Source organism: Hymenobacter sp. 5516J-16 (assembly GCF_022919335.1).
In the GTDB taxonomy this organism is placed as follows: domain Bacteria; phylum Bacteroidota; class Bacteroidia; order Cytophagales; family Hymenobacteraceae; genus Hymenobacter; species Hymenobacter sublimis.
The window spans coordinates 512564-743249 of the sequence record NZ_CP095058.1 but is presented as its reverse complement, the minus strand read 5'-3'; the positions used below and the strand labels follow the sequence as shown (position 1 = coordinate 743249).

Annotated in this window: 202 protein-coding genes, 3 tRNA genes and 23 pseudogenes (1 of these 228 only partly in view); 103 read left to right on the top strand and 125 right to left on the bottom strand. The window is 59.3% G+C overall.

Going from position 1 to position 230686, the window contains the following annotated elements; translation table 11 throughout:
* The 34 genes and pseudogenes from MUN84_RS03590 to MUN84_RS03440 form a co-directional block, all read right to left on the bottom strand.
* Positions 1-17 carry the 5' portion of a c-type cytochrome gene (locus tag MUN84_RS03590; RefSeq protein WP_244696682.1) on the bottom strand. 457 nt of this gene lie to the left of the window's left edge, so 17 of the gene's 474 nt are visible here — the first part of the coding sequence; the start codon lies at positions 15-17; the stop codon falls past the left edge of the window.
* 18 nt (positions 18-35) lie between these two features.
* Positions 36-1088, bottom strand: a complete 1053-nt coding sequence (locus MUN84_RS03585) for a sugar phosphate isomerase/epimerase family protein (protein ID WP_244696681.1) — start codon at positions 1086-1088, stop codon at positions 36-38.
* A gap of 6 nt (positions 1089-1094) precedes the next feature.
* Complete coding sequence (locus tag MUN84_RS03580; protein WP_244696680.1) at positions 1095-2246, bottom strand: Gfo/Idh/MocA family protein; 1152 nt, start codon at positions 2244-2246, stop codon at positions 1095-1097.
* A 220-nt stretch (positions 2247-2466) separates the two neighbouring features.
* A complete protein-coding gene (locus MUN84_RS03575) occupies positions 2467-3066 on the bottom strand; it encodes a gluconate 2-dehydrogenase subunit 3 family protein (protein WP_244696679.1) in 600 nt (199 codons plus the stop codon).
* A 12-nt stretch (positions 3067-3078) separates the two neighbouring features.
* Positions 3079-4754, bottom strand: a pseudogene (locus tag MUN84_RS03570) (GMC oxidoreductase).
* Positions 4755-4767: 13 nt separating this feature from the next.
* Positions 4768-5751 carry a sugar phosphate isomerase/epimerase family protein gene (locus MUN84_RS03565; RefSeq protein ID WP_244696678.1) on the bottom strand — a complete coding sequence of 328 codons (984 nt, stop codon included), beginning with the start codon at positions 5749-5751 and terminating at the stop codon, positions 4768-4770.
* Positions 5752-6267: 516 nt separating this feature from the next.
* A complete protein-coding gene (locus tag MUN84_RS03560) occupies positions 6268-6954 on the bottom strand; it encodes a ferritin-like domain-containing protein (RefSeq protein WP_244696677.1) in 687 nt (228 codons plus the stop codon).
* Between the two features lie 216 nt (positions 6955-7170).
* Positions 7171-9453 carry a xanthine dehydrogenase family protein molybdopterin-binding subunit gene (locus MUN84_RS03555; RefSeq protein ID WP_244696676.1) on the bottom strand — a complete coding sequence of 761 codons (2283 nt, stop codon included), beginning with the start codon at positions 9451-9453 and terminating at the stop codon, positions 7171-7173.
* A gap of 12 nt (positions 9454-9465) precedes the next feature.
* Positions 9466-10452: an FAD binding domain-containing protein gene (locus tag MUN84_RS03550; RefSeq protein ID WP_244696675.1), complete on the bottom strand. Its 987-nt coding sequence runs from the start codon at positions 10450-10452 to the stop codon at positions 9466-9468.
* A gap of 9 nt (positions 10453-10461) precedes the next feature.
* On the bottom strand, positions 10462-11091 hold the full coding sequence (locus MUN84_RS03545; protein WP_244696674.1) for a (2Fe-2S)-binding protein: 630 nt from the start codon (positions 11089-11091) through the stop codon (positions 10462-10464).
* A gap of 258 nt (positions 11092-11349) precedes the next feature.
* Positions 11350-11631: a DNA-3-methyladenine glycosylase I gene (locus MUN84_RS24405; RefSeq protein WP_410780091.1), complete on the bottom strand. Its 282-nt coding sequence runs from the start codon at positions 11629-11631 to the stop codon at positions 11350-11352.
* Positions 11610-11915 (bottom strand): annotated as a pseudogene (locus MUN84_RS03540) (DNA-3-methyladenine glycosylase I); the annotation flags it as partial. The gene MUN84_RS24405 and the pseudogene MUN84_RS03540, both read right to left, overlap by 22 nt.
* Positions 11916-12174: 259 nt before the next feature.
* Complete coding sequence (locus MUN84_RS03535; RefSeq protein ID WP_262920632.1) at positions 12175-13635, bottom strand: glycoside hydrolase family 127 protein; 1461 nt, start codon at positions 13633-13635, stop codon at positions 12175-12177.
* Complete coding sequence (locus tag MUN84_RS22775; RefSeq protein WP_262920631.1) at positions 13602-14225, bottom strand: glycoside hydrolase family 127 protein; 624 nt, start codon at positions 14223-14225, stop codon at positions 13602-13604. Before MUN84_RS22775 ends, MUN84_RS03535 begins: the two co-directional genes overlap by 34 nt.
* A gap of 195 nt (positions 14226-14420) precedes the next feature.
* Positions 14421-16274 carry an NPCBM/NEW2 domain-containing protein gene (locus MUN84_RS03530; RefSeq protein ID WP_244696672.1) on the bottom strand — a complete coding sequence of 618 codons (1854 nt, stop codon included), beginning with the start codon at positions 16272-16274 and terminating at the stop codon, positions 14421-14423.
* Between the two features lie 75 nt (positions 16275-16349).
* The gene (locus MUN84_RS03525; protein WP_262920630.1) at positions 16350-17003 is read right to left on the bottom strand and encodes an RICIN domain-containing protein; all 654 of its coding nucleotides are present in this window, start codon (positions 17001-17003) and stop codon (positions 16350-16352) included.
* Positions 16934-18097 carry an arabinan endo-1,5-alpha-L-arabinosidase gene (locus MUN84_RS03520; RefSeq protein ID WP_244696670.1) on the bottom strand — a complete coding sequence of 388 codons (1164 nt, stop codon included), beginning with the start codon at positions 18095-18097 and terminating at the stop codon, positions 16934-16936. Before MUN84_RS03520 ends, MUN84_RS03525 begins: the two co-directional genes overlap by 70 nt.
* A gap of 142 nt (positions 18098-18239) precedes the next feature.
* Entirely contained in the window at positions 18240-19940 is a 1701-nt protein-coding gene (locus tag MUN84_RS03515; RefSeq protein WP_244696669.1) for a sodium:solute symporter family transporter, read from the bottom strand.
* 159 nt (positions 19941-20099) lie between these two features.
* Positions 20100-21590 (bottom strand): L-arabinose isomerase, encoded by a 1491-nt coding sequence (gene araA, locus MUN84_RS03510; RefSeq protein WP_244696668.1) that lies wholly within the window; start codon positions 21588-21590, stop codon positions 20100-20102.
* Between the two features lie 212 nt (positions 21591-21802).
* On the bottom strand, positions 21803-22504 hold the full coding sequence (locus MUN84_RS03505) for an L-ribulose-5-phosphate 4-epimerase (RefSeq protein WP_244696667.1): 702 nt from the start codon (positions 22502-22504) through the stop codon (positions 21803-21805).
* Positions 22501-24222 carry a ribulokinase gene (locus MUN84_RS03500; protein ID WP_244696666.1) on the bottom strand — a complete coding sequence of 574 codons (1722 nt, stop codon included), beginning with the start codon at positions 24220-24222 and terminating at the stop codon, positions 22501-22503. The genes MUN84_RS03505 and MUN84_RS03500 overlap by 4 nt, the downstream gene beginning before the upstream one ends.
* 131 nt (positions 24223-24353) lie before the next feature.
* Positions 24354-25048, bottom strand: a pseudogene (locus tag MUN84_RS24400) (aldose epimerase family protein).
* Positions 25048-25563: a hypothetical protein gene (locus MUN84_RS24395; protein ID WP_410780069.1), complete on the bottom strand. Its 516-nt coding sequence runs from the start codon at positions 25561-25563 to the stop codon at positions 25048-25050. The pseudogene MUN84_RS24400 and the gene MUN84_RS24395 overlap by 1 nt, the downstream one beginning before the upstream one ends.
* A 302-nt stretch (positions 25564-25865) precedes the next feature.
* The gene (locus tag MUN84_RS03490; protein WP_244696665.1) at positions 25866-27500 is read right to left on the bottom strand and encodes a family 43 glycosylhydrolase; all 1635 of its coding nucleotides are present in this window, start codon (positions 27498-27500) and stop codon (positions 25866-25868) included.
* Positions 27501-27553: 53 nt separating this feature from the next.
* Complete coding sequence (locus tag MUN84_RS03485; protein ID WP_244696664.1) at positions 27554-28681, bottom strand: family 43 glycosylhydrolase; 1128 nt, start codon at positions 28679-28681, stop codon at positions 27554-27556.
* Positions 28682-28797: 116 nt separating this feature from the next.
* On the bottom strand, positions 28798-30333 hold the full coding sequence (locus MUN84_RS03480; protein ID WP_244696663.1) for a RagB/SusD family nutrient uptake outer membrane protein: 1536 nt from the start codon (positions 30331-30333) through the stop codon (positions 28798-28800).
* Between the two features lie 64 nt (positions 30334-30397).
* The gene (locus MUN84_RS03475) at positions 30398-33244 is read right to left on the bottom strand and encodes a SusC/RagA family TonB-linked outer membrane protein (protein WP_244698651.1); all 2847 of its coding nucleotides are present in this window, start codon (positions 33242-33244) and stop codon (positions 30398-30400) included.
* Positions 33223-33564, bottom strand: a complete 342-nt coding sequence (locus MUN84_RS03470; RefSeq protein WP_244696662.1) for a carboxypeptidase-like regulatory domain-containing protein — start codon at positions 33562-33564, stop codon at positions 33223-33225. Before MUN84_RS03470 ends, MUN84_RS03475 begins: the two co-directional genes overlap by 22 nt.
* Before the next feature lie 486 nt (positions 33565-34050).
* On the bottom strand, positions 34051-35220 hold the full coding sequence (locus tag MUN84_RS03465) for an MFS transporter (protein WP_244696661.1): 1170 nt from the start codon (positions 35218-35220) through the stop codon (positions 34051-34053).
* A gap of 158 nt (positions 35221-35378) precedes the next feature.
* Positions 35379-36509: a transaldolase gene (gene tal, locus MUN84_RS03460; RefSeq protein WP_244696660.1), complete on the bottom strand. Its 1131-nt coding sequence runs from the start codon at positions 36507-36509 to the stop codon at positions 35379-35381.
* A gap of 255 nt (positions 36510-36764) precedes the next feature.
* Entirely contained in the window at positions 36765-38816 is a 2052-nt protein-coding gene (gene tkt / locus MUN84_RS03455; protein ID WP_262920629.1) for a transketolase, read from the bottom strand.
* A 205-nt stretch (positions 38817-39021) separates the two neighbouring features.
* Positions 39022-39981, bottom strand: a complete 960-nt coding sequence (locus tag MUN84_RS03450; RefSeq protein ID WP_244696659.1) for an arabinan endo-1,5-alpha-L-arabinosidase — start codon at positions 39979-39981, stop codon at positions 39022-39024.
* Between the two features lie 87 nt (positions 39982-40068).
* Positions 40069-41064, bottom strand: coding sequence for a glycoside hydrolase family 43 protein (locus tag MUN84_RS03445; RefSeq protein ID WP_244696658.1), 996 nt, complete (start codon positions 41062-41064; stop codon positions 40069-40071).
* Between the two features lie 73 nt (positions 41065-41137).
* The gene (locus MUN84_RS03440; RefSeq protein ID WP_244696657.1) at positions 41138-43207 is read right to left on the bottom strand and encodes an alpha-L-arabinofuranosidase C-terminal domain-containing protein; all 2070 of its coding nucleotides are present in this window, start codon (positions 43205-43207) and stop codon (positions 41138-41140) included.
* A gap of 342 nt (positions 43208-43549) precedes the next feature.
* On the opposite strand from MUN84_RS03440, the pseudogene MUN84_RS03435 reads away from it, so the two are divergent.
* The 6 genes and pseudogenes from MUN84_RS03435 to MUN84_RS03410 form a co-directional block, all read left to right on the top strand.
* A pseudogene (locus tag MUN84_RS03435) lies at positions 43550-44317 on the top strand (LacI family DNA-binding transcriptional regulator); the annotation flags it as partial.
* Between the two features lie 2 nt (positions 44318-44319).
* Positions 44320-44517 (top strand): substrate-binding domain-containing protein, encoded by a 198-nt coding sequence (locus tag MUN84_RS24390; protein WP_410780068.1) that lies wholly within the window; start codon positions 44320-44322, stop codon positions 44515-44517.
* A gap of 172 nt (positions 44518-44689) precedes the next feature.
* Positions 44690-47296: a DUF294 nucleotidyltransferase-like domain-containing protein gene (locus MUN84_RS23510; protein ID WP_317239098.1), complete on the top strand. Its 2607-nt coding sequence runs from the start codon at positions 44690-44692 to the stop codon at positions 47294-47296.
* Between the two features lie 143 nt (positions 47297-47439).
* Positions 47440-47832, top strand: a complete 393-nt coding sequence (locus MUN84_RS03420) for a hypothetical protein (protein WP_244696655.1) — start codon at positions 47440-47442, stop codon at positions 47830-47832.
* 235 nt (positions 47833-48067) lie between these two features.
* Complete coding sequence (locus tag MUN84_RS03415; protein WP_244696654.1) at positions 48068-48391, top strand: STAS domain-containing protein; 324 nt, start codon at positions 48068-48070, stop codon at positions 48389-48391.
* 199 nt (positions 48392-48590) lie between these two features.
* Entirely contained in the window at positions 48591-48779 is a 189-nt protein-coding gene (locus MUN84_RS03410; protein WP_229728734.1) for a hypothetical protein, read from the top strand.
* Between the two features lie 22 nt (positions 48780-48801).
* Here the strand turns inward: MUN84_RS03410 and MUN84_RS03405 are convergent, their stop codons facing one another.
* The 7 genes from MUN84_RS03405 to MUN84_RS03375 form a co-directional block, all read right to left on the bottom strand.
* On the bottom strand, positions 48802-49212 hold the full coding sequence (locus MUN84_RS03405; RefSeq protein ID WP_244696653.1) for a hypothetical protein: 411 nt from the start codon (positions 49210-49212) through the stop codon (positions 48802-48804).
* Between the two features lie 265 nt (positions 49213-49477).
* Positions 49478-52036 (bottom strand): DUF5916 domain-containing protein, encoded by a 2559-nt coding sequence (locus tag MUN84_RS03400; RefSeq protein ID WP_244696652.1) that lies wholly within the window; start codon positions 52034-52036, stop codon positions 49478-49480.
* A 207-nt stretch (positions 52037-52243) separates the two neighbouring features.
* Positions 52244-53014, bottom strand: a complete 771-nt coding sequence (locus MUN84_RS03395; RefSeq protein ID WP_244696651.1) for a DUF4097 family beta strand repeat-containing protein — start codon at positions 53012-53014, stop codon at positions 52244-52246.
* Between the two features lie 58 nt (positions 53015-53072).
* Positions 53073-53528, bottom strand: a complete 456-nt coding sequence (locus MUN84_RS03390; RefSeq protein ID WP_244696650.1) for a DUF4097 family beta strand repeat-containing protein — start codon at positions 53526-53528, stop codon at positions 53073-53075.
* Between the two features lie 14 nt (positions 53529-53542).
* On the bottom strand, positions 53543-53965 hold the full coding sequence (locus tag MUN84_RS03385) for a hypothetical protein (protein ID WP_244696649.1): 423 nt from the start codon (positions 53963-53965) through the stop codon (positions 53543-53545).
* On the bottom strand, positions 53913-54845 hold the full coding sequence (locus MUN84_RS03380) for a zf-HC2 domain-containing protein (RefSeq protein ID WP_244696648.1): 933 nt from the start codon (positions 54843-54845) through the stop codon (positions 53913-53915). Before MUN84_RS03380 ends, MUN84_RS03385 begins: the two co-directional genes overlap by 53 nt.
* Complete coding sequence (locus MUN84_RS03375; RefSeq protein WP_311136860.1) at positions 54820-55392, bottom strand: RNA polymerase sigma factor; 573 nt, start codon at positions 55390-55392, stop codon at positions 54820-54822. The genes MUN84_RS03380 and MUN84_RS03375 overlap by 26 nt, the downstream gene beginning before the upstream one ends.
* A gap of 430 nt (positions 55393-55822) precedes the next feature.
* Between MUN84_RS03375 and MUN84_RS03370 the strand changes: the two genes are divergently transcribed.
* The 3 genes from MUN84_RS03370 to MUN84_RS03360 all read left to right on the top strand — a co-directional run bounded on the left by MUN84_RS03370 (position 55823) and on the right by MUN84_RS03360 (position 57282).
* On the top strand, positions 55823-56317 hold the full coding sequence (locus MUN84_RS03370) for a ferritin-like domain-containing protein (protein WP_244696647.1): 495 nt from the start codon (positions 55823-55825) through the stop codon (positions 56315-56317).
* 84 nt (positions 56318-56401) lie between these two features.
* Entirely contained in the window at positions 56402-56596 is a 195-nt protein-coding gene (locus MUN84_RS03365; protein ID WP_244696646.1) for a hypothetical protein, read from the top strand.
* On the top strand, positions 56590-57282 hold the full coding sequence (locus MUN84_RS03360; RefSeq protein ID WP_244696645.1) for a cyanophycinase: 693 nt from the start codon (positions 56590-56592) through the stop codon (positions 57280-57282). The genes MUN84_RS03365 and MUN84_RS03360 overlap by 7 nt, the downstream gene beginning before the upstream one ends.
* Before the next feature lie 253 nt (positions 57283-57535).
* Here MUN84_RS03360 and MUN84_RS03355 read toward each other — a convergent pair whose 3' ends face one another.
* Positions 57536-58192 carry a response regulator gene (locus MUN84_RS03355; RefSeq protein ID WP_244696644.1) on the bottom strand — a complete coding sequence of 219 codons (657 nt, stop codon included), beginning with the start codon at positions 58190-58192 and terminating at the stop codon, positions 57536-57538.
* A gap of 506 nt (positions 58193-58698) precedes the next feature.
* On the opposite strand from MUN84_RS03355, the gene MUN84_RS03350 reads away from it, so the two are divergent.
* The 9 genes from MUN84_RS03350 to MUN84_RS03315 all read left to right on the top strand — a co-directional run bounded on the left by MUN84_RS03350 (position 58699) and on the right by MUN84_RS03315 (position 65796).
* Complete coding sequence (locus MUN84_RS03350; RefSeq protein WP_244696643.1) at positions 58699-59106, top strand: hypothetical protein; 408 nt, start codon at positions 58699-58701, stop codon at positions 59104-59106.
* Positions 59103-59627 carry a hypothetical protein gene (locus MUN84_RS03345; RefSeq protein WP_244696642.1) on the top strand — a complete coding sequence of 175 codons (525 nt, stop codon included), beginning with the start codon at positions 59103-59105 and terminating at the stop codon, positions 59625-59627. Before MUN84_RS03350 ends, MUN84_RS03345 begins: the two co-directional genes overlap by 4 nt.
* A gap of 177 nt (positions 59628-59804) precedes the next feature.
* Complete coding sequence (locus MUN84_RS03340) at positions 59805-61343, top strand: HTTM domain-containing protein (protein WP_244696641.1); 1539 nt, start codon at positions 59805-59807, stop codon at positions 61341-61343.
* Positions 61344-61390: 47 nt separating this feature from the next.
* On the top strand, positions 61391-62410 hold the full coding sequence (locus MUN84_RS03335; protein ID WP_244696640.1) for an MBL fold metallo-hydrolase: 1020 nt from the start codon (positions 61391-61393) through the stop codon (positions 62408-62410).
* 133 nt (positions 62411-62543) lie between these two features.
* Positions 62544-63428 (top strand): RES domain-containing protein, encoded by an 885-nt coding sequence (locus MUN84_RS03330; RefSeq protein WP_244696639.1) that lies wholly within the window; start codon positions 62544-62546, stop codon positions 63426-63428.
* 246 nt (positions 63429-63674) lie between these two features.
* Positions 63675-64403 carry a ferritin-like domain-containing protein gene (locus tag MUN84_RS03325; protein WP_244696638.1) on the top strand — a complete coding sequence of 243 codons (729 nt, stop codon included), beginning with the start codon at positions 63675-63677 and terminating at the stop codon, positions 64401-64403.
* 59 nt (positions 64404-64462) lie between these two features.
* On the top strand, positions 64463-64993 hold the full coding sequence (locus tag MUN84_RS22770; RefSeq protein ID WP_262920628.1) for a ferritin-like domain-containing protein: 531 nt from the start codon (positions 64463-64465) through the stop codon (positions 64991-64993).
* Positions 64933-65415, top strand: coding sequence for a ferritin-like domain-containing protein (locus tag MUN84_RS22765; protein ID WP_262920627.1), 483 nt, complete (start codon positions 64933-64935; stop codon positions 65413-65415). Before MUN84_RS22770 ends, MUN84_RS22765 begins: the two co-directional genes overlap by 61 nt.
* A gap of 305 nt (positions 65416-65720) precedes the next feature.
* Positions 65721-65796: transfer RNA gene (locus MUN84_RS03315), tRNA-Lys, on the top strand.
* 88 nt (positions 65797-65884) lie between these two features.
* On the opposite strand, the gene MUN84_RS03310 is transcribed toward MUN84_RS03315, so the two are convergent.
* The 15 genes and pseudogenes from MUN84_RS03310 to MUN84_RS03240 all read right to left on the bottom strand — a co-directional run bounded on the left by MUN84_RS03310 (position 65885) and on the right by MUN84_RS03240 (position 78688).
* Positions 65885-66661, bottom strand: a complete 777-nt coding sequence (locus MUN84_RS03310; RefSeq protein ID WP_244696637.1) for an enoyl-CoA hydratase/isomerase family protein — start codon at positions 66659-66661, stop codon at positions 65885-65887.
* Positions 66662-66804: 143 nt separating this feature from the next.
* Positions 66805-67374, bottom strand: coding sequence for a MaoC/PaaZ C-terminal domain-containing protein (locus MUN84_RS03305; protein ID WP_244696636.1), 570 nt, complete (start codon positions 67372-67374; stop codon positions 66805-66807).
* On the bottom strand, positions 67326-68855 hold the full coding sequence (gene paaZ / locus MUN84_RS03300; protein ID WP_244696635.1) for a phenylacetic acid degradation bifunctional protein PaaZ: 1530 nt from the start codon (positions 68853-68855) through the stop codon (positions 67326-67328). The genes MUN84_RS03305 and paaZ overlap by 49 nt, the downstream gene beginning before the upstream one ends.
* A gap of 207 nt (positions 68856-69062) precedes the next feature.
* Positions 69063-69356 carry a hypothetical protein gene (locus MUN84_RS03295; protein WP_244696634.1) on the bottom strand — a complete coding sequence of 98 codons (294 nt, stop codon included), beginning with the start codon at positions 69354-69356 and terminating at the stop codon, positions 69063-69065.
* Positions 69357-69437: 81 nt separating this feature from the next.
* Positions 69438-70037 carry a transferase hexapeptide repeat family protein gene (locus MUN84_RS03290; RefSeq protein WP_244696633.1) on the bottom strand — a complete coding sequence of 200 codons (600 nt, stop codon included), beginning with the start codon at positions 70035-70037 and terminating at the stop codon, positions 69438-69440.
* A pseudogene (gene pcaF / locus MUN84_RS03285) lies at positions 70034-71238 on the bottom strand (3-oxoadipyl-CoA thiolase). Before pcaF ends, MUN84_RS03290 begins: the two are co-directional and overlap by 4 nt.
* A 109-nt stretch (positions 71239-71347) precedes the next feature.
* On the bottom strand, positions 71348-71782 hold the full coding sequence (gene paaI, locus MUN84_RS03280; RefSeq protein WP_244696632.1) for a hydroxyphenylacetyl-CoA thioesterase PaaI: 435 nt from the start codon (positions 71780-71782) through the stop codon (positions 71348-71350).
* Positions 71757-72938 (bottom strand): 3-hydroxyacyl-CoA dehydrogenase NAD-binding domain-containing protein, encoded by a 1182-nt coding sequence (locus tag MUN84_RS03275; RefSeq protein ID WP_244696631.1) that lies wholly within the window; start codon positions 72936-72938, stop codon positions 71757-71759. Before MUN84_RS03275 ends, paaI begins: the two co-directional genes overlap by 26 nt.
* A pseudogene (locus tag MUN84_RS03270) lies at positions 72935-73713 on the bottom strand (enoyl-CoA hydratase-related protein). Before MUN84_RS03270 ends, MUN84_RS03275 begins: the two are co-directional and overlap by 4 nt.
* Positions 73714-73887: 174 nt before the next feature.
* The gene (gene paaD, locus MUN84_RS03265; protein ID WP_244696630.1) at positions 73888-74382 is read right to left on the bottom strand and encodes a 1,2-phenylacetyl-CoA epoxidase subunit PaaD; all 495 of its coding nucleotides are present in this window, start codon (positions 74380-74382) and stop codon (positions 73888-73890) included.
* 167 nt (positions 74383-74549) lie between these two features.
* Positions 74550-75353 carry a 1,2-phenylacetyl-CoA epoxidase subunit PaaC gene (gene paaC / locus MUN84_RS03260; RefSeq protein WP_244696629.1) on the bottom strand — a complete coding sequence of 268 codons (804 nt, stop codon included), beginning with the start codon at positions 75351-75353 and terminating at the stop codon, positions 74550-74552.
* A gap of 3 nt (positions 75354-75356) precedes the next feature.
* Positions 75357-75644, bottom strand: a complete 288-nt coding sequence (gene paaB, locus MUN84_RS03255; protein ID WP_244696628.1) for a 1,2-phenylacetyl-CoA epoxidase subunit PaaB — start codon at positions 75642-75644, stop codon at positions 75357-75359.
* Between the two features lie 189 nt (positions 75645-75833).
* Complete coding sequence (paaA, locus tag MUN84_RS03250; RefSeq protein WP_244696627.1) at positions 75834-76793, bottom strand: 1,2-phenylacetyl-CoA epoxidase subunit PaaA; 960 nt, start codon at positions 76791-76793, stop codon at positions 75834-75836.
* Positions 76794-76938: 145 nt separating this feature from the next.
* Positions 76939-78018, bottom strand: coding sequence for a 1,2-phenylacetyl-CoA epoxidase subunit PaaE (gene paaE / locus MUN84_RS03245; RefSeq protein ID WP_244696626.1), 1080 nt, complete (start codon positions 78016-78018; stop codon positions 76939-76941).
* 85 nt (positions 78019-78103) lie between these two features.
* Positions 78104-78688, bottom strand: a complete 585-nt coding sequence (locus MUN84_RS03240) for a TetR/AcrR family transcriptional regulator (protein WP_244696625.1) — start codon at positions 78686-78688, stop codon at positions 78104-78106.
* 735 nt (positions 78689-79423) lie between these two features.
* On the opposite strand from MUN84_RS03240, the gene MUN84_RS03235 reads away from it, so the two are divergent.
* From MUN84_RS03235 to MUN84_RS03220, 4 genes are all read left to right on the top strand, one after another.
* Entirely contained in the window at positions 79424-80242 is an 819-nt protein-coding gene (locus MUN84_RS03235; protein WP_244696624.1) for an SDR family oxidoreductase, read from the top strand.
* A gap of 105 nt (positions 80243-80347) precedes the next feature.
* On the top strand, positions 80348-82999 hold the full coding sequence (locus tag MUN84_RS03230) for an MGH1-like glycoside hydrolase domain-containing protein (protein ID WP_244698642.1): 2652 nt from the start codon (positions 80348-80350) through the stop codon (positions 82997-82999).
* Positions 83000-83113: 114 nt separating this feature from the next.
* Positions 83114-84109, top strand: coding sequence for an NADP(+)-dependent, decarboxylating phosphogluconate dehydrogenase (locus MUN84_RS03225; protein WP_244696623.1), 996 nt, complete (start codon positions 83114-83116; stop codon positions 84107-84109).
* 218 nt (positions 84110-84327) lie between these two features.
* Positions 84328-85041: a PD-(D/E)XK nuclease-like domain-containing protein gene (locus MUN84_RS03220; protein WP_244696622.1), complete on the top strand. Its 714-nt coding sequence runs from the start codon at positions 84328-84330 to the stop codon at positions 85039-85041.
* A gap of 107 nt (positions 85042-85148) precedes the next feature.
* Here MUN84_RS03220 and MUN84_RS03215 read toward each other — a convergent pair whose 3' ends face one another.
* Positions 85149-85478 carry a hypothetical protein gene (locus MUN84_RS03215; protein WP_244696621.1) on the bottom strand — a complete coding sequence of 110 codons (330 nt, stop codon included), beginning with the start codon at positions 85476-85478 and terminating at the stop codon, positions 85149-85151.
* Positions 85479-85503: 25 nt separating this feature from the next.
* Here MUN84_RS03215 and MUN84_RS03210 point away from each other — a divergent pair, with 25 nt between their 5' ends.
* The gene (locus tag MUN84_RS03210) at positions 85504-86355 is read left to right on the top strand and encodes a hypothetical protein (RefSeq protein ID WP_317239097.1); all 852 of its coding nucleotides are present in this window, start codon (positions 85504-85506) and stop codon (positions 86353-86355) included.
* Between the two features lie 451 nt (positions 86356-86806).
* Here the strand turns inward: MUN84_RS03210 and MUN84_RS03200 are convergent, their stop codons facing one another.
* From MUN84_RS03200 to MUN84_RS03190, 3 genes are all read right to left on the bottom strand, one after another.
* Positions 86807-88108 carry a flavin monoamine oxidase family protein gene (locus MUN84_RS03200; protein WP_244696620.1) on the bottom strand — a complete coding sequence of 434 codons (1302 nt, stop codon included), beginning with the start codon at positions 88106-88108 and terminating at the stop codon, positions 86807-86809.
* A 145-nt stretch (positions 88109-88253) separates the two neighbouring features.
* A complete protein-coding gene (locus tag MUN84_RS03195) occupies positions 88254-88646 on the bottom strand; it encodes a hypothetical protein (protein WP_244696619.1) in 393 nt (130 codons plus the stop codon).
* A 373-nt stretch (positions 88647-89019) separates the two neighbouring features.
* Positions 89020-90660, bottom strand: a complete 1641-nt coding sequence (locus tag MUN84_RS03190; protein ID WP_244696618.1) for a glycosyltransferase — start codon at positions 90658-90660, stop codon at positions 89020-89022.
* Positions 90661-90869: 209 nt separating this feature from the next.
* Here MUN84_RS03190 and MUN84_RS03185 point away from each other — a divergent pair, with 209 nt between their 5' ends.
* On the top strand, positions 90870-92312 hold the full coding sequence (locus tag MUN84_RS03185) for a glycoside hydrolase family 2 TIM barrel-domain containing protein (RefSeq protein WP_244696617.1): 1443 nt from the start codon (positions 90870-90872) through the stop codon (positions 92310-92312).
* A gap of 339 nt (positions 92313-92651) precedes the next feature.
* On the top strand, positions 92652-94802 hold the full coding sequence (locus tag MUN84_RS03180; RefSeq protein WP_244696616.1) for a right-handed parallel beta-helix repeat-containing protein: 2151 nt from the start codon (positions 92652-92654) through the stop codon (positions 94800-94802).
* A gap of 111 nt (positions 94803-94913) precedes the next feature.
* Here the strand turns inward: MUN84_RS03180 and MUN84_RS03175 are convergent, their stop codons facing one another.
* The 4 genes from MUN84_RS03175 to MUN84_RS03160 all read right to left on the bottom strand — a co-directional run bounded on the left by MUN84_RS03175 (position 94914) and on the right by MUN84_RS03160 (position 101515).
* Positions 94914-95222: a hypothetical protein gene (locus MUN84_RS03175; protein ID WP_244696615.1), complete on the bottom strand. Its 309-nt coding sequence runs from the start codon at positions 95220-95222 to the stop codon at positions 94914-94916.
* Positions 95223-95636: 414 nt separating this feature from the next.
* Positions 95637-98216, bottom strand: a complete 2580-nt coding sequence (locus MUN84_RS03170; protein WP_244696614.1) for a PAS domain S-box protein — start codon at positions 98214-98216, stop codon at positions 95637-95639.
* 244 nt (positions 98217-98460) lie between these two features.
* Positions 98461-99198, bottom strand: coding sequence for a PAS domain-containing protein (locus MUN84_RS03165; protein ID WP_262920693.1), 738 nt, complete (start codon positions 99196-99198; stop codon positions 98461-98463).
* Positions 99199-99328: 130 nt separating this feature from the next.
* On the bottom strand, positions 99329-101515 hold the full coding sequence (locus tag MUN84_RS03160) for a CheR family methyltransferase (protein WP_244696613.1): 2187 nt from the start codon (positions 101513-101515) through the stop codon (positions 99329-99331).
* Between the two features lie 243 nt (positions 101516-101758).
* On the opposite strand from MUN84_RS03160, the gene MUN84_RS22760 reads away from it, so the two are divergent.
* The 3 genes from MUN84_RS22760 (at position 101759) to MUN84_RS03150 (ending at position 103251) form a co-directional block, all read left to right on the top strand.
* Positions 101759-101911 carry a chemotaxis protein CheB gene (locus MUN84_RS22760; RefSeq protein ID WP_262920625.1) on the top strand — a complete coding sequence of 51 codons (153 nt, stop codon included), beginning with the start codon at positions 101759-101761 and terminating at the stop codon, positions 101909-101911.
* 44 nt (positions 101912-101955) lie between these two features.
* Positions 101956-102792, top strand: a complete 837-nt coding sequence (locus tag MUN84_RS03155) for a chemotaxis protein CheB (protein ID WP_262920624.1) — start codon at positions 101956-101958, stop codon at positions 102790-102792.
* A 108-nt stretch (positions 102793-102900) separates the two neighbouring features.
* Positions 102901-103251: a DUF3140 domain-containing protein gene (locus MUN84_RS03150; protein WP_244696612.1), complete on the top strand. Its 351-nt coding sequence runs from the start codon at positions 102901-102903 to the stop codon at positions 103249-103251.
* Positions 103252-103555: 304 nt separating this feature from the next.
* On the opposite strand, the gene MUN84_RS03145 is transcribed toward MUN84_RS03150, so the two are convergent.
* On the bottom strand, positions 103556-106192 hold the full coding sequence (locus tag MUN84_RS03145; protein ID WP_244696611.1) for a PAS domain-containing protein: 2637 nt from the start codon (positions 106190-106192) through the stop codon (positions 103556-103558).
* Positions 106193-106424: 232 nt separating this feature from the next.
* Positions 106425-106688, bottom strand: coding sequence for a hypothetical protein (locus MUN84_RS03140; protein ID WP_244696610.1), 264 nt, complete (start codon positions 106686-106688; stop codon positions 106425-106427).
* A 294-nt stretch (positions 106689-106982) separates the two neighbouring features.
* Here MUN84_RS03140 and MUN84_RS03135 point away from each other — a divergent pair, with 294 nt between their 5' ends.
* Both MUN84_RS03135 and MUN84_RS03130 read left to right on the top strand, forming a co-directional pair.
* Positions 106983-107639, top strand: coding sequence for a hypothetical protein (locus MUN84_RS03135; RefSeq protein WP_244696609.1), 657 nt, complete (start codon positions 106983-106985; stop codon positions 107637-107639).
* Positions 107636-108538, top strand: a complete 903-nt coding sequence (locus MUN84_RS03130) for a hypothetical protein (protein ID WP_244696608.1) — start codon at positions 107636-107638, stop codon at positions 108536-108538. Before MUN84_RS03135 ends, MUN84_RS03130 begins: the two co-directional genes overlap by 4 nt.
* 217 nt (positions 108539-108755) lie before the next feature.
* Here the strand turns inward: MUN84_RS03130 and MUN84_RS03125 are convergent, their stop codons facing one another.
* The 4 genes from MUN84_RS03125 to MUN84_RS03110 form a co-directional block, all read right to left on the bottom strand.
* Positions 108756-109076: a hypothetical protein gene (locus MUN84_RS03125; RefSeq protein ID WP_244696607.1), complete on the bottom strand. Its 321-nt coding sequence runs from the start codon at positions 109074-109076 to the stop codon at positions 108756-108758.
* Positions 109077-109271: 195 nt separating this feature from the next.
* Positions 109272-110123: a universal stress protein gene (locus MUN84_RS03120; protein WP_244696606.1), complete on the bottom strand. Its 852-nt coding sequence runs from the start codon at positions 110121-110123 to the stop codon at positions 109272-109274.
* A 287-nt stretch (positions 110124-110410) separates the two neighbouring features.
* Complete coding sequence (locus tag MUN84_RS03115; protein WP_244696605.1) at positions 110411-111400, bottom strand: M28 family metallopeptidase; 990 nt, start codon at positions 111398-111400, stop codon at positions 110411-110413.
* Positions 111397-111906, bottom strand: a complete 510-nt coding sequence (locus MUN84_RS03110; RefSeq protein ID WP_244696604.1) for a hypothetical protein — start codon at positions 111904-111906, stop codon at positions 111397-111399. The genes MUN84_RS03115 and MUN84_RS03110 overlap by 4 nt, the downstream gene beginning before the upstream one ends.
* Before the next feature lie 669 nt (positions 111907-112575).
* On the opposite strand from MUN84_RS03110, the gene MUN84_RS03105 reads away from it, so the two are divergent.
* From MUN84_RS03105 to MUN84_RS03090, 4 genes are read left to right on the top strand one after another with little or no spacing between them, the layout of a single operon-like run.
* On the top strand, positions 112576-113457 hold the full coding sequence (locus MUN84_RS03105; RefSeq protein ID WP_244696603.1) for an aldo/keto reductase: 882 nt from the start codon (positions 112576-112578) through the stop codon (positions 113455-113457).
* Positions 113454-113750: a hypothetical protein gene (locus MUN84_RS03100; protein ID WP_244696602.1), complete on the top strand. Its 297-nt coding sequence runs from the start codon at positions 113454-113456 to the stop codon at positions 113748-113750. The genes MUN84_RS03105 and MUN84_RS03100 overlap by 4 nt, the downstream gene beginning before the upstream one ends.
* A 13-nt stretch (positions 113751-113763) precedes the next feature.
* On the top strand, positions 113764-114771 hold the full coding sequence (locus MUN84_RS03095) for a hypothetical protein (RefSeq protein ID WP_244696601.1): 1008 nt from the start codon (positions 113764-113766) through the stop codon (positions 114769-114771).
* Positions 114753-115157 (top strand): GMC family oxidoreductase, encoded by a 405-nt coding sequence (locus MUN84_RS03090; RefSeq protein WP_244696600.1) that lies wholly within the window; start codon positions 114753-114755, stop codon positions 115155-115157. Before MUN84_RS03095 ends, MUN84_RS03090 begins: the two co-directional genes overlap by 19 nt.
* Positions 115158-115197: 40 nt before the next feature.
* Here the strand turns inward: MUN84_RS03090 and MUN84_RS22755 are convergent, their stop codons facing one another.
* From MUN84_RS22755 to MUN84_RS23505, 3 genes and pseudogenes are all read right to left on the bottom strand, one after another.
* A complete protein-coding gene (locus MUN84_RS22755) occupies positions 115198-115515 on the bottom strand; it encodes an RtcB family protein (protein WP_262920623.1) in 318 nt (105 codons plus the stop codon).
* Positions 115516-115615: 100 nt separating this feature from the next.
* A pseudogene (locus MUN84_RS24385) lies at positions 115616-115801 on the bottom strand (RtcB family protein); the annotation flags it as partial.
* 10 nt (positions 115802-115811) lie between these two features.
* Positions 115812-116624 carry an RtcB family protein gene (locus MUN84_RS23505; RefSeq protein ID WP_317239096.1) on the bottom strand — a complete coding sequence of 271 codons (813 nt, stop codon included), beginning with the start codon at positions 116622-116624 and terminating at the stop codon, positions 115812-115814.
* A gap of 233 nt (positions 116625-116857) precedes the next feature.
* Here MUN84_RS23505 and MUN84_RS03080 point away from each other — a divergent pair.
* The 5 genes and pseudogenes from MUN84_RS03080 to MUN84_RS03065 form a co-directional block, all read left to right on the top strand.
* A pseudogene (locus MUN84_RS03080) lies at positions 116858-118014 on the top strand (protein adenylyltransferase SelO); the annotation flags it as partial.
* A 95-nt stretch (positions 118015-118109) separates the two neighbouring features.
* Positions 118110-118457: a protein adenylyltransferase SelO family protein gene (locus MUN84_RS22735; protein WP_262920622.1), complete on the top strand. Its 348-nt coding sequence runs from the start codon at positions 118110-118112 to the stop codon at positions 118455-118457.
* A gap of 313 nt (positions 118458-118770) precedes the next feature.
* Positions 118771-119166, top strand: coding sequence for a leucine-rich repeat domain-containing protein (locus MUN84_RS03070; RefSeq protein WP_244696598.1), 396 nt, complete (start codon positions 118771-118773; stop codon positions 119164-119166).
* The gene (locus tag MUN84_RS22730; protein WP_262920621.1) at positions 119166-119294 is read left to right on the top strand and encodes a hypothetical protein; all 129 of its coding nucleotides are present in this window, start codon (positions 119166-119168) and stop codon (positions 119292-119294) included. Before MUN84_RS03070 ends, MUN84_RS22730 begins: the two co-directional genes overlap by 1 nt.
* Entirely contained in the window at positions 119270-120232 is a 963-nt protein-coding gene (locus MUN84_RS03065) for a protein kinase (RefSeq protein ID WP_244696597.1), read from the top strand. The genes MUN84_RS22730 and MUN84_RS03065 overlap by 25 nt, the downstream gene beginning before the upstream one ends.
* Here the strand turns inward: MUN84_RS03065 and MUN84_RS03060 are convergent.
* Complete coding sequence (locus MUN84_RS03060; protein ID WP_244696596.1) at positions 120162-120554, bottom strand: STAS/SEC14 domain-containing protein; 393 nt, start codon at positions 120552-120554, stop codon at positions 120162-120164. The genes MUN84_RS03065 and MUN84_RS03060 overlap by 71 nt on opposite strands.
* A 150-nt stretch (positions 120555-120704) precedes the next feature.
* Here MUN84_RS03060 and msrB point away from each other — a divergent pair, with 150 nt between their 5' ends.
* Positions 120705-121106: a peptide-methionine (R)-S-oxide reductase MsrB gene (gene msrB, locus MUN84_RS03055; RefSeq protein ID WP_244696595.1), complete on the top strand. Its 402-nt coding sequence runs from the start codon at positions 120705-120707 to the stop codon at positions 121104-121106.
* Positions 121107-121223: 117 nt separating this feature from the next.
* Positions 121224-123805: pseudogene (gene uvrA, locus MUN84_RS03050) on the top strand (excinuclease ABC subunit UvrA).
* Between the two features lie 159 nt (positions 123806-123964).
* Here the strand turns inward: uvrA and MUN84_RS03045 are convergent.
* A complete protein-coding gene (locus MUN84_RS03045) occupies positions 123965-125239 on the bottom strand; it encodes an ExeM/NucH family extracellular endonuclease (RefSeq protein ID WP_244696594.1) in 1275 nt (424 codons plus the stop codon).
* A complete protein-coding gene (locus tag MUN84_RS03040) occupies positions 125152-125886 on the bottom strand; it encodes a hypothetical protein (RefSeq protein WP_244696593.1) in 735 nt (244 codons plus the stop codon). Before MUN84_RS03040 ends, MUN84_RS03045 begins: the two co-directional genes overlap by 88 nt.
* A gap of 706 nt (positions 125887-126592) precedes the next feature.
* Between MUN84_RS03040 and MUN84_RS03035 the strand changes: the two genes are divergently transcribed.
* The 9 genes from MUN84_RS03035 (at position 126593) to MUN84_RS02995 (ending at position 132860) form a co-directional block, all read left to right on the top strand.
* Positions 126593-127156: a class I SAM-dependent methyltransferase gene (locus MUN84_RS03035; RefSeq protein ID WP_262920619.1), complete on the top strand. Its 564-nt coding sequence runs from the start codon at positions 126593-126595 to the stop codon at positions 127154-127156.
* A 411-nt stretch (positions 127157-127567) separates the two neighbouring features.
* Complete coding sequence (locus MUN84_RS03030; RefSeq protein WP_244696591.1) at positions 127568-127813, top strand: PAS domain-containing protein; 246 nt, start codon at positions 127568-127570, stop codon at positions 127811-127813.
* Between the two features lie 8 nt (positions 127814-127821).
* Entirely contained in the window at positions 127822-129003 is a 1182-nt protein-coding gene (locus MUN84_RS03025) for a sensor histidine kinase (protein ID WP_244696590.1), read from the top strand.
* A gap of 9 nt (positions 129004-129012) precedes the next feature.
* Complete coding sequence (locus MUN84_RS03020) at positions 129013-129399, top strand: response regulator (RefSeq protein ID WP_244696589.1); 387 nt, start codon at positions 129013-129015, stop codon at positions 129397-129399.
* A gap of 228 nt (positions 129400-129627) precedes the next feature.
* Entirely contained in the window at positions 129628-129897 is a 270-nt protein-coding gene (locus MUN84_RS03015) for a hypothetical protein (protein ID WP_244696588.1), read from the top strand.
* Between the two features lie 15 nt (positions 129898-129912).
* Complete coding sequence (locus tag MUN84_RS03010) at positions 129913-130254, top strand: hypothetical protein (protein ID WP_244696587.1); 342 nt, start codon at positions 129913-129915, stop codon at positions 130252-130254.
* A 29-nt stretch (positions 130255-130283) separates the two neighbouring features.
* Complete coding sequence (locus tag MUN84_RS03005; RefSeq protein ID WP_244696586.1) at positions 130284-130562, top strand: hypothetical protein; 279 nt, start codon at positions 130284-130286, stop codon at positions 130560-130562.
* Positions 130563-130836: 274 nt separating this feature from the next.
* Positions 130837-131652, top strand: a complete 816-nt coding sequence (locus MUN84_RS03000) for an alpha/beta fold hydrolase (RefSeq protein WP_244696585.1) — start codon at positions 130837-130839, stop codon at positions 131650-131652.
* Positions 131649-132860: a PAS domain-containing sensor histidine kinase gene (locus MUN84_RS02995; protein ID WP_244696584.1), complete on the top strand. Its 1212-nt coding sequence runs from the start codon at positions 131649-131651 to the stop codon at positions 132858-132860. The genes MUN84_RS03000 and MUN84_RS02995 overlap by 4 nt, the downstream gene beginning before the upstream one ends.
* A gap of 38 nt (positions 132861-132898) precedes the next feature.
* On the opposite strand, the gene MUN84_RS02990 is transcribed toward MUN84_RS02995, so the two are convergent.
* Together MUN84_RS02990 and gntA are read right to left on the bottom strand one after the other, a co-directional pair.
* A complete protein-coding gene (locus tag MUN84_RS02990) occupies positions 132899-133531 on the bottom strand; it encodes a DUF1989 domain-containing protein (protein ID WP_244696583.1) in 633 nt (210 codons plus the stop codon).
* The gene (gene gntA / locus MUN84_RS02985) at positions 133500-134192 is read right to left on the bottom strand and encodes a guanitoxin biosynthesis heme-dependent pre-guanitoxin N-hydroxylase GntA (RefSeq protein ID WP_262920618.1); all 693 of its coding nucleotides are present in this window, start codon (positions 134190-134192) and stop codon (positions 133500-133502) included. Before gntA ends, MUN84_RS02990 begins: the two co-directional genes overlap by 32 nt.
* 822 nt (positions 134193-135014) lie before the next feature.
* On the opposite strand from gntA, the gene MUN84_RS02980 reads away from it, so the two are divergent.
* The 7 genes and pseudogenes from MUN84_RS02980 (at position 135015) to MUN84_RS02950 (ending at position 139618) form a co-directional block, all read left to right on the top strand.
* The gene (locus tag MUN84_RS02980) at positions 135015-135287 is read left to right on the top strand and encodes a hypothetical protein (protein WP_244696581.1); all 273 of its coding nucleotides are present in this window, start codon (positions 135015-135017) and stop codon (positions 135285-135287) included.
* Positions 135288-135497: 210 nt separating this feature from the next.
* Positions 135498-136181 (top strand): hypothetical protein, encoded by a 684-nt coding sequence (locus MUN84_RS02975; RefSeq protein ID WP_244696580.1) that lies wholly within the window; start codon positions 135498-135500, stop codon positions 136179-136181.
* Positions 136103-136633, top strand: coding sequence for an OmpA family protein (locus MUN84_RS02970; RefSeq protein ID WP_317239188.1), 531 nt, complete (start codon positions 136103-136105; stop codon positions 136631-136633). The genes MUN84_RS02975 and MUN84_RS02970 overlap by 79 nt, the downstream gene beginning before the upstream one ends.
* Positions 136634-136855: 222 nt before the next feature.
* Positions 136856-137862 (top strand): annotated as a pseudogene (locus MUN84_RS02965) (SDR family oxidoreductase).
* Between the two features lie 171 nt (positions 137863-138033).
* On the top strand, positions 138034-138369 hold the full coding sequence (locus MUN84_RS02960) for a PAS domain-containing protein (protein WP_244696579.1): 336 nt from the start codon (positions 138034-138036) through the stop codon (positions 138367-138369).
* Positions 138294-139082, top strand: coding sequence for a PAS domain-containing protein (locus tag MUN84_RS02955; RefSeq protein ID WP_244696578.1), 789 nt, complete (start codon positions 138294-138296; stop codon positions 139080-139082). Before MUN84_RS02960 ends, MUN84_RS02955 begins: the two co-directional genes overlap by 76 nt.
* Positions 139073-139618: a sensor histidine kinase gene (locus MUN84_RS02950; RefSeq protein WP_244696577.1), complete on the top strand. Its 546-nt coding sequence runs from the start codon at positions 139073-139075 to the stop codon at positions 139616-139618. The genes MUN84_RS02955 and MUN84_RS02950 overlap by 10 nt, the downstream gene beginning before the upstream one ends.
* 106 nt (positions 139619-139724) lie before the next feature.
* Here MUN84_RS02950 and MUN84_RS02945 read toward each other — a convergent pair whose 3' ends face one another.
* The 12 genes and pseudogenes from MUN84_RS02945 to MUN84_RS02890 form a co-directional block, all read right to left on the bottom strand.
* Positions 139725-139886, bottom strand: a complete 162-nt coding sequence (locus MUN84_RS02945) for a pyridoxamine 5'-phosphate oxidase family protein (RefSeq protein ID WP_244696576.1) — start codon at positions 139884-139886, stop codon at positions 139725-139727.
* Between the two features lie 167 nt (positions 139887-140053).
* Positions 140054-142861 (bottom strand): ATP-binding protein, encoded by a 2808-nt coding sequence (locus MUN84_RS02940; RefSeq protein WP_244696575.1) that lies wholly within the window; start codon positions 142859-142861, stop codon positions 140054-140056.
* Positions 142862-142982: 121 nt separating this feature from the next.
* Positions 142983-143879: a hypothetical protein gene (locus MUN84_RS02935; RefSeq protein ID WP_244696574.1), complete on the bottom strand. Its 897-nt coding sequence runs from the start codon at positions 143877-143879 to the stop codon at positions 142983-142985.
* 14 nt (positions 143880-143893) lie between these two features.
* The gene (locus tag MUN84_RS02930; RefSeq protein WP_244698624.1) at positions 143894-144025 is read right to left on the bottom strand and encodes a hypothetical protein; all 132 of its coding nucleotides are present in this window, start codon (positions 144023-144025) and stop codon (positions 143894-143896) included.
* 2637 nt (positions 144026-146662) lie between these two features.
* Positions 146663-147990 (bottom strand): annotated as a pseudogene (locus MUN84_RS02925) (DNA repair ATPase); the annotation flags it as partial.
* A 32-nt stretch (positions 147991-148022) separates the two neighbouring features.
* Positions 148023-148364, bottom strand: coding sequence for an endonuclease domain-containing protein (locus MUN84_RS02920; protein WP_244698622.1), 342 nt, complete (start codon positions 148362-148364; stop codon positions 148023-148025).
* A gap of 273 nt (positions 148365-148637) precedes the next feature.
* The gene (locus tag MUN84_RS02915) at positions 148638-150806 is read right to left on the bottom strand and encodes a flotillin family protein (protein WP_244696573.1); all 2169 of its coding nucleotides are present in this window, start codon (positions 150804-150806) and stop codon (positions 148638-148640) included.
* Between the two features lie 273 nt (positions 150807-151079).
* Complete coding sequence (locus MUN84_RS02910; RefSeq protein ID WP_244696572.1) at positions 151080-151478, bottom strand: PH domain-containing protein; 399 nt, start codon at positions 151476-151478, stop codon at positions 151080-151082.
* Between the two features lie 40 nt (positions 151479-151518).
* On the bottom strand, positions 151519-152172 hold the full coding sequence (locus tag MUN84_RS02905) for an OB-fold-containig protein (protein WP_244696571.1): 654 nt from the start codon (positions 152170-152172) through the stop codon (positions 151519-151521).
* A gap of 92 nt (positions 152173-152264) precedes the next feature.
* Complete coding sequence (locus MUN84_RS02900; protein ID WP_244696570.1) at positions 152265-152714, bottom strand: hypothetical protein; 450 nt, start codon at positions 152712-152714, stop codon at positions 152265-152267.
* 54 nt (positions 152715-152768) lie between these two features.
* Positions 152769-153469: pseudogene (locus MUN84_RS02895) on the bottom strand (PspA/IM30 family protein).
* 127 nt (positions 153470-153596) lie between these two features.
* Positions 153597-153995: a CesT family type III secretion system chaperone gene (locus MUN84_RS02890; RefSeq protein WP_244696569.1), complete on the bottom strand. Its 399-nt coding sequence runs from the start codon at positions 153993-153995 to the stop codon at positions 153597-153599.
* Between the two features lie 196 nt (positions 153996-154191).
* Here MUN84_RS02890 and MUN84_RS02885 point away from each other — a divergent pair, with 196 nt between their 5' ends.
* Positions 154192-154953 (top strand): XRE family transcriptional regulator, encoded by a 762-nt coding sequence (locus MUN84_RS02885; RefSeq protein ID WP_244696568.1) that lies wholly within the window; start codon positions 154192-154194, stop codon positions 154951-154953.
* A gap of 197 nt (positions 154954-155150) precedes the next feature.
* On the opposite strand, the gene MUN84_RS02880 is transcribed toward MUN84_RS02885, so the two are convergent.
* Positions 155151-155618, bottom strand: coding sequence for a hypothetical protein (locus MUN84_RS02880; protein WP_244696567.1), 468 nt, complete (start codon positions 155616-155618; stop codon positions 155151-155153).
* 139 nt (positions 155619-155757) lie between these two features.
* Here MUN84_RS02880 and MUN84_RS02875 point away from each other — a divergent pair, with 139 nt between their 5' ends.
* Positions 155758-156648, top strand: coding sequence for an alpha/beta fold hydrolase (locus MUN84_RS02875; RefSeq protein ID WP_244696566.1), 891 nt, complete (start codon positions 155758-155760; stop codon positions 156646-156648).
* Between the two features lie 338 nt (positions 156649-156986).
* On the opposite strand, the gene MUN84_RS02870 is transcribed toward MUN84_RS02875, so the two are convergent.
* A complete protein-coding gene (locus tag MUN84_RS02870; protein WP_244696565.1) occupies positions 156987-157997 on the bottom strand; it encodes a J domain-containing protein in 1011 nt (336 codons plus the stop codon).
* A 279-nt stretch (positions 157998-158276) separates the two neighbouring features.
* Here MUN84_RS02870 and MUN84_RS02865 point away from each other — a divergent pair, with 279 nt between their 5' ends.
* Positions 158277-160652, top strand: coding sequence for a PAS domain-containing protein (locus MUN84_RS02865; protein WP_244696564.1), 2376 nt, complete (start codon positions 158277-158279; stop codon positions 160650-160652).
* 93 nt (positions 160653-160745) lie between these two features.
* Here the strand turns inward: MUN84_RS02865 and MUN84_RS02860 are convergent, their stop codons facing one another.
* From MUN84_RS02860 to MUN84_RS02845, 4 genes are all read right to left on the bottom strand, one after another.
* Positions 160746-161648, bottom strand: a complete 903-nt coding sequence (locus MUN84_RS02860; protein ID WP_244696563.1) for a histone deacetylase — start codon at positions 161646-161648, stop codon at positions 160746-160748.
* A gap of 306 nt (positions 161649-161954) precedes the next feature.
* Positions 161955-162698, bottom strand: a complete 744-nt coding sequence (locus MUN84_RS02855) for a LytR/AlgR family response regulator transcription factor (protein ID WP_244696562.1) — start codon at positions 162696-162698, stop codon at positions 161955-161957.
* Between the two features lie 48 nt (positions 162699-162746).
* Positions 162747-163730 (bottom strand): sensor histidine kinase, encoded by a 984-nt coding sequence (locus MUN84_RS02850; RefSeq protein ID WP_244698619.1) that lies wholly within the window; start codon positions 163728-163730, stop codon positions 162747-162749.
* A gap of 269 nt (positions 163731-163999) precedes the next feature.
* Positions 164000-164473, bottom strand: a complete 474-nt coding sequence (locus MUN84_RS02845; protein ID WP_244696561.1) for a hypothetical protein — start codon at positions 164471-164473, stop codon at positions 164000-164002.
* A gap of 1105 nt (positions 164474-165578) precedes the next feature.
* Here MUN84_RS02845 and MUN84_RS02840 point away from each other — a divergent pair.
* From MUN84_RS02840 to MUN84_RS24380, 3 genes and pseudogenes are all read left to right on the top strand, one after another.
* Positions 165579-167150 carry a TROVE domain-containing protein gene (locus MUN84_RS02840; protein ID WP_244696560.1) on the top strand — a complete coding sequence of 524 codons (1572 nt, stop codon included), beginning with the start codon at positions 165579-165581 and terminating at the stop codon, positions 167148-167150.
* 1362 nt (positions 167151-168512) lie between these two features.
* Positions 168513-168661: transfer RNA gene (locus MUN84_RS02835), tRNA-OTHER, on the top strand.
* A gap of 306 nt (positions 168662-168967) precedes the next feature.
* Positions 168968-170370, top strand: a pseudogene (locus MUN84_RS24380) (RtcB family protein).
* Between the two features lie 66 nt (positions 170371-170436).
* Here the strand turns inward: MUN84_RS24380 and MUN84_RS02820 are convergent.
* Positions 170437-170604, bottom strand: coding sequence for a hypothetical protein (locus MUN84_RS02820; protein ID WP_244696558.1), 168 nt, complete (start codon positions 170602-170604; stop codon positions 170437-170439).
* Between the two features lie 382 nt (positions 170605-170986).
* Positions 170987-171481, bottom strand: a complete 495-nt coding sequence (locus tag MUN84_RS02815; RefSeq protein ID WP_244696557.1) for a hypothetical protein — start codon at positions 171479-171481, stop codon at positions 170987-170989.
* 403 nt (positions 171482-171884) lie between these two features.
* Between MUN84_RS02815 and MUN84_RS02810 the strand changes: the two genes are divergently transcribed.
* Entirely contained in the window at positions 171885-172334 is a 450-nt protein-coding gene (locus MUN84_RS02810; protein ID WP_244696556.1) for an OsmC family peroxiredoxin, read from the top strand.
* A gap of 18 nt (positions 172335-172352) precedes the next feature.
* Here MUN84_RS02810 and MUN84_RS02805 read toward each other — a convergent pair whose 3' ends face one another.
* A complete protein-coding gene (locus MUN84_RS02805) occupies positions 172353-172892 on the bottom strand; it encodes an MOSC domain-containing protein (RefSeq protein WP_244696555.1) in 540 nt (179 codons plus the stop codon).
* A 275-nt stretch (positions 172893-173167) separates the two neighbouring features.
* On the opposite strand from MUN84_RS02805, the pseudogene MUN84_RS24375 reads away from it, so the two are divergent.
* Positions 173168-173922: pseudogene (locus tag MUN84_RS24375) on the top strand (Dps family protein).
* Between the two features lie 354 nt (positions 173923-174276).
* Positions 174277-174358, top strand: a tRNA-Leu gene (locus MUN84_RS02790).
* 214 nt (positions 174359-174572) lie between these two features.
* On the opposite strand, the gene MUN84_RS02785 is transcribed toward MUN84_RS02790, so the two are convergent.
* From MUN84_RS02785 to MUN84_RS02765, 5 genes are all read right to left on the bottom strand, one after another.
* A complete protein-coding gene (locus MUN84_RS02785; protein WP_244696553.1) occupies positions 174573-176156 on the bottom strand; it encodes an NFACT RNA binding domain-containing protein in 1584 nt (527 codons plus the stop codon).
* A gap of 15 nt (positions 176157-176171) precedes the next feature.
* Positions 176172-176615, bottom strand: coding sequence for a hypothetical protein (locus tag MUN84_RS02780; RefSeq protein WP_244696552.1), 444 nt, complete (start codon positions 176613-176615; stop codon positions 176172-176174).
* Positions 176616-176678: 63 nt separating this feature from the next.
* On the bottom strand, positions 176679-177452 hold the full coding sequence (locus MUN84_RS02775; protein WP_244696551.1) for an MBL fold metallo-hydrolase: 774 nt from the start codon (positions 177450-177452) through the stop codon (positions 176679-176681).
* A 141-nt stretch (positions 177453-177593) separates the two neighbouring features.
* Positions 177594-177953: a response regulator gene (locus tag MUN84_RS02770; RefSeq protein WP_317239090.1), complete on the bottom strand. Its 360-nt coding sequence runs from the start codon at positions 177951-177953 to the stop codon at positions 177594-177596.
* Between the two features lie 81 nt (positions 177954-178034).
* Positions 178035-182111: a PAS domain S-box protein gene (locus tag MUN84_RS02765; RefSeq protein ID WP_244696550.1), complete on the bottom strand. Its 4077-nt coding sequence runs from the start codon at positions 182109-182111 to the stop codon at positions 178035-178037.
* Positions 182112-182219: 108 nt separating this feature from the next.
* Here MUN84_RS02765 and MUN84_RS02760 point away from each other — a divergent pair, with 108 nt between their 5' ends.
* From MUN84_RS02760 to miaA, 4 genes and pseudogenes are all read left to right on the top strand, one after another.
* A complete protein-coding gene (locus tag MUN84_RS02760; RefSeq protein WP_244696549.1) occupies positions 182220-182636 on the top strand; it encodes a glycosyltransferase in 417 nt (138 codons plus the stop codon).
* On the top strand, positions 182612-182824 hold the full coding sequence (locus MUN84_RS02755; RefSeq protein WP_244696548.1) for a hypothetical protein: 213 nt from the start codon (positions 182612-182614) through the stop codon (positions 182822-182824). The genes MUN84_RS02760 and MUN84_RS02755 overlap by 25 nt, the downstream gene beginning before the upstream one ends.
* 35 nt (positions 182825-182859) lie before the next feature.
* Positions 182860-183348, top strand: a complete 489-nt coding sequence (locus MUN84_RS02750; RefSeq protein WP_244696547.1) for a glycosyltransferase — start codon at positions 182860-182862, stop codon at positions 183346-183348.
* 119 nt (positions 183349-183467) lie between these two features.
* Positions 183468-184363 (top strand): annotated as a pseudogene (miaA, locus tag MUN84_RS02745) (tRNA (adenosine(37)-N6)-dimethylallyltransferase MiaA).
* Positions 184364-184517: 154 nt separating this feature from the next.
* On the opposite strand, the gene MUN84_RS02740 reads toward miaA, so the two are convergent.
* Positions 184518-185171 (bottom strand): hypothetical protein, encoded by a 654-nt coding sequence (locus MUN84_RS02740; protein WP_244696546.1) that lies wholly within the window; start codon positions 185169-185171, stop codon positions 184518-184520.
* Positions 185172-185314: 143 nt separating this feature from the next.
* Positions 185315-186284 (bottom strand): annotated as a pseudogene (gene pfkA / locus MUN84_RS02735) (6-phosphofructokinase).
* Between the two features lie 267 nt (positions 186285-186551).
* On the opposite strand from pfkA, the gene MUN84_RS02730 reads away from it, so the two are divergent.
* Entirely contained in the window at positions 186552-186983 is a 432-nt protein-coding gene (locus MUN84_RS02730; protein ID WP_244696544.1) for a TerB family tellurite resistance protein, read from the top strand.
* A 184-nt stretch (positions 186984-187167) separates the two neighbouring features.
* On the opposite strand, the pseudogene MUN84_RS02725 reads toward MUN84_RS02730, so the two are convergent.
* From MUN84_RS02725 to MUN84_RS02710, 4 genes and pseudogenes are all read right to left on the bottom strand, one after another.
* Positions 187168-188302, bottom strand: a pseudogene (locus MUN84_RS02725) (aspartate aminotransferase family protein).
* Positions 188230-189027, bottom strand: a complete 798-nt coding sequence (locus MUN84_RS02720; RefSeq protein ID WP_244696543.1) for a hypothetical protein — start codon at positions 189025-189027, stop codon at positions 188230-188232. Before MUN84_RS02720 ends, MUN84_RS02725 begins: the two are co-directional and overlap by 73 nt.
* Positions 189028-189061: 34 nt before the next feature.
* A complete protein-coding gene (locus MUN84_RS02715; RefSeq protein WP_244696542.1) occupies positions 189062-189424 on the bottom strand; it encodes a hypothetical protein in 363 nt (120 codons plus the stop codon).
* 124 nt (positions 189425-189548) lie between these two features.
* Positions 189549-190100, bottom strand: a complete 552-nt coding sequence (locus tag MUN84_RS02710) for an RNA polymerase sigma factor (RefSeq protein WP_244696541.1) — start codon at positions 190098-190100, stop codon at positions 189549-189551.
* Between the two features lie 283 nt (positions 190101-190383).
* Here MUN84_RS02710 and MUN84_RS02705 point away from each other — a divergent pair, with 283 nt between their 5' ends.
* Positions 190384-191235 (top strand): hypothetical protein, encoded by an 852-nt coding sequence (locus MUN84_RS02705; RefSeq protein ID WP_244696540.1) that lies wholly within the window; start codon positions 190384-190386, stop codon positions 191233-191235.
* A 12-nt stretch (positions 191236-191247) separates the two neighbouring features.
* Here the strand turns inward: MUN84_RS02705 and MUN84_RS02700 are convergent, their stop codons facing one another.
* The gene (locus MUN84_RS02700; protein ID WP_244696539.1) at positions 191248-191982 is read right to left on the bottom strand and encodes a DUF481 domain-containing protein; all 735 of its coding nucleotides are present in this window, start codon (positions 191980-191982) and stop codon (positions 191248-191250) included.
* A gap of 348 nt (positions 191983-192330) precedes the next feature.
* Here MUN84_RS02700 and MUN84_RS02695 point away from each other — a divergent pair, with 348 nt between their 5' ends.
* The 4 genes from MUN84_RS02695 (at position 192331) to omp85 (ending at position 195749) form a co-directional block, all read left to right on the top strand.
* The gene (locus tag MUN84_RS02695; protein ID WP_244696538.1) at positions 192331-192951 is read left to right on the top strand and encodes a chemotaxis protein CheB; all 621 of its coding nucleotides are present in this window, start codon (positions 192331-192333) and stop codon (positions 192949-192951) included.
* 134 nt (positions 192952-193085) lie between these two features.
* The gene (locus tag MUN84_RS02690; RefSeq protein ID WP_244696537.1) at positions 193086-193400 is read left to right on the top strand and encodes a hypothetical protein; all 315 of its coding nucleotides are present in this window, start codon (positions 193086-193088) and stop codon (positions 193398-193400) included.
* 160 nt (positions 193401-193560) lie between these two features.
* Positions 193561-194103 (top strand): hypothetical protein, encoded by a 543-nt coding sequence (locus MUN84_RS02685; protein ID WP_244696536.1) that lies wholly within the window; start codon positions 193561-193563, stop codon positions 194101-194103.
* Positions 194104-194351: 248 nt separating this feature from the next.
* Complete coding sequence (gene omp85 / locus MUN84_RS02680; RefSeq protein ID WP_244696535.1) at positions 194352-195749, top strand: Omp85 family outer membrane protein; 1398 nt, start codon at positions 194352-194354, stop codon at positions 195747-195749.
* 333 nt (positions 195750-196082) lie between these two features.
* Here the strand turns inward: omp85 and MUN84_RS02675 are convergent.
* From MUN84_RS02675 to MUN84_RS02650, 6 genes and pseudogenes are all read right to left on the bottom strand, one after another.
* Positions 196083-197038, bottom strand: a pseudogene (locus MUN84_RS02675) (transketolase family protein).
* A gap of 115 nt (positions 197039-197153) precedes the next feature.
* Positions 197154-197915: a phytanoyl-CoA dioxygenase family protein gene (locus MUN84_RS02670; protein WP_244696534.1), complete on the bottom strand. Its 762-nt coding sequence runs from the start codon at positions 197913-197915 to the stop codon at positions 197154-197156.
* A 122-nt stretch (positions 197916-198037) separates the two neighbouring features.
* On the bottom strand, positions 198038-199435 hold the full coding sequence (locus tag MUN84_RS02665; RefSeq protein ID WP_244696533.1) for a vWA domain-containing protein: 1398 nt from the start codon (positions 199433-199435) through the stop codon (positions 198038-198040).
* A gap of 153 nt (positions 199436-199588) precedes the next feature.
* A complete protein-coding gene (locus tag MUN84_RS02660) occupies positions 199589-200491 on the bottom strand; it encodes a transketolase (RefSeq protein WP_244696532.1) in 903 nt (300 codons plus the stop codon).
* Between the two features lie 246 nt (positions 200492-200737).
* A complete protein-coding gene (bcp, locus tag MUN84_RS02655) occupies positions 200738-201187 on the bottom strand; it encodes a thioredoxin-dependent thiol peroxidase (protein WP_244696531.1) in 450 nt (149 codons plus the stop codon).
* A gap of 112 nt (positions 201188-201299) precedes the next feature.
* Positions 201300-201869 carry a lipocalin family protein gene (locus MUN84_RS02650; protein WP_244696530.1) on the bottom strand — a complete coding sequence of 190 codons (570 nt, stop codon included), beginning with the start codon at positions 201867-201869 and terminating at the stop codon, positions 201300-201302.
* A gap of 223 nt (positions 201870-202092) precedes the next feature.
* On the opposite strand from MUN84_RS02650, the gene MUN84_RS02645 reads away from it, so the two are divergent.
* Complete coding sequence (locus MUN84_RS02645; protein ID WP_244696529.1) at positions 202093-203433, top strand: NAD(P)/FAD-dependent oxidoreductase; 1341 nt, start codon at positions 202093-202095, stop codon at positions 203431-203433.
* A gap of 323 nt (positions 203434-203756) precedes the next feature.
* Here MUN84_RS02645 and MUN84_RS02640 read toward each other — a convergent pair whose 3' ends face one another.
* The 3 genes from MUN84_RS02640 to MUN84_RS02630 all read right to left on the bottom strand — a co-directional run bounded on the left by MUN84_RS02640 (position 203757) and on the right by MUN84_RS02630 (position 206756).
* The gene (locus tag MUN84_RS02640) at positions 203757-204989 is read right to left on the bottom strand and encodes a hypothetical protein (RefSeq protein ID WP_244696528.1); all 1233 of its coding nucleotides are present in this window, start codon (positions 204987-204989) and stop codon (positions 203757-203759) included.
* Complete coding sequence (locus tag MUN84_RS02635) at positions 204953-205762, bottom strand: M23 family metallopeptidase (RefSeq protein ID WP_244696527.1); 810 nt, start codon at positions 205760-205762, stop codon at positions 204953-204955. Before MUN84_RS02635 ends, MUN84_RS02640 begins: the two co-directional genes overlap by 37 nt.
* A gap of 379 nt (positions 205763-206141) precedes the next feature.
* Complete coding sequence (locus tag MUN84_RS02630) at positions 206142-206756, bottom strand: fumarylacetoacetate hydrolase family protein (RefSeq protein WP_244696526.1); 615 nt, start codon at positions 206754-206756, stop codon at positions 206142-206144.
* Positions 206757-207067: 311 nt separating this feature from the next.
* Between MUN84_RS02630 and MUN84_RS23490 the strand changes: the two genes are divergently transcribed.
* The 4 genes from MUN84_RS23490 to MUN84_RS22725 are packed head-to-tail and all read left to right on the top strand — an operon-like array spanning position 207068 to position 208586.
* Positions 207068-207463: a hypothetical protein gene (locus tag MUN84_RS23490; RefSeq protein ID WP_317239089.1), complete on the top strand. Its 396-nt coding sequence runs from the start codon at positions 207068-207070 to the stop codon at positions 207461-207463.
* Positions 207403-207864 carry a M48 family metallopeptidase gene (locus MUN84_RS23485; RefSeq protein ID WP_317239088.1) on the top strand — a complete coding sequence of 154 codons (462 nt, stop codon included), beginning with the start codon at positions 207403-207405 and terminating at the stop codon, positions 207862-207864. Before MUN84_RS23490 ends, MUN84_RS23485 begins: the two co-directional genes overlap by 61 nt.
* Before the next feature lie 24 nt (positions 207865-207888).
* On the top strand, positions 207889-208458 hold the full coding sequence (locus MUN84_RS02620) for a hypothetical protein (protein WP_244696524.1): 570 nt from the start codon (positions 207889-207891) through the stop codon (positions 208456-208458).
* Positions 208459-208460: 2 nt separating this feature from the next.
* Positions 208461-208586, top strand: a complete 126-nt coding sequence (locus MUN84_RS22725; protein ID WP_262920617.1) for a hypothetical protein — start codon at positions 208461-208463, stop codon at positions 208584-208586.
* A 59-nt stretch (positions 208587-208645) separates the two neighbouring features.
* Here the strand turns inward: MUN84_RS22725 and MUN84_RS02615 are convergent, their stop codons facing one another.
* The 3 genes and pseudogenes from MUN84_RS02615 to MUN84_RS02605 form a co-directional block, all read right to left on the bottom strand.
* Positions 208646-208843, bottom strand: coding sequence for an alpha/beta fold hydrolase (locus MUN84_RS02615; RefSeq protein ID WP_244696523.1), 198 nt, complete (start codon positions 208841-208843; stop codon positions 208646-208648).
* 48 nt (positions 208844-208891) lie between these two features.
* Positions 208892-209353: an alpha/beta fold hydrolase gene (locus MUN84_RS02610; protein WP_244696522.1), complete on the bottom strand. Its 462-nt coding sequence runs from the start codon at positions 209351-209353 to the stop codon at positions 208892-208894.
* Between the two features lie 75 nt (positions 209354-209428).
* Positions 209429-210812, bottom strand: a pseudogene (locus tag MUN84_RS02605) (UDP-N-acetylmuramate--L-alanine ligase).
* 304 nt (positions 210813-211116) lie between these two features.
* Between MUN84_RS02605 and MUN84_RS02600 the strand changes: the two are divergent.
* The 4 genes from MUN84_RS02600 (at position 211117) to MUN84_RS02585 (ending at position 214364) form a co-directional block, all read left to right on the top strand.
* Entirely contained in the window at positions 211117-211272 is a 156-nt protein-coding gene (locus tag MUN84_RS02600; RefSeq protein ID WP_244696521.1) for a hypothetical protein, read from the top strand.
* Positions 211272-211475, top strand: a complete 204-nt coding sequence (locus MUN84_RS02595; protein WP_244696520.1) for a DnaB-like helicase N-terminal domain-containing protein — start codon at positions 211272-211274, stop codon at positions 211473-211475. The genes MUN84_RS02600 and MUN84_RS02595 overlap by 1 nt, the downstream gene beginning before the upstream one ends.
* A complete protein-coding gene (gene dnaB, locus MUN84_RS02590; RefSeq protein ID WP_244696519.1) occupies positions 211463-213760 on the top strand; it encodes a replicative DNA helicase in 2298 nt (765 codons plus the stop codon). Before MUN84_RS02595 ends, dnaB begins: the two co-directional genes overlap by 13 nt.
* Before the next feature lie 205 nt (positions 213761-213965).
* Positions 213966-214364, top strand: a complete 399-nt coding sequence (locus MUN84_RS02585) for a response regulator (RefSeq protein WP_244696518.1) — start codon at positions 213966-213968, stop codon at positions 214362-214364.
* 177 nt (positions 214365-214541) lie between these two features.
* Here MUN84_RS02585 and MUN84_RS02580 read toward each other — a convergent pair whose 3' ends face one another.
* The gene (locus tag MUN84_RS02580) at positions 214542-215222 is read right to left on the bottom strand and encodes a hypothetical protein (protein WP_244696517.1); all 681 of its coding nucleotides are present in this window, start codon (positions 215220-215222) and stop codon (positions 214542-214544) included.
* 286 nt (positions 215223-215508) lie between these two features.
* On the opposite strand from MUN84_RS02580, the gene MUN84_RS02575 reads away from it, so the two are divergent.
* From MUN84_RS02575 to MUN84_RS23460, 18 genes and pseudogenes are all read left to right on the top strand, one after another.
* A complete protein-coding gene (locus MUN84_RS02575; RefSeq protein ID WP_317239087.1) occupies positions 215509-215790 on the top strand; it encodes a winged helix-turn-helix domain-containing protein in 282 nt (93 codons plus the stop codon).
* Between the two features lie 344 nt (positions 215791-216134).
* Positions 216135-218684, top strand: a complete 2550-nt coding sequence (locus MUN84_RS02570; protein WP_244696516.1) for a TonB-dependent receptor — start codon at positions 216135-216137, stop codon at positions 218682-218684.
* Positions 218685-218899: 215 nt separating this feature from the next.
* The gene (locus tag MUN84_RS02565) at positions 218900-219196 is read left to right on the top strand and encodes a hypothetical protein (protein WP_244696515.1); all 297 of its coding nucleotides are present in this window, start codon (positions 218900-218902) and stop codon (positions 219194-219196) included.
* 81 nt (positions 219197-219277) lie between these two features.
* Positions 219278-219418 (top strand): hypothetical protein, encoded by a 141-nt coding sequence (locus tag MUN84_RS02560; RefSeq protein WP_244696514.1) that lies wholly within the window; start codon positions 219278-219280, stop codon positions 219416-219418.
* Positions 219419-219452: 34 nt separating this feature from the next.
* Complete coding sequence (locus MUN84_RS02555; protein WP_244696513.1) at positions 219453-220586, top strand: TonB-dependent receptor; 1134 nt, start codon at positions 219453-219455, stop codon at positions 220584-220586.
* Positions 220472-221881: a TonB-dependent siderophore receptor gene (locus MUN84_RS02550; protein ID WP_244696512.1), complete on the top strand. Its 1410-nt coding sequence runs from the start codon at positions 220472-220474 to the stop codon at positions 221879-221881. The genes MUN84_RS02555 and MUN84_RS02550 overlap by 115 nt, the downstream gene beginning before the upstream one ends.
* Positions 221882-222053: 172 nt before the next feature.
* A complete protein-coding gene (locus tag MUN84_RS02545; RefSeq protein ID WP_317239086.1) occupies positions 222054-222761 on the top strand; it encodes an ABC transporter ATP-binding protein in 708 nt (235 codons plus the stop codon).
* A gap of 14 nt (positions 222762-222775) precedes the next feature.
* Positions 222776-224194, top strand: coding sequence for an ABC transporter permease (locus MUN84_RS02540; RefSeq protein ID WP_244696511.1), 1419 nt, complete (start codon positions 222776-222778; stop codon positions 224192-224194).
* Between the two features lie 4 nt (positions 224195-224198).
* A pseudogene (locus MUN84_RS02535) lies at positions 224199-225583 on the top strand (ABC transporter permease).
* A 230-nt stretch (positions 225584-225813) separates the two neighbouring features.
* Entirely contained in the window at positions 225814-226398 is a 585-nt protein-coding gene (locus MUN84_RS02530) for a Crp/Fnr family transcriptional regulator (protein WP_244696510.1), read from the top strand.
* A gap of 509 nt (positions 226399-226907) precedes the next feature.
* Positions 226908-227087, top strand: a pseudogene (locus MUN84_RS24370) ((2Fe-2S)-binding protein); the annotation flags it as partial.
* Between the two features lie 11 nt (positions 227088-227098).
* Positions 227099-227436, top strand: a pseudogene (locus MUN84_RS24365) (2Fe-2S iron-sulfur cluster-binding protein).
* 98 nt (positions 227437-227534) lie between these two features.
* Positions 227535-228553 (top strand): annotated as a pseudogene (locus MUN84_RS02520) (FAD binding domain-containing protein).
* A complete protein-coding gene (locus tag MUN84_RS23480; protein WP_317239085.1) occupies positions 228550-228885 on the top strand; it encodes a hypothetical protein in 336 nt (111 codons plus the stop codon). Before MUN84_RS02520 ends, MUN84_RS23480 begins: the two are co-directional and overlap by 4 nt.
* Entirely contained in the window at positions 228885-229169 is a 285-nt protein-coding gene (locus MUN84_RS23475) for a hypothetical protein (RefSeq protein ID WP_317239084.1), read from the top strand. The genes MUN84_RS23480 and MUN84_RS23475 overlap by 1 nt, the downstream gene beginning before the upstream one ends.
* Positions 229142-229516, top strand: a complete 375-nt coding sequence (locus MUN84_RS23470; RefSeq protein ID WP_317239083.1) for a molybdopterin cofactor-binding domain-containing protein — start codon at positions 229142-229144, stop codon at positions 229514-229516. The genes MUN84_RS23475 and MUN84_RS23470 overlap by 28 nt, the downstream gene beginning before the upstream one ends.
* On the top strand, positions 229447-230178 hold the full coding sequence (locus MUN84_RS23465; RefSeq protein WP_317239187.1) for a xanthine dehydrogenase family protein molybdopterin-binding subunit: 732 nt from the start codon (positions 229447-229449) through the stop codon (positions 230176-230178). Before MUN84_RS23470 ends, MUN84_RS23465 begins: the two co-directional genes overlap by 70 nt.
* Before the next feature lie 11 nt (positions 230179-230189).
* Complete coding sequence (locus MUN84_RS23460; RefSeq protein ID WP_317239082.1) at positions 230190-230660, top strand: molybdopterin cofactor-binding domain-containing protein; 471 nt, start codon at positions 230190-230192, stop codon at positions 230658-230660.
* The last annotated feature ends 26 nt before the right edge of the window (positions 230661-230686 follow it).

Here is a 230686-nt window from a genome sequence, read left to right as displayed (position 1 = left end):
AGAATGGCGTTTTTCATGGAAAGGAATCAGGGTAGTTAGAGACCAAGCAGGGTTTTGTTGCGGGCTTCATCGGTGCCAGCCGCCGCAAAATCGTCAAAGGCTTTGTCCGTGACGCGGATAATATGGTTCTGGATGAACGTGGCCCCTTCGCGGGCCCCATCTTCGGGGTGTTTCAGGGCGCATTCCCACTCCAGCACGGCCCAGCCAGGGAAGTCGTAGGCGGCCATTTTGCTGAAAACGGCTTTGAAATCGACCTGCCCGTCGCCGAGGGAGCGGAAGCGGCCGGCCCGGTCGAGCCAGCTCTGGTAGCCCCCGTACACGCCCTGGCGGCCCGTGGGGTTAAACTCGGCATCCTTGACGTGGAAGGCCCGAATTCGCTCGTGGTAAATGTCAATGTACTCGAGGTAGTCCAGGCACTGGAGCACGAAGTGGGAGGGGTCGTAGAGCAGGCAGGCGCGCGGATGCTGCTGCACTTTGTCGAGAAACATTTCGTAGCTGATGCCGTCGTGCAGGTCCTCGCCGGCGTGCACCTCGTAGCACACGTCCACGCCGCACGCATCGAAAGTGTTCAGGATGGGTAGCCAGCGCCGGGCCAGCTCCGTGAAACCAGTTTCGACGATGCCGGCCGGGCGCTGGGGCCAGGGGTAAACCATGGGCCAAAGCAGGGCCCCGCTGAAGGTGGCGTGGGCCGTCAGTCCCAGGTTTTGGGAAGCTTTGGCGGCGTATTTGAGCTGTTGCACGGCCCACTCCTGGCGGGCTTGGGGGTTGCCCCGCACCACTTCCGGCGCGAAGCCGTCGAACAGTTGATCGTAGGCGGGGTTCACGGCCACCAACTGGCCTTGCAGGTGGGTAGAAAGCTCGGTGATTTCTAGCCCCGCCGCCTGCACTTTGCCCTTTAGCTCGTCGGCGTAGATTTTGCTCTCGGCGGCCAGCTGCAGGTCGATAAAGCGGCTGTCTAGGGTCGGGAGTTGTACTCCTTTAAAGCCCAGGCTACTAGCCCACTGGCAGATGGACTCCAAGCTGTTGAATGGGGGCTGATCGGAAATGAACTGCGCCAAGAAAATAGCAGGTCCCTTGATGGTTTTCATGCGCAGTTATACAGTAAACTCAGTCCACTTTTGCTCGGAGCGGCCCGAGGCAATGACGTTTTCAATGAAGGCCATGCCGCGCACTCCCGCCGCAATGCCAGGGTAGTCCAGGGCTTCGGGCGGGGCAGTAGTGCCACTTAGGTCGGCTTGCAAACTCAGGGCAAAGTTGCGGTAGAGGTTGGCAAAGGCTTCGAGGTAGCCCTCGGGGTGGCCGGCCGGGGTGCGGGTGTTATGGCGGGCGTAGGAGCTGACGTAACCCGTGCCCGTCCGGCGGATTTCCGTGGGTCGGTCCAGCCACTTCACCAGCAGGGTGTTGGCATCAACCTGCTGCCATTCCAGCCCGCCTTTTTCGCCGTACACGCGCAGGCGTACGTTGTTTTCTTCGCCGGCCGCTACTTGGGTAGCTACCAGCACCCCACTGGCTCCGCCCGAGAGGCGCAGCAGCACGGCCCCGTCGTCATCGAGCTGGCGGCCGGGTACTACCGTGTTAATGTCGGCGCACAGCTGGCTAACCTGTAGGCCAGTCACATATTCTAGCAGGTTGAAGGCGTGAGTGCCAATGTCGCCCATGGCCCCGGCCACGCCGCTCCGGGCGGGGTCGGTGCGCCAGGCGGCCTGCTTGTTACTGCCGCCTTCCTCAAAGGTGCTAAGCCAGCCCTGGGGGTACTCCACGTAGGCTTTACGAATAGAACCTAGCTCGCCGGAAGCTACTAGCTGCCGCGCTTCCTTTACCATGGGGTAGCCGGTGTAGGTGTGCGTCAGGCAGAAGCGGCAGTTGCTGGCTTCCGCCACGGCTTGCAACTCCTTGGCTTCGGCCAGGGAAAACGTCATAGGCTTATCCAGGATGACGTGGAAGCCGTTTTCCAAGGCCAGCTTGGCCGGGGCGAAGTGCAAGTGGTTAGGTGTCACGATGGACAGCACCTGTACCCGCTCCGTTTCCGGCCGTTGGGTTTCCCCGTGAATCAGCTCCTCAAACGAGCCGTACACGCGTTCCGGCTCCAGCCCCAGCAGCTGCCCGCTGGCCCGGGAGGTTTCGGGGTTGCTGCTGAAGGCGCCGGCTACCAAGTCGTAGAGGCCATCCAGGGCGGCGGCATGACGATGAACCGCGCCAATAAATGCGCCTTGTCCGCCGCCAATCATGCCTAATCGTAATTTCATGCTATTCAAGTACGCAGATCATTCTTTGTATCTGCTGATAGTAGAGACGCAACACTTCGCGTCTCAATTGTTGCTGACGGAGTTTAGGCTGTCGTTCCGAGCAGCGCGAGGAATCTGGGTCAGCTTCTTGTGAGTAATCCAGATTCCTCGCGCAGCTCGGAATGACAGATAAATGCTGAGTTTCAAGGCTAGAGCGAGGGCACGCGTTGCTATCCGGCCCCTAGGTAGTAGCCCAGGCCCGGTCGCCTTTTTTATACGGCACGCAGCCGTCGTATTTGCCTGGCACGGGCAGGTAGCGCAGGGCCTTGGTGCTGCCTGTCTCGGAGGTAAAGTAGCCCAACAAGGTCAGTTCCTTGATCATGCGGAAGTAGTGGTTGGGCGCCTCCCGGGTTTTGGTTTTGCTATAGTTTTTCTGCTCCGCGTCGAGGGCCGTGAGTAGGGCCGTGCGCTGGGCCGGGTCCAGCTCCATAAAACCCTTGCCGTTTTTCTTTTGGCTGGCCTGCTCCAGCTGGGTCAAGCCTTTCAGGAAAATCTGTTGGTCTTCCGGCTTGTAGCAGTCTTTCACCATTATGGCCATAAAGGACCCCACGTCGGCAGCTTTGGCGCCGGGCGTTTTGGTGGTAGGCAGAATGGTTTCGCCCACCTCATTAAGGTAGGCTACCTGGTCTTGGCTGAGAAAGGGCTTTTCCTGCTTCTTAACCGTGGCCTTTTTCTCTTTCTCCGCCTCGGGCGAGGAGCAGCTGGTCAGGAAATAGTCGCCCCCGATGAGGGTGCCACCCATGATGAGGGCCACCCGGGCTACTGCGTCTCTTCTGTTCATAACAGGCTGATATTAGACGTTTTGCTTTTTCAATTCCCCCACCGCGTGGTCGACGGCGCGGGCCGTGAGGGCCATGTAGGTGAGGGAGGGGTTTTGGCAGGCCGCGGAGGTCATGCAGGCCCCGTCCGTGACGTACACGTTGGGCGCATCCCAGACCTGGTTGTACTGGTTGAGCACCGAGGTTTTCGGGTCGCGGCCCATGCGGGCGGTGCCCATCTCGTGGATGCCGCCGCCCATGTTGTAGCCGTTGTTGTAGGTTTTTACGTTTTTGAGGCCCGCCTTTTCCAGCATTTCCTGGGCATCCTGCATCATGTCGATGCGCATTTTCTGCTCGTTGTCGCGGATGGTAGCGTCCATGGCCAGCACCGGCAGGCCCCACTTGTCCTTCTTGGTTTTGTCGAGGAAGATGCGGTTGTCGTGGTAGGGGAGGGTTTCACCGAAGGCTCCCAGGCCCATGGTCCACTGGCCCGGCTCGGTGAGGGCGTCCTTGAAGTCGCCGCCGAAGCTCATTTCGGCAATTTCCCGGCTCCAGCCTTCCCGGCCGGCTCCGCCCTGGTAGCCAAAGCCCCGGATGTAGTCGCGCTTGTCGCCGAACAAGTTGCGGAAGCGGGGCACGTAAATGCCGTTGGCCCGCCGCCCGTACACGTATTTGTCCTCGTAGCCGGGCATCTCGCCGTGGGCCCCGACGCGGAAGTGGTGGTCCATTACGTTGTGGCCCAGCTCCCCGCTGCTGCTACCCAGGCCCTCGGGCCACACGTCGGTGGCGGAGTTCATCAGCACCCAGGCTGAGTTCAGGGCCGAAGCGTTGAGGAAGACGATTTTGGCGAAGTACTCGTAGGTCTGGTTGGTTTCCGCGTCGAGCACTTCCACGCCCTTGGCCCGCTTGGTGTCCTTGTCGTAGAGGATGCGCGTGACGATGGAGTGGGGCCGCAGCGTGAGGTTGCCCGTGGCCACCGCCGCCGGCAAGCTGGCCGACTGGGTGCTGAAATAGGCCCCGAACGGGCAGCCCAGCCAGCACTTGTTGCGGTACTGGCAGTTGGTGCGGTTGTTATGGGGCTTGGTGATGTTGGCCGTGCGCCCAATCACCATGTGGCGGTCCTTGTAGTTTTTCTTGATGCGGGCGGCTACGTCTTTTTCCACGCAGTTCATTTCCATGGGCGGCATAAAGTCGCCATCGGGGAGCTGGGGTAGGCCGTCCCGGTTGCCGCTGATGCCCGCGAACCGCTCGGCGTGGCCGTACCAGGGTGCCAGGTCCTTGTAGCGGATGGGCCAATCGACGGCTACCCCATCCTTAGCGTTGGCCTCGAAGTCATAGTCGCTCCAGCGGTACGACTGCCGCCCCACATCAGGGAGCGGCCGCCCACCTGGTAGCCCCGAAACCAGTCGAAGGGCTTGACCTCCACGTAGGGGCTTTCCTTCTCATTTACCCAGAAATCAAGGTTACTCTCGTTCAGGGTGTAGTCCCGACCCAGGACGGGGTAGTCCTTGATCATCTGCTGGGTTTTGCCCCCGCGGTGGGGTAGCTCCCAGGGCGCTGCGTTGGCATTCACGTAGTCTTTGATGTGCTCTACGTTGCGGCCCCGCTCCAGCATGATGGTTTTCAGGCCCTTCTCCGTCAGCTCCTTGGCGGCCATGCCGCCCGAAATGCCGGAGCCGATGACAATTGCATCGTACGTGTTATTTGCCATGTACTTGTGGGAATTAAGGTAGCGTAGTTTCTGGCGGGTAGGTGCGGCTTGTTAGTTGCTGATTTTCAGGTGGAATAAACCAACAAGCAGCACCTGCTTTATACCAGGGTGTGCTTGATGTGGGTGATGCTTTTCTTGATGCTGTCGAAGGGGAGCCGGGCGTTTGGTCTTGCTCCACGAAAAAGTACTTCATGCCCGATTTGCCGGCCTGGGCGAAGATGCGCTTGAAGTCGATGACCCCGCTGCCGACCTCCGTGAAGTCGCGCTTGGGCGTCTTGTCCATGTCCTTCACGTGCCAAAGCGGGAAGCGGCCGGGGTGCTGCTGAAACAGGGCCACGGGGTCCTTGCCAGCTTTGGTGGCCCAGTACAGGTCCAGCTCCATCTTCACCAAGTCCTTGTCGGTAGCACGGAGCAGCACGTCGTAGGGCACCTGGCCCTCCAGGGGCATAAACTCGAAGTCGTGGTTGTGGTAGCACATCTGCAGGCCGGCCTTCTTGCACCGTTCCCCGGCCTTATTGAGGCGGTCGGCTAGCAGCTTGTAGTGGTCGAGGTTGCCGCGCTCCGCCTCCGAGAGGTAGGCGCACACCATGTACTTTACCCCGGCCTGGGCCGCATCGTCCACGGCTTTGTCCCAGCCGTAGAGCATGGTGCCCTGTACCGGCTGGTTTTGGTATTGCTCCTCGCCGAGGCGGTAGTGGCTGCTGGGCATGATCAGGCCTGCCTGCTTGAGCTGCTTGGCAAAGGCGGCCGGTGTCATGCCGTAGAAGTTCTGGCTGCCCGTGTAGGTAGCGCCCTCCACGGAAGTATAGCCCAACTGCGCCACCTGGGCCAGTGTTCCCGCTGGGTCCTTCTGCATGGCGTCGCGGACGGTGTATAGCTGCAGACCGATGTAAGACTTGGGGGCGGAAGCAGCGGCAGCTACTAAGGAAGGAGCCAGAAAAGCACCTGCCGAAAGCAGGCCGGCAGACTTTACAAAAGCACGGCGGGATGTACTCATAGAAGAAAGGAATAAGAAGGCGCGAAACGTAGACAGCAGCAAAAAACAAAGCCCACGTATCGTGTGAAAAATGCCACACCACAGGGATTCTACCCGTCTAGCTACCGCCAATGTATTATTCCTTCTGTCGAGAATCCAAGCATTATTAACCCCTTGCAAAGCATAATAAAGGGCTGTAAGCCAAGGCTTATACACTTACTACACACGCGGGCCTTACATATGGGTCCGTTGCAGCCTGCAACGCAATTTTCCCGCGTAGGAGCATACACTTACAGCACACCCGTAATCTTAATACGTTGGTTTGCTTTTTATTAACAAACCAGCAGTTACTTACCCAGGATAAAGCTAAAATCTGCCCAGTGAGTGTATGCTTACCTACCCTGTTGGGTTGGATATAATGTACTATATATAAAAATCATGATGTGTTTAATGACTTTGGGTTTGGGCACGCAAAAGCCCCCTGATGAACAGTAGATACTACCATTCATCAAGGGGCTTAGTTGGGGAAGTGGTGCTCTATTGCTGAGCCTGGCGCTTCTTCAGTTCCTCGTACGTTTTCTGCGACTGAGCGTACTGGCGTTCTACTTCCAGGCGTAGGGAGCCGGTTAGGGTCTGGCTGCTAAGGGCGTCCTCGTAAGCTTTCAGAGCCCACTCTTCGCCATAGATGTTAGACCCGAGAATGGCTTTTTCGTCGGCGCCGGTCAGTGCGGCTTTGGCATCCATCCAGCGGCGGTAGAGCTTGCCCTTGAGGGTGGTGCTGGTTTCGCGGCCGCCGCCTAGCTCGCGCAGGTGGTCGTTTAGCTGGTTGGCAAAGCGCTGGCTCTGGCTGACGAGCTGCTTGTAGTAGCCACGCTGCTGGGCATCCTGGCTTTCGTCTACGGCCCGCTGGTAGCCCTCAATCCGGTCATTTACAAAATAGAGCAGCTCGCGCAGGGTGCTGGTTTCGTCGCCCTCACTAGCGGCGCCTTTCTTGCTGCGGTTGGTGAGCACGGCGGCTCCAATCAGGATAAGGGCTCCGCCTACCACTTTTTGAGTAGTGCTGAGCTTACCGATGCTGGAGCTGGCTTTCTTTAGCGAGGGGCCCAGCTGGTTGAGCAGGCCGCCTAAGTTGTCTTTGCCAATGAGTTGCTGGGCCTGATCCAGCAGGGAGCCATTCGAATTCGTATCGGAGCCGGCTGCGGAGTTTGTTTGTGGTTGGTTCATACAGGTAGTAGCTAAGGTTGATCAGCTACCCCTTACGGTTGTTTCTCACAGTTCGTTAACCTGTTTTTCAACTTGCCAAGTTTTCGCTGGCGGCTAGCTCGTCCTTGGTTTCCGTTGGTAAGCCGGAAAGCTGCCCCGCAAACTTCCACCAGCCCCATTACTTGCATAGGCTGAAAAAACAAGCGGCACTCTCGTAAGAATGCCGCTTGCTACAACTTAAATCAACTTATCAGGGGTAATTGGCAGCTCCCGAATTCGCTTGCCGGTGGCGTTAAACACGGCGTTGGCAATGGCGGGGGCTACCCCAATAATGGCAATTTCGCCAATGCCTTTGGTACCCAAGGCATTCACGTGCGGGTCAGGTTGGTTGACGAAAGCCACCTGCACATCCGGCGAATCGGCGTGTACGGGCACGTGGTAGTCGGCGAAGTCTTTGGTGACGTAGCGGCCGAATCGGTCGTCGATGCGGGCGTGCTCCATCAGGGCCATGCCAATGCCGCCCACGGCGCCGCCTTTCATCTGGTTGCCGGCGGTTTTCTCATTAACAATGGTGCCGGCATCGGCGCAGGAAACCAGCTTGCTAACCCGCACCTCACCTGTGAGCTGGTGTACCCGCACCTCCGCAAAATGCACCGAAAAGGAGTACATGGAGTACTTCTGACCCTCGCCGCCGGGCTTGGCTTCTACCGTTGCAGAAACGTTTTGCTGTCCATTCTGCCGTAGAATGTCGCTGTAGGATACTTTAACGCCAGGGTTGTTGCGGAGACTAATCTGCAAGGGCAACTTGCCATTGGCATCATTGCGCATCACCGTTTGGCCGCCTTCGAACGTAATATCTTCTGCTTTGGCGGTGCTGAAAGCCGCTCCAGCCAGGGTGCGCAGCTTGTCTTTCAGGGCCAGGCAGGCTTCCTGGGTGGCCGGACCCACGCTGTTTACGGTGGAGGAACCACCCTGGGTACCTGCTTTGGGGAAGGACGAGTTGCCCAGTTCAAAGCGAATATTATCGGGTGAAATACCCAAAGTATCGGCCGCAATCTGGGTCATGGCGGTGCCGGTGCCGGGGCCGATATCGGTGGTGGCGCATTGCAGCAGCACGGTGCCGTTGGGCAGCAACTGGGCGCCTACCGTGGCCGCGCCGCGGTGAGCCCCGAAGGTGCCTACTCCCATGCCGTAGCCAATCAGCCAGTCCCCGTCGCGCAGGGAGCCGGGCTTGAGCTGGCGCTTATTCCAGCCAATGCGGTCCGCCCCTAGCTGGTAGCATTCTTTCAGAAACTTGGTACTCCAGGGCTTGTTCTTCTCCGGGTCCTCGTCGGTGTAGTTACGCAGGCGGAACTCCAGCGGGTCCAGGTTCAGCATATAGGCCATTTCATCCATGGCCGACTCCAGGGCAAAGGCGCCGGTGGCCTCGCCGGGGCCGCGCATCCAGATGGGCGAACCAATGTCCAGGGCTGCTAGGCGGTAGCGCGTCGTCACGTTCGGCGACTGATACATCATGCGCGTCTGAGCCAGGGTCGATTCAGTAAACTCCTCATAGCTAGAAGTTTGACCAATGCTCTCGTGGGTGATGGCCGTGATTTTACCATCGGGTGTGGCGCTCATGCCCAGCTTTTGCCAGGTGTAAGGCCGGTAGCCTACCATCGTGAACATCTGCTCCCGGGTCAGCATCAGCTTCACGGGGCGGTTCACCACCTTGGCCGCCAAAATGGCCGCCGCCTCGTGGGGCCAGCTGTGCAGGGCGTTGCCGAAAGCGCCGCCCACGTAGGTAGCAATGACTTTTACGTTTTCCTCGGGCAGGCCCCACTGCTTGGCAAAGTCGCGGCGGGTAGCCATAGTGCCCTGGGTCTTATCGTAAAGCGTGAGCCGATCAGGCGCTTCCCAGTGAGCCGTAATGGCTTGCAGCTCCATGGGGTGGTGCACTTCGGTGGGAATTACGTACTCGCTTTCCAGCTTCACGGCACCCGTTTTGTAGGCATCTACCTGGCCGCGCTGGTAGTCGTTCATCGGGTTCTTGGGGTTCTTCTTGGCTGCGGTGGGCAAGAAGGCTTTGTCGGCGTTGGCCTCTAGGTTGGTTTGGTGCGCTTCCTTAGCATACTGCGCCTTCACGAGCCCAGCGGCGTAGCGGGCCCGCTCCCAGCTGTCGGCCACCACCACAGCAATGGGCTGGTCGTTGAAGCGAATCTTGTCGTCGTTGAACACCTGCAGGGGGTTGCCCTGGGTTTGCGGCTGCGAGGGGTCCTTGCCTTCGGGCTTTGGGCCCGGGGGCTTTGGGGCATTGAGGTGGCTGATAACGGCCAGCACGCCCGGCGCGCGCTCGGCGGCCTTGGTGTCGAGGCCAGTGAGGCGGCCCTTGGTAACGGTGCTACCCACCAGTACGGCGTAGGTAATGTTGGGCAGTTGGTACTCGGCCGAGTAGGTAGCCGCGCCCGTCACTTTCTGGTGGCCGTCGACCCGGTTCATCGGCGCCCCGATCTGCTTTTTCGGCTTGGGTTGTTCGTTCATGAGTTCGGGGCGTTAGGCGGCGCTAGCGGCGGTTTTCAACGCCTGAATGATAGTATTGGGGCCCAGCGTGAGCTTGTAGGCGTTGTGCTTGAAGGCTTTGGCGCCCTGCATGGCCACGGTGGCCGCCTGCCGGAAGGTTTCCTCGGTGGCGGGCTTGCCTACCAGGGCCTGCTCGGCAGCCGTGAGGCGCCAGGGCTTGTGGGCCACCCCGCCCATGGCCAGGCGGGCGGCCTTAATGGTGTTATTGCTGTCTAAGTCCAGAGCCGCGGCTACGGAGAGCAGGGCAAACGCGTAGGAGGCCCGCTCGCGCACTTTCTGGTAGTGCACGTGCTTGGTAAACGGACCATCCGGAATATCCACGGCCGTAATCAACTCACCGGGTTCCAGGGTAGTGTCTTTCTGGGGCATGTCGCCGGGCAGGCGGTGCAGCTCGGCGAAGGGGATGCTGCGGTTACCTTTCGGGCCGCTGACTTGCACCGTGGCATCCAGAGCCACCAGGGCCACGCTCATGTCAGAGGGGTGCACGGCAATGCACTTGTCGGAGAAGCCGAAGATGGCGTGCATGCGGTTAATGCCTTCCAGGGCCCCGCAGCCCGTGCCCGGCTCGCGCTTGTTGCAGGGCATGGTCGTGTCATAAAAGTAGGAGCAGCGGGTGCGCTGGAGCATGTTACCGCCCACGGTAGCCATGTTGCGCAGCTGGGCCGAAGCGCCGGCGTTCAGAGCCAGGGCCAGCAGGGGCTGCCGCTCGCGCACTTGCTTATCGTCGGCGACAGTGGAGTTTAGGGCTAGGGCCCCGATGCGCAGCTTGCCGGGGTCGTGGTCAATGCGGGTCAGGGGTAGGCGGTTGATGTCCACCAGCTTCTGGGGCGTCATCACCCCGCGCTTCATCAAATCAACGAGGTTGGTGCCGCCAGCAATGAAGGTGGCCGTAGCATCCTTGGCTACCGCATCAATGGCAGCCTGTTGCTTGGTAGGGCGGACGTATTGGAACTGATTCATACCGAGTCGTTATACTTTTTGCCCGCCGCCTTTGACCTCCTGAATGGCAGCCACAATGTTGGAGTAAGCGCCGCAGCGGCAGATGTTCCCGCTCATGTACTCCCGGATTTCGCCCTCCGAATCGGCTTTGCCCTCCCGGATGCAGGCCACGGCCGACATAATCTGGCCGGGGGTGCAGTAGCCGCACTGGAAGCCGTCGTGCTTCACGAAGGCCTCCTGCATGGGATGGAGCTTGTCGCCGTCGGCCAGGCCCTCAATGGTGGTAATTTTCTTACCCTCGTGCATCACGGCGAAGCTTAGGCAACTGTTCACCCGTTGCCCGTCCACGTGCACCGTGCAGGCCCCGCACTGTCCGTAGTCGCAGCCTTTTTTGGTGCCGGTTAGGTGAAGGTTTTCGCGCAGGAAGTCCAGCAGCGTGGTGCGGGGCTCCACCGATGCCTTGTGCTTAACGCCGTTTACTTCCAGCTTCAGCGGGATTTTCTCGAAAACGGCGGCCACTTTCTCGTCCAGCTCGTGGGCGGCGGCCTGCACCAGCGGCCCCGGCACCAGGGCCATGGCCGTCAGCACCGACGATTGTTTCAGGAAGCTCCGGCGGGCCTCGTCGTGGCCGCTGCCGGGCGTGTCATGTTCAGGGTTCATAGCTCTAAGGGAAAGGGTCAGGGGAAAGTCCGGACGCGGACAAAGACGCGGCACAGCCGCCGCAGTTGCGGCAGGCATGGATCAGTAACCAGCGTTCCAGACTTAAGTTAAGCACAAGTCCAGGAAATTCATCCTATAAAAACCCGAAAAAAGCCTGCTGTCCGCGGCCAAGCACAACCGTTTCAGCCGGCCACCGCATCGGCTAGGCTACGGCAAGCAGAACAAAAGCCGGGGCATAGCAGGCTGTAAACAAGGGCGCTACCCCGCGGCTAGCTGCCGACACTCAACGTGGCGCGGGCAGCTTGTCAGGTGGTCGTTGACAAGGCCGGCGGTTTGCATTAGGTTGTAACACGTCACCGGCCCGGTCATGACGAATCCGCGCCGCTTTAGTTCCTGGCTCAGGGCCAAGCTGGCCGGCGTAGAAACCGGCGGTGGATTGTCGGAGCTACGCTGGACATCAAGCGGCTTGCCCCGACAAAGGCGTAAAAGAAGGGCAGAAGCTGCGCTTGGCCGCCTACCTCCCGGCGGAGTTGCAACCAGGCGCGGGCGTTCTGAATGGTAGCTTCTAGCTTGCGACGGTTCCGGATGATGCGCGGGTTCAGTAGCAGCTCCTCTACTTCCGCCTCTCTAAACCGGGCCAGCTTCTCTGGGTCGAAACCCGCCAGCAACTCCCGGAACGCCTCGCGCCGCCGCAGCACTACCGGGAAGTCGAAGCCTAGTTGAAAGGTGTGGAGCACCAGGTACTCAAACAGAATGTCCGGGTCTGCAACCGGCTCGCCCCACTCGTGGTCATGGAAGCTTTGGAGCAGCTCGTTCTGCTGCATCCAGTGGCAAGGCGGGGGAGGGTTCATCGGGAAGCTGTGGGGTAGGAGGTCGTACGCTAACGCAAAACCTGCTCCCTCAGATTTCAAGCTACTATACTAGCTCCTAGACAGTGGCTGTAGAAAGATCGTCATACTTCGGCTCCGCCACTGCCTGACGATAAAAATAGCGGTAGGAACTAGCGCCGCTATTCCAGCTTTGGGCATTGACTATACTAGCTAAACCCAGATTCCTCGCGCTGCTCGGCATGACAACGGGCTGTTACTTTCCTACGGTTACTTCCTTGGGCTGGCGCGACACCAGGTCCACGTCGGTGATTTGCTGGGGGAACCAGACCACCATTTCGCCCTTGCCGCGGTTGGCCCAGGCGTAGTAGGGAATGGCCGTTAGGGTCTGGCGGGTGGTGCTGATGGAGTTGTTGGCGGCATCAATTTGCACGGCAGGCACGGTGGCCTGGAGCTGCATGATGCCGTTAAGTACTTCGGGCTGGTAATTGGTAGTGAAGGAGGTAGCAGCCGGCACGATGAGGTTGCTAGCCTTGCCATTATTGTCCTTCCACTCAGCGCAGTACACCACGGGGCCGCGTTGCAGGGCCACCCGGCCTAGGTTGTCCTGCACTTTGGGGTTGGCCACTACCTGGCGCACGTCCATGGGTAGTTTTACTTCTACCACGTCGCCCCGGCGCCACTTGCGGGGTAGCACGGCATAGCCCTGGCGGGTGGTGTACTGCACGGGCTTGCCGTTTACCGTGATGGTTACCTTCTGGTCTGATGTCGTGGCGAAGCGGTACAGATCAGAGGGGACGGCCTCGTTGCGGGCCCAACCGGGCAGGCGTACCAGCAGGTTGAAGTCGGTGGTAGCGGCGGGGCTGATGGTGAACTTCAAGTTGCCCTGCCAGGGGTAGTTGTGTTGCTGGGTGATGCGCACGGCCTTGTTGTTCACTTTCAGATCAGTAGTGCCGCTGATGAACAGGTTGGCGTACACGTCCTGGCCCTTCTGGGCGTACACGTAGCCCGGCAAGGAAGGCATCAGGCGGGCCATGTTGGTGGGGCAGCAGGAGCAGTCAAACCAGCCGGCGCGCTGGGGCTCGGTCTGGGGGAAGCTCGTGCTGTTTTTGATCTGCATGGCGTTGGAGTAGAAAAAGGACTTGCCATCGAGTCCTACTCCCGAAATCAACCCGTTGTAGAGCACTTTCTCCAGCACGTCCACGTACTTCGAGTCGCCGTGGAGCTGGAACATGCGCTGGTTCCAGTACACGTTGGCCACGGAGGCGCAGGTTTCGTTGTAGGCCGTGGTGTTGGGTAGCTCGTAATTGCCCCCGAACCGCTCGCCGCCCGGCACGGCGCCGGTGCCGCCCGTTACGTATAGTTTCTTACCCACCATGTTCTGCCAGATTGAGTCCACGGCAGCCAGCAGCTTTTGGTCGCCGGTGAGGGCGGCTACGTCGGCCATGGCGGAGTACAGGTATTCGGCGCGCACGGCGTGTCCTTCGGCTTCGCGCTGGTCTACTACGGGCTTGTGGTCCTGCCAGTACGAGCCGTTGCGCCACGCATCGGGGCTTTTGGGGTCGTAACCTTTGTACTTGCCACGTTCCTCCAGAAAAAACTTAGCTGTGCTTAAGTACTCGGGCTTGCCCGTAACGCGGTAGAGCTTCACCAGGCCCATTTCCACAATCTCGTGGCCGGGTGCTACCCGCGCTTGCCTGGCCCAAATACGGAGCATACCAGGTCGGCGTTTTTGAGAGCAATGGTAAGCAGGTTTTTTTTGCCCGTGGCCTCGTAGTGCGCTACGGCGGCTTCGTACAGGTGGCCCGAGTTATACAGCTCGTGGCTTAGTTCCCGCTCCTTTACCCAGCGCTCCGGCCCGGCCCACTCGTGGGGGTGAGCCGGGTCGATGGTGCGGGCGGTATAGAGGTAGCCGTCGGGCTCCTGGGCGGCGGCCACTTTCTTGATCAGCTCGTCCATGTACTCGTCCAGCTTCTCGTCGGGATAGAGCTTAAGCGAATACGAGGCGCCTTCAATGGTCTTGTAGATGTCGGTATCGTCGAAGGGAAAGATGGTAGCAAACTTGCCCGACTTGGCCGCTGCCATTTCAAAGTTCTTGACCCGACTGGTGGCCTCGCAGCGCTGAAATGAGGCCGGAATGGTCACGTCGGTGTTGGTCTTGAGGCGAGGCAGCCAGAAGTTATCGGCCAGCTTCACCTTGGTAAACGAAACCGCCTGGATGGGGTAGTCAGACCGTTTTATTGATTGGGCAAAGCCGGGTGAGCTTAGCAAACCGAGCAGGGCCAGGGAAGGAAGGAAGCGTTTCATAGGAAGGTAGGATGTAGAGGTAAGAAGCTAGAATTAGGCAGCTAGTTCCCCTCCTTGAAAATGTCGCGCATCAAGCAAGGTGAGCCAGGGGTGGTTGAGGGACAGACAGTAGAACGATTACTGGCTTTAGTTTTTAGCGCTAGTTTGCCTCACCCCAAACCCCTCTCCGAAGGGAGAGGAGAGTAGTTGCCAGCTCTATTTCTTGGTTTTTGAAATCCGGTACAGCTTGGCGCCGTGTCGGCGCACGTAGGGGGCAAACTCTCCCGTAGCGGCGGTGGTAGTCTTGCCGGTCCACAAGTCCCGGACGGTACAGGGGCCCGTTAGGCCTAGTTGCGCCAGTGCTACAGAGACGCGGGCGGAGTCGGCGGGCATGGGCCGGAAGGGGTTTTTGGTAAAGACCAAAAACTGCAGCGTGCCGCCGGTATTCTGCGCGGCGCCCGCATTGTCGAGGCCAGCGGTGGCTTGGAAGCGGGTGAAGCCAGTGGGCAGGTCGTACTCAATCATCGAGTTGGAGTGGGTACCAATGCCCTGGTCGTATTTCTTGCCCGCCACCAGCAAGTCGGCACCCGATACGCTCTTGTTCGCAGTTGCTTTGCCCCAGCCAGCGGAAGCCGTTTTCCAAGACAGAGAAGTAAGCAGCACGGAGTTGGAGCCGTTGCGAAGCACCGGGTTCAGCCAATTGGCGTGGTCCCAGGCAATGTCGTCGCCCCCGTCGCGCACGTTGAGGTAGAGCTTGGATGCGCCGCTGATGTCCACATCTACGGGCTGGCTCTGGCCGGGCGTTTGGCGGGTAATAACGGCGCTGGCCCAGGCAGCTTCCGAGGCGGGTGCTAGTTCCTGATCTTGGGCGTTGAAGAGGGCCAGGAACTTGTCGCCGGTGTTAGGGTCATCGGCGGTCCAGGCAATCAGGTTGTCTTTCCGAAACAGCTGGCGGTTGTTGGTGCTGCTGCGGTGCATGGCCAGCACGTCCTTGTTCGTGAGCAAAGACAGCGTGAAAGCGTCGTTGCTGGGCAAATCGCCGCCGAACATGAGCGGGGAGCGGAAGATGCTCCACAGGCTCATGAGCGTGTACTGCTCGTCGCGGGTGAAGCGCGACATCCGGTCGTCGCCGCGCTCGGCCCGAATGCCGATGCGGCCCAGCGGGAGCATGTCGGCATCGGGGTAGGCGCCGGGGCGGATATAGGGCGCCCAGCGGTTGCACACCTCGAAGTGCTCCTTAAGCTGCTCCCAGGAGTCCCAAAAGTCGCCGACGGTGCGCCACATGTTGGCGTGCTGCTGCACGTGCTTGGCCTCTGTAATGGGCGTTTCGCCGGGTGAGGTGCTGAGCAAAATTCGGCGGCCCGATAAGTCAATGGCCCGCCGGATCATTTCTACCTCCGGCTTGTGGTAGGGCGAGGACAAGTCATCAACCTTCACAAAATCAACGCCCCAGCTGGCGTACAGCTGGAACAGGGAGTTGTAGTACTCCTGGGCCCCGGGCCGCCCGGCCACCACCGTGTACATGTCGTGGAGCCAGCCCGCTTGGCCTTCCTTGGAATAAATGTCGGCGGCCGTGGCCTTGCTGCCGAGGATGGGCAACTGGCGCTGCACCGCTACCACCGGCACCCCGCGCATGATGTGAATGCCGAATTTGAGCCCCCGGGCGTGCAGGTAGTCGGCTAGAGGTTTGAAGCCCTTGCCACCCGCCGCCGAGGGAAACCGGTTCGGGGCGGGCACGAAGCGGCCGTACGAGTCGATGTTCCAGTCGGGGTTTTTCTCGTTGTAGCCGTGGGCCGTGTCGTTGCCCACGTACCAGCGGATATCTACTACCACGTACTGCCAGCCGCTGCTTTTCAGGTAGCGGGCCATGTAGTCGGCGTTGGCTTTCACCTCGGCTTCGGTCACAGTAGGTCCGTAGCAGTCCCAGCTATTCCAGCCCAGGGGCGGGGTAGGGGCCCACTGGTGGAAATCGGTTTTGGCAGCAGCCTTCTGCGCTGTTGCGGGGGTAGCAGCCACTACGCTGGTTAACAGAAAACCGGCTGTAAGCTGCGTCAGGGTGCGTCCTCTCATCAGGCGTTGAAGTTTGCCAGCGGGCCCCTCAGCTCTTCTCCTAGGAAAGCCGAGGGGCCACTGTTTATTGCACAACTAGTTTCTGGGTGTAAGTGCCTTGCCCCCGCTCACGTGCAGTAGGTACAGCCCGGCCTTGAGGTTGGCCTCCACCACCACCGATGGCTGGCCGGTGCTGGTGCGGGCGTACACCTGACGGCCGTGCACGTCGGCCAGCGTGATGGTAACGCCCGAAGCGGCCAGCTCCTGCCCGAGCGCCACCGTGAAGCGGCCCCGTTCGGCGGGGTTGGGGTACACGCTGAACTGCGCGGTGTTGGCACTCTGGGTTGCCAACACCCGGGCGCTGGTGGCCGGGGCAATGGCCCATTTCTGGCAGTTGTTACCGAGGTAGTCATAGAGGGCCAGCTGCACGCCGGCGGTGCTGGAGCAGGCCGGCACTTCCACAGCGCGTCCCCCATTCACCGACGACAGCACGTACTGGCCGGTGCTGGCCCGCTCCACCTTGAAGCGCTGATTGGCGGCCCCGTTGTATGGATACAGCTGGAGCTTGGCGCCGTTGTTGGGGTTATTGGCAAGGACATCGGCGGCCAAGCCGGCCCCCACGGCCGAGGTGATTTTGTACTCCCCGTTGCCGTCGGGCGTGAGGTTCCACTGCTGGCAGGCTAGGCCGGGGTGCTGGTACCCTGGGCAATGGCCTGGCCTTGCACGCCGGTGCAGCCCCAGGCATCCCACACCAGCCCGCTGTTTGCGTTGGCAAGCGTATAGCGGCCGGCCGCCAGCCAGTCGCGGGTAATGAAGGGCCAGGCCGCGGCATCCCAGCCCATGTTGCCCACGCTCAGGCGGGCGCGGCCGTTCTGGTTGCTGTCGTAATAGTGGTGGGTGAGGTAGTTGGCGCCGTTTTCCTGGAACAAGCCCACGTGGCCCGGGCCCACATAATTGCCCTTGGTGGCAATAAGGGTAGTGCCACCGTTCTTGTTTAAGTCCACCCCGTTTTTATCCAGATAAGGCCCCGTGATGCTGGTGGAGCGGCCAACCTGAATGTAGTAGGTGCTGCTGGAGCCCTGGCAGCAGGCTCCTTTGTTGATGAACAGGTAGTAATAGCTGCCGTTGCGCACGATGTAGGGCGCTTCGCTGCCGCTGTTGTTGCGCGTCACACCGTCGGCGGCTACGTTGCCGGCCAGCCAGCTGAAGCTGGTGCCCGAGCGTTTGCCGGTCAGGCCATCGAGCTTAATCAGGCCAATACCTTTGAAAAACGAGCCGTAACTCATCCACAACCCGCCGCTGGCGTCGGTCACCACGGCCGGGTCGATGGCGTTGGAGGCGCTGCTGCTCGTGGTCGAAATAACCTCACCCTGGTCTACCCACTGGTAGTTAGGGTTAGCCGGGTCCAGGGTTACGTTGGTGGCCAGCCCGATGGTGGAAGTGTTGGAGCCGAACGTAGAAACCGAGTAGTACAAGTAAAACTTGCCGTTGCGGTACACGCACTCGGGGGCCCAAAAGTCGCCGGTAAATCCGGGTACTTTACTTTGAATCCAGCTAGGGTAGGAGCCGGCCGCAAACACCGGCCGGGGCCCCGATTGCCAGGTTACCAGGTCAGTAGAGTACATGGCATAGATGCCCGTGCCAGTCGTGAAAATCCAGTACTTATTGCCATCCTTGACAATGGTAGAGGGGTCGTGGCAGTTGTCGTTGCCTTGGAGGGCCGAGGCCTGGAAGCTAAGCCCGGCCGTGAGAGCCAGCAGCAAGGCCAGCAGGCGCAGGGCCCGCCAAGTAAGGTGGCGGCCAGCCCGCACGCGAGCCAGGAGTAGGGTAGACGTGGTGTTCATGGTAGTGGGTTTTGGATTGGAAGAACATAGAGCGAGTTTTCAGAAAGCACAACGGGGGCATGAACACGATATTCACGCCCCCATTGTGGTGGTACTAGCGGCCCTTGGCAGAAGCCGCGTGATAAAGGCTACCTAGTAGCCGCTACCAGAACTTGACGTAGAGCGCCGTGAGCATCAGCATGGTGATGACGATGAGCGACATGGTCTGGGTGCTCACGCGGAACATGCTGGGGCTGAGCTGAATGGCCCGTGGGTTCACCACCGGCCCGGCCAAACTCACGCCCACCATCAGCACGAAGGTGAAGGCAAACGAAAGGCCCATACAGATCAGGAAGGGGATTTCGTAGGCCCCACGCCCGTTCGGGAAGGCTGTGTACAGAATGGTTTCCGGACCCAGCACCGTGGGGGCGTAGTTGTTGAAGAACACCGATAAGGCAAAGCCGGCCAGAATGCCCACGATACCGGCCGTAGCGGTGGTGCGCTTCCAGAACATGCCCAGCAGGAACACGGCCAGAATACCGGGCGAGATAAAGCCCGTGTACTTCTGAATAAACTGGAAGCCGCCTTCGCCCCCAATGCCCAGCAAATCCTGCCAGGTCATGGCCACGCTCAGCACAATAGCCGCCAGAATGGTCACCCGGCCTACCCACACCTGCTTTTTCTCCGTGGCGTCCTTGTTGAGGTAGCGCTTGTAGATGTCGAGGGTGAAGATGGTGGAAATCGAGTTAACCTTGCCCGCCAGGGAGGCTACGATGGCCGCCGTCAGGGCCGCCATGCTCAGGCCTTTCAGGCCGTTGGGCAGGAAGGTGAGAATGGCGGAGTAGGCGTTATCGGAGTTGAAAGAACCGGTAGAGGACATTTCGGCCTGCAAGCCGCCGTTTTGGTACAGCACGTAGGCGGCAATGCCGGGCAGCATCACAATCACGGGCATCATCAGCTTCAGGATACCGGCGAACAGAATGCCGGTGCGGGCCGTGTGCAGGTCGGCGCCCAGGGCGCGCTGGGTGATGTACTGGTTGCAACCCCAGTAGTTCAGGTTCACAATCCACTGGCCGGCGAAGTACATGGCAATGCCGGGCAGGGCCAGGTACTTGTCGATTTCCACCTGGGGCGTGGCCTGGGTGGGCTTGTCGAAAATCATGCGGAAGTGGTCGGGGGCGCGGTCCATCAGGGCCGTGAAGCCGGAAATGGCCCCGCCGTCCAGGCCAAACTGGTTGCTTACCAGCGTCAGGGCAATGTAGGTGGTTACCAGGCCGCCCACTACCAGCACCACCACCTGAATCACGTCGGTGTAGCCCACTACCTTCATACCCCCAATGGAGATGAAGAGGGAGAACAAGGCCAGCAGCACAATGATGACGTGGAAACTGTCGCCCCCAATCAGGTTGCTCAGGGCCAGGGCCCCGAGGTAGAGAATGGAAGTCAGGTTAACGAGCACGTAGAGAAAGAGCCAGAAAATGCTCATAATCAGGCTCAGGGTGGAGTTGTAGCGCTGCTCCAGAAACTGCGGCATCGTGAAGATTTTATTCTTCAAATACACCGGCATAAAGAACACGGCCACAATGATGAGCACCACGGCCGCCACCCACTCGTAGGCGGCCACGGCTACCCCTACCTTAAAGCCCGAGCCCGACATGCCGATGAACTGCTCGGCCGAAATGTTGGAGGCAATCATGGAGGCTCCGATGGCCCACCACGTCAGGGAGCCTTCGGCCAGGAAGTAGTCTTTGGTACTCTGCTCGGCTTTCTGCTTGCTCTTGTAGATGTAAAACCCGTAGGCCGAAACCCCAATCAGGTACACAAAGAAGACGAGCAGGTCAAGCGTAGTAAGGTTATTACGCATGGAATATGGGAAGGCGGGCTGTTGAAGTGTGGGAAAGGGGAACTAGACAGTAGGCTGAAATGACCGTCCTGCCTGATCTGGCAGGACAGCTACCTTGGCAACGTCAGCCCGCGAGATTCCTCGGCAAGCTCGGAATGACGTTCTAGTTAGCGTAGCAGCTTACCGCTGGCTGAAGGCCACGTCGTTGTAGCGCAGCTCGTTTTTGAAGGTGCGCAGCTTGGTTTCGTCGTCGATGATGACGTACTCGATGCCGGCCATTTCGGCGAAGTCTTCGAGGTACTCGGCGGTGAGGTTCTGGCTGTAGCCGGTGTGGTGGGCGCCGCCGGCGTAAATCCAGGCGGCCGCGCCCACGCTCAGGCTGGGCTTCACCTGCCAGAGCACGCGGGCTACGGGCAGCTTGGGCAAGTCCTGCTCGGGGGCTACGGCTTCTACCTCATTCACTACCAAGCGGAAGCGGTGGCCCAGGTCCACGATGGTAGCATTCAGAGCCGGGCCGGCGGGGCAGTTGAACACCAGACGGGCCGGATCAGCCTTGCCCCCGATGCCCAGCGGATGTACTTCTACCTTGGCTTTGCCTTCCGCAATGGTGGGGCAGATTTCCAGCATGTGGGAGCCGAGCACCTGCTCGTTGCCGGGCTGGAAGTGGTAGGTGTAATCTTCCATGAAGGAGTTACCGCCGGGCAGGCCCGCACCCATTACCTTCATGGCGCGCACCAGAGCTGAGGTTTTCCAGTCGCCCTCGCCGCCGAAGCCGTAGCCCTCGGCCATCAGGCGCTGGGTAGCAATGCCGGGCAGCTGGGCCATGCCGTGCAAATCCTCGAAGGTATCGGTGAAGCCGATGGCCTTGGTGTCTTGCAGAAACTGGCGCATGCCCACTTCAATCCGGGCCGCCTCGCGCAGGCTTTCACGCTGCGCGCCGCCTTCACGGAGCGAGTCGCCCAGCTCATATTCCTGCTCGTAGGTAGTCAACAGCGCGTTTACCTGCTCGTCGGTGGCCTGGTTGATAACCGCTACCAGGTCGCCGATGCCGTAGGTGTTCACCGAGTAGCCAAACTTCAGCTCAGCCTCCACTTTGTCACCCTCGGTTACGGCCACGTAGCGCATGTTGTCGCCGAAGCGCACGATGCGGGCGCCCTGCCAGTCGGCCCAGGCCGAGGCCGCGCGGGCCCAGATGCTGAGGCGCTCGTGCACATCAGCGCTCTGCCAATGGCCCACTACCACCTTGCGCTTGAGGCGCAGACGGGCCCCAATGAAGCCAAACTCCCGGTCGCCGTGCGCCGATTGGTTGGTGTTCATGAAGTCCATGTCAATGTCCTGCCACGGAATGTCGCGGTTGAACTGGGTGTGCAGGTGGGCCAGGGGCTTCTGCAGAATCTTCAGCCCGTTGATCCACATCTTGGCCGGCGAGAAGGTATGCATCCAGGCAATCAACCCCACGCAGTTCTTGGTGGTGTTGGCCTGCTGCACCAGCTGGTAAATCTCATCCGGACCCGTCAGCACCGGTTTATATACGATTTTGATGGGTAGGGCAGTACCCAGGGCCTCGGCAATCTGCTGGGAGTGCTGGGCTACCTGCTCCAGAGTTTCAGGGCCATAGAGGTGCTGGCTACCGGTGATAAACCAGGCTTCGTAGTGGGAAATGTCAATCATATGCTTGGGGTGGAGATGTCAGAGAGTTATCAGACAAAAGGAGGCGAAGCTGAAGTATTCCGCACGCTGATATTGTAGTGCTATTGTCATGCAGAGCCGGAGGCGAAGCATCTCGCGCGCTGACACCTAATTACTACTGCAACATCAGCGCGCGAGATGCTTCGCTGCGCTCTGCATGACGGACGTTTTATCGTTCTTGGTAAACAGCTTGATCAAGACTGGCCGTAATAAGAATGCACGCCGTGCTTACGCTCGTAGTGCTTTTGAATCAGGGCGTCTTTGAGGCGGGGCACGTCGGGGCGGAGGGTGCAGCTGAGGTAGGCCATGCGGGCTACTTCTTCCAGCACGGCGCTGTGGTACACAGCTTTTTCCACGGTTTTGCCCCAGGTGAAGGGGGCGTGGTTGCTCAGGAGCACCATTTCCACTTCCTCGGGGGAGAGGCCGCGGCGCTGAAATTCGTTGATGATCTGCCAGCCGGTTTGATGCTCGTAGTCGCCGGCAATCATGGCGTCTTCCATGGGCGGGGCGCAGGGAATATCGGCGGTGAGGTGGTCGGCATGGGTGGTGCCCAGGATGGGGATGTCGAGCTGCGCCTGGGCCCAGGCCGTGGCGTAGGTGGAGTGCGTGTGCACGATGCCCCCGATATGCTCCCAGTGGCTGTAGAGCACCGCGTGGGTTTTGGTATCGGAAGAAGGTCGCTTGGTGCCCTCCACTATCTCATTGGCAAAGCTCACGATGACAATGTCTTCGGGCCGGAGGGTGGCGTAGGGCACGCCGCTGGGCTTGATGGCAAACACCCGCTTCTCCCGATCCACTACGCTGGCATTGCCGAAGGTGAACAGTACCAGCCCCAGTTGGGGCAGCTGCATGTTGGCCTCGTAGCAGGCCTGTTTTAGGTCTTGATACTGGCTCATGCTTGGTCGACTAACTCCGTTTCGGCCACCTCGCCGGGTTGCAGCTGGGTAGCGTGTTCTACATACTGCCCGAAGGCCTGGTACTGCTCGTAGCGGCGCTGATAGTCGGCTACGCGGGCGAGGTTGGGGGTGTAGGTTTCGGCGAAACCGTTGCCCATGGCCTTTTGGGCGGTTACTACATCGGGGTGGATGCCGGCCGCTACGGCCGCGTACATGGCCGAGCCCAGGGCAGGGGCCTGGTCCGATTCGGCTACCTTGATGGGGCGGTTCAGCACGTCGGCCAGGGTTTGCATCATAAAGCCCGACTTCTTGGCCACGCCACCCAGGCCAATGACCTGCTTAATCGGAATGCCTTCCTGCTCGAAGCGCTCCACAATTTGCTTGGAACCGTAGCAGATGGACTCCACCAGGGCCCGGAAAATCTGCGGGGCCGAGGTGCCCATCGTCAGGTTCATGATGGCGCCTTTCAGGGCCTGGTTGGCGTCGGGCGTACGGCGACCGTTCACCCAGTCCAGGGCCAATACCTGCGATTCCTCGGGGTTTACGGCCGCGGCGGCTACGTTCAGCTCGGCCATCATCTTGTCGCTCAGCTCCTCGCGCAGGGCTGCCTGCTGCTCCGGGGTTAGCACCGAGGATTGGGGTAGGAGCGCACGCAACGGCCACTCAATCACCCCGCGGAACCAGGCCAGCAAGTCGCCCACGGCCGACTGCCCAGCCTCCAGGCCCAGCATGCCCGGAATTACCGAGCCATCGACCTGCCCGCAGATGCCGGGCACTAGCTTGCCGCCTACCTCGTCCATGGGGGCCACCACAATGTCGCAGGTGGAAGTACCCATTACCTTCACCATGGAGTACGCCTCAATTTCGCCCGCCACCGCGCCGGCGTGGGCATCAAAGGAGCCCACGGCTACCACCGTATTGGTGGTCAAACCCAGGCGCTGGGCCCACTCTTCCGACAGGTTGCCGGCTACTTCATCGGCGGTGTAGGTTTCCTCGAACAGCCGCTCGCGCAGGCCGCCTAGTTTGGGCTCTAGCAGGGTCAAGAACTCTTCGGAGGGGAGGCCACCCCAGCTCTCGTGCCACATGGCTTTGTGGCCAGCGGCGCAACGGCTGCGCTTGAAGGTTTTCAGCTCGCCGCCGGTGAGCAACAGGGTCAGCCAGTCGCAGTGCTCCATCCAGGAGTAGGCGGCCTGGGCCACAGCTTCGTCCTCGCGCACGACGTGGGCAATTTTGGCCCAGAACCACTCCGAGGAGTAAATGCCACCTTCAAACTGGGTGAAATCTTCGCCACCCCAGGTACGGGCTTTCTGGTTGATTTCGGCGGCTTCGGGTAGGGCCGTGTGGTCCTTCCAGAGCACGAACATGGCGTTCGGGTTTTCTTCGAAGCCCGGCTTTAGGGCCAGCGCTACCCCGTGCTCATCCACGGGACCGGGCGTGGAGCCGGTTGTGTCGACAGCCAGACCTACAATTTGCTCGGCTGGCACTTTTTGGGCCACGCGGCGCACGGTAGCCTCTAGCCCTTCAATGTGGTCTAAGGGGTGCTGGCGGAACTGGTTTTTGGTGGCATTGCAGTAGCGCTGCTCCTTCCAGCGGGCGTACAGATGCACGGCCTGGGCAATTTCAACGCCGGTATGAGCATTCACCAGCACGGCCCGCACCGAGTCGGAGCCGTAGTCGATGCCAATAACGTAGGCATCTGTTGAGGTGGGAGTTTGCACGGGAAAGGTGAGTTAGTGATTCAGTGAATTAGTGAGGCATGAGATGGTGAACAGGTAAGGTTGCTGTTCTATGGGCGCTATTGGAGCCGCTAGCACAGCAAACGCGCTAGTCCACCATCTCACCAGTTCACTTACTGCCGCACGCCAAACGTGTAGGTAGTCGTGGATTGCAACGTCTGGCCCGGCTTCAGGATGGTGCTCGGGAATTTGGGCTGATTGGGCGAATCGGGGAAGTGCTGGGTTTCCATGCAGAAGCCCGCGTGCTTACCGTACACCGTGCCGCCTTTCCCGCGCAGGGTGCCATCAAGGAAGTTGCCGGTGTAGAACTGCAGGCCGGGCTCGGTAGTCTGCACCGTCATGGTGCGGCCCGAGGTAGGCTCGTACACGGTAGCAGCCGGGTGCATGCCGCTGGCCTGGTTCAGCGCCCAGTTATGGTCGTAGCCGCCGGGCACCTGCCCAATCCGCTCCCCAATGGCGTGGGGCGTAGTGAAGTCAAAGGGCGTACCTTTGACGGGGCGCAACTCGCCGGTCGGGATGAGTCCCGCGTCGACCACGTTGTAGCGGTCGGCGTCAATAGTTACCACATGGCCCAGAATATCCTTACTCTGACCCAGGCCCAGATTGAAGTAGGCGTGGTTGGTAAGGTTGACGGGGTAGCCTTATCAGTGGTGGCTGAGTAGTCGATCTTCAGGGCATCGTCGTTGGTGAGCGTATACACCACCTTCACGGTGAGGTTGCCGGGGTAGCCCTCTTCGCCGTCTTTGCTCAGGTAGGTGAGCGTCAGCGTCTGTCCGTCGGCGGACGTACCGGGCTGAGCCTGCCACACTACCTTGTCGAAGCCCTTTTTGCCCCGTGCAGGGTGTTTGCGCCGTTGTTCTTGGCCAGCGTGTACTCTTTGCCATCGAGGGTGAACTTGCCCTTGGCAATGCGGTTGCCGTAGCGCCCAATCAGGGCTCCAAAGTAGGGCCCCGACTTTAGAAATTCCGGGCTCTGGTAGCCGCTCACGTTGTCAAAGCCGAGTACTACGTCGCCGAGCTTACCCGCTTTGTCGGGCACCAGCAGGCTCGTGACGGTGCCGCCGTAATTCGTGATGCTTACCTGCAGGCCGTGGGCATTGGTGAGCGTATAGAGCTGCACTTCAGTACCATCCGAAGTCTTGCCGAACGAGGCCGAGGTAGGGGCCGACGCCGCTGTGGTCGTAGCAGTTTGAGTGGAATCAGTCATGGTTTGGGAAGCACCGGCGGCCGAGTGTTCATTGGGAGCTGACTGGTTGCAGCTGGCTACCAGCAGGAGCCCAGCCACACGGCTGGTCCATGCACCGACACGGTTACGTTTTGTCATGAGCGGAGGAAGTGGGAATTTTTGTGAGGGAGGTAAAAACGCAAGGAAGGAAACTTGATAAGCAGATTATATAGATAGTATAACAATGGATTGTGTAAGAAAGTAGATGGCACAAATAATTGATATATACTTAGTTATGCAAAAGCTCTGTCCGAGTTACATCCTTCCTGATGGTGATGAAATGGCTAATGTGCGTGTAAAGTAGAAAATCCTTTTGATTCTACACAATCGTTTGTGTTTGTCAAAGAAAAAAAGCCGGTAGAAAGGTCGAGAATACGGCCTCTCCACCGGCTAAGTCGAGTTTATAGAACGGTTATCTTTTGTGTTAAAGAGCCACTAGGTCGGCGTACGCACACTACGTAGACCCCTGGCTGCAAACCAGCCGCTACCGACAAAGTGGTCTGCTGCTTGCCAAAAACGTGTTGGTACACCACCGCCCCCAGCAAATTGCGGACTTCCACCTGCGTAATCTCCCTGATTGGTTGAGTGCCCAACTCAACGGTAAACCCTTGCTGCCCGGCCGGAACCGGATATATACTGATGTCCTGTAGCTGCGCTCCCTTCACCGCCAGTGGTGTGTTAGTAGGCGTAAGCGACCAACGCTGACAACTGCACCCGTTGTAGTCCCACAGCCCTAGTTGCTGCCCGGCGGCAGTAGAGGCATTCGGTACTTCCACTACCCGGTTGCCATTTAATGAAGCGAATACGAGTGTTCCATTCGCCGCCCGGTCAATGTGAAAGCGCTGGCAGTCGTCGTCAGTGTAAGCCCCGAGTTGGAGTTTAGCACCAGCGGCATCAGAGCATCCGGCCACGCTAGCCGTTAACCCCCCTTGCTGATTGGTAACACGGTAGTCACCATTACCAAGGGCGGCGAAATTCCATTGCTGACAAGGTTGATTACTGAAGGTATTTTGGGTGATAGGAGTGCTACCACTGGCGCAACCCGCTTCCCACACAAGGCCACTAGTCTGCGCTGTACTGATGACATAGCGGCCCGCTGTCACCCAGTCGCGACTGATGCTAGGCCAACCAGCAGTTGTCCAGATGAGCTGAGCCAGGCCTAGTTTAGGAACACCACCATCATACGAGTCGTAGTAGTGGTAGGAAAAATAGTTGACACCTCCTTCTTCCAGAATTCCGGCGTGCCCTGGCCCTCGGTAACGGCCTGACCCGCTTAACAGAGTCGTACCGCCGCCATTGTTAAGGTCAACACCCTGCTGGTCGAGAAAAGGCCCGGTGGGGGAAAGGGAGCGTCCTACTAGGATATGGTACGTACTGAGCGCGCCCTGACAGCACGTACCACGATTAAGAAACAGATAGTAGTACCCATCGTGCTCCTTAATGTAGGCAGCTTCCGCACCATTATTTCCTACAGCGAACTGATTGGTGTTGAGTAATTTGCCGCTAGTAGGGTTAAGCTCTACTACCCGAATACCACCGAAGTAAGACCCATAGGTTAGCCACACGCGGTTGTTGGCGTCGCGAAAAATGGCGGGATCAATGGCGTTAGGTTGCGATGAGTTAATAGCCGTGCTGGAAATCACTTCGCCCTGATCAGTCCAACGATAATCAGGGCTGTTGGGGTCCAGCGTGGGGTTTGTAACCAGGCCTATTGCTGAGAAGCCCGATCCAAACGTGGAACACGAGTAATACAGGTAGTACTTCCCATTCATAAAGAAGCACTCAGGAGCCCAAAATAAGCCTGCAAAACCAGGCACCTTACTGTTGATCCAACTTGGGTAGCCATTGTTTGGAAACACCGGACGCGGCCCCGGCCTCCAGTGCACCAAGTCAGTAGAATACAGGCTGTATATGCCGTCACCAGTTGCGAACGTCCAGTACGTGTTGCCGTGCTTAATAATAGTGGAAGGATCGTGTAGGCCAGGCTGCCCCTGCAATGCCGTCGCCCGAAAGACGTGACCGCCAAGCAGCAGCATTACGACCAATAGCAGGCGTATTATCCGGGAAGGAGAGGGTAGAGAAATAGACATCATGGGTGGAGATAAGGGTGATAAAAGACGGGTGAGCCCCTTGTAGGTCTACTCGCCCGCTGGCTTACGAATGGGCATGTTGGGGGCCACTGGAGAGCCAAAATTTGGCGTTCCATCACTGTTCCAGCTGAACTTTTGCATGCGAGGGCTGCGCTTGTCGAAGCAGCCTTCCCCGGATTGTTATTTGCGTGGTAAACCAGCCAATTTTCGCTTCCATCCTTGGATACGAAGAAGCCATTATGGCCCGGAGCATACACGTTACCGCTCGGGTTTTTCGTAAACACCGGCTGCGCCGACTTACGCCACGACGTTGGCAACATAGGGTCGGCTGTAGTAGTGGTGCGAAGCATGCCCAGGGTATAGTCGTCGGTGCCGCAGAAGCTGGCGGAGTAAACAAGGAAAGTCTGGCCGTTGCGTTGCAGAATTTCTGGCCCTTCATTCACGTAGGGTGGGCCCACATTTTCCCAAGGGTATTCCGGATGGCTAAGCTCTACGCGTGGTCCGGTTAGGGTCCAGGGGTTGCTCATTTTTGAGATATAAAGGCGCTGGATACCGTCGCGCCCATTATGGCCCGACCAGATAAAATAGCGGTTACCGTTCTGCTCCAGCACGGTGCCGTCGATAGCCCAGAAGTCTTCTGTAGGGTTAAAGATGCGACCCTTGTCAACCCATGTGCCGGTAGTCGGATCAGCACTTGCATTTTCGAGCACCCAGGTGCGCTGCTGGCCTAAGTCGGGGCCAGCCGGGCCGGCTGAGTAGTAGAGGTACCATTTGCCATCAAAGAAGTAGAGCTCAGGCGCCCAAAGGTTGCCCGCCGCCGCGCCCGTAGCAGGTGGCCGCCACACAATAGTTGCAGTGGCCAGAGGCAGATCAGACATCTTGGCCGTTTTCCAGATGCGCAGGTCGTTATAAGTAGTATGTAAGTAGTAATAATAGCCATCTTTCTGCGCCACAAACGGATCGGCCCCGGTAGGCAGCAGTGGATTGGTAAATGTGGTGCTGGATGGAGCTGGCGCGGGTGGTGAAGGAGTTACTGGCCGGGCTGCTTGATCTTTGCCGCAGCCACCCACGGCCAGCAGCAGGCTAAGTAGGCCACCATACAAGAGGCTGGACGAAGAATATTGCACAAGTCAGGGAAGCAGATGATGGAGCCAAGCAAGAGGCCTGGCACCCAAAAAGCCGCTCCGGTACTGGACCGGAGCGGCTGTTGGCAGGCGATGCGTGCGCAGGTTACAGACCTATGCTAGTAGCCAGGGTTTTGCTTTACACCTGGGTCAATGTCAATATCGCGCTGCGGAATGGGTAGCAGTTTGGAGATGCCGAGGCGGAAATTGTTAAAATCGGCATCACGGCTTTTTAACTCGTCAATGCCGGCCTGCGTATCCATCAGGCCCCAGCGTAAAATATCGTACCAGCGGGTACCTTCGCCAGCTAGTTCTTTGGCCCGCTCACTACGGATGAGTGGGCGCAACGTAGCTGCCGTGTAGGTACCGGTAAGCGGGGCCAAATTCACCGAAGGCCGCTGCCGCACCATATTTACTAGCTGCACCGCATCGGCAGTGCGGCCAAGCTCCGTCAGTGCTTCGGCTTGCATCAGCAGCACATCGGCATAGCGAATTACACGATGGTTGATGCCAGAGGTGAAATTTTCGTTCGTGCGGGTTCGGTCGTTAAGGTACTTGCGCCAGTATTGTTGAGAAGGATTCCAGCCCCATTCTGCAAAGGTTTTACCATAGAAGCGCTCCGGATTTCTGTTGCTAATGATGCTTACGTCGCGGCGCGGGTCAATCAGATGCCGGGTGGTGCTACCGGGCGCAAAGTTTACCGTCGAATCTCGGTACTCATCTAGGAGCCAGCGCCGGGGCTGCACGTCGGCAAACGTAGGGCCGGGAGGGCCGAAGAAGTTAGGCCGGTCGTGGCTTTCCGAGGCGGCGGCGTTGTCCTGCCCCTGGCCCAGTTCTAACACGGCACTTGTGAACTGCACCTCAAACAACGATTCAGAGTTGTTTTCATTGGCGTCCGTGAAGTTGTCGAGATAGTTCGGTACCAGTGAGTATTTGCCGGAATTAATGATTTCCGTAAATAAGGCGGACGCTTCTGAGTACTTGCGCTGGTGCATGTACACGCGAGCCAGCAACGCCTGCGCTGCTCCCTTCGTAACGCGGCCTTTTTCAGCTGCGCTGTATTCGAGAGGTAAATTTGGAATGGCGGCTAATAGATCGGCAATAATCAGAGCTTCCGCTTCGGCTTGTGTTCCTTGTTTAACACGAGTAGTAATCGTAGACTCGACCGTTATCAAGGGGATATTGCCGAAGAAGTAAGCCAGGTCGAAGTAGGATAGCGCCCGAATAAACTGCGTTTCTGCCAGCAAACGTTTTTTCAACGTCTCATCCATAGTAATGCCTGGCACATTGGTCAGCACCTGATTGGTGCGGAAAATGGTGCGATAGTAGTCGTTCCAGGCGAAGGACGAAATGAAAAAGTTATTATCAGGAGTAAGGAAACGCGTGAAATTGGCTAGCTCCACGAATGGGCTTTGGCTGTAAGATTCATCGGAGCGGTGGGCCATAAAGTGCCAGCTCCGGTAGTAAACAGCAAACTGTTGTAAGCCCGAATAACAGGCGTACACGCCCTTTACGGCGTCATCGGAGGTTTTCCAGAACTCAGCCGTAGTTGGAGCGTTCGGGTTAGTTTTATCCAGCAAATCCTTCTCGCAGCCCGTGGTAGTGAGAAAAAGACCGCCAGCGCACAGCAGCGCAACCAGCTTATTGGTTTTCATATTCTTGGGAGGTAAAATCGGTTAGGCCAGCGCAGCTCAGTTCCCTGAGCCTCGCCACACACTACTAGAAATTGAGTTGCACGCCACCAATGACCGTGCGCACGTTGGGGTACGAGCCGTCATCAATGCCACGGCTAAAGAAGCCGGTACCAGGCGTTTCAGGGTCGAAGCCGGTGTACTTGGTGAAGGTCAGTATGTTGGTGCCTGTCACGTAAAAGCGCACAGAGCCTAGGCTGGGTACCATACTGGTTAGGCTTTTCGGAATGGTGTAGCCAAGCTGAATGTTCTTGAGACGCAAGTAATTACCGCTTTCAAGCCACCGCGTTGTGTTAGCTAGGGAGTTTTGACCGGCGGCAATGCCTAAGTTACCTGCTCCGCCACCTTGTAGGAGTCGGGGCGTCGTTGTCGAAGGGTTATCGGGCGACCAAGGAGTTACGTCAGCATCGTAGTTGTTAGGCCCATTGTAGCTTTCCAAAGCCCGCTTGGCTACATTATATACTTTGTTGCCAAGCGAGGACTGCAGGAACAGCGACAGGTCAAAGTTCTTGTAACCTGCATTCAGATTTAGCCCCAATTGAATCTTAGGAATGGCACTACCTACAAATACGCGGTCTGCAAGGTCAATTTTACCGTCATCATTAGTGTCCTTATAGCGCACGTCGCCGGGCGAGGCATACGCTTGAATAACGGTGCCGTTCGACGATTTATGGTTGTTTACCTCTTCCTGCGTTTGGAAAATACCATCGAATGGAATTAGAAAGAATTCACCTACCCCACGCCCAAGTTGCGTGCGAGTAGGGCCCTCACCGCCCCCAATCGTCTGGCCTTCAACCGCCACCTTGGTAACCTTATTCTTCACCGTAGTTAAGGTAAAGTCGGCGCCATAGGTGAAGGATTCTTTGTTTTCGTGGTAGCCAAGGGCCAATTCCAAACCGCGGTTCTCGAGGCTGCCTGCATTTTGCAGCGGATTACCGCCGAAGTTACCCAGGTACGTGGGCACTTGCACTTCGACAAGCGCTTTGCGAGTTTCGGCAACGTAGTAGTCAACGGAGAAGTTGAGCCGGTTATCTAGTGTAACCAAGTCGAAGCCGATGTTTTTGGTAGCGCGCTCCTCCCACTGCACATCAGGGCTGTTCAACCGAATCTGCGAAGCTCCGTTTATAATCTGCTGGTTTGTGCCAATGACATAGTTAATATTCTGACCCACAAATGCGTAGGGCAGATAGTTGTCATACAGAGATTCATTACCGATAACGCCGTAGCTGGCCCGCAGCTTCAGGTTATTGATTTGGGGTAATGCCGACTTAAAGAAATCTTCCTCGCTAATGCGCCAGCCCAGCGAGACGGCCCCAAAATCGGCCTGCTGGTTTTGCTTGGCAAAGCGCGACGACGCGTCGCGGCGTCCGCTCAGCGAGAGCAGGTAGCGGTTTTTATAGTCGTACGTAGCCTGCGTGAAAAACGAGCGGATGCCGTATTCCGTTGATCCGCCAAGGATTGCGCCCTTTTGGGTACCGGCACTCAACTCAAAGTAGTACCGGGGAGACGAGGTGAAGTTTTGGGCTCCTGCCTGCACGTTATGCTGGCGGTAGCTCTGCACACCATAACCCACCAGCGCGTTGATGTGGTTTTCGCCTAATGTCTTGGTGAAATTCAGCGTATTCTCGGCCATTAGGTACGTGTCATAACCTAAAAACTCATTCAGCGAAGCCGAGGTAATTTCTGTGTTCTGCCGGATGATGCCGGTTTTCTGGGCATCCACGTTGGCATAGGTGTGCAGGTTCAGGCCTACGTTCAAACGGTAAGTCAAGAAATCGAAAATCGATACATCGGCGCTGGCGTTACCAACCAGTCTGTTTTCGGATTGAGTACGACGCAACAGTTCCTGGGCACCCACCGGGTTGGTGGCAAAGGTATTGAGGCGGGTAGAGCCTACCCCAAAGCCACCCTTAAGGTTGGTAGGGTCGTACACCGGAATGCTCGGAATCATCAATAGCACGTCAATGAACGGCACACCGTTCAGGAGCGTGGCATCGGTATGCAAAAACTGCAGATTTTCCTGAAACCGGAACCGGCCGCGGCTTATGCCTGAATTCAAACGCAGACTGTAGCGCTTAAAGTCAGGGCCTTTTACAATGCCTTCCTGGTGGAAGTAATCCCCTGAAACCAAAAAGTTGCTAGAACTTTTGTCGCCGACGCTACCGCCGCCAATAGTCAGATTGTAGTTTTCACGGCGGCCAACCTGAAGGAAGGCATCCTGCCAATCGGTATCGACACTGGGGTCGAAAGTGCCACCCTCCGATACTGGTACGGCGCCCGATAAGCTGTTCTGGCCTGCGTTGAGAATGTCGAGGCCCGCATTGCTATAAGCAACCCGCGCGCGTTGCGCCCACTCACTGGCGTTGGTGAGATTATACTTTTTGCGCGCCTGATCTACACCAACGTACCCATTAAAGCTGATGGTTGGTGTACCTGCCCGGCCCTTTTTAGTTGTAATCTGAATTACTCCATTAGCGCCGCTAGAGCCATAAACGGCCGTTGAAGAGGCATCCTTCAGTACAGTTAAGGTTTCAATATCATTGGGGTTCAAGCTACGCGGATCCGTAGTCCAGACACCATCAATGACGTAGAGCGGACCCGTATTGGCTAGGCCAAGCGAACCAATGCCGCGAATCGTTACTACTGGCGCGTCGCCGGGGCCACCAGTGCCTTGCACGTTCACTCCAGGGGTACGGCCCTGCAACTGCTGGGCTACCGTTGGTACGGGTGTTTTATTGGCTTCCTTTACATCGAGGCTGCTAGTAGCACTGGTCAGGTTTTGCCGGTCTTGGGCTAGGTAACCTACCACTACTACCTCCGAGAGGCTGCGGCTGTCGGGAGCAAGGGCCACGTTTACCGAGGTACGGCCGCTGATGGGTACTTCCTGAGCGGTGTAGCCGACAAAGGAAAACTGCAGCGTGCCATTGTCGGGGCGGTTAGCGTGAAGCGGCCGTCGGCATCGGTTTGGGTACCTATAGTGGAGCCCTTGACGATGACGTTCACGCCCGGTAGTCCACTGCCTTTTTCATCTACCACGCGGCCAGACACGGTAATGTCAGCGCGAGAAGCGGCAACTTGATGATGGGTAAATTCATTGGCAATACCAACGGTGTGGGCAAGCGCAGGCTGCAGGGGTAGGCAGCAGAGCAGGGCTGGAATGGTAGCCCGGCGCATCTTGGGTATAGGCTTTTTCATGTAAGAGGGTGTGGGAATTATGGAAAGACTAACACAATCGTTTGTGTTTGTTATTCTTCACAAACGATTGTGTACAGGGGTACAAAAAAAGGCTCGATGGAAAATACGGACCTGGGAGGGGCTGAGAAGGGTAGTAGGGTGAAAACCTACCCTTGAGCAGCAGCAATAACTTGGGTGAGTAAGATTAGCGAAATCGTAACAAATTACCAACAAATTATTACAGGTCTTTTTATGGAAAGCCTATTCACTGCTAAAAAGCAACGCCTCAATACATATACTGTAGCGCATGAAACGGCATTGCACGCAGACCGGCGCTACTCGGCAGGAGTTACCGCAGGCAAATACCTGAGTAGTATTACTAAATAACTGGATAGTAGTTTGCTGCTGTTCCTACACCATGATGGTAAGTGCTTTCCTGGCATATTGGGTTGTTAGATACTTGCTGCTTGAGAAGCAAGCTCTACACAACGCAGCTGGGAGCAGCCTTCAGGGCAGAACCGCAACCTTTAGGGAGGTGGGCTGCAGTTTCAGGCGAGCGGCCAACAGTCCAATAGCGGCTCCCAGCCCAGCAACCAGGGCAAAGGACACGCGCAGGCTCAGGACTTCCGCCACTAGCCCAATCAACGGCGGACCCAGCAGAAATCCCAAGTAGCCAATGGAAGAAACCGTAGCTAGCGCCACACCCGGCGACACCGTAGTGGATTGGCCGGCCGCGCTGTAGGCCAGCGGCGTAACGGAGGCAATGCCAAAACCTACCAGTAAAAACCCTACCCCAGCGGGCACTACCGCAGGCCAAGCTACTGCTAACAGCAACCCGAACGTAATCAGGGCGCTGCTGAGTTGCAGCATGCGTTTGGTACCGAAACGGTGGGTGAAATAGTCGGAGATAAAGCGACCCAGGGCCATGGTGCTCATGCACGCCACGTACCCGGCCGTAACCAATGAAGCATCAGGCTGCACTACCTTCTGAAAGTACACCCCGCTCCAGTCAAACATGCAGCCCTCGCACAGCATCCCGCAAAAGGCAATCAGGCCGATGCGCAGCAGGTAGGGCTCTGGTCGGCGCAGGCTGGAGCCGCCGGCATCAGGGCCCGTATCCAGAGGTAGGGTGCGCTGGTGGGCCAGCAGGGTGAGCAGTAGCCCGCTACCCGTTATGAGCAGGAAGTGTTCGAGCGGGGTGTAGCGCCACTGGAGCAGGAGGGTGCCCACGGCCCCGCCCAGAAAGCCAGCCAAACTCCATAATCCGTGAAAGGAGGCCATGATGGGTTTGCCGTAGGCCGCCTGCACGCCTATGGCCTGAGTATTCACGGAAATATTAAGCAGGTTGCCCGCAAAACCAAACAGTACCAGGCTGCTTGCCAAACTCCAGAAACTACCCGCCCAGCCCAGCAGGGGCAGAAAGCCCGCGTACAGGCAAGTAGCCGCCAGCACTACCAGTCGGCTGCCGTACGTGTGCACCAACCAGCCCGCTACCGGCAGCGCCAACATGGAACCCACGGGCAGGGCTAGCAGCAACTGGCCCAGCTCGCCCTCACTGAGCTTCAGCCGCAGCCCGATGTCGGGAATACGGGAGGCCCAGGAGGCAAAACACAGACCGGCCACAAAAAATAGGGCGCTAACCGCTACCCGGTGCTGGACGGGAGTACGCTCCGCCATAGAAAAATATGGTAAGAAAAAGCGGGGAGAGCCCAAGGCTTTCCCCGCTTCACAGTACTACTAGCAGTACCCATCAGCCCCGAAACAGGGGCAGGGCACTTGCTTCACCAAGACAACAACGGCCGTGCGCTACTCCGGCCAGGCAAGCACAGGGCCCGTTAGGCCGGGGTGCTGGCCAAGGCTTCTTGGCGCTTCTGCTCCAGCACGCGCATCAGCTTGCCGAAGGGCTCCGTGAACTTCTGGGCACCTTCCTGCTCCAACTGGTTACTCAGGGCTTCCAGGTCGAGGCCCAATTCCGGCAGCCGGTCGAGCACGGCTACTTCCTGCTTATCGGCTAGGCGGTTGGCCGGCTGACCTTTGGCACGGTAGAAGTCCAGGGTTTCCACTGGAATAGTGTTGACCGTGTTGGGGCCGATGAGGGCTTCCACGTACTTCAGGTCATCGTAATTGGGGTTCTTGTTGCCGGTGCTGGCCCAGAGCAGGCGCTGGGGCTGGGCACCTTGGGCCCGCAACGTCTCCCAGCGCGGACCAGCAAAAATTTCCTGGAATACCTCGTAGGCGCGCTTGGCGCTGGCAATAGCTACTTGCCCCACCAGGCTCTGCGCCAAGGCCCCTTTCTCGCCACCTTCCGCGGCCAGCTTCTCCAGCTGGGGGTCAATCAGCACGTCAATCCGGCTCAGGAAAAAGCTAGCCACCGAATCAATCCGGCGAATGGGCTTGCCGGCCGCTGCTCGGTCTTCGAGGCCCGCCAGGAAGGCTTCGGCCACCAAACGGTAGCGCTCCACGCTGAAAATCAGGGTCACGTTGACGTTCACGCCCGCGGCAATCAGCTGCCGAATAGCTGGTAGGCCCGCCGGGGTAGCAGGCACCTTAATCATTACGTTGGGGCGGTTTACCGTTTGCCAGAAGTGCAGCCCTTCCGCTACCGTGCCCTCGGTGTCGTTCACCAGCTCCGGCGATACTTCCAGGCTCACGTACCCGTCGCCGCCGTTTTCGGGGTGGTCGTAGAGGGGGCGCAGCAGGTCGCAGGCCTGCTGCACGTCGGCCACGGCCAGTTCGGCGTAAATCTGGTCGGCCGAGAGGCCCTGCTGGGCCAGCCGGCGGATATCGTCAGCGTAGTCGTCGGAGCCGGCAATGGCTTTCTCAAAAATGGCGGGGTTAGAGGTTACGCCCCGCAGTCCATCTTCGGTAATCAGGCGCTGTAACTCCCCGTTATGCAGAATGTTACGACGGATATAGTCCAGCCAAATGCTCTGGCCGAAGTCGTGAATGGCAACAAGTGGGTTCATATGTGTGGGTGGTGTTGAAGTAGTAGAAATGTGAGAAAGTAGGTGGAAGGTGGGCCCTATCCTCCGTGGTAAAGAGGTAAAAAGGAACGTCCTGCTGAGCTTGTCGAAGCACCTCGCGGGCTGACTCTGGATGACTGCCCTACATCGGCCCGCAAGATGCTTCGGCTACGCCTCTGCATGACCGTTACTTCACAACCTCAGCACACGAGATGCTTCACGCCGTTCAGCATGACGTTCTGTTAAAGCCAACAAGTATTACGACAGCACTTCCTTCTTTTCAATTTCGGCGGGCTGCCCCTGCAGTACGTGGTGGGCCTGCTTGACTACATTCTCCACCGAGAAGCCGAACAGCTCCAAAACCGCCTCGCCGGGCCCCGATTTGCCGAAGCGGTTCATGGCAATGACGGTACCCTCATCGGTTACGTACTTGTGCCAGCCCATGGGCGAGCCGGCCTCAATAGCCACGCGCTTGCGAACCGTGGGGGGCAGCACCTGCTGCTGATAGGCCTTGTCCTGCTTCTCAAATAGCTCCCACGACGGCATGCTTACTACGCGGGTGGCCACGCCTTGTTCCTGTAGCGCTTCCTGGGCTTGCAAGGCCAACGCTACTTCCGAGCCCGTAGCCAGCAGCAGCAGCTGGGGCTGGCCGCCTTCGGCTTCGCGCAGGATGTAGGCGCCGCGGGCCACGCCCTCCCGGGCCGAGCCGAACTGGCTTTGGTCGAGCACCGGCAGCTTCTGGCGCGAGAGAATAAGTACCACCGGCGACTTGGGGGTAGTCAGGGCCAAGCGCCAGGATTCCACGGTTTCGTTGGCGTCGGCGGGGCGCAGCACCACAATGTTCGGGATGGTGCGCAGGGCCGCCACCTGCTCCACGGGCTGGTGGGTGGGCCCGTCCTCGCCCAGCCCGATGCTGTCGTGGGTGAAGACGAACGTCGCGGCCGACTCGGCCAGGGCCGTGAGGCGGATGGCGCCGCGCATGTAGTCGGAGAAGGTCAGGAAGGTGCCACCGTAAGTGCGCACACCGCCGTGGTGGGCCATGCCGTTCATGGCCCCGCCCATGGCGTGCTCCCGCACCCCAAACCAAATGTTGTTGTGCTCATAGGAGCCGGGCTGAAAGCTCACGGCCCCGCTGGTGGGCATTTCGTTGGAACTGGCCAGGTCGGCGGAGCCCCCGAACAGGAAAGGTACCGACTGCTTTAGCGCGTTCAGGGCTTTGCCCGAGGCCTGTCGGGTAGCCAGGGCGCCATCGGCGGCGGTAAAAACGGGCAGCGAGGCATCCCAGCCTGCGGGCAGCTCACCCGCAAACGAAGTTCGGAACAGTTCCCACGCTGTTGGGTACTCCTGCCGGAACGCCTCTGTTTTCTGCTGCCATTCTGCCTGAAGTTGTGCGCCACGCTGCCCAGCCTCGGCCAGGTGCGTGCGTACTTCCTCGGGCACGATAAAGGTGGCTTCGGGGTCGAAGCCGAAAAACTGCTTGGCTTTTTTCAAATTGTCGGGGCCCAGCGGCGAGCCGTGCACTTTGCTGGTGCCTTCTTGCGGGCTGCCGTAGCCAATGATGGTTTTCACCGAGATGATAGAGGGCCGCTCCGTATCCTGCTGGGCCGCCCGAATGGCCGCCTCAATGGCATCCAGGTCGTTGCCGTCGGTCACGCGCTGGGTATGCCAGCCGTAGGCCGCGAAGCGGGCCAGGGCATCCTCGGTGTAGGAAAGGTTGGTGGGCCCGTCCAGGCAGATGTCGTTGTCGTCGTAGAGGTAGATGAGCTTACCCAGCTTCAGGTGGCCGGCTAGGGAGGCTGCTTCGGCCGCAATACCCTCCATCAGGTCCCCATCCGAAACGATGGCGTAGGTATAGTGGTCCATCAGGGGGTAGCCGGGCTGGTTGTACACGGCCGCCAGGTGCGCCTCGGCCATAGCCATGCCCACCCCGTTGGCGAAGCCCTGACCCAGGGGGCCAGTAGTGACTTCCACGCCCGGCGTGATGTTGGACTCCGGGTGGCCCGGCGTTTTAGAGTGCAACTGCCGAAAAGCCTTCAAGTCGTCCAAGGACAAATCGTAGCCGTAGAGGTGCAGCAGGCTGTACAGCAGGGCCGAGCCGTGGCCGGCCGACAGCACAAACCGGTCGCGGTTGGGCCACTTAGGGTCCTGGGGGTTGAAGCGCAGAAAGCGGGAAAACAGCACGTAGGCCATGGGCGCAGCCCCAAGCGGCAGGCCCGGGTGCCCAGAGTTGGCCGCCTGTACCATGTCGACCGACAGCAGCCGGATGGTGTTCACACTTAGTTTAGCGGGGGAAGTAGCAGAGTTAGTCACGGGAAGTCAGAAAAGGGTAGGACAAATGCCAAGCTACGGCTTCGCGGGGCCTTGGGCTAGGCTCAAATGAAGCGGAACAAGAGAAAAAGGACCGGAATCGATACCGTAATCGGTGCCGGTAGCTGGCAGCCTGGGAAGTAAGTTGAAAAGTAGGGTTTGTTGGCAATATGCACAAACGATTGTGCACTGAAACAACAGCATTGCCCTAAGGCTGCACTACCGGCCAGCCCGCTGCATCCCAGCTAAGCTTTTCCAGCCGAAGCTTGGAGCGGCCCTTGTCAGCCGCGTCGTAGCCGTGGAAAACCAGATAATCGGTCTTGTCGAAGGTATACACCGAGTTATGGCCCAGGCCAAACCAGTTCTTGTCGCCGGCCAGCACCTGGGTGCCGCCGCCCTGCTCCAGGGGAGTGCCGGCCTTGTCCAGGTAAGGACCAGTAACAGCTTTGGCGCGGCCCACCATAATCTTATACGTGCTTTGCGGGCCTCGGCAGCAGTAATCGAAGGACGTAAAGAGGTAGTAGTAGCCGTTCCGACGGAAGATGAAAGGCGCTTCAATGGCCCCGTCGCCGGGCAGGGAATCGTTGAGTTGAGGGGTGCGGGGGCGCTTGGCAATAGTGCGCCACTGCTCAGGCTGGGCTGGGGCCGTGAGGTCGGGGCGGAGCTTAACCAGTTTGATGCCTTCCCAAAAAGAGCCAAACGACAGCCAGGGCGCGCCCGCCTCGTCGCGGATCAGGTTAGGGTCGATGGCGTTCCACATGTCGCGCCCTGGCACCGACTGCACTACCCGGCCCTGGTCTACCCACTTGTAGTCTTTGGAGGTAGGGTCTAGGGTTTTGTTGGTAGCCAGCCCAATGCAGGACGTGTTCTTGCCAAAGGCCGAAATCGAGTAGAATAGCGAATACACGCCGTTGTGAAACGAAATATCGGGTGCCCAAATGTGGTTGTTCTTAAACCCTGGCACGGCCTGGATGGCCCAGGCGGGGGCTTCAGCAAAAACAGGCTTTTCCCGAGTCCAGGTCTTACGGTCCTTCGACGACCAGACCGCAATGCCGGGCCCCGTGCAGAACATGTAGTACGTGCCATTCTGCTGGGCCATTACTGGGTCGTGGGCCGGAATAAGCGTCGGAGCGGTTTGGGCCCGGGCCTCCACCAAAGTCAGCAGCAAAGCTAGGGGTAGCAGGCACTTTCGTAGGGCTGAATACATAAACGATTGTGTTGAGTGGAAGAGGCATTGACTGTGCCGGCCAACGAATTACTTCGCGGGCTTCACGCCTTCCGTCGTCATAACCACCCGCTTCATCGTCCCATCCTTATTATAGTAGAGGTAGTCAATGCAAACAGAGCGGCGGAATGAGCCCCCGTCAGTTGGAATGCTGCCGTTGTGGTAGATGAAGTAAGACTGGCCCTTGAAGTCGATGATGGCCTGGTGGTTGGTGTTGGAGTTGCCGGCTACCTCATTGAGCAGGCCCTTGAATTCCCAGGGGCCTTCCGGGCTGCGGCTCATGGCATAGGCAATCTTCTCAGGAAACTGGTAGGCGTAGCTTAGGTAGTACCAGCCGCCGCGCTTGTGCACCCAGGGTGCCTCCGTGAAGTTGGGCAGGGTCGTCACCTTGTTAATGGGCCCATCCAGTTCCGTCATATTGGACTTGAGCTTGGCCCAGTAGCAGTTCGTATTGCCCCAGTAGAGGTAGGCCTGGCCTTTGTCGTCCACGAATACGGTGGGGTCGATGTCGTCCCACATGATGGGGCTTTCGGTCAGGTTGTTGGTAATCAGGGCCGAACCCCGGGCATCCCGGAACGGGCCCGTCGGGCTATCAGCCACGGCTACCCCAATGGCCTTGCCCGGCACAGAGCCGTGTTCCACGGCCGCGTACCAGTAGAACTTGCCGTCCCGTTCAATTACCTGGGAAGCCCAGGCATCATCCTTGGCCCAGGCAAAGGCCTTGACGTTCAGGGGCGAAGCATGCTCTTTCCAGTGCACCATGTCCTGGGAGGAGTAGCATAGCCACTCGTGCATCACGTAACCGTCGCGGCGGGGCGGGGCCTCGTCGTGGCCGGTGTAAAGGTACACGGTACCGTTGTGTACCAGGGCGGCCGGGTCGGCGGTGTACTTGTCTTTGATAACCGGGTTGCCAGCCACGGGCACTGGGGCCGCCTGCCCCAGCGCCGCGGTGGGCGCCAGGGTAGGGGCCGCCAGCAGCAAGCTGGCCAGCAGGGGTAAAGCGGCGGGAAGCAGGGCGTTTTTCATGGGTCGGGGGCCATTGCTTAGCGCTTGCCGGGAATGCGCAGCACCGTGAATGAGTTCGGGGCCAGCGTGTAGGTTACGTTCGAGGAGGAAATCTTAAACGACTCGTCCTTGGGGCAATGTTCATGGGCTGGTTTAGGCTGTTCACGGCGTTGAGGTCGTTGCTGGCCAGCACCGTGGCTTTGCCGGTTTTGCCCAGCTTTTTCACGCCTTGCAGGCTAACCGTAACGGGCCGGGCCTCGGGCGAGTAGTTCACCAGCTTCACAATGATTTCCCCGGTTTTATCGTCGGCGGTGGCGCTGCTGAACAGGTTTTCGGCCCCGTTTTTAGCACCCGCCCCGCGCTGCATCGGCAGCATGGTGGTGCCGGGGTTGGTGCTGTACATCTTCTGCACGTAGTAGTTAGGTGTGCCGTAGGCCTTCAGGTTGTCAAACCAAATTAGGTCCGGCGTCCACTGCCAGGCATCCACGTGGGCGAACAGCGGGGCGTAGGAAGCCATAATCACCTTGTCGGCGTTGCGCTCCAGGCCGGTCATGAAGGCGGCCTCCGAAATGGCGCAGTCCCAGCTGTTCTTGTTGTCGGGGCTCCCGATGGCCACGCTCTGGGCGGCGTACTCGCCTGCGAAAATCTTGCTGCCGGTGGTGGGGTAGTTGTCGTAGCGGCCCACGTTCTGGCGGAACCACTCGGGCTTGGCGTAGTAATGCTCGTCAATGACCTCGGCCTTCAGCTCGCGCAGGCGCTCCGTGGCTTTGGTAAACAGCTCCCCGTCGGGGCTCGGGCCGGCGCTGGATACAATGTTGATGCTGGGGTACTTGGCCTTCACGGCTTTCATGAACGGCTCGTAGCGCTCCAAATACTGGGGGCCCCACTGCTCGTTGCCAATACCGATAAATTTGAGGTTGAAGGGGGCAGCGTGCCCCATAGCCACGCGCTTAGCGCCCCAGGTGGAGCTGGCCGGACCGTTGGCAAACTCAATCAAATCCAGCGCGTCCTGAATAAACGTTTCCAGGGTCGGATCATCGTCGGCGTGGTTGTGGCCGGTGCTGGCTGGGGCACTGGGGCCGCTGCCGCCGCCCGTGGCCGCGCTGCTGATGGGAGCCAGCTCCGAGGAGTTAAACTGGCAGGCCATGCCCACGTTCAGAATGGGCACGGGCTCGGCCCCGATGTCCTCGGAAAGCTGGAAGTATTCAAAGAAGCCCAGCCCGAACGACTGGTAGTAATCGGGGGTAGAGCGGTGGCGGAACTCCATGTTCCAGCGGTTAATCAGGGGCACGCGGGAGGCTAGGTCGCCGATGGATTCCTTCCACTGGTAGCGCTCCGACAGGGTCCGGCCTTCCACGATGCAGCCGCCGGGAAAGCGCAGGAAGCCGGGGTTCATATCCTTGAGCAGCTGCACCAGATCAGTGCGCATGCCGTTCTCCCGCTGGTTATAAGTGTCTTTTGGAAACAGCGACACCACATCAATATCCAAGGTGCCAGCGCCTTCCAGAGTCAGCTTAAGCTGGGCCCGGGCCGCCGTGGCGGAGGGTTTTAACACAACGGTGTACTTCTTCCATTGGTCGGTGAGGTCCGTGACCTGGGTTTCAGCCAGCACGCGGCCCGAGGTAGCCGCTTCGGGCCCCGACCCCGGTCGCCCTTGCTCTTCCAGAGCCACCCGCAGGCCACTCACGCTACCCGGCCCGCGCCGCAGATACACCGAAAACGTATACTCGGCGCCTTGCTTAACGCCCATGCCCCGGAAGCCTTCGTTTACCAGGCCCGCGTCGGGATTGGCCGTGCGGGCCGTTAGGCGCGCAAAGTGGTTGTTGGTGGCGCTGATGGGCCGCTCGCTTACCACGGTGTACGTCTGCAGGCCGGCCCCGCCCCGAATGGCGTTCCAGCCAATAAAGTGCTGACCCTGAATCTCAAACGATTTGTTTTTGACCAGCTCCGGGTACAAGCCGCCATCAGCCGCGAAGTTGATGTCCTCGAAGAAGAGGCCGTACATGGTTTTGGCGATGGGTGCGCCGGGCTTATTAACCTGGACCGTCAGGGTGTTGGCCGCCGTGGGTTTGGTTTGGGCTAGGGCAGCAGGTAAACCAAGGGCGCTGCACAAAGCCAGGCCCGTAGCCAACTGCGCAATACGGGTGGGGGAAGATGTGGGCATAGGAGAAAGGGAAATGAGCGAAGTGCAGGTAAGCTGGTGGGTTGACCTCGGCCGCGGGCAAAGCGGCGGAGTTAAAACTTTCGGTGGCACCCTGGCCGGTAGAAGGAATACCGAATGGGTAATGGCACAATCGATTGTGTAAAGTAATAAGAAAAACTCAACATGCCGGCAGTTTATTTCGCAAATCAGCTTGCGGCTGAATAATCAAGCGCAGAAGAGTTATATTTAGGCTCTGCCTCCTACTTCACTAGCAGAATCAGCAGCGGGTTCTTCATACAACGCTGCCCATAAGATTACAAATTCTACTATCTTTACACAAAGCATTGTGTAGCGCCTTATAGTATGGCTCCCCGAAAAAAGCAAGCCCCGGATTCAACTACAACCAGTCCCGTTTCCATGGCCGATCTGGCCCGGGAGCTAGGCGTGTCCATGACCACCATTTCGCGGGCGCTCAGTGACCACCACAGCATTGGGCCGGCCATGAAGCAGAAGGTGCTCAAGCTGGCTAAGAAGTACAACTACCAGCCCAACCGCCTGGCCTCGGCCCTGCGCAAGGGCAAAAGCCAGCTGCTTGGCATTGTGGTGCCCTACATTGAGGGGCGGTTTTTCCCGTCGGTGGTGCATGGCATTGAAACGGCCGCCAGCCGGGCGGGCTACAACGTTATTATCTGCCAGTCGAACGAGGACGTGGCCCAGGAGCGGCGCAACCTCGACATCCTGCTCAGCGCCCAGGTGGCGGGCATTCTGGTGTCGCTCTCGCGCACTACCCTCGACTTCCGCCATTTCGAGAAAGTGCGCGGCCGGGGCCTGCCGTTGGTGTTTTTCGACCGGATTGTGGAGGGTGACAACGTAAATGCCGTGGTGCTCGACGACCAGGAGGGTGGCTACGTTTCTACCCGCCACCTGCTCAACCAGGGCTGCCGCCGCATTGCCCACCTAGCCGGTCCCCAACACCTGAATATTTACAAAAACCGCCGTCAGGGCTACCTCGATGCGCTGCGGGAAGCCGGTTTGCCTGAAGACGAAAGCCTGATTCTGTACTCGGATATGGCCCAAGACCAGGGCGCCGAGGGCATGCGCCAGCTGTTGGCCCTACCTACTCCCCGGATGGCGTGTTTGCCGCCGGTGACTACTGCGCCCTTGGAGCCCTGCAGGAAGCGCACCGCCAGGGCCTGCGCGTGCCCGAGGACGTGGCTATTTCTGGCTTCAGCAACGAAACCTTTACCGTCATCACCCAGCCCCCATCACCACCATCGACCAGCGCTGTGAGGAAATGGGCCAGGCCGCCGTGCGGCTGCTGCTGGAGCTGATTGAGGCCGACGGCCGCCCGTTTACCCCCGCCAAGTGGCCCTGCGGCCGGAACTGCTGGTGCGCGGCTCCTCCGACCGCCTGCCCCCGGCCCCGGCTGGCCCCCTGCGCGACCCCTCGGCTAAGTTTATTGGGACGGTTGCCTAGCAACCCCGCCGGCCGCTGCTACCCCTCATGACGGACTATCTGCTCTTCCTGGACACGGAAACCACCGGCCTGCCTACCCGCTGGGACCGGCCCCACAGCCAGGAAAATGCCTGGCCCAGCGTGGCGCAGGTAGGGTGGGTGGTCTACACCGGGCAGGGCGAGTTCGTGAAGGCCGATCAGGCCTACCTCCAGATTCCGGCCGGGAGTATGCCGGCCGCCGCCATTGCCATTCACGGCCTGACCCCGGAGTTCTTGCAGGCGCAGGGGCAGCCCCCGGAACCCGTCTTGCGCCGCCTGCTTCAGGATTTGACCACGTACCGGCCCCGCGTGGTTGGGCATTTCCTGCGCCTTGATTTTCACGTGTTGGGAGCAGCCTTCGCCCGGGTAGGGCTGCCTAACCCACTGCCCGGCCTGCCGCAGTTCTGCACCATGGCGGCCACCTGGCCCCCACTGCCGGGCGGCCCGGCGCGCCGCCTTCGCCTGCATGAGCTGCACGAACTGCTGTTCGCTGAACCCCTGGCGCACCACCACGACGCCTACGTGGACGCCGTGGCCACAGCCCGCTGCTTTTTCGAGCTGCGCCGCCGCGGCTTGCTTCCCGAGAAAATCCTGGAGGGCCAGCAGCTCCTGACCGTGCCGGAGGGTAGGCCGCTAGGCTGGCTGGAGCCCGGGGGTGGTGGCTGGGCCTGCTGGTGGCGGGGTTGCTTCTGCTTGTATATTGGCTGCTCTATGGATAATCGCCTTGCTTTTCTTCGTACCGTTGCGCCCTTCAACCTCCTGCCCGAAGAGGTGCTGCTGGGGGTAGTAGACCTGCTGCAGGAAGTGCGCCACCCGCGCGAAATGCTGCTCTACCAACAGGATACGTCCAAGGTGCGCAGCCTCGATATTATTGTGGAGGGCGAGTACGAAACGTTCTTCTACGACAGTCAGCAGCACAAGCGCCTGCCCGAGGTGTACGGCCCCGGCACCTGCTACGGCGGCATGTCCATTCTGCTCAACAAGAAACGCTCCTTGCGCACGGTAGTCGTGCACAAAGGCACGCGCGTGCTCCAGCTAGCCCGCCGCGACTTCCGGGCCCTGTGCCAGGCCTACGGACCGTTCTTTCACTACTTCACGGCCCGTTACGGGGAGCGGATGCTTAACGAGGAGTTTGCCCACTTCGTGAAGCCCGTTAACCCGCCGGAGCAGAACTTTCTGGTAGCCGATCAGCTGTTCTCCCGCCGCATCAGCACCGTGGAGGTGCGCGAGCTGGTGACCTGCCCCGGCAGTGAGCCGATTTACGAAGTGGCCCGGCGCATGGCCGCCGCCAAGGTCAGCTGCCTGTTCGTGACCGATACCGACACGGGGGCCATCAGCGGCTACTGCACCGACATTACCCTGCGCGACTCCGTAATTGCCCGCCAGTTGGATGCGGCCCGGCCCGTAGCGGAGGTAGCGGCCACCCCGCTGGTGTCTATTTCGCAGGATGCCTTCGTGTATGAGGCCATTCTGCTGATGTTTCAAACCAAAACCCGCTACCTGCTGGTGGAGCGGGCCGGCGAGTACGTGGGTTTCCTGAGCCGCAATAAGCTGCTCAGCGACCTGGCCCAGTCGCCGTTTATGTTCATTCAGGCCGTGAAGCTAGCCCAGGGCACCCGGGAGCTGAAGCGGCGCTGGGAAATGGTACCCGACATCGTCAACCAGCTCCTGAGCCGGGGCGTGAAGGCCGACATCGTGAACCAGGTGATTTCCACCGTGGCCGATACCATTGCCCTGAAGGTGATTGAAAACGTGCTGGCCGAGCTAGGTCCGGCCCCAGCCAAGTTCGTGTTCATGGTGCTGGGTAGCGAAGGCCGCCAGGAGCAAACCCTGCTCACGGACCAGGACAACGCCATCATCTACGAGGACAAGGCCAACGAGCAGCGCGAACTGGTGCGGGAGTACTTTCTGCGCTTTGCCACGGCCGTTTCCGACCAGCTTAATCACATTGGGCTGCACTACTGCAGCGGGGGCTTCATGGCCAAGAACCCCAAGTGGACCCATTCCCTCTCGCACTGGAAGCGCAACTACCACCAGTGGATGAGCGAATCGAACCCCGAAACGGTGATGCAGTTTGCTACCTTCTTCGACTGCCGCTACCTCTACGGCGAGGCCAGCCTGATGCGGGAGCTGCAGGAGTTTCTGCGCCAGGAACTGGCCCAGCCCCTGGAGCGCTTCCTGTTCTTCATGGCCAAAAACGCCCTGCAGTACGAGCCCCCGCTGACGTTCTTCCGCAACATTCGCACCTTCGCCCAGGAGGGCCAGCAGGTGTTTGACCTGAAAAAGGCAATGACCCCGATTGTGGACCTAGTGCGGGTGTACGCGCTGCAGCACCAGCTGCTACCCACCAACACCGGCGAGCGGCTGGCCGGACTGCGGGAGCAGGGCGTGTTTAATGCCAAGGAAACCCAGGAACTGCTGCAGGCCTACTACTACCTGATGGGCATGCGCCTGCAGAAACAGGCCCGTCAGATCATCAATGACCGCACTACCCCCACTAACTACCTGGACCCGACCTCTCTTACCCAGGTCGAACAAGTCACGCTTAAGGAAATATTCAAGGTCATTAGCGACTTTCAACTCAAGATCAAGGTCAGTTTCACGAAGTCATTGTAGGTGTTTTTCTGGTGGGCGGCTGCCGGGGCTCGAATAGAAGAGGGAGCAAAATGAAGCTGGAAATCAGGGAATTATCTAGCCTTGGTTGTGCGTTGAGTACGAGCTTCCGCACGGAAGCTGTCTATCAGGATGCCTCCAGGTTTATGCTCTTATTTGATTCGCCGTCTTTTACAATATTTCACAAGCAGGAGCAGAACTGGCTCCACGTGGAGCTGCGCGGGACCCACACGCCACGCTTGGTGGAGGAAAACTGCAACCTGCTGCTGGCCGCTGTGCGCAGCACCCACAGCCAGAAAGTTCTGAACGATTCCACTGAACTGCTGGATGGCTGGGCGCCTACCACGCCGTGGTTGGGGCAGACTTTCTACCCCCGGTTAGTTGAGGAAGGAATTACATCCATGGCCGTGCTAAACGCCATGGACTGGCCCGGGCGGCTGTGCATACAGGCCATGCTGCGCCACACCCAGCAGCCCACGGTGCAGCTCTTCGAATTTGACGAAATGACCACCGCCCAGCAGTGGCTATATACCAACTAGGGTAGGGTATTCCGCTGATAACGCCGACTTGTTTGCCCAGATCTGGCCCGCTTGGCAGGTGGTAAATTTGCGTAAAATCCGCAGGGTAAATACGGGTTTTGACGGGCTTAAATGAGGAGCCTGGCTTCTAGCTTTGCAGTGTTTCTTGGAATAGTATATACCAAATCTACTGTAAGTGCCAGCTCAGACGTTAACTATTCAGTTCGGGGGGCCTCCTACTAACCAGGGGGTAAGTGTGCGCGGCACCTGCAGCACCGCGGAAGAGGCACAATGTCTGCAAGAGGCTCTGACCAAGGCCATTGCCCGCGGCAGCGACACGCTCTGGGTTGATTGCCAACAGCTACGTAGCGTTTCTTATGAGGGGCAGCAAGCTATATTTCAGGCCGAGCAGCAGGCCCGGCTGGCCCACCTCATTATTTACTGGTGTGGCATGTCCAGCGCCCTGATTCAGGAGCTCTCGGCTACGGGCTTATACCTGCTGTTGCGCAGCCTGCCCGCTACCCGTTACCAGGGTCCGGAACACGTGCGGCAGGGCAAGGCAACCGTGTTTGAGTGTTAAACAAGCCAGAAAACAGCGGGCCTTCTGCGGGGTACGTTTTGCCCGCCAACTGTGGGGTGCTGAGGGGATGCGGGCGGCAGGCGCCGGGTGGCGCAGAACTGATTTATTCGGGTAGGGCAATCTGGTTAGGGTAATGCTAGCGTACGTAAAAGAGCACCATCCTAACTTGCTTATGCATTTTCAGGCGCCTCCTGCCTCCATGCCCGTTGCAGAACAACATGCCTGGGCGAAACGGTTGCTGCAGGCAGAGTACATTTCTGGCATCAGCCAGGAAGGCACAACGCTGGTGACGGCTGCCACGATGCAGCTACTACAGCGCTACGTAACGGGCGAATTTTCCCTGCCCGAATTCATTGTATTACAAACCCAACGACTCCGGGGCTGGTAGCCCCGGAGTCGTTGCATGGGGGCTAGTTGTCCTGCTGAAGCCAGGTTCGAGCCATGTCTTCCTCCGTAAAATATTGAAACAAAGGCGGGTTAGTGCCCAGGGCCTGCCCCACGGCCCGTGCGGCCTGTCGGCGCACTGTGTCCTGGCTTTGTACAATGGCGCAGCGGTTGTAAGCGCATTCCTGCACGGCCCGCGGAATCCAATGCTCCACAATCCATTGCTGCTCGGCTAGGGGTAGGAGCTGCCGCTGCCGCTGGTCGGTGAGTAGCTTACGCGCCGCATGATGCCGCAGCGCCTGCAACGTGTGTGCGTAGATGGACTGCAACTCGGGGGAGCTAATGGGGGCATCAGACCAGGTGAGCTGTACAAACCCCGCGGGGTCGTAGGTAATGCTACCCAGCGGATTGCGGTAGTACTGCAGAATAGAGGACATACTAACTCAGGGCGGGAACAGGGTGGGCCCGGGCAGCAAAGCGGCCGACGCCGTAAAAGCGCGGCCGCGTACTCGCGCCCGGTAGAGAGGCGAAAGTACGCGGCCGCGCATCGTGGGCAGCAGTTTTTCGATGAACGGCCCCTCTACCAGGTGACCAGCCGGCCCGCTTCCCTACCTCCCGGGGCCCTGACATGCCCGCGAGAGCACCCTTTGAGCTCGTGTGGGAGGTAGGACAACGGGCTACGCCAGCGGCCGGGCCTGCTCCTTAGTTACTGCGCCGGAACGTGAGGTAGTCGAGGTAGTAGAGGACTTTCACCGAAAGGGAATTGTTGTGGGGCGTATTGATGGTGTTGTTGAAGTTGTTGAAATACTGCGGAGTAGCCTCCTCAGCCAGCAAAAAAGTGGAGCCCGCATTCTTCCAAACGATGCTGACCTGGGAGCCGGGCGCAAACCACCAGGAGTACACCGCGTCCACGTTGAAGGCGTTGTAGGTATTGTCGCGGTTGCGGCGGTAGTCTACCAGCGTTTCCTGGCCTCCGGGGCTGAGGGCGGCGAAATCGACGTAGCGCACGTTGCTGGTGTAGTGGCGCGTACGCAGGGTAAACGACATGCGGTTGGTGAAGGTGTACGCCACCGATACGACGTTGGAAACGGTGGCCACGTCGCGGCGGCCCAGCATAAGTTGGCCGAGGAAGGGCTGGTCCAGCACCTCCTGGGCACTCAGGCCGCCGTTCACGTAGCCAATCTGGTTATCGGCCAGGCTCCAATCCAGGCTGTAACGGAAAGTAAGGTGGTCATTGACGCGGTAGCGGGGGTAGAAACCGGCACTGTAACGCAGGCGCCGCGCCCGGGCCAGGCGCTCATCTAGGCCGTAGAGGCGGCCACCGGCATTCACGCCGTACGCGAATTTGCGGCGGGAGTCGGAGTTGACGAACAGCACGATGCCGGCGTTGCCGGGCACGCGCACAAAGTACTCGCCCAGCGGGAAGGTGCGGGGCTCGTAAAAGTCGTGGGTGACGGGGCTGGCGTCGAAATCGTAGCCCACCTGCAGAAAGCTTTTGGTAAAGGTGGTGTTGAACCCGGTGTAGAAGTTCATGTTCTGGTAGCGGGTAGGCTTGTAAAGCAGCGAATGACTCACCTGCCCGAAAAAGGCCATGTTGTTCACCTTCCAGAAGGGCTTAAACTTGCGGTAGGCTGCGTGCACCGACTGCCGGATGTTGTTGTTGCCGAACAGAATGCCCAGGTCGTTGGGGTTGTAGGAGGCTGACTCGATGCCGTGGTGGAGCCCCCAGGTGAAGTTGCCGCTGATTTTGCTGACCCCAATCTGGTACTTGTAGCCATCCTGGTCGTCAATCTGCTGCTCGGAGCCGAACACGGTGCCGCGCCGCCGCGAGTACACCAGGCTGCCATCCACGGCGTAGGCGTTCTTTTTGTTGGCGAAGCGGAACAAGCCGCCGGTTACATTGGCGTCGTAGGTGCTACCCCAGCGCGTAACGTTGGTATTGATGAGCGAGACGTAGGAGTTATTCTTCAGGCTCTGGTCCAGCACCATGATGTTGTAGTTGCTGAACGGTTGGGTGAGGACCCGACGCTCCTGGCTGGTTTCGTCGTTGCGCACGGTGGCGTACACGTCGTTGCTTAGGGCATTGAAGAAACCCACCCCCAGGCCGTTTTTCGTGCGGCCCGATACTTTGGTGGCGTTGAGCAGGCGCGTTTCGGCCGGGTTGCGCACCAGCTTCTCCTTGCTACCCAGCGGCACGCCGTAAAACCCGATGGGGGTAGCGCCCACGCGGCGGGAGTAAAACAGGTTGCCCTTGTTGAACAGCTCCGTGCCTTCGGTGAAAAACTGGCGGTTTTCGTTGAACTGTACCTCGAAGGGCGAGAGGTTCAGCACCTGGTTGTCGCTCTGCACCTGCCCAAAGTCGGGCACCAGCGTAGCGTCCAGGGTGAAGCTTTCGTTGATGCCCCACTTCACGTCGGCTCCGCCGTTGAAGTTGGTCGTAGTGCGCCGGGTGCCCTCCGCGTTCAGCGGATTGTGGTTGACGTAGGCCGAGACGTAGGGCGTGAGCGAGAGGCGCAGCGGGGGCTTGATGTCGCGCACCCCGCGCAACTCCCCCCACTGGTTTACAAAACCATTGACGGCCGGTTTTACCTCATTCCAGAAAAACTGGGCGTTGTCGCGCTTGCGCTGGCGGGCAAAGTTGAGGCCCCAAAGCTGCTCGGGCGCATTACTAAACCGGAGTGCGGAGTAGGGAATGCGCAGTTCGGCAATCCAGTCGGTGCCGCGCATGCTGGTGCGCGCGTCCCACACGGCATTCCAGTTAAAATCCTCGCCCCCGGCCGGGGAGTAGCGCGCATCCAGCTGCACGCCGGAGGTAGTAACAGTGAAGTTGTAACCGTTCAACTGATCCTGGTAAGTGTCCAGGAATACCGAGAATAGGTCGGTGTTGCCGAAATGGTCTCGCTGGGTCATTTCGCGCAGAATGGAGTCCTGGGCCACATCGTGCATCACGGCCCCGACGTAAAGGTTGGCGTCATCGTAGAGGATGCGCACTTCCGTTTTCTGCTTTTCCGGCACGCCGGGATTGGGGCGCTGCTGCACAAAATCAGAAGCCACGGGCGCCTGCTGCCACACCGCCTCATCTAGCACGCCATCAAGCTTGATAGCCTGCGTGATGCGTACGGCCTGCAGCTGGCGCTTGGGAGCCGGCGTGGTAGCCGCGCCCGCCACCGGGGCCGCTGCCTGGGCCAGAGCCGAAAGGTGGGCGCTTGCCCAGCACCCCAACAGCAGCAGGAAAAAACGCAGAGTAACAAGTGCTTTCATAGCCGAAGTGGGGAATTTTGGAGGGCTAATGTGAGGACGTAAGGATTGAAAAAGGCAGGGCATAGCGGGGTCTGGCAGCGGTTAAAACCGCGCTTGGCTAAAGCCCAACGGACGGGGTAGGATAGGAGGGGCGAAAGGCCGGGTGCTCCGGCGGCGGGCGCTAGTGCGGGGCCCTGGTTGCAGCCAGAAGCCCCGCGGCGAGGCCACTCACTTCGCCTTGCGGATGTAGATATTTCCGTTTAGAGTTTTCATCATGAACTCGGCGCCGCCGCCGTTGAGCTTGCCGCTCGTCCAGCTTTCCTGGCTCACGCGGTAGGTGCCGTCCTTGGCCGTGCGAGTCACTTTGGGCGCGCTGTTATCAACGGTTAGGTCAAAGTCGCTGTAAATTTCGCCCCGGTCCGACTTGAGCTTCAGATCAGCCTTGGCCCGGGCGGGCAAACTCACGTCAATCTTGCCATTGACGCTGGAAAAAGCCATGGGCACGCCGCCGGTAATGTCCTTGAAGGTCGATACAATGTCGCCGTTTACGGTGTTGAGCACGGCCGAGCCTGCTACGTCCTCCAAACGAATGGAGCCATTGACGTTAGAAATTTCCAGTTCCCCGGCCACATTCTGCACCGAGATATTGCCCTCATTGACGGTAGCCAGCTGCAGGGAAAACTGCCGGGGCACTTTAATCACAAAGTCCACTGGGTTCTGCCACGACTGGGTTTTCAGGTACACGTGGTTGTCTTTTTCCTGGGCCGTAACATCGAGTCCGTTAACCCGCGACAGGCGGCGCATGCCGTTGGGGGCAACCTCCTCGGAGGAGCTGGACTCGCGGCGGCTGGCGCGGTTGGCTACGTCAATCACCACGTCGCGGCCGCTGGTACCTTCCACCCGAATCGAGCCACCGACAAGTTTCAGGTGGAGCACTCCGGGCTTACCCGGCGAGCTGAGGGCTACGGTAAGTTGTTCTTTGCCTGCTTGCTGGGCCATGAGCGGCCGGACCCCGCCAGTACTAGTAGGGTCAGAAGGGTACGAAAAAGGATCTGGTTCATCGGGTTTGCTGTTTGATGGTGACGTTGCCGTTGATGGTTTCAAAGCGGAAATCAGGTCCGCCTTTGCCCAGCCGCACGGCCGTCTCCTTGCTGATTTTATATTTAATGCTCTGGCCGTCGCGCTGCTGATTTTGCGTCACGCGGGCGGGCAGTACTTCGGCCTTCGGAAAATCGGTGTACATCTCGCCGTGCATACTCTTAAAGTAGAGGTCCGCGGATACGGAGGCAGGGTAGCTCACCAGAATGTTCCCGTTGATAGTATGGTAGGAGGAGGCCTGGGTAGGAGCGGCGGCGTAGCTAACTTCCACGTCGCCGTTCACGGTGTGGGCCAGCGTGGCCTGCTGGGCGTTTTTGATGCTGACGGCCCCGTTCACGTTGCGGGCCTGCAGCGGACCGGTTACGTCCTGAACTTGTACTTTGCCCCCGTTCACCGTTGAAACGCGCACTTCCATGCCGGCCGGTACTTTCAGGGTGTAGTCGAACTGGTAGGAGTAGCGCGGCCGCTCGTCGTTTTTCCAGTTGTCGCGGAAGCGGTCCGGCTGGTTTTGGCGCCTCGGCCGCGAGTCTTGGGGCCGGCCACGTAGAGTAGCACACTGTCGGCGTGCTGCTCGAAACCGGGCTGGGCCTCTTTCTGCCCCTGGGCCAGCAGCTCCGCGCTGGGGGCCTTAATGGTTTTGGTGATTTCAACGACTACCGTTTTGCCGCTGTAGCCCTGCACCGTCACGGAGCCGAAGATGTTGTAGAGGGCCAGGGTAGCGCGGCTGGCGTCGCCGGCAATGGTGAACTCGCGGGTGATTTTCTCGGTGGCTTCGCGGTTCTGAGCCTGCAGGGAGCAGCTAGGCAACCACAGCAGCAGGCAGGTTAGGCTGAGTAGGGGGAGGAGTTTCATGGTGGGTAGATGAGGTAGAGGGATGAGGCGCCCGGTCAGTAGACAGGGTTTCAATGCTTTGCTCGATTTTGTCTTTCACCTGCTCGTTCAGGTTTTCCTGCTGAAGCAGCTTGCGCAAGGGGCGCACCGAGCCGCGCTCCTGCAGTTGCACCATCACATCGGCCAGCGCCGACTGCACCAAGGGCGAGTCTTGGAGGGTGAGGGAGCGAACCAGCCCCTGTCGCACTATGGGGTCCTGGCTCAGGCCCGCCAGCACTTCCAGCGAGGCTAGCCGCACGTTCACGTTCGGGTCCTGATTGAGGGTGCTGAGCAGGGCCGCCACTACCCGTTCGTTGGTGGGCGCAACTTCCTCGGCGTAGCTCACGGCTCGCAGGCGCTGCACGGCCGAGGGGTTATTGAGCAAAGCCAGCACCTGGGTTTGCTGCTTCGTAGTAGCAGCCAGGGCGGGAGTTTCGGCCGGTTGAGACCGAACGGCTACCTCGGACGTCTCCGCGGTACCTTTCAGGCCGTAGCCGGCCACCAGTCCTACTAGTAGCAGGGCCAGGCTAGTAGCCAGCCGCACGGCGTAGGCCGGCTGCCACCAGGCCCGCAGGCGGTCTAGTAACGCGCCCAACGACCAGCGCTGCCGCCGTTGCTCTGCGCGTTGGAAATCAGCGAGCAGGGAGTAAAAGTTGGGGCGCAGCTGCTCGCTGGGCTCCGGCACGGGCAAGTGGCCAAGGTTATTCCACAGCGCCTGCACCGTTGCCAGCTCCTGCTGGCAGCCAGGGCACTGGGTTAAGTGGGCTTGCACGGCCTGGTGCTGGTCAGCTGGCAGGGTGCCCGCCAGCCAGTCCATCAGCTCCTCTTGTACGCCCTCACAGTTCACGGACTTTGCTTCCATTTTCCAGTTTCAAGTAGATATCCTTCAATTGGCAGAGGGCCCGGTGCGCGCGCACCTTCACGGCTCCTACCGTAGTGTCGAGCAGTTGCGCTATCTGCTCGTATTTCAGCTCCTGGAAGCGGCTCAGTACGAGCACTTCCCGTTGGTCGGCGCTGAGTTTGGCCATGGCCCGGTGCAAAAGCGCTACCTCCTGGGTCCGTTGCAGACCGGCGTCGGCGGTGGGGCCACCGGCAATTTTTTCGGCCCAGTCGGCGACGTCCTGGTGGTGGAGGGAGGCCTTGTTTTTCTTGGCGGCATCGGCTAGCACGTTGCGCGCCAAATGGTACATCCAGGTCCGAAACTCGCCCTCACCGTTAAAGGTGTGGCGGTACTTCAGCATCCGGTAGAACACGTTCTGCACCAAGTCTTCGCTGGCGGTGCTGTTGCCATTGGAGTGGTAGAAAAACGCGAACAGCGCCCGGTGGTACCGCTCAAACAGCAGCCCCATCTTATCGACCTGGCCGGCCTTTACCTGCAGCATGAGCGAGTTGTCCGTAAGCGAGTTCAAGCCGAGGGTCGGTAAGAGGTGGGAGCGAATTCGGCGGTGGAAACTTCGCCTTTTCCCGAAGGTTACAGCTTCAGCAGAAATTATTTTTCGAACCTGCTTTTTACCTGCTGCGAGTGGCGGCAATAGCAGCGGCAGCACAAGGCGTAGGCGACGCCCCGGTGGCGCGCGCCAAGAAGCGTCGGGGCCAGGCAAGCCAATAAAAACCGGGTACCGGTTAATACTGATTTTAGTCTCCGTATTAACCTCAAAGCCAACCAGCATAATCTTTCAAGACCTGGTTATTGGTAGGCAAATAGCTGATATGTAGTAAGTTGTATAGGGCGGCTGCGCCGGCTGTTTTCGAGCTCAACCTTAACGCCAACACCGGAGCACCGTATGAAGAGCAGTCAGCCTGCTTGGGCTGCGTTTTCTGTTCTCTTATCCCACTACTATGTTCGACAAACTGGAAACCTTAGATGACCTGCTAGAAATGCAGCTCAAAGACCTGTACAGCGCCGAAAATCAACTGGTGAAAGCCCTGCCCAAAATGGCTAGCAAAGCCAAAGATGCCCGCTTGCGCCAGGGTTTCGAAATGCATTTGCGCGAAACTGAAAAGCAAGTAGAGCGTCTGGAGCAAATTGGCCAGACCCTGGGCATTGACCTGGACGGCCACACCTGCAAAGCCATGGAAGGCCTGATTGCGGAAGGCCAGGAAACCATGTCGGAGCGGGCCACTGATGAAGTGATGGACGCCGCCCTGATTGCCGCCGCACAGCGCATTGAGCACTACGAAATTTCGGGCTACGGCACCGCTGCTCACTACGCCGAGCGCCTGGGGCAGCAGCAAGTAGCTAGCCTGCTGCAGCAAACCCTCAGCGAGGAGCAGCACACCGATACCAAGCTGAACGAGCTGGCCAAGAATTACATCAACGCCAAAGCCGTTTAAGTACCCGTTCTCCTGTGATGCCTCAGGCTGTACTCGTTGCAACGAGTGCAGCCTGAGGCATATTTCTTTCAACTGACTACTCCCATGCCTATCAAAAAACGTACTCTCGCAGCTTCTTGCCCCGTTCCCAAGGGTAAACTATTACTGATTGGCGGCCATGAGCACAAGGGCGATGCGCCGGAAGATGATGAACAGGCGGCCCGCAACGTAAACTTTGCGCCAGAAGCCATTTTGCGCCGCCTGGCCGACGAAATTGGCAACCGGGGCCGCTGGTGGTAATACCCACTGCTTCCGAAGAACCCCACGAGGCGGCCCAGGATTACGTGCGGGCATTTCACCGCATTGGGGGGCCTACGGTGGAGGTCCTGAACATTAAAACCCGCACTGAGGCCAACAACGAGGAATTTGTTCGGGTGCTGGATACGGCCGGCGGCGTGCTCTTTACCGGTGGCGACCAGTTGCGGCTTACGGCCTTATTGGGCGGCACGCTTATGCAGCGGTGCTTGCACGAGCGGTATTCCAATGAGGAGTTTATTATTGCCGGCACCAGCGCGGGAGCCACGGCCATGAGCACGCCCATGATTTACCAGGGCCGCAACGATGCGGGCTTTCTAAAAGGCGAAATTCACATTACAACTGGTCTGGAGTTGATGCACGACGTAGCCGTGGATACGCACTTCGTAGCGCGCGGCCGTATTGTGCGCATGGCCCAGATTCTGGCTACCAACCCAGCCTGCGTGGGTATGGGCCTGGAAGAAGACACGGCCGTACTCGTAACGGAGGGCCGGGAGCTGGAAGTGCTGGGCAGCGGGCTGGTTATCATCCTGGATGCGCGGTCCTGCAGCTCCACTAACATCCACGAAATAGCCCCGAATACGCCTTTCACCATGCGCGGAATCGACCTTCACTTGCTGGCCAGCGGCGAGCAGTACACCCTACCCATTCAGCTCCGGCTATACGCCTAGCCTTGCGGCCTTTACCCAATAGGGCCAAGCTGCCGCCGGAGAGTTAGGTCGTGTGAGCAGACTAGAACTGTTGCACCCTGCATGGTAGTCGTGGAGCAACTACTAACAACTCTTAGTAGCCGTCTTGACTCACTGAATCCGCGAGGCTTTGCGCCAGCTGCCTGCGTTGGATAATACTAGAATGGCCCGTCGTGCAAAGTATCTGCACGGCGGGCCATTCTCTCATTTGCTACAGGTTTGCTAGTGCTGCCAGCTATGCCTCTTTAATCAGGCCTTTTTCCATGGCGTATTTAATGAGAGCGGCCGTGTTTTTCACCTGCGTTTTTTCGATGATGTTCTGACGGTGCGTTTCGATGGTGCGCTTGCTGGTGAAAAGCTTGTCGGCTATTTCGTTGGTAGTCAGTCCTTCCGCAATCAGATGCAGCACCTCCCGCTCCCGGTTCGACAAGTCGCTGGATTTCTTGAGCTGCTCCTCGCCGTAGCTGCCCGTCAGGTTCAATACCTTCCGTAGCATAACCAGTCCCAGCTCACTGCACAAGTAGGGTTTGCCCGCCGCCACGGTGTGCAAGGCTACTACTATTTCCGATTTGTCGGCGTTTTTTAGCACGTAGCCGTGGGCGCCGGCATCGAGCACCTGGCCAATGTTCCGCTCGTGGTTCAGCATGGAAAGAATGAGAATGCGCGTGTCCGGAAACTCCTCGCGCAGACGCTTAGTAGTAGCCAGACCATCGAGCACGGGCATGTTCATGTCCAGCATCACCACATCGACCGGAGTGGTGGGGAGGCGCTCTAGCAGTTCCTGCCCGTTGCCTGCTTCCGCAACAATAGAGAGGGTAGGCTCCGTGGCTAAGGCGGCGCGTAAACCTTCCCGCACAATGGCGTGGTCATCAACTAAAAAAATTCGAATCATGCCAGAGTAGAGTAAGGGCCAACCAAACCGGGTAGGAGGTCAGTTGGCGGCGGATTAGAAGGGAGGTGAGGCGCCTCGAACCCCGGAGTATACCAATGGGGCAAGAATAACGCTTCGCTGTTTTTGCCGCAACATCAGCTAAAAAGGCAATAGTTGCATCCAGCTTCACCAGTATACGAGTCTGGGGTGGGAAGATTAAAACGGTTGCAGCGGCGGCGGCTATTACCGGCATTTGGTGGCCGCTATCTGCGGTTTAAAGGGGTAGCTACCCCGCTGGTACCGTCTCCGTATTAATCACCTCCGTTTTTATTCCAAGAAAAACCAGTATTTATTCTTTTTACATATTTTCAATTCTCTGAAGAGATTGTCCGTATAGCCGAAGGAAATTTTGTGGCTGCCTGCGCTTGGTCACTCCCTATGCGGGGTGCCAAGGCCAGAAAAGCTTCGTACTTCACGTTGATATTCTTCCTATGTATAGAGCACGAATGCCCTGGTTAGCAACACTTTTGGTTAGCGGCGCTTTAAGCCTAGGCGCCTGCAACGGCGACAAAGGCCGCGACGCCAACACCGCCACCAGCCCTGATGCCAGCGGCGACATGGACAGCAACGGCAGCGCCGACATCAACGGCTACCCCGATGCTACCTCCGATTCTATCAGCGCTGCCCCGGAGTCGCAGGGTGGCTCCACTACCGCTCATTCATTGCCCGACGAGACGAAGGGCGCCGGTTCCCCGGAAACGACAGCCCCAGTGGGCGGCGTGGGCGGTAACACCACCAGTGGGGGCGGCTCTACTTCAGGCAGCGGCAACGGCTCGACTGGCTCTACCACGGGGGCCAGTAAACCCTGTTGTACTAGCTCTGTACGCTACTTTTTCAACTTTCTTTTCCTCAACCATACTCTTTCTGCGCTATGAAAAAAGCATCTGTTTTCCTCGGTTCCGCCTTTATCGCCGCCTTTGTTGCCGCGGCTGGCATTGAAGTATCGTCTGCTACCCCTACTGCCACGCTGGAGCAAGGCACCACTACCGGTGGCACGGGCGGCGGCAGCACATCGGGCACTACTACTAGCGGCTCCACCACTTCGGGCGGAACTACTAGCGGCTCCACTTCCGGTTCCATGACTTCGGGTGGTACTACCAGCGGTACTACTTCCGGCTCCATGACCTCGGGTTCTACCTCGGGCAGCACTACTTCGGGTGGCAGCACCTCCGGTTCGGGCTCCATGACCTCGGGCGGCAGCACCAGTGGCTCTACCTCGGGCTCCGGTTCAATGACCTCTGGCTCCAGCACCTCCGGCCGTTCTAGCCGCTCGGGTTCTACTAAGGCAACCAAAAAGACTTCTTCGGGCCGCACCACTTCGGGCCGTACTACCTCCGGCCGCACCACTAGCGGGGGCAGCACTTCGGGCTCTACTAGCGGTAGCACCACCTACTAAGGCTGCCTAGGCTGCCTTTTTTCCGAGCCTGATAAGAACCCTGAAGCGGCCTGCTACGCACTGGCTGGCGCATTCGGGGTTCTTGTCGGGCTCGGAATGGTATAGGCCCGCCAAGCCGCAGCAGCTGCGCGGCCGGGTGGGTTCTGTCTGCTCTTTTCTCTTCTGTCCGGATACGGCATGCCAGCTCTATATACGGTGTTGCGGCGTTTTTTTGAGGTTGACTTACGTGCCCTGGCCCTGTTGCGAGCAGCCGTGGCTATTGTTCTGCTCATTGATATTGGTGTCCGCAGCACCGATTTAGAAGCGTTTTACTCCAACATGGGCGTGCTGCCCCTGTCCGTGCTGTTGGAGCACAGCTGGAATCCGTATGAGTTTTCCTTGCATGCTAGCAGTGGCTTGTGGCAGGTGCAGGCTGTACTGTTTCTGCTGGCCGCCGCCGCCGCCGTAGCCTTGCTGCTCGGCTACCAAACGCGCCTAATGACGTTTTTGTCCTGGGTGCTGCTGGTGTCGGTGCAGAACCGTAACCCCCTGATTCTGCAGGGCGGCGACGATTTGCTGCGGATGCTTTTGTTCTGGGGCTTCTTTTTGCCCTGGGGACGGGTGTACTCCCTGGATGCCCGTCGTAAGCCCCTGCCCGCCAGCATGACGTACGCCAGTGCAGCCACGCTGGCCTATGTGGTGCAGCTGGCGCTGGTGTACTGGTGCACCGCCTTACTTAAAAGCAGCCCGGAGTGGCACCAAGAGGGTACCGCTCTGTACTATGCCTTCAGCCTCGACCAGGTAGTGCTACCCGGCGGCCGGCTGCTGTATCCGTACCCGGGCCTGCTCCAGGCCCTCACCTGGATGACCTTCTACCTGGAAATGCTGCTGCCTTGCGTGCTGTTCATTCCGTGGCGGGTGCCGTGGTGGCGGCTGCTTTTTGTGGGAGTGATGTACGGCTTTCACCTCGGAATCAGCCTGACGCTCTTCGTGGGTCTGTTTTTCCTGATTAACTGGGCCTCGGTGCTGGGGCTGCTGCCCGGCAGCGCCATGGATTGGTTGGAGCGCAAGCTGGTGCCGGCTTACCAGCGCCTCGGCCCCCAGGTGGCGGCGCGGCTGGTGCAGCCCTGGAACACGCGCCTGGCCCAGTGGCGTAGCGGCGTGCGGCTGCGGGTAGAAACGTCGTTGGAGCTTTCTGAGGGCTTTCGGAACCTGCTGCGGGCCGTGCGCGAAGGGGCGGTGCTGGGACTGCTGGCCTACGTGTGCTGGTGGAACCTAGACAGCATCGTTCGGCCCGAGTGGACCATGCGCCAGCCCATGCGTTGGTTGGGCTACCTAGTACGCACCGATCAGCATTGGGGCATGTTTGCGCCCTCCGTATTTAAAGACGACGGCTGGTACATCCTCGATGGTACCACCCAGGATGGCCGTCACGTCGATCTGAACCAAGAGGGTAGGGGCACGACCCTAGAAAAGCCTGCCTCCGTGGTTTCCCTGTTCCGCAACGACCGGTGGCGCAAGTACTCGGAGAACTACCTGTTCGTGGATAACTCCTTTATGCGGCCCTATTACTGCAACTACCTGCTGCGCATCTGGCATGAAAACCCTACTCATCCGCCCCTGCGGCAACTCGATGTTATTTACATGAAGGAGGTGTCACTGCCTGATTACAAAGTGGCCGCTCCTACTCGGGAAGTGTTGTGCAGCTGCGCCCTACCCGCTCCGTCTGCCCACTAACGGCAGTAGGGAAGTACTCTCTCTTTGTTCACTTTTTCGTTCTGCTTATGTCTGCTTCAACTCCCAAAGCCACCGATACCCGCGCTAACACGCCCGCCCTGCACCCCGTGGTGCCGGGGTTGTGGGGCCAGCGCAATGTGTTCGTGAATCTCTACTACGTCCGGACTCAGGAGCAGCCTGTGGCCTCGTGGGTGCTCGTAGATGCTGGTCTGCCGGGGTCCGGCTCCAAGGTTCAGCACACGGCCGAGTATTTGTTTGGGCCAGGTAATCCGCCCGCGGCCATCCTGCTCACCCACGGCCACTTCGACCACGTAGGGGCCCTGCCTCACCTGCTCAAAACCTGGCCCAACGTAACGGTGTACGCCCACCCATTGGAGCTGCCCTACCTCCGCGGCCTGTCGGCCTACCCCCCGCCCGACCCCTCAGTTGGGGGCGGAGCCATGGCAGCCATGTCGTTTCTTTATCCTAAGGCCCCACTTGATTTAGGCGACCGGGTACAGCCCCTGCCCACCGACGGCTCGGTGCCGCATTTGCCAGGGTGGCGCTGGTTGCCCACGCCGGGTCACACCCCGGGCCACGTGTCCTTCTTCCGGGAGCAAGACCGCACGCTGCTGGCCGGCGACGCCTTCGTGACTACCAAGCAGGAATCGGCTACGGCCGTGTGGCAGCAGCGCCAGGAGGTGAATGGCCCGCCCGCCTATTTTACTCCCGACTGGCCCGAGGCGCACCAATCCGTGGTTTTGCTGGCCGAGTTGCAGCCCGCAGTGGCAGCCACCGGGCATGGCATTCCGATGCGTGGGGAGGTGCTGCACCAGGAGCTGCAGCGGCTAGCCCGGCAGTTTGAGGAACTGGCCGTGCCCGCCCAGGGCCGCTACGTCGGTCACCCAGCTACGGCCAATGAAACGGGTGTTACCTACGTGCCCCCAGCTCCTGAACGCCAGGTGCCCCTGTGGGCTGTAGGAGCGGGGGTAGCGGCGGCCGTGGCTGGTTTGGTCTGGCTGCGCAGCCGCAACCGTCCGTCCACCGGGCAGACTTCTACCTATACCTCCCAGGACCGGTACCGATAAGCCAATTTGCCTAAATCCGACGCGGACCTCGCGCTGGGGTCTGCGTCCGGATTCTTCCTCTGGCACTGCCTGAGGCCTGTTGCACCGCCCCTGATAAGGCTGGCGTAGGCCTTGTGCGCTTCTTTTCCTGCCTATGGTCTCCTCGTCTTCCCTGCCGGAAGTGGCTGCTGTCCGCCGGCAGTTATCTGCGCTGCGGCACCTGAGCCTGCGTCGTCACTCCATTGCGGAGCTAAGCAAGCGCATCCGGCGGCTGTTGACCAGTCATCCGGTGCGCTGCATTGAGCTGCCCGCGGGAGTGCTGCTGTACCGGGGAGTGCCCCGGCAGGAGTTACCCGTTTACTGGTCGGAAGTATCATACCCACCTCCCGAGCGGGTAGCCAATAACCAACGGGCCAATCGGGCGGGGCAGCCCATGTTCTACGCCAGCGCCACCTGGCATCCGCCTTTTTTCGAGGCCGGAGTTCAGCCTGAGGACCACATCGTTATCAGCCGCTGGATTAGTCGCCAGCCCCTGCGCCTGGTTAGCTTTCATGAACCGGACCACTGTTCCGATGACCCGCACGCCGACCGTAACCAGGTGCTCGGGCAGGCCCGGGCCGCCCTACCCGAGCCGGCCCGCCTAGTAGCAGCCTTCCTGACTCGGGTGCTTATCAAGCCTGTTTCGGAGGATAACTCCCACTACTACCGCCTGTCCATTGCGTTGGCTGAAGCCTGTGAACTCGGAGCCGCCTTCGATGGCTTGCTGTACCCCTCCGCGGCCATGACCTCGCCGGCCCACAACCTGGCGTTGCACCCTACCTGCTTAGATGCCGGCAAGCTAACGCTGCAATACGTGGAGCACTTGCGCGTCAAGCACGTAGGGGTTGATATGCTGGACGTTTGCTCCCTGGATTTTGCCAACCGGTTCAATGAGGAAGGGCGGTTGGAGTGGTTGGGCCAACCCGGTAACTGGGTGCTCCGCGAAGCCGGTAGCAGTAGTAACTACTACCTGAAGGCAAACTGCGGCTGGCAACCGTGAACTAGTTGGGGGCCATACGTCACTTAAGTGAAAGGCAGCAAGACAAACCGCACAAAATATATACTAAGCTGTATATATTTTGTGCGGTTTGTTACTATAAACAAATACGTATTTCTGGCAGATAAATACTGATTTCGGCTTGCTACGGAGGTGGTTTCTAAGATAGTGGCGTACAACGGGGCGTGTTCCACCAAGTTACCTCACCCTTCTATGATGACAAATTCTGCATCCCAGTCCACTGAACCATTGGCTACTCCGTCTGCGCCAGCAGGAGTGCCGCGCCGAGACTTTTTACGCTATACCGGAGCGGGTGCCGCCCTCGCCGGCTTGTTCCTGGCGGGCTGCGACGACGACACCGATGAAGTAGGTGACGCTGCCCTGCTGGACGTAGGCACCGGCGACACCGGCATCCTGAATTACGCCTACGCCCTGGAGCAACTGGAAGCCGCTTTCTACGCCCAGATCAAAAACGGCTCCTACTACAAAGGCCTGGCCGCTAGCAGCGCCGAAAAACAGATTCTGGACGATTTGGCCCTGCACGAACAGGCCCACGCCGACTTCTTCAAGGCAGCCCTCGCTGGCAATGCCATTAAAGCCCTGGAGCCTGATTTCAGCAAAATCAATTTCGATGACCGGGGCAGCGTGCTGACCAACGCCCAAGCATTTGAAGACCTGGGAGTAGCGGCTTACAACGGTGCGGGCCGCTTTATTCAGAGCGCCACAAACCTCACACTAGCCGGCAAAATCGTATCCGTGGAGGCCCGTCACGCCGCGCTTATCCGCGACCTACGGCAGTACAATTCGTTCGTGGCTTCCGATGTGGTGGACGTATTCACCCCCACCTCCGCTACCTCGGCACCGGGCGTTGGTGCTGGTACGGGCAAGGAAAGGTCGAAGCGGCCCCAGGAGGTTCTGGCTACTGCCAACCAGTTCCTGAAGGCAGGCTCCCGGCTCAGCGCTACCAATTTCAGCTAGGGCTTGCACTTGCCTGGCTTTCACCCATCAGTTCCCCACTCCCCAATTGACATTCCACCATGGATCTATTAAAACTGATTTCTGATATTGAAAAGGTTGACCCCGAAGTATACGAACGTCTAGACCCACGTCGGCGCGTTTTTCGTCACTTCGGCCTTGCAGGTAAGGCCGTGACAGCGGCCGTACTACCTGGTTTGGTAAGCGGTATTTTTCAGCGGGCCTACGGTCAAACAAGCGCCTTAACTCCCGAAATTCAAGGTGTTCTGAACCTAGCCCTGAGCCTGGAGTACCTGGAGTTTTACTTCTACGACAGCGGCCTAAAAGCCGGTACCCTTATTCCGGCCACCGACCGTCCGGCGTTTGAAACTATCCGTAATGACGAATCGGGCCACATCAAGGTGCTGCGCGAAGCCCTAGGCTCAGCTGCTATTCCAGACCCGACCGTTGGCGCCTTTGATTATACGGGCGGCCGCGGCCTTATTGCCGGCCCGTTTGCTACGGTATTCACCGATTACAAGATTTTCCTGGGGTGGCTCAATCCTTCGTGGACACCGGCGTGCGGGCCTACAAAGGCGGCGCTCCGATTTTGATGCCGAACAAGGATATTTTAGAGTCGGCCCTCAACATTCACTCAGTGGAGGCGCGTCACTCCTCCCACGTGCGCACCGTTCGGCGGGCCGTGGAAGGTGGTAATCCTAGCAACGGCACTAGCGTAGCGGGCAACCTGACCAACCTCAATAAAATCCCCAAAAGCTGGATTTCGGGAATTGATAACGGTGGCGCTTCCCCCGACACTACGCCCTCTACGCGCCCCGTCTACGACAAGGGCAACCCCGAAGCCACCTACCCGGCGGAAAGCAACACCACCCAGGCTGGCGCTAACATCGTCAATGCTGCTGCTGGTATCACGGCAGCTGCCGCGTCTGAGGCCTTCGATGAGCCTCTGGACCCTACCACGGTGAAGAGCATTGCCCGCAACTTTGTAAAGAGCACTACTACGCTGTTTGTGTAAGACAAACCATATGCTAATTCGCCTCCCCCTGACTTATTTGTCTGGCTTCCAGGAAGCATAGACACAAGCAGGGGAGGCGTTTAGCGTATTATTAAGCAGTTGCGCGCCGAGCTACAGTATGTTCTGTTAACCTATCTAAAGTCATTTGGCTAACACAGTGCAAAAAATGTTTGCTTGACTATGAGGTAGTTAATAGCCACCGCTGAGTATTTTCAGCTGAATTTAAGATGCCAAGTTGCAGGTAAGACTCCTGTCGTGTACTTTTGCACTCCCTTCCGAAAAGCATCGGCCAATGGTAGGGAAATGATTCTGTAGCTCAGCTGGTAGAGCAATACACTTTTAATGTATGGGTCCTGGGTTCGAATCCCAGCGGGATCACCAAAACCCCTCACTACGTACTGTAGTGAGGGGTTTTTCTTTGTTAGCGGTTAGGGCCGAATACTACCTCAGCAGCGGACGAGCTAGAGTATTACCGGGCCTTGAACTGCTGGATAGCCTGCCGGGTTAACTCCGAGAGCACCAACCGGCCGCTAATGGCAGCCCGCTCCACCAGCAGCTGGTCCCAGTGCTCGGTGCCCGCCCAGATAACGCGCTTTAGGTCCGTCAGGGCCTCGGGGTTGTAGGTGGCTAGCTTACGGGCAAAGGCCTGCACGGCGGCATCCAGTGCCTCTTCTGAGTCCAGCACTTCGGCGTAGAGGCCACGCTGTTGGGCCCAAGTGGCCGAGCGAAACTCCGCGGCATCTAGGGCTAGCTGGGCGTAGGCCGCCACGCCAATCTTGCGCTCCACGGCCGGACCCACCACAAACGGCCCGATGCCCACCACCAGCTCACTGAGCTTTACGGAAGCTTGGGAGGTAGCAAAGCAGTAATCAGTGGCCGCCGCTACGCCCACGCCGCCGCCAATGGCCTTGCCCTGCACCCGGCCAATGATGATTTTGGGGGAGGTGCGGCAGGCGTTAATCACCTTCGCAAAGCCCGAGAAAAATTCCAGCCCCTGGGCTTCGTTTTCAATAGCAATCAGCTCATCGAAAGAGGCGCCGGCGCAGAAGGTCTTGGCACCTTCGCTTTTGAGAATGATGACCTTCGTATCGGTCTGCTGGCCAATCTGCGTGATAGTGTCGGCTAGCTTGGTCAGCAGCGCGCCGGGCAGGGAGTTGTGGCTGGGGTGAAAGAAGCTGATGGTGGCAATGCCTTCCGGACTGGTGTGGGTGGTTACGTGGCCGGCAGTGAGAGTAGTAGTGCTCATGAGAATATGTGAACGGTAGTACCATAGCCCGTTATCCTGAGCCCTGCGCAGGACCTTATCATCTCAGCACGAATCTGTACCAACGACTCGTTCGTGCGTGACAAGGCCCTGCGCAAGGCTCAGGATGACGGGCAACGAAATGCTTACGCTTGCTCCTTTTTCTTTACCATTGTCAGGATGGTGGCCACGGCTACGGTTTCGCCAGTTTCGTCGGAGACGTCCACGAGCCAACGCACGATGCCTTTGGCCACGTCCTGCTCGTCGCGCTTCTCCTGGCCGATTTTTTCTTTTACCGTGAGCTTCACCCCAATGGTCATGCCGGGGTACACGGGCTTGGTGAAGCGGCACTCATCGAGGCCGTAGTTGAGCAGCACCGGGCCCTTGCGCGGGTCCACGAACATGCCGGCGGCCTTGCTCAGGATGTAGTAGCCGTGGGCCACGCGGCCCGTGAACAGCGTGCCTTCCTGGGAGGTAGCATCGACGTGGGCGTAGAAATTGTCGCCGGAAACCTGGGCGAAGTTGGTAATGTCCGACTCCGTGACGGTGTGGCGGTGGGTGGTATAGGTCTGCCCGATTTCCAGCTCTTCGAAGTAGTGCTGGAAAGGATGCTTGTCGCGCTCCGTCTGCCGGGCTTTGGGCTGGTACACCTCCGTAATGGCCGTAATCATGCTCGGGGAGCCTTGGATGGCCACGCGCTGCATGAAGTGCTCCACACCGCGCATGCCGCCCATTTCCTGCCCACCGCCCGCGCGGCCGGGGCCGCCGTGAATGAGCAGGGGAGGGGCGAGCCGTGGCCGGTGCTTTCTTTAGCTACCTCTTCGTTGATAACCAGAATGCGGCCGTGGTGGGTGGCTGCGCCCAGCACAAACTCCTGGGCCGTGCGCGGGTCGTTGGTGGCCACGGAGCACACCAAGGAGCCCTTGCCCATGTTGGCGAGAGTAATGGCCTCGTCGAGGTTTTTGTAGGGCATGAGGGTTGCCACGGGCCCGAAGGCCTCTACCTCGTGGGAGTCGGTGAACTTGAAGGGCTCCGGGTTCAGCAGTACAATCGGCGACATAAACGCGCCCGTTTTGCAGTCACCGCCAATCACCTGCACGTTGTCCAGGTCGCCGTACACGATGGGTGTGTTCTTGGCTAGCTCGCGCACCTGCTCCCGCACGCGGTTGGCCTGGGTCATGTTCACGAGGGCACCCATGCGCACACCTTCCGCCTGCGGGTGGCCGACGGTAGTCTGGGCCAAGGCCTTGCCGAGGGCAATCTGCACGTCCTCCAGCAGGTTTTCGGGCACAATAGCCCGGCGAATAGCCGTGCATTTCTGCCCCGCTTTGGCCGTTATTTCTTTACGGATTTCCTTGATAAACAAGTCAAACTCCACGGTGCCCGGCACGGCATCGGGCCCCAGCACGGCCGCGTTCAGCGAGTCAGCTTCCATGGTGAAGGGCACGGCCTCGGTGATAATGCGCGGGTGGGCCCGCAGCTTACGGCCAGTTTCGGCTGAGCCGGTAAAGGTCACGACATCCTGGTAGGTGACGTGGTCCAGAATGCCCTGGCCCGTGCCGCACACCAGTTGCAGTGCGCCTTCCGGCAGTATTTTGGAGGCAATGATTTCGCGTACTACTGCTTCGGTGAGGTAGGCGGTAGGCACGGCCGGCTTGATGATGGCCGGCATGCCAGCCAGCAGGTTCACAGCAATCTTCTCCAGCATGCCCCAAATGGGGAAATTATAGGCGTTGATGTGCACCGCTACGCCTTCCTTGGGCACCATGATGTGGTGGCCCATGAAGTTGCCCGCCTTCGACAGCGCAATCGGGTCCGACTCCACGTAGAACGGCTTATCGGGGAATTTCCGCCGGAGCGAGGCGTTGGCAAACAGGTTGCCGATGCCGCCTTCAATGTCAATCCAGGAGTCGGCGCGGGTGGCGCCGCTACGGTAGCTGAGAGTATAGAAGTCCTCTTTTTTGCTGTCGAGGTGCAGGGCCAGGGCCTTAATCATGCGGCCCCGCTCATGGAAGGTCATTTTGCGCAGGGCCGGGTTGCCGGTGCGGCGGGCGTAGTCGAGCATGGCGGCGTAGTCGAGGCCTTCGCCGTTGGCAATGGCAATGATCTCGCCAGTGGAGGCGTCGTGCAGCTCGTGCTGCTCGCCCGAGCCAGCCGTCCAGCGGCCCATCACGTAGTTTTCGAGGGTAGGAGTCATATAACTAGGGTAGGAAGGTAGGAGGGTTGGGAGGCAGTGAGGGGTAGGAGAGGGAAGCTATTGGTGGCTACGGTGCCGAAGCATCTTTACTGCTGCGTTGGGGTTAAGCTCAGTACCAGTACTTCCTCAGCGACGATAGATGCATCTAATCCAGCAGAGGAATCGAACGTGCATTCGATGTTGCTTCCAACTTCTTCGAATGTGAGTTCAAAAATGACGTTTTGCTGGCTGAAGTAGCCGAAGGTCATTTCTTGTATGCCAGTAAGTTGATATTTCTATATCACAATGCTTTGTGAGTTTGTAGTGGCCACTTTTATCCACTTCGTTAGTTATCTCGAAAGCAGCAATTACAAACGTTATTGAGGTCCGATAACCAGGATGAGCTTCAAAGGTCACCTTAGTGATTTCAGCGTCATGAAAGTCGGGCCAGTAGCCAAAGTGCTCACGCACGATTTCAGCATTGACTATCCGGCTGATGGCTGGACTTTCTGTTTTGCTCATAAGTATTAATAGTGCTTTAAAATACCAAATGAAGCGGTAGAGATGCTTCGCGGGGCTCAGCATGACGTTCTATTTGCAAAACTACTCGCCCGCTTTGCGTTCGGCCCAGGTCTGGTAGCTGGCTTGCTGCACCGCGCGGTCGGCGGGGACTTCGCGCAGGGGCTCGCAGGGCTGCAGGGTGGCGTGCAAGTCAGCGGGAAGCTGCATGTAGATGCGGGTGCCTTCGGTTTTCCAGGCCAGCATGTCGTCGCTTACTTGCCGGATGATTTTATGCGGATTGCCGACTACCAGGCTGCGCGGCGGAATAACTTCATCGGCCTTGATAAAGCTCAGGGCCCCGATGATGCTTTCGTCGCCGATTTCCACCCGGTCCATAAGCACGGCGTTCATGCCCACCAGCACGTTGCGGCCCACGGTAGCGCCGTGAATAATGGCGCCGTGGCCGATGTGGGCCATTTCCTTGAGCCGGGTGGTAGTGCCGGGAAACATGTGCACGGTGCAATTTTCCTGCACGTTGCAGTTATCCTCAATGATGATCTGGCCCCAGTCGCCACGAATGGCCGCGCCGGGCCCGATGTACACATTGCGGCCGATGATGACGTTGCCTGTCACGGCGGCCTGCGGGTGCACATACGCCGACTCGTGCACCACTGGAACAAAGCCGTTGAACGAGTAGATCATACCTTTTCGATGATGGCCGCGTACCCCTGCCCCACGCCCACGCACATGGTTACGAGGGCGTAGCGCTTGTTCTGCTTGTGCAGCTCCAGGGCGGCCGTGTTCAGGATGCGGGCCCCACTCATGCCCAGCGGGTGGCCCAGGGCAATGGCGCCACCGTTGGGGTTAATGCGCGGGTCGGAGCCTTCCAGCCCCAGGCCCCGCACGCAGGCCAGGGTTTGGGCCGCAAAGGCCTCGTTGAACTCAATCAGGTCGATTTGGTCGAGGGTGAGGCCCGCCTTTTTCAGGGCCTGCTGCGAGGCCGGTACCGGCCCAATGCCCATGGTGCGCGGCTCCACGCCCGCTACCCCCATGCTCACGATACGGGCCCGGGGCGTGAGGTTATGCTGCTTGATTCCTTCTTCCGAAGCCAGCAGCAAGGCCGCCGCCCGTCATTCAGGCCCGAGGAGTTGCCAGCCGTTACGGAGCCGTTCTTGCGGAAAGCCGGCCGGAGTTGGGCCAGGCCCTCCAGGGTAGTGTTTGACTTAATAAACTCGTCCTGAGCAAACAGCACCGGCTCGCCCTTGCGCTGGGGAATAGGCACGGGCACGATTTCCTCGGCGAAGCGGCCGGAGTCGCGGGCCCGGCCGGCGCGTTGGTGCGACTCGTACGCAAACTGGTCCTGGTCCTGGCGGCTGATGTGGTACTGGTCTACCAGGTTTTCGGCTGTTTCACCCATGGCATCGGTGCCGTAGAGTTCTTCCAGCTTGGCATTCACAAAGCGCCAGCCGAAGCTGGAATCGTACATTTTAGAGTCGGTGCCGAACGCTTTACTCGGCTTCGACATGACGTAGGGCGCGCGGGTCATGCTCTCGACCCCACCCGAAACGAACAAATCACCGTCGCCGCTCTGGATGGCGCGGGCGGCGGCAATGCTGGCTGAGAGGCCCGAGGCGCACAGGCGGTTCACAGTTTCGCCGGGCACAGAGGTTGGCAGGCCCGCCAGCAGCAGGGCCATGCGGGCCACGTTGCGGTTGTCTTCGCCGGCCTGGTTGGCACACCCCAGAATGACATCGGCAATAGCGGCCGGATCAACTGAGGAGTTGCGTTTCAGGAGTTCTTGTATGACGAGCGCCGCCAAGTCATCGGGCCGGACGGCGGCCAGGGTGCCGCCGAAATTGCCGATGGGAGTCCGGATACCGTCAATAATATAGGCTTGGGTCATGAGATGGTGAACTAGTGGGGTGGTGAAATGGCGAGTTTAATGTTCTGGTGGCGTGTGTGAATCTGGCAGCGTATGGCTGTCAAACTCACCTTTTCACCACCTCACCATGTCACAATATTGCCTTGCTGGTGCGGTAGGCCGTGCCTTTGAACAGGGCCAGGACCACGCCGTGCTGGTTGGTGGCGCGAACCTGGTACACGCCTACTTTGTGCTTGAGACTTTCCTCGCGGGCTTCCACGGTAATCACGTCGCCGAGTTTGCCCGCCTCCAGGTAGTCAATCGTGACGGTGAGGCCCACGCTCTGGCGGCCGTGGCTATTACAGGCGAAGGCAAAGGCCGAATCGGCGGCCGCGAAGGCGACGCCCCCGTGCAAGACCGCAAAGCCGTTGAGCATGTCGGGGCGCACCGTGAAGTGCAGGCGGCAGTAGCCGGGCCCAACTTGTTCTACCTCCAGTCCCAGCAGTTGGCTGAACGCGTCGTGCCGGAGCATCCGTTCCTGCACGGCTTCGGCGGTAGTGCTAGCGGTGGTTTCCGGCTGCTTCATGCTGAAAGAAGGTTTGGCCAGCCTTTACCATGCGGCGCAGGAGCGGACTGGCCCGGTAACGGTCCTCGTGGTACTCCTCATACAGGCCATCGAGGGTAGCCAGCACGGTAGCGGGGCCGAGTTCATCGGCCCAGGCTAGCAGACCTTTGGGGTAGTTCACGCCCTTGGTCATGGCCAGTTCCAGGTCGTCCTTCGAGGCCACGTTCAGGGCCAGCGCATCCGCTGCTTCATTGATGAGCATGGCCAGAATGCGGTTAAGTACCTGGCGGCCCAGCGCTTCGTCGCGGGTGGGTTCCGGCTGCACAGCATCGGCCGCGTAGCTGTAGAAACCCCGGCCCGACTTCCGGCCGTAGTAACCGGCCTCGAACAAGCGCTTCTGGGAAAAAGAGGGTTTGTAGCGCGGATCGAAGAAAAAGGAGGTGAACACTGACTCCGTGACGCGGTAATTCACGTCGTGGCCGATAAAGTCCATGAGGGCAAACGGGCCCATGCGGAAGCCGCCCAGCTCCGTCATGGCCCAATCGATGGTTGCCATATCGGCCAGGCCTTCTTCTAGAATTCGGATGGCCTCCCCGTAAAATGGCCGCGCCACGCGGTTCACAATAAAGCCTGGCGTGTCCTTGGCTAGTACCGGCAGTTTGCCCCAGCTTCGCACCAAGTCGCGCACCTGTTCGGCCAACCCGGTGCGCGTTTGCACGGCCGGAATAACTTCCACCAGCTGCATAAGGGGGGCCGGGTTGAAGAAGTGAATGCCGATGAAACGCTCGGGCCTCTGGCAGGCGGCGGCAATGGAGGCAATGGATAGGGAAGAGGTATTGGAGGCCAGAATGCACGTTTCCGACACGAGCAATTCTACTTCCTTGAACAGCTGCTGCTTCACGCCCAGGTCCTCCACCACGGCCTCCAGCACCAACTCACAGTCCTGAAAAGTGCCGATGTCTTCCGTCAGGTGCAAGCGCGCGAAGATGGCCGCCGCCATTTCAATGGTTAGCTTGCCCTTTTCCGCCAGCTTGTCGAGGCCACCCTGAATGGATTTGCCGGCGCGTTGTAGGGCCTGGGTATTCTGGTCGAGGAGGCGCACGGTGTGGCCCGCGGTAGCTACTACTTGGGCAATGCCCGCGCCCATGGCCCCACTCCCGATAATGCCGATAATCATTGGCCCGTGAAGCTAGGTTGACGTTTTTCCAGGAAGGCGGCTACCCCTTCGCGGTAGTCGGAGGTGCTGCCGGCCCGGAGTTGGAAGTCGGCTTCGTAGCGCAACTGCTGGGTTAGGTCGTTGCTGAACGACACGTTCAGGAGCTGCTTGGTGTAGGCCAGGCCTTTGGTGGGCATGGCGGCCAGCTTCTGCACCAGCGCCCGCGCTTCCTGCTCAAACGACTCGTCGGGGAAGGTTTTGTAAATCATACCCATCTGCACTGCTTCCGGCGCCGAAACCTTGTCGCCGGTCATCATTAGCGCTGAAGCCCGCTGCAGCCCGATGAGGCGGGGTAGGAAAAAGGTGCCGGCGCTGTCTGGAATTAAGCCAATCTTGCTGAACGCCTGAATAAACGAAGCCGATTCCTTGGCCACCACAATGTCGCAGGCCAGGGCCAGGTTGGCGCCCGCCCGGCCGCTACGCCATTCACGGCCGCCACTACCGGCTTATCCAGGGCCCGAATCAGTTCCACAATCGGGTTATAGAGCTTCTCCACAATTTCCGCTACCTCCGGGCTATCCGGACCGGTGATTTCCGCCAGGTCCTGGCCCGCGCAGAAGGCTTTGCCGGTGCCCGTGAGCAGCACGGCGCGCACCGCCGGGTTCTGCTGGCACTCGCGCAAGTGCTGCTGCAAGGCCAGCGCTACCTCTTTGTTAACGCTGTTAAAAACCTGGGGCCGGTTAAAGCAGATGGTGGCAACGCCGCCATCGAGGGAAAAGAGCAGGGAGTCGTTCATGTAGAGCCTCACGGTTGCCTCACCCCTAGCTCTCTCTCCGGGGGAGAGGGAGAACTAGCTGCTAGTTTTCTAGGCTAGTTTCTGGAATGAGCGAGGTGAGTAGGTTTAAGGTTAGAAAAACTAAAAGGCTAGTTCTCCCTCTCCCCCGGAGAGGGGCTAGGGGGTGAGGCCAGCTTAGGCGTGGCATTTGAAGTAGTCGAAGGGCTCCAGGCAGTCGTCGCACTGGTAGTGGGCTTTGCAAGCGGTAGACCCGAACTGGCTGACCAGGTGGGTGCGCTCCGACTTGCAGAGCGGGCAGCGCACGGCCGTATCGGCCCCGAACAGGTTGAGCATGTGACCGGTGGCGGTGCCATCTACGGGCGGGGCAATGCCGTACTCTTCTAACTTGTGGCGGCCGGCGGCGCTCATCCAATCGGTGGTCCAGGCGGGGCTGAGCTGGTTGTGGATGTGCAGCTTGGTAATGCCCTCGGCCAGCAGCCGCAGCCGGATTTCAGTGGCAATGGTGTTCATGGCCGGGCAGCCGGAATAGGTCGGCGTAATGGTGACGTGAACTTCTTTATTCTCCACCCGCACCGCGCGCACAATACCCAAATCCAGGATGCTGAGCACGGGCACTTCCGGGTCGGAAACGTCTTCCAGCAGCTGCCAGATGTGCTCTTCGGTGGGCATAAGTAGTGTAATGATGAAGTGAAAAGGTTGCTTCGCAAAACAGCTGTAGAGCTGTAGAGACGCGACACTTCGCGTCTCTATCGTTGCTGACGTTGTTTAGTCAGTACTGTTCTAGGTGAGTCATTCAACGAGGAGACGCGAAGTGTCGCGTCTCTACAGCTGTTCGGCTACCACTGCAAACCAGGATAGGTCCGCTGTAGGTACTGCAGCTCGGCCAGCAGGTAGCCCAGGTGCTCGGAGTGGCGGCCGTCTTTGCCGCCTTTCTGCATGAACACGCCCTGGGGTACCGGCAAAGTAGCTTCCTCGAACACGCGAGTTACGTGGTTGTCTATCTGCTGCTGGATGGGGGCGTAGTCAGGTAGGAGGCCGGCGGCTTGCAGGGCTTTTTCGGTGGTTGAAGGATTCGTCAGCTCCCCGGCGTAGCGCCAGAGGTTGCTGATGGCTTTTTCCACCCGGCGGCGGCTTTCCTCGGTGCCGTCACCCAGGCGAATTACCCACTCTGAGCTCCACTTGATATGGTAGGCCGCTTCCTTCACCGACTTCTCAGCAATGGCCGCCAGTTGCGCGTCCGGCCCCGATTTCAGCTGGAGCAGCAGGTGGTAGTGGAAGCAGTCATAGATGAACTGCCGCACAATGGTGCTGGCAAAATCCCCGTTGGGTTGCTCTACTAGCAAGGGGTTGCGGTACTCCACGGCGCTGCGCAGGTAGGCCAAATCGTCCTCGGTGCGGCCCTTGCCTTCCAGCTCGGCGGCGTACTGGTAGTAGCTGCGGGCCTCGCCCAGCAAGTCCAGGGCAATGTTGGCCATGGCCAGGTCCTGCTCCAGAATGGGGCCGTGCCCGCACCACTCGGAAAGGCGGTGAGCTAGAATCAGGCTGGTATCGGCTAGCTGCAGCACATAGGCAAACAGCTGGGTTTGGGTTTCGGGGGAAGCAGCGGCCGGGGTTGGCGCGGGCATCGGGGAGTCCGTCATCGGTTACATGTGCTTGATGGAATCCGGCACCTGGTAGAAGGTCGGATGGCGGTAGATTTTGTCGTTGGCCGGCTCGTAGAAAGCGGCCGAATCGTCGGGATTGGAGGCGTGCACGTGCTGGCTTTCCACCACCCAGATGCTGACGCCTTCGAGGCGGCGCGTGTACACGTCGCGGGCATTTTGGATGGCCATTTCGGCGTCGGCGGCGTGGAGACTACCCACGTGCTTATGGTCGAGGCCCTGCTTGCTGCGGATGAAAACTTCCCACAGCGGCCATTCTTTTTGGGACATAAATTGGGAGGGCGTGAGGGTAGGAGGGTGAGAGTTGAGGAGGGGAAAGGGGTAGGGAATAGATGCCCCGGAAATTATGCGTCCTGCTGAGTTTGCCGAAGCATTTCGCGGGCTGACGCTGGGTGGGAACATCAGCATTCAAGCAAAATGCCCCGACAAGCCCAGCAGGACGGGTGATGCAAGGGTGCGTTAGGCAGCTACGGCGGTAGCGGCTTCGCGCTGCTTGCGCTTCTCGGCGTGGGCCAGGGCGGCCTCCCGCACCCAGGCGCCTTCCTCGTGGGCCTGTACGCGGGCCTGTAGGCGCTCCTGGTTGCACAGGCCGTTGCCTTTCACCACATTCCAGAACTCCTCCCAGTCCACGTCGCCGAAGTCGTAGCCCTGCTTGGCCTCGTTCCACTTCAGGTTGGGGTCCGGCACCGTGAGGCCCAGAAACTCGGCCTGGGGCACCATCATGTCCACGAATTTCTGGCGCAGCTCGTCGTTGGTGAAGCGCTTGATGCGCCAGTTCATCGACTGGGCCGTGTTCGGCGACTCCGAGTCCTTGGGCCCGAACATCATCAGCGTGGGCCACCACCAGCGGTTGAGGCCTTCCTGAGCCATGGCCTTCTGCTCCGGCGAGCCTTCGCACAGGGTCTGCATGATTTCAAAGCCCTGGCGCTGGTGGAAGCTTTCCTCCTTGCACACGCGCACCATGGCGCGGGCGTAGGGACCGTAGGAAGTGCGGCAGAGCGGCACCTGATTCAGGATGGCGGCCCCATCTACCAGCCAGCCCACGCAGCCCATGTCGGCCCAGCTCAGGGTAGGGTAGTTGAAAATGCTCGAATACTTGGCTTTGCCGGAGTGCAGGTCGGCCAGCATTTGGTCGCGGGAAGCACCCAGGGTTTCGGCGGCGGAGTAGAGGTAGAGGCCGTGGCCGGCTTCGTCCTGCACCTTGGCCAGCAGAATGGATTTGCGCTTAAGCGAAGGAGCCCGCGTAATCCAGTTGCCTTCCGGCAGCATGCCCACCAGTTCGGAGTGTGCGTGCTGGGAAATCTGCCGGATCAGGGTTTTGCGGTAGGCGTCGGGCATCCAATCCTTAGGCTCGATGCGCACATCCGCGTCAATGCGGGCCTGAAACTGTTCTTCCTGGGTGAGTTCTAGCGTTTCCATGCCTTCTTAACAAAGCTTAACTAACATTCGTTAGTTAAATGTAAGGAAAAAGTTGAGTTGTCATTCCGACGTAGGAGGAATCTGGGTTAGTGCCTTGTAAATAATCCAGATTCCTTCTGCGTCGGAATGACAGTTCTAGTGAATTCTACTGGTCAAAATCCACCGTAACCTTTTCGGAGGTGGGGCGGGCCTGGCAGGAGAGGACGTAGCCTTTCGCTACTTCGGTGTCGGAGAGGGAGTAGTTCACGTCCATTTCCACGGTGCCTTCCGTGATGCGGCAGCGGCAGGTGCTACACATGCCATTTTTGCAGGAATAGGGCGCATCGGCGCCGGTTTCGAGCAGGGCGTCGAGGATGGTGTCGCCGTAGTACGACATTTCCAGGATGCGCTTGGTACCTTCCAACTGCACGGTTACCTGGCTGTGCTTGTCGTCCTCGCCGGCGGGGCGCTGGGCTTGGCGGGCGGCGGCCCGCTGGGCGCTGCCAGTGGAGGCGAACATTTCGAAGTGAATCTTCTCGGGGGCTACCCCGGCTTCGGCCAGCACGTCCTTCACGTCGTTAATCATCTCTTCCGGGCCGCAGATAAAGCACTCGTCAATTGCGCGGGCGGGTACAATTTTGTCGAGGAACAGGCGGGCCTTCTCGGCGTTGATGCGGCCGAACAGCAGGTCGGTGTCGCCCTGCTCGCGGCTAAGGATGTGGTAGACGCTGAGGCGGTTCAGGAAGCGGTTTTTCAGGGCCTCAATTTCCTCCTTGAAGATGATGGAGTTGCGGCCCCGGTTGCCATAAATCAGGTACACCCGGCTGTTGGGCTCCGTTAAGAGCACCGTTTTGATAATGGACATGACCGGGGTAATGCCCGAGCCCGCCGCAAATAGTACGTAGAGTTTCTGCTGCTCCGGGTGCACTTCGGTGTAGAAATGACCCATCGGCGGCATCACTTCCAGTTCTTCGCCTACCCGCAACTGCTCCACGGCCAGGGAGGAAAACCGACCTTCCGGCACTTTCTTGATGGCCACGCGCCACTCGTTTTCCAGGGGGCTGCTACAAATGGAATAGGAGCGGCGCAACTCCTCCCCATTATGCTCCCGCCGGAACGTTAGGTACTGGCCTTGGGTGAATTTGAACGTTTCGCGCAGGTCGGCGGGCACGTCCAGAGACACGCTCACGCAGTCCGGGGTTTCCCGAACGATGCTCTTGATTTTGACTTTATGAAAACGGCTCATGATACTTTGCTATTCGCTGCGGGCTGTTGGCTGTTAGCTTTCGTTGGCCTGGTAGGCTAACTGCTAATGGCTCACAGCCAACAGCTTATTTTCTTTCCAGCCCCGTTAGGAGCATGGTAACAATATTGGCCTCTAGCTCCTCGGCTGACAGCTCGCGTCCGGGGCGGTACCAGAGCTCTACCCAGCGCACGGCCGAGAGAATCGTGAACAAGGCCACCGATACGTTGACGGGCTGAAACTCGCCGGCGGCAATGCCCTGCTCAATCAGGGCCGCAAAGCCTTTTTCGTACTGCTTGCGGGCGTCTTTGAACGCCGTGAGGGCCGGCTCGGGGAGGTACTTCCAGTCGTGGTTAGCTACGGATACGGCCGCTCCGTCCTCAATCATCAGCCGGATGTGCAGGCGAATTAGCGACTTAATCTTCTCGACATAAGGGGCCTGGGTAGCCTCAATTTCGGCCAGCTGGGAAATGTATGTGCTCGACACCCGAAAGCAGATCAGCTCCAGAATCTCGTCCTTGGACTTGATGTGGTTGTACATGCTGGCCGCTTCAATGCCGACTTCGCCGGCCAGGTCGCGCATGGAAGTGCCGCCGAAGCCTTTCTGTTTGAACAGTTTAGCGGCTTCTTCCAGAATTAGCTGGCGCTTATTGGTTTTGCGGGTCGTAATCATGGGTGGGAAGGAAGGGAAGGTCAGTAGCCGTACGCCAACGGCCTGTTAAAGATTACGCAAATCCGTGGCGCCGCTCAACTTTTCGCCCTCGCGACGGGGAAGCTCGCGCAGACCCGACATGCAGGCCTGCCCAGCGAACTTGGTTTGGCCTTCATATGCTAGACAAACGCGTCCTGCGGCGGCCTTCAACGTGCCGCTACACGCTGTCAGCCGCCAACCTGTCCCAAGGTAGTAGTTAATTATCACAAACGAATGTTTGTTAGTGCGCAATGTAATATATCTTCCAGCCCTGTCCTCCAACTCACTTATAAGTAGCCGAGCGCATCTCAGCTGTGCAAGCGTAGTAGAGTCTTCAAAACGATAACCCAGAGTAGGGCCTACTAGTCTGGGTGTTTAGCCAGACAAAAAGACCGTCATGCCGAGGCGCCGCCGAAGCATCTCGCTCGAATCGTTGGGTTAGTTTGGCAACGTCAGCACGCGAGATGCTTCGGCGGCGCCTCGGCATGACGGTCTTATACTCATTCATACTCATCAAGTAGCAACTAGTAACACAACCTCATACCATCAGCGCGGTGGCTATGGATTGGTTTTCAGGCGTTAGACGCGCTAGTAAGGGGTAGAGCATGAAGCAGTAGTGCTTGATTCACACTTGCTTCACCAGACATTCATGTAACTAAAGCCGGGGTTTGCCAGTCTAGCAGATGAGTATTCTTCTGATCTTCTCTACTGAGCTATATGGCAAACTCCTCAAACTCGCAGCGTCTGCAAAACCAAATTGCCCTCGTGACGGGCGGCAGCTCCGGCATTGGGGCGGGTGTGGCCAAGGCTATGGCCGCGGAAGGCGCTACCGTCATCGTCAACTACGCTCACAGCGCCGAGGAAGCCGCGGCCGTGGTGGCCGACATTGAAAAGGCGGGCGGTCGGGCCGTAGCCATCAAGGCTGATGTAAGCAAAGAAGATGAGGTGCTCCACATGTTCGACCAGATTCGGGAGCAGTTTCAGACTCTGCACATTCTGGTCAATAACTCCGGCATTCAGCAGGATTCGCCCTTTCTGGAAATGAGCCTGGAGAAGTGGCAAAAAGTAATTGACGTGAACCTGACCGGGCAGTTTCTGTGCGCCCGCGAGGCCGCCCGGGAGTTTGTGCGGCGCGGTCCGCAGCCAGAAGTATCGAAGGCCACGGGTAAAATCATCTGCATGAGCTCTGTGCACGAGGTAATTCCGTGGGCCGGCCACGTAAACTACGCCACTAGCAAGGGCGGCATTATGCAGCTAATGAAAAGCATGGCCCAGGAGCTGGCGCCCCAGCGCATCCGGGTCAACAGCATCGGGCCGGGCGCCATTGCTACCCCCATCAATCTCTCAGCCCGCGACACGCCCGAGGAAGAGCGTAACCTACTGACCCTGATTCCCTACGGCCGTATCGGTGACCCCGCCGACATTGGCATGGTAGCCGTGTGGCTGGCTTCCGACGAGGCCGATTACGTGACGGGTACTACCATCTTCGCCGACGGCGGCATGACCCTGTATCCGGGCTTCGCTGACAACGGTTGAGTTGCGGCCAGCAGCCGTGTTATGAGTTGTCTGCCGCCGGGCGGACCTACGTGCTACCCTTAAGATCCGGCGAAAAACAGGTGGCTACTCGCGGGCACAGTGTATATAACTCAGGAACAACAACGCCAGCAGCAGGCCCAAGCGGGCGAGGCCGCGTGGCACCGCTTCGGGCCCTACGTATCGGAGCGGCAGTGGGGCACGGTGCGCGAAGACTATTCCGCAGACAGCCAGCCCTGGACCTATACCACCCATGACGCGGCCCGCAGCCGGGCCTACCGCTGGGGCGAGGAGGGCATTGGGGGTGTCTCCGACGACCAGCAGCTCTTGTGCTTGGCCCCGGCCTTCTGGAACGGGCAGGATCCTATCCTAAAGGAGCGGCTGTTTGGCTTGAGTGGGCCCGAGGGCAACCACGGCGAGGACGTGAAGGAGCTGTATTACTACCTCGACAATACGCCTACCCATTCCTACATGCGGATGCTGTACAAGTATCCGCAGCACGCCTACCCTTACGAGTGGTTGGTACAGGAAAACGCCCGCCGCGGCCGGCACAAGCCCGAATTTGAGCTGCTGGATACCAGTATTTTTCGCGAAAACCGCTACTTCGACATCTTTCTAGAATACGCCAAAGCGGGCCCCGACGACCTGCTGCTGCAAATAACGGTGCATAACCGGGCCAGCGAAACGGCGGTACTTCATGTGCTACCCCACCTCTGGTTCCGCAACACCTGGGCCTGGGGCTACGATGACTACCGACCCCAGCTCAGCGCCCCGGAGCAGGGCCACATCCGGGTGGAGCACGCCAAACTACCGGCCCTACAGCTCTACTGCGACGCACCCCAGGGGCCGGAATCCGCCCCGGAACTGCTGTTCTGCGACAACGAAACGAACCGCCAGCGCCTCTACGGCACCCCCAACGGCGGTGCCTACTGCAAGGATGGCATCAACGACTACCTGCTCCAGGGCAACCACGCTGCCGTAAACCCGGCTCGGCAGGGTACCCGCGCGGCAGCCCACTACACGCTAACCATACCGGCCGGCCAACACCAGGTGGTGCGCGTGCGCCTGGCCGCTCCCGAGCTGGCCGAGCCTTTCGCGGACTTTGCAGTCATTGTGCGGCAGCGCCAAGCCGAGGCCGACGAGTTTTACCAACACCTGCAAACCGACCTCAGCAGCCCCGATGCGCGCAACGTGCAACGCCAGGCTTTAGCTGGCATGCTCTGGAGCAAGCAATTCTATTACTACGATGTGGCCCAGTGGCTGAAAGGCGACCCGGCCTCGTCACCGCCGCCTGAGGACCGGCGCCATAACCGCAACCACACCTGGCCTCATCTAAACAACGCCGACATCATCTCGATGCCGGACAAGTGGGAGTACCCGTGGTACGCGGCCTGGGACCTGGCCTTTCACTGCATCCCGCTGGCCATGGTCGATGCTGAGTTTGCTAAAGATCAGCTGCGCTTACTCACCCAAGATTGGTACATGCACCCCAACGGCCAACTGCCAGCCTACGAGTGGAACTTCTCCGACGTAAACCCGCCCGTGCACGCCTATGCCACGTGGCGGGTGTATAAGATGGACCGCAAACTGCGGGGCGGCCAGGGCGACACGCCATTCTTGGAAAGCGTATTTCACCGTCTGCTGCTTAACTTTACTTGGTGGGTAAACCGCAAGGACCGCAACAACCGCAACGTGTTCGAGGGTGGTTTTCTGGGCCTAGACAACATCGGCGTGTTCGACCGCTCGGCCCCATTGCCCACCGGCGGCTACATCGAGCAGGCTGATGGCACGGCCTGGATGGCCATGTTTGCGTTGAACATGATGCGCATGGCCCTGGAGCTGGCCAAAACCAACCCGGTGTATCAGGACATGGCCAGCAAGTTCTTCGAGCACTTCCTCTACATCGCCCAGGCCATGACCAACCTAGCCGATGAGAAGATTGACATGTGGGACGAGGACGACGGCTTTTACTACGATGTACTCAACACGCCCGAGCACGCCCGCCTACCCCTGCGTATCCGGTCCATGGTGGGGCTGATTCCGCTGTTTGCCGTGGAGGTGCTCGACGAGGATACCCTGCAGCAGATGCCCCGCTTCGTGTACCGCCTAAACTGGTTTCTTAACCACCGGCCCGAGCTGGCAGCCATGGTGTCGCGGTGGCAGGAGCCGGGCCGCGGCCAAAGCCACCTCCTTTCCCTGCTGCGCGGCCACCGCATGAAGCTGCTCCTGCGCCTGGCTCTGGATGAGGCCGAATTCCTATCTGACTACGGTGTGCGCGCCCTTTCGCGCTACCACTTGGCGCGTCCTTACGTGTTTGAGCACGCCGACGGGCGGAAGGAAATGGTACAGTACGAGCCCGGCGAATCCAGCACTTCCGTATTCGGGGGTAACAGCAACTGGCGCGGCCCGGTCTGGATGCCCATGAACTTCCTGCTGGTGGAGTCCTTGCAGCGCTTCTACCACTACTACGGCCCCGATTTCAAGGTGGAGTACCCAACGGGCTCCGGCCAGTTTAGCACCCTGCTGGAAATTTCGCAGGCCCTCACGGAGCGGCTCACCCACCTGTTTCTGCGCGATGCCAACGGCCGCCGTCCCTGCTTCGGGTCCGACCAGCAATTTCAGACCGACCCCAATTTCAAAGACTACCTGCTCTTTCACGAATATTTCCACGGCGACACCGGCCAGGGCCTGGGCGCCAGCCACCAAACCGGCTGGACTGGCCTCATTGCCAAGCTCCTGCAGCCCCGCCCACCCGAATAAGCCGCCGCTGAGCCAGTAGGGCCATTGGGCCGTTCTCGTTTTTGGTGCGCTACCTGCGCTGCCTACTTCTTACCTGCCTTAGGTTACTCTCTTCCTTTCATTACCTCCCAACGCATGAGCAAAACGCAAATTGGGGTCATTGGCCTCGGCAAAATGGGCGCGGGGCTGGCCCGCCAGGCCGCTGAAAAAGGCTACCCCGTCGTGGGCCTTGATATTCACCCCCGGCCCGATCTGGAAACCGAAAACCTGCGGGTAGTTGGCAGCATCGAGGAGCTAGTGAACAAGCTGAAGCGCCCACGCAAAGTATTTCTCTACATCCCGGCCGGCGCGGCCGTCGACGGCCTAATTCAGCAGTTGCTACCCCACCTGGAACCCGGCGACATCATCGTGGACGGAGGCAATTCCTACTGGGGCGACTCCATCCGGCGGGCAGCGCGCCTGCGCGAGCAGGGCTTGCATTTCCTGGACTGCGGCACCAGCGGCGGCCCCGGTGGAGCCCGCACAGGAGCCTGCTACATGGTGGGCGGCGCGCCGGAAGCCGTGGAGCAGCTGCGCGAGTTTTTCGTGGATACCTCGGTGCCGGGCGGCTTTCTGCACACGGGCGTGGCCGGCACGGGCCACTACGTAAAGCTGGTGCACAACGGCATCGAATTCGGCATGCTACAGGCCATTGGGGAAGGTATGGGCCTGCTTACTCACTTCCGCGAAAAGCTCGACATCAGCGCTATTCTGGGCTTATGGAACAACGGTTCAGTGGTGCGCTCCTGGCTAGTGGAACTCATGAAAAAGACCTACGATGAAGAGGCTGGCTTCAACGTGCCCAGCTACATTGAGGACACCGGCGAGGTGAACTGGCTGGTGGCCGACGCCCTGCACATGGAAGTGCCCATTCCCGTCATCTCCCAGTCGGTGATGCAGCTGTTCACTTCCCGCGACAAAGAACCAACCTGGGCCAAAGCCATTGCCATGATGCGCCACGGCTTCGGCGGGCACCCCTACGGCGAAGACAAGGGCCTGCAGCGGGAGCGGCAGTACGGCCGGGTAGGGGAGTATGAAATGCCCGAAGAAACCGGCGAGCGAGCTGACCAGCAACCCACCGGCCAGCAGTAGCCGCTGGTTTTCCGGCGAAGGTTTTGGGTTTCTGGCCCCGCCTTTGGCTTCCTCGCTCGGATGGGGCGGCAGGCACACCCAAGTGGGTAGGGCGGGAGCAGGGGTAGGGGAATAGGGGAGGCAGTAAGGGAAGTAAAGAAAAATGCCTATACTCCCTCATTCAAACCCTGCTTTGTCATTTTTCGGAGCCTTTTTACCGGCTTCGCTGTTCTTCCTGCGTGACTGATTCCACTACTACCGCCGCCCGCCCCGACCTACTGCGCATTCCCTACGACGACTACCGCGCCCTGCCGGCTATTGCCAACTCCGACCTTTCGCGCCTGCGTGATGCCCTCAATGGTCGCCCCCCGCGCCCCCACGATTCGGTGGGCGGGGCCCTTGGCTTAGGTACGGCCTTCCACACCGCCATTCTGGAGCCCGACCTGTACCAGCCTGGTCAGCCCGGTATCAACGACACCCTGATCTGGTGGATGGTGGACGGGGTGAAGCTTAATCCCGAGGTGAATGCCCTGCTCGAGCAAGGAATTCCGGAGCCCAGCTGCATTTTCACCGAGCCCCTGACTGACACCCTGTGCAAGCTGCGCGCCGACCTAGTTGTGGACCAGCCGGGTCAGCCCTACACCATCGTGGACTTTAAGACTACCATGGCCCGCGACCATAACCACTTCGTGGAGCAGTGCACCCAGTATGACTACGACCGCCAGGCCGCATTTTACGCCGACGCCCTGCACGCCGACCGGTTCTTGCTGATTGGGGTGCAGAAGGTGGAGCCGTTCAAGGTGTTTGTGTACGAAGTGCCCCCACTGATGCGCAATGAAGGCCGGGCCAAGTACCTGCGCCTGCTCAAGCTATTGCAACCCGAGGCTCCGGTGCCGGTTTCCGTAGTGCAGGCCGTGCGTGATGTACGCAATGCCTTGAACGGCTCAGAGTAAGGCCACTGCTCAAGCAGTAGTCGGTCTGGTAGCTGGCGTATTGCGCTATTTTATTTGATTATATGTGCTGTAAAAAAATAATTATTGGCTCTAATTAGGATAAATACTTACGCTCCTTTATACTTGTACAACACCTGACGAAAAAACAACCCTTTTACATGCGTCATTTCCGCAATAATCTCCAGAATAATAACTCGAATAATCTTATTCGAGACTGGAAGGCTATTGCTCCCTTGGAGAACTGAAAAATCAGCAACTGATTTTCTTTTAAAGCCTTCCACTAACCGGAAGGCTTTTTTTTGTGCCTGCGGGTCGGCTTCACATATAAGGTAGCCGGTAGCAACCCGTTTTTTGCGCACTGATAATTTCTGAATTCCCGAAAAAAACTTCCGGCTGGGAGAGGGAAATTCGTGTGCCTTTTCGAAATGAAAAAACATTCTTAAACTCCTAAAATAAATAGGTATGAGCGCCCAGGATTTATTGAAAACCGAGGAGGCAATTTCCTTTGTAAAGGAAAGCTTTGCTAAAGAACTCAGCGCCCAACTGCAGCTCAGCAAGGTATCGTCGCCGATTGCTGTGCTGGACGGTACGGGTATCAACGATGATCTGAACGGCATTGAGCGTCCCGTAGGTTTTCCCATCAAAGCCCTGGACGAGCGCCGGGCGGTAGTGGTGCATTCCTTGGCCAAGTGGAAGCGGGTGCGCCTGCAGGAGTTGGGCATTGAGTCCGGCCGGGGCCTGCTCACCGACATGCGCGCCTTGCGCCCCGATGAGGACTACTCGCCCATTCACTCTATTTACGTGGATCAGTGGGACTGGGAAAAGCACATCAGCCCTGAGCAGCGCACGCCGGCCTTCCTGAAGGCCACCGTGGAGCGCATTTATGAAGCCCTGAAAACCACAGAAGCGCACGTAGCGGCCGAATACCCGAAAATTACGCCCGTGCTACCGGGCAAAATTACCTTCCTGCACGCCGAGGACCTGCTTCGGCAATACCCTACCCTCACGCCTAAGCAGCGGGAGAATGAGGTTGTAAAACAATATGGCGCCGTGTTCCTGATGGGCATTGGCCACGAGCTAAGCCACGGTGAGCCCCACGACGGCCGCGCCCCGACTACGACGACTGGAGCACCGAAACCGAAGAAGGCTACCGCGGCCTCAACGGCGACATCCTGCTCTGGCACCCCGTCCTGCAAACGTCCTTTGAGGTATCATCAATGGGGATTCGGGTGGATAAGCACGCGCTGGTGCGGCAACTGGCCCTGCGCGGCTGTGAGGACCGGCAGGAGTTGGCCTTTCATGCGCGGCTGCTGAAAGATGAGCTTCCCCAAAGCATAGGCGGGGGCATTGGGCAGAGCCGGGTGTGCATGTTTATGCTGCGAAAAGGCCACATCGGAGAAGTGCAGGTAAGCATCTGGCCCGAGGCCGTACGCACCGAGCTGGCCGGAGCGGGTGTCGGGCTGCTGTAAGCAGCCACAAGCTAGCTGCCCCAAAGGCAGCGTAGGCGGGGGAGCAGGTTTGGCGGCTGTAGCTCTCCCGCCTTTTTGTGGGTTGCACACCAGCCGCCGGGGTAGCGGCGGAGTGGTAACTACTGTAAAAATAGCGCCTTGCTTCCACCAGCAAAGCCCGCTAGGAACCTGCCCACCGCAACCACCACTGGTAGCAACAGTCCTCTATCAGTCAAGCTAAATGGCCCTTCAGCCCAATTTCTGGAATACTGGAATAAGGGACTGTTGGGCGTGGTGAGCAAAGAGGTAGCAGAAAGCTACGGCCGCTGTAACAGCTGCTCGGCGGCCTCCGCCCCGCTAACCAGCGCCGCCTCCACAGTTCCGATATACGGACCATCGTACACGCCTTCGCCCGCAATAAACAGAGTATCAGCAAGTGGCGTGGCTAGAGTAGCGCGGGCTTCCGGAGCTCCTAGCGTAGCGTAAGCATAGGCCCCCAACGCCAGCGGATCGGCTGCCCAGTTAACAATGCGGTGTGCCCGCAAATGTTCTTGCAGGAAGGCGGGGGTAGTGCCCAGCAGGTAAGCCAACGAGGCCAGAGCTTCAGCCAGCAAGTCTTCGTCAGAAGTTAAGCGACGCTGGTGCGCCGCCGGACCGGCCAGCCAGCCGGTAAGCACCGGACTCGGGTCGGGCAACTGGCTCCACCAGGTAGGGAGGGAGGCGTCGGAAAAAAGAAAACCCAGATCAGGAAGCGGGCGGCTTACTTGCGCCGAGGCGTGCTCCCAAAGTGGCGTAGTGAACTCCAGCAGCACCTTGATAACGGGGCCAAAGCCCAGGGCGCGAGCCGCAGCCCGGTGCGCCGGCAGTTCAGGCTCCAGACGGAGGTAGCCCGGCTGGCCCGCCTCGGCCTGCCAGATGCCCAGCGGAACGGTGAGCAGCGCCCGCGCGGCGGTAAAGTGCCGCCCCTCGGCGCTGGTAGCCCGAACCTGGCCCGGCTGCCAGTGCAACGCAGTTACGGGGCAGCTCAACTCTAGGTGCGCCCCGGCCGCCTGGGCTTGCTGTACCAGCCAGGCTATCAAGCGGCTATACCCGCCCTCCGGCCGCGGAGAGTCTTCGGCCCCGTTGCCGCTCCATTCCTCGCGCAGGGCGAAGGCACTGGCGCGGTGGGCGTCGGCGGCATCGTAGCCTTCCGCAAACCGGGTTACCTGCTCGCGCATTAGGTAGTACTCCTCGCCCGGAAAATACTGCTCCAGAAATTCGGCCAGCGCCATGTCGTGGGAAAGGGCGTGCAGCTTTTCCAGTAGCAGGGGCAAGTCGTCGAAGAAGCTTTCGGCGGGCTGGGTCTGGCCCTGGGCTACTTCATAGTTGATGCCGGCGGTGTCGAGGTAGGCAATACCCGCTTCCTGGAGGAGCTGTCGGGTCAGGGGAACGTCGCCGTGCAGGAACTCGGCCCCGCTTTCCACCGGCCGGGAAAACCCACCGGTGTCGGAGCTGTACACGCGGCCGCCGGGGCGGTCACGACCCTCCAGCAGCCTGACTGAACGTCCGGCCCGGGCTAGGTTCCGGGCCGCCAGCAGCCCGGCAGCTCCGGTCCCAATAATCAGTATGTCGGTTTGCATAAGGAAAACAATCCCTTTCCTAACGCCCCAAGCCCTCAAATGTTAGCTTTAGCAAACACACAGCGCGGTATCAGCCTAGGCCGAGCTGACTAATAGCAAGCCGCCTTCGCCAGACGGTGGGATACTTGGCCACCACGCACTAACCTTAGTTGGTGCTTACAGCATGGAGGCGGTGCTGGGTGCGACTGGTAAGCAGCCGAACGCTTTTCGGGTGTTCTTCCGCCTGCAGGATGATGGCCTTTATTTCCGGGAAACGGTGGGTAATCAGCTCGGCCTGCCGCCGATTTCTAAACCGCTGATCTGCTCCCAGCAACATAACCGGTTTGTCGTGCAAGGCTAGGTTGGCGGCAAACTCGTGTCGGTAGGGCAGGTAGGTAGCCAGAAAATTTTGACCCGAAATGCCTTCTTCCTCTTGGTCAATGGCTATCCAATCGACGTGCTTTTTTCCGGGAAAGTAGGTTTGCACTGCCGTCGCCGTGGGTGGGGTCCAGACCCAGACGATGCCGGTAATTTCAGCGGCCTGAAACCGCCGTACCAAGTGATGCCAGGCCTTGCGGTGCTGGTCGGGGGAAGGAGTGGTAGCACCGGCCGTAGCAGTACCGGCCGGTTGAGAGCTTTAAACGCCTGTGCCATGTGGGACCAGTTCTGTTCAGATGCGTCCGTCACGGTCCAGGTCAATAATGGAATGCTACCTTGCTCGTACAAGGCTTTCAGGTCGTCGGTTGGTACTTTGTTGGTCATGGGCAAGCCAACAATAGCCGGGGCATCGCCGGAGGAGTAGCTGGCAAGTAGCCGGTGCGTAGTAAACGAGGAAATGTGGATGGGCAAGGCTGGGGAGGAGGTAGCACGCTGTGCCCCTAAGCGAAGCTTTTCGCCTCCATCAACCACCCAGGCGGTTGTGCTCAGGCCCGTCAGCTGCTCCTGAACGTACTGAGCAGCATCGATGCCCCCACCAGTAGTAGGCTGCTGGCTGCCAACGAAATGCCCATGGTTTGGGTGCGCACGGTTAAGGTTTGCACTATTTTTTGCCCGGCCGCTACCAGGCCGCTCAGGGGCCGGGTGCTAAAATCGTGCAGCAGAGTTCGGACCCAAGTGTGCTGCCCCATGCCCACGGCGGCAAATAGGATGGCCGCGTTGGTGGTAGCCAGAAAAGCCATCAGGCGAGAATACGGGCTCCAGTCTACCCGACCGGCGTATTTCACGGCCACGGCGCACAGAACAATGGTCAGCAGGTTGGGCAGGCAGATTTTTAGCTCGTTGCGGCCGTGGCCTTCTTTGGGAGTCGGGATGTAGGGCACGCGCACCCGCAGCAGGGTATATACGAAACCCAGCAGGTACACCCACCACGTTCCTACCCGCAAAATACCGCCCGCCAAGTGTAGACCCGCCTCCTGGGGTTCCCGCAGCCACTGCTGCGCCTTATACCGAATCAATAGCCCAATGCCCAGCAGCGGAGCCAGATGCAGGAAAAAAGCATCTAGGGCAATGTGCCAGGGATACACGGAAAGAAACAGGGAGGCAATGGGGACGGCAATATCAATGAGCGTGACCAGGCCGGAGAGAAAGTACAGGGGCAGGGTCGCGTAGTGCAGCTTCTGGCGCCCGCTCAGGCGCCGGAACAGGCGCGGGTAGACCGTCAGCAGCAGCTCAAAGGCCCCGCGGGCCCACTTCAGCTGCTGGGCATAGAAGGCCCCCAGCGTGGAGGGCACCAGCCCCCGGCTCAGGATGCGCGGCACGTACACCGACTGCCAGCCCTGCGCGTGCAGGCGCAGGGCCGTGTGCATGTCCTCGGTCAGGCCCGCGGCGTGGCCGCCAATCGAGTCCAGGGCAGCGCGGCGGAAGGTGCAGTTGGCCCCGATGGCCTGGGCCGTGTTGTAGGCGTGCATGCCCATCATCAGGGGCCCGTAGAAGTGGTAGGTCTGCTCGGCCGCCCCGCGCGCCACCAGGCTCTCGTCCTGGTTGCCGTAGGCCTGCACCACCTGCACGTAGCCCACGGTGGGGCAGGCAAAGTAGGGCACGACCTGGTCCAGAAAGTCGGGGGCCGGCACGTGGTCCGGGTCCAGCACCACGCACAGCTGGCCCGTGGCCTGCTGCAGGGCGTGGTTGATGTTGCCGGCCTTGGCATCGACCTTGTGCCGGCGCGTGACGTGCACGATGCCCAGCTGCTGGCAGAGCTGGCGCAGATAGGGGTCGTCGGCCTCGTCGCAGAGGTAGCTGGTGTGGGGGTAGGTGATGGCCTGCATGGCCCGCAGCGTCTGGTCCATCATGGCGTAGGGCTCGCCCGGGCAGAAGGTCGTGAGCACGTCCACCGTGTAGGCCGGGGCCGGGCTGGCCGGGGCCACGGGCTCGCTCACGCTCACGTAGTGGTACCACTCGTGCAGCATGCGCAGCAGCTTGAAGCCCAGCGACACGCTCAGCAACCAAAACAACGGCGCGTAGCCAATTGGCTTAGAAGAAATAAACCAGACCAGGAAGTAGAGCAAGCTGAACACCCCAGCCCCACCAGCACGCGCATCTGGCGTACGCCGGCCACTTCCCGCTTCCCCAAACACGTTGAAGTTGAGCGCTTTGTCCTGCCCGTCTTAGGCGCCTTGCGCCCAACAACTGCAGCTGGCTTATCAAGCTCAAAAACATTCTCACGCATACGCCATCAACTTTACTTACTGCACAATGCACACCTAAAGAGTATGCTGCTACGCAAAGTTCGGGATTTTAACGATTTTTATTAAAATTTATCTTTTAACAATACAGTTGCTTATCCATGAACCTCTCTATTTCCGTCAAATGGCCCTTTTTTCAACGCTTGCTCGCACGGGCCGGAAGCGCGCTTGTAGTTGGATGTCTGCTACATGCATGCCGAGATAAACCCTCGCCGCCGTCGGGGCAGCCGCCAGTTGGGGTAGTTCCGGTGAAGGTGGTGCACACGGCCCAAGGCTACCAGTTGCTGCGCGGCGGCACGCCGTATTTTATCAAGGGCGGAGCAGGACTGCAGCACTACGACCAGCTGCGGGCAGCCGGGGCCAACTCCGTCCGGTTGTGGTCAGCTGATTACGCCGACGACCGGATGAACGAGGCCCACCGGCACGGCCTGACGGTTCTGTTGGGCCTGTGGCTGGAGCACGAATCGAAGAAATTTGACTACTACGACAAGGAGCAAGTAGCCCGACAACATAAAAAGTTGCGGCAGCAGGTGCTGCGCTACCGCTCCCACCCGGCCCTACTAGCCTGGGATATGGGCAATGAAATCAATTATGAATCGGCTAACCCAGAGCTTTATCGGGCTATAAATGATGCCGCTCGCATGATTCACGAACTGGATCCTTATCATCCCGTGACCATAAGCCTGACAAGTACTCTAGAAAATTTGAACCGCATTAAGAGGCTGTGTTCAGCAGTAGATTTTGTCAGCGTCAATGCTTTTGGAAATTTGATTGACCTAAATCAGCGTTTGACGGAACAAGGTTGGACGGGCCCTTACATCGTGACGGAGTTTGGAGCCCGTGGCTACTGGGAGTCAAAAAAAACCACGTGGCAAGCAGCTGAGGAGCAGACTAGTATGGCAAAAGCCTTATTCACGCAAGAGAGATATACAAACGCAGTACTAGCTAATTCTGACCGTTGCTTGGGCGCCTATGCTTTCTACTGGGGAAGCAAATTTGAGTATACTGCTACCTGGTTTAGCCTCTTTGCTCCAACCGGCGAAAAAACAGAAACAGTAGACGTGATGCAGAAGCTGTGGACCAACCGTTTCCCCGCGAACCGGGCTCCACAAGTTTCCGCCCTACGGCTGGCTAGCCCTCTACCAAGCCGAAATTTGCGTCTGGAGTCAGGGCAGGAGTATCCGGTTGAGGTTCTTGCCACCGACCCAGAGAATGACAGCTTGCGTGTGACCTGGGAGGTGGTGCCTGAGGTTAAAAAAGATCTGCTGAACCCAACAGAGCAATTTGCTACCCCTACCGTTCCAATAGATAACTGCGTACGGCAGACGAGCGGGTTACGTGCGGTACTACGCACTCCTACCCAGCCCGGCCCGTACCGGTTACTAGTGAGTGTATTCGATGGCAAAGGCAGCGTAGCGACGGCTAACGCGCCCTTCTACGTGCTGCCAGTACTTGCTAGCAGGTGGCTGCAACCCAGCTTGGCCCAGACCACCAATGCTGTGTGGTCATCAAAATCTACCCATAAGGAATCTATACAACAATAGCGAACCAAACACAATGCTTGCCCTAGAAAGCAGTAATAGTTTAAAATTTCACGTGAGGAATTTCTTGCTAAAAGAATATCGATGTGAAAAGCTAACAACACGTATTAGGTAGAACTATTTCGTTGCGCAGTGACGCATTGTAATCTGTATTTTATTGATGAGCTGCCAATTACTGATTTGCATGATTTAGTTTTATAAGTGGCTCTATAGCGTTATAAATCTTTGTAAAACATTCATATTTTTATACTTATATACTTTTTATAGTATTGCAGCCGTGTACTAGACGGCTTTGCGATGCGGATTAAATTTGTACTCTATTTATTTGTAATTGTTTCTTGGATGTTGGGTTCGCCCGAGGCGCGGGCGTCAACGTACTATATAAGCCCAGCGGGTAATGATGGCGCGGCCGGTACTACGGCTACCACCGCCTGGCAAACTTTAGCCCGGGTAAATGTCGCCCGCTTCCAGCCCGGTGACCGAATTTTATTTCAGGCTGGGGCAACGTTTACGGGTTCCTTGTGGCTGCAAAGCGCCGGCAGCGTGGCCGCTCCCCTCGTAGTGAGCTCATATGGGCGGGGCGTGGCTACCATCAACAGCGGCACCGACTACGGTTTTTACGCTCCCGATGTGGCCGGAATTGAGTTGCGTCGGCTTCGGTTTGTGGGCTCCGGCCGGCTGACCAATACCAACTCAGGGGTGATTTTTACCACTGCCGTACCCAATGCGCGCCTCCGCCACCTCGTGCTGGATAGCCTGGACGTGAGCGGCTACCTGAAAGCCGGCATTATCCTGGGCAGCTCCAGCCCCAGCAGCGGCTACGACGACGTGCGCATCACTAACTGCCAGGCCCACGCCAACGGCGAAGCCGGCATTTCTTCCTACAGCTACTACCCCCAGCTCAGCCACAACAACTGGTACGTGAGCAACTGCCGCGCCTACGATAACTCGGGCCGCCAGGACGTAACCACTACCCACACCGGCAATGGCATTGTGCTGGCCGGTATTGATGGGGTAGTAGTGGAGCGGTGTGAGGCGTACAACAACGGCTGGCTGAACAGCAACCCCGGCGGCGGCCCAGTGGGCATCTGGGGCTGGCTGTGCAACAACTTAGTTATTCAGGACTGCGAGTCGCACCATAACCGCTCGGGCTTGGCCCACGATGGGGGCGGCTTCGACCTGGATGGGGGCTGCACCAACTCGGTGCTGCAGTACAACTACTCCCACGATAACGACGGGGCCGGCTACCTGCTGGCTCAGTTCGACGGGGCGCCCCCCATGCACGACCTGACCATTCGCTACAACATCAGCGAAAACGATGCCCGGCGCTACGGGCAGGGAGCCATCATGCTGTGGTCGTCGGGGGCGAACGGCGGCATACAGCGCGCGGCCATTCACAACAACACGGTGTACGTGACGCCCGCCACCGATAACTCACAGGCCAAGGCATTCTACCTCTCTAGCGGCGGCGTAAGCGGCATTACGGTTCGCAACAACATCTTCCAGACGACCACGGGCGTGCGGCAGGTGCAGGTCCTGAGTACGGCCAACCTTCAGTTTCAGGGCAACTGCTACTGGGGCGGGCCCGATGCGCCGCTTTCGGTTGCATGGGGCGGCGCCACCTTTACTAGCCTAAGCAGCTGGCAGGGTGCCACGGGCCAGGAAATGATTGGAACCCGGGCCGTGGGTCTGAACCAGGCCCCCAACTTCGTGAGCCCAGGCGCCGGCGGAACCCTGAATTCTACCTCCAGCAAACGTATGCAGTCCTCCTGGGATGCCTACAAACTGCAGGCCGGCTCCTCCGTGATTGGGCAGGGCCTGGACTTGGTCAGTGAGTTCAACCTCTGGCCCGGGCTCCGCGACTTTTTCGGTTCGGCCACGCCTGCGCAAGGGGTAGCCGGCAACATTGGGGCCGTGGAGGCCAGCAGCAGCGCCGCGCCGCTGCCCGTGGGTTTGGCCAGCTTCACGGCCCTGCGCCAGCGGGAAGCCGTGCTGCTGCGCTGGACGACGCTCTGGGAAAGCGCCAATGCCTACTTCGAGGTGCAGGTTAGCTCCGACGGGGCCAGCTTCCGCCGCGCAGGCACCGTAGCCGGCCGCGGCACTACCACCGCCCAAACCAGCTACCGGTGGCTCGATGAAAAGCAGCCCAGCCAAGCCACTACCCTGTACTACCGCCTCAAGCAAGTTGACCTGGGAGGCAAAGAAACGTACACACCAGTAGTAAAGGTGGCGCCGGCAGCCACCGAAACGGGGCTGGTGTTGCAGGCGTGGCCCAACCCATTTGCCGAGGTAGTGCACCTACAGATTCAAAGCCCCGCCGCCGGCCAAGCCCGCATTACCTGCACCGATGCCCTGGGCCGGGCCGTGCTGACCCGCACCTTGGAGGTAGCCAAAGGGGCGGCGCTGCTCGCCCTTTCGGAAGTCAGCCAGCTACCCCGGGCGTATACTGCCTACGGGTGCAGCAAGGCAGCTACCAGACTACCGCTAAAATAACCCGACAGTAACCTGAGCTAGCGCCTACCCACGACAACGCCCTCCTTGCACCCACGCAGCGCAGGGAGGGCGTTGCCGTGAGGGCAGAGGGTGGGCGCCGAGTCCTCAGAGCTAGCGTAAGCTTACCCAGTTGGGGCGGGCGGGGAAGCCTACCGGGTGGGCCTGCACAACCGACGTAACGCCCAGGGTAGCCCCGCTCGCGTCGCGGTAGCGAATAACGTATTCAGGGGCTGCTTCCGGCTCCAAGACACTGGTATCGAGGAAGGGGCTACAGGCATTGCGGGCTACGCATTTCCACTCCTGGTTGGCCTGGCGGCGGTACACGTAGGCAAAGCTGCCCGCCTTGATGGTAAAATCTAGCCGGCGGCCGGCGGGTACTAGGTGCAAGTGCAGAGGGAAGGTAGAAGTACGTGCAGTCATAGCGCTGGGGTGAGCAAGGAGCGGTGATAAACTAGCTGCCTAAACGGGGCGCTGCCCCTTTGGGTCCCGGGTTTCTACGGATTTCCCTCCCCGAAAAACCCCGATTTTTCACCTCCGTATTCTACTGACTTCGGGATAATGCGTTACTAGCCAGGGTAGAAGCCTCAGAAAGCCAGTGCCACCGGGGCAGCACCCCACACAGCCGCCGGCGCGCTACCACTCAGCCGGACGACGCCGCCGGCTGCCGGTACTACCCTCCGGAACTCTAGGGTAAGATGAGGACTAGTAGGAGGCGCCAGTATGTGAGAGGAGGCGAGGAGGCTGGGTTCCCTTTCAAGGGCCTGTACCAGCTTCCTCGCCCTCTCAGAAAACACTTACTTGTCTTTGGCTTGCCTGCAGCTTTTCAGGTCCGGCTTAGCTGACCGGGAACGTAAGCGTGATGCTGGCTCCCTGGCCCGGCCTCGATTGCACCGCGAAAGTACCGCCCAGCAGCCCCACCCGCGTCCGGATGCCGGCCAGGCCGATGCCCGTGGCCGGGTCCAGGCCTTCCGTCTCGAAGCCGCGGCCGTCATCTTCCACGCTCACGTACACCTGGCCATCTTCGCGGGCTACCTGCACAAACACCTCCTGGGCACCAGCGTGCTTCATCACGTTGTTGAGCAGCTCCTGCACGCTGCGGTAAATGGTGGTTTCCAGGGAGCGGGGCAGGGGGTGGTGTAGGCCCGAGAGGTTCAGGTCCACGGTCAGGGATTGGGCCGGAATCCGCTTCACCAGTTCGCGCAGGGCCAGCTCCAGCCCGAAGTCCTCCAGAATGCTGGGCGTCAGCTCAAAGGAAATGTCCCGGGTGGCCCGAATAGCCTCGCTGAGCAGGTGCTGGCTGGTGCGGGTTTGCTCGCTAGGGGGCAGGTTGTCTAGGTTCAGGCGGGTAGCGTACAGCAGCTGGCCTACCCCGTTGTGCAGGCTCTCGGAAATCCGGCGGCGCTCCTCCTCCTGGGTAGTCAGGATGGCCGACAGCACCTCTTGCTGCTGGCGCAGCTTCAGGCGGGTGGCCTCGGCTTGCAGGGCGTTGCGCTCCGTTACGTCGCGGGCCAGAATGAGCACCCCGGCCCGTACTCCCTGCTGGTTCAAGGGAATAAAGTTCAGGTCCATGATCATGGGTAGGTGGTGCTCGGCCCAGTTGGCGTGGGCTGCCGGCTCACCGGCCAGCGCCTGGTACACAAGGCGTTTGGTGGTAGGGTCCTGGGCTATTCCGGGCAGGGCTTCTTCAAACGGTAGGCCCAGCATCTCGGCTTCCGGCCGGCCCAGCACGGCGGCTACCTTGTTGTTCCAGGCCGTTACCCGCAGGTCGGTATCCAGGGCTATAACGCAGTCGATGGTGTTATCGAGCAGACTTTTGGTGAACTCCTTCTCGGCCCGGAGCTTCTCGCGGCGCTCCTCTGATTCCGTCACGTCGATGGCGAACAGCACGGCCTGCTGGCGCTGGGCGTCAAAGAAGCCGTAGTTCAGGAAGACGACCGGCTTGCCCTCGTACTCGGTGCGGTCCAGGAACGTCACGGTTTGGCCGGCCAGCAGCCGGCGGGCCGACTCGGCCAACGAGGGGAAGGCCTGGGCCAGGGTGGGGCCGCCTACCAGCTCATTGTTCCGCAGGCCAATGCGGCGCAGGCCTTCCCCTTCCACGCTCAGGAAATGCCCCTCGGTTGTTAGCTGGCTTAGAATGACGGGCAGGTTTTGCAGGATGTGGGAGAGCAGGCGGTTTTTGTAGCCCAGCTCTTCCTCAGCCTCCCGGCGCAGTGTAATGTCGCGCATGAGGCCAACAAACCGCACCGGCTGGCCCTGCTCGCGCAGGACTTTGCCAAACGCCGACACGTAGCGGGTGCTGCCATCGGGCCAGAGGAGGCGGTGCTCCAGGTCCAGCGGGGCCTCCTCGGCGGCGGCCCGGCCAAGGCACGTCGCTACCAGGGCGCGGTCATCCGGATGAATGATTTCTTGCAGGAGCTGAAGCGGGGCCGGGCTGGGTGCCTCGGGCAAGCCGCAAATGCTGCGGGCCCGTTGGTTCCAGGTTATTTCGTTGGTGGCGTATTCAATGGTCCAGACGCCGGCTTCGGAGGCGGCCAGGGCCATCTGCAACCGTTCCTCGCTTTCCCTGATGCGCCGGGTGGTTTCCTTTTCCGCCGTAATATCGCGCCAGGAGGCGTGCATCACGTGCCCATCGGTTTCGGGAATGGCCGTGAGCAGAATATCTTCCCAAAACTCCTTACCGTCGGTGCGGTGGCGGCACCACTCAAAGCGGCAGTGGCCCTGGCGCACCGCCTGCTCCCAGTACTGCTGGGCCAGGGTAAAGGAGAGCCGGCCGTCGGGTTGCCGCTCGGGCGAGAAGGCGGAGGCGTGCTGGCCCAGGAGCTGGCTTTTATCTGTGAGGCCCAGCAGGCGCAACGTGGCGGGGTTGCAGTCCACGAAGCGGTTGTCGCGCAGGAGCAGCATGCCATCCTGGCTCTGGTCGAAGAGAATGCGGAAGCGCCGCTCGCTCAGCTCCAGCTCCCGGCGGGCCCGGCGCTGCTCGGTAATATCAATGAGGGCTAGGCGGCAGAGCGGGGTGCCCTCGGCAGCGGAAACGGCTACCCCTTCCAGCCGCACGTACAGCACCTGGCCATCGTGGCGGCGCATTTCCACGGCCAGCACCTGGCGCTCCTGCCGCTGCCGGATGCGCTCCACAAACTCAGCAAACTGGTGGCGGTAGGCCAGGGTCACAAACAGGGCCAGGCGCCGGCCCTGCAACTGCTGGCGTAGCAACCCCAGCAGCTGGCAGGCTTGTAGGTTTAGCTGGGCCAGGGTGCCATCGGGGGCCAGGGTGCAGTAGCCCACCGGCGCAAAGTCGTAGAGGTCCATGTACTGGGCCCGGGAGGCCTCGGCCTCGGCTTGGGCCAACAGCAGCTCTTCGTACTGCATTTCCAGCTCTATCTGGTGGGTTTGCAGGTCCTGAACCAGCCGCTGCACTTCGGGGGGGCATCTGGCCCGAGGCTGTGGGTTACCAGCTGGCGCCGCTCAGCCCGGGCCCGGAGGTCGCGCAGGGCAGCGTGCAGATCAATGGGCTGGTGATAGGCCTCTGGCTCAAGTTCATTCATCACACTAACGGGGCATAAGGCAGGTACCCCCGGAGGAGCTACGCAAATCAAAGTAGAACGTTCTGCAGCCCCCGGCACCGAAAGCAAGGGGCTGCACGGAGCTATCAGGCTGAGGTTCAGATAATTTTCTCCATGGTTTCTACGCCCAGCAGGAGGCGGTTGGTTTGGTGGCCGCCGCGCAGGATAGCCCGTCCGTAGAGCACCAGCCGGTACCGGCCCAGCTCCGGGAAATGGCTTTCCAGCACGTAGGAGTCGAAGGCGGCCTCGGTGGCAGTTTCCGTGAGGGTAGCCGGGGCCAGCAGCTCCTGCAGGTGGCGCAGCAGGCTTGGGTTGTCCCAGGCTCCGTTGCTGAGGGAGGGTAGCAGCTGGCCCTGGGCTTCGGTGGCCGTCAGCCGGAACGACTGCAGGAAGGGCCGGCTGGCCGTAAGAATGCGCAGGTCCCCGTCGAGTACCAGCAGGGGCTCCCGCACGGTTTCTACCACGCTTTCCGCGAAGCGGGCGGCCTCCTGCAACTGGCTTTCCAGCACCTTCATGCCCGTCACGTCGGTGAAGGTGATAACGGCCCCGCTGATGTAGTTGTCTAGGGTGCGGTAGGGGAGGATACGCATGCTGTACCACTCGCCCGCGGTGGTCTGGATGTTGGTAGAGATGCTGGTAAGGCGCTCCAGTACCTGGCGCACGTCGCGCAGCAGGTGCTCGTAGCGCAGGTTGGAGGCAAAGTGCACGAGCGGGCGCCCCACATCGGTAGCCACCAGCGGAATGATGCGCTCCACGGGCGGGGTGAAACGCTTGATGGTCATGTTGTTATCGAGGAAGATAATGGCAATTTCGGTGGCGTCCAGCAGGTTCTTCATGTCGTTGGCCGACTCCGAAAGCTCCTCGGTTTTCACCATGTACTGCATGTTCAGGGTCATCAGCTCCTCGTTCAGGCTCTGCATTTCCTCCTTGTTGGTCATGGCCTCCTCGTTGGTGCTTTGCAGCTCCTCATTGGCCGACTGCAGCTCCTCGTTGATGCTTTTCATTTCTTCCAGGGAGCTTTCCATTTCCTCCAGGGAAGTTTGCAGGCGGTACTTGGTGTATTGCAGCTCCTTTTCCAGGTTGGCTACCACCTCGTCGCGGCTGAGGTCGGGGCGGGGCGGCTGCCTTTGCGCACGTGGCGGGGGTAGGCTGCTCCTCGAACACTACCAGCAGCAAGCCAGCCAGGCTGTTGGGCTCCTCCAGCACTTTCACGGTGAGGCGCAGCAGCTGTTGGCCCGTATCGGTGCGCAGGCGCACGTTGTCGACCATCACATCCTCGCGGGTTTCGGAGGCGCGGTGCACGGCCGCGCTCAGCTCGTAGGTGAGGTCTTCGCGGGCCATTTCAAACAGGTTCATGCCGCTCAGGCCGGGGGCCGGCTCCAGGTAGCGGCCCGTGCGGCCGTGCACGTACAGAATTTCGCCCTTGGGGTTTATTACCACGGCCGGCGGAGCGTAGGTGCGCAGCAGCACATTCTGCACCAAAGAGGAGAAGGCGCCGCCCTCGCGGCGGGTAGAAGCGGCAGTAGACATAGGAGCGGTTGGGGGCGGAGCCAGGGTGGGGTGCTGGGCCAGGGCAAACGGCAGGCCTGTTAGCCGGGGAAACGAGGTAGGCGTATCGTTGCGGAGCGAAATCTTCCACTTCAGGTCCAGGGGCCGGAACAGGTCCTGGGAGCCGGTAATGTTTTCACTGGGGCCCAGAAACAGCAGTCCGCCGGGGTTCAGGGAGTAATGGAACACGGGCAGCAGGGATTTTTGCAGCTCCGCGCTCAGGTAAATCAGCAGGTTGCGGCAGCACAGCAAATCCAGCTTGGTAAAGGGCGCATCCTTATGAATGTTGTGCAGGGCAAACACTACCAAGTCGCGCACTTCCTTCCGGATCTGGTAGTGGCCATCTTCCTTGTAAAAGAACCGTTGCAGCCGCTCCGGGCTCACGTCGGCCGTGATGTTGTCGGGGTAGAGGCCGAGGCGGGCGAAGCTCACGCCCTCGGGCGAAATGTCGGTGGCAAACAGCTGAATTTTGAGGTAGCGGGTAGGCGCTACCTCGTCCAGGCACTCCAGCAGGGTCATGACCAAGGAGTAGGCCTCCTCGCCGGTAGAGCAGCCCGGGGCCCACACCCGAATGGTGTGGCCCGCCTCCCGTTCCTGAATTAGGGTGCGGAGGTGGTTTTTCAGGCTTTCGAAGGCCTCCGGGTCACGGAAAAACTTGGTTACGCCAATCAGCAGTTCCTTGAACAGGCTGTCTACTTCCTGGGGGTTCTCCTGGAGGTAGCGCACGTAGTGGGTAAACTCCTTGATTTGGTGGGCGTTCATGCGCCGCTCAATGCGCCGAAACACCGTGTTGCGCTTGTAAAAGCTGAAGTCGTGGCCGGTTTGGGCCCGAATCAGCAGAAAGATTTTCTGGAGGGCGTGAGCCGGCATGGTGGTGGGCTCGTCGTACACATCTCGGGTGGGGCGGGCCAGCAGGGGGCGCTCCACGTAGTCGAGCAGCTTGGCCGGCATCAGCTCCGGAGGTAGCACAAAATCCACGAACTCCGTGGCCAGCGCGGCCCGGGGCATGGAATCGTAGAGGGCCGTTTTGGGGTCTTGCACCATCACCATGCCGTAGTTTTCCATCACCAGCTTCAGGCCGGTGCTGCCATCGGAGCCCATGCCCGAAAAAATCAGGCAGATGGCTTGCTCGCGCGCGTCCTTGGCCAGGCTTTGCAGAAAAAAATCGATGGGCTGGCGCAGGGCCGGGGTTTGGGTAGGCGGCAGCAGCAGAAAGGTGCCGTGCAGCAGGCTCAGGTCCCGGTCGGGCGGAATGACGAACACCCTATTGGGCTGCACCTTCAGGCCATCGGTTACCTCCACCACCGGCATGGAAGTATAGCGCTGCAACACGCCCGCCAGGTCGCCGTGGTGGTTGGGCAGCAGGTGCATCACCACCACGAACGCCATGCCACTGGTAGCGGGCATGGCCGCGAAAAACCGCTCAAAGGCCTCCAAGGAGCCAGCCGAGCCGCCCAGGGCTACAATAGGGAGTTTTGCCGCTTTGGTTCCTAGGGTAGGGGTAGGCAGGCTGGGCTGAACGGCCGGCGCGGGCTGCGCGACTTCGGCAGGAACCGGCACAGACGACGAGCCGGCCGCCGGGTTCGGGTGAGATTCTGACGTCATGGAAAGGAGAAAAGAAAGCGGGTGGAGCGGGTCAGCCCGCAGGCAGTGCGCGGCCGCGGAAGCTAGCAGGAGGTAAATTTAGCCAATGTAGCCCGCTCAAGCGGACTTCCTGCCCGACTATTCTTGCACAGATTATAGCTCAACCAGAGCCAAAAAGCCAGTTGTTGCGTAAAGAAAGCGGCTACTTCTGCTCCTTGGCGGGCCCTTCCTTCTCCGTTTAATCCCTCCTCCACTTTCTGGCCCGTGACTAGTTTTTCTGCTCACCTGATTGTAATTGGAACCTCGGCGGGCGGCATGCCGGCACTTACCCAACTGGTAGAACAGCTGCCCGCTACCTTGCCGGCCGCCGTGCTGGTGGTGCAGCACCTGTCCCCCGAATCGTCGGGGAGCCCCTAATAACCCGCCTCCGCCGCCATACGGGCCTGCACTGCCAACTGGCCGTGCACAACGCCCCGCTGCAGGCCGGCGCGCTCTACCTGGCCCCGCCCGACCGGCATTTGCTGGTCAAAAACGACCGTATGCTGGTAACCAAGGGCCCGCGCGAAAACAACTACCGCCCGGCCGCCGACGCCCTGTTTCGCTCGGCAGCCGTGGCCTACGGCCCCAACGTAATTGGGGTAGTGCTGACGGGTATGCTGCACGACGGCACCGCTGGCCTCGACTTTATTAAGCGCTGCGGCGGTACGGCCGTGGTGCAAGACCCCAACGACGCCGAGTTTCCGAGCATGCCGGAAAGCGCCCTGCGCGGAACCGACATCGACTACGCCGTGCCCCTGCATCTGATGGGCCGCCTGTTGCAGGAGCTGGTAGGTATGCCCAGCAAACCCCTTAACGAGGCCTCCGTGCCGGACGATTTGAAGTTAGAGGCCTCTATAGCTGAACGGGTTGTGGGAACTACAGATGAAGTAAACCAGCTGGGCCGCCAAGTGCCGCTCACCTGCCCCGAGTGCGGCGGAGCCCTCTGGGAGCTGAGGCACGGCAAAATGCTGCGCTACCGTTGCCACACCGGCCACGCCTTCACCGCCGACGGGCTACTGGACAAAACCCAGCAGGCCATGGAGGAAACCCTATGGGTAGCCCTGCGCATGATGGAGGAGCGCAAAAACCTGCTAACCAGCATGGCCGTGCGTGGGGAAGGCCTCTGGAGCGTGCAGCAGGAGGAAAAGCTCGAAGAAATCAAGCGCCACATCAACCGCCTGCGTGAGTTTCTGATCAACGGCCAGGGGCAGGAAGGCTACCCCAACGAAAACGGCAGTGAAGATCAGGCCATTAGCTAGCACGGTACGGGCCCCCGAAGTAACTGTTGAACTCCGGTTGCCGTTGAGACACAGGTAGCCCGGCCACTCCGGCCTGCGTATTTCTGCTTTCACCCTTCATCCCCCGCCATGACCACTAAATCCACCCCCAGTGCCGACGTATACGCGGAGTTCAAGCGCAACGTAAACATGACTGCCGCCGAAATCGAGAAGTGGCTGAAAACCGAGGAATCCCGGTCCGTAGGCCAGGACAGCGGCGACGGGACCAGCATCGGCCACCACTCCGGGGAGCGAATCGTAGAAATTCTGCGCAAGAAAAAAGCCGACCTAACGGACGCCGACGAGCAGCACATGCACAAGGTACACAGCTACGTAAGTCGGCACCTGGCCCAGGGCCCCCACGCCAAGGAAGACGTAGAAACGTCGCGGTGGCGCTACTCCCTCATGAACTGGGGCCACGATCCGCTCAAGGACAAGTAATAGGATATATATATACGCTCGCCCTACCCACTCATCAAGCTGTGAGCTTGTACAGAGGTGGTGCGAACAACTATATAAAGGAGCGTCATACCCCGGTTACACCTCGGTATGACGCTCCATTTGTGTTAATACACAGTCGTTTGGTTATTTACGATTCGCCCCAGGCAGTGCACCCGGCAACGATTTTATAGGCAGCAACGGCCAACCACTTCATTGCGCTCTGCCTACCACCTGTTGCTGTACTTGTCCAGAGAACATAGTGCCAGTTCCTGACCTGCAGTGGAGGTAGGGCAGTTTGCCGCTGCTATTCAGTGGGCAGGGCCGAAGCGGGTAAATGAATTCGGAACGTGGTGCCCTGGCCCACGGTACTACTGACTTCCACGTGGCCCCCGGCCTGCTGGGCAATGCGGTTCACGAGGTAAAGCCCCAGCCCTGAGCCCGGCACATGGTCGTGGAAGCGCCGGAACATGGTAAACAAATCGGGGCCGAACCGTGCCAGGTCTAGGCCCAGGCCGTTGTCTTGCACCACCAGCAAGGGGTTGCCCGCGCCCGTTTTGCTGGTGAATGCCCGTACCACCGGCGGGCGGCCGGGGTAAGCGTACTTGAGGGCGTTGCTGAGCAGGTTATACAGGATGCTTTGCAGGTTGAGACGGGCAAACACTACCCGTGGCACGGAGCTGAAATCTAGCTCAAACTGCGCCTGCTGGGCCTCCACCTGGTTGCGCAAACTCTGAATAACGCTCTGGGCCAGGGGGAGCAGCTCCACGGTTTCGGTTGGAAAGCGCTGGGCCAGTCGCTCGGCCTGTACCACCTGGGCCAGGCCCTGAATCGTGGCCTGAATCTGCCCCAGGGCGTCCTCAAACATCTGCATGAGGCGCTCGGCGTCGGGGTCGTGGAAGGTGGCCGTGCGCTTGAGCTCCTCAAATACTCCGGCCATGTTGTGCACCGGCTGCTGCAAGTCGTGGGAGGCCGTGTACACGAAGTTGTCCAGGTCCTGATTGATGCGGGTGAGCTGTTCGTTGGTGTGGCCCAGCTGCAGGTTGGCAGCCAGGGCTTTGGCGTTGGCTTCCCGCAGCTCTTTGTTGGTGGTAGCGAGTTTTTTACTTGCCAGGGCCAGGGCTTCGGTCAGCTCTTTCTGCTGGTGAATATCCGTGTTGGTCCCGAACCACCGGATGGGCTGCCCGTTTTCGTCGCGCAGGGCCAGGGCCCGCACCAGAAACCAGCGGTAGGTCCCGTCGGCCCGGCGCAGGCGCGCCTCCACCTGGTAGGGGTTGCCGGTGGCCAGGGCCGCCTGCCAGTGCTGTTGCATCAGGGGCAGGTCGTGGGGGTGGAAGAAGGTCATCCAGCCTTGGCCGTTCGTTTGGGCCGGGGTGCTGCCGGTGTAGGCGTACCACTGCTCGTTGTGGTACTCCGCATCCCCGGCGGAGGTAGTCGTCCAGACCAGGTTGGAAATGGCGTTGGTCAGGGTTCGGAAGGCCAGCTCGCTGTGTTCCACTTGGCGGCGGGTCCGCACCAGGTCTGTTACCTCGTAGGCAAACGCCAGCACCCCATCAATGCGCCCGTGCTCATCGTAGCGGGGCTGTTGAATGTAGGTGAAGTACCGATCCTCCAACTGCCCATCCTCGGCCCGAATCAGCGGGATATGAATGCCAACTTCCTGGTGGGTAACGCCCGTTTCGTACACCTGCCGGAAGGTGCGGTACACCGTATGGTCTTCAATTTCGGGCAGGGCCTCCAGAATGGGCTTGCCCAGCAAGCTGCGCCCCGGAAACAGCTCCTGGTACCCGGGGTTTACCAGCTCGAACACCAGCTGAGGCCCATCTAGCACGCAAATGGCCGCCGGCGCCTGCATAAAAAACCGCTCCAGACGGGCGCGTTGGCGCTCGGCCTCGGCCTGCGCCAGGTGCGCTTCTTGGGTGCGGGCGGCCACGCGGTGCTCCAGCTCGTTGTTGGTGGTCAGAATCTCCAGGTTAGCCGCCTGCAGCTCCTCGTTGGTCGCCATTAGCTCCTCATTGATGGAGGCCAGCTCCTCATTGGCCTCGGCCAGCCGTTCCTCGCTGAGCTCCACCCGGCGGCGGGCCGTGACCTGCTCCGTTACCTCGTAGGCAAACACCAGAATGCCATCCACAGCGCCGGCTAAGTTGCGGGTGGCTTGGTAGATAAAGTTGTAGTAGCGCTGGCCCAGCCCGCCCGTGTTGTCGTGGTCGAGCTGCACCTGCATTTCGGTGGCGTAAAACGATTCGCCGGTGCGGTACACCGCGTCCAGCAGGTCAAATATCGGCTGTCCGGCCAGCTCCGGCATGGCTTCCCGGATGGGCTTGCCCAGAAGGGGCCGCTCCCCTACAAGCGCCTGATACAGCGGGTTGACGAGCTTGAAAACGTGCTCCGGGCCTTCGAAAATGGTAATCATGGCCGGCGCCTGCATGAACAGGTGGTGCAGGCGGTTGCGCTGGGTTTCAGCCTCGGTACGGGCAGCTTGCTCCCGGGCCTGGCTGGCGCGCAGGGCCTGCTCCACGGCGGTCCGCGACTGGTCGGCCGTATCGGTAAAGCTGACGAGCAGGCCCGTTCCTACCCGTCGGGCCGAGAGGTGGAAATAGTTGTCGAGCCCGTCGCCCTGGTAGTTGACGCTGAAGCGCTCCGGCTGCCCAGAGGTATACGCCCGGCAGTGAAAGTCGAAAACGCCCGTGGGCCGGGTATGAGGGTACAGCTGTAGGTAGGTTTCCGGGGGCCGGGCCGGCAGCCCCAGAATTTGCTGGGCCTTGGGGTTGAGCAGCTCAATGGTAAAATCCACAATTTCGCCGCTGCCAGCCCGGTCGTACACAGGCTTGTAGAGCGCAATACCCGTCAGGGAAACATCAAACAGACCCTGCACCAACTCATCAAGCGGGAACGTAGTCCCTATTTCAGGTGAGGGAAGCGCAGAGTCGGAGAAGTCAGGCACAGGGAAAATTGACAGTAAAACCTATAGAACCTCGGTACGCACTACCACGGCCAGCTACAACAATACTGATAAAATACCGCTCGGTCAGAAAGTTTTTTGGCCTACACGGCGCCGCGTGAGCAAACCAAAAAGCGTGCAGTAGCGGTTATGCGGCAAGTACGTTGCCTAACCCGGTTGCTACAGGGTCAGAACTCAGCTGGCTACATAGAGCGGCCCCTACCAAAGAACCAGCTTAGCTGCCCTCAGCCGTAATATCTTGCACCGCAAACCCACCTTTGGTCAGGGCCTGCCGGATGCCTTCCGGACCGGGGTTTTCGGCGGCGGTTACCACGGCTACTTCCGCTTCGCCATCTTCGATGCGGTCTACAATCAGGCCCAGACCCATAAGGAGCTGACGCGCCCGGCCAATGCTGTCGGCGTCGGTGAGGGTAGGAATCTGCAGGCGGTAGCGCAGCAGCTGGGTGGGGTTGGTATCGGGGGTGGGAGTGGAGGACATGGCAGAAAGGGAAAGAAGCGAGAAATGCAGCCTGGGCTTACTCTTGTGTACTGCTATGGGCTCGGGAGGTTATGTTGAGGTGGCGCCGCTGGGGTAGTCGGTCGCAAACCAGTAGCTTCGTGGGGCTGAGCGCAACCGCCCGCCCCGTTGCGCGTCAGTAGCCCACGTTCCCTTTTTAATTCTCCATTTTCTCCGCATGACATCCATTTTTCGTCCGGCTGCCGTGGCCGCCCTGCTGGCCCTGGCCGCGCCGGTGCTGGCCAAAGCCCCCGCGAGCTAACGTACACCGTGAGCATGGACCCGGCCGCCAACAGCAACGCCTTTCAGGTAAAGTTGCTGCTGCCCAAGCTCAAGAAAGACCAGGCTACCTACCAGTTTGCTGCCACCGCGCCCGGCACCTACCAGGTCATGGACATGGGCCGCTTCGTGAGCAACTTTCAGGCCTTCGACGACAAGGGCAAGCCGCTGGAAGCCAAGCAGGTTTCTACCAACCAGTGGCAGCTCAGCCAGCCCGAGAAAACCCGCGAAATCCGCTACACCATTGCCGAAACCTGGGATACCTCGGTAAAGGAGCATCCTATCTACCGCATGTGCGGCTCCTCGCTGGAAACCGACCACGCCCTGCTCAACGGCCAAACCCTATTGGGCTACCCCCAGGGCATGCAAGATAAGCCCCTGCGCCTGAAACTGGAGTACCCCAGCGGCTGGAAAGCCGGCTCGGTGCTGCAAGCCGACAAGGACGGCTACTACCACCTGCAAGACTACGACCACGCTGTGGACTCGCCCATTCTGCTGGGCCGCCTGACGGAAGCCTCCACCAAGCTCGGCAACGCCGACGTGGCCTTGTACTGCTACTCCGCTACCGATAGGGTGCAGGCCGAACCCCTGCTGGGCTATATGCAGAAAATGCTCAGCGCCGCTCAGAGCTTCTTCGGGGGCAGCTGCCGGTGAACCGCTACGCCTTCCTCTACCACTTCGCCGACCGCTCGGCCGGGGCTTGGGAACACTCTTACAGCTCAGAATACGTGCTGCCCGAGCAGCCGCTCACGCCCGAGTCGGCGCAGGGCGTGGTGGACATTGCGGCCCACGAATTCTTCCACGTCATGACCCCGCTCAACATCCACTCCGAGGTAATTGAGCAGTTCAACTTTGTGCAGCCTACCGGCTCGGAGCACCTCTGGCTGTATGAAGGCACCACCGAGTGGGCCTCGCACATGATGCAGCTGCGCGGCGGCCTCGTGCCCCTGGATGATTACCTGAGCATGCTGCACGACAAGGTGCAGTACGACCGCACCCGCACCGACACCACGTATAGCCTTAGCCGCCTGGGCCTGAACTCGTTCAGCGACGAAGGGCAGCGCCAGTACGGCAACATCTACCAGCGCGGGGCCCTCACAGCTGGCCTGCTAGATCTGCGTTTGCTGGAGCTGAGCGGGGGCAAGCGCGGCCTGCGCGACGTGCTGCTGGAGCTGGCCAAGCAGTATGGCCCCAACAAGCCCATCAGCGAGAAAAACTTCTTCCAGGACTTCACCAAGATGACCTACCCGGAAATTGGAGACTTCTTTAAGCGCTACGTACAGAACGCCGAGCCCTTGCCCTTGCAGGAGTACTATAGCAAAGTGGGGGTGCGCTACGAGCCCATTGTGCACACCGGCAAGCAGGTGGCAACCCTGGGGCAGGTTGGCCTGGCCCCGCGCGACAACAGCGTGTATTTCACCCGGGTAGGTGGCCCGCTACAGGCCGCCGGGGTGCAGGTGGGCGACCAGCTGCTGGCCGTGGATGGCGTGCGCAACGACTTCACGGCCCTGCGCCGGGTAGCCACCCGCCCCCCGGCTCCGAGCTGCCCCTGACCATCAGCCGCAACGGCCAGGAGCAGACGATACGGGTGAAGTTGGGTAGCACCGAGGACGTGAAGCGTTACGTCTTCACCCAGGACCCGCCGCCACGCCCGCCCAACTGGCCCTGCGCCAAGTGTGGCTAAAGAACCTGTAAGAAGGGTTCAGCTAATCAGACAAAAAGCCCCGGCAACGCAAGTTACCGGGGCTTTTTGTTGCGGTGCGGAGCCTGCTAAGCCGGCCGAGCGCCGGCGGTAGCCGCCGAGTTATGATGCAGCAGGGGGGCGGGGTAGGTCTGCACCACGGGGGTAGCTTCCGTGATGGTGCCGGCCGCGTCGCAGTAGCAAACCAGGTAGTCGATGCGGCCGCTGCCGGCGGGAACGGTGCGGTCAATGTGGGGGCTACAGGCATTATGAGCAATGCACTTCCATTCCTGGTTGGCCTGGCGGCGGTACACGTAAGCAAAGCGGCCCGCTTGCTGAGGAAAATCAAGGCGGCAGCCGGCCGGCACAAGGTGCAGTTGCAGATCAATGGTAGCAGTCGGAACAGTCATGGGTGTATAGGAGGAGCGGAAGAAAAAGTTGGCTTATTTCGTTCTGAAAGATAGACACCAAATTGACCGTTCTAGCTCCCGGGTTTCTACTGATTTAGCGCGGGATAAATGCGTATTTCGGTTATCAACGATGTGCAACTCCAGCTTTTACGAGCCGAAAACTCCCGGCCCTTGCCTGGCCGCCCCAGCGCCGTCCTACACCTGGGCGTGAAAAGTGAGAACTGGGGAAGCCGCGTGCAAGGAAACACTCTCGGAAATGCTACCCTGAAAAAAGTGGCTCAGCCCGGCCCGACCGTGGGTCAGCATCACCACCAGGTCGGCGTGGGCCTGCTCGGCAAAGCGCGGAATGCCGGCACTGGCGTTGGGAGCGGCAAATACGTCGGGCTCATAATGAGTTAGTTGGTGGCGGTCGGCGAAGTGGTGGATGCGCAGCATGGCCTTGTCGTGCTGGCCCGGGTCCGAGACGACATCGAGCAGGTGGAGCAGAGCCTCCGGAAACACCTCCTGCACCTGCCGCAGGCTTGAAATGGCCAGGTCCGCTTCGGCCGAAAAATCAGAGGCAAAGACAATATGCCGCACTTCGAAATTTGGGGCCGGGTGCTTTACTGTCAGAACGGGGCAGGAAGCCAACCGCACCACGTGCTCCGTGCGCGAGCCGGTAAACACGTGCTGCCAGGCGTGATGGTCCTTGGTGCCCATCACTACCAAATCAATCTTCCGGTCCTGTATAGTATCGAGCACTGCGTCGTCAAAGGCCGCCGTATGCATCAGGTCCTGCACCTGCACGCCGGGAAAGGTGCGCTGGGCCTCGGCCATCAGCTCGTGCATGCGGCGCTTCACCACCTGCAGGAGCTTGAGGGTGTATACATCATTGAGGCCGCCTCCGCCCGCCAGACCACCCGTGGTGGCATACCGCGCCGTTTCTGGTAGGTCCACTACGTGCAGCAGGGTAACCTGGCCGCCGGTGCGCCGGGCTACCTGCAGGGCAAGCTCAAAGGCGTTGTGAGCAGTGGGTGAAAAATCTGTGGGTACCAGTAGATTCTTCATAAAGCGGGGAAATGAAGGTGGAAAAGTATAAGTCGAAGGCAGTGAGGTTAGGCGGTTTATTTCAGGAATAATATATAGAGTAATTTTCCTTAATGCAAGTGGCTGAAGGGTTTAGGCCGCGCGTGTAAGCGGCGGCGCATCGGAAGTACAAGGTAGTGGTAGCTCGGTGCAGCAACTGGAGGCGCGGGCACCAGCGCCGTGGTTGGCAACTGACTCATGCACAAAGCCCGACTCCCTGAATCAGGAAGCCGGGCTTTGAGGACTGACGAATACTAAGGTTAAGCGGACTACCGCTCCAGCTTGAAGTCAGGGTCTACGGTTACGCGCTCGGGCGCAGCCGAAACGGCCCAGCCGGTGGCGTACATCCAGCGGGTCATGCGAGTCAGCTTGGCCACGTCAATGCGCGAGGCCTCGTCGCGGGGCGTGTGGTAGTCGGGGTGAAGCAGGGTGGTGAAGAACAGGGCCGGAATGCCCGCCCGGGCGTAGGGCAGGTGGTCGGAGCGGAAATACCAGCCCTCGGGGTGCTTGGCGTCGTCCCAGGAGTTATCGAGGGCGAACTTGGTGTGGTTCTCGTTGGCCTTTAGCGCCATGTCTACCAGGGCTTTGGAGTTGCGGTGGGGCGGGGTGGAGCCCAGCAGGGCCGCCGAGTCGGGGGCGTTGCGGCCCATCATGTCGCCGTTCAGCACGGCCACAATGGAGTTTTTGGCTACCGTGGGGTGCTCGGCGTACCAGCGCGAGCCCAGCAGCCCCCGCTCCTCGGCCCCGTGCCAGACAAACAAGGCCGAGCGGGCGCCTGGCCGCTGCTTCCAGGCCCGGCCAATGGCCAGCAACGCCACGCTCACCGTGGCATTGTCGTCGGCCCCGTTCCAGATGGAGTCGCCAGCTACGGGCGTTCCGATGCCGTCGTGGTCGTGGTGGCCGCTGAAAAGTACGTGCTCGGTGCGGCGGGTAGGGTCGGTGCCGGGGGCACGGGCCACCACGTTCATGGAAGGGTACTCGTAGTCGTTGGCAACCAGCTCCGCCTGGAGTCGGGCCCCGCGGGCTTGCAGTTGGGCAGCCACGGCCTGGCGCACCAGCAGCACCGGCACCGGGGAGGTGGGCAGGGGCATGGAAGGCAGCAGGTAGAGGCCATCCTGGTAGCGGTGGCCCACAAACTCCAGGCTGGGCTCGGCGGTGGCATTGGCCGCCAGAATAATGCCGGCTACTCCGCGCGTGCGCAGGGCGGCGCTTTGCTGCCCGATACCGGCCAGGGTGTAGCGCATGGCCCACAAGCTCATCTTCGGGCCGGCAGGGGGGTAGGTGGCAGCAAGGGCATGGCCACAATTTTGCCGCGCAGGTTCTGGCGCACGGTGTCAGCCAGGGAGTTAAGCCAAACCACCGGGCCGTCGAGGCGGGCGTTGAGTGGGGTAGTTACCCAGGCATCTTTCCACAAGCGCAAGGGCTTGCCACCGATGGTAAGACGGGTGGAAGCGGCTACCGTAACCCGCCGCAAGGGGTAAAACTGAAAATACGTGCCCTCGTCGCCGGCGGGCTCCAGGCCGGCTTCGCGGGCGCGCTCGGCCACCCAAATGGCGGCCCGCAGCTCGTCGGCGGTGCCGGCCCGGCGGCCCCGAAACTTGTCGTCGGCCAGGGCAAACAAGTCGCGGCGCACCTCCGCTTCCTGAATGGCACTCAGGAGCGGCTCGCCCGGCGCACGGGAAGCGGCGGGCGCACTGCTGCGGGTGCAGGCCGATAACAGAGTCGTCGTCAGGCCCAGGCCCGCTAGTAGGGTAGTAAAACGCATAGGCTTACAAAAAATGGAAAGGCAAAAAGGTAGTTCTGGGTAGGCCGGTGCGTCCCAGCTGAGCTGGAAGCGGGCCGTTGGAAAAGGTATTCGTGGAAACTAAATGTACTTCATTGCCTGAACAACAGGCAAGCTTGGTTTTGGCCCGCCCCCTAGGTAAGAGGTTAGCGGTTGAGGTAGCGGCGAGAAGGTAGGGGAACCGTTGGGCAGGTTCTAATGCGCTGCTACGGGCGCGTGTGGGCTAAAAATGGCGGAGCGGTACCTACCTATCTGACAACGATTACTACCGAAATAGCTGCCTGCTGCCTGCACCAGTCCTGCTTGGGCAGGAAACCACAAATGGCACCTTGCAAAGGCAGGATATACTCACGTTTTAAAATATTTATTTAAATTATTATACAAAATCAAAAAATGTATCAATATTTACCCTGGTGGAAACCTCTTGTTTTCCCTTTCACCCCTCATGGTGCTCTTTTCAGGTACTACCAAAAGGACTTGTAGCACTTGTTGCCAAGTACCGCGCGGTGAGGGCCTGTAACAGGAACGGGCACCTTCCACCGGCGTCACTCCGGTCAACTGCGCCTAGCCAGCAGCGAGGGAGCTGCCGGTTGGTAGCGGTGGCAAGTAGGGTGTCTATCAATCGTATAATCAACCGCAAGCGCAAAAGGCATGATTTCACTGGAGCAGTTGTCGCCCCTAGGCATAGGAACCAGCCGAGTCGCTTCCCTGGGCAGCCGCCTGGCCCCGGCGGCCTTCGCCGAAATGCTGCAGGTAGCCGCCGAGCGCGAGGTAAACCTGATTGACACGGCCGACTTTTACGGCTCCGGCGACGCTGAGCGGCTAATTCGGAAAGGAATCAAAGCCACAGGCAAGCCCTTCTTCGTGGTTACGAAAGCGGGTCAGCCCTACGTGCATACGCCCGGCTGGCTTTCGCCCTTGAACCAACTGGCCAAAAAGGTAAAGCAGCGCAGCGGGGCCAAAAACAACTACACCTCGGCCTACCTGATCCGTAGCGTGCAGAAAAGCAACCAGCGCCTCGGCGTGGAAGCCGCCGATGCCCTGCTGCTGCACGAGCCCACCTGGCACGACATTGCCCACGCCGACCCCTGGGAAGGCCTAGCCACCATCCGAAAGCAGGGCCTGGCGCGCTACACGGGCGTTTCCAGCAACGACTACCGGGTGGTAGAGGCCGGCCTAGCGAGCGGACAGGTGCAGCTAGTGCAAACCACCGTGAGTTGGCGCCGCCCCAACCCCATTGTGGCTTTGTGCCAGGCGCACGGCGTGCCAGTGCTGGCCAATATGGTGCTGCAGCCCTTCAGCGCCCTGCAACCCACCTTTGCCCGGCAGGCCACCGCCGTGCAGCAACTGCCGGGCCTCACGGGCCTGAGCTTGGCCCAACTGCTGATTGGGGCGGTGCTGGCCGAAAAACAAGCCGACATCGTGCTGTTCGGTACCAGCAGCCTCGGGCACTTACAGCACAATATGGAGGCCTTGCGTTACCTGCCCAGTTTGCCCGCCGCCTTACCCCACTTACACCAGCTACTCGCATGATTATCTCGAAGAACACGTTTGAGGAGGGGCAGACGCTGACGGCGGACTTATGCCTGATTGGGAGCGGTCCGGCCGCCATTTCCATTGCGTTGAGCCTGGAAAACACGCCGTTGCGGGTGCTGGTGCTCACGGGCGGGGGCTGGACGGAAACCCTAGCCAACCAGGATTTATACCGGGGCGTGGTACCCCAGGCCGGTACCCACGAGCCCCTGGAGGAAAACCGGCGTCGGCAGTTTGGGGGTAGCTCCGCCGCCTGGGGGGGCGCTGCATTCCCTTTGAGCCCTCGACTTTAAGCCCCGGGCTTGGGTGCCCGACAGTGGCTGGCCGATTACGTACGAGGAGCTGCTGCCCTACTACCACAAAGCCGCCGACGTGTGCCAGATCGGGCGGTTTGAGTTCGATGGGCACCAGGCCTTTCCCAGCGGGCAGCGCGAAATTCTGGCCGGCATGGATTCCGAGGAGCTGACTTCCGGGCCGTTGGAGCGCTGGAGCCCGCCGGTGCACTTCGCCAAAACCTACCAGGGTATTCTGGAAAACAGCCGCAACATTCAGGTGCTGCTCGATGCCCACGTCCTGTCCCTGGAAACCGAAGACGACCACAGCACCAGCGTAGACCACGTAAGAGTGCGCATGGAAGGCCGCGAATTGCGGGTGAAGGCCCGGCAGTTTGTGCTGGCTACCGGCGGCATAGAAAACGCCCGGCTACTGCTGGCCTCTACTAGCGCGCGGTTTCCTACCGGCTTGGGCAACCAGCACGACAACGTGGGCCGCTACTACATGGCCCACATCTGCGGGGTGTACACCGACATCCGGCTGCACGACAACAAAAAGCTGCAGGCCGATTTTGAGCGGGACGCGGGCGGCGTGTACTGCCGCCGCCGCTGGTGGATTCCGGAGCCCGCCCAGGAAAATCACCAGTTACTTAACACCATCTTCTTTCTCTACCACGCCAAAAACGAGAACGGCCACCGCGACGTGCTATTCTCGTCTAGGTTCGTAGCTAAGTCCCTGCTCTTTATCCTGAGCCAGGGGCGCAAGTCCATGAGCCGGGGCGTGCAGCAGGCCCGGCAGCAACTGCCCGCCCTGCGGGAGCACCTAGCCAACATCCTCAGCAACGGCCTCACCGAAATTCCGGACTTGGTGAGGCTGGGGCTCAAGCGCATGGCCAAGCGCCGGGTGCCCTACCTGTTACCCTCGCGCCGCAACCCGTATTGGGGGCTCTACATTCAGGCCGAGCAAGCCCCAACCGGGAAAGCCGCATCTGCCTCTCGGAAACGGAAAAGGATGCCTTTGGCATGCCCCGCGCCGAGGTGAAGCTGGCGTTTCTGGAGTCGGATGTGGAATCGGTGGTGCAGGCCCACAAGCTGTTCGTGGAGCGGTTCAAGGCCCTGGACTTGGGCGAAATCAACTGCGAGGAAGCCGATTTGCGCGACCATATCCGCAAGCATATTGCCTCGTTTAACTCCTCGGCTCACCACATCGGCACCACCCGCATGTCGGAGGATCCGCGTACGGGCGTGGTCGATAAGCACGCCAAGGTGCACGGGCTGGACAATCTGTACGTGGCCGGGTCCTCCGTATTTCCCACGGGCGGGCACGCCAATCCTACCCTTACCATCGTGGCCCACGCCCTGCTCCTGGCCGATCATCTGAAGGCCGAAGCCTTAACTCCGGTGCGGGAAGCGCAGCTCGTAGGCTAGGCCCAAGCTCACCCCACGAGCTGCTTCCGACTAGCTGGCGTTACTCGCCGCCGTACTTGCTTTTGCCCCCGCCGCCGGCATCCATGCGCACAATGCGCGGGCGGAAGGAGCCCAGCACATCCACTAGGTCCTGCTGGTGGGCCATTACCTGGTGAATGTCCTTGTAGGCTTGGGGCGCTTCGTCGAGGCCGCCCCCAATCAGCTCAATGCCCTGGTCGCGCAGCAGGCGGCGCAGCTCGCCTTCCGTAACCTGCTGCTTGGCCTGGGTACGCGAAAGGCGCCGCCCCGCCCCGTGCGAGGCCGACTGTATGGAGTCCCGCTCGCCGCGGCCGCGCACGATAAAGCCGGGAGCCGTCATTGAGCCCGGAATCACCCCGAGTACGCCCTGGCCGGCGGGGTAGCCCCTTGCGGTGCACAATGGCCTCGCGCCCGTCGGGCAGGGTTTCCTTCCAGGCGAAGTTGTGGTGGTTTTCCACTTTGGCCAGGGGCTTCTCGCCCAGGGCCAGGCTGAGGCGGCGGTGAATGTCATGGTGGCAGGCCGAGGCGTAGTCGCCGGCCAGGTTCATGGCCCGCCAGTACTCCTGGCCCTCCTGCGAGTCTAGGTCGAGCCAGGCTAGGTAGCGCGCTTCCGGGGGAGGGGACACTTCTGCATGGCTACCTTGGTGTAGTGCTGGGCAATGGCCGCGCCCAGCCCCGGGAGCCGCTGTGCGAGAGTAGCCCCAAATACTGCCCGATAGGTACGCCCAACTCGTTGTCTTCCGAGGTAATATCCACCACGCCCCACTCCACGAAGTGGTTGCCCGAGCCCGAGGAACCGAGCTGGTTGATGGCCGCCTCGCGCTTGCCCTTGACCACCGGAATTTCCCGGAACTCCGGCCGGTCCAGAATGGGGTCGTGGGTGGGGTTCTTGAACACTTCCTTGGCCCCGAAACGGGTGTGATTGTGCAGCAGCTTTTTCAGCTCCTGGGTGCGCTGGTCCAGGTAGCGCGGCGGGAGGGGAAACACCGACAAGGCCATACGGCAGCCAATGTCCATGCCCACGCCGTAGGGAATCACGGCGTTATCCACGGCCAGCACCCCGCCAATGGGCAGGCCGTAGCCCTGGTGGGCATCGGGCATGAGGGCCCCGTCCAGGGTTACGGGCAGCTTCATGGCGGTGTCCATCTGCTTGCGGGCCCCGTCTTCAATAAAGGCCTCGCCGTAACGGCGGTAGTCTTTCACATCGGGGCTGAGGCTGACGTCGCGGCTGGGGTCGGGCACAAACTCCTTGGCCAGCTCCCGCCACAGCGAGTCGCGGAGGTAGGCGTAGGGGTCGGCCTTTATTTTTTGGAGCAGAGCCAGGGCGCTGCCTTTGTCGAGATTCTTGAGCTGGCGGTCTTCCAGAATATCCAGGGCCAGAGTGGTGGCCCGGCCTTCGGGGTAGCCAATTTTGCGCAGGTCGTTGCCGCGCAGCTTTTGCGTTGCCATGGGAGAGCAGGGTAGGTGGTAGCAGGTGTAGCGCTGATTGAGGCCCGGAGGTTATGGTCGAGGTTGGCCTCACCCCCCGGCCCCCTCTCCACGGGAGAGGGGGCCGGGGGTGAGGCCAACCATACCGTTCAGCTACCGGTTTTACCTGCCGGTGCTGCGGAAACTTACGGGCCCGATTCGCGTTTTCGAGGGGCAGGTGCCGCCTACGCAAGGCGCCCTTAGCTCGCATTTCTATGTCTACTACCACCCATTCCATAGATCAAGCCCCGTTTCAAAATTCCTTTGTGGATGAGTTGCGTGGCGAGACTTCCCTAGACAGACGGCCCCGGCAGGTGCCCGGCTACCACTACTCCCGCGTGGAGCCTACCGCCGTACCCGATCCGCACCTGCTGGCCTGGTCCGAGGAGCTAGCCGCCTTCCTGGGGCTGGTGCGCCCCCCGGAGCGCGGCCCGGCCGTGGACGTGCTGGCCGGCAACCGGCTGGCTCCCAGTATGAAACCCTTTGCCGCCCGCTACGGCGGCCACCAGTTCGGCAACTGGGCCGGGCAGCTCGGCGACGGTCGGGCCATGTCCTTGGGTGAGCTGACGGCTACCGATGGCACCACCTGGGAAGTGCAGCTGAAAGGCGCCGGCCCCACGCCCTACTCCCGCCGCGCCGACGGGCGGGCTGTGCTGCGCTCCTCCGTGCGGGAGTTTCTGTGCTCCGAGGCCATGCACTACCTGGGCGTGCCTACCACCCGGGCCCTGAGCCTAGTAGCCACCGGCGACACAGTGGTGCGCGACATGTTCTACAATGGCAATCCGCGGCCCGAGCCCGGCGCCATTGTGGCCCGGGTGGCGCCTACCTTCGTGCGCTTCGGCAGCTTCCAGATTTTCCTGGCCACCGGCGAAATGGACAACCTGCGCGCCCTGGCCGACTACGTCATTCGGCGCTACTACCCCGAGCTGGGCGAGCCTTCCCCGGAAGTGTACGTGAGTTGGTTTAAGGAAATCTGCCGCCGCACGGCTGTCATGATTGCGCACTGGCAGTCGGTGGGCTTTGTGCACGGGGTGATGAACACCGACAACATGAGCATTCTGGGCCTAACCATCGACTACGGCCCTACGGCTGGCTGGAGCCCTACGACCCCGACTGGACGCCCAACACCACCGATTTTGGCGGGCGGCGCTACGCCTTCGGGCAGCAGCCCCGGGTAGCCCTCTGGAATCTGATGCAGCTCGGCCAAGCACTGCTGCCGCTGGTGCATGACGTGGAGCAACTCAACCCCGCCCTCGACGTGTACATCAACACCCTGGAAACCACCCGCCACGAGATGATGCTGCGCAAGCTTGGCCTCACTTCCTTGAATCGGGAAGAAGATCAGGCCCTGTTTGAAGCCCTGGAGCAAACTCTGGCGGAATCGGAGGTTGATATGACCCTGTTTTTCCGTCGCCTCTCGCACGCGGCGCCCGCCATGCTAAAGGCCCCCGAAAACGGGGAGGCCCAGTGGCGGGAACTGCTGGCCGCCACTGCGTACTCCATGGCCCCAACGAGGAGCAAAGCCTGCTGCAATGGCTTCATCGGTACTTCCTGCGCCTGCAGCAGGAGCGGGCCAGTCCGGAGGCTATCCGGGAAAAGATGCTGGCCGCCAACCCCAAATACGTGCTGCGCAACTACCTGGCTCAGCAGGCCATTGAAGCCGCCGAAGCCGGCGACCTGTCGGTGCTGAACCGCTTGATGGAGGTATTGAAAAAGCCCTTCGATGAGCAGCCCGAGCACGAAGAGCTGGCCGCCAAGCGCCCTGACTGGGCCCGCGAAAAGCCCGGCTGCGCTACCCTCTCGTGCAGTTCGTAAGGCTGGAGAAGGGTAGGGCCGAGCTGTGTACGCAAAAGTAAAAAGGCCGTCATGCCGAGGCGCAGCCGAAGCATCTCGCGTGCTGATGTTGGGATAATTAGCCAGCCGACTGCACGCGAGATACTTCGGCTGCGCCTCGGCATGACGCCTTCGCTAGTTCAGAAATCTTCACCTCTCCACTTGCCCTAAGCGGTATCACAAACCGGTTGTCCTCCCGCGTCGGAAGGACAGATGGCGTGTGCGTTCATTCACTTGTTTGGGAGCTGAATATGGGCATGATGCCCGTCCGGGCTTCCTTGCCGACCTTTGCCGCATGCACACGCTTAAACAACTGCGCGCCGGAAAGCTGGCGGGTACTACCCGCCTCGATTTGTCGGAAGACTTAACGGAGTTTCCTCGGGAGATTTTTGACCTCGCCGACACGCTGGAAATTCTGAACCTAACCAGCAACCGCCTCTCGGAGCTGCCGGCGGATTTTGCCCGGTTAACTCAGCTGCGCATTCTGTTTTGCTCCGAAAACCAGTTTACCGTCGTGCCCGAGGTGCTGGGCCAGTGCCCGGAGCTGAGCATGGTCGGTTTCAAGGCCAACCAGATTCAGGTGCTGCCAGCCGCGGCCCTGCCGCCCAAGCTGCGCTGGCTGATTCTAACCGACAATCGGCTCGGCGAGCTGCCCCGGAAATTGGCCGCTGCCACTACCTGCAGAAGCTGATGCTGGCCGGCAATCAGCTCACGCACCTGCCCGAAACCCTGGTCAACTGCACCAACCTAGAGTTACTACGCTTGGCAGCCAACCGCTTTACCAGCCTACCACAGTGGCTGCTGACCATGCCCGCCTGACCTGGCTGGCCTTTGCCGGCAACCCGTTCAGCGAGCCGGCTGAGGCTGCCGCCGAAGCCCGGAATCCCATGCAGAGCATCGATTGGGGAAACCTGCAGATTGAGCAGCAATTGGGCGAAGGCGCTTCCGGCTGGATTTACCGGGCCCAGTGGCAGCCGGCGGCCGCTCCCACCGAGGCAGTAGCAGTAAAGCTGTTCAAAGGCGCCCTCACCAGCGACGGGCTGCCCCGCAGCGAGATGGTAGCCTGCATGAGTGCGGGCGTGCATCCCAACCTGGTGGCGGTAAAAGGCAAAGTGGCCCATCATGCCGACAGGGAAGGGCTGGTGCTGGAGCTGATTGACCCGGCGTTCCGGAACCTGGCCGGCCCGCCCAGTTTTGCCACCTGCACCCGCGACGTGTACGCCCCCGACCTGCACTTTAGCCTGGAGGCTACCCTTCGCCTGGTCCGCGGTATTGCCGGGGCCACGGCCCACCTGCACGCCCGCGGCATCCTGCACGGCGACCTGTACGCCCACAACATCCTGTACACTCCGGCCGGCGACTCCTTGTTGAGTGACTTTGGAGCGGCCTGCTTCTTCGACCCCGCCGAAACCAGCACCGCCCCAGCATTACAGCGCCTGGAAACCCGGGCGTTTGGGTGCTTGCTGGAAGAGCTGTTGGCCCGAACCGAGGTGCCCGCGGCGGCGGCAGGCACTTTCCAGCACTTGCTGGCTTTGCAGCAGCAGTGCCTGCAGCCCGAGGTAGCAGCCCGGCCTTTGCTCATCGAAATTCAGGGCGGTTGGCGCACCTGTAGGAAGTTGCGGAGGGGAAAATCTGCAGAGATTGTGCCCGGGACCTATGCCCATCTAGTGTGGGCGCAATGGGTGCTCAGGCCTGCCGCACCAGCCAGGCGTAGGCGGTGGCCACGTCATCGAAGAGCACCACTACGGGCTGGGTAACGAACTGCATGGCCGTATCCATGGATTTGCGCGCCGACCAGTGGGGCGGGCACACCCAGGCCACGAACTGCATGCCTTCTTCGGCCAGCATGCGGTAGTACTGGCCGCCTACCCACCGGGCGCCCTGTTCCCAGCCGCTGGTTACCTGGCTGTTGTCGTTGAGCATTTTGTGGCACGGGCGCTGTTTTAGGTACTGCAGCACCAGCTCGCCGCCCGTCTGCGCCGAGGTAGCGTCGTGCGTGCCTTTCCACTCCACGTACAGCCACTGGTGGTCGGGGTCGTAGCCAATAGAAAGTGAAGAGGTGTCGTATAGATACTCCATGCCACATACGGCTAGCCACCGCGTTCAACTTCGTCCAAGTCCTACAAAACTCAACACTTCCCTTTCTACACCTGACCTCAAAGGTAGTATGCTCCGCTGGATAGACGTGCTTAAATTTGCCAAATACAGCAACCCCGAGCCCCGCGCCGCTTGGAGCTGTCGGAGGATCAGTGGCAGGCCCGACTTAGTTTCGCCCAATTCCGGGTAATGCGCCAGAAAGCTACCGAGCCGCCTTACCGCAACGCCTACTGCCGCTCCTACGAGCCCGGCGTGTACGCCTGCCGGGGCTGCGGCACCCCGCTCTTCGACTCCAGCACCAAGTACCACGCTATGTCGGGCTGGCCCAGCTTCACCCAGCCTGTGGCCCGCAACCTTATCCGCTACGCCTTCGATGAAAGCCACCACATGCAGCGCATCGAGGCCCTGTGCAACATCTGCCAGGCTCACCTGGGCCACGTCTTTCCGGATGGGCCCGAGCCAAGCGGACTGCGCTACTGCCTAAACTCGGAGAGCCTGGAGCGGCTGCCAGCCGCCGGGCCACCCCTGGAATAACCCTGCCGGCCGGGAAGTAGTATTGTCACTCCGGGGTAGGGCAGAGGTAGGCGTTGCCTAGTCAGGAACGCTCAGCTTCTTTCTTACTCTTCAGAACGACCCTCTGCTGCCTTCTCTATGCCCAAACAGGATTCTTTGCCTACCCCTCCAACCTTTACTGGCTACGTGCAGGTGCGCGGGGCGCGGGAACACAACCTCAAAAACGTTGACGTCCAGATTCCGCGCGATGCGCTGGTGGTGTTTACTGGCGTGTCGGGCTCGGGTAAGTCTTCCCTGGCCTTCAGGACGCTCTACGCCGAGGCCCAACGCCGCTACCTGGAGTCGGTGTCGCCGTACGCGCGCCGGCTGTTTCACCAGATGGCGGTGCCCGAGGTAGATGCCATTGAAGGCCTGCCCCAGCTGTGGCCCTGCAGCAGCAGCGCGGCACGCCTACCACCCGCTCCTCGGTGGGTAGCGTCACCACGCTTTCTAACTTGGTGCGCATGCTCTACTCCCGGGCCGGCGACTACCCCGCCGGGCAGCCCATTGTGTACGCCGAAGGCTTTTCGCCCAATACTCCCGAGGGCGCCTGCCCTACCTGCCACGGCCTGGGCCGCATCTATGAGGTAACGGAACAAAGCATGGTGCCCGACCCTTCCCTCACCATCCGGGAGCGGGCCATTGCGGCCTGGCCCCAGGCCTGGGGCGGCCAAAACCAGCGCGACATCCTCGTGACTTTGGGCTACGACGTGGACCGGCCCTGGCAGGAGCTGCCCCAGGAGCAGCGCGACTGGATTCTGTTCACCGAGGAGCAGCCCGTGGTGCCGGTTTATCCCGGCTATTCGCCCCAGGAAACCCAACGGGCCCTCAAGCGCCGGGAGCCCCCGAACTACATGGGCACTTTTAGCAGCGCCAAACGCCACGTGCTGCACACCTTCGCCACCACCCAGAGCCCCCTTATGAAAAAGCGGGCCCTGCAGTACATGCTCAGCACCGAATGCCCCACCTGCCAGGGCAAGCGCCTGCGGCCCGAGTCTCTGGCCGTAAAATTCGCGGGTCTGGATATTGCCGACATGTCAGGGTTGCCGCTGAAGCGGGTGGCCGAGCTGCTGCGGCCCTTCGCTGAGGGCAAAGCCGCGCGCCAGCCCCACGATGCGGCCCATCCGGAGCAGGTTATCGTGGCCCAACGCATTGCCGCCGACCTGTGCGCCCGCCTGACGGTGCTGCTGGACCTGGGCCTGGGCTACCTGGCCCTGGAGCGGAGCACGCCCACCCTGTCGCCGGGGGAGCTGCAGCGCCTGCGGCTAGCTACCCAGCTGTATTCCAACTTGTTTGGGGTGGTGTACGTGCTCGATGAGCCCTCGGCCGGCCTGCACCCCTCTGACACGGAAGCTCTGCTTAAAGCCCTGAAAAGCTTAAAGCAGGCCGGCAATTCCCTGTTCGTGGTAGAGCACAACCTCGACGTTATCCGCCAGGCCGACTGGCTGGTAGACGTGGGCCCCGCCGCCGGGGAGCAGGGCGGGGAAATTCTATACAGCGGTGCGCCAGCTGGTTTGGCTGATGTTGCTGCCTCCCAGACCCGGCGCTTCCTGTTTGAAGCTGGGGCCAAGGCGGTGGCGCGGGAACCCCGCAGTCCGGCCGGGTGGCTGCGGCTGCAAGGTGTCACGCGCAACAACCTGCAGCAGCTTGAGGTAGCGTTTCCGTTGGGCGTATTTACCACCGTTACGGGCGTGTCGGGCTCGGGCAAGTCCAGCTTGGTAAGCCAGGTGCTGGTAGAGCTGGTGGCGGAGGAATTAGGAATGAAGAATCCTGAATCAGGTGTTGAAAATGAAGATTCCGATGAATATTCTTCATTCCTCACGCCTCTCTCTTCAGTAACCGAAGGCAAGATTGTAGGCGGCATAGAGCAGATTAAGCGGCTGGTGCGCGTGGACCAGAAGCCCATTGGCCGCACTCCGCGCTCCAACATGGCTACCTACACCGGCCTCTTCGACCACGTGCGCAAGCTGTTTGCCGCTACACCCGCCGCCCGTAAGCGCCGCTACGATGCCGGCCGTTTCTCCTTCAACGTGGCGAAAGGCCGCTGCGAAAACTGCCAGGGTGAAGGCTTCGTGATGGTGGAGCTGCTGTTCCTGCCCAGCGTGTACGCGCCCTGCCCCGTCTGCCACGGGGCGCGCTACAACGCCAAAACCCTGGAAATAACGTACCGCGACAAGAACATTGCCGAGGTGCTGGGCCTAACCGTAGATGACGCCTGGGCATTTTTCGAGGAAGAGCCCACCGTGCAGCGCGCCCTCACGGTGCTGCGCGAGGTAGGGCTGGGCTACCTGCGCTTGGGCCAGCCCGCCACGGAGCTGTCGGGCGGCGAAGCCCAGCGCATCAAGCTGGCCACCGAACTGCAACGAGCCCAGCGCGGCAACTCCCTCTACATCCTCGACGAGCCCACTACCGGCCTGCACCCCTCCGACGTGGAAAAGCTGCTCACCCAACTGGATGGTTTGGTGGAAGCCGGCAATACCGTCATCGTGGTGGAGCACGACATGCGCGTGGTTGCCGCCTCCGACTGGGTCCTGGACATCGGCCCCGGCGCCGGTGACGAGGGCGGCCAGGTAGTAGCCGCCGGTACGCCCACTGATGTTATTACGTCCAAGCAAAGCCGTACTGCGCCGCATCTGGCCCGTTTTCTTCGGAACACTACCCCTGGTGAAGCTCAAGGCTAAAACGTGAACGGCCAGCACTTAGCTTTTCTCCTTGAGAAGGGAGAGGTTGGAAGTTGTTGAAAGCTCAGGCTCTAGTTACTGCTCAACAAATCGTCAACCACCCCAGCTCCTCCTTTCCAAGGAGGGGCGCTAAGTGTTGGCCGTTCGCCTTGCTTGGAGTTATTCTTTCATCACGCGCTGGGTGCGGTTGAGGTTGCGGCCTTGCAAGCGCACCTCGTAAATGCCGGGGGCCAAGTGGCCGGTGTAGCGGTTGAGCTCGGCCTGGAGCAGGCTACCGGAGCCGTGCAGGCGAAGCATGGGTATGCCCTGGGGCAGAAGCACTTCCAGCGTGAGTGGGCCGGTGTCTTTAGGCAGGTCAGCCAGGGTAAAGGTGCGGCCGCCCGCGGCGGGCTTGGGGTACACAAACAAACGGGGCGTGTTCATATTGGCGGGGGTAATGCCGGCGAAGTTCACGCCAATCAGCACCGGGTCGTGGTCAGAGGAGCGGAAGGGGGTGCTTACGTCGGTGGCCGCGCCGGCCACATCGAACTGCAGAAAAAGCGGCTCCCCGGAGTTGATATTCCACTTGTGCACATCGATAAACCCCACCATATTGGACGTAACAATGCAGTGGTCGAGGGAGCCGGTGAGGCCCTTGAAGACGTAGGAGGCGCTGGTGGGCGGGGTCACAACGACCAGCCCCGCGGCCCGCATGATGTCAATGGGGTCTTCCTCGTAGTTGGCGTTGTAGTCGCCAATGCAGACGACCCGCTTAGTGCCGGCCGGTACCACGGTGGTATTCACGAACTGCACCAGGGCATTGGCCTGATTCCGGCGCCGGTCGTTGGAGCCGCCCTGGCCGTCGTTTTGGTCAGCATTGACGCCCGTGCCGCTGCCCTTGGACTTGAAATGGTTGATGACAACGGCCAGCGTATCGGGGCGGGCCTTGCGGCGGGTGGTGAACACCTGGGCCAGGGGTGGCCGCTCAAATACGCCCGTTACCGTGGCTACCCGCGCCTCCCCAAGCGGCGCCACCACGGCCGGCTTGTAAATAATAGCGCACCGAATGACATCCGTATTGTTCGGCTGCTGGGTAGTCCCACCGTCGTTCACGAAAGCATACGTGCCGGGGCCCTGGGCTTGGTTGAGGCCGTCCACTAGGTCCTGAATGGCGGAAGCCGGGCCCGTACCATCGTTTTCAATTTCCGTGAGGCCGATGATGTCCGGGTTCATCTGAACCAGCCCCTGAATGATTTTGCTGCGCTGACGGGCGAAGTCGGCGGGCGTTTTGGCTCCGCGCGGGGTCGGGAACCCGCCGCCGGCCCCGTCGCCGTTGAAGTAATTGAGCACGTTGTAGCTGGCTACTTTCACATCGAGGGGCCCAAATACGGGCACGGGTGGGCGCGTAACCACCAGGGCCGGGGCGTCGGGGCCGGGCAGGGCTGCACCCGCCACTTCCCGAAGCCATACCCCAGAATGCCGCGCAGCTGGGCCACGGTGCTACCCACCCGAACGGTGCGCAGGGTGGGGTCGAGGAAGGGAACGGGGGTAGGGTTGGTGGCCGCGCTGCCATCGTCCAGCAGAATGGAGCGGTCGAGGTTGGCAGCTTGGTAGGCATTGATGGCCGCCAGGTTGCTGGTGCCGGTGCTCCGGGTGCCGGTGGCGGGGTCGTCGTTTGGGTCAATAAACTGGGTGGGTTGATACACGGGCCCGCCGGTAGTGAGGGTCAGCTCGCCGCGCTGGCGCAGGGTGTACACGTCGGAAACGGTGAGTGGTACCGGAAACTGCACCCGCATGCCCTCGTAGCGCTCCAAGGCCGCCCCGGAGTAGGGGGGCAGCGGCAGGGTAGTGAAGGCGGGCAGCGCATTGCCGCTGGAGAGTACCGTAACGGTAGCCTCGGTGAGCACGGCCTGATCGAAGGAGGGTGCGGCCCCCGCTTCCTGCACGGTTCCGGTTAGCTGTACTTTGTCGCCCAGGGCTACTTTGGTTTCCGGCTGCACCACAAACAAGGCATCGGAGGTGGCGGGGTTGCCATCGGAAGCAGCGGCGGCTTCCTGCACGTAAAACCCGCTCGGCGTCAGACCCGGATATATCCCCGTCACGATGGCCTGAATGGTGTAACTGCCCGGCTTGGCCGCCCCGCGCTGCCCTGAATACTGCCGATGCGCGTAATGGCAGGCTCCTTGCGTGGCGGCTGGCCCCCGCTAGTAGCCGAGGCGGGGGCGTGAAGCCAGCAGGAAAGCAGCAAGAAAATCAAGGCAGAATGGCTGTGGCGCATGGGGCGGGACGAGTTGTCGTGTAAATAGTAATTATAAAAGTAACATTTAAAAGTGAAATAATTATAAATAACTCCGAAGGCCTATATGTTCTTCCCGGGTATTTACATGGTACAGGCTTAGGGTTACCGCCGTAGGTAGGTACTTTCGCAATAGGCTAAACAAGTGACTGAAGCGCACTGAATTGCAGCGTAATACGGCCCACTCATATAGAGCAGTACCGAGCCGCCTCGCTTGAACCACGAGGGTAGATTGGCAACGTCAGTCGGGGAAGTGTCAGCTCTCGGTATGAGGGCTCTGTTCCGCCTGTATGTTCACGAGGCAGTATTAAAAACAGCGGCTGGCCTCGCCATGCAAGGGCTTGCCCCAGCTTCTTCGCCTCGCTGGGAATGACAGTTCCTCGTTTCCGCTTTTGCTGTTTGCCCTGCTTATACCGGAGAGAAACGGCCTTATGTGGTAGCCTGAATCGAGTTGCCTCCGTACAACCAGCAACCGGTTCGCGCGTTATTTCCTTTTCCAGCCGGTGCGGCTTATGCTTTCTTCCTTTGTCGAAGAGTTCTTTCGAAATCCGGCCACGGTGGGGTCTTTGGTGCCCAGCTCACAAGCCCTAACCGACAAGGTAATGGAGCCTATCGATTTCGATACGGCTACTTGTATTGTGGAGTACGGACCCGGAACGGGAGTTTTTACTGAGGTCCTGATGAAGCGGCGCAAAGCCGGCACTACCCTGGTGCTCGTGGAAGTAAACCGGCGGTTCTGCCAGTTGCTGCAGCAGCGCTACGCCAGCCACGCCGACGTGCACGTGCTGCACGGCTCAGCCGACCGAACCGGAGACTACCTCCGCCGGCTGGGGCTACCCCAACCCGACTACGTGGTGTGCGGCTTGCCCTTTTCGTCGTTGCCCCGGCGGCTGGGGTGGCGGATTTTGGAGCATACCCGGCAGCTGCTAGCTCCGACCGGCAAGCTGATTCTCTTTCAATACTCGCTCCAGAATAAGAAGCTGTTTGCCCGGTTTTTCCGTGCCCTAACCGAGACCCACGTGCTACAGAACCTACCGCCGGCCTACGTGCTCGTGTACCAACCGGCAGACGAATAGCTGCCTTGCAGAAAGCGACTGGCGCCTACTGCGCGTTGGTACGGGCTTGCGTAAGCAAAGTATTTCTAACCAGAGGCCTTGGTGTAAGGGCCGAAGGTAGGGGCTGGGCCAGCGGCGGCAGGCCCACTCTAACACCTTGCCTATGAGCAATAACCGCCCGCGCGCTGGCTGGATAAAGGCAGCGCCCGGTTACAGGGGTAGCGCGGGGTGGGAATATTTCTAGAAAATATTTTCTAGGCCAGACGATACGGCTGCGTGTGAAAGTGTAAATTCGGCTGGAGCGCTGTAGTGGCGCATGATCGGTTGTGGAGGTACAAACAGCTAAGAGCTCAAAAAACGGAGCGCTGCTACTTTATTCTAACGGGCCCTTTCAGCCGAATAGGATAACTAAACTCATATGCTCGTCTGCTCATGAACATAGACATGCAGCTGGTAGAAAATGAGCAACGGTTTCGCTCTTTGTTCGAAAATAACCCCGACCTGGTGCTGTTCCAGAACCAAACCGGTGTTATTCTGGATGCGAATCAGGCTTTTCTGGAGGTGGTACACCGGCCAAAGGAAGCGGTGCTGCACCGGCCCTTTTCCGACTTCCTACCTCCCGACAAAGCCCCGCTGTTTGCCGAGAAACTGGCCGAAGCCTTCCGGGTCATAAGGTAGAATTTGAGGTGGAGGTGAAGATTAACGGCTCCGAGCCCCGGGTGCTGAACGTAACCAAGGTGCCGCTACGGGTTGAGGAGAAGGTAGCGGGCGTGCACATGGTGGCCAAGGATATTACCGTGGAGGCAGCCTCCCGATCCATCATTGCCCAGCAGGCCCGGCGGCTCAATACCATCTTCGAGAGCATTACGGATGCGTTTTTCCTGCTCGACCGGCGCTGGACGTTCAACTTTGTCAACAGTGAGGTGGAGCGCCTATTGGGGATGAGCCGGCAGCAGCTCCTGGGCAACACGGCCTGGCAGGTATTCACGGGCCAAAATCTCGACGAGTTTTATCAGCAGTGCCGGCTGGCTATGGCCTCGGGAAACGCCGTGCACTTTCAGGCCTTCTTCGAGCCCCGGCAGCTGTGGCTGGAGGTAAAGGCGTTTCCTTCCGAAGAAGGCCTCTCGGTGTACTTCACGGACGTAACAGACAAGGTAAAGGCCCACCAGGAGCTATACCGCCAGAACACCGACCTGCAGCAGTTCGCCTACATCGTGTCGCATAACCTGCGCGCGCCCCTGGCCAATATGCTAGGCCTGGTTGACTTGCTGGTTGGCCAGGAGCGGGAGCAGCGGCAGACCCCGGAGTACGAGCAGCTGCTACACCACTTGCTGCTCAACACCCGCCAGCTCGACACCGTCCTGCACGACATGAACACCATCCTGACGGTGCGCGACAAGCAAGGGGTGTCGGAGCCGGAGCAGGTGCCCCTAGCCGAGGTAGTGCGGCAAGTAGTTGACAGCCTCCGGGATTCTTTGGACGAGTGCGGGGGCGAAATCCACACCGAAATACCCGCCAAGCTGTGCGTGCGCGGCATCCGGGCCTACCTCTACAGCGTTTTTTTTAACCTGCTCTCCAACGCCATTAAGTACCGCTCGGAGCAAAGGCCGCTGCGCATTACCATTACTGCCACGCCCAGCCAGCCGGGGCCCGGCACGCAGGTAGAAGTAGCCGACAACGGCTCGGGTTTCGACACGCAAAAAGCTGGCGCGGATGTCTTTAAGCTCTACAAACGGTTTCATACCCAGCCGGAGGGGCGCGGATTGGGCTTATACCTAGTAAAAACGCATGTTGAGGCAATGGGCGGACGTATTACGGTGCACAGCACCGTGAATGTCGGCACCCGGTTCCTGGTACATTTATCCTAAAGAGCAAGCATGCATACCGTGTTAATCGACGACGACATGACGAGCATCTTCCTGATGCGGCTGCTGCTGCAGCGCGAGGAGTTTGCCGATTCCATTACCTCCTTTCAGTCGGCGCAGGAGGCCCTGTGCTATTTGCAGCAGGCCCCGGTGCCGGAGCTGCCCCAGGTTATCCTGCTGGATTTGAACATGCCCGTAATGAACGGCTGGGAGTTTCTGGAGGCGCTCCGGCCCGTGGCTCCCCACGTGCTGGACCACACCCGCATCTATATCCTCACCTCGTCGTTGGCCCAAACTGACCTGGCCCGGGCCGACCAAAACCCCCTGGTCACCCGCCTGATTCATAAGCCCCTGGATAAGTCGGAAATCGAGCTTATTAAGGCTGAAGCCGCGGAGTAAACCCGTAATGGGCGGGCCGCAAGCGCGAGTCTGGGGCAAGGGGTGGCGCGCTACGTAAGATTCCTTTGAGCTACTAACTAGGAAGTTGGCTAGGGAATACTGAACTTAACTGCGGCGGGCGGGCTTGCTACCGGTACAAGCACCGCTTCTAGCCAGCGCCTTTGCCATTTTCGGCACCTGTCGGCCCCTTGCGCAGCACTTCTGCCGCGCGCTTTTTCCCATCTGCTCATGTCTGCTTTTTATCAGCCCTCCGCCGAGCTGCTGCGCGCTCTTGGCTTCGTTGTATTTGCTTCTCCGCCCGGTCAGTTGCGCTACAGCCGCAACAGCGCCTGCGGGCAGGAAACTATAGTAGTATATGAGGATAGGGAACTGACCTTGCTGGAAGTGGTGAATGGGCAAATGCTTTACAACTTTCAGGGCCGGGTGGCCTCGGAGGCTGAATTTCGCGTGCTACTGCGCCAGGTGAACTGGGCCGCCGAGCTTTCCCCTGTTACATAATTTTTTCTATTCTGCATGACTGATTCTTACTTGCGAAGCCTCGGCTTTGCCGCGGTTTCCACCACACGCGGTGCCAACCAACCCACGTTTCGCCAGGCTTGGCGCTATCAGCACGAAGTCGCCACCCAGGACGGCACCCGTCTGTTCATTGAGCATCCGCTGGGCATTGAAGGCTGCCGGTTAAGCAGCTTGGCCGCCCCGCTCGCGAGGCAGGATGTGTTTGCCACAGTAGCCCTGCACGATGAACCGGGCCTGGAAGCAGCCATAGAAAATTTCTATGCTGCGCACGGGGGCCGCGGAGCCGTGGCCGCGCCGGTTGCTACCAGCGCCTACTTGCCTTACCGCCGCCAGCAGTAAGGTCCGCTTCTTCATTTTTTCCTTACTCCGTGGACCAAGACCTGCAACTCAGCCTGGCTAACAACGCAAAAGAATGGTTGGCTTTATCACTTTCCATTTCCTCAGCCGAAAAAGTAGCCTTCAGTAAAATCCACGACGGATTCTTTACTACCTACGGCGCCGACTTTATGGCGCACGTGTACCGGACTACATTTGAGCAGACGCTGCAGAACATGCCGGACACGGAGCGCATTAAGCTCCTATCAACCTTTAAGAAGGCTATGGACCAGGCCATAGATGAGCACTACGCCGCCATGCATAATTCCTGATCAGGCCTTGCTCGATTCGCTAATGGCTTAGCCGTTTTTCTCTGCCACGGCGGTCAGCAGCTCTGCCCTCGCAAATAGGGTAAACCCTACTGCCCTCCACTACTTGCTGAGGTGCGGTAGGGTTTGCTAGTGTGAAGCGGCTGTAAGCAAGAGCAGTTTACCGGCCTGTTCATACTCCTCAATTCTTATAAACCACTACCTTAGGAGCAGAAGACAGCGCACGTAGCCCTAGCAAAACCGCGTTACCGCGGGCGCTGGCTGTCGGTTCCACGGTATGGATGTTCTCACTCGCAACAACGTCAGCATTTCCGGGGTAGGGGCGCAGGCCATGGTACTGGTGCACGGCTTCGGCTGCGACCAGCGCATGTGGCGGCTGGTAGCCCCAGCTTTCGAGGGGCGCTACCGGGTGGTTCTGCTTGACTTGGTGGGTGCCGGCAACTCCGACCTGACCGCCTACGAGCCGGGCCGCTACGGTACCCTGCTGGCTCACGCCGAGGATGTGCTGGCCGTGCTTGCGGCCCTGCACCTGCACGAGGTTGTGTTTGTGGGGCACTCCGTTAGCGCCATGATTGGGGTGCTGGCCGCCATTCAGGAGCCGGCCCGCATTGGCCGGCTGGTGCTGGTGGCGCCTTCCCCGCGCTTTCTTAATGATACCGGCTACCTCGGAGGCTTCGAGCAGGCCGACATTGAGGAGCTACTCGAGGCCATGGACGACAACTACTTGGGGTGGTCGGGGGCTGTTACGCCGGTGATTATGGGCCACCCCGACCGGCCCGACTTGGCGGCGGAGCTGAACGCCAGCTTCTGCCAGACCAATCCGACTATTGCCCGGCACTTCGCCCGCGTCACCTTCCTCTCAGACAACCGGGCGGATCTGGTCCGGGTGCCAACTCCAACCCTGGTTTTGCAGTGCGCCCACGACGCGCTGGCGCCCCTGGCCGTGGGCGCCTACCTCCACCAGCATTTGCCCGTGAATGAGCTGGTTGTCCTGGACACCTCCGGCCACTGCCCGCACCTAAGCGCCCCGGCCGCCACAATCAGGGCCATTGACCACTTTTTGCTGGGGAAAACCCCTACACCGGAGTCATGAGCACACCCAATGATGAGCTGCTCCCGGAGCTGGACCTGCGCCTGACGCAGGAAAACCTGGATGACCTCTACGAACACGCGCCCTGCGGGTACTGCTCCTGCCTCCCTGATGGCACCCTGGTAAAGCTAAACCATACCCTGCTGAGCTGGCTGGGCTACGAGCGGGCTGAGTTGGTGGCGCGCCAGTGTTTGCAGCAGCTGTTTACCGTGGGTGGCCGCCTACACTACGAAACGCACTGCGCCCCGCTATTGCTAGTGCGCAACCAAGTGCGGGAGTTGAGCTACTCACTCCGGCGCAAAGACGGCTCTACCCTGCCCGTGCTAATGAACGCCCAGCTGTTGCGCGACTCCGACGAGCAGCCCTTGCTCGTGCGCGTGACCTTGTTCGACATTACGGAGCGCCGCAAGTACGAGCAGGAGCTGTTGCGGGCCAAGGCCCAGGCCGAGGAGCAGCGCGAGCAGCTTGCTCAGGCTAATGAGTTGCTCACCAGCAAAAACGAGCAGCTTACCCGCATCAACTCCGACCTGGACAGCTTCGTGTACACCGCCTCCCACGATTTAAAGCAGCCCATTGAAAACATGGCGGGCCTGTTTCAGGAGCTACGGCGCACCGTCACCTTCCACGACCCTGAGGCGGCCGATATGATGGGCATGTTCACCCAGGCCCTGCAACAAATCCTCACAACTATCAAGGGGCTGACGGAGGTAGTGCAGTTGCAGCGCCAGTTGGAGCAGGTGCCCTTGGAACTAGTGGTCCTGCAGCCTTTCACGGAGGAAATTATTAGGAGCCTACAGCAGGTAAACGGCCAGAACGCCACGTTCACCCTCGACTTTACGGCCGCTCCTACCGTGTGCATGGCCCGGCCCGGCTTGCATAGCATGCTATACAACCTGCTCAGCAATGGCCTGAAATATGCCGAGCCCGGCCGCCGCCCCCACATCCGGGTCAGCACCGCAGCCTCCGACGACGCAACCGTGCTCAGCGTCCAGGACAACGGCCGGGGCATCGACCTGACCCGCTACGGCCGGCAGCTGTTTCAGCTGTTTCGCCGCTTCCACCCCGAGGTAGTAGGTTCCGGCATGGGGCTCTACCTAGTCAACCGCTTAGCCCACCAAGCCGGCGGGCGGGTGGAGGTGGACAGCACTGTGGGGCAAGGTACCACCTTTCGGGTGTACCTGCCGCAGCACACTACCTGCCAACTCTCCTAAGAACAATACGCCAAAGGGTCGTTAGCTGGCTTTCTGTGCTAGGCGGTAGCAGGGTCAGTCGTTTCCGCCGCCGGAGTCGCCGGATCCAGAATCTGGTAGCCGATGGGTTTAAAGGCGTAATTATTCGACATTTCGGCTGAGCAGGCCGTCATGCCAATCAGCAGGTCGGTTTTGGCCTCCAGAATCACGTAGTCGCCGGCTTTGCTTTTGGGAGGCAGCACATCTACCTTGCCCGTGGTGCCATCCACGGTTACGTGCATGAAGATATTGAAGCATATAGGAATGGCATCGGGGCTGATGCCGTACTGCTGCAGGGCCTCGCAGAGGTTGCCAAAGCAGCCCCGGTGTGGATGCTGATGCCCGTAAATGATGCGAAACGTATCGGCGCTGCAGGGCGTGAGCAGGAAGTCGTGGCGGCCCACGGTGTCTTCCACTAGCTCAAACATCACGTTACTCCGGTTAGAGTAGAAGGGGTGCCCTTTGGTCAGAAAAATAGTTTCGGCGTAATCGATGGTACGGCCCGAGGACAAGTATTCGGCGCGGTCAGCGAGGTTATAGCAGATAAAGTCGGAAACCTGCTCGCCTTCAATGTCAACTACTTTAAGCTGTTGGCCTTTGCGCAGGATGAAGGCCGTGCCACTACGCGGCGGAATGATGGTTAACTGAGTCATGTTGGCTTAAAAAAGGACATTTCCAGGCTTGGTCGTAGGCTTTGCCAGTGTACTGGTAGGCTTCTGAGGCGGTGCCAAAATCCTGGAGCATGGGGTTGATGGAGCCGGAATAGGCCACGTCGCGGGTACGGATGGTGTCGCGCAGGTTCTCGTAGCGGCCGTTGGCGCGGATTTGCTCGAACTGGGCATGGGCGTTGAACACCAGGGTAGGGTAGGTGAACCGCCGTGCCGGCCGGGAGCTGCCCGGGTGCAACCCAATCACAAAAAACGCTTCCTCCTTGAGGCTAAAGCTGAAATCAGGAGAAGTAGGGTCGGCCACCACCCGCCGGTCGTAGCCGTAGCGCTGAGCATCCAGGTTAGACAGCGCTTGTAGGCGCTGCCAGAACAACTCCTCAAACAAAGCCTCGTTTGGTACGTCAGGGCCCTTAAAGATGATGGCGGCGCTGTGATAGAGCTTCTCCGACTGCCGGTACGTGTCCACAAACTCGTACAGAAACTCCAGGATAGCCGCGTCGTCTTTGGGGCAGGCCAAGTGGTCAACCACTAGGCACTGCAGCTGCTGCCAGGTAAGGGCCGTTTTGGCGGCCACGCACGGGAAATCTTTCTTTTGTATAAAAGAAAGATACTCGTCAGTGTATATATTATTTTGAATATCAACCATGTGTACTGTCTGTTTTCGGCGAGAAGCCAGGAAAAATTAAACTCCCCTCGTTGTGCTTTACGCGGAAAGTCGACAGTACGTTCGTACGGTTGAGCTGGCAGACGCCTCCATTTTTTGGTGACGGTATGGTTCAGGTTGCAAGCCCTGCGGCCTACTAATTGGCTACAGAAGTTCGCAATCTGTTAACGGAGCGGTAGTTACTCAGCAGTGAATGCATACGAAAAAACGGCGAAGAGGTGCTGAATACACCTGCGGATTATGCTTTTATCAGTAAATAATTAGCGTAAAATCATGTACAATAAAGTGTAATAGCAGGAGCGAGATACCAGCAACTTACTTGTAACGGTTGAGCTTGCGCAACAACACCGGGCGGGCACGTTAGCAGTAAGCCAGAGCCGGATTGTCAGGTAGCTGGAAAATCGTGCTAACTGGGTAAACCTTACACCACGCGCCGCCGAAGCACATGGGGTGTTAGCATATGCAGTAGCATCCTGCTTGCCCTCATGTCGCTGGAGGTGAGGCTCTTTTGTCGGTTTGCTACCACACGTGCTGGGTTAGTTGACGGTAGAGGTTTTCTACTTGGCCATCACGGTATTACTACCTCTACGTTAGCCTGCGAGTTGGTTTGTATGCCCGACGCAACGTGCTTTTTGTCGTTGAAGCAGCCTCTGTTTTTACTTCTTCATACCATTCAGATTAGGGCCTATGGCAGCACCGGAAAGAGTGAAGATTTTGGCCGCTATGCTTTTTATGGTATTATATTATGATATTTATGTAAATTAGTTATTGGAGTAACTAAGCGAATTCCTTGCGCAAACCAGTATGAGTCAGGAGCAAACGTTAGCAAACACGGTACAAGCCAGCCTAACGGGTGAGGCATTGGCGCCTTTGAGCGCTGCCGTGCAGGCTACGGCGCCGGCCGTTCAGCAGGCAGTAAGCCACGTGCTGGCGCTGGTAATTCCGGCTTTTGCCAGCCGCAGCCAGCAACCTGCCGGCGAGGAGGCTCTGTGGAGCTGGATGGAACGGGCCCCGCTCCTGACTGGATGGGCTTGCTTAACACTACCGAGGCTCACTCCTGGCGCGGGCGGGGCGTAGCTTTGCTAGAGGCGCTGTTGGGCCCAATTTATGCCAGCCGCACCCGGCAGATCAGCCAGGCTGGCGGCGTGCCCGCGGAGGCCATGTCTCTGCTAGTGGACGTGGTGGTGGCCGCAACCCTGGGGCCCTGCGCCACCATGCGGCCGCCCAGCAACTGGATGCCACCGGTGTTAGCCGCTGGCTGCAGCAGCAACCCGGGGCGCTACCCATGTGCCACCGGCAGAAGCAGCGGCAACTCCGCCGCCCCGTCCGGAGCCCACCCAGGCAGCCCGTCCGGCTCCTCCCCGGTCTGCCACGCGCCCCGCCCGCAAGGCCAACCGCCTGGGTACAGCCCTGCGCCCTTTCTTGCACGTGCGGCTACCGCGGCGCTACTGGCCCGTGCTGTTGCTACTACCTGCCCTGGCGTTTGGGTTTGGTATTGGGCGCTGGAACTCTCCCTCTTCGGCTACCCGCCAGCAGGTGGCCCTGGCCTTACCACCATCCGCGCGCGAGGAAGCTAGCCCACCCGTTGAGGCCCAGCCTAGCCCCGATGCCGCGGCCTACCTAGCAGCTAACCTGACAACGACGACCGAACCTGCTCCGCCCGAGGCGGCCCCCGCACATTACGCCGTTGGCCCAGAAATGTACCTGGATTACCCCGGCCAACCGGTGCTGTTGCTGCTTGGGGATGGTACCAGCCAGCGCGTGGCCGCCCGCTCCACTGAATACCAACTGTACCGCCTGCTGGCCGGCGCCGCCCAGCCCTCCGGCCCCTGCGCCAAGAGGCAAACTGGATTCCAGTTGATCAGGCCTATTTCCAGGCCGGGCAGACGACGCTGCCGGCGGCGGCGCAACAACAGCTGCGTAACCTGGCCAACATCCTGCGGGCGTTTCCGCGAGCCCGTATTCAAGTGAGCGGCTACAGCGACAGCCTCGATGGGCAGCACTCAACCCAGGCCCTGAGTGAGGAACGGGCCCGGGCAGCCGTGCGCGCCCTGCGCGGGTTCGGCATTGGGGCCAACCGCCTGCAAGCGCGCGCCAGCGCCGGCCCCAACGACTACGCTTCCCCGGCCACCGACGAGGCGGGCAACTATTATCACCCCTACCTGAGCCTGCAATTTGTGGGCAACCTGCCGGCGGGAGTCATCGTCCGGAACCCGGCAAGCGCGGCCCTTGCCGGCAAACCACGCTCCAGCGCTGCTTCCCGCGCGGCAGCACGCCTGCACACTTCCAAAAGCGCGCAAGCTAGGGCCCGGCGCGCAGCCCGATTGCGCCGGCTCCGTGCCAAAAAACAACACCGAGCCAGAAAGAAACTGTGGTTTCAGCGGTTGGGCCAGCGCATTCGGGGCGAACGGGCCAGCCGTTAACCAAGCCCCGTGTATTTGCCCGGGTAGTAGGGGCCAGATTGGGTAGGGCGAGGCTGACCAGGCTGCGCCGCACCAACCGGAAGCAGGGTTAGCTAGCGTTTAGGTAAAGGGCAAAACAGCGCTAGTACGCCAGCGGGAGTACTACCCGCCGGCAGCAGGTAAGAATGGGCTTTAGGCAAGAAAATGGATAACTAATCTCGGAATGGCTCGTTGCATAGAACTATGAAAGATGAAAATAAACTCAGCCGCCGTCAGATAATCAGTGGGTTAAGTGCCAGCCTGGCCGTTGCCACTGTAGGATCCGTGTTACCCGTGGAAGGAGCCGCCCTCTCGCCCGAAGCGGCCCCCGAACCCCTGAAAGACCCAACTACTGCCTACCCCCGGCCCCCGTTTAAAAGCCAGACCCAGCCCTGGCCGGGCTGGCCTCCAAAATGGACCCCGTGCCCGACCACGGCGAGAAAAGCTACAAGGGCTCCGGCCGCCTCAAGGGGCGCAAGGCCCTGATTACGGGCGGCGACTCCGGCATGGGCCGGGCTGCCGCCATTGCCTACGCCCGCGAAGGCGCCGATGTAGCCATCAACTACCTGCCCGCCGAAGAAGCCGACGCCAAGGAGGTAGTGGCCCTGATTAAGGCCGCCGGTCAGAAAGCCGTGGCCATTCCCGGCGACCTGCGCGACGAAGCCTTCTGCAAAAAGCTGGTTGAGGATACCGTACGCCAGTTGGGCGGGCTGGACATTGTGGTTAGCAACGCGGCGCGGCAGCAGCAGCGCCAGTCCATTATGGACCTCACCACGGAGGACTTCGACGCGACGATGAAAACCAACATCTACGCCCCGTTCTGGATTATTAAGGCGGCCTTGCCCCACCTGAAGCCCGGCTCGGCCATTATCGGTACTACCTCTGAGCAGGCCACCGACCCTTCGGCTGACCTGTACGACTACGCCCAAACCAAAGCGGCCACCACTAATTTCGTCCGCTCCCTGGCTAAACAGCTGGCCCCGAAAGGTATCCGGGTGAATGGTGTGGCCCCCGGTCCCATCTGGACGCCCCTGCAAGTTAGCGGCGGCGCCACCCAGGAGAAGCTCCAGAAATTCGGCGGCGACACCCCCATGAAGCGCCCCGGTCAGCCCGTGGAGCTAGCCTCCATTTATGTGCAGCTCGCTGATCCGCAGGCAAGCTACGCCACCGGGCAGGTGTATGGGGCCAGCGGCGGTGCCGGCATGCCATAGCCCGCCGCCGCACTACCTCTTCGCAAACATGCACCACGCCCCGGCCGCCACCGGGGCGTTTTTTCAGCACAACAAAGAACCGATGAGTGGCCCGAGAAGGCCTTGCGCCCCCGCCGTTCGTTTTTGTGTTGGCTACGTTAAAGGCCACTTTTAGCTTTCGATTTTGTTGTTATGGACTCTGGCGTGTCCCTTGCTCAGCAGTTGCAGGCCCTGGAAACAGTACCTGATTCGTACATAGTTGTCTCGCCTGAGCTGATTATTCTCACGGCCAGTAACGCCTACCTTCTAAACACCCTGAAACGGCGGGAGGAGCTGGTGGGCCGCTACCTCTTCGATGCCTTCCCCGACAACCCCGCCGCGCCCGAGGCCAATGCCGTGCGTAACTGGCGGGCCTCGCTGGAGCGAGTAATTGCCACCGGCCAGCCCACCAAATGGCCTTGCAGCACTACGATGTGCTTGACCCTGACCGGCCGGGCCATTTTGTGGAGCGTCACTGGAAACCGCTGAATACCCCCGTGTTTGACGCGCAAGGAAAGCTGCGCTACATCATTCACAGCAGCGTCAACGTGACGGAGGAGGTACTCTCGCGCCGGGCCCTGCGCGTAAGTCAGCACCGGGAACACGACGCTTTGGCTGAGGCGGAACGGGAGCGGCTACGCCTGAGCCACTTGGTGATGCAGGCCCCGGCCGCCATCTGCCTTCACCACGGACCCGAGCTGGTGTACGAATTCGTTAATCCCTACTACCAGCAGCTGTTTCCGGGCCAAGAGCTGGTAGGAAAACCTATGCTGGATGCTGTGCCCGAGCTGCGGGATTCGTTTATGTGGCATCAGCTGCAGGAAGTGTACCGGACCGGCCGGAGCCGGCAGGAGCATGAGGTGTGCATTCCGCTGACGCGCCCCGCCCAGGCCGAGCCCGCCGATGCGTATTTCAACTACACGTTTCAGGCCCGCTACACTGAGCATCAGCAGGTAGATGGAGTGTACGTGTTTGCCTTTGAGGTGACGGAGCAGGTGCGGGCCCGCCAGCAGGTATTGGCCCTGAATCAGGAGCTAAACCAGGCCAACCAGCAGCTCACCCGCGTCAATGACGACCTCGACGGCTTCGTGTATATGGCCGCCCACGACCTGCGAGGCCCCATTAACAACCTGGAAGGGCTGGTGCAGGCGCTCAGTGAGACGCTACCCGATCCGCCCCAGCCGAAGCAAGGATGCTGCTGAACATGATGCAGGATGCGGTGCTACGCTTCCAACGGACGCTGGTGCAACTCAGCGATGTACTGCAGCTGCACCAAGCCCACGACCCCGTGGCGCCCCCCGTGGAGCTTGCTACCATTGTGGACGACCTGCGCCAGGACTTGCTGCCAGCCCTGCAGCAAACCGGCGGTGTCTTGGAGGTCGATGCCGACGCTTGCCCTCAGGTGGCTATGCCGGCCAAGAGCCTGCGCTCCTTGCTGTATAACCTGCTCAGCAATGCCATTAAGTACCGCCACCCCGACCGGCCGCCCCATGTGCGCATGAACTGCGGCACCCAGCACGGGTTCTGGCACCTGACCGTACAGGACAACGGCCTGGGCCTGACCGCCACCCAGCAGGCTTCGCTGTTTGCCCTCTTTCGCCGCTTTCACAACCACGTGGAGGGCTCTGGCCTGGGCCTCTACACCGTTAAGAAAATAGTGGAAAACCTAGGCGGCCGCGTAGAAGTGCACAGTGAGCTAGGCGTAGGCTCTACATTTTCAGTCTACATCCCAAGCTAGCCCTAGCTGCTTTGGGCATGGTATGGGTAGGAGACTCGCAACTCAGATGCTGGTTTACCTCCCGCAGGTGGGCGGCGGTTTCGTTGCCGCTACCGGTCAGGTTTAGCTAGGCCATGCGGTTGGCCGTCAAGCACGCGCAGAGTGTCTTAGCCCTTGCGCGCGAAATATTGACGCGCCCATCCGCGGCGGCCGTGCCCACAAAGAACACGTGCTGCTGCTCGATGAAGGCCTGGATGTCGGCGCTGATGGTGGGGTATTGCTTGCCCATACAAAAAGAATATAAGCGGGATAAAAAGCATGGCTAGTACAGGTATAAGCGCCATGCAATAAAGCTCATACCCTTACTAACCATGCTTTGCTAATGCCGCTTGCCAATTATGTAATTAATTTGAATGTAGGGTATTAAAATATTTTGAATAATAGTGCAAAAAAAGATTAGTTAATCCACCAATATGGAAAATCGTTTTCTGAGAGTAGGAAATAATCATAGTCCTCATTATATCCTATGCTTTCTTTTAAAGGTATGAGTAAATCATGCAATAGTGAATGATTTAATGATTCTATAAAAGATAAACTAATTATTTTAATCGATTTTAAAGCATATGCTTCGTAGTTGTTTAATGTGATATGATGTTGTCCATTGTAATTATTGTATACTTCAAGTTGTTCATTGCTATTTAAGCTTAAAGATAAGTTAGTTTCAAATGAACCAATAAATCTCTTTGTAAAAGAAGTATTTTTTGTTTCTTTTAACAGTTTGCCTAATCTATGATTAGTGTTTATGAGTAAGTCTAGATTATTATATTGATTATTACCTATTATGCAAAATATATTATCTGTAGCTCCATTGTACTGAATTTGAATTTCTTCAGGTAATTTGTGGCTTCTTCCTGTGTTCTTTTGGACATAGTCATTAACATCGGGATTTATATTGTCGCAAAGATTTAACTCGTAATACACAACTCCAGCTGTTTGTGTTACTATAGCCTTGTATTCCTTTACATAAGGGGCTATGAAACCAAAGAAAAAATCTGTAGAGTTATCTTGTATGATAATACATGAATAATCATTAAACAGAGGTCGGATCTTCGATATATTTAATTCATTCTTAATGTAATCTCTATGAAGGAGAGCTATTTTTTGTTTTGAGAATGTTTTTGCAATTTGCTGAAGAGTTATTTGCTCAATATTATCTGATATTATTGCGTTAAATTTTATATTTTTAGTAAGAAATAAATATTCATTTTTATTTCCGCTAAAATAAAAAGGCTTGCTAGTTAAAAAATTTTGTAGCTGATCATTATATTCTTCTGACTCAAATTTGTTAATGATAAATTCTAATAGATATTCTTTTAAAAAGAAAAAATCCTCATTTTCATCAATTTTATTTCGGTTAGCTTTTAATTTTAATTTTCGAGGCGGAGAAATATTTATAGCGAATTGAGACATTTGTAACCATACGGGTGAAAGTGATAAATTATTGCTGTTGCTTGTAATTGTAAAACATTGTTGTGAAACTTTGGTTTGCTTAATTATTCCTTGGTGTTGCCAACCATGAACGATAATATGTCCTTCAATCCAGTCTTGATTCTCTATATTAAATATCAATATATTGTTTATGTACTTGTATTCGTCAGGTACGACGATGCTTTTGCTGTCTAATAATGTGCTTGTTCCGTCAATATCAAGAAGTATTGGGATTTCTTGATAACACATATTAGACTGTATAATGTTTAAAAGGCTGCTATCTGCTAATTTTGCTTTAAAATCATCTCTAAGGTTTAACGTTATTTTAGTTCCATAGCTTTGTTTTAAGCTTTTTCTTTTTTCTGTGAATTTGTCATTTAAATTTAAAATATAATGAATTGGTATAGGAGATTGTAGTGGTTCATAATATCTTGCAGAATCTATTTCTATAGAGTCTGATACCATAAAGCAAGAAATAATTCCAATTCCAAAGTTGCTTATAGGTGAAAAGTTGTAGTTGTTAGATTGAAATTCTTTGCTTTTATAATAACTTTTGCCAATAGTGGTTAGATATTTTGCAAAAATATCTTCATCTATACCTATGCCATTGTCTTCGATAATGAGGGTGGAATTATGTGATAAGTATGATATTTTTATTTGTGGCGTATATGCTTCATTATATCTTTTTGCTTTTTCAGCTCGTAATTTACAAGCATCATACGAATTCTGAATAAGTTCTCTTATAAATATATTAGGTGAATCATATAATTCTGTTCCCATGAGGATATTTAATACTTTCTCATAGTCCAAGTTTATTTGTAAATCAGTAAATATGTATGTGCCATTATTTCTACATTTAAAATCGATAGGGCTTTTAATAGATAAATAATGATTGTTGTTGTTGTTATCAAGTAGTTCTAATGTCTCCCTTATTTCAATATCAATCCAGTTGATAAAATTTCTAACAGAACGCTCTATTTTAGCGGAGCTACATTTTGCTTCAAATGAAATGAGGTTATCTGAAATATATTTTCCTTCAATTGATTGATGTTTCTTCCATTCTTCAATGCTGATCTTATTTTGAGGATTTATGTGTTTATATAAAAAAGGGGGAGTTCTAAATATGTCAAAATCTAGAATGTCTCCAAGTCTCAATAAGCAGGATAAATACTGAATATCAACTTTATAGGATTGTATTAATTTGTCTTTTGGAAATTGGTCTTCATCTTTTAAATAGTTAACGTTTTTTGCATGGCTCAGAATAACTGATTTTATCCAATCTGATAAATCTATGCCTTGAAAAGAAAAATCTATTTTGTATGTAGCAAAATCTGATGCAAACAAATCTATATATGCTATACTTCTGCTGACATGAGTTTGGCGAATGTATTCAGTTAATATTTCATCCTCATCTGTCCCAGAATCAAAATTTATAAATGTCGATTTGAATTCAGGTGATTCTTTAATATTTTTTGCTTCAGATCTATTAACGACCATGCCAATGTCGTGTAAATATACTGCTTGGATTAGTATAGTTAACTCTACTATATTTAACTTTACCGCGTCAGGTAAAATTTTTCTTATGTTATCAAGTATTGTTTCGCAATGATTGATATTGTGTAATGTGTATTCTGGCATATATGATGGTATAGTATTTAATAATAAATCGGATACAGGTATTAAATAATTTTTAATATTAGAAGAAATCCTAAAATCATTATCCCCAAATGTTTCTTTCTCTAGATCTTGCAGTTGTTTGAAAAGAGATTCTTGCATTTTTTATTAGTTAATGCCCAACTCAGAGCTGCTATTTGTAATGAAAGCTTGGTTGGTAAAAGTACTGATATAAATCAATTGTTAATAGTAATATAAATGTCTTACCGGAAAATCTTAAGTATTAAGCTGTCCTTCTAACATTCAACGCCTCGCGAATTCCACTTAACCCGCCGGCAATGTTTTCCAGCTTGTCGAGCATCTGGAGGAGCTGGCCGGCGCCGGAGTTGCGGAGGTTGTCGCGGAAGGTGGCTTTGATTTCCTGCCAGCGGGTTTCCTCGGCGGGGGTGAGCCAACCCAGCAGCTCGCGCAGCTTGAGCAGGTTGGCTTCGGTGGCGCTGGTCAGGGTTTGGGCTTCGCTTTCGTAGTGGGCGGCCAGTAGGTCCGTAATTTCCTGGTCGTTCATTACGGGGCGCACTTTCTCGGCCAGCTTGTTCATGTTGCGGTAGGAGCCCTGCAGCTTGAACGGCGGCTCGGTGCGGTAGGCGTCGGCCTGGGCGGCGCTGGCAATGTAGGCCGCATTCACGCGGGCCACCACGTCGCGCAGGCGCAGCAGCTTCTGGAGCACCGCCACGTACTCGTTGAGCTCCTCTGGCGTGTGGTTGCCCTCCAGGCTCAGGCCGTCTTGCTGCCCGGTTTCGGCGAGGCGGATGAGAGCGGGCACGTCCTGGGGGCTTTGGGTGGCGAGGCGGGCGAGGGCGGCGTTACTGGTGAGGGCGTTTTCGAGGTAGGAGAGGCGGAAGGCGTCTTCAGAGCCGGCCGTGAGAATGTCGCCGAGGTTGTAGATGTCGGCGCGGTTAGCCAGCATGTCGGGCAGCTGGAATACGTCGCCGCTTTCGGTGTAGGGGTTGCCGGCCATTACCACGCACACCTTACGGCCGCGGAAGTCGTAGGTGCGGGGGCGGCCCTGGTACACGCCCTCAATCTTGCGCTGAGCGTCGCAGAGGGAGATAAACTTCTGCAGAAACTCGGGGTTGCAGTGCTGAATGTCATCCACGTAAATCATCACGTTGTCGCCCATCTCGAAGGCCAGGTTCAGCTTCTCGAGCTCCTGCCGCGCCCCGGCGTTGGGGGCCTGTGCGGGTCCACACTCGTCACGGCGTGCCCGATTGCGGGCCCGTTGATCTTCATGAAGATGAGGCCTAGGCGGTTGGCCACGTACTCCATGAGGGTGGTTTTGCCGTAGCCGGGCGGGGAAATGAGCAGGAGCAAGCCCATCAGGTCGGTGCGCTTACCTTCCCCGCCGTCCCGATCTGCTTGGCCAAGTTGGCCCCGATGATGGGCAGGTACACCTGGTCGATGAGACGGTTGCGCACGAAGGACGTGAGCACGCGGGGCCGGAAATCTTCCAGGCGCATGTCCTCGGCGGCCCGGGCCAGCAGCTGCTTCTTCCCCTCCTGAAACGCCTCGTACTGGGCCACCGTGGCGCGGTCGTAGCGTAGCAGGCGGCGGCGGAAATCGGGGAAGTTGAGTTGGTAGGTCCGGTTTTCGAGGATGCGTGGGTGGCTGCCCTGGAGGTTTTCGATTATTTCGAGGGTAGGGGTGTGCACCACGCGGGCCGGGTCGTAGGTGTTGGTGAGCAGGAGGACGGCAGTTTCGAGGGCTAGCCCAGCGGACCCCACCCCAGCCCCTCCCCGGTGGGGAGGGGTGCGTTCTGGAGTGAGGGCACTTGCTTTGCTTGCATAGCCGTCTGGCTCCCCTCCCCACCGGGGAGGGGGTTGGGGGTTGGGGTCCACGGAACTGCGCCGCCTGCACCCACTGCCGCACCAAGTTAAACTGAGCGGCGGGCTGGTCCTGCAGGCTGGTTACCGACTGCTGGAACAGCTCCGTGGCCTGACGCTCCTGCAGCTGCTTCTGAAACTGCTGGTAGAGCTCGGCGGCTTCGGCGGCAATGATGAAAGTGCCGGTGTGGGTCAGCTCGTGGAAGAGGTAGTCGCCGGCATCCGCCACCTGGGCGGGGGTGAACAGGCCGGTTTGCTCCGCGAAACGGTTTACGGCCATTTGCAGCTCGGTTTTGAGCTCGTCGAACTCCTGGGAATCGGGGAAGACCTGGAGCAGCACCCCGATGCCCTGGAGCTGCCGCTCCCAGTGGGCCCGCTGGTCGGGGTTGGCGAAGCGCAGCCAGTAGAGGGCCGCGGCGGCGCGGGTGTCGGCCGGGTAGCGGAGTAAGTCTGCCGTGCGCGTGAGGCGCACCAGGGCCGTGAGCAGCAGGGCGGCGTCGTGGTCGTGCACGCCTTTAAGGTAGCCTTCCTGGTAGCGCGCGGCCATAAACTGCTGCACGTAGGCCAGTAGCTCGGCGGCGCTGAGGTGGCCTAGCTCGGGTACGGACAGCACAGCGGGGTGGCCCGCTTCCGCATCGGCGGGCGTGGGGTGCTGGGCCGCCTGCAGAATGCGCCAGGCCAGGAACTCGGCCCGGTACACGTCCTGGTTTTCCGACACCACAGTTTGGTCCCACACTGGTCTAGCGGCCAACAGGGTAGAGTCGTTGATTTTCTGGAAGAAGTTGGTGCCGGTGAGGTGGTAGTGTAGGGCATCGTCGCGCAGCACCACGGTCAGCTCCAGGGGCTGGGTATTCACGGTGAAGGCGTGAGGACCAAACTTGAGGGTCTGGCCGCCGTCGGCAAACAAGTCGGCCCGGTCGCGGAGCTGGCGCACGACATCCTCGCGCAGAGTTTTTAGGCGACTCTGCACGTCTTCGGCCTTCACCGAGTCGCCGAGGCCTAGCAGCTCTTGGGCAGTCTGGCGCACTTTCTCTACCATCACGTCGGCGGCAAAGTACCCGTTGATATCCGCCACCGATTCCAGGCGGGTGAGGCGGCTCTGCACCGCTTTCAGCAGCCGTTCGGCCGATTGCAGCAGGGCCGTGGCGCGCTGGTTGCGGGCCGCTACCAGGGCCGTTTTCTTCGACTCGAAAGCTTCTACTACCTGCTCGCGCCGGGTGGTGAGCTGCTCGATGAACTGGTCAAAGTCGGGAAACTTGCCTTCCAACTCCTCCAGCTGCACCATGAGCTTGGTCAGGTACTCGTCGCACTTAGCAGGCGTGTCGGCCAGGTCGAGGTAGTTGGTGAGGGCCTGCTCCAGCAGCTTGAGCTGGGCGGTAAATTCGGCCTGGGCTTCGGTGCCAGCCAACGCCTGACGACGCCGTTTCAGGGCCGCCCGAATCTGATTGAAGCGGGCGTACACGGTCGAGATGTTGTCGATGATGGCCGTGGTCTGGGTGGGGTCGGGGATGGGTAGATTGCTGACCACCTCAATCAGCAGCTCCAGCTCCTGGGCCACGGCGGCCGTTTCCTGCTCGCGCTGATCGGCCTCTACGGTTTTCTGCACCTGCTCTACGCCTTCAGCTATGGCCTGCACGCGCTGGGAGTAAGGGGCCAGGGCATCGGGCTTGAGCAGAAAGTCCACAGTTTGCAGGGCCACTTCTTTGCTCAGGGCTTCCAAGTCGGTGGCATGCTTTTCCACGGCGGGAAGCTCCACGTAGCGCAGCTCCTTCAGGGAAATTACTTCGCCCCGCACCCCGCGCAGCTCGCCCAGCAGCTGCACAAACTCCGTGACGGTGTCGGGCGCCGAGCGGCGGATACGACCCATCAGCTCGTCGGCCTTCTGGAAAACGGTTTGGGTTTGCTGGGCGGTGTTTTTGCGGATGCTCTGCACCTTCTCGAACTCCTCCACGGCGGCCGTAGCCGTCTGCCGGATTTCACCCAGGGGCTCGGCCAGGGCTTGGGCCGCGGGCTCGCGCAGCCAGTGGTAGGCGTCGGTGAGGCTGGTCGTTTGGCGGATCAGGTCGAGGTAGAGGCCGGCGTAGGAGTCGTCCTTACTGGTCAGCGTCAGGACTTCCTGCACCTCGCTCATGGCCCGCACAATCTCCTTGTTGCCCAGCTTGTAGAGGTAGGAATCAGAGGTAACAGGTAGCTGAAAATCCGGGGCCGTGTAGGGCGTCTGCCAGATCTGCACGGTGTGGTGCTTCTTGGGCTCATCGTCGGCCCGGAAGTAGCACAGTTCCCCGTTCTCGAACAGGGCGTAGCCGTGGCACACGATGGGGTTATCGACGCACTGGGCAATGCGGTTGTAGCTCAGCAGCAGGTAGGCGCCGTGGTCCTTGTTGAAGAACACGTACAGGAAGTCCTCCCCATTCGGCGACACTACCCGCTTCTCAAACAGCATCTCGCGCAGGCCATTGTCGAAGAGCTTGTTGTCGCCAGTTTGCAGGTAGAAGCCGTGGGGAAAATCAGACCCTGCCCGTCGGGGAGCAGCACGCAGGCATCGGCCAGGGCATTGAGGCGCTGGGCGGTTTTGAGCTTGTGGTTGAAGATGAAGTAGCGGTAGCTCTGCTCCTGGTAGGGCCGGATTTTGAGCAGAATCAGGTTGCCCACCACCGCATAGTAGATTTCCGAGTCGTCCAGCGTCTGGTCTTTGTTATCGACCGGCTCGCTCAAAATGCCCTGCCCGGTGCTGGTGTTGTCCTCCACCTTAATGGTCAGGTCGCCGCCCACGGTTTCCACGAACACCTTGTCCTCGATACTGATGTGGGGGTGCTTGCCGCCGCGCTGCATGTCACGGGTGGCGCGCTTCCATTGGAACTCGTGCTGGGGCGGAAAGGTGTACTCGTGGTCGGAGCGGTTGTCGAGGTAGGTAAGCGTTTCGCCCTGCATTAGCCACTTAAACGTCTTTACGTCGGAAGCACTCTTGCCCACCCGAAACACCATAAACAAGTGCGCCCCAATCACCGCGAACTTCACGAACTGGGTGTTCTTGTAGTAGCGGTACAGGTTGCGGAACTCCTCCAGAAACTGCGGGTTCTGCAACAGCTCTAGCCCCAGCGGCCGGAAATCGTGCTCGGCATATTCGTACACCCCAAATACATCGGCCAAGTCCGGCTCCGCTTTCAGCCCCAGCACCACGTTGTACCCGAAGATGCACCGCTGCCCCACCGGCACCATGTCCCAGGGCACGCAGTTATTTTCAGTGGTAATGCGGCCGGTGCCTAGCAGGCGCGTATCCACGGCTCCGAATACCTGCTTGCGCTCGGTATTGAGCAGGTCCAGGCGCTGGCGCAGGTCGGTGCTGCTCTTGAGCAGGCGGTTGCGCAGAATTTCGTAGGTGCCGGTTTCGAGTTGGGTAGTTTGTTCCATAAAAGCAGCCCGAACATCAGCTAGGGCTAAGACTAGAAACTAGTTCCCCTCCTCAGTTGAGGAGGGCTAGGGGTGGTTGACGATGATAGAACGATGGTCTGAAAAGCAGCCTCAATAGTCGCTAATACACTCTCAATATGTTGCAAGCATAGCTCGTTCTCAAAGCGCAGCACTTTCAGGCCTAAGCTGCCCAGATAAGCGTCCCGTTCGGCATCCTGCGCCTCACCATTAGCCGTGAAATGTCCGGCGCCATCCAGCTCTACCACCAGCTTTTCGCTTGAGCAGTAGAAGTCCACGATGTACGGACCGATGCCATGCTGGCGACGAAACTTGCGGCCGGCTAGTTGGCTGCGCTGAAGTGCTTTCCAGAGCAGAGCTTCGGCAGGTGAGGTTGCTGCGAAGTGTGCGGCGGATAGCTTTTTGATAGCCTAGATTATGAATGTGATTTGTATCAGGCATAGCTATAGAATTCTAGAGGCTAGTTCCCCTCCTTGGATAAGGAGGGGGTAGGGGTGGTTGAAACACTAGAACTAGAAAGCTAGAACTAGTAGGATGTTCAGACGTGCGGGTCAACCACCCCCAACCCCTCCTCATCTGAGGAGGGGAGCTAGTCTCTAGTTTTAGTTTCTAGCTGGGGTAGTCACTCTCTACTTCAACTCCAGCATCCGCGCCGGCTTGTCGCCGATGCCCATCACCTGCGCGGTGCTGGCCAGCTGGGTGATGGTGGCGCGGGTGGCGTCGTCGCCAGCCTGGTTCATCATTTTTAGCAGCAAGGCCGAGACACTGAGGTTCTTCATGTCTTCACTGCTCAGGCCGAACTGGTCCACGAAGCGACGCAGGTTGGTTTTGAAGTCGCCGCCCCCGTCGAGGGAGAAGAAGGCGTCTTTCACGGTGCCCAGCACTTCGCTATTGTGCACGGCGCGGTCCACCATCTTGCCCTTGGTGATGGAGCCGATGATCTGGTCGAAGAACATGGTTTCGCCACCCACAATGTCGATTTTGGCGGCCTTGAGGGCCTCGCCGATAACGTCGGCCTGACTCGCGGCAATGTCTTTCTGGATACTGATCTGGGCCAGCTCCACCGACTTCTCTTTGTCGAGGCGCAGCTTGAACTCCTCGTGGTCTTTACCCACGCCATCGAGCTTTTTCATGGCGTCGGCCTTGGCCTCGATGCCCTTGGCTTCCACCGCAAACTTCTGCTCCGATACGGCGGCTTCGGCTAGGCCCTTCTTCTGGTCGGCGTCGGCTTTGGCCTGAATGATGTCGGCGTCGGCGAGGCCTTTTTCACGGTTGATTTTGGCGGCTACCAGGCCCAGTTTTTCGTCGGCTTCGGCCTGGGCGCCGGCTTTGGCTTGAATGGCCTGGGCTTCGGCGGCGGCGGTAAGCTGCAGCACCGTGGCCTCGGTTTCGCCTTCTTTCTGGCGGGCAGTGGCTTTGGCTTGCATTACCTGGGCTTCGGCTAGGCCCACGGCGGTGGCTTTGCTGGCTTCGGCTTCGGCCAGGGTACGAATGGCCTGACCCTTAAACTCAGCGGCGGCTTTTTCGGCTTCGGCGTCAATTAGGGCCTGCTTGGCGCGGAACTCGGCGGCTTGTTTTTCCATGTCGGCATTGCCTACCAGAGCCACCGTGGCGGCTTCGGCCTGCTGCTTGGCGGCGGTCAGGGCCACCAGCTTTTCGCGGTCGGCCTGGGCCTGGGCGCGGGTGTCCTTTATCTTTTCTTCTTCCTGAACCGTGGCTTTTTCCACCGTGATTCGCTCCCGAATGATGGTTTGGATGTTCTTTTTCTCTTCTTCCAGAGCCTTTTCCTTTTCAATCTGGGCCAGGGCCACAATCCGTTCCCGCTCGTTGGCCTCCAGGGCTTGGGCCTGCGCGACGCGCTCGGTTTCCACGGCGTCGGTGCGCTGCTTGTTGCGCTCGGCCACCAGCACCTGCCGGTCGCGGTTCTGCTCAGCCACGCGTACTTCTTCTTCGGTGGCAATGCGGGCCCGCTCTGATTTCAGGCGCTCTTCCTGCTGTACTTTTTCGGCCTCCGCGGCTTCACGGGCCTTGATGTTGGCTACCTCGCGCTTCTGCTTTTCCTGGTTTTCAATCAGCTGCTTTTCCAGCTGCAGGATGGTTTCCTGGGCCTCAACGTCCTGCTTCTTGATGGTTTTCTGCTGCTCCCGCTGGATGGAGTTGGCTTGAATCTTCTGCTCCGAGGTTAGGGCAATGATTTTCTTGATGCCCTCGGCGTCCAGAATATTGTCCTGGTTGAGCGCTGTCAGCGGGGTTTGCTCCAGGTAGTCGATGGCGCAGTCGTCGAGCACGTAGCCGTTCAGGTCGGTGCCGATAATACGCAGGATTTCCTGCTTAAACTGCTCGCGGGAATTATACAACTCGATGAAATCGAAGTGCTTGCCTACCGTCTTTAACGCTTCTGAAAACTTGGCGTCAAAGAGGTTTTCCAGGGCCGCGGGGTCGGAGGCGCGGTGGGCCCCGATGCTCTGGGCCACGTTCAGCACGTCATCGTGGGTTTTGTTGACGCGCACGAAGAAGTTCACCTTCACATCGGCCCGCAGATTGTCTTTGCAGACCAGCCCTTCGGAGCCAGCCCGGGCAATAACGATGGTTTTGAGCTTGATGTCCATCACCTCCATCTTGTGCAGGATGGGCACGATGAAGATGCCGCTAAAGGAAACCTTGGTTTCGCCCATGCCGGTCCGGACGAGGGCTTCGCCCTGCACCGCCTTCTGGTACATGCGGGCAATGATGGCCAGAAAGCCCAATAAGAGGACGGCAACGATGAGTATCACCGCCAGGGAGAGTTGTTCCAACATGGAAGTAGGGGGTAGGGGTAAAGAAATAGATTCAGAGGTAGGGCGCCCTAGCTAGGGCGCGGGTTGGTAGAGACTAGGGATGCCGGTTCCTGTCCGCGCAGGGCAGGAGCCGCCGGCAGAAGGTTGGGAAAGAAAAGGTTGGGGTAGGCTCAGCGCCAGCGGGTAGCTCACGGAAACAGCCATTCGGCCAGCCAAGCAAAGAAATCGGCCAGTAGGCCATCCAGCAGCAGACTGCCCAGCCAGTGCCAGAACGTTTTTAGAGTACCCAGCAAGTCAATCATGACGGATAGCAGGATTAAGCTGTAACAACGCAGCCAGAAAACCAGCCTTGGCGGCGGGTGATACCAGCACGGAATCAAACTTGCCGTAGCGTATTGCCAATCGGTCGACGAGCGAAAGGGCCGGGGAGCTAATGGGGGTATGGGTAGAATAGATGCTGGTACTGTCCTGTCCTGCCAGGCGCAGCGGCCCGGATGTAATAATGAGTTCCTGCGGCGTAATGGTGTAGGCAGTGGACAAGAGTAGATAGATAATAAAGCAGACCGGTACGAGCACCACCAGGCTTGCTACCCAGCGCTGCTGGACTACGGCCAGCAGCAAAAAGGAGCCCAGGCCGCCCAGAATCGGCCCGAAAAGCCACCAGCTTATATTGGACTTAAACACCTGATTCATGGCGAGTAAAGCGTGCACTAAAGGTAGCAGAATTTAGCACTCAGGACACCTCGTAGGGTTCAATTACGTAGCAGCGGCGCTGCTCATCATAATCAATCACCAGGGCCGAGTCGCCCTTGCGCAGCTCCGTGGTGGCGTCGGCGGCTCGCACGTTGAGCATCAGGGGGGCGCCGTTGGGCACTGCCACGCTGGCCTGGCCCAGGTGCTGCTGGCTGGCGGGTAGCAGAATGGTGCAAACCTTGCCCAGGGGCCGGGTACCATCGTGGTGGTCTTTCTCGAAGGCGGCAAACACATGCACGAACGGCGTGGTCAGGACCTTGGCAACTAGCAGCGCCGCCAGCAGCAACGGCAGCAGTAGCAGCAGCCCCAGCTGCCAAGAGCTGTTACCCAGGTAATAGTTAAGCAGAATGCTGCCCACCCACAGCGGTAGGGCCACAAAAGCCACAAACACCATCAGCGGCACCCGGCCCAGGTTGAAAAAAGCCAAAGCGTGATTTAACCAACTTACGCCCATGCCCTCAGGGGCGTGAAAGTGGGTGTGGTGCAGCTCCGGGTGATGATGCACGTCCAGATCCAGGGACTTGAAATCGAGCAGGCCGGTAATTACAGTCAGCCAGTAGAGCAGCACAAATACCAGTAGGGCCGTGGGCAGCAGATTGGCTGGCAAAATCGCCGCGTGAAACAGGTCAGTCATCGTACCAAAAAAGCAAGCCGCGCCGCATTAGCGCGCATCTAGGTCGGAAAGAACCGAAAAAGCCAGCAAAGCTCCACCATACTAGCAGGTTACTACCCCACCGGCAGCTGCCGCAGCGCGCGTTTTTCGTGCTCCGGCCGGCACAGGTAGCGGCTTACCCTCGCGCCGTACAGGCCAATGCCAGCAACCAGCACCCTAACCACCGGCGAAGGTGGTAGCTGCTCAAACAGGTTCAGCAGACTGGCCGTGGTCAAAAAACCACGCCAATCCAATGGAGTAGTTTTATGGGTTGAGGTAGGGAAGAGGGCCAGGGAAACGTTACGCTGCCGGGGATGATGGGGAGTTACCAGGAGTTCCAGCTCGGCGTTGCGGCGCTGCAGGCGCTTGGCATAGTTCCGGTAGGCGTTAAGAATGAGCACCCAGCCAAGTACCATCATAGAACCCATTTCTTTTGCCTCGAGATAGTGCAGAATGCGGGCCAGGGCAATGAGAACTATCGTGGCGCTGCCTGCATACAGGAGAATTTTTTCACGGGTATTCATGTGCATTGAATCTAGCCTGGGTTCATGATATATCTGAGCTATTGACAGCATTGCCTACAGCCCCAGCTTCGCCTTAAGAGCTTGCAACTCCGTAGCGGCCTGGCTGCTGCCATCTTTGCCCAGCGCCCTGTCAATTTCCTGGTCAATGGATTTGCTTTCCTGGGCAATCTGCCCGTATGATTCGGCCAGGGCTTCCTCGGTAGCTACCTTTTCCTTCATGCGTTCCAGCAGGGCCACCGTGCCCGATGAGTCGAGCTGGGCTAGCTGTTGGTTGATGGTTTTGGTGGCGGCGCTGACGGTAACGCGGGCTTTGAGGGTGCGCAACTCATTGTCCCATTGCGAAATGGTTTGCTTAAGCTGCTGCACATTCTCGTCGAGCTGCCGGGCCGAGGCCTCGAACTTCTCCTGCTCCTGGGCGGCGCGGACGGCGTGGGCCTCGTGCTGGGCCTTTTTGGCTAAGGCTTCCGTGGCGAGGCGGTCAGCTTCGGCCGGAGCCAACTCCTGGCGGCCCGACTTCTGGAGTAGCTGCACTGCTTTGCCCTCATATTCGAGTGCCTGGGCCGCCCGGTTTCGGCCTCATTACGGCTGCGGATGGCCAGTGCTTTCACCTCGGCCAGCGCGTGCAGGGCTTTGTCCAGGTCCTGGCGCAGGTCGCGTAAGGCTTGCTCCGTGAGCTTAATCGGGTCTTCGAGCTGATTAACGGCCGAATGCGCTTCGGCCTGGCCGATTTTAAAGAGACGCGTGAAAAGGTTCATAGCAGTGTAGGATGAATGAGAGGTAGCGCGAAGCTCTAGCTTCGCATCCTAGGTAGAACGCCGGTGGGCAGTACGGGGCCTTGGCGAGGGCCACATCGGACAAAGCTGGAGCTTGCCGCCTCGAAGATCAAGCCTTGGAAAAGGCAATCAGCTCGTCGCTGAATTCGCTGAGCAGCAGGGCCAGGGAGTTGAATACCGCTTCCAGCTCGGGCCGGTCGAGGTGCTCTAGCTGCAGGGTGTCGCGGAAGATGACCTTGCGGCCCGACTCATCCAGCACGAAGGCGCCGTGGATGATGTCGCGGTTTTTCTGGAGCAACTGCTGGTACACCTCGCAGGAAGGGCCCGGCAAATCCAGCAGGTGCTGCTCCAGAATCAAAAGCGGTTCTCCGCAGCTAAGCACCAGATGCCGGATACCCTGGTCGAGCTTATTGACAACCAGAACGTTGGCGGCCGCCTCTTCGTGGCGGATATCAAAGCCCAATTCCAGCAAAAAGCCCTTGATAGTTGTAAAGTAGCGGTTGACCATACAGTGGATATAAGGGTAGAAGGAAAAGCGAACCGAGTGCTACCTGCCTTGACCAAGCGGAGCCAGTGGCTAAGTTTGGCTCAAAAAAATAGCTAAATTCAGCAAAGCAGTTCACTGTATTCTGGTAGCTTTACGATGCAATGGTACTGAAGTTTCAGTATATGCTCAAAGTTTGAGCGAAAATATTTTTGCTACGATGTCACACGTCGGAAAGAACATCCGCAAGATAAGAACGGTTAAAAAGCTGAGTCAGGCGGCTTTTGCCGAATTATTCGGGCTGGCCCGCCCAAGTGTAGGTGCTTACGAAGAGGGCCGCTCGGAGCCCAAAATGGAGACGCTTATTCAAATTGCTCATCATTTTGGCCTCTCCGTTGACCTGCTACTAACGAAAGAACTGACCGTAAACGACCTCTATGGTTTTGAGCGGTACCAGCAACCGGATGCCCCAGCGGCTGACGCCGCCGCTTCGGAGGGAGCTTCGGGAGCTACTCCCTACGTGCCCACGGCCCGGCTCATGGAGTACATTGTGCGGCACCACGACGCCGCTTTTGTGCAGGGCCTGGCTACCCTAACGTTTCCGCCCGAGCTAGGGGGCGCCACCCGGGCCTTCGAGATGCAGGGCGCGGATATGCAGCCCACCGTTCGGCACCAGGATGTGCTGCTAACCTGCCGGGTAGACAAGGCTACGCTGCGCCTGCGGGCGGGCCGCCTGTACGCCTTCGTGCTGCAAAATCAACTGTTGGTGCGCCGGCTGCTGGAGCACCGCTCCGACAACGTGCTACGCCTGCGGGCCGATAACCCCGACTATCCGGTGCAGGACGTGCCTTTTACAGATGCCCTGGAAGTATGGGAAGTGCAAGGTGTGTTCAGTACCTACCTGCGCCCGCCGGCCTTGGTAGAGGAGCGGGTAACGCGCCTGGAGCGGCAAGTGGAAGAGCTGCTGGCCCGGCTAGGCTAACGCTACCTAACCGGGGGAGGTAGGAAATAGGGGGAAGTTGGAATCAGAAAAAACCGGTTTGCCAGCCATCCGCAAGCCTGTCGTCCTCGTCCGTCAGGCCCCGTAACCCAAACAACGGCCGATCAGAAGCTGCGCCCCAGGGCAATGACGACGGAAAGCACCATGCCGGCTGGCCTACCCATCTCCGCCCGCACAACCTAGTGCGGCAGTGGGCCCGGCGTATAGGCCGCCCATTCGCTTTCCAAGGCTAGCTGCAGGTCTGGTTGCTGGCTGCCCACGGACCAGTCCAGCGCCTCTGCGGCGGCACCAAAGAACTGGATATCGTAGTGCATGAAATGCCGGCTTATATGAATAAGGCTTTCTACTACCAGCTGATTATAGAGGTTAGAAGAGGGTAGCACCACGCCTACCTGCTGCAGGGCGGGCACTGAAATCCGGGGGAGCCAGTTGGTTGCTATCCAATACTGATCGTCGAGGCTAATGTTGGGCAGGTGGCGCAGGTCGAGAATGGCAGTGTGAACTACGCCGAGCTCCAGCAGGTAGGCCACAGCGTTCATGCCTTCCTGAAACCGGGTCATGCGCTGGTGGGGCGCGCGCCATTGCACGCGCAGGAGTGATACATCAGAGCGGTATTGTACTTGTAAGTCGGATAGAGTCAATAACATCGTAGCTGCCTGCGCAGAAAACAGGCGAAAATCGGCGGGGTAAATGGGCTGCGTGCCGATACGGGAAATGGGGCAAACAGTTGAGCTTACTCCAGCTCTTGCCCGCAGAGTGCGGAAGGAAGCGGATATTTGCCCCCACATGAGTACTTCTACTTCTCCGGCTTCGGCCCCTGTCCCGGCCGCCCTGCCGTCCGCTATTCGTTTGTTGCAGTTGAAATTTCGGCTGCTAGCGGCGCTTTCTACAGAATTGGCTTTTGGTGCCGCCTGGAAGCTGTTTACTACCCCGCGCCGGCTGCCCGAAAAGAAGTGGGAGCCTGCTGCCCTGGCCGGGGCCCGCCGCTTCGAGGTAACCATCAATCGGGGCCAGGTGGCCGCCTACGAGTGGAACCCGGCGGGCCAGCGTACGGTGCTGCTGGTGCACGGCTGGGAGCACCGAGCCAGCTTCTGGGGGGCCATGGCCCGCCACCTGGCCGCAGCGGACTTTCGGGTAGTAGCCCTGGATGTGCCCGCCCACGGGGCATCCGCCGGTACGCGCGTAACGCTGCCCGCCTACGCCCGCGCCGTGCAGGCCGTAGCCGACGAGCTGGGCGAGGTGTACGCCGTGGTGGCGCATTCCTTGGGTGGGGCTGCCACGGCTGGTGTGCCCGTGCGCTTTAACCAGACCAAGGGCGGCCAGTTGCCCCGCTTGGTATTGCTGGCCGTTCCGGGGAGCACCAGCGCCGTGGCCCAACGCTTCGCTGAGCTGCTCCAGCTGCCCCCGGCAGTGGTGGCCCGCATGGCCCGCTACGTACGCGAGCAGCACGGCCGCGACGCGGAAAGCTTCAGCCTCATCCGCACCGGCCACCGCTTGCCCGTGGGCCGTGCCATGCTCTTTCACGACCACGACGATGCTAGTATTCCCTTCGCCGAAGCCCAGGAAATAGCCGCTAGCTGGCCCGGCCTCGACTTCCGGCCCACCACTGGCCTGGGCCACAACAAAATCATGCGCGACCCTGCGGTGCTGGAACAGGTAGCCGAGTTTCTACGGTAAGCAAGCACTCAGGCCATCCTCCCAGCGCAGAATGAACCAAATATCACTTCCTGAAGGCTATGAGGCGAAGAGTAGCCGTTTTGCAACGAATTTAGAGCTAAAGAAATGTCATCCAGAGGCATATCCGAAGCATCTTGCATGCTGACGTTGAGGTAGTAAACCAGATGTCAGCCCGCGAGATGCTTGGGTTAGTCCTCTGCATGACGAGCTGAGAATTGCTGTTCACGCGCTCTAACCCAGATTCCTCCTGCGTCGGAATGACAGCGTGGGGAGCGAACCAAGCACAGCGCGAGAGGTACGCCTGGATGTAGGCTGGGAAAAGAGACGAAAGAGTTGATTTACACCGTTTCGTGGCCCTCGGCGGCAAGTTGGCGCAGTACCTCGCGCAGGCCATCCGGCTCCAGCATACGCTGACGAACGTGGGCTAGGTACTCCGCTTCGGCGCGCAGGTGGCGCTTGAGCTGGCGGATTTCCTGCTCCCGTTTCTTGCCGGTGCTCCCGAAAAAGCCGTTTTCACCGAATTTCAGGGCGTTCAGCTGCTGTTTAAGCTCCGTTGTTTGTTGATGCAAGGCCTGGGTGTAGCGCGCCAGCACGTCGTCGTCGGTGGCCTCGGCGGGGCCGGCTTCCGAGAGTAGCTGCAGCAGGGTGTAGAGGTCGTTGGTTTCGTAGGCCTCGGTGATGCGCTGCATCAGAGCCGTTTTCTGCTGCTGGGCGGCTGGGTCGCGGGCCAGGTCGGGGTGGTGCAGGCGGGCCAGCTGGCGGTAAAGGGTTTTGGTGTTCGACAGCAGGCGCTGCTGCTCTTCCCGGGCCTGCTGGGCGGCCGCTTCCTCGGCTTTCTGGGCCTTGGATTTGCGGCGGGTGCGGGCGTGGGCCGCCGCTTGCTCGTGGGGCGGCAGGTTGGGGTCGATGGTAGGGGTAGGGGCCTCGGAGGCAGGAGCATCTTCCGCTTCCTCCACCCGGCGGCGCGGGGCGTACTTACGCAGAATATCCTCGGCATCTTCCCCAAACCTATCCTGCAGGGCCCGCGCATTGCCGACTATCACCTCCTGAATCTGGCGGTGCTCCAGGCGGCTGAAGTAGTCGAGCAGCAAGGCTTCTTCCAGGGGCCCGAACAGGGCGCGGCGGGCTTCCACCACGGTAGCCGCCGCGGGGCCCACCTGCTGCCAGTAGCGGCGGCGCGCTTCGGCCTGCTCCTGGCGCACTTCCCGCAGGCGCTGGCGCAGGCCTTCCACCTGCTCCACGGCCGCCCGAAACGCCTGCTGGGCCGGGGTGCCGGGCGCTTCTCTCGGGGCTGAAACGGGTAGGGCGTTGGCGGCGGGCAGGTCGGTGGCGGGGTTATGCAGATTCATGGGGCAAAGGTAAGGCAGGAGTTACGTGAAGCCGGCGGGGTAGCAGGCGCAGGGCCACTACCTAAAACCAGCCCCGTTTGTACCCGTATATTCTGGGTAATAGCTCCCAGGTAATCAGAACTTTTCCCGCTTATAGGTGCTGAGCAGGGCCTCTTGGTGACGCAGGTGTTAGCGTAGCGCTTCAACTGGGGCTGGTGTGCTACTTTCGCTTATTGTTGTCCGGTGTATCTATGGTAGCTTTTCTAGGCTGCTGATTTCGCGTAACTCTCTTATCTCTCCGTGCTTTCACTTCCGCTGAGTCTGGCTCCTGCCGACGAGTTGTTGCCCGCATTGCTGGATCTGTCAATTAGTGGCATCGTGTGTTACACGCCAGTGCTGGATGCCGCGGGGCAAGTACTGGATTTCGTCTTTTCCTACGTCAATCCAGCGGCTCAACGCCTGCTGGGGATGCCGGCGCAGCCTACCACTACGTATCTGCAGCAGTTTCCGCAGGCGAGGAGCAGCGGGGCCTTTGCCTTCCACGTCGCGGCATTCGGCTCCGATGAGCCCCGGCACTATGAGGAGCTCTACCAGGATGAACAGTATGACACCTACTGCCGGGTAGTGGGCCGCCGCCTGGGCCAGCACCTGCTGGTGAGTTTTTCCTTTAGCCAGGAGCACAACGAGCGCGCCGCTGAACAGGCCCTCCGCCAGAGCCAGGCCCGCGAGCAGGCCGCCCGGGCGGAAGCCGAGCGGCAACGAGCAGAGCTGACGAACATATTTGAGCAGGCGCCCGTGGCTATTGCCATCTTCGAGGGGCCCGACCATGTCATCAAACTGGTAAACGCGGCCCACCTGGAGCTTTGGGGAAAAACGGCCGCGGAAGTATTGCATAAGCCCTTGTTTGAAGCCATTCCCGAAGCAAAGGGAGCGGGCTACGAGGAGTTGCTGGCCGGAGTCATGGAAACCGAAAAGCCCTTTGTCGCCAAAGAGCTGTCGGCCAACCTGAAGCGCCACGGCCAGCAGGAGCTGGTGTATTTTGATTTTGTGTACCTGCCCTGGCGAACTGAGCAGGGCACCGTATCGGGCGTCATTGTGGTGGCTACCGACATAACCCAGCAGGTAAAGGCTCGGCAGCAGGCGGAGGCGCTACAGGCCGATTTGGTGGCAGCTACCCGGCACCAGGTGCAGGAACGCAACACCTTGTTTCAGGTATTCGCGCAAACGCCGGCCGCCATCTGCATACAGCGCGGCCCAGACCACCGGTACGAGTACGCTAACGCCGCGTACCTGCAGTTTTTTCCGGGACGCCAGATTCTGGGCAACACCGTTGCGGAGGCCATTCCCGAAACCGTGGACAGCGGAGTGCTAGCCCTGCTCGACCACGTGTACCAAACCGGCGAAACGTACTACGGCGAGGAGCTGCCCTTGCTGATTGCTCAGCCTGAGGGCCCGCCGAAGCTGATGTACTTCACCTTCACCTACCAAGCCTTCCACGAAAACGGGGAGATTGTGGGTATTTCCACCTTTGCCTACAACGTAGCGGATCAGGTGCTGGCCCGGCAGCAGCACGAAGTTCAGCAACGCCGGTTACATGAACTGTTTGAGCAGGCGCCAGTAGCCATTGCTATTTTCCGGGGGCCGCAGTACGTCATTGAGCTGGCTAACCCGGCCGTGTGCGCCATTTGGGGCCGCACGCCGGAGCAGGCCCTGGGCACTCCCTTATTCGAGCTGCTGCCCGAAGCGGCGGGCCAAGGCTTCGAGCAGTTGCTCGATGGGGTAATGGCTACCGGCGTGCCCTACGTCGCCAACGAGCTGCCTTCCCACATTGATCGGCACGGCCGCCGCGACTTGGTGTACTGGAACTTTGTGTACCAGCCCTTGCATGATGGGGGCGACCAAATTACGGCCGTGACGGTGGTGGCTACCGAGGTAACCGAACAGGTGCTGGCCCGCCAACGCGTGCAGGACCTAAACCAGGAACTGGCGGCTTCCAACGACGAGCTCAGCAAAACCAACGCCCAGCTCACGCGCACCAACATCGACCTGGACACCTTCGTGTACACGGCCTCCCACGACCTCAAGGCGCCCATCACCAACATCGAAAGCATCATGCTGGCCTTGCGGGAGCATCTGCCCAGGGAAGTTCAGCAGCACGAGCTGATCAGTCACTTGCTGGACCTGCTCGACCACACGGTGGCGCGCTTTCAAACTACCATTGCCCAGCTTACCGACCTCTCCAAGCTGCAACTGGCCCACGCCGCTCCTGCCGAGCCGGTGCTACTCGCGGCGGTGGTGGAAGATGTACGCCTAGACCTGGCCCCCGACCTGCAGGCCGCCGCTACCCAGCTCACGGTGGAAGTAGCCCCGGATTTGCTGATTTCCTTTGCCCCGCAAAACCTGCGCAGTATCGTGTACAACCTGCTCAGCAACGCCGTGAAGTACCGCGACCCGAACCGTCCGTCCAGGGTGCAGCTGCGCGCCGAAAGCACCCCGCAATCCGTACTACTTACCGTGCAGGATAATGGCTTGGGGCTGAACGAACTGCAACAACGCCAGCTGTTTGGCCTGTTTCAGCGCCTGCACACCCACGTGGAGGGTACGGGTGTAGGCCTCTATATTGTGAAGCGCTTGGTAGAAAATGGGGCGGCACCATCACGGTGCAGAGCGAGGTAGGGGTAGGCTCAACCTTTACGGTTTCGTTTCCGGTGTAACTCCGGCCGCCTCCTTTGTTCATTTTTACGCTGGCGAGCCTGCGCCCGGAGTAGGCTACCCAAACACTTCGTAGGCCACCCGGAAGGTGGTACAGTGGGCATCCACAATGTCGCGGAGCTGCTCAGAGTAGCCGCCGCCCATGCTCACGGCTACGGGCAGCTGGTGCTGCTGGCAGAGGCGCAAAACGTATTCGTCGCGGCGGCGGCAGCCGGCTTGGGTTAAGGCCAGCTTGCCGAGCTTGTCGGTAGCCAGTACATCAACGCCGGCCTGAAAGAAGATGAAATCGGGCTGAACTTGGGCGAGCAGGCGAGGTAGGGTGTCGTGCAGCATGCGGAGGTAGGTTTCGTCGTCGGTGCCCAGGTCCAGGGCCACATCCAGGTCCGACTGCTCCTTGCGCAGGGGATAGTTGGCGCCGGCGTGCATGGAAAAGGTAAATACGCGCGGCTCCTCCCGGAAAATGCTGGCCGTGCCGTCGCCCTGGTGCACATCTAGGTCCACTACCAGCACTTGGCGCACCAGGCCGTGGTGGAGCAGGTGGGCGGCGGCAATGGCTATGTCGTTGAGCACGCAAAACCCCTCGCCTCGGTCGCGGAACGCGTGGTGGGTGCCCCCGGCCAGACTCAGGCCAATGCCGTGCTCCAGGGCCTTGCGCGCCGACTGCACCGTGCCGGCCGAGCTGCTCAGGGAGCGGCGCACCAGCTCCGGACTCTGGGGTAACCCCAGCCGCCGCACCTCCGCCGCCGAGAGCTGCAAGTCCCGCACGCGCTGCCAGTACTCCATGGAATGTACCCGCAAAATATCCTCCTCGGCGCACAACCCCGGGTCGTAGAAATCTTCTGGCGGGGCAATGCCCTGCCACAGCAACTGCTCCCGAATTAGGGCATATTTGGCAATAGGGAAGCGGTGGCCGGCGGGCAGTTGAATGCTGTAACGGTCGGAGGTTGCAAGGCAGGGCATTAGGCGAGATGAATCGGGGTGCCGATTTGTACGGCTGACGAGCGGAAAAGCTGTGGCGTCGGACGAAAGCCGCGTAACTCAGCGCTACGTACGTTTCTCCTGGTTCCGCTGACTTTCGGTTCTGCGCTTACCAGAAACGGAGTAGCATTTCCGGCACTATCCGCCCGTCATCGTGGGGCTGGCTTTTCCGCTCACGCCTTTCCTATAAGCCCGTCATCCTAAGCATTCCGCGCATCAAGCGACATTGAAGGACGACGGGCCTTTTATTCGCTCAATCACCATTTCACCATGTCACAAATTCACCACCTAGTGCATGTTGCGCTCCTCAATCAGTTTGAAGAAGGCCTCCGCGTATGATTCGCCGATGGGAATGATGGCCTCGCCCATATAGATGCGGTTTTTGCGGATAGAGTCGATGTGGGCCACGGCCACGATGTAGGAGCGGTGCACGCGCACGAAATCCTGGGGCGGCAGACGGTCCTCGAAGGCCTTCAGAGAGTTGAGGGTGAGAATGGGTTTGGCCCCGGCGTAAATCTTGATGTAGTCCTTCAGGCCCTCCAGGTAGCGGATGTCGCGCAGGTTGAGGCGCTGGGTGTGGTAGTCGGCCTTCACGAAGATGTAGTCGTCGTGGGGGGTAGCACTGGGCGCGGCCGGTGGGGTAGGGGCCGGGGCGGCAGCCGGCTCGGGCTGGTGGGGCGTCAGGCGTTCCTGGGCTTTCTGGGCGGCTTTCACGAACCGCTCAAAGGCAATGGGCTTGACCAGGTAGTCTAGGGCATTCAGGTTGAAGCCTTCCAGAGCGAAGCCCTCGTAGGCGGTGGTGAAAATTACGAGGGCCTGGGGCTGCATGCTGCGCACAAACTCGATGCCCGTGAGGTCGGGCATTTGAATATCGAGAAACAGCACATCTACTTGTTCCTGTTGGAGCACCGTCATGGCTTCGAGGGCGCTGCGGCAGGTGCCCACCAGCTCCAGAAACGGTACGCGCTCCACGTAGCTCGTGAGCAGGCGCAGGGCCAGGGGTTCATCATCAACGAGCAGGCACCGGAGCATACGCTAAAGTCAGAGTGAGTTCTACCATAAATTCATCGTTGGTTTCCTCTACGTGCAGCTGGTGGCGGCCGTCGGGTAGAGCAGGTGCAGGCGCTGGCGCACGTTGGGTAGCCCGATGCCGGAGTTGGGGTCGTGGCCGCCGGTGCGGGGAAAGCGCGAGTTCTGCACCGTGAATAGCAATTGGTCTTCGCGCACAATTAAATTCACGGCAATGCGCGAAAAGTTCTGGGCGCTGATGCCGTGCTTAAAGGCATTTTCCACGAACGGAATCAACAGCATAGGCTCAATTAAATGCCCATCCAGAGGCCCATCCACGGTAAACCGAATGTCTACCTCCTCGGGGTCGAGGCGCAGGCGCTGCAAGTCAATGTAGGTGCGCAGGTACTCCGTTTCGCGGGCCAGCGGCACCCTAGCGGCGGCCGACTCATACAGCATGTAGCGCATGAGTTGGGACAGTTGCATGATGGCCTCCGGCGTGTCGTCTGATTTCAACTGGGCCAGGGAGTAGATGTTGTTGAGCGTGTTGAACAGGAAGTGCGGGCTTACCTGCGACTTAAGAAAGGCCAGCTCGGCCGTGAGTTGCTTGTTTTCCAGGTCGCGCCGGGCGCTATCGGCGTCAAACCATTCGCTGGTAATGCGCAGGCCGCTACTAATAATCCAGACCAGAATGCCCATCACCCACAGGCCCTGGGGCGGCCGCGAGTAGTGCATGGCGCCCGGCGGCCGGTGGTGCATGGGCTGGATAATGCCCGCCATCCGCAGTAGCATGGGCATGTACATCAACCCCAGCAAACCCAAGGCTACCAGGAAATAAAGCGCAAACTTCTTCCGGGCAAAAAGGCGCGGAATCAGCACGTAGTAATTCAGGTAGAAGTAACCCGCCAGCTGCAGCGGCAGCGTCAGGTGTCGTAGCTGAAATGGCGGCGGGTTATCCGACAGCAGACGCGGGATAAAAGCTACCCCCACCCAGGCCGCGACGTGCACAACCACGCGCAGCACCCGCTGACGAGTGGTTTTGTTCTTGCTTAACATCAAGTGGCTGGCTGTGCTTACAATCGGTAAGAATACGAAGGGCCTTGGAAACCCGTGCTGCTGAGCCGTACGAAGGACGTACTCCCGTCAGAACAGGCCACCAGTAGCGGGCCGTTTAAACAGGAGCAGGTCTTTCGTGCGGCTCAGCAGCACGGGTACGGGTCAGAAATTAAGCTGCGCCTCTCATGAACATGTCCTGCTTCGACTATTCGGCCGCCGGATCAAGCAGAAAGGTCTAGCGTTTTTCAGACACTATCTGGTTGTGCTGCTTAGCGGGTGCCGCCGGCTGGCGGGCCGTGGCGGCGCATCCGCTCCTGCTTTTTGGCCTGGTACTGCTGGAATTGCTCGGGCGTGAGCACTCCTTGCAATTTAGCATTGGTGCTTTCATCGAGGCTGCGCATTTGCTGCATGCGGGCCTGACGGTCGGTTGTTTCGCCGCTGGCGCGCAGGGTCTGCATCTGTTGCATTTGCTCCTGCTGAATAGCGGCCACCTTAGTTTGCTGGTCGGCCGTGAGGTTGAGCTCCTTGGTCATTTCCGCCAGCATGTTGCCGCGTCCGCCCCGGCCACCCGCACCACGGCCTTCCGTGGGAGCCGTGGCGTCAGTGGCAGTGCCTTTGGCTTTCACCTTGTCTTTCTTGGCTTTGACTTTGGTTTTAGCGGGAGTGGTCTGGGCCAGAGCGGCGGGAGCGGTAGCGCCGGCCAGCAGACCGAGCAGGAGGGAAGTTGCCAGAAACTTTTTCATAGGGTAGTAGAGGAAGAAAGAAGAAGTAAACGCTGACCTGGTTTAGTAGATCAGTGCTCAAACCTACTCCTGGCCTTTCCGGGGCGCTAAAAACATCTACTAACCCCGCCATTTCCTCGACGCTACCCCCGCTTTAGCTGCAACAGCGGCTGCACAAGGTTAGAGCTGAGGTGAACAGGGCTGATATGTAGAAACGCGACACTTCGCGTCTCTTCGTTGAACGGTCTGTACCGCATGTGGCGCTAAGCTGGTTGTTCTGGTAGCAGACGCGACATTTCGCGTCTGCTGCTACACCGTTACACACTATGCAAAAACTCCTTAATTAGAATGAAATATCGTTTGTCTGGTAAAGTAAAAGGGTAAAAATGTAGTTTTTATTCTGTCTAAATAAATAATAAAAACCTTGAAATAAACCTTTGAAAGGGCATTTAATTTATGTGTGAAAAATATTTTAAAAATTTATGAACTAAACTTGTTGGTAAGAAAATAACTTTTCTACCTTTGTCACGTTCAACAGCCCAAACGCTAACGACTTTTACACCTTTCCTGTCATGTGCCGCCACTTTAATCAAGATATGCCATCACTCAGCAAGCTGGATCGGGAGATTCAGCCGGGGTTCGGCGCGCCAGCAGACAGGTAAGGTTTCTACTCTAGAACCATCTTCCGCAAACGCCCGAATCTGATAGGATTCGGGCGTTTTTGTTTTCATCTTCTATCTATCCTACTCCCCATGATGTTATTCTCTCTACCCTCGCACTCCATCCGTATTACCCTCAATTGCCCGCGACTATCAGTCGTTGCGACTTGGCAAAACGGTAGTAAACCGGAGTAGCAACAATGGCTAAAGGCTAGCACCTCTGCGTAGGCAAACACGGTGTAAAATTGGCTTAGTCAAATTAATTTCCCTGGTTATTTAAAATAAGATCATCCTGTTTTCGGGGTGTAAAGGAAAAGTATTGTCTTTAATTTTCTAGAGTTTTATTTAATAATTCGTACGTGAATTATGCTGGAAAAAGTGTGTGCTTTCCTAAGTAAAAAGTACGAGTTATTTATTCTGGTTATAGCCGTCATTCATTAGTACTCACTACCTGATTTTTCTATTCGATGCGTTTCAACTTCCCCTTCCGCCCGCCTACTCCGGCTCCGGTGCTCAACCACGAGGGTGCACCGGCTACTATGCTCACTCCCGCGCTGGAGCTGTACGCCGCCGTGGCTACTGCCGCCCTCAGTGACCAGTTCTACGAAACCGCCGATACCCGCTTGGTGCGTCTGCGCGAATTGGTGGCTCGCAACGATGCGGAGTTCGTGGCCCGCCTAGCTGTGTATGCCCGCGAAAAGCTGTATTTGCGCTCCGTGCCGCTGGTATTGGCCGTAGAGCTGGCCCGCTTGCACCAGGGTACCAGCCTGGTCAGCCGCCTGGTGGCTCGTGTGGTACAGCGCCCCGACGAAATCACGGAGCTGCTGGCCTATTACGCCCAAGCCAACGGCCGCACCGGCCTCAAAACCCTCAACCGTCTCTCCAAGCAGGTGCAGAAAGGGTTGGCCCAAGCCTTCAACCGTTTCGATGGCTACCAACTGGCCAAGTACGACCGGGCCGGCACCGTGCGCCTCCGCGACGCCCTGTTCCTGGTGCACCCGCGCCCCGCCGACGAAGGCCAGCAAGCCTTATTTAACCAGCTGGTGGCCGGCACCCTCCCTACGCCCTACACCTGGGAGACTGAATTGTCGGCTCTGGGACAGGTAGGATTTACGTCGGAGGCAGAGCGGGCGGCCGCTTTCCGCCAGAAGTGGACGGAGCTAATTGGTAGCGGCAAGTTGGGCTACATGGCCCTGCTACGCAACCTGCGCAACATCCTGCAGGCTGGTGTACCAGCCGAGGCAGTAGCGCAAGTGTGTGCCACCCTCGCCGATGCGCGGGCCGTAGCCCGCAGCAAGCAGCTGCCCTTCCGCTTTCTGGCCGCTTACCGTGAGGTAAAGGCTTTGGAAGCAGGCACGCTGCAGTCGGTGCTGATGGCAGTGGGGTTGCGCCAGAGCCCGGTGCCGCAGGTGCTGGAAGCCCTGGAAGCGGCCATCGGCCACAGCGCCGCCAACCTGCGCGGCTTCGGCTCGGAAACTCGGGTAGTGGTAGCTTGTGACGTGTCGGGCTCCATGCAACAGCCTATTTCTCAGCGCAGCAAAGTGCTGTACTACGACGTGGGCCTGGTGCTGGGCATGCTCCTGCAGAGCCGCTGCCAGAACGTGGTAACCGGCATGTTCGGCGACACCTGGAAGCGGCTGACGCTGCCCCGTGGCCCCATTTTGCGCAACGTGCAGGAGTTTTACCGCCGCGAAGGCGAGGTAGGCTACAGCACTAACGGCTACCTGGTTATCGAGGACTTGCGCCGCCGCCGGGAGGTAGTAGATAAGGTAATGCTCTTCACCGACTGCCAGCTCTGGAACTCTCACTTCAACGGCACCAACATGGCCAAAGAATGGGCGGAGTACCGGCGCACCGTTGCTCCACAGGCCCAGCTATACCTCTTCGACCTAGCCGGTCATGGCACCGCGCCCCTGCAAGTACACCCCGAACAAGGTGCAGCTCTGATTGCCGGCTGGTCGGATAAGATTTTCGACGTGCTGGCCGCCCTCGACAATGGCGGATTCGCTCTTACCGAAATCGAACAGATAGTGTTGTAATGGGCAACTAGAATATCCCATTTAACTGTCACACGGCGCCCTGCGAAGCATCTCGCCCGGCTAACAATAGAACAGCTGTAGAGACGTGACACTTCGCGTCTCGGCGTCAGAACGACCAGGAACCGCGCAGTCTAAATAACGTCAGCAATGACAAGACGCGAAGTGTCGCGTCTCTACAGCCGGGCAAAGAAGCGCCAGATGCTGCGGTAGTACTGACATCAGATCAAGTAATCAGGCATCATAGAAACATGTCTGTCAACTAATTATCCTCCGTGTTGCATAGTTCTCCAGCATTCCTATCCCATTATTTCTACCTAAACCACGCGGCCCCGGGAGTGGCTTGCGGCAACCCGAAAAGCGGTGCCACTCCCGGGTTACGGCCCGACAATACCTACTCTAATGAACCGAGAACTACAACAATAAATAGCCCATAGCACCCTCGACGCCCTGGCACGAGGCAACTACGAAAACCCGGTGGCCCGCTGAAAAACGGCAAACTGGTAGAAGTCCAAACAGAACCGTGCCAGAAGTTCGAAACGCCGTTACCCCGTAAAATGGCTAAAATATAGCTGGAGCGTAGTTTTTTACGTTTTTCAGTATATCATAATCATCTTTTGTAACGTTCATAGCCATGAAGTTCTCTTACCAAACTCCTCGTATGGTAACATAAGTACTCCCAGAAGCTTCGGCTTCTACTAATTGGGACGGCGGCTGACCACCTGATGGCTGCCGCCGGCCGGGGCGGCGTACCGCCGAAGCACTGTGCTTCGGCGGCCCGCTCCAAACCGACTGACTTCCGCCCGTTTGGGTGCCGTAGGCAGGCGTTACTTCGTCTTGGTTGAATACACCGGCATCCCCGGTGTAGGGTTCGATTCCCATCCCGCAGTTCCGGCTGCGGGGTACTCGCCAGCCGCTTGTTGCCCCAAACCCGGAGGTTCAGCCGCATTATCACCCTGCCGGGTGTCGTAGCGCAGCGTTACTTCGGGTCGCCCGTTCGATTCGGGCCAGTCCAATCAGGTTGTTTACCTTGGACTGTAGCTCAGCTAGGTAGAGCAGAACGGCCTTCGGGCCGGTCATTTCGCTGCTCGTTTGTCGCCCCGGCAGGTTTTGTTTTTCCGCGGGAGTGGGTGCCGTAGCCAGGCCATACTTCGCGCTCTTAACGCCCAGGCCGCGGGTTCGAATCCCGCTGGTGGCTGCTTCGGTGGCCGCTGTAGCTCAGTCAGGTAGAGCAGGATAAAAGGCCTGGTGCTTGTTAGCCCCACCCCCACGGAAAATAAAAAGGTGAGTGTCGGAAGAAAGCGCTACTTCGTTGGTTGGCCTTCTGTAGCCCGCGGGTTCGAATCCCGTCTTGTCCGACTGCGGGCAAGTGGCTGAGTGGTCAAAAGCACCCAGTTTACAGAACGCTTTTCGCTGATTACCTCACCGCTGGTACTATCTGTTCGGGTGCCGTAGGGCGACCATACTTCGCACTGTGGTTGCCCGGGTCGTGGGTTCGAGTCCCACCAGTTGCTACCCTTGGGTGGTGGCTGTAGCTCAGAAGGTAGAGCAGGATATAGGGGCCGCCCACCTGTTGCCCCGAACAGATTTTTTTGAATACTCTTGAGCGGCCGGAAGGTGTCGTGGAGCAGGCATACTTCGTCTGAAAACCTAAGGGCCTGTCCGCCTTATTACCCTTCTAGCTGCTCTTTTTCTCTGGCTTTCGGATGCCGTAGGGTCGCGTTACTTCGGCCTGACTGCGGGTGCACACCCACCCTCAGGATACGCGACTCGCCCGTTGCTCCGCCGCCAAAAACTTCTTCTAGTACATTCTTATTCGCATGGCCTCACAACTACGCGGCAACGACCTTCGGCAGCTTGGCTTCCCGGAAGGTCGGGCCATTGGACTCGCGCTGGCTCAACTGCAGCGCAAACACCTCAAAAAACTCTCCCAAACTGACCAGCTAACCCTGCTAAAAAGCCTGCTGGCGGACCCTTCTACCTACCTCACCCACCTCGACTGGAGCCACACGGCCGCCGCTTTGCTACCCCCACCCAGCCGGCACATTGCCCTTACGGAGCGCAAGGAATACGCTGTGTTCGGGGCCGAGTACATCGAGCAGGGCGCCATTCATCAGATGGAAACGGCCATGAAGCTGCCTGTAACCGTGGCTGGGGCCCTCATGCCCGACGCCCACCACGGCTACGGTCTGCCCATCGGCGGGGTGCTGGCTACCGACAACGCCGTAATTCCCTACGCCGTGGGCGTGGACATTGGCTGCCGGATGGCCCTGTCGGTGTTTGCTCTGCCGCCTAAGTTTCTGGAGCAGCGGGTACAGGAACTGCGTAAACTGCTGCTGGACCACACCAAATTCGGCAACCGCGACGTATTCCGCCACGGCCAGAAGCTGGGCCACGCTGTTCTCGACCGTCTCGAGTTCCAGGAAATTCCCTTTCTGCGCAACAAGCTGGACACGGCCGCCGCGCAAATTGGCTCCTCCGGCGGCGGCAACCACTTCGTGGAGTGGGGCGTGGTCGACATCACCGACCCCGCCAACGAGCTGGGCGTACCGGTAGGCCAGTATCTGGGGTTACTTTCCCACTCCGGCTCCCGGGGCTGGGGGCCAGCATCGCCAACCACTACACCAAACTGGCCCAGGACACTTGCCAACTGCCCGCCGAAGCCCGCCACCTCGCCTGGCTCGGCCTCGACACGGAAGCCGGACAGGAGTATTGGGCGGCCATGAACTTAGCCGGCGACTACGCCTCGGCCTGTCACCACCAGATTCACCAGCGCCTGGCCAAAGCCCTCAGCGAGCGGCCCCTGGCCAAAGTGGAAAACCACCACAACTTCGCCTGGAAAGAGCGCCTGATGGACGGCCGGGAGGTAATTGTGCACCGCAAAGGAGCCACGCCGGCCGGCAAAGGGGTGCTCGGCATCATTCCGGGCTCCATGACGGCCCCCGGCTTTATCGTGCGGGGGCGGGGCGAGGCGGCGTCCTTGTCGTCGGCTTCCCACGGCGCGGGTCGGCAAATGTCGCGCACCCGGGCCAAGCAGGAGCTGGGCGAGGCCGAAGTGCGCCGCTACCTTCAGCAGCACGGTATTGAGCTGCTGGGCGGGGGCGTCGATGAGGCGCCCCAGGCCTACAAAAACATTCACGCCGTGATGCAAAGCCAGACTGAACTGGTGGATGTGCTGGGCTCCTTTAGCCCGCGCATCGTGCGCATGGAAGGCGGGGTGTAGGGTTTTGTTACACATGAAAAAGGCCCCGATGCATTATCATCGGGGCCTTTTTCTATTTCGATGCAGCTAAGGTCGGTGACGCCGGTGACGGTACACCGCCGTGACATGGTAGGTAGAAGTGGAAAATACGCCCGGGCCGTGGGAGCGAACCGGCAGAGCTGGTAGCAAATCAGCTAGCAATAACAGCGCTACAGCAGTAGCCGCCAGGTTGGGAGTGGAGGCACACGAGTTCATGCTCAATGAAGTAAGACATACGCAACACTGGAAATGGCCTGCTACCGATGTGTGGGCGCAAGGCACTAAAGTATAGGACGGGCACCGAACAGTACCTGGCTTAGAAAACCAGAGAACATCAGGCTGCCCTATATACGTTGGCAAAGATAGAAGTGGATTTACTAATCAGCGAATTTTCCGGGTTTAAACTGGGTGTATGCTCGACGAACTAGGCTTTATGGCCTATAAATCAATAATACAGCCTTCTAAAAAGAACACAAATTTATACGCGCCGGACTATGTAATGCGACACTTGTTAAGCCAGAAAGACGTCAGCAGCTTGCCCGTGGTGGGCAGGGGTATGTTGACCCGTTGCTGAGTTAGTAAGAACTTATGGTCCGTATTAGCTAGCCGCGGAGTTTCCCCGGGCCGACGTGCTTTTGGCTGGCTGGCTCGATTCAAGAGCAGTAAGCAGCCGGGCTACCTCGGCCGCCTCGGCCGTAAAGGCCGCATGCCGGGCCTGTAACAACGCCTGGGCCGTGCTGCCGCTCCGGACCAACTCCGTGCGGGCCTCCTCGGCAAACTCGCTGAGCCACACCGGGGGAGTGGCCCGACCAGGAGCTAGTACGGCCGTTAGGGTTGGTAGAGAGGCTAGTCGGCGCCGGGCCCAGGCGGCGCGTTCCGGCATCCGGCTCAGTTCCAGAGCCATCTGCTCGGCGCGGTGCTGACAGGCGCGCAGGTGTTCGCGCAGAGCTACGGTATCAGCCGCCTCGGGCGTTGGCTCGGCGGGAGTGGCCTGCTGGGCCAGCGTAAGCGCGGCCTGGGGCAACGAGGCGGCCATGGGCAGCTTCCGCACCCCGCGCTCCACCTGCGACACCATGGCTTTGCTGAGTTCCATACACCGGCCCAAACCAGCTTGGCTCAGACCAAACCACGCCCGTAGCCGCGGCAACGGGCTAATCGGTTCATCACGCATAACAAGGATTGCTTTACTACTGAAAAACGTGCAAAAATAGTAAAGCAGCTGTCTGGTAAAGAATTTTCTTGTCAGGATTTGCTTGAAGTAAAAAGCTAGGCATCTAGGGCAGCTCAGGGTATCCATTGGTTCCGGCTGGTGTGCTTGTTGGCCTAAACAACCAAGGGTAGGCACTCGGGAGCAATGGGCTACCTTTTTTAGATTATGCCGGGAATTTTGGATTTATATTAGCGGACAACTGTTTTGCTTGTTGCAATTCGCTATGGCAGCGAAGTCAGGTTCCCAAAATTATTATTTGATTAGTTAGCTTTTTCAGTAGATAATCATGGCTGTTTCCCCCATTAAGCGTACAGCTACTGCTCGCTGGCACGGCCGTGGTACCGATGGCACGGGCCATCTTACCACCGGCAGCACTATTCTTGACAACTGTCGCTACAGCTACCATACTCGTTTTGAAGAGGGCATTGGCACGAACCCGGAGGAGTTGATTGCTGCGGCTCATGCGGGCTGCTTCGCCATGAAGCTGGCTTTCGGCTTGCAAGCGGCCGGCTTTAGCGTCGAATACATTGATGCCCGCTGCGAAATAGTGCTACAAGAGGGGTGCATCCGCGAATCAAACATAACGGTAGAGGCATCGGTGCCGCGCCTACCTGCCGCCCGATTTCAAGAACTGGTGAACGATGCCCGGCAAAACTGCCCGGTTTCGCAGGTGTTGCGCGTTGACACCCGCTGCACCGCTCAGCTGCGCGAGGTACAGCAGACAACCACCAGTTAGCGCCAGGAAGCTACGCCATTAGCTGCCTGGCTCCGCTGGCGGTGTAGGCTCTATCCGCACTATGTCGCCGGCGCGCATAAGGCCTCCCTGCACAATGCGGGCCGTAAGACCACCGTGGCCGCGCATGGCATTGTAGCCGCCCGGACCCAGTTCTTCCTCCATGCGGGAGCAAGGGTGACACTCGCCCGTAATTTCCAGCACTACCTCTTCTCCGATGCGGATTCGCCGGTTTTTCAGGGCCAGCAGGTTCAGCCCGCTCACGGCCAGGTTGCGCCGCAGGCGGCCCGGGTCAACAGGCTCAGGCAGACTCAGGTAACCCGCTACCGCCGCTAGGTGCTCATGCTGAATCAGGGTTACCTGGCGCTTGCCGCCGGGCTTGGGGCGGGCATGGTCGCCGTGCAAATGGCGGTCGGTTTCGGCCGTAGCTTCGGCCACCGCTAGCATTGGCTCGCGCCGCACGGGCCGCAGTCCAATCCACTCCAGACGCCCAACTTGGGGTAAGGTGTTCAGCATCTGCGCAATTGTTGATTTATCGTCGCCGAAAAAAGGAAAAGGCATAACAAGGCTGGTTTACAAGTAGCAGTCAAGAACGGCCCATCAGGTCATGTTGCCGTTAATGGAACACGGTAGCGGAAGTCTACCCGGAAAGGACGGACCGGGCGGGGTTCAGCGCAACTACGAAGTTACTCTCTGCGCCGGCGCTGGCAACCGCAACCGTCCGCCCACCCGGCCAACTAGGCCCGGGGCCTGACCGCTGAGCCTAGCTAGCCCGAGGTAAGAAACGTGCTGCCTTCGGGGTAAATATAGCCGCCGCGCTAACCTGCGCCGCACTTATGCGTATGGTAACACGGCGGTGCGCTACTGGCTGCCCGCCCTTCTCCGTACTTTATTTTCCTGCAACTATCATGGCCAAAACCACCGCCAAAAATGCTGCGGCCGCATCGGCTGCCCCTACTGCTTCGGCTACTAAAAAGGCTGCTTCTTCGAAAGATAATGGCGCTGCTAACGGCCAGACTGGCCCAAGTGTACAGCCCATCCTGAACCAGCAGTTCAACGCGCCTGCTCCTCTGCAGAAGTATGGCACGGTGTCGCAGCGCCTACCCATCGGGCTGGATGCCAACATCCGCCAGGAGAGCGTGGAGATGCTGAACCAGATGCTAGCCGACACTTGCAGCATCCGCGACATGTACAAAAAGCACCACTGGCAGGTAGTAGGCCCTACTTTCTACCAGTTGCACCTGCTGTTTGATAAGCATTACGAGGAGCAAGACGCTCTAATTGACATGATTGCCGAGCGCATCCAGATTCTGGGTGGCGTAGCCGTGGCCATGGCCGCTGACATTGCCGAGGTGACGAGCATTCCGCGCCCCCGCGCGACCGGGAAGAAGCTCCCGTGCAGGTTTCGCGCCTGTTGGAAGCTCACCAAATTATTCTCAAGAACTGTCACGACTTCGCTAAGCGCGCTGACGAATCTGGCGACGACGGCACCAACGACCTGATTGTGAGCAATGTGATGCGCACCAACGAAATGCAGGTATGGTTCGTCTCGGAGCACGTAGTAGACACGCCCCTGGCCCGCGCTGAGTAGCCGCTTACACTTACTATTGCACTCAAAAAAGGCTCCCGCGCGGGAGCCTTTTTTAAGTGCAATAGTCTGGGAAGGCTTATGCACTGTGAAGACAGACGCAATAGTAGGAGTAGGGAGTTGAAGCAAGCTGTGAAACAGAACCGCTGAAATCAGTTGGAAAAACTTAGCAATTGTTTTCGGCTGACACTGAGGCTGAAACCCTAAAATAGAAGCTAAATCAAGGCTTGCTTCCGAAAAAATAGCCTACCGGATTTGGAGCCTAGCCTTCAGCCCTCTACTTTTGTCCTCGATTCGCCGCCTCAGTGAATCCGAAAGCTTCGGCTTTTGCTAGTGAAAGAGTGCTTACCATTATCTGCGCACGTGGTGAAACTGGTAGACACGCCATCTTGAGGGGGTGGTGCCTTCGGGTGTGGGAGTTCGAATCTCCCCGCGCGCACTCTACAACAGCCCCACTCCGGTTTCCGGAGTGGGGCTGTTGGCTTTTATGCGGCGGCCATCGTAGCTGAGAGTTTTACTACTGACAGGTCCCGTAGAACCCTTGACTTGAAATGATCTTCCTGCTTGCCACCCCGCGCTATCATAGTAATAGGTTAGGTACTTTCAGTTGCTGGCATACATAAAAGCTGCTACCCAAAAATCTGCCTGCATACTTACTCTGCCCGTTCAAACGGATTGGCGGGTACTACTAGCAGTACGTTTTCGCGTTCCACTACTACTTGGCCGGCAATGGCGCCTTTGGGCTTGCGTACAAATTTCTTGGGCGTGTACGTGACCGGGCAGAGGGAGTCGTTTTTGCGGCGCGAGTACCAGGCAGCCAGCTGGGCGGCACGTTCCAGCACCGGCGCTGGCACCGCGTGGCCAGGCCGCTGCCGCACTACCACGTGGGAACCCGTGACGTCCTTGGCGTGCAGCCATAGGTCGTCTTTGTGGGCGTAGCGCTGAGTGAGTAGGTCATTGTTTTGCGCATTGCGGCCTACCAGAATGGTAAAGCCGCTGTCTTCGAATACCTTAAACGGCAGCTCTTGAGCTGCTTTGGCCGCCGAAGCTGGATCGAGGCCGTGCTGTTTGCGCCACTGCCGCAAGGTGCGTAGCTCGCCAGCGGGTAGGGCTGCTAACTCTTCCAGACGCTCCAAGCACCAGAAGGCTTCCGTTTCACGGCGCTCGGCGCGGGCGTTGAGCTCCCGGGTTTCCAGCTGCTGATTTTTGGCTTTGCGGTAGAGGTTCTGGGCCGTGCGCTGGGGCGTTTCGGTAGGCTTAAGCTTGATCGTACGCGGCTGGTTATCCTGGTAGAAATCAACGACTTCTACCTGCTTGGCGCCGGCCGGAATCTGGGTGAGGTGGGCCATAATCAGGTCGGCGGTTTGGCGGTAGCCCACGGTATTTTCCAGGGCGTGTAGGCGGCGTCGGGCGTGCTGGGCGCTGGTAGCGGCTTCATCGGCGCGCTTTTCTAGTTGCTGGCGCAGCTGCCGTAACTCGGCTTCGTAGGCGCGGCGGTTGAGCAGCAGCGGCACGAAGCGGCGTAGCGCCCCAATGGGGTCAGTTGCTGGCAGGGTGTACTCTACCTCGCCCACAGGCAACAAACTCAGGCGCGTGCGGCCGTCCAGGCGAATGATGTAGAAAGCCGCCGGGTTTTCCAGCTCCAACACGGTTTCGCGTACAAGCTGCCACTTGGTTTCTAGCGGGGTGGGGTCATAACCGCGAGTGCGCAGGTAAGCCAAAGCCACATCGTTGAGGCTGGGGTAGGCCTTAAGCGGATTGACGGGCAGCTCAGTAGGCCTGAGAGGGGTAGGGGCCGCAGCATCGACCACCGGTAGTAACTCCGCATCGGCGGTGTAGCGCTGATGAAATAATTCGGCGGGCGCCTCAGGGGTAGGGCGGAATACCGCGTTGGGTCGGGTGCTGTATAACTTGAACAAAAGAGTGGCCCCACTCTGAAAGCTTAGCTGTAGCATCCGGTCGTTGGGCCAAGCGGCCACCGCTGCTACTTGCTGGCCTAGCAGTTCTGGTAGCAGGTCCACGGAGTTCTGCCGGGCCCGGTGAAACGATTCGGGCATCGCCAGCATAGGGCCAGCCGCGGCCAGGTGTGCCTTTAGCCAGAATTCCTGCGCACCATTTGTCAGGCCAATCACCAATTCATCCTTCTCCTGCGAAAAGCACGTTGCTACCGTGTAACCGGCCAATTGTTGAGCAAGAGCCGGCGCAAGTTGGCGCAGAAAGTAATAGTTGGTGTGCATGAAGTAGGTAGGAAGCTACGATTCAACCACTTGCTGCAGAAAAAGTAAGCGAGTGAGAATACGCCTATTTTCAGCCGCCGCAAGCCGGAACGGCAGCAGTGTAAACAAGATAATGCAGAGTGGAAATAGAAACGGAAGTAATAGCTGTAGCAAGTGAAGTTTACCGTCAAGCATTGGCTCCCATAACAAGGCAGAAACGCCCATTGCCATCAGAAAGGAAGAAATATTACCAAACCCAAAAGCTATCAGACTTGCGCGCTGCCGAAGCAGTAACATAGTGCCAGAACCATATGGATTTGGTTCGATCCAGCCGGTAACTTGCGGCCGCGTTGCCCAATTAGTGAACATAGAGAGCCGCCAGATAGCAAACCTATTGGCCTGAATTGTACCTCGGAAAAGCTCTTTTTGAGGGATAAAAGTAGAAGAGCAGGCTGTGTTTGCTTCGACAATGCGTAGCACATCCTCAGGCGCGAGTTTCGATACGAGGATGTCTTCTGTTGATGGTATCCACCACATTATAAACTAAACCTGCACTGTCACGCGCAGGCCGTCATACGCCAGCTTGATGAAGCTGGGTAATTCGGCCTCAATTTCACGGTGGCGGCCCAGCTGGTGGCTAATGTGGGTGAGGTAGGCGCGGCTGGGAGCCAAGTCTTCCAGAATAGCCACGGCTTCCTGCAAGGTGAAGTGGGATATGTGCTGCTCGTGGCGCAGGGCGTTCAGCACAATGACTTCGGAGCCACGCATGCGTTCCAGGGCCTCCGGCCCGAGGTGGTTGGCGTCGGTGACGTAGGTGAAACCGCCTACCCGGAACCCGAGCACCGGTAGCTTGTAGTGCAGCGCCCGAATTGGTTGAAATTCTACGCCTTCTACCCAGAAGCTTTCCGTGTCGCTGAGGATGGGGTGCATCTGAACCTGCGGAATACCGGGGTACTTGTGCTCGGAGAAGATGTAGGCATACTCGCGCCGGAGCTGGTCCAGTACCCGCGGCTCGGCGTGCAGGGGCATGTCCTGCTGCTGGCGGAAATTATAGGCCCGGATATCGTCGAGGCCGCCCGTGTGGTCCTTGTGCTCATGGGTGAACACCAGCGCATCCAGGTGGTTGATGTGCTCCCGCAGGGCCTGCTGCCGGAAATCAGGGCCCGAATCGATGATGATGCTTTTGCCTTGTACCTGCAGATGCACCGACACCCGCAGCCGCTTGTCGCGGTAGTCCACGGACCGGCACACTAGGCAGGAGCAGCCAATGACGGGCACGCCCTGCGACGTGCCCGTACCAAGGAAGGTGATTTCCATGAGAAATAGGGTCTTGGGGTCCTGGGGGCTTAGGGTCTTGGATGATGTGCCACTACACAGAAGTGAGTGTAAGTAAAAGCACCATCCAAGACCCTAAGACCCCAGGACCCCAAGACCCAACTAATTAACCGATGTACTGCTTCACCACACGCACGAGGGCATCAAAGTCCAGGGCTTAGGCAGGTAGTCGGTGACGCCGGCCTCCCGGAACTGCTCCATAGAGTAGTTGTTGGCGTTGCCGGTAATGGCAATAACCGGAATTTTGGCAATGCGCGGGTCGGAGTGGCGGCGGATTTCGCGGGTGCATTCCATACCGTCCTTCACAGGGATGTTGATGTCCATCAGCACGCAGTCAATGGGCTGACTTTCCACCTGCTTAATGACTTCGCCGCCATTTTTGGCCGAGACAATGCGATACTTCTGGAGTTCCAGAATTTTCTTGGTCAGGTTCAGGATAACGGAACTGTCCTCGGCAATCAAGATAGTTTTAGAGTCGGCCATGAGAGGGAGAAAGAGTGGATACTTCGGTGAGGGGTTGTGAGGATGTTGTCAAACGCCAGGCGCGAAAAGCGAGGTGGCTGGCTACAAGGCCCGGGTAAGCGCAGGGTAGGCGGCCTTGAATTGTGCAAAGTAATCAAGCAGACGTTGAAAATCCGCCGGTGTATTTTCCGTACGGCCATTTTTCAACTCATGTTCTAATGCTTTGGCACATTCTGCCATCTCCTGAATACCCAACGTGAAGCCCGTGCCTTTTAATTGGTGCAAATGTGGCAAAATCTGCTCGTACTGCCCGGCACCTACTAATTCAGCCGCTTCGCTGAGCACCTGCTCGGCTTCCTGCTCGAAGTCTTGGTAGAGCTCAGCCGCAAACTCGCCGCCGCCTAATTGCCGCAACTGCTCCACAATTTCCAGGTCGATGGGTGGAATAGTGGCTGGCTCGGTGGTCGTTGCGTCCGCCTCGGCTGGCAGCACGGCCGTAGCCGTGGCGCGGCCCGTGGTCCAGCGCCGCAATACGGCGTACAGGTCCTGGCTTTTCACTGGCTTCGAGACGTAGTCGTCCATGCCCTGTTGCACAAACCGCTCAGCGTCTTCCTTCATGGAGTAGGCCGTCATGGCCACAATGGGCGGGCAGGCACTGCCCAGGCGCTGCCGGATTTCCTGCATGGCAGTAACCCCATCCATTTCCGGCATCTGGATGTCCATGAAAATCAAATCGTAGGTAGCCTTGGGCGCCGTGGCCTGGCTGATAGCCTCGAAACCATCGGAGGCCACCACAATGTCGCAGCCCAGCTTATCGAGTAGGCGCGTGGCTACCTTCTGGTTGATGGGGTTATCATCGACTAGCAGCACCCGCGGGGCCGATTCAAAGCGCACCACTTCCTGGGGCCGTTCCCGCGCCGTGAGCCGCTCCTGCACGATTTCCTCCTCGTTGTGGGCTACCTGGCAGCGAATTGTGAACCAGAAAGTCGAGCCATCGCCCACGTTGGAGTAAATGCCGATTTCGCCGCCCAGCAGACTGGCGAGCTGCTTGCTGATGGCCAGGCCCAGCCCCGTGCCGCCAAAGGCTTTGGTCGGGGTCGTGTCGAGCTGGGTGAAGTTGGTAAACAGCAGCTTCTCGTTTTCCTCCGAAATGCCAATGCCCGAGTCCTGCACGGCAAAGCGCAGGGTATGCTCCTCCCCATCCGTCACGGTCGAGGACACGATGATGCTCACCGTGCCGGCGGCCGTAAACTTGATGGCGTTGGAGGTAAGATTGCTCAGGATTTGCAGCAGCCGCGTTTCGTCCGTGATAATAAAGCGCGGCGTGTGCGGCGTGATGTGGTACGTAAAATTCAGATTCTTCTGGTTGGCCCGGTTGGCAAACAAGGAGTGAATCTTATCCAGGGTGTAGTGCAAGTCGATGCCGGACTCGCTGAGTTGCAGCTTGCCCGCCTGAATTTTCGACAAGTCCAGAATATCATTCAGAATAGCCAGCAGGGCATCGGAGGATTTACGCAGGGTATCCACGTACTCCTCCTGCTCCTCCGATGACACGGTCTGGTGGAGCAAATCAATCATGCCAATGATGCCGTTCATGGGCGTGCGTAGCTCGTGGCTCATGTTAGCCAGGAACAGCGTTTTGGCCTCCAGGGCCTGCTCTGCGGCCTCCTTGGCCCGGCGCAAGTCGTCCTGCATTTGCTTCATCTCCGTGATGTCGCGGGCAATGCCTTCCGTGCCGGCTGCTTCTCCGTTGCCTACCTGGCGGGCATTCACCAGCACGCTCACTGCATGGCCATCTTTGTGGCGCATGGCAATTTCGAAGTTGCGGGCCTCGCCATTCTGGCGCACGCTTTCCAGCAGGGAAGCGCGCTGCTGCGGGTACGTGTAATAGTCGCCGATGTAGTGACCCAGGGCCTCCTCCGGGGTATAGCCCAGCATGTCCATCACCGAGGGGCTGAGCAGCGTGAGCATGCCGTCGGCATCCGTGCGGTAGTACACGTCCTGGAACGACTCGAAAATGGCCCGGAACTTCTCTTCTTGCGCGGCCAGCTCCAGCTGGGAGCGTTTCGTCTCGGTAATGTCGTGGGCAATGCCCGATATTTCCTCAAAGGAGCCGTCGTCGAGGTAGATAGGGTTGAGGTAGATTTCGCGCCAGGTGTCGTGGCCCCGGGCATCGCGCAAGCGTACCTCAAACCGCTGCGGATGACCCTGGAAGGCCTTGCGGTAATTCTCAATGAAGGCCTTGCGAGCGTCTTCCTCCATCAGGGCCACATCGGCCTGCCAGAGGTTCACGTTCAGGGCCGGGTACACGCCGTTGCGGCGCAAGAAGTAAGCGGCGTAGTTGCGGTTAAAGGAAGCCAGGCGGGAGTGCGTATCCACGGACCACATCAGGTGGGAACCGCTCTCGAAAATGGCGTTCAGGCGGGCGTTTTGCTTCTGAATCTGAACCTCATTGCGCTTGCGCTCAATGGCCAGGGCCACCTGGTTGGAAATAAAGTGCAGAATCTCAATATCGGCCGCCGCGTAGGCATCGGCCTTCTGGTAATCCTGTACGGCGATGACGCCAATGATTCGCTCCCCAATGCTCAGAGGGGAGCAAAGCATGACCTCGGGCATCAGTCCGTAGGCCGTAATAGTACCTGTCTGAATTAGGTCCTGCAGCTCCTGGCGCAGTAGGTACTGGGGCCGCCCCGTCCGGATGATGTACTCCGACACGCCCGAGGAGAAGGGCCGGGCCATCATGCTTTGGTCGCCGCCCTGGGCGTTCTGATCCACGAAGTAGGCGAACTGCAGTTGGGTGCGGGCCTCGTCGCAGAGGGCAATGTAGAAGTTATTGGTTTCGATGATCTTGCTTAGCTCCCGGTGAATGGCCCCGTAAAGAGAGTGCAAGTCTTTGGAGCTAATGGCCAGGTTAGCAATGCTATAATACACCTTCTGCAGGCGCTCGGCCTTGATGCGGTCCGTGATGTCGTGCAGAATGGCGCGGGTGCTTACTGGCTCGTTGTCCTGCCAGGAGCAACTGATGGAGCCGATCAGGTGAATCGGCTTGCCCGATTTGGTCAGGAACACCGTTTCGAGCTTGTTCACCTTTTCGCCCTTGTACAGGTTGCGCAGCTGGTAAAGCAGCTTGGCCTTGTAGTAGGGGTGCACCACATCCGAGAGGGTCAGGTGGGGTAGGTCCTCGTCTTCGTAGCCCAGCTTTTCCTTCCAGGCCTTATTCACGAACAGAAACCGGTTATCAATGCTCAGGTTCTGAATCAGGTCGTGGGCATTGTCGAGGAAGTCCTGGAGGCGGTTGCGGTTGTCGGTGAGGGCGCGCACGGCCACCTGCTTGTCGGTAATATCCCGCCCTACAAACAGAATTCCGGTGATAACGCCCTGTTCGTCCCGCTCAAATTCAGAGTGCCAGAAAAAGGTGCGGCCCTGGCCGGAAATCGTCAGCAAGGAGCGTTCCGTGAAATCCTGCAGCTCCTCTTCGTCAATGGCCCGGTGGAAGGCGTAGCGGCGCGGGGCCTGTTCGGCCACCGGCGCAAACAAAGTAAAGTAGTCCTTGCCGTAGAGGGTAGGGGCCGGGCGGCCCGTCAGCTCGCAGAAATACTCGTTAACGTCCTGAATGCGGGCTTCCTTATCGAGCAGCAAATAGCACATGCCGGCCCGGCTGAGCACGTCCCGAAACTGGCCGCGAGAAAAGTCGGCCAGCTGCGAAACTACGGAGTCCTTGAGGCCGGTAGCGGCCTGCACCGTTGGGTTCACGTAGGCCGCAATGTCGCGCAGGGTCAGCAACACCAGCAGGGTTTCGCCGGCACTCAAGCGGCTGAGTGTGGCCCAGGCTTCCAGCCGCTGGCCGTCGGGCCGGTGGCCGCTCCAGCGGGAGGAGGTCTTTTGGCCCGTTTGGATAACCTTTAGCACCAGTTCCCGCAGCTGCAGTTCCGAGGTGAGATGGTTGTCGGCGGCGGACTCCGGGCTGAGGGCAAATGCCATGGGGCCAGCGCCTAACAGCATGGGCCGGGTGGTGCCCAGGTACTGGACCGCCCGCTGGTTGCAGTCAAGCAAAGTTCCCGTTGAGTCGTAGAGCAGCAGGCTGTCGAATGACTCTTCAAACAAAGCCCGATACACGTCGGCTGACAAGCCGGAGCCCTGGGGGTAGGCTGCCGCCGATGTACTCTGAAGTGTGTTCATGGAAGAAGGAGGATGCACGGGAGCAGGCTTGGCGCAAGGCCAGGCACCGGATGAAGTTCTTAAATTGGCGACAATTCCTGAAACTACCGCCCTTTCTCGACTAGGAACTTGCCCTCTCCTGCGCCGCTTCGCCTGGTTTTCACCGTTACCACAGATTTAAATTACGACCAACGGATGCAGCGCATCTGTGGTTCCCTGGCCCGGGCTGGCTACCACGTGCTACTGGTAGGGCGGCAGTGGCCAAGTTCCTTGCCCCTTACCCCGCAGCCCTACCAGCAGCACCGCCTGCGCTGCTGGGCTACGCGGGGCAAGCTGTTTTACCTGGAGTTTACTGTGCGGCTGCTGCTGTTTCTGCTGGGCCAACGAGCCGCCGCCTGGTGCGCCATCGACCTAGATACAGCCCTGCCCGTGTGGCTGCGGACCCGGCTAGCCCGCCAGCCGTTTCTCTACGATGCCCACGAGCTGTTTACGGAGGTGCCGGAGGTAGTAGCCCGCCCCGAGTGCAGCGGCTGTGGCGGTGGGTAGAGCAGTTTATTGTGCCGCACGCCACGCGGGCTTACACCGTGGGCCCGGCCCTGGCGGCCCTGCTGGAGCAGCGCTACGGCCGCCGCTTCGAGGTAATCCGCAACATCAGCCGCCTCACGGACGAAGAGTTGCCCCAGCCCCAGCCGCCGCGCCGGCTGGCGGCTTTATCCTGTACCAGGGTGCCCTAAATGCCGGCCGCGGCCTGGAACAACTGCTGACTGCCATGCCGCAAGTACACGGCCGGCTGGTGGTGTGCGGCGAAGGCGACTTATCAGCTGCCCTCCGGGCCCAGGCGGCCCACTTGGGCCTGCTGGCAAGTGGGCAGGTAGAGTTCCGGGGCTACGTGCTGCCAGCCCAGCTGCGGGAGCTAACCCGGCAGGCCACGGTAGGCGTGATGCTGCTCGAAAATCAGGGCCTGAGCTACTACTACTCCCTGGCCAACAAGTTCTTTGACTACCTGCACGCCGGCATCCCGCAGGTGGTTATTGACTTTCCCGAGTACCGGGCCCTCAACGAGCAGTACGAGGTAGCCGACCTAATTGCCGATCTGGAACCGGCCACGGTGGCGGCGGCGCTTAACCGCCTGCTGCCGGGCGGTGATGCCGCCCATTACCACCAGCTAGCCCTCAATTGCCGGCAGGCGCGGGCTCAGCTTAGCTGGCAGCACGAAGAAGCGCGGCTGCTGGCCTTGTACCGGGAAGTAGTAGGGTAGGGGCGGTAGTCGAGCCTGGTATTGGCTGCGGTAATGTTGTTGGCTTAGTCAGCGCGCAGGGCCCGCGCAAGCTCCGTACGCCCGTATCTTTGCCGGCTCACCTTCCTGCTACCCCCGCCATGCTTGCCGAACTTACTGCTGCCACTGAACCCACGCTTTTGGTTGTTACGGGGCCAACGGCCGTCGGCAAAACGGCCTTGTGCGTACGCTTGGCCCAGCAGCTGCAAACGGAAATCGTGTCGGCTGATTCGCGGCAGTTTTTTCGGGAGCTGAACATTGGCACGGCCAAGCCTACCCCCGAGGAGATGCAGGGCGTGCTGCATCACTTCATCAACTCCCACAGCATTATGGAGGAGTACAACGCCGGCCGGTTCGAGCAGGATGTGCTGGCCCTGCTGGCGCAGTTATTTCAGCGGCACCGGGTAATTATCCTGACGGGCGGCTCGGGCTTGTATTTGCACGCCGTAACCGAGGGCCTGGATGAGCTGCCCGCCGCGCCGCCCGCCGTCCGGGAGCAGCTGCGGGTTGAGTTGGGTACCCACGGCTTGGAGCCCTTAGTAGCGGAGCTTGAGCGCCTCGACCCCGTAACCCACGCCCGCATCGACCGCCAGAATCCGCAACGGGTGCTGCGGGCCCTGGAAATTAGCCGGGCCACGGGCCAGCCCTTTAGCTCTTTTCACGGAGCCACGGCCGCTTCCCGGCCATTTCGGGTAGTGAAAGTAGCCCTCACCCGGGAGCGGGACGAGCTTTACCAGCGCATCGACCAGCGCATGGATCAGATGCTGGCCGCTGGCCTGGAGGAAGAGGCGAGAAGTCTCTACCCCACCGCCACCACAACGCCCTCCAAACGGTAGGCTACCAAGAGCTATTCCAATACTTCGAGGGGCACTACGAGTATACCGAGGCCGTGCGCCTACTCAAGCGCAACTCCCGCCGCTATGCCAAACGCCAACTCACCTGGCTCCGCCGCGACCCGCAGTACCAGTGGTTTCATCCGGATGAGGTGAACTTGTGAGATGGTGAGTTGTGCCATGAGGAGCGGAGCGCGGCTATCCGTGCTGACCAGCATGGCTACCCCTTCTAATGTAACAAGCCCTTACCTCCGCGCTGGAAGTAAGGGCTTGTTACTGAAGCAACAGGTGCGCCATTGTGCAATAGCGCCGTCTGCTTTAGAACTGCCGGCCTACTTTTAGTTGTAGGGTGGCAAGGGAGTTGCCAAATGTGTCGTTTTGAAAGGATGTTTTGCCGCCGACCAGCCATTGCGAAGTGGAACCTAAGCTTACATCCAGGTTGAGGGAAAACATGTAGCCGGCATGCAAGCCCTGCTCGTGGTCGAGCGTGAGCGTCTGAGCTCCTGAATTCCAATCGACAATACGGGTGGCCGGGGCGCCATAGCGGTTGGAGTAGCCAACGTAGCCGCCCCCACCTAAGGCAAATAATACCTGTTTGTTGTTGCCAAAGGGGTAGAGGTACACTTCCTGCTCAAGGTTCACGGCTTCATAGCTCATGGCATACGGAACGGTGACACCCCTGCTGCCAGCCGTACGCGGATCATTCAGATTATACGGTGCATACACCGTCGCGTACGATTCGCGGCTGCCACCGACAAAAGCTAGGCGCGTGCCGGTACCCAAATACCGGCCAAAAAAGGGCGCATACTCAATATGTCCTTTTAGAGCCATATAATCGCCGGTACCTATGCCAGCCGAGCCCACCGCTAGGTGTAAACCGGCGCGATGCGGTGCGGGCGCAAGTGGCACCTGAGAGTAAGCCGGAAGTGTGGTGGAAAGTACGAGCGCACTGAGAATAGCGGTGTAATGCATGTTTAACTTGCTTAGTGAGTTAAGAATACCAGAGGAGTGAATATTGAGTGAATATATAGGAAATAAATTAAGCTAAAAGCGGCGCCCCTGTTGCACAAGGACGCCGCTTTTAGCTTTGTAGCAGGAGGGGGAGTTACCTAACCCTATACGCTCAATATTTCTACCATGCGCATGAAGCTCTGGTTGATCATCTTCTTTTTGTGGATGGTATCTACGAAGGGGGTGTACACGAGCTTGCGGTCCACGATGCCGGCCATGACGTTGCGCATACCGTTCGTTAGGCCCTCTACGGCCGCAATGCCAATTTGGGAGGCCAGCATGCGGTCAGAGGCAGACGGGGCGCCGCCGCGCTGGATGTGGCCGATAATGGTTACGCGCGTGTCCAGTTCCGGAATGGCTGCTTTCACCTGCTGGGCCACGTTGTGCACGTTGCCTTCTTCCTCCCCTTCGGCCACTACCACCAGAAAGGAAGTTTTGGAGCGCTGCCAGCTGGATTTAAGACTATCAATTACAGCTTCGGTAGACATTTGCGTCTCCGGGACCATCACAATTTCGGCCCCACCGCCGATGGCGCACGGAATAGCAATGTAGCCGGAGTCGCGGCCCATCACTTCCACAAAAAAACAGCGGTCGTGCGAGTCGGCCGTATCGCGGATTTTGTCGATGGCCTCTAGGGCCGTATTCACGGCCGTATCGTAGCCAATGGTATAGTCGGTGCCGTACAGGTCGTTATCGATGGTGCCGGGAACTCCCACCGTCGGAATGCCAAACTCCTGCTCAAAAATCATAGCACCGGTGAAGGTGCCGTTGCCCCGATGGCTACTAGGCCGTCGATGCCATGGTTAACCAACTGGTCGAAGGCCTGCTGGCGGCCTTCCTTGGTCAGAAATTTCTGGCTGCGCGCCGATTTTAAAATCGTGCCCCCTTTTGGATAGTGTTGGCTACGGACGCGGAATCTAGTTTAACAAACTCACCCTTGATCATGCCGCTGTAACCGCGCATGATGCCGTAAACTTCAATGCCGTGGTAAACGGCCGTGCGTACCACCGCGCGGATAGCCGCATTCATGCCGGGCGCGTCGCCTCCGCTGGTGAAAACTGCAATGCGTTTCATCATAAATCTGTTCGGTACTCAAACAAAAGCCCGACAAAGCCGGGCCGGGCAAAGGTGGTAAATCCGCGGGGAATGTACAGCTTGTAGCCCCGTAAAAGATAAAATAGGCCCCACGGACGGCTATTTTTTCTCGGGCTGCGTATGCGAGCTATTGCACAACGGGCCGCAACTGGCTATCTTGACTAGTACAATGGCCCGGCCCCGATTACGGGGCCGTTGTGCTTTCGGCTGCCTTGTCCCACCCATTCTACCTAATGCCCCGTTCGTATGTTTGGTTTTTTTGAAAATGAACAGACCAAGAAAGTCAAAAGCCACATCATGAACCTGGTGGCACTGGCCAAGGCCGATGGGCATATTGACGAGCGGGAAATGAGCTTCATTGTAGCCGTGGGCAAGAAAAACGGCATGCGCGCCGACGAGGTACGCTCCATTGTGGGCAATGCCAGCGCCGTGCGGCTCATTATTCCGGAGAATGACTCCGAACGGTTCGACCAGATTTTCGACTTGGTCGACATGATGCTCGCCGATGGGGTAGTAGACGATACCGAAATGGACTTCTGCGTGGATATGGCTGAGAAACTCGGCTTCCGCAAGGACATAGTAGCCGTGCTGGTGCGCAAAATCTCCCAAGGCGTGAAAGATGGCTTCCCCGCGAGCAGATCAAGGAGGATACGCAGGCGTTTTTGGAGAACTAAGTAAGAACAGAAAGAAAGCTAGCGAGGCGCCAGTTGTTCTGGTCATTTGCTACCCCGGTTAAGCAGCGCAGCCCTTGGTGCCATCACGGATACCAAGGGCTGCGCTGCTTAACCGGGGTGAGGTTCTGTTCGGGCTAGCATCTGCGGCATTTGTCCAGATGCGTATGGTACCTTGTTTGGCCGGCGGGTTACTGCACTACTGCATCAATGGCGCGTAGCAGCGCGGCGCAAGCCTCGTCAATTTGGGCGTTGGTGATGGTTAGCGGTGGGGCGATGCGCAGGGAATTGTCGCAGAACAGGAACCAGTCGGTGAGGATGCGCTCCTGCCAGAGGGCGTGGTCGATGATGGGCTTGAGCACTTCGAAGGAGTCAAATTCCACCGCCATCAGTAGCCCCCAACCCCGCACCTCCCGAATAGCCGGATGAACCAGCTGCTGGCGGAAACGGGCCGCCTTTTCGGCCACGCCGGCCAGCAAGTTCTCCTCCTGAATCACCCGCAGCGTAGCCAAGGAGGCTGCGCACGACACCGGATGGCCCCAAATGTGGTGCAGTGCCCAGAATAGGATTGGTTTTAAAACCGGCCATAATTTCCTGGGAAGAAATAAAGGCCCCAATGGGCATGCCGCCGCCCATGCCCTTGGCCGTGAGCAAAATATCGGGCTCAATGCCGAACTGCTCAAAGGCCCAGAACGTGCCGGTACGCCCAAAGCCGCACTGAATCTCGTCGAGAATAAGCAGGGCACCAACCTCAGTGCAGCGTTGGCGCAGGGCCGGCAGGTAACCGGGGGCGGGCACCCGCACGCCGGCCTCACCCTGCACCGTTTCAATGACCACGGCGGCCGTGTGCTCGTCGATTAACTGGAGGTCCTCGAAGTTGTTGTGGCGGAAGTGGCGCACATCGGGTAGCAGAGGACGGAAGGCGTTTTTGAAGCCTTCGGAGCCGGTAATGCTCAGGGCCCCGTGGGTAGAGCCGTGGTAGGCGCTGTAGCTGGACAGCAAGCCCGTGCGGCCGGTATGGCGCTTGGCCAGTTTTAGGGCGCCTTCTACGGCCTCAGTGCCGGAGTTGGTGAAGTACACATTGTCGAGGTGGGCCGGCAGGGTGTGGTGCAGGGCTTCGGCGAGCTGGGCCGGCGGGGCCTGTACTACCTCTCCGTACACCATCAGGTGCAGGTATTTATCGAGCTGATCCTGAATGGCCTGGAGTACGCGCGGGTGGCGGTGGCCCACGTTGCTGACGCCAATACCGGAAATTAAATCGAGGTAGCGCTGGCCTGCGGCATCGTACATGTACACACCTTCGGCACGCTCAATTTCGAGTAGCAGAGGAAAATCGGAAGTCTGGGCCTGGTGGCGCAGGAATAGCTGGCGGGGAGTAAGCATACGAGGAAAACAACTGCGGGCCGCAAAGGTACGGCGGAGGCCGAAGTTTGCCGACCGGACCAAGGAGCCCCTCGCCAACGAACTACCCCACGTGTTGGGGGGAACTTCATTGAACCCTGCCGGTGGCCACAAAAAAAGCGGCTGCCAGGGCAGCCGCTTTTCGCGCGAAGGAAAGGAAGGAAAGGGGGTTTACTCGTCGGAGCGGGAGGCGGGGAGAGGGTACGGGCCCCGCGCCGGTCGGCTACGCGCTTAATGACCTCGCGAGTAAAGTCGCGCTCGGCCATGTAGAGCTTGCCTACCTGCCGGATGCTGAGCAGCTTCTGAAATTTGGTGAAGTAGTCTTTCTCCAGCTTCACTTCCTGCTCGCGCAGGTCCATGGCCTGGGTTAGGTTGTCCTTGATTTGCTGGTCGGTGAGGGCATCGGGGGCCGTAATGCGCAGCTGGCGCAGCCGGCGGTTTAGCTCCCGGCGCTTGTCACTGAAGTCGTTATAGACGGGCCAGAACTTCTGGGCCTGGTCTTGGGTCAGGGCAATCTTATCGGTGATGTAGGCAATCTTGGCGTTTTCCAGCTGGCTTAGCCGGTCCGACCGGCCGGCCTGGGCAAAGGCCGTGGCAGAGGCCACGGCCAGTACCAGTACCACCAGAACGCTACGCAGAAAATATTTCATGGGAGAAAAGCGAAGTAGGCGCAAAAGGTAAGACTTAGAGGTAAATGTCCTCGGTGGGCTGCGCGTCCAGCACGTCCTGCACCTCGGCGGGGGAAGCGTGCAAGTACTCCTCGGCGGGCACTTCCGGGGTAGCGGCGGGCAGCTCGGCCAAGTCTGTCAGGGACACGCGCTGGTCGCTGGCCAGTAGGTACTGCACCATTTCGTGGCGCGGCACCCGGGCCAGAGAATCAGTGGCGGCCACGGGCGCAGAGGGCGCGGAACTCAGCCAGAAGCAGGCTGCAAAGCCTCCCAGCACTACCCCAGAGGCCAGGGCGGTGCGCACGGGGCCGGTTAGGGCGGCCAGCCAGCCCCAGGCAAGCGGGCCCGCCGGATCGGCCGCTTGCACGCGCTGCATCACCCGTAGCGGCAGTTGCTCAAAGTAGCGGTCCGGGGCGCCGAAAGCGGGGGCTGGGGCCGGCGCCGGTGTTCGTCCAGACGAAAAGGAGTGTTCATATAGGTTAGAGGCCCCGGGGGCAGGGGGTTTAATCGTTGGGTGACTGCTGGTTAACGTACTGCTCAATTTTCTTGGCCGCGTGGTGGTACGAGGCCTTCAGCGCGCCTACGGATGTGCCAGTTACCTCGGCCATCTGCTCGTAGGGCATTTCATCGTAGTAGCGCAGGTTAAACACCAGCCGCTGTTTGTCGGGTAGGCGCAGAATGGCTTTCTGGAGCCTGCGCTCCACTTCGTCGCCGGCCAGGCTCTCATCGGCCTCCAGCTTGGCGGTTAGCTCGGCGCCTACGTCGTGGAGGGGCAGGAAAAACCGGCGGCGTTTGCTTTGCAGCCAACTAAGGCACTCATTCGTTGCAATGCGGTAAATCCAGGTATAAAGCGAGGCGTCCTGCCGGAAATTCTCCAGGTGGTTCCACACCTTAATGAATACATCCTGGGTTAAATCATCGGCATCATCATGGTCGACTACCATCTTGCGCACGTGCCAGTACACCTTTTGCTGATACTTGCGCACCAGCTGGTTGAAGGCCACGTTGCGGGAGGCCGGGTCACGAAACTTGAGTAGTATCTCCTGGTCTTCCAAGGGGCGCAGGGGAGCGGGTTAGGGCGGGGTAGTTGCTAGGTTAGAGGCAGTAGGCGCCGGCAGGTTTAACGCAGGAAAGGAATATATTGCTGCCGGGCGGTGGATAGAAGAGGTAGGAAGCTGTTTTTCAAATAGGTAGATTAGATAGATAAAGACTATGAAGCGTCATGTTATACTGTTTCTGTGTTGTATTGTCGCGTGCACTACCCGCGCCGTTGGGCAAATAAAGCCAGAGGAAGTTGAGATATGGGGCTTGCCGTCCGGCACATCCACCACGGATTTTGTGGACGAGCTGAACCGCCGCAAAGAAACAGTTTGCATGGCGGCCATCAGACCCCTGGGCTACCCCGATGCTAAGGTTATCGTTTTGCCGACCATTATGTTGGTTACGCTCCGCTCGCAACCAACGCCGCCGTGCCGGGCCCAGACGCAAGCTGATGTCCAGGTTATCAGTCAGTTGAATGCCGCTTGGCAAATGCGCCAGCTTCATACGCCAGAGTTTCAGGTGGCTTTCAAAAGCCTACCGGCGGTCCGGATGCCAGACACCGCCGCGGTGCGCGCCCTGCGCCGGAAAGCGCCCCGGCTAAACCAGGTCCGCTACGAGGCCGCCCTGCAGCAACTGCAGCGCCAAGTCGGCCTCACCTTTGAGCAGGCCGTGGCTGCCCTCTGTTATGCTACTACTGACACCGTGCGCGAAAAAGCCGTGGCCCAGGCTGCCAGCCGGCTGCAATCTGCGGTTCAGGCCCAGCAGCTACTCCCGTTTCTGCGCGATGCTAGTGCCGGCGTTCAAGTGATGCAACTGCTGCGCGGCTACTACCGCTACCACCCGCCTACCACTGCAGAGTGGGCCCGCCTCATGCCTGAACTAGTGGCGGGGCTCACTACCCCCGACCCAATAGTGGCCACCGGCCTGGCTACTTGGCTAACCGAGCAGCAGGTGCCGCGCACGTACGCCCGCCAGCTACTCACAAAGGGGGCCATTACCCAACTCGAAATCCTGCACGGTCGCCACCCCGATTTGGTCGTGTTCAAACAGCAGTTGTATCCTTTCCTAAGCTACCTCTCCGCCACTGAAATCAGAACGGAGCAGGCGGCCCTGGCTTACTTAGGGCAATTTCAGCCGCGTAAGAAGTAGCCCGTAGCCGCGCTACTTGGTACTGTAGGTCACGCCGACCGTCACGTTGGTATTGTCGGTGGGTTTGCCTTCCAGCACGCGCCGCTCAAAGGTGTAGGAGTAGGTGCTGCTGATGGCGAAGCGGGGCGTGAAGCGTAGCGCCAGCGTCGACTGTTGCGTAACGCGGTAATCCTGAAAGTTCTGGAGGTTGGGTTGGTAGAAGGTAATGGAGTTCAGACTGAAGACGCGGTAGGAATACGCCACTTTTAGGCGCGTGGAATTGCGCGAAACAAAGCGCGTAGAGCCATCCTGAAAGTACGTCGATTCCCGAATGAGCAGGTTGCTGACGGCCACCTCCCGGCCCAGGGAATCGGAGTAGAAGGCCCAGCCGGGTCCGGCCCCCACCTGAAAGCGGTTATCAATGCCGCGCAGGTTGCTCCGCTCGTAGCCCCCGATGCCGTAGAAGCGGAACCGGCCTTTCCAGTAGTAAGGGGTTGTGTTCAGCAGCCATTCCCGCTCCTTCAGTAGCCGGTCCTGCTTGCCGAAAATAAAGCTTCCCGTAACCGGAGCCCCAAAGTGCAGCCCCCGCAGAAACGTAACCGAGTGATTAGTAGAAAAGAGCGTTCGGTTGACCCCGCCGGAAGTGTACTGGCCGGCCAGTTGCCCGGAGTAGCGAATCAGGGTGGTGTCGGGTTGCTGGGCGTGGGCCGCGGAAGCACTAAGGGTCAGCAGTAGGCCCGCAGAAATTAGCAGAAAAGAAGGACGCATACTCAGGGAGGAAAATGGTTTCCTCAAAGTGTCTGCAAGTATACACGGCGCTGGCCCAGCTTCTAGGCGTGCTACGCAGATAACCGGGGCGGCTTTCTGCAGCAGCTGGGTTTTTGGGCGGTAGCCTGGCCCGCGGAGTTGGGGCACTCTTGGCACCCGGAGCCGGGCTGTGGGGTAGGCCCTTGCCCCCGCCGAAAGGGCTTAACATAAACTGAGCAGCAGATTTCGCGTAGTAAAACGTTAGAACCTGTCCGGAACTTCTCCCGCTTAGTAAGGCTCCTCAAGCACGCAGTTGGTAGGTGATGGTAGATAGAGGTTCAGTTCTCGCCCAGAAATATTTCATACTGAATGCCTTCTGCCAAAAAAGCCGACTCCGCCACTTCGCCGGTTCGAGATATTGTAGTAATTGGGGCTTCCACCGGTGGCATCCAGGCGCTACTTGAGCTGGTACGCACCCTGCCCCACGACTTTCCGGCGTCCATTTTTGTGGTGCAGCACGTTGCGCCCTACGCCCCCAGCCTGTTGCCGGAGCTGCTCAGCCGAGAGTCGGCCCTGCCCGCCAAACACCCCCGCGACGGGGAGCAGATGCGCCCCGGAGTTATTTACGTGGCCCCACCCGACCAGCACCTCCTCATAGAGCAAGACAAAGTGCTGGTAAAAAGCGGCCCAAAGGAAAACCGGTTTCGGCCCTCCATTGATGCCCTGTTTCGCTCGGCGGCTTATGGCTACGGTCCGCGCGTGATTGGGGTGGTGCTCACGGGCTACCTCGACGATGGCACCTCCGGGCTGTGGAGCATTCAGCGCCTGGGGGGAGTGACGGTGGTGCAGGCCCCGGAAGATGCCGCCGCTCCCTTCATGCCCCTGAATGCGCTGGAGTTTGTAACGGCTGACCATGTGGTGCCGCTAGCTGAGCTTTCGGCCCTGCTGGTGCGCCTGACTGCGGAGCCCGCAAGTGCTACCCCCGCGTAGCCAAAGCCACGCGGGAGCTGCTGGAAATAGAATTTTCCATTGCCAAAAATGACAATGCTTTTGAGCTCGGCATCATTCAGCAGGGTGAGCTAACCCCCTTTACTTGCCCAGACTGCCACGGTGCCCTCACCCAGTTGATTGAAGGCAACCTGATCCGGTACCGCTGCCACACTGGCCACGCCTACACCATCAGCGCCTTACTCTCGGAGCTGTCGGAGTCGGTGGAAAGTATGCTCTACCAGTCTATGCGCGGCCTAGAAGAAAGCAAGATGTTGTTGCAGCACCTGGGTAAGTACTTCGCCAAAAATGGGGAGCAACCCACTGCCGATACGTTTTTCACGCAGGCTGATCAGGTAGGCCAGCAGGCCCGCCTGATAAAAAGCTCCATCTTCAAGCACGAAATTCTGAGCGCCGACATTCCTGCCCGGGCGCCGGAGCAAAACACGTAGCGGCTTAGCCTGCTGGTCTTGTTCTGGAGTAGCAACGGCTTAGCTTGCTGGTCTGATTCTAGAGTAGTAGCAGGCTAAAAGCTGGCCGCTGTTAAGCTACCCAACCGCTTTTGGTGCGTAGGAGTAGGATGCGCTACTTCTGCTGAGGCACCCTATCGTTATGCACCTGGACGCCGAATTTCAAGGCTTGGCCGTGCCCGAAGCAGCCTTCTACGCCCAGCTGGGCCTGCAGCTGGAGCTGCTAACGCTGGCTGATTTAAGCGAGTGGGTTGATGAAGTTCTGTTGGGCGAGGGTACTCCGGATAAGTTCTTTCTGAAATTATACCGCTACCTGCGCACGGGCAAGGCGCAAGTGGCTCCCTACTTGGCGCGGGCTTGTCAGGGCGAGTCGTTTTCGGTGCGCCCGGTGTTGGGGTGGTTGCAGCAGCGGCTGGCAACGGGCGCCTGGCCGTTGGGCCGGGTTATTCGAGCGGTCTACCGCTTACGCACGCTGGTAGAGTCGGACCGGGAAGTAGGCTGGATTTACGGCCTGGCCGCCGACTACGAGCGGGCTGCCGAGGGCCCGGCCGAAGGGCTGCGGGAGATATACCACGAAACGGAGGCCTTTTTGGCTTGCTACCAGGAGTACACCTTCTCTAACCGGCATCAATGGCTGTACCTGGATGCCATACTACCCCAGCGGTGGGCCAGCCTGCGACACTAGACGCACGAATTACCTGGAGCTGTTACTAGGTAGCAAAAAGTGGCCTGCTTCGGCTCCGCCGCCGTAGGACAGCCTACGTAAGGAAACAGCCTTGACTTTCTCACCAATCAGCCGAGGTGGTGCTTGTCGTGGGAAGCCTGGACATGAGTTGCAAGCGGCCATGGTCACGCTGAGTAACAACTGCGGCCCGGAGTGCGTTGTAGCAGCCCGCTGCCTTAGCGTTGAGCTGCCTGACTATACTTTACAAAATGAAACCACCCCGCCACCTAGTTCTGGTGCTACTGTTGCAGGGCCTGGGCCTTACTGCCTGGGCCCAACAGCCCGACAGCCTGTCCTTTATCCGCTCCAAGCGCATGTCGGACGCCGACTTGGCCAAGAAGCGGGAGGGTAGGTTCGTTACCGGCCTGCCCGACCTCTCCTCGGACCCCGTGACGGGCTTCGGGGTGGGCATCAAATCCAATGTGTACTGGAACGGCACCCGCGACAATCCCCTGTTCGCCTACACGCCCTACCTGGCTCACCTCAAGGCCAACGTAGCCTACTACACCACCAACGCCCGCGAGCTGTCTTTGTCGGCTGATGTGCCCTACTACCGGGGCTCGCGCTGGCGGTTTCGGGTCGATTTCAAGGCCCAGCAAAACCCCGCCAACCTGTATTTCGGCCTTGATGAAGCCACGCTGGGCCAGCTGCGGCTACCCTCAGACCCGGCCAGAACATTTGCTACCTACGCTGCCTACAACGCGGCCCGCAAGCAACTGCGGCCCGGCCAGGCCGGGGAGGCCTCCTTCGTCAGCGACGCGCTGTCGAACCGCTTCCGCGAAACCGAGTTTATGCTCAACCTCAAAGCCGACTACGCCCTGGGCAAAGGCCGGTGGCGGGTAATGGGCGGCTACGAGTTGCAGAATCTGCAGTACAAAACCTTTACCGGCACGCGCACCGAAGCCACCAATCCGGCCACTGGCGACGCCGAGAAGGCGCCCAACGGCAAGTCGCTGCTAGAGCGGGACTTCGAGCAGGGGCGAATTTTCGGCCTCAACGGAGGGTGGGTGTCCTTGGTGCAAACCGCCCTTATTTACGACACCCGCGACTTTGACCCCGATCCTACGAGAGGCCGGTATTTTGAAGCAGCCAACGAGTTTTCAAATAAGATTATTGGCTCGCAGTTCAACTTCAACAAGGTGTTCCTGCAAGGGCGAGCCTACCAGAAGCTACCCTTTGGCAAACGTACCGTGCTGGCGGGCCGGGCGGCGGCGGGCACTATTTTCGGCCGCAAAGCGCCGTTTTTTGAGTTCCAGGACCAGTGGAGCCCCGACGGTAGCATCAACGCTTTGGGCGGGCGACAGTCCTTGCGCGGGTACCGCCAAAACCGCTTTCTGGCCCGCACGGTGGCCTTTACCAACGCCGAGCTGCGCGTGCGCCTGGCCGATGTGAAGCTGGGCAAGCAGAACTTCGGGCTGGGCGTGGCGCCCTTCTTTGATGCCGGCACCGTGCGCAACCGCTGGCAGGACCTGAGCTTCCGCGACATCAAAACCTCCTACGGCATGGGCGCCCGCGTCGCCTGGAACCTGTCCACCATCGTGTTCCTGGACTACGGCCGCTCCGAAGAAGACCAGCTGCTGTTCTTTGGTATCGGGCAGGTATTTTAAGGCGCGTGAACACTGTAAAGCTCGTCCTGCAGAGCGTAGCGAAGCATCTCGCTCGAATCGTTGAGTTAGCATAGCAACATCAGCACGCGAGACGCTTCGCTGCGCTCTGCACGACGGGCTTTTTTCTTGCTATCCATGTCCCTGCGTCGAAATGAAAGGTCACAAACGCTTCCTGTCATTCCGAGCCCGAGCGAGGAATCTGGGTCAGCCTCTGGAAGACAACCCAGATTCTTCGCTTGGGCTCGGAATGACAAACGAAACCTGCTGAACACACCACCGCCCCGGCTGCTACCAGAGCAACCGGGGCGGGGTTTTTTAGCTGGGGCTGGAAGCTTACTTCCGGCGGGCCATTACTTTCTCCACGGCGGCCACAATGGCCTGCTCGTTGAGGCCGTATTTCTCCATCAGCTGGTCTGGTGTGCCCGACTCGCCGAAGGAGTCGTTGACGGCTACCATTTCCAGGGGCAGGGGCTCCTCGCGGATGAGCAGCTGAGCGATGGAGTCGCCGAGGCCGCCGTTCATCTGGTGCTCTTCAGCCGTTACCACGCAGCGCGTCTTGCGCGCCGATTGCAGCACCAGCTCAGCGTCAAGGGGCTTGATGGTGTGGATGTTAATGATTTCGGCATTGATGCCTTTCTCGGCCAGGAGCTTACCCGCCAGGATGGCCTTCCATACCAAGTGGCCGGTTGCGAAAATGCTCACGTCGGTGCCTTCGTTGAGCACAATGCCTTTGCCTACCTCAAACTGCTGGTCGGCGGGGTGAAGTTGGGCACTACCGGGCGGCCAAAGCGCAGGTACACCGGGCCTTCGTAGTCAGCAATGGCGATGGTAGCGGCTTTGGTCTGGTTGTAGTCGCAGGGGTTGATGACGGTCATGTGGGGCAGCATCTTCATCATGCCGATGTCCTCCAGAATCTGGTGAGTCGCCCCGTCTTCGCCCAACGTCAGGCCCGCATGCGAAGCGCAGATCTTCACGTTCTTGCCCGAGTAGGCAATGCTCTGCCGAATCTGGTCGTAGACGCGGCCGGTGCTGAAGTTGGCGAAAGTGCCCGTGAAGGGAATTTTGCCCCCGATAGTGAGGCCGGCGGCCAGGCCCATCATGTTGGCTTCGGCAATGCCCACCTGGAAGAACCGGTCGGGGTTGTCCTTGATGAAGGCGTCCATTTTGAGCGAGCCGATGAGGTCGGCGCAGAGCGCTACCACGTTGGGGTTAGTTTTGCCCAGCTCTTGCAGGCCCGCGCCAAAGCCGCTGCGGGTATCCTTGGATTCGGTGTAGGGAAAGTCTTTCATAAGGTAGGAACGTGGGGTCTTAGGGACTTAGGATCTTATTTTTGGTTTAGAAAAACGTCCTGCAGAGGCGCAGCCGAAGCATCTCGCGTGTTGACATTGTGGTAGTGATTCAACATCAGCAGGCGAGATTCCTCGCAGGCTCGGAATGACGTTCTTTAGTGGGGTGCAATTCCAGTCGCTCCCGCCACTGCAGTCCTTCGGGTAGTTCAGCGGTGCTGAATTCCAGATGAATCACACGGCGCGGGTGGGGGCTAGTGCTGCGGTTCGAGGCGTGAAGCGTCAGGGGCTGCATCAGCATCAGGCCACCGGCTGGTACGGGGCAGGTAACGGCCTGGGGCGTGTAGGTTGGGTGCTGTTCATTGGGGATGATGCCGTGCCGGTGGGAGCCGGGTACTACCCGCAAGGCGCCATTGGTTTCGTCGCAGTCGTCGAGGTGGAGGCGTAGGGTGATAATGCTTTCCAAAATCTCGCGGGGCGGCAGTACCGTTACCTCGCCGCTTTTACTGCTCCAAGGGCCGTAGCCTGGCAAATCCAACCGACAGTCCACGCTAATCATCACGTCCTGGTGCCAAGCCACCAGCCAGTTAGAGCCGGCGGGCTTGTCGAAGTAGATAGCCTTGGTCAGATGCGGAGTGGCACCGGGGAACAGCGCCGCCAGCACTTCCCGCAGCCGGGGCGTCAGGAGTTGCTCCCGTAGCTGCGGAATCTCGCCCAGCAGGTTGCGAATGGCAAACACGTCCTGGCTACGCCGGAAGTTGGATGAAGTGGCTTCTGCTGCCTCGATGGTTTCGAGCAGAGCTGCTACCTCTACCGGGGAGTAGATGTCGGGTAAGGTTGCGTAGCCTTTTTTCCGTAAGTGTTGAACTGCCCCTGGCATAACGTCATGCAGAGCGCAGCGAAGCATCTCGCGTGGCGTCGTTGCAGGCGTCAGCACGCGAGATGCTTCGCTGCGCTCTGCATGACCGTTCTCGTTTATCTTCTTCACTGGTGCAGTATTTCTCATCTCCCGAAAATGCTGACCGAGCTGGTTTGGCCCGGCCGGATGGTGAAGTTGCGGACATCGGTGAACTTGCTGCCGGTGGCGGTTTTGGTGCGAAACACCAAGCGGTACGCTCCCGGCTGCATCGGGAGGTTAATCTTGCTGCTACCCCCGTCGGGCAGGTTGTACACCCAGGTCTGCGACTCGTCGTTGTTCAGCCGGTAGATGCTGCCGTAGCCCTTCAGGTCCGAAACGATGTTGAGGATGCCAGGCGCCTCGTAGGTCACGGCCGTTTCCTGGCCCTGCTTCACCGTGATGCGCCGAATCTGCCGGGGTAGGGTCAGTAGCTCCACCTCGTAGGTACCGGCCAGCAGCTTTTGCCGGCTCCCGAAAGGTAAGGCTACTACCGTGGCTGGGTTGCCTTGGGCCCGTACCACGGCCTGCACCGTGCCATAGGGGTTGGGCGAGAGGCTCGGGTTCTGGAGCCAGAGCGTGCCCTGGGGCGTTTTGTAGGTCAGCACATTGGCCCGGCCAGGACGGATGGGCAGGTTCTGCTGGCGCACCGGCGGCACCGTGTTAATGACCAAATCGTAGCTCTGCAGGGCGTCGATGTCGAGCACATCGGGCTTGCCCTGGACGTCGCGGAAGTGCACGTAGTTGTACTCCGGCTGCTCCGTGACGTTGTTCAGGAACGTCATGTTCACATTCGACTCTACTGGCCGGCCGCCCTCATCCGTCAGGTTGATGGCTACGGTGGTCTTGGCCAGAGTTTGGGCTATTACGTCGCCTAGGATAGAGCGAAAGGTCTTCACATCGGCCGCGTTGTAGTACTGCCCCAGGCATTCCAGTTGCTTCCCAAACTCCCGCTCGGCCCCAATGCCAATCACGAACGGCTTCAGAAACACATGCTTGCGCTGCAGGGCTACAGCCGTGGCGCACGGGTCGCCCTTACAGGATTCTAGGCCGTCGGTAATCAGAATCAATACGTTACGCGCCGTACGGTCAACTGGAAAGTCCTGGGCCGACTGCAAAAGCGAGTACGTAATGGGCGTGTTGCCTTTGGGCTCAATGGTTTTCAGCCGCGCTTTAATGGCCCCCGCGTTTTTGGGCGCGAAGGCCACCTCTAGCTTCGAGTCCTCGCAGTTGTTTTCCTTGTTCTCGTGCTGATGCCCGTAGGCGCGCAAGGCTAGCTCCAGGTTGGGGTAGGCATTGAGCGAGTCCACCATCTTCGAGAGCAGGTTCTTGGCCACGTCCCAGCGCTGCTGCCCTTCCCAGGGCGCCCGCATCGAACCCGATGCGTCGAGCACGAACAGGATACGGGTAGTCCGGGGCTGAGTAGGGGCTACGTTTTGGGCACGGCTATGCCAGGGAGCCAGCAGGCTCATTAGCAAGCACGCAACCAAAACCGAGTAGCGCATTTCAGGCGAGGAGTAAAAGAACGGCCATGCTGAGCGGAGCCGGAGGCGCAGTCGAAGCATCTCTACCGCTTCGTTGGATGATTGGAGTTAGCCAGAGGTAGAGATGCTTCGACTCCACGGCCGCCAGATCAAGCAGGACAGACGCGTAAGATATTAGTAGTCGCCAGCCTTTTCCACTGCTAACTGCTGCAGGGCCTTCTCGAGTTGCTCGTCGTTCGGGGCCACGCCGTGCCACTTGTGTGAGCCCATCATGAAGTCGACCCCGTAGCCCATCTGCGTGTCCATCAGCACCATAATGGGCTGGCCCTGGCCACTGAGCTGCACAGCTTCTTCGATGGTGGGTAGCAGTTTTTCGAGGTCGTTGCCGTCAGTTTCGAGCACGCGCCAGTTGAAGGCTTCGAACTTGGCGCGCAGGTCGCCGAGGCCGCCGATTTTGTCGGTGGGGCCGTCAATCTGCTGACCGTTGCGGTCCACGAAGGCAATTAGGTTGTCGACTTTGTGGTGGGGGGCGTACATGGCCGCTTCCCAAATCTGGCCTTCTTCCAGTTCCCCGTCGCCCATGAGCACAAATACCTTCCGGTCGTCGTTGTTGAGTTTTTTAGCTTGGGCGGCCCCAATGGCTACGCTCAGACCCTGGCCCAGGGAGCCGGAAGCCACGCGTACGCCGGGCAGGTGCTCGTGGGTAGCAGGGTGGCCCTGCAACCGGGAGTTCAGCTTACGGAAGGTAGCCAGTTCGCCCACGGGGAAGTAGCCCGAGCGGGCCAGCACCGAGTAGAATACCGGCGAAATATGACCGTTGGAAAGGAAAAACAGGTCCTGCCCAACGCCGTTCATGTCGAAGGGCTCGGGCGTGTGCTTCATCACTTTGAAGTAAAGCGCCACCAGCAGATCGGTGCAGCCCAGTGAGCCGCCGGGGTGACCGGAGTTCACGGCGTGCACCATGCGCACGATGTCGCGCCGCACTTGCGAGGCAATTTGCTTGAGCTCGGCTACGGAAGTGGTAGCATCGGGAGCGTGGGTTTCGGAAGATGCGGCAAATGAAGTGTCCTGAGCCATGAGTTCAGTTAGGAGTTAATGGGAAAGCAAAGGTAGGAAGTTGGGCGAAGGGGAGAGGTGGTATGCCGTGGGCTTTGTTCGGGCGGGGCACCCCACCTCACGGCCCCTCTTCGGCGGAGAGGCAGGAGCCTGACGATTGACGGCAGCCAACCGGAGAGGTGGTTCACAGGAAAAACCAGTAGAGGAATTATTACCGCTGTAGCCCACAAAAAAGCCCCGCCGAAACAGGCGAGGCTTCCACGTTTGTTACAGCAGCTGGGCCGCGTGGTTCTTGGTATCGACTTTGGTAATGACTTTTTCAATGCGGCCCTGCTCGTCAATCAGGAAGGTGTAGCGCATGGTGCCCATGTACTTGCGGCCGTACATCGATTTTTCCTGCCACACCCCATACGCTTCCGCTAGCTTCTTGTCGGCATCTACCAACAGCGGGAACGGTAGCTCGTACTTGGCGGCGAACTTCTGGTGCGACTTTTCCGAATCGATGCTCACGCCCAGCACCTGAATGCCGGCCCCGAGCAGGCTCTGATAGTTGTCGCGCAGGTTGCAGGCCTGGGCCGTGCAGCCCGAAGTGTCGTCCTTGGGGTAGAAGTAGAGAGCCACTTTGCGGCCCGCGTAGTCCTGGAGGCGGTGGATGGTGCCGTTTTGGTCGGGCGCTTCAAAGGCCGGAGCCTGTTCGCCCACTTGAGGTAGTGCCATGGCGCGAAGGTAAGAGGAGTGACGAAATAGTGAGTTGTGACATGGTGAGTTTGCCATTCTGTAGGCGCAACTGGTGCGGTTTGAACAGAAAACTCACCATGTCACCAACTCACTACTCACCTACCGGCTGGGGCGTGAACAGGAGGTTTTCGACGGGGAAGCCTAGGTCCCGGGCGTGGGCTACCAGCCGGTCGCGGATGCTGCGCTCCAGGTGGGGGGTGCGGCTTAGTAGCCACAGGCTCTTGCGGGCAGGCTCGCCTACCAGGGCGTAGCGGTAATCGGAAAGGTCCAGGTCCAGAATCCAGTAGTCGCCCTCGAAGGGCCAGAAGAACTGCACTTTCAGCTTGCTGTTGGTGCTGTCCACGGCGCGGGCCGTGGCGGTGGCCGTTTCTACGGGGCCGTTGAGACCTTCCTTATGACAGGTGTTGAGCACGCGCACTTTGCCACCGGGTTGCAGCTTATACTCGGCCGTAACGTGCTGGCAACCTTTCTCGAAGCGGGTGGGCAGGCGGGCCACCTCGTACCACAGGCCCATGTACTTGTGCAGGTCTACGTGCGGCACGGTGGGTAGGGGGGCGTGCAGTTTGCGGCGGGCGTAGGTGTACGCGGCCACGCCGGTTGTAACCACGGCGGCCGCGGCGGCAAACAACACCGGACGACGGCGTTTGAGCAGGTTAGCCATAATAAGAAATAGGTAGGAAGATGCCTCCAGTACGGGCCAGCTGGCACGGGGGATGCCCGCGCGGCCCGGTCCCGGGATGTTGGGGCCGGATATTACCTCTAAAATAGGAAATAGGACCCTGGGCCAGATGGTTATGGACAGGCGAAACCCGGGGCAGAGTCGACAGTAGCAGCCAGTTTGTGCGCCCGACCGTATAGTTGGTAGCTATTCTTCCTTTCCGCTTATGCTGCACCTGGAACAACTCTCGCTCAATATTCCGGACACGACCAAGCCCCGCGTGGTGGTAATTGGTGGTGGTTTTGGGGCCGTAAACCTGACCAAGTACCTGCCCGACGACCAGTTTCAGGTAGTAATGCTCAGCAAGCAGCATTACTACGGCTTCTGGCCCCTGCTTTACCAAGTGGCTACCGCCGGCCTGGAACCCGAATCCATTGCCGAGCCCATTCGCAAGCTCTTCGACGACCGGAACGATTTTCACTTCCGCTTCGTGCGGGTCACGGCCATCAACCCCGCCGCCAAAACCGTTACTACCCTTATCGGTGACGTGCGGTACGACTACCTGGTTATTGCTACCGGCACCAAGTCGAACTACTTTGGCAACGAGCAAATCAAGCACAACTCCTTCGGTCTTAAAAACCTGACCGACGCCGTGAACCTGCGCAGCCAGCTGCTGCAAAGCTTCGAGCAGGCCAATATTACCAAGGACCCGGCTCAGCGCCAGAGCCTGCTCAACATTGTTATTGCCGGGGCCGGGCCCACGGGCGTGGAGCTGGCCGGCTCCCTGGCCGAAATGCGGCGTCATGTGCTGCCCCGCGACTATCCTGGCCTCGACTTCCGGCTGATGAACATCTACCTCGTTGATGGCCTCGACCGGGTGTTGCCGCCTCTCTCCCCCGAATCAAGCAAAAACACGCATAAGTACTTAGAAGAACTGGGCGTCAGCATCAAGCTCAACAAGCTGGTGTCATCGTACGACGGCGAAACCGTGACGTTCAAGGATGGGGAACAAATTCAGACCCACACCTTGGTGTGGGCCGCCGGGGTAGCTGGCGCCACCGTGGAGGGGCTGCCTCCGGAATCCTTGGAGCGAGGCCGTTACCTGGTCAACCACTTTAATCAAGTGCTGGGCTTCGAGGATATTTTCGCCATCGGCGACATTGCCCTGATGAAGTCGGAAAAGTGGCCGAAGGGTCACCCCCAGGTGGCTCAGCCGGCCTTGCAGCAAGGCCGGCTGCTGGGCAAAAACCTGACGCGCCAGCTTCGCAACCAAGCCTGGGAGGCGTTTGAGTACTTCGACAAAGGCTCCCTGGCCATTGTGGGTCGCGCCCGCGCCGTGGCCGATTTACCGGGCAACAGGAGTTTGAAAGGCTTTATTGCCTGGGTAGCCTGGCTGTTCGTGCACATTTACTACCTCATCGGCTTCCGTAGCAAGCTGATTGTCATGACCAACTGGCTCTACCGTCTCTTTACCTACCAGCGCGGCACCCGCATCATCATCCAGCCCTACGTGCAGCCCGGCGACAAAGTGGGCGAAGAATTCGTCCGCCAACAAACCGTCGATTAACTGTCATCCCTCACACCTGCGTTTCTCACCCCTGTCATTCCGAACGAAGGGAGAAACCTGAGTTAGCCTCACTATCGAAACCCAGATTCCTCGCTCCCGCTCGGAATGACAAAGAACAGGTTAACGTTTATTTAGGAACTGTCATCCGGAGCCCCGCGAAGGACATTATCACGCTTGTACGAGTCGTAGCAACTGACAATCGTGTTACTGTAATGAGGTCCTTTGCTGGGCTCCGGATGACAGAAGCGGGTTTTAATCGAGCAAAACAAAGGGCGGCTTTCCTGCTAAGGAAAGCCGCCCTTTTAAGTGGCTGACAAGCCAGTTTATAGCGTTACGTGAATGGCTTTTTCGTTGCCAGCCTGGTCGGTGAGGTAGAGGGTAGCCGGACCGCGCAGGGCAGGACCCAGCTTATCGTCGCGCTCCGTGAAGAGGGTGGAGTTCTTGTGCTCAAAACGCAGCAGATGAAACTGCCCGTTGACTTCCAGCTTGTAGCTAGCCAGGCCCGAGAGGTCGTCGCCAACCTTGAACACTACCCCTGCCGCACCTCGGCTAATCAGGCGGCCGGAAGGCGGAATGGTATCCGTAAATAGTCGGAACTGCCCGAAGGTTTTGATGGGAGCCGTGATGGTGTTGCCCTGCCACTTGCCGCCCACGTAGGCCTTGCCGCCCTTGGCCGTAACGGCGTAAATAGCGGTGCGACGCGGGTCCGCTACGGGTGTTTCGGGCTTCAGGGTGAGGGCCAGGGTTTCGAACAGGGGAGTGCGGGGTTGTTGCACCGTCCAGAGGCCCGCCTTATAGCTGGTTTGCACATACAGCGTGTCGAACAGCGTGTGGGGGCTAAAGCCCAGGCTGAGGTTGGCCGTGGAGAAGCCATATTCCTGCCCCGCCGGAATCTGCGCCTGGCGCTCAAACCGCTTCGTGATGCGGCCAAACTGCAAGGAATCGGGGCGGCCGGCGCGCAGGTCGTAGAGGTACACGTTCTGGCTCTGCTCGGTGTAGCTGGGTTTGAGGGTGAGGCGGCGGTTGCCCCTGAACAGAGTCAGGTTGCCGCCCACGGCGGCCGTGTCGGGGTCGGCCGCAACGGCCACCAGCAGGTTGCGGCTAACATCGTAGCGCAGGCCCGGCGTTTTCACGGCCGCCGAGCGGGTTTTGCGGTAGGCTGGCTCCGTGCCGCGCAGCACAAAGCGCAGGGGCGTGCTGTTGCCGTACGAATCACTCATCCGGATTTCCACGCTGTAGAGCTTGCCGGCTTCTACCCGCAGCTTGCCCTTGCTGGGCCCGGTTTTGTAGATGCTCAGCTCGTTGCCATCATCCACAAATAGCTTTTCCAGCTGCCGGCCCTGGGTAGAGCGCCACTCGTAGTCCATGTGCTGATTAACCTGCCGGGAGCCGAGTGGAAACGGAATATTATCGACGACGTGACTGTACAGGGGCTGGCCGTTCACCTGCACTTCTACCTTCTGAAACCCATTCTTATTCCAGGCCTGGTCGAATCGGTCGAAGCCCTGCACCAGTAGGCCTACCGTGCCGTAAGCGGGAATTGTATCGGCCCACACGTAGCCCCCCCGCCCGGCAACGGCGGGGCCTTGGGCACGAAGACGGCTTTACCAAAGCGGCCCTGCACGCGCGCATCAATGCCTAACGCCTCTACCGCAAAAGCTTGCAGGCTAGGAGCTACGTGGTCCTGGATTTCCTGGAAGCCGCCCCATTGCAGCGGGTTCAGCTGCCCGCCTTCGGCCGTGCGCACCTCCCAGTGCAGGTGGGGGCCCGCTGAGCCGCCCGTATTGCCCGACAGCGCCACTACCTCGCCGCGCTTCACCGGAAACTGCTCGGGCTTAAAGAACAGCTCCAGCTCGTAGGTTTGCTTCTGGTACTGCTGGCGGCGCATTTCTTCGGCCACGGGCCCCTTAAAGTGGTTAAGGTGGCCGTACACCGTCGTCAGGCCGTTGGGGTGGGTGATGTAGAGCACGTTGCCGTAGCCGAAGCTGCTCTGCTTCATGCGCGAGATGTAGCCCTCGGCCGCGGCGTATACCGGCAAGTCAACCCGGCCATCGGTCTTGATATCGAGGCCGCCGTGGAAGTGGTTGGGCCGCAACTCGCCCATGCTGGCAGCCAGGAAATTCTGTTGGCCCGGCTTGATGGGGAAAAGGAAGTAGCCGGGAGCAACCGGAGGCACGGCAGCGGGGGTAGCAGACGGCTGGGCAACCTGGGGTTTCTCCGTTGAGTCGGGCTCCTGGCCCCCACAAGAAGCGGGCTGCAGCCCTAGCAGCAGAAAAGGAAGGGCCACGCTCAGCAGGCGGCGCGACCGGTTAGTCAACAAAACAGGCATTCAACAGAAAAGGAATTCAGCAACGGAAAAGGGGTGGCCGCCCTCGGCGACCGGGCACGTGCTAGCCATTATCGTGCCTTCCCCGGACGGACAGCCACCGAATAGGGTTACACAAGTACGGGCTATTGAGACGCGACAGGTAACTACATCACCCTTCGATTCGCACCTCGGTAGTACAGCAATTGGGAGCTTAACAGCCCACTGCTGGCCCTGCCGAGCAGCGCGAAGAATTTGGCTTACCTGCTTTGCCGAAAACCAGATTCCCCACGTTGCTCGGCAGGCCACGCCACACAACCTCAGCGCCAACGAGATGCAAACTGACGATTAGCCTAGCCATCCGGGGCGCCTCTCGAGTTCGGCAAGGCAAACGCGGTAAACCTTACTTTACAGCCAGGTCCAGCAGCTTCTCGCCGGCCAGGTAGCCGGTCAGCTGGTCCCCAATTTTTACCGGACCCACGCCGCTGGGCGTGCCCGTAAAAATAAGGTCGCCCATTTTCAAGGTGATGAACTGGGAGATGTAGCTGATGATTTTATTGAAATCGTGGAGCATGAGGCTGGAGTTGCCCTGCTGGCGCACCTCGCCATTTACTTCCAGCCGGAAATCAATGTTCTTGAGGTCTGGGAAATCAGCTACGGGTTTGAATTCCTGCGAGATAGGGGCCGAGCCGTCGAAGCCCTTGGCCAGTTCCCAGGGTAGGCCCTTGCTTTTGAGTTTGCTTTGCAGGTCGCGGGCCGTGAAGTCGATGCCCAGCCCAATGGCATCGAAGTAGGTAGGAGCAAATTTCTCCTCGATGTTTTTGCCGTTTTTGCACACGCGCAGCACCAGCTCAATCTCGTAGTGGATGTCCTGGGAAAAATCGGGCATGAAAAACGGCTGGTTGCGCTGGAGCAGGGCCGTATCGGGCTTGGCGAAGATGACGGGCGCGTCGGGTGTTTCGTTCTGAAGCTCAGCGATATGTTCCGCGTAGTTACGGCCGATGCAGAGGATTTTCATGGGGTAGAAAGGCTTGCGTAGTAGGTAGGGGTAGGGGCCGGAAGGAAACTGAGCGGGCAGAAAAGCGTGCTGTGGCGCAGCAAAGCAGCCTGGCTAACCCGGGTTCATTCAGGGCAAAGTCCTCAAAAGTAGCCTTAATTCGCGGCGCCGAAAAAGCAAAATTCGTCCCTGCGCTCCGGCTGTCGGTGGTGCTGCAAACATTTTGACCGCCGCCTCACGTATAGCATTCCATCTACTGCCTGCTACCCCCGCCCAAAACCCAAGCGGAGCGGTAGCCCCGCTCTTGTCTCTGTCTTCAGCACCTTTACCACATGAAACTCCCTCAAATTGCTTTGGCTAGCTGCCTGTTTCTGGCTAGTGCCTGCGCCACCGTACCCATCACCGGCCGCCGGCAGCTCAGCCTCGTTTCCGACACCGAAATGAATACCATGGCCGCCACGGAATACCAGAAGGTATTGGCTTCCAGCCAGGTAGTAAACAGCGGCAACGAGGCGGCCATGGTGAAGCGAGTGGGCCAGCGCATTCAGCAGGCCGTGGAAATGTACTTCCGCCAGCAGAATGCCCAGGCCCAACTGGAAGGCTACGCCTGGGAGTTTAACTTGCTGAATGATAAGCAGGAAAACGCCTGGTGCATGCCCGGGGCAAGGTGGCAGTGTACACCGGTATTCTGCCCATTACTCAGGATGAAACCGGCCTGGCCGTGGTAATGGGCCATGAAATTGCCCACGCCGTAGCCCGCCATAGCTCCGAGCGAATGAGCCAGCAGATGGCCGCCCAGGGGCTGGGTGGGGTCTTGTCAGCGGCTGTAGGCCAGAGTCCCACGGTTACCCAGAATGTGTTCCTGCAGGCCGTGGGCGTAGGCTCCTCGCTGGGCATGCTCAAGCATGGGCGCAGCCAGGAGTCGGAAGCTGACCACTTGGGGCTTATCTTTATGGCCATGGCTGGTTACAACCCCGACGGTGCCGTGGCGTTCTGGCAGCGCATGGACGCCCGGGAAAACAGCGCTTCCCCACCCGAATTCCTTTCCACTCACCCCTCAAACGGCACGCGCATCGCGGACATCCAGAAGCAGCTGCCCGAGGCTCGCACGTACTATAAAGGCCGTTAAGCACGGCCCGTTTATCTAGCTCGAATGAATCGTTTTCTGCGTTTATTATTTTCCGGCTTGGCGGGAGGAGCACTGCTGGTAGGCGGGCTGAGCGCCTGCGAAACCACCAAGCGGGGCTTTCCCGAAGTAAGCTCGCCCTCCACCGACCCCGATGCCGTGAACCGTCGGAAGCTGGAAGCCAGCAGCAAGCAGGTGGCGGAAGTAGCGGAAGGAAAAATCCGTTACATCGTGCCTCGGGAGCAGCTTTCTGCGGCCTTCACCCGGCAGTTCGGCGACGGCACGGCCATCGACAAAACGGTTATTCGCAAAGTGCAGGAAACGGCCAAGGACAAGGCTGTCTACTACCTGGTAGGCATGGGCTTGCGCAACGGCATGTTTCGGGCCATGGCCCTGCCCCTGCAAACTTCTTCTGATAACAGCCTGTACCTAAGCTCCAATGCGGCCCGCTACATCATCACGGGGGTAGGCTGCACGTTTTGCTTTTTCAACTTCGAGAAAAACGAAATTGTGGGCACCACCTGCGAGGAAAACACCGGCGGCAGCCGCTGCGACCTGCGCGTGGAAGAAACCAACGGCTTTTTTCAGCGTCGTTAGCCATGCTCAGTCGGAAATGGATTCTGCGCCTCTCCCTTACGGCCCTGGCCCTGCTGGTTACTACCGACCGGCGCAAACCGAAACCCGCGCCCCAGCACCCCGCCCGACGACCAGGACAAGCAAGCTGAATAAGAGAAAAGCCCGCCAACTGGCGGGCTTTTTCGTGCGTGAGCCGTAGTGCTACTTATCAAATCATACCTTCCTGTACCGTTTCCACGAAGCGGGCAATGCGGTTAACCAGTAAGTCGGGGTTTACCTTTTCCAGGGCGTGGGGCGTGTTCATGATGATTTCGAAGGTAGCGCGAGGCATGTGGTCGGCGAAGTGGCGGGAGGCATCTACGCCGGCCGTTTTGTCCAACTCCCCCACCAGTACCTGCACCGGCACCTCCAACTCAGAGAGCTTGGCGGGGTCAGCAGAGGTGCTTCCCCGAGGTTACGCAGCATGGCGCTGGTGGCGGTTAGTAACTCGGGCAGGGGGTAGGGGCGTGCAGGCGCGTAAGCTGCTCCACAACTTGCGGTGCCTTTTCGCGCATGGCCTCGGCATCGAGCCGGCGCATTTCCCCAGGGCCGTGGCCGGCGACCAGTCGAACTTGGTGCCCAGGGTAGTGATGCTCCGAAACAGTTCGGGCGCGGTTACGGCGGCGCTCAGGGCCGCGTAGCCACCCATGCTGTAGCCAAATACGTGTACCGGCGGCAAGCTTTGGCGCTGGATAAATTCTGTTACTTCCTGGGCAAAGCACTTCATCGTGAAGTCGGCCGCCGCCAGGGGGCGGCCGGCGTGCCCGGTAAAGGAAAAGGAGTGCACCGCGTAGAAAGGCGGCAGCTCCCGGGTTAAGAATTTCAGCTGCGCTTCTGAAGCCAAGGCCCCATGCAGAAGCAAAATAGTGTGTTGCATGTCTTGATTTCGACAGCGGTAACGGGTGCCTGGTCCGCCCCACAAGGGAGATGAGCGGGCACCCGTTGCCTGGTGCTACTTTGTCACTTCGGTGGCCAGTTGGGTCAGGTCTAGCCCGTCAAACGTGCCCGAGGTCATCATCAACAGGTTTGCGTTCTGCCAGTTCTGGGCGTGCAAGAACTCGGCTAGCTGTCGGCTGTCGGTAAACACGTGCAGGTCGGGGCGCTGAAAGGCTTGCTGCACGGCTTCGGGGGGAGGGGCGGCAGGCGCTTGTGCTCCAGCACGTGGGGGTTAAAATACACCACGGCCACGTCGGGCGTGTCGAAGGTGTGGGCGTACTGGGGCAGGAAGGCCGGGTTAAGCGAACTAAACGTGTGCAGCTCCAGGCAGGCCACCAGCTTGCGCTTCGGGTACTGTTTCTTGAAGGCCGTGGCCGTGGCTTTCAGTTTGCTGGGCGCGTGGGCGAAGTCCTTGTACACCACCGAGTCCTCGCCTTCGCGCACGAGTTCCAGGCGGCGGGCCGCGCCCTTGAAGGAGCCCAGAGCCTCGTAGAAGTCCTTGCCCTTGATGCCCAGTTGCTTGCACACTTCCTTGGCGGCCGAAATGTTGCGCAGGTTGTGCTCCCCGAACACCTTCACGGGCACCTCATCGTCCTTTTTTGTGATGAGGAAGGTCTTGCCCTCGCGGATCACGTGCTCATGCGGGCCGTAGCCGATGTAGGTAACATCGGGGTTGCTGGGCACGGTCACGAGCTGGACCTGCTCGTCGTCTTGGTCGTAGATGAGTATGCCCGCTTTGGGCGTCATCTCGGCGAAAATCTTGAACTGCTCGCGGTAAATTTCCTCGGTCGGAAACACGTTGATATGGTCCCAGCTGATGCCGGAAATCACGCCAATGTGGTGCTGATACAGGTGGAATTTAGGCCGCCGGTCGATGGGGAGGAAAGGTACTCGTCGCCCTCAATGATGATAATGGGTGCGTCGTCGGTGAGCTGCACCATCAGCTCAAAACCCTCCAACTGAGCGCCTACGGCGTAGTCGAACTGCCGCTGGTGGTAGCGCAACACGTGCAGAATCAGGGAGGTAATGCTGGTTTTGCCGTGGGAGCCCCCAATCACAACCCGCTGCTTGTTGCGGGAAGCTTCATAAATAAACTCTGGGAATGAGTACACCCGGAGCCCCAGTTCCTGGGCCCGCAGCAGCTCCGGGTTATCCGGGCGGGCGTGCATGCCCACAATCACGGCGTCGAGGTCTTGGGTTATCTTTTCCGGAAACCACCCTTCCGTCACCGGTAGCAGTCCAGCCGTGGCCAGGCGACTTTTAGCAGGCTCAAAAATTTCATCGTCGGAGCCCGTTACCTGGGCCCCGCGCTGGTGCAAGGCCAGGGCCAGATTATGCATAATACTGCCCCCGACGGCAATCAGGTGCAGACGTTGGAGCGAAGAAGGAGTAGCAGTCATTCAATATATAGGTAAGCAGGCGGCAAAGGTAAGGTTTCGGGTGAAGTGATGGGTGACGGGGTGAATCGTGACAAGTGACAGGTATAGTAGGTAAACTGCTTTTGTCACCACACCCTATCTCCTACCCCTGGTCATCTGTCGCCTGCCACCACACAACAAAAAGAAACCTTTCCCACCCCTTCCAGATTGTAGGACTCAGCCGTTAGCTTTGTACCCCTTTGCAAAAATGGGCGGTGAGTGGGAGGAAATATCCCGGTGCTCAGCTACAAACCGCCCAACCTGCTTACCTTGTAGTGCTTACCTAGTGATGAACGACCGGATGGATGACCGCCTGAAACTATCGGCCTCGCGGGCCAAAGCCGCCTGGAGCAGCCGCCCCGCCGCGGTACCCATGGGAGGGCCGGCCGGCAAGCTGCCGCCCAGGCCCTGGAGCTGGAAGCCGCCGTACTTGGGGCCCTGATGTTGGAGAAGGATGCCCTCACCACCGTAATTGATATTCTCAAGCCCCAGAGCTTCTACAAAGATGGGCATCAGCGCATCTTCAAGGGCATTCTGAACCTGTTCGACAAATCGGAACCCATTGATATTCTGACTGTCACGCACGAGCTGCGGGAAATGGGGGAGCTGGAAGCGGCCGGGGGGCGCACTACGTGGCCAACCTAACGTTCAAGGTCAACTCGGCGGCCAACATTGAGTACCACGCCCGCATCATCACCGAAAACGCCATTAAGCGCGAGCTAATTCGCATTGCCAGCGACATTCAGCGCGACGCCTTCGAGGACACGACCGACGTTTTCAACCTGCTCGACAGCACCGAACAGTCCTTGTTTGAAGTGTCCGAATCGAACATTCGGAAGAACTTCGACGACATGCGCAGCCTGATGGGCAAGGCCATTAAGGAGCTGGAGGAGAAGAAGGACCAAAAGGATGGCCTGACCGGCGTGCCCTCGGGCTTCTCGGCTCTGGACCGGGTAACCAGCGGCTGGCAACCCTCTGACTTAGTGATTATTGCGGCGCGGCCTGGCATGGGCAAGTGCCTCGGCAAAGGCACCAAGGTGCTGATGTTTGATGGCACGCTGCGCAATGTGGAAGACGTGCGGGCTGGCGAGTTGCTGATGGGCGACGATTCGACTCCGCGCCGGGTGCTGAGCATTGCCCGCGGCCGGGAGCAGATGTACTGGGTGCGCCAGAACAAAGGCGAAAACTACCGCGTCAACGAAAGCCATATTCTGTCCCTGAAGCGGAGCCGCACCGAAGGACCGCACCGCCACGGCGACGTGCTCAACATCACGGTAAAAGAGTGGCTGACAAAATCCGAGAAGTTTCGCTCTAATTATAAAGGCTATAAAGTAGCCGTGGAGTTTGCCGCCCAGCCCGTGCCGGTTGACCCGTATTTCCTAGGGCTATGGCTCGGCGACGGCTCCTCACACAACTGCCGCATTACGGGTCAGGATGCGGAAATCATTGAGTACCTGCATGAGTACGCCGCCGAGCTGGACATGCAAGTGACAGTAGGGGTAGTAGAAAACCGTTGCAACAGCTACGGCATCACCCGCGGCCGGCAGGGAGGTAGTCTGGCGCAGTATTCCTTGCAAGACGAGTTGCGTCAGCTGGGTGTTCTCGGCGACAAGCACATTCCACAAGCCTACCTCAGCAACAGCACCGAAAGCCGCCTGCGCCTGCTGGCCGGCCTGATTGATTCCGATGGGCACCTGGACCCAGTGTCCAACGGCTACGAAATCACACAAAAAAACCACCGACTGGCCCGCCAAATTAAGTTTTTAGCTGATTCGCTGGGCTTCCGTACGTCGCTAAAAAAGAAGCGGGCCGCTATCAGTGCCCGTGGCTACGAGAGTGAAGTGTACCGCGTGCGCATCTACGGCGACATCAACCGGGTGCCGGTGCGGGTGGCGCGCAAGCAGGCCCAGCCGTGGGCCAGCAAGGTTGATTGGCGCATGACCGGCATTTCGGTGGAGGCGGACGGGGAGGATGATTACTACGGGTTTAGCATTGACGGTAACCGCCTGTTCCTGCTTCAAGACATGACCGTGACCCACAATACGGCCTTCGTGGTGTCAGCCATGCGCAATGCGGCGGTGGAGTTCAAGAAGCCAGTGGCTATCTTCTCGCTGGAAATGTCCTCGTTGCAGCTCGTGAACCGTTTGATTTCGGCGGAAGCGGAACTGGACTCGGAAAAGATTAAGAAGGGCAACCTGGCCGACTACGAGTGGGCCCAGCTGAACCACAAGATTTCGGCCCTATCCTCGGCCCCGATTTACATTGACGATACGCCGGGCCTGAGCATCCGGGAGCTGCGCACCAAGTGCCGCCGCCTCAAGGCCCACCACGACATCCAGATGATCATCATCGACTACCTGCAGCTGATGACGGGTAACACGGATGGCAAGGGTGGGGGCAACCGCGAACAGGAAATTGCCTCGATTTCGCGGGCGCTCAAGGGCATTGCCAAGGAACTGAACGTGCCGGTGTTGGCCCTTTCCCAGCTTTCCCGCTCCGTGGAAACCCGCGGCGGCGACAAGAAGCCCCAGCTTAGTGACCTGCGTGAATCAGGTTCTATTGAGCAGGACGCCGACATGGTAATCTTCCTATACCGACCTGAGTACTATAAGATTACGGAGGATGAAATGGGCAACCCTACCCAGGGCACTGGTGAGGTAATCATTGCCAAGCACCGAAACGGCTCCTTGGAAACCGTGCAGCTGAAGTTCATTGGCCGCTTCACCAAGTTTGCTGACCTGGACGGGGCCGGCGGCTTTGGCGATGCGGGCTTTAACCCCGGGGCCTTCCCCAGCAGCACCTTCGACGACGACCAAACCGGCTTTGCCCCGAACACCATCAGACTGGGCTCCCGCATCAACAACGATGGGCCACCGCCCGCGCAGCCCTTCCCGCGCAGCACCTTCGATGATGGGCCGCCGCCCTTTTAACTCCTCTTTCTGCAAGCGCCAGCTGGTTTCCGGCTGGCGCTTTTCGTTGGTACCCTCGGCGCAGTGCCACGGCGCTACGTAATGTTAGGCTACATCAGGCGCAATAATTACGTGAAAAGTACCCTGTAAATCCGTGTTTACGCTGATATAGGAATATAGTATAAAGGCGACTTTTGGCCTGGCGTTATTGCTTTCAGCTCTGGTTATGCTTCCCTTTCACGTACTCCTGATAGAAGACGCCTGTATTTTTCAGTACGGACTGAGCTGGCAACTCGCAGCCTGGGGCTTCCAGCATGTGGTAGTGGCGTCAACGAGCCAAGAAGCCGTGCGAGCGGCTGCCCGGCAGCGGCCAGACCTTATCCTTGTTAGCGCAAGCCTGAAAGGAACTCCGGGCGGTCTGGAAACAGTCCGGCTGATTCAGCAGCAGTACGCAAGCCTGATTCCGGTGCTGGTACTCCAGGACTACCGGCCCGGTGGGGAGCCACAGGTGCTACCCTCGCAGTTGCTGAACTATCGTTGCCTACCCAAGCCGCCCACTGTGGAGGAACTACAAGAAGGAGTTGAGCTAAGCATCCGTGACCTTGCCCTAGCGACGGTAAGCTAACTAGCCGACGTAATGAGCCTACCCGCTCACTCCACGTTCAGCACAATAGCTAAACGTGTAGCCACCCGCACCAGCTAGAAATGCCCAACAGCAGAAGCAAAAAGGGCCGCGGAAACTATTTCCGCGGCCCTTTTTAGGGAATCAAGTAACTGGTTGGGCTAGTACCGCCGGAAGCGGCTAGACCCCGCTCCCGAAATCGGAGCTGCTGCCGGACGTGCCGCGGTAACCTGTGCTCCGGCCGCTGGAGGCGGAGTGGTCGTTGTAGTCGGAGCCGGAGGAATAGGTAGAGCCATCAGAGTTGTAGCTGCCAACCCGGTTTTCATTTTGCCGGTCGAAGCTAGCTCCGGTGTTACGGTTCGGGCCCTTATCCATGCGGCGGCTTTCGTCGACGTGGGAAGAAGTAGAATAGTCGGAAGGATGCACCCGGCTACCGGAACGGTAGTTCTGGTTAGGCCGCTGCGACTCGGTGCTGCCAGCGTATTTGCTGCCATACTTGTTGCCCGATTTGCCAGAAGGCTTGTCCGACGACTTGCCGGAGCGCACGGCCAGGTAGCTCAGGCCAGCCAGCGCTACCGCACCGGCTACTTTTTGGGTGGTGGTCAGTTTGGTGATTTGCTCCCAGGAATTGGGCAGAAACTCACGGACGCCCTGAGGCAGTTGGTCAACAATTTTTTGCAAGCCAGCTTGTTCCATCCAGTTCTTGGCTCCGCCAGATTGCTGCTGATTGGAGGCATTGCTAGTAGATTCAGCTCCTGACTTTTGCTGGGTGCCAGCGTTTTGTTGCGCGTTCTGGGGCTGATCAGCTGCGGACGAGCCGGCCGCCTCGTTGGTAGGAGTGGCAGATTTAGTAGGTTCCATGCAGTTGAATTGCGTTAAGAGGTAAACGGATAGCAACAGCCAGTCTGACTGCTTGCTACCCTATGCGCAAAAAACGGCCTGTAGGTTGCAGATGAGGTTATGTTTTTTCTGATTTAGATGCTACTGCACTAAGCTGTGCGCCTCAGTTAGGCTGTTATTTTCTTGTTGCGGCTGCAATTTCAAACTCTGCGCCCGCGCATCTTTACAGCATGAAAAACCTGCTCCGTAACGACCTAACGTTCCGCCTCAACGGCCGCCTTTGGGTAGAAACCCCGACGACCGGTTCATGGGAATTGGTAGGCTGGAGCTGCTTACCCTCATTCAGGAGCACGGCTCTATCTCGAAGGCGGCCCAGCAAATGGGCATGTCGTACAAGCGGGCCTGGGACTTAGTTTCCTCCCTCAACGCCCAGAGTACTACCCCTTTGGTACATACCCAAGCCGGCGGCAAGCGCGGCGGCGGCGCCGAAGTCACCCCCGAAGGCCAGCAGCTCATCCAGGAGTTCCGGGCCCTGCAGGATAGGTTCCAGGAGTTTCTGGCAGCGGAAGAAAAGCGGTTACTATTGTAAGAAGGTACTGCCCATAGAACGTCATGCAGAGGCGCAGCCGAAGCATCTCGCGTGCTGCTAGTGCCAAAGCATTTGTCCTGCTTGATCTGGCGTCCGCGCAGCCGAAGCCTCTCTACCGCTGACTAGCTCAGTGTGGGCGGAGCGGTAGAGAGGCTTCGACTACGATCCGCTTCGCTCCGCATGACGGTCTTTTCTTGTTGCCAAGATTCTTTTGGCACCTCTAACCATTTCCGATTTCTAGCGTTATGTTTGGCAAAATATAACGCATGTCCAACGCTACGCTCCCTTTCCTGCATTCTGCGAAGTTCCCGTTACTGCTGCTTGGCAGCTTGCCGCTCGTGAGTATGGCTCAGCAGAATCCGCGGCCGCTCCGGCAGTCGGGGCTGGCGGATACCACGCGGCTGGGGGAGGTAGTGGTGGCCGCTTCGAAGGTGGAGGAGAGCATCTTACAGTCGCCGGTGACGGTGGAGAAGCTCACGGCGCGGCAGCTGCGGCTCACGCCGGCTCCGTCGTTTTTCGAGGCCATTGAGCACGTAAAGGGCGTGCAGGTAATTACGCCGAGCCTGGGCTTCAAGGTGATAAATGCCCGGGGCTTCAGCAATACCACCAACGTGCGCTTCGTGCAGCTCGTGGATGGCATCGACAACCAGGCGCCCCACATCGGCGGGCCCATTGGCAACGTGCTGGGGCCGAGCGACCTGGATATTCAGGCGGTAGAAATTGTGCCGGGCACGGCTGCCGCGCTTTACGGGCTGAACGCCATTAACGGGTTGGCAAATTTCAGCACGAGGAATCCGTTTCGGAGCGAAGGGCTGAGCCTGCAGCAGAAGGTAGGCGTGAACCACATCAGCGACCCACACACCGGGGCCCACGCCTTTGCCGAAACCAGCGTGCGCTACGCCAAGGCCCTGAGCCCCAAGTTGGCCTTCAAAGTAAATGGTACCTACCTGCGCGGCTACGACTGGATGGCTACGGATCAGACCGACATCAACCCCAATGGCAACGCCACCACCGGCCTGTTTGGCCCCGATAATCCCGCCCGTGACCCGGTAAGCAGCTACGGCAACGAATCCTCCAACCGCTCGAACCTCACGCTGGGCGGCAAAACCTACCAGGTGGCCCGCACCGGCTACCAGGAGCAGGACGTGGTAGACTACCGCCTGCAAACCGTGCGCTACGACGCCGCGCTGCACTACAAGCTGACGCCCACGGCCGAGCTAGCCTATACCTACCGGGGTAGCAACTTCGATAACGTGTACCAGCGCAGCAACCGGTTTCAGCTCACCAACTACCACCTCCAGCAGCACGCCCTGCAATTGACCACGCCCGTAGTGCAGGCCCGCGCCTACATCACCCAGGAAAACACTGGTCGGAGCTATAACCTGCGCTCCATGGCCGAAAACCTGGACCGTAGCTTTAAGCCCGATGCCCGCTGGAACCAGGACTACACCGCCGCCTGGAACGCCGCCACCCAGGCCGGCCAGACGGTAGCCCAGGCCCATGCCGCGGCCCGCACCGCCGCCGATGCCGGCCGCCTGCAGCCCGGTACGCCCGCGTTTCAGCAGCGCCTGCAGGAGCTAGCCGACATTAACAACTGGGACCAGGGCGCGGCCCTGCGCGTGCAAGCCGACCTGCTCCACGCCGAAGGGCAAGTGAACGTAGGCGAGGCGTTGCGGCGGAATGGCAAGCTTCTGCCGGCCTGGGCCGACGTGTTGGTGGGCCTCGACCACCGCACCTATTTTATTCAGCCCGACGGCAACTACTTCATCAACCCCGAACGCGGGGAGGACCCGTACAGCACGCTCACGTACGGCAAAACCGGCGGCTTCGTGCAGGCCGGGGCGCGGGTGTTCCAGGAGAAACTCCGCCTCACGGCTACCCTACGCGCCGACAAAAACGACTACTTCACTACCCGTTTCAACCCGCGCCTGACGGCCGTGTACTCGCCCACCCAGCGCCATAACTTCCGGGTAAGTTACCAGAGCGGCTACCGTTTCCCGAGCTTGTTCGAGGGCTTTTCCAACGTGAACAGCGGGCAGGTAAAGCGCATTGGGGGGCTAAGGGTGATGTCGGACGGGGTGTTTGAGAATAGCTACCTGCGCAGCTCCATCGATGCGTTCAGCGCGGCCATCACGCGCGACGTGAACACCGGCGGCCTCACCCGCAGCCAGGCTGTTGCCAAAAACCAGGGCACCTTGGTAAAGAACCCCTACACCTACCTGAAACCTGAGCACATCAAGTCCCTGGAGCTGGGCTACAAGGCGGCCCTGCTACCCGGCGGGCGCCTGCTGGCCGACGTGGATTTCTACTACAACACCTACCGCGACTTTATTGCCCAGGTAGAAGCCTACGTGCCCGTTAACGCGGCCGGCCAGCTCCTACCCACCGGCACCGACCTCAGTACCATTGCCACCGCCCTGAGTGCCCGCGCCGGTCAGGCCCGGTACCGCCTCTGGACCAACTCCCAAAGCCAAGTCTACAACTACGGCGGCTCCCTGGGCCTGCGCTACGACGTAGCCGGCGGCTACCTGGCCGGGGCCAACGTCACCTACACCCGCCTCGACCGCACCGAATCGGCCGACGGGCTGGAAGACGGCTTCAACACTCCACGCTGGGCCTACAACCTCAGCCTGGGCAATGAAGATGTTTATAAGCGCTTTGGCTTCGGGCTTAACTACCGCTGGCAAACCCGCTACTACTCCCAAACCTTCCTGGTAACGGGTTACGTGCCCGCCTACAGCACCCTCGATGCCCAGGTTAGCTACACGGTGCCGACCCCTAACCTGCGCTTCAAACTAGGCGCCAGCAACCTGCTCAACCAGTACTACGTGAGCTACCTCGGCGGCCCCAGCGTGGGCGGCCTCTACTACCTGCAGGTAACCTACGGACTGTAAGCACGGACCTGCTGCGTTTGTCGGGTTGCCGTGCAGTAGAAGGGTGGGGGCTAGGGCACTGCTTCAGTAAGCCGCATTTTAACTTGTCTTTATTAAATGCATCATTGATGCATATGTAATTTTTATTCTACCTTGCATCCCATTATGTGGAAACAAGGGTAGTGCGTACAGGGCGTAGAATCATAGCGTGGTGGCTATTGAGCCTGCTACTTCGGGTGTTAGCACCCGAGGCCGCTGTCCTGCGCCTGCACTTCCACCAGCACACCGAGCATGTGCCCCTGACCAGCAGTACGGTTACGTTGGGCAAGCACAAGGCCCTGCTTTCGGCCAAGCACCAGCACTGCTTTGCGGAGCAGTTGTACAATGCCCCTTTCCAGCCGGCGGTGCCCATTAAGCTGCCGGAACCCGTGCGCCTGCTGGCCTATGCACTGTACCGGCCCCAGGCCCCGGTGTGCCGGGCCTCCCACCTGCTGGATGGGGCTTCTCTACGCGGCCCGCCGGCCCGCGCCTAATTCTTTACGGGCTTTTGCTACTCCTTGGGGCCGGGCAACCTGCCGGGTCTAGCCGGCTGCGCTGATACTTCCGCGTCCGTAGTGGCCTACGCCCTTTTTCTGGCGGCCTGCAAGCAGGCCAGTGGTATCCTGCTGCTTTACAGCGGGCAGCCCGGCGCGGTAGGTCTGTTTTGGGCCCTACCCCTTCTTCCTTCGTTTTTCTGGTTCATTATCAGGAGCTGACCTTTCAGCTCACGGGTCCGTGCGGCCTTTTCCTATGCCACGTATTTTCCTGTTTCTGCTACTTTTTCTTCCCTACCTAACCTTTGGCCAAGTAACCGGCCGTATCAGCGGCCACCTCATCAGCCCCACGGGCCAAGCCCTCGACGGCATTACGGTAGTGGAAAAATCCGGCCGGTTTTCGGCCCTCTCCGACGCCGAAGGACACTTTTCCCTGGATCAGCTGCCGTTGGCCGAATACACGCTTGTCACGCGCAGTTTGGGCTACCAGGAAGCGCAGCGCACGGTTATTCTTAGCGCCGAAACACCCGCCCTGGTGGTCGATTTTACCCTGCGCCCCAGCACCAATGCCCTGCAAGAAGTGGAAGTATTGGGCCGTAAGGAAACCACCTATAAGAGCGACTACAGCTTTGTGGGCACCAAAACGGCTACGGCGCTGAAGGACGTGCCGCAGTCGATATCCACGGTAACCAAGGAGCTGATGGAGGACCGCCAGGCCCTGCGCCTGCCCGACGTGGTGAAAAACATAGCCGGCGTCACGCAGTATTCGCACTACGACGACTTGACCATCCGGGGCTTCCGCAACGGCTACGAGAGCGGCTTCCGCTTGCTCAACGGGCTGCGTTCGGGCTTCAGCTACGGCAACTCCTTTACCCAGGCCCCGCTGACGGTGAACCTGGAGCGCGTGGAGGTGCTGAAAGGCCCCGGCGCGGCTCTTTACGGCGACATCAACCCCGGCGGCACCGTGAACATGGTGACCAAAAAGCCCCTCGATGTGGCCCGCAAAGCGGTGAGCTTTTCCAGCGGCAGCTTCAACACCACCCGCGCCACGGCCGACTTCACGGGCCCGCTGAATGAGCGCAAAAACGTGCTCTACCGCTTGAATGCGGGCTTCGAGAAGTCGAACACCTTCCGCGACGTGAACGATACCCGCTCCGTGATGGTAGCGCCCACCGTCACCTTCCTGCCCACCGACAAAACTACCCTCAACGCCGAGCTGGTGTACACCCACGTGGATGGGTTTCTGGACCGCGGCCTGCCCATTCGGGTGGTGATTTGTACGCCCTGCCCCGCTCGTTTACCCTTAGCCAGCCCAGCGACTATTTCCGCACCAACTCCTACTACCTCAACGCCTCGCTCAACCACCAATTCACCGATTGGCTGTCGCTGAATGCTTCCTACCTCGACTTTACCTACCACGAAAACCTGAGCGAGCACCGCACCCTGAACACCTACGCCGACGCCCCGGCCAACACGGTGATGAACCTGCGCTACTTTGACCGGCGCGCCGAGGAATACACCAAAAACCTAGCCGCCTACTTTGCCCTAAACCGCTATACGGGCTCCGTTGCCCACAAAGTGGTGCTGGGCCTGGACTACATTCGCTTCAACACCGACAAGCAAAGCACCATGTTTGAGGCCCGGCAGAAGCTGGTGAATGGGGTAGCCACGCCGCTGACCTTCGACCTGAAGAATCCGGTGTACGAAATCCAGGACCCGACCAAGTACATCCGCCGGCCGCTACCCCAGTTTTTCATCGACTACCTCAACTCGGTGTATCATACCACCGGCCTCTACGTGCAGGATCAGATAGCCGTGACGCCGCGCCTGGGTTTGCTGCTGGGGGCCCGCTACGAGCTGTTTGCCGATGAGCGGGACTACGGCGACGGCTCCGAGAACATCAGGCAGCGCAAGCTGCTGCCCCGCGCCGGCCTCACCTTCGCCCTGCGCGAAAATCTGAACTACTTTGCCTCTTACAGCGCCGGTTTCCGCCCGCTCAAACCCGAGTACGTCCGGTTTCCGGCGCGCTACGGCCGTAGCTCCGCCTTCGACCCCGAAACCAGCTACCAACTGGAAACCGGCCTGAAGGGCGAGTTCTTCAAGAAAGCCTTGTTTGGCACCGTGGCTGTGTACCAGATTGTGAAGCGCAACCAACTGGTAAGCACCGGCTCGCTCACGCCCGACGGCGCGCCCGTGTACCGCCAGAACGGCGAGGCCCGCTCGCGCGGAGCCGAGCTGGAGCTGACCGGTAACATCGTTTCCAACCTGAGCCTGAACGCCAGCTACGCCTTCAACCACTCCGAGGTGCGGAATGCCCAGTTGGCGGCCGAAAACGGCCAGCCCCTGGCCAACGCCCCCAAGCACTCGGCAGGCCTCTGGACCAAGTACACGTTCACGAAGCCCGCGTTGCGGGGTTTCGGGGTGGCCGTGGGCGGCAACTACGTGGCCGCGCGCCGCACCGAAAACCGGGTAGTCAACACGACGACGGGGGAGGAGTACTGGGGGCAATGGCCTGCTTACACGGTGCTCGATGCGGCCTTGTTCTACACCGTGGACAAGTTCAACTTCCACCTGAACGTGAACAACCTGCTCGACAAGTACTACTTCGTGGGCGGCTACGACTTCTTCCGCACCAGCCCCGGCGCCCCGCGCAACCTCATGGCCACGGTGGGCTACACCTTCTAAGGGTTTCTTAAACAAGAGGCTCATCTAAAAACCGTGTCATGCCGAGCCTAAGCGAAGCATCTCTACTGCGGGCTAATTCCTGTCGTGAGGACGAAGCGGTAGAGATGCTTCGACTCCGCTCAGCATGGCAGTTCAGAAGGGGCGAATGCCACGATACACTACCTGTTTGCATATGACCTACATTCTGGAAGCGCGCGACTTGCGCAAAGAGTACCCAAGTAAGCTGGCCCTGCAGGGGCTGAATTTGCAGATTGAACCCGGTGAGGTGTTTTGCCTGCTGGGCCAGAACGGGGCGGGGAAGTCCACAACCATCAACCTGTTCCTGGGCTTCATTGCACCGACTTCGGGGGCGGCCTTCGTGAACGGGCTGGAGGTAGCCGCCAACCCGCTCAAGATCAAGGAGCACCTGGCCTACATTCCCGAAAACGTGATGCTCTACCCGCACCTAACGGGCCTGGAAAACCTGGCCTTATTCAGCAGTCTGGCGGGTTTCAAATATAAAGAGGCGGAGCTGCTTGACTACCTGTACCGCGCCGGGCTTCCCGCCGAGGCGGTGCGGCGGCGCGTAGGCACCTACTCCAAGGGCATGCGCCAGAAAGTGGGTATTGCCATTGCCGTAGCCAAACACGCCCAGGTGCTGCTGCTCGACGAGCCTACCTCCGGCCTCGACCCCAAAGCCTCCAACGAGTTTTCGCAACTGCTCACCCAGCTCAGCCAGGAGGGCACGGCCGTGCTCATGGCCACCCACGACATCTTCCGGGCCAAGGAGGTAGGTACCCGCGTGGGCATCATGCGGGAGGGCGAGCTGGTGGACGTGCGCCCCACGGCAGCCCTGAACGCCCAGGAGCTGGAGCAGCTCTACCTCACCTACATGCACTAACTAGCCTACTCCTGATGATGCATAGTATTGCGCAAAAAGAATTCGTGAGTACCCTGCGCGACAAGCGCTTTCTGGTGCTAAGCGTGCTGGTGCTGGCCTTGCTGCTGGCCGCTACGCTGGTGGGGCGGGCCAGCTACCAAACCCAGCAGCGCGAGCGGCAACTGGCCCAACATACCGTCAACGACCAGTTTCGGCGGCAGCCGGCGCGCCACCCACACCGCGTGGCCCACTACGGCTCCTTCGCGTTTCGGCCCAAGTCGGGGCTGAGCTTGCTGGATGCGGGCATCGACTCGTACACGGGCACGGCGGTGTACCTGGAGGCCCACCAGCAGAACAGCGTCAACTTTAGCCAGGCCCAGCAGTCGGGTTCTCTGATTCGGTTTGGGGAAATGACGGTGGCCTTTGTGCTGCAGATGCTGGTGCCGCTGCTCATTATCTTCCTGTGCTTCGGGGCCTTCACCCAGGAGCGTGAAACCGGCACTCTACAGCTGTTGCTAAGCCAAGGCGTTTCGTTGCGGCAAGTGGCCTGGGGCAAGATTTTGGGGTATAGCCGCGCCGTGGCGCTGGTGGTAGCCCCGGCCCTGGCCCTGGCGGCGCTACTGCTGTTCTCGGGCGAGGAGTTTGCCTCTGGCCCCGACCTGGTAGCGCGGCTCGGGCTGTTTGTGCTCAGCTACGCCGTGTACTTCTTCCTGTTTATTGTGGGGGCCGTGGTGGTGTCGGCGCGGCAGGCTAGCTCCCGCGCGGCCCTAGTAACGCTGCTGGGCCTCTGGATTCTGGGTTGCATCATTCTGCCCAAAGCCACCGCCAACCTGGGCGCTACCCTCTACCCCACGGTTACCAAGGCGCAGATGGACGCCGCGGTGCACGAAGAAGCCCAGCACGGCATCAACGGCCACGACCCGCAGGACCAACGCTCGGCCGCCCTGAAGGCGGGGCTGCTCAAAAAGTATGGCGTCGATTCCGAGGAAAAGCTGCCCGTGAGCGTGGGCGGGGTGCTCATGACCGAAAGCGAAGCGTACTCGGCCCAGGTCTACCAGGAGCACTTCGCGGCCCTGAACGACACCTACCGACGCCAAAACCGCATTTCCGATTGGGTGGGGCTGCTAAACCCCTACCAAGCCATTCGCCCCCTGTCGATGGGCTTGGCCGGCTCCGACTTTGCCCACTACGTGCACTTCCAGCAGGCCGCCGAGGCTTACCGCTACCGGCTGGTGCAGCGCCTCAATGCCCTGCAAACCAGCATGGGCCACGGCGACAAGGAGCGCAAGCTGGAGGCCAGCACCTGGCGGCAGCTGCCGGTTTTTGCCTACCAGTCGCCCACGTCGGGCTGGGCCTGGCCCCACCTGCTACTGCCCGTGGTGGCCCTGTTGCTTTGGGCCGTGGGCCTGAGTTGGCTGGGACTGCGGCTGATTTCTACCACCCCACTTGTCTGATCTGATGATGAATACATTCTGGTTTCTGTTTTCCGCTGAGTGGCGACACTTTCGCGCTGCGAAAGGGCTGGTGCTGCTCTGTGCTTTGCTGCTACTCACGGGCCTCTATGGCATTTACTACGGCACCACCGAAATCAGCCGCCAGCGCCAGCACCTGGCCGCCTTACCCGAGCTGACGCGCCGCAACGTGGAAGAACTCAAAGTAAAATTTCCTGGCACCGCCGACGCCGGCGAAATCGGTTACTACCACTCCACCTACGCCGTGCACTACCCCGATGCCTGGGCGTCCCTCTCCCTGGGCCAGCGCGACGTGAACCCCTACTACGTGAAGCTGCGCCTGCTGGGCCTGCAAAACCAGCTCTACGCCACCGACAACACCAACCCCATGAAGGTGCTGAGCGGCAACTTTGATTTGGCGTTTGTGCTGGTGTACCTGTTTCCGCTGCTCATCATTGCCCTGAGCTTCAACCTGCTATCTAGTGAGCGGGAAGAGGGCATCCTGACCTTGCTGCTGGCCCAGCCCATAAGCCCCGGCGTGGTAGTAGGAGCGAAGCTCGCTTTCCGGCTGGCGCTGGTGCTGGGGTTGGCGTGGCTGCTTTCGGTAGTGGGCATGCTTTGGGCGCAGGTGCCGCTGGACAGTCGGGTGGTTACTTGGTTGGGCCTGAGTACCTTGTACTGCCTGTTCTGGTTTGGGGTGGCGCTAGTCATCACGGCCTTGCAGCGCACCTCGGCCTTTAATGCCGTAACCCTGCTGGGCGTGTGGCTGCTGCTGGTGGTGCTGGTGCCCAGCCTACTGAACCTGGGTGTGGCCGCCGCGCATCCGGTGCCGCAGGGCATCGAGCTGACCATCAAGCAGCGCGAGGAAATCCATGCCGGTTGGGACCGGCCGAAAACCCAGACCATGAACCGTTTCTTTGCCCTGTACCCGCAGTGGCGCGACACGGCTACCATCCGGGAGCGGTTTGTGTGGCGCTGGTACTATGCCTTCCAGCACCTCGGCGACGTGGCCGTGGCCCGCAAGCTGCCGCCTACGCCACCGGCCTGCAGCAGCGCTACGACCTGGTCGAGCACTTGAACCTGCTCTCGCCGGCCATCAACGCCCAAGGTAGCCTCAATGCCCTAGCTGGCACCGACCTGCCAACCCACCTGCAGTTTCAGCGCAGCGCCACCGCCTACCACGATGCGCTCCGGGCCTTTTACTACCCCTACCTGTTCCGCCAAGCCGCCTTTACCCACCACGATTACGCCCTGGAACCTACCCACACCTTCACCAGCCAACCCGAACTGAGCACCGCTCTGCGTGGCCTGGGCAAGCTGCTGCTGAGCGTGGCGCTGGTGTACGGTCTGGGCTTTGGCCTGCTGCGCGCCCGCCCCATCAGTCCGCGCTAAAGCCGAGCCCTGGCAGTGTTACGGCTTTGTCTACCTTTCTAGGCGGTTCTACAGAGGTGAAGCAGGGGCATTTGGCGTGCTGCAGCTAGCTTGCAACCCCGCAATCCGGGCGGAATGCGTTGGCTCCGCCTCTGCAGAGCAGCCTGTATGTCTTGTCATTCTGATAAGTTGCGGCGCAACCCTTACCGTCGTCAACTGACAACCTGCCTTCTGATTTTCTCTTTGAATACATGCTCGACGCCCTGCGTACCTACTTCTCGGGTAAGTTCCCGCTCACCGAAGCTCAGTTTGCAGAGCTGGAAAGCTTGCTTACCCCGCGCCACCTGGCCCGGCACGAGGTACTGGTGCGCCAGGGAGAGGTAGGGCGCTACGGGGCGTTCGTGCTGAAGGGCTGCCTGCGCAGCTTCGTGACGGATGAGCGGCAGAAGGAGCACATCTTGCAGTTTGCGCCCGAGAATTGGTGGATTTCCGACCAGCACAGCTTGGCGCGGCAGCAGCCGGCGCTCTTTTCCATTGACGCCTTGGAAAACTCTGAGGTGCTGGTGTTCGGGCCGGCCTTCTACACCCGGCTCCACTCCTTCGGGCCAGAGTTCCAGACGTTTTTCTACCAACTCCTGCAAAACAGCCTGGTGGCCCTGCAGCGCCGCCTGATCGGGGTGCTGAGCGCCCCTGCCGAGGCGCGCTACCAGGAGTTTTTGCTGCTCTACCCCACGCTGGCCCGGCGGCTACCCCAGCGCCACATTGCGGCCTACCTCGGCATCACGCCCGAATCCCTGAGCCGCATTCGGGGTGAGCGGGCTAGGGGAGAGGGGTAGAAAGCCTGCAAACACAGCGCTAGACCGACGAGACGCCACATCCTGCGCCTCGTTGTGCGAACAGCCGGCACCGCGCAGGTCAAACAACCTCAACAGCCGAAGTACAGCGGAGCTAACCGCAAGCCGCAACATGCTGCGGCTCTACACGTGGTACGGGAGATTTTTACGTGTCTGGCGGCCGGGCCATCACGCGCAACATGCTGCGGCTCTACACGTGTATCTGTTACTAGATAAGGCATCTTAGCCCCAGGCAAAGGCTAGCGGCGCTGAGCCTTGCACTACTTCCGCTGCATTGATTTAAAATTTAGAATCATTATGTATATATCGTTAACTGGCTGAATGTTAGCCTTTCATTGTTGAGTGGATTTGGGCATAGGATTATAAGCAGGATAAATGCGCCGCAAAGCAGAACGCGGCCGCTAGGAGTGGCGTAAGGAAACAAGCCGTCGGGCTGCGTAGGCCAGACTTTCTGCGGCTTCTCACCACCTCAACATCTTCGGCTTCTTTCTATGCTACACCAATCCACTACCTCCGCGGCGGCGGATGGCGGGGTTGCTGCCCCACCGCCTACCGGCACGGTGCGCCTCACCATCAACGGCCAGCAGCACACGCTGCAACTCGCTCCCTGGACCACCCTGCTCGACGCCCTGCGCGAATACGCCCACCTCACGGGCACTAAAAAAGGCTGCGACCATGGCCAGTGCGGCGCCTGCACGGTGCTCGTGAACGGCAAGCGCATCAACAGCTGCCTCTCGCTAGCCGTCATGCACGAGGACCACGACATCACCACCATCGAAGGCCTGGGCAGCGAGGAGAATTTGCACCCCTCCAGCAAGCCTTCATCGACCACGATGCCTTCCAGTGCGGCTACTGCACCCGGGCCAAATCTGCTCGGCCCAGGGCCTGCTCAACGAAGGCCGCGCCCACACCGAGGAGGAAATTAAGGAGCACATGAGCGGCAACCTCTGCCGCTGCGGGGCCTACGCCGGCATTCTGAATGCGGTGAAGGAAGTGGTGGACAAGGAAATTAAAAATTGAGAATTAAGAATTAAAAATGGCTTGTTCCAGGAGTGCAAGACCCTGTGAGACAGTAGACAACTCTTAATTTTTAATTCTCAATTTTTAATTGACTTCTCATGAACCCTTTCACTTACACCAGCCCTACGGCCGTCGAGGACGCCGTGCGCGACAATGCCGGCCACCCGGGCGCATCTTACATCGGGGCGGCACCAATATTCTGGATTTGATGAAGGAAAACGTGGCGCGCCCCACCCACCTCGTCGGTCTGAACAAGCTGCCGCTCACGGCCATTGAGCCTACCCCGAAGGCGGTCTGCGCCTGGGCGCCCTCGCCACCAACGCCGATACGGCCTGGAATGAGGAGGTAAAGCGCCGCTACCCGCTGCTCAACCAGGCTATTCTGGCCGGGGCCTCGCCCCAGTTGCGCAACATGGCCACCAACGGCGGCAACCTCATGCAGCGCACCCGTTGCTACTACTTCTACGACACGGCTACCCCTGCAACAAGCGCGAGCCGGGCTCGGGTTGTGGGGCCATAGGCGGCCTCAACCGTATTCATGCCATTCTAGGGGCTAGTGAGCAGTGCATTGCTACCCACCCTTCGGATATGTGCATTGCCCTGGCTGCCCTGGCCCCAACGGTGCGCGTGAGCGGGCCGAACGGCGAGCGGGCCATTCCGTTCGAGGACTTCCACCGCCTGCCCGGCAACACCCCGGAGCGCGACAACAACCTGCAGCCGGGGGAGCTGATTATCAGCCTCGACTTACCGGCCAAGGGCTTCGAGAGGAACTTCAGCTACCTCAAGCTCCGCGACCGAAACTCCTACGCCTTCGCCCTGGTATCGGTGGCGGCGGCCCTGGAGCTGGACGGTGGCACAATCACGGATGCCCGCCTGGCCCTGGGCGGCGTGGCCCACAAGCCCTGGCGCGACCAGGAGGCCGAAAACCTACTCAAAGGTCAACCCGCTACCCCGAAACCTTCGCCCGTGCCGCGGCCAAAGTGGTGGAAGGAGCGGTAGGGCAAGGTTCCAACAACTTCAAGATTGAGCTGGCCCGTCGCGCCATCGTGCGCGCCCTCAAGCAAGCCGCCGAAGGCAACCAGCACGCATCCGACGTCTTTTTAAACTCGAATCCATGAGCACGACCAACTATATCGGCAAGCCCACGAGTCGGGTTGACGGCCCGGCCAAGGTGACGGGCGCCGCTACCTACGCCGCCGAGTTTCATGTGCCCAATATGGCCTATGGGTGGGTAGTGAGCAGCCCCATTGCCAAGGGCAAAATTACCAAGGTACACTCCGACGAGGTGCTGGCCATTCCGGGCGTATTGGAGGTGTTTTCGCACGAGAATGTGCCTAGCCTGGCTTGGTTTGACCGCAACTATAAGGACGACGTGGCCCCGGCGGCTCGCCCTTCCGGCCCCTGCACGACAACGAAATCAAGTTCAGCCAGCAGCCCATTGCCCTGGTAGTGGCCGAAACCCTGGAGCTGGCCCGCTACGCCTCCTCCGCCCTGCGCATCGACTACGAGGAAACGGCCCACGACACCGACCTCGAAACCAAGCGCGACGAGGGCTTCGAGCCCGGCAATGGTAAATCGGGCTGGATGCCGCCGCCCCCGCCCCGGGGCAACCCCGACAAAGCCTGGGCGGAAGCCGAGCACCGCATCGAGCACGAGTACGTGCACGGCACCCAGCACCACAACCCCATGGAAATGTTCGGGCCACGGTGGAGTGGCGCGGCGACAAGAAGCTGACGGTCTATGACAAGACCCAGGGGGTAGTAAACGTGCAGAACTACCTCACCAAAATCTTCGGGCTGAGCAAGGACGACTGCCGGGTGATAAACCAGTACATGGGCGGCGGCTTTGGCTCGGGGCTGCGGCCCCAGTACTCGGTGTTTCTGGCCGTGCTGGCTTCCCTGGAGCTGAAACGCTCGGTGCGCGTCACGCTCACGCGCCAGCAGATGTTCAGCTTCGGCCACCGCCCCCACACCCTGCAATACGTGAAGCTGGGCACTAACCCGATGGTACCCTGGCCGCCATTCAGCACCACGCCCTCCACGAAACCTCGCAGTTTGAGGAGTACACCGAAAACGTGGTGAACTGGAGCGGCATGCTCTACCAGTGCGAAAACGTGAAGCTGGGTTACCAGCTGGCCAAGCTGGATGTGTTTACGCCCCAGGACATGCGCGCGCCCGGCGCTGCTACCGGCTCCTTCGCCCTGGAAGTAGCTATGGACGAACTGGCCGCCGCCGCCGGCATTGACCCCATCGACTTCCGCATCCGCAATTACGCCCAGGAGGACCAGAACGCCGGCAAGCCCTTCTCCAGCAAGCGCCTGCGCGACTGCTACCACCAGGGCGCGGCCAAATTTGGGTGGGAGAAGCGCAACCCTCAGCCTCGCTCTATGCGCAACGGCAACCGCCTGGTCGGTTACGGCATGGCCGGCGGCGTGTGGGATGCTACCCAGAAGAAAGCCGCCGCCAAGGCTACCCTCACCGCCGACGGTAAGCTGCAGGTAAGCAGCGCCACCGCCGACATCGGAACGGGCACCTACACCATCATGACCCAGATTGCGGCCGAAACCCTAGGGCTACCCCTGGAGGCCGTGAGCTTCAAGCTCGGCGACACCGACATGCCCGAAGCCCCCGTGCAGGGCGGCTCCTGGACCGCCGCCTCGGTAGGCTCGGCCGTAAAAAACGTGTGCGAAGCCATCGGGGAGAAGCTGCTCAAGCTGGCCCAAAAGATGGAAGGCTCGCCCTGAAAGGCGCTAGTATGGACGAGGTAGAGTTCGTGAACGGTCAGATCCGCCTGCGCCAGGACCCCAGCAACGCCGTGGTTATCCGCGACGTGCTGCAAGCCAGCGGCGAAACCAAGTTGGAAACCGATACCTCGGCCACGCCCAACATGCTCAAGCAGGGCACCCACTCCATGCACTCGCACAACGCCGTGTTTGTGGAGGTGGAGGTAGATGAGGAGTTTGGCACCGTGCACGTTACGCGCGTGCTCAACGCCGTGGCCGCCGGCCGCATCCTTAACCCCAAAACCGCCCGCTCGCAGGTGCTGGGCTCCATTGTGTGGGGCATCAGCATGGCCCTGATGGAGGAAACCATCATGGACCACCAGTTTGGGCGCTATATGAACCACAACTACTCCGAGTACCACATACCAGTGCAGGCCGATATCAACGATATCGAGGTGCTATTCGTGGAGGAGGAAGACGACGTAGTGAACCCGCTGGGGTGAAGGGGTAGGCGAAATCGGCCTACTGG

Coding starts and splice junctions, on each gene's coding strand:
- MUN84_RS03585 (WP_244696681.1), bottom strand. CDS start 1,088: ATGAAAACCATCAAGGGACCTGCTATTTTCTTGGCGCAGTTCATTTCC.
- MUN84_RS03580 (WP_244696680.1), bottom strand. CDS start 2,246: ATGAAATTACGATTAGGCATGATTGGCGGCGGACAAGGCGCATTTATT.
- MUN84_RS03575 (WP_244696679.1), bottom strand. CDS start 3,066: ATGAACAGAAGAGACGCAGTAGCCCGGGTGGCCCTCATCATGGGTGGC.
- MUN84_RS03565 (WP_244696678.1), bottom strand. CDS start 5,751: ATGAGTACATCCCGCCGTGCTTTTGTAAAGTCTGCCGGCCTGCTTTCG.
- MUN84_RS03560 (WP_244696677.1), bottom strand. CDS start 6,954: ATGAACCAACCACAAACAAACTCCGCAGCCGGCTCCGATACGAATTCG.
- MUN84_RS03555 (WP_244696676.1), bottom strand. CDS start 9,453: ATGAACGAACAACCCAAGCCGAAAAAGCAGATCGGGGCGCCGATGAAC.
- MUN84_RS03550 (WP_244696675.1), bottom strand. CDS start 10,452: ATGAATCAGTTCCAATACGTCCGCCCTACCAAGCAACAGGCTGCCATT.
- MUN84_RS03545 (WP_244696674.1), bottom strand. CDS start 11,091: ATGAACCCTGAACATGACACGCCCGGCAGCGGCCACGACGAGGCCCGC.
- MUN84_RS03535 (WP_262920632.1), bottom strand. CDS start 13,635: ATGCTCCGTATTTGGGCCAGGCAAGCGCGGGTAGCACCCGGCCACGAG.
- MUN84_RS22775 (WP_262920631.1), bottom strand. CDS start 14,225: ATGAAACGCTTCCTTCCTTCCCTGGCCCTGCTCGGTTTGCTAAGCTCA.
- MUN84_RS03530 (WP_244696672.1), bottom strand. CDS start 16,274: ATGAGAGGACGCACCCTGACGCAGCTTACAGCCGGTTTTCTGTTAACC.
- MUN84_RS03520 (WP_244696670.1), bottom strand. CDS start 18,097: ATGAACACCACGTCTACCCTACTCCTGGCTCGCGTGCGGGCTGGCCGC.
- MUN84_RS03515 (WP_244696669.1), bottom strand. CDS start 19,940: ATGCGTAATAACCTTACTACGCTTGACCTGCTCGTCTTCTTTGTGTAC.
- araA (WP_244696668.1), bottom strand. CDS start 21,590: ATGATTGACATTTCCCACTACGAAGCCTGGTTTATCACCGGTAGCCAG.
- MUN84_RS03505 (WP_244696667.1), bottom strand. CDS start 22,504: ATGAGCCAGTATCAAGACCTAAAACAGGCCTGCTACGAGGCCAACATG.
- MUN84_RS24395 (WP_410780069.1), bottom strand. CDS start 25,563: ATGACAAAACGTAACCGTGTCGGTGCATGGACCAGCCGTGTGGCTGGG.
- MUN84_RS03490 (WP_244696665.1), bottom strand. CDS start 27,500: ATGCTGCTGCTTGGCGGTCACGTCTTTCGGGCGACGGCATTGCAGGGG.
- MUN84_RS03480 (WP_244696663.1), bottom strand. CDS start 30,333: ATGAAAACCAATAAGCTGGTTGCGCTGCTGTGCGCTGGCGGTCTTTTT.
- MUN84_RS03470 (WP_244696662.1), bottom strand. CDS start 33,564: ATGAAAAAGCCTATACCCAAGATGCGCCGGGCTACCATTCCAGCCCTG.
- MUN84_RS03465 (WP_244696661.1), bottom strand. CDS start 35,220: ATGGCGGAGCGTACTCCCGTCCAGCACCGGGTAGCGGTTAGCGCCCTA.
- tal (WP_244696660.1), bottom strand. CDS start 36,509: ATGAACCCACTTGTTGCCATTCACGACTTCGGCCAGAGCATTTGGCTG.
- MUN84_RS03445 (WP_244696658.1), bottom strand. CDS start 41,064: ATGAAAAACGCCCTGCTTCCCGCCGCTTTACCCCTGCTGGCCAGCTTG.
- MUN84_RS03440 (WP_244696657.1), bottom strand. CDS start 43,207: ATGCCCACATCTTCCCCCACCCGTATTGCGCAGTTGGCTACGGGCCTG.
- MUN84_RS23510 (WP_317239098.1), top strand. CDS start 44,690: ATGACGGACTATCTGCTCTTCCTGGACACGGAAACCACCGGCCTGCCT.
- MUN84_RS03420 (WP_244696655.1), top strand. CDS start 47,440: ATGCTCTTATTTGATTCGCCGTCTTTTACAATATTTCACAAGCAGGAG.
- MUN84_RS03410 (WP_229728734.1), top strand. CDS start 48,591: ATGCCCGTTGCAGAACAACATGCCTGGGCGAAACGGTTGCTGCAGGCA.
- MUN84_RS03405 (WP_244696653.1), bottom strand. CDS start 49,212: ATGTCCTCTATTCTGCAGTACTACCGCAATCCGCTGGGTAGCATTACC.
- MUN84_RS03400 (WP_244696652.1), bottom strand. CDS start 52,036: ATGAAAGCACTTGTTACTCTGCGTTTTTTCCTGCTGCTGTTGGGGTGC.
- MUN84_RS03395 (WP_244696651.1), bottom strand. CDS start 53,014: ATGGCCCAGCAAGCAGGCAAAGAACAACTTACCGTAGCCCTCAGCTCG.
- MUN84_RS03390 (WP_244696650.1), bottom strand. CDS start 53,528: ATGGAAGTGCGCGTTTCAACGGTGAACGGGGGCAAAGTACAAGTTCAG.
- MUN84_RS03385 (WP_244696649.1), bottom strand. CDS start 53,965: ATGAAACTCCTCCCCCTACTCAGCCTAACCTGCCTGCTGCTGTGGTTG.
- MUN84_RS03380 (WP_244696648.1), bottom strand. CDS start 54,845: ATGGAAGCAAAGTCCGTGAACTGTGAGGGCGTACAAGAGGAGCTGATG.
- MUN84_RS03370 (WP_244696647.1), top strand. CDS start 55,823: ATGTTCGACAAACTGGAAACCTTAGATGACCTGCTAGAAATGCAGCTC.
- MUN84_RS03365 (WP_244696646.1), top strand. CDS start 56,402: ATGCCTATCAAAAAACGTACTCTCGCAGCTTCTTGCCCCGTTCCCAAG.
- MUN84_RS03355 (WP_244696644.1), bottom strand. CDS start 58,192: ATGATTCGAATTTTTTTAGTTGATGACCACGCCATTGTGCGGGAAGGT.
- MUN84_RS03345 (WP_244696642.1), top strand. CDS start 59,103: ATGAAAAAAGCATCTGTTTTCCTCGGTTCCGCCTTTATCGCCGCCTTT.
- MUN84_RS03340 (WP_244696641.1), top strand. CDS start 59,805: ATGCCAGCTCTATATACGGTGTTGCGGCGTTTTTTTGAGGTTGACTTA.
- MUN84_RS03335 (WP_244696640.1), top strand. CDS start 61,391: ATGTCTGCTTCAACTCCCAAAGCCACCGATACCCGCGCTAACACGCCC.
- MUN84_RS03330 (WP_244696639.1), top strand. CDS start 62,544: ATGGTCTCCTCGTCTTCCCTGCCGGAAGTGGCTGCTGTCCGCCGGCAG.
- MUN84_RS22770 (WP_262920628.1), top strand. CDS start 64,463: ATGGATCTATTAAAACTGATTTCTGATATTGAAAAGGTTGACCCCGAA.
- MUN84_RS03310 (WP_244696637.1), bottom strand. CDS start 66,661: ATGAGCACTACTACTCTCACTGCCGGCCACGTAACCACCCACACCAGT.
- paaZ (WP_244696635.1), bottom strand. CDS start 68,855: ATGACTCCTACCCTCGAAAACTACGTGATGGGCCGCTGGACGGCTGGC.
- MUN84_RS03295 (WP_244696634.1), bottom strand. CDS start 69,356: ATGAGCAAAACAGAAAGTCCAGCCATCAGCCGGATAGTCAATGCTGAA.
- MUN84_RS03290 (WP_244696633.1), bottom strand. CDS start 70,037: ATGATCTACTCGTTCAACGGCTTTGTTCCAGTGGTGCACGAGTCGGCG.
- paaI (WP_244696632.1), bottom strand. CDS start 71,782: ATGAAGCAGCCGGAAACCACCGCTAGCACTACCGCCGAAGCCGTGCAG.
- MUN84_RS03275 (WP_244696631.1), bottom strand. CDS start 72,938: ATGATTATCGGCATTATCGGGAGTGGGGCCATGGGCGCGGGCATTGCC.
- paaD (WP_244696630.1), bottom strand. CDS start 74,382: ATGCCCACCGAAGAGCACATCTGGCAGCTGCTGGAAGACGTTTCCGAC.
- paaC (WP_244696629.1), bottom strand. CDS start 75,353: ATGACGGACTCCCCGATGCCCGCGCCAACCCCGGCCGCTGCTTCCCCC.
- paaB (WP_244696628.1), bottom strand. CDS start 75,644: ATGTCCCAAAAAGAATGGCCGCTGTGGGAAGTTTTCATCCGCAGCAAG.
- paaA (WP_244696627.1), bottom strand. CDS start 76,793: ATGGAAACGCTAGAACTCACCCAGGAAGAACAGTTTCAGGCCCGCATT.
- paaE (WP_244696626.1), bottom strand. CDS start 78,018: ATGAGCCGTTTTCATAAAGTCAAAATCAAGAGCATCGTTCGGGAAACC.
- MUN84_RS03240 (WP_244696625.1), bottom strand. CDS start 78,688: ATGATTACGACCCGCAAAACCAATAAGCGCCAGCTAATTCTGGAAGAA.
- MUN84_RS03235 (WP_244696624.1), top strand. CDS start 79,424: ATGGCAAACTCCTCAAACTCGCAGCGTCTGCAAAACCAAATTGCCCTC.
- MUN84_RS03225 (WP_244696623.1), top strand. CDS start 83,114: ATGAGCAAAACGCAAATTGGGGTCATTGGCCTCGGCAAAATGGGCGCG.
- MUN84_RS03215 (WP_244696621.1), bottom strand. CDS start 85,478: ATGTTTTTTCATTTCGAAAAGGCACACGAATTTCCCTCTCCCAGCCGG.
- MUN84_RS03210 (WP_317239097.1), top strand. CDS start 85,504: ATGAGCGCCCAGGATTTATTGAAAACCGAGGAGGCAATTTCCTTTGTA.
- MUN84_RS03200 (WP_244696620.1), bottom strand. CDS start 88,108: ATGCAAACCGACATACTGATTATTGGGACCGGAGCTGCCGGGCTGCTG.
- MUN84_RS03185 (WP_244696617.1), top strand. CDS start 90,870: ATGAACCTCTCTATTTCCGTCAAATGGCCCTTTTTTCAACGCTTGCTC.
- MUN84_RS03180 (WP_244696616.1), top strand. CDS start 92,652: ATGTTGGGTTCGCCCGAGGCGCGGGCGTCAACGTACTATATAAGCCCA.
- MUN84_RS03175 (WP_244696615.1), bottom strand. CDS start 95,222: ATGACTGCACGTACTTCTACCTTCCCTCTGCACTTGCACCTAGTACCC.
- MUN84_RS03165 (WP_262920693.1), bottom strand. CDS start 99,198: ATGAAGAACCTGCTGGACGCCACCGAAATTGCCATTATCTTCCTCGAT.
- MUN84_RS03160 (WP_244696613.1), bottom strand. CDS start 101,515: ATGACGTCAGAATCTCACCCGAACCCGGCGGCCGGCTCGTCGTCTGTG.
- MUN84_RS03150 (WP_244696612.1), top strand. CDS start 102,901: ATGACCACTAAATCCACCCCCAGTGCCGACGTATACGCGGAGTTCAAG.
- MUN84_RS03140 (WP_244696610.1), bottom strand. CDS start 106,688: ATGTCCTCCACTCCCACCCCCGATACCAACCCCACCCAGCTGCTGCGC.
- MUN84_RS03135 (WP_244696609.1), top strand. CDS start 106,983: ATGGACCCGGCCGCCAACAGCAACGCCTTTCAGGTAAAGTTGCTGCTG.
- MUN84_RS03125 (WP_244696607.1), bottom strand. CDS start 109,076: ATGACTGTTCCGACTGCTACCATTGATCTGCAACTGCACCTTGTGCCG.
- MUN84_RS03120 (WP_244696606.1), bottom strand. CDS start 110,123: ATGAAGAATCTACTGGTACCCACAGATTTTTCACCCACTGCTCACAAC.
- MUN84_RS03115 (WP_244696605.1), bottom strand. CDS start 111,400: ATGAGCTTGTGGGCCATGCGCTACACCCTGGCCGGTATCGGGCAGCAA.
- MUN84_RS03110 (WP_244696604.1), bottom strand. CDS start 111,906: ATGCGTTTTACTACCCTACTAGCGGGCCTGGGCCTGACGACGACTCTG.
- MUN84_RS03105 (WP_244696603.1), top strand. CDS start 112,576: ATGATTTCACTGGAGCAGTTGTCGCCCCTAGGCATAGGAACCAGCCGA.
- MUN84_RS03100 (WP_244696602.1), top strand. CDS start 113,454: ATGATTATCTCGAAGAACACGTTTGAGGAGGGGCAGACGCTGACGGCG.
- MUN84_RS03090 (WP_244696600.1), top strand. CDS start 114,753: ATGCCCCGCGCCGAGGTGAAGCTGGCGTTTCTGGAGTCGGATGTGGAA.
- MUN84_RS22755 (WP_262920623.1), bottom strand. CDS start 115,515: ATGACGGCTCCCGGCTTTATCGTGCGCGGCCGCGGCGAGCGGGACTCC.
- MUN84_RS23505 (WP_317239096.1), bottom strand. CDS start 116,624: ATGGCAACGCAAAAGCTGCGCGGCAACGACCTGCGCAAAATTGGCTAC.
- MUN84_RS03070 (WP_244696598.1), top strand. CDS start 118,771: ATGCACACGCTTAAACAACTGCGCGCCGGAAAGCTGGCGGGTACTACC.
- MUN84_RS22730 (WP_262920621.1), top strand. CDS start 119,166: ATGCTGGCCGGCAATCAGCTCACGCACCTGCCCGAAACCCTGGTCAAC.
- MUN84_RS03060 (WP_244696596.1), bottom strand. CDS start 120,554: ATGGAGTATCTATACGACACCTCTTCACTTTCTATTGGCTACGACCCC.
- MUN84_RS03035 (WP_262920619.1), top strand. CDS start 126,593: ATGCTTTCTTCCTTTGTCGAAGAGTTCTTTCGAAATCCGGCCACGGTG.
- MUN84_RS03030 (WP_244696591.1), top strand. CDS start 127,568: ATGAACATAGACATGCAGCTGGTAGAAAATGAGCAACGGTTTCGCTCT.
- MUN84_RS03020 (WP_244696589.1), top strand. CDS start 129,013: ATGCATACCGTGTTAATCGACGACGACATGACGAGCATCTTCCTGATG.
- MUN84_RS03015 (WP_244696588.1), top strand. CDS start 129,628: ATGTCTGCTTTTTATCAGCCCTCCGCCGAGCTGCTGCGCGCTCTTGGC.
- MUN84_RS03010 (WP_244696587.1), top strand. CDS start 129,913: ATGACTGATTCTTACTTGCGAAGCCTCGGCTTTGCCGCGGTTTCCACC.
- MUN84_RS03000 (WP_244696585.1), top strand. CDS start 130,837: ATGGATGTTCTCACTCGCAACAACGTCAGCATTTCCGGGGTAGGGGCG.
- MUN84_RS02995 (WP_244696584.1), top strand. CDS start 131,649: ATGAGCACACCCAATGATGAGCTGCTCCCGGAGCTGGACCTGCGCCTG.
- MUN84_RS02990 (WP_244696583.1), bottom strand. CDS start 133,531: ATGACTCAGTTAACCATCATTCCGCCGCGTAGTGGCACGGCCTTCATC.
- gntA (WP_262920618.1), bottom strand. CDS start 134,192: ATGGTTGATATTCAAAATAATATATACACTGACGAGTATCTTTCTTTT.
- MUN84_RS02980 (WP_244696581.1), top strand. CDS start 135,015: ATGAGTCAGGAGCAAACGTTAGCAAACACGGTACAAGCCAGCCTAACG.
- MUN84_RS02960 (WP_244696579.1), top strand. CDS start 138,034: ATGGACTCTGGCGTGTCCCTTGCTCAGCAGTTGCAGGCCCTGGAAACA.
- MUN84_RS02955 (WP_244696578.1), top strand. CDS start 138,294: ATGGCCTTGCAGCACTACGATGTGCTTGACCCTGACCGGCCGGGCCAT.
- MUN84_RS02950 (WP_244696577.1), top strand. CDS start 139,073: ATGCTGCTGAACATGATGCAGGATGCGGTGCTACGCTTCCAACGGACG.
- MUN84_RS02945 (WP_244696576.1), bottom strand. CDS start 139,886: ATGGGCAAGCAATACCCCACCATCAGCGCCGACATCCAGGCCTTCATC.
- MUN84_RS02940 (WP_244696575.1), bottom strand. CDS start 142,861: ATGCAAGAATCTCTTTTCAAACAACTGCAAGATCTAGAGAAAGAAACA.
- MUN84_RS02935 (WP_244696574.1), bottom strand. CDS start 143,879: ATGGGCGACAACGTGATGATTTACGTGGATGACATTCAGCACTGCAAC.
- MUN84_RS02930 (WP_244698624.1), bottom strand. CDS start 144,025: ATGGAGTACGTGGCCAACCGCCTAGGCCTCATCTTCATGAAGATCAAC.
- MUN84_RS02915 (WP_244696573.1), bottom strand. CDS start 150,806: ATGTTGGAACAACTCTCCCTGGCGGTGATACTCATCGTTGCCGTCCTC.
- MUN84_RS02910 (WP_244696572.1), bottom strand. CDS start 151,478: ATGAATCAGGTGTTTAAGTCCAATATAAGCTGGTGGCTTTTCGGGCCG.
- MUN84_RS02905 (WP_244696571.1), bottom strand. CDS start 152,172: ATGACTGACCTGTTTCACGCGGCGATTTTGCCAGCCAATCTGCTGCCC.
- MUN84_RS02900 (WP_244696570.1), bottom strand. CDS start 152,714: ATGAATACCCGTGAAAAAATTCTCCTGTATGCAGGCAGCGCCACGATA.
- MUN84_RS02890 (WP_244696569.1), bottom strand. CDS start 153,995: ATGGTCAACCGCTACTTTACAACTATCAAGGGCTTTTTGCTGGAATTG.
- MUN84_RS02885 (WP_244696568.1), top strand. CDS start 154,192: ATGTCACACGTCGGAAAGAACATCCGCAAGATAAGAACGGTTAAAAAG.
- MUN84_RS02880 (WP_244696567.1), bottom strand. CDS start 155,618: ATGTTATTGACTCTATCCGACTTACAAGTACAATACCGCTCTGATGTA.
- MUN84_RS02875 (WP_244696566.1), top strand. CDS start 155,758: ATGAGTACTTCTACTTCTCCGGCTTCGGCCCCTGTCCCGGCCGCCCTG.
- MUN84_RS02870 (WP_244696565.1), bottom strand. CDS start 157,997: ATGAATCTGCATAACCCCGCCACCGACCTGCCCGCCGCCAACGCCCTA.
- MUN84_RS02860 (WP_244696563.1), bottom strand. CDS start 161,648: ATGCCCTGCCTTGCAACCTCCGACCGTTACAGCATTCAACTGCCCGCC.
- MUN84_RS02855 (WP_244696562.1), bottom strand. CDS start 162,698: ATGCTCCGGTGCCTGCTCGTTGATGATGAACCCCTGGCCCTGCGCCTG.
- MUN84_RS02850 (WP_244698619.1), bottom strand. CDS start 163,730: ATGTTAAGCAAGAACAAAACCACTCGTCAGCGGGTGCTGCGCGTGGTT.
- MUN84_RS02845 (WP_244696561.1), bottom strand. CDS start 164,473: ATGAAAAAGTTTCTGGCAACTTCCCTCCTGCTCGGTCTGCTGGCCGGC.
- MUN84_RS02840 (WP_244696560.1), top strand. CDS start 165,579: ATGCGTTTCAACTTCCCCTTCCGCCCGCCTACTCCGGCTCCGGTGCTC.
- MUN84_RS02820 (WP_244696558.1), bottom strand. CDS start 170,604: ATGAACTCGTGTGCCTCCACTCCCAACCTGGCGGCTACTGCTGTAGCG.
- MUN84_RS02815 (WP_244696557.1), bottom strand. CDS start 171,481: ATGGAACTCAGCAAAGCCATGGTGTCGCAGGTGGAGCGCGGGGTGCGG.
- MUN84_RS02810 (WP_244696556.1), top strand. CDS start 171,885: ATGGCTGTTTCCCCCATTAAGCGTACAGCTACTGCTCGCTGGCACGGC.
- MUN84_RS02805 (WP_244696555.1), bottom strand. CDS start 172,892: ATGCCTTTTCCTTTTTTCGGCGACGATAAATCAACAATTGCGCAGATG.
- MUN84_RS02785 (WP_244696553.1), bottom strand. CDS start 176,156: ATGCACACCAACTATTACTTTCTGCGCCAACTTGCGCCGGCTCTTGCT.
- MUN84_RS02775 (WP_244696551.1), bottom strand. CDS start 177,452: ATGGAAATCACCTTCCTTGGTACGGGCACGTCGCAGGGCGTGCCCGTC.
- MUN84_RS02770 (WP_317239090.1), bottom strand. CDS start 177,953: ATGGCCGACTCTAAAACTATCTTGATTGCCGAGGACAGTTCCGTTATC.
- MUN84_RS02765 (WP_244696550.1), bottom strand. CDS start 182,111: ATGAACACACTTCAGAGTACATCGGCGGCAGCCTACCCCCAGGGCTCC.
- MUN84_RS02750 (WP_244696547.1), top strand. CDS start 182,860: ATGCCGCAAGTACACGGCCGGCTGGTGGTGTGCGGCGAAGGCGACTTA.
- MUN84_RS02740 (WP_244696546.1), bottom strand. CDS start 185,171: ATGCATTACACCGCTATTCTCAGTGCGCTCGTACTTTCCACCACACTT.
- MUN84_RS02730 (WP_244696544.1), top strand. CDS start 186,552: ATGTTTGGTTTTTTTGAAAATGAACAGACCAAGAAAGTCAAAAGCCAC.
- MUN84_RS02720 (WP_244696543.1), bottom strand. CDS start 189,027: ATGAAATATTTTCTGCGTAGCGTTCTGGTGGTACTGGTACTGGCCGTG.
- MUN84_RS02700 (WP_244696539.1), bottom strand. CDS start 191,982: ATGCGTCCTTCTTTTCTGCTAATTTCTGCGGGCCTACTGCTGACCCTT.
- MUN84_RS02695 (WP_244696538.1), top strand. CDS start 192,331: ATGCCTTCTGCCAAAAAAGCCGACTCCGCCACTTCGCCGGTTCGAGAT.
- MUN84_RS02685 (WP_244696536.1), top strand. CDS start 193,561: ATGCACCTGGACGCCGAATTTCAAGGCTTGGCCGTGCCCGAAGCAGCC.
- omp85 (WP_244696535.1), top strand. CDS start 194,352: ATGAAACCACCCCGCCACCTAGTTCTGGTGCTACTGTTGCAGGGCCTG.
- MUN84_RS02670 (WP_244696534.1), bottom strand. CDS start 197,915: ATGCCAGGGGCAGTTCAACACTTACGGAAAAAAGGCTACGCAACCTTA.
- MUN84_RS02665 (WP_244696533.1), bottom strand. CDS start 199,435: ATGCGCTACTCGGTTTTGGTTGCGTGCTTGCTAATGAGCCTGCTGGCT.
- MUN84_RS02660 (WP_244696532.1), bottom strand. CDS start 200,491: ATGGCTCAGGACACTTCATTTGCCGCATCTTCCGAAACCCACGCTCCC.
- bcp (WP_244696531.1), bottom strand. CDS start 201,187: ATGGCACTACCTCAAGTGGGCGAACAGGCTCCGGCCTTTGAAGCGCCC.
- MUN84_RS02650 (WP_244696530.1), bottom strand. CDS start 201,869: ATGGCTAACCTGCTCAAACGCCGTCGTCCGGTGTTGTTTGCCGCCGCG.
- MUN84_RS02645 (WP_244696529.1), top strand. CDS start 202,093: ATGCTGCACCTGGAACAACTCTCGCTCAATATTCCGGACACGACCAAG.
- MUN84_RS02635 (WP_244696527.1), bottom strand. CDS start 205,762: ATGCCTGTTTTGTTGACTAACCGGTCGCGCCGCCTGCTGAGCGTGGCC.
- MUN84_RS02630 (WP_244696526.1), bottom strand. CDS start 206,756: ATGAAAATCCTCTGCATCGGCCGTAACTACGCGGAACATATCGCTGAG.
- MUN84_RS23490 (WP_317239089.1), top strand. CDS start 207,068: ATGAAACTCCCTCAAATTGCTTTGGCTAGCTGCCTGTTTCTGGCTAGT.
- MUN84_RS02620 (WP_244696524.1), top strand. CDS start 207,889: ATGAATCGTTTTCTGCGTTTATTATTTTCCGGCTTGGCGGGAGGAGCA.
- MUN84_RS22725 (WP_262920617.1), top strand. CDS start 208,461: ATGCTCAGTCGGAAATGGATTCTGCGCCTCTCCCTTACGGCCCTGGCC.
- MUN84_RS02610 (WP_244696522.1), bottom strand. CDS start 209,353: ATGCAACACACTATTTTGCTTCTGCATGGGGCCTTGGCTTCAGAAGCG.
- MUN84_RS02595 (WP_244696520.1), top strand. CDS start 211,272: ATGTTGGAGAAGGATGCCCTCACCACCGTAATTGATATTCTCAAGCCC.
- MUN84_RS02585 (WP_244696518.1), top strand. CDS start 213,966: ATGCTTCCCTTTCACGTACTCCTGATAGAAGACGCCTGTATTTTTCAG.
- MUN84_RS02580 (WP_244696517.1), bottom strand. CDS start 215,222: ATGGAACCTACTAAATCTGCCACTCCTACCAACGAGGCGGCCGGCTCG.
- MUN84_RS02575 (WP_317239087.1), top strand. CDS start 215,509: ATGGGAATTGGTAGGCTGGAGCTGCTTACCCTCATTCAGGAGCACGGC.
- MUN84_RS02570 (WP_244696516.1), top strand. CDS start 216,135: ATGGCTCAGCAGAATCCGCGGCCGCTCCGGCAGTCGGGGCTGGCGGAT.
- MUN84_RS02555 (WP_244696513.1), top strand. CDS start 219,453: ATGCCACGTATTTTCCTGTTTCTGCTACTTTTTCTTCCCTACCTAACC.
- MUN84_RS02545 (WP_317239086.1), top strand. CDS start 222,054: ATGACCTACATTCTGGAAGCGCGCGACTTGCGCAAAGAGTACCCAAGT.
- MUN84_RS02540 (WP_244696511.1), top strand. CDS start 222,776: ATGATGCATAGTATTGCGCAAAAAGAATTCGTGAGTACCCTGCGCGAC.
- MUN84_RS02530 (WP_244696510.1), top strand. CDS start 225,814: ATGCTCGACGCCCTGCGTACCTACTTCTCGGGTAAGTTCCCGCTCACC.
- MUN84_RS23480 (WP_317239085.1), top strand. CDS start 228,550: ATGAGCACGACCAACTATATCGGCAAGCCCACGAGTCGGGTTGACGGC.
- MUN84_RS23460 (WP_317239082.1), top strand. CDS start 230,190: ATGGACGAGGTAGAGTTCGTGAACGGTCAGATCCGCCTGCGCCAGGAC.